At 63.0% G+C, this 230,686-nt stretch carries 213 protein-coding genes, 1 tRNA gene and 4 pseudogenes; 119 read left to right on the forward strand and 99 right to left on the reverse strand.

From position 1 onward, the window contains the following. Positions 1–55 precede the first annotated feature (55 nt). Positions 56–1,141 carry a PLP-dependent cysteine synthase family protein gene (locus FJ988_RS15075; protein ID WP_140818997.1) on the reverse strand — a complete coding sequence of 362 codons (1,086 nt, stop codon included), beginning with the start codon at positions 1,139–1,141 and terminating at the stop codon, positions 56–58. A 172-nt stretch (positions 1,142–1,313) separates the two neighbouring features. Between FJ988_RS15075 and FJ988_RS15080 the strand changes: the two genes are divergently transcribed. Beyond that, positions 1,314–3,383 carry a BTAD domain-containing putative transcriptional regulator gene (locus FJ988_RS15080; protein WP_140818999.1) on the forward strand — a complete coding sequence of 690 codons (2,070 nt, stop codon included), beginning with the start codon at positions 1,314–1,316 and terminating at the stop codon, positions 3,381–3,383. Between the two features lie 13 nt (positions 3,384–3,396). Here FJ988_RS15080 and FJ988_RS15085 read toward each other — a convergent pair whose 3' ends face one another. The 5 genes from FJ988_RS15085 to FJ988_RS15105 form a co-directional block, all read right to left on the reverse strand. Next, entirely contained in the window at positions 3,397–4,434 is a 1,038-nt protein-coding gene (locus tag FJ988_RS15085) for an MBL fold metallo-hydrolase (RefSeq protein ID WP_140819001.1), read from the reverse strand. 159 nt (positions 4,435–4,593) lie between these two features. Next, positions 4,594–6,627: an autotransporter domain-containing protein gene (locus tag FJ988_RS15090; RefSeq protein WP_140819003.1), complete on the reverse strand. Its 2,034-nt coding sequence runs from the start codon at positions 6,625–6,627 to the stop codon at positions 4,594–4,596. A gap of 109 nt (positions 6,628–6,736) precedes the next feature. After that, on the reverse strand, positions 6,737–7,918 hold the full coding sequence (gene choV / locus FJ988_RS15095; RefSeq protein ID WP_140819005.1) for a choline ABC transporter ATP-binding protein: 1,182 nt from the start codon (positions 7,916–7,918) through the stop codon (positions 6,737–6,739). Then, the gene (gene choW, locus FJ988_RS15100; RefSeq protein ID WP_140819007.1) at positions 7,915–8,769 is read right to left on the reverse strand and encodes a choline ABC transporter permease subunit; all 855 of its coding nucleotides are present in this window, start codon (positions 8,767–8,769) and stop codon (positions 7,915–7,917) included. The genes choV and choW overlap by 4 nt, the downstream gene beginning before the upstream one ends. Before the next feature lie 220 nt (positions 8,770–8,989). Next, complete coding sequence (locus FJ988_RS15105) at positions 8,990–9,925, reverse strand: choline ABC transporter substrate-binding protein (protein WP_140819009.1); 936 nt, start codon at positions 9,923–9,925, stop codon at positions 8,990–8,992. 249 nt (positions 9,926–10,174) lie between these two features. Between FJ988_RS15105 and FJ988_RS15110 the strand changes: the two genes are divergently transcribed. After that, a complete protein-coding gene (locus tag FJ988_RS15110) occupies positions 10,175–10,786 on the forward strand; it encodes a thymidine kinase (RefSeq protein ID WP_140819011.1) in 612 nt (203 codons plus the stop codon). Between the two features lie 24 nt (positions 10,787–10,810). On the opposite strand, the gene FJ988_RS15115 is transcribed toward FJ988_RS15110, so the two are convergent. Then, a complete protein-coding gene (locus tag FJ988_RS15115; protein WP_140819014.1) occupies positions 10,811–11,707 on the reverse strand; it encodes a DMT family transporter in 897 nt (298 codons plus the stop codon). A 98-nt stretch (positions 11,708–11,805) separates the two neighbouring features. On the opposite strand from FJ988_RS15115, the gene FJ988_RS15120 reads away from it, so the two are divergent. From FJ988_RS15120 to FJ988_RS15160, 9 genes are all read left to right on the forward strand, one after another. Next, a complete protein-coding gene (locus tag FJ988_RS15120) occupies positions 11,806–12,663 on the forward strand; it encodes a LysR substrate-binding domain-containing protein (protein WP_140819016.1) in 858 nt (285 codons plus the stop codon). Positions 12,664–12,752: 89 nt separating this feature from the next. Continuing rightward, positions 12,753–13,142 carry a cytochrome c family protein gene (locus tag FJ988_RS15125; protein WP_140819018.1) on the forward strand — a complete coding sequence of 130 codons (390 nt, stop codon included), beginning with the start codon at positions 12,753–12,755 and terminating at the stop codon, positions 13,140–13,142. A 276-nt stretch (positions 13,143–13,418) separates the two neighbouring features. Then, on the forward strand, positions 13,419–14,507 hold the full coding sequence (locus FJ988_RS15130) for a hypothetical protein (RefSeq protein ID WP_140819020.1): 1,089 nt from the start codon (positions 13,419–13,421) through the stop codon (positions 14,505–14,507). 34 nt (positions 14,508–14,541) lie between these two features. After that, on the forward strand, positions 14,542–15,690 hold the full coding sequence (locus FJ988_RS15135; RefSeq protein WP_140819022.1) for a hypothetical protein: 1,149 nt from the start codon (positions 14,542–14,544) through the stop codon (positions 15,688–15,690). A gap of 45 nt (positions 15,691–15,735) precedes the next feature. After that, positions 15,736–16,527 carry a Fic family protein gene (locus FJ988_RS15140; RefSeq protein WP_140819026.1) on the forward strand — a complete coding sequence of 264 codons (792 nt, stop codon included), beginning with the start codon at positions 15,736–15,738 and terminating at the stop codon, positions 16,525–16,527. Positions 16,528–16,529: 2 nt separating this feature from the next. Then, entirely contained in the window at positions 16,530–18,440 is a 1,911-nt protein-coding gene (locus FJ988_RS15145) for an ATP-binding protein (protein ID WP_140819028.1), read from the forward strand. A gap of 223 nt (positions 18,441–18,663) precedes the next feature. Next, positions 18,664–19,971, forward strand: a complete 1,308-nt coding sequence (locus FJ988_RS15150; RefSeq protein WP_140819030.1) for a DUF6638 family protein — start codon at positions 18,664–18,666, stop codon at positions 19,969–19,971. Positions 19,972–20,088: 117 nt separating this feature from the next. After that, positions 20,089–21,213, forward strand: a complete 1,125-nt coding sequence (locus FJ988_RS15155; RefSeq protein WP_140819032.1) for a DUF2333 family protein — start codon at positions 20,089–20,091, stop codon at positions 21,211–21,213. A 313-nt stretch (positions 21,214–21,526) separates the two neighbouring features. Next, the gene (locus FJ988_RS15160) at positions 21,527–23,206 is read left to right on the forward strand and encodes a formate--tetrahydrofolate ligase (protein ID WP_140819034.1); all 1,680 of its coding nucleotides are present in this window, start codon (positions 21,527–21,529) and stop codon (positions 23,204–23,206) included. Between the two features lie 66 nt (positions 23,207–23,272). Here FJ988_RS15160 and FJ988_RS15165 read toward each other — a convergent pair whose 3' ends face one another. Beyond that, complete coding sequence (locus tag FJ988_RS15165) at positions 23,273–24,523, reverse strand: hypothetical protein (protein ID WP_140819036.1); 1,251 nt, start codon at positions 24,521–24,523, stop codon at positions 23,273–23,275. A gap of 402 nt (positions 24,524–24,925) precedes the next feature. Further along, entirely contained in the window at positions 24,926–25,567 is a 642-nt protein-coding gene (locus FJ988_RS15170) for a cysteine hydrolase family protein (RefSeq protein WP_140819038.1), read from the reverse strand. Between the two features lie 127 nt (positions 25,568–25,694). Here FJ988_RS15170 and FJ988_RS15175 point away from each other — a divergent pair, with 127 nt between their 5' ends. Beyond that, positions 25,695–26,681: a helix-turn-helix domain-containing protein gene (locus FJ988_RS15175; RefSeq protein ID WP_140819040.1), complete on the forward strand. Its 987-nt coding sequence runs from the start codon at positions 25,695–25,697 to the stop codon at positions 26,679–26,681. Here FJ988_RS15175 and FJ988_RS15180 read toward each other — a convergent pair. Further along, positions 26,668–27,225: a sugar O-acetyltransferase gene (locus FJ988_RS15180; RefSeq protein ID WP_140819042.1), complete on the reverse strand. Its 558-nt coding sequence runs from the start codon at positions 27,223–27,225 to the stop codon at positions 26,668–26,670. The genes FJ988_RS15175 and FJ988_RS15180 overlap by 14 nt on opposite strands. 192 nt (positions 27,226–27,417) lie before the next feature. Here FJ988_RS15180 and FJ988_RS15185 point away from each other — a divergent pair, with 192 nt between their 5' ends. From FJ988_RS15185 to FJ988_RS15210, 6 genes are all read left to right on the forward strand, one after another. Further along, positions 27,418–27,879: a DUF4126 domain-containing protein gene (locus tag FJ988_RS15185; protein WP_140819044.1), complete on the forward strand. Its 462-nt coding sequence runs from the start codon at positions 27,418–27,420 to the stop codon at positions 27,877–27,879. Next, positions 27,876–29,252: an FAD-containing oxidoreductase gene (locus FJ988_RS15190; protein WP_140819046.1), complete on the forward strand. Its 1,377-nt coding sequence runs from the start codon at positions 27,876–27,878 to the stop codon at positions 29,250–29,252. The genes FJ988_RS15185 and FJ988_RS15190 overlap by 4 nt, the downstream gene beginning before the upstream one ends. 122 nt (positions 29,253–29,374) lie before the next feature. Beyond that, entirely contained in the window at positions 29,375–30,547 is a 1,173-nt protein-coding gene (locus tag FJ988_RS15195) for an MFS transporter (protein WP_140819048.1), read from the forward strand. A gap of 159 nt (positions 30,548–30,706) precedes the next feature. Further along, the gene (locus FJ988_RS15200) at positions 30,707–31,762 is read left to right on the forward strand and encodes a succinylglutamate desuccinylase/aspartoacylase family protein (protein WP_140819050.1); all 1,056 of its coding nucleotides are present in this window, start codon (positions 30,707–30,709) and stop codon (positions 31,760–31,762) included. A gap of 240 nt (positions 31,763–32,002) precedes the next feature. Then, complete coding sequence (locus FJ988_RS15205) at positions 32,003–34,192, forward strand: anthranilate synthase (protein WP_140819052.1); 2,190 nt, start codon at positions 32,003–32,005, stop codon at positions 34,190–34,192. A 32-nt stretch (positions 34,193–34,224) separates the two neighbouring features. Beyond that, entirely contained in the window at positions 34,225–35,154 is a 930-nt protein-coding gene (locus tag FJ988_RS15210; RefSeq protein ID WP_181183549.1) for a cation diffusion facilitator family transporter, read from the forward strand. Between the two features lie 32 nt (positions 35,155–35,186). Here FJ988_RS15210 and FJ988_RS15215 read toward each other — a convergent pair whose 3' ends face one another. Both FJ988_RS15215 and FJ988_RS15220 read right to left on the reverse strand, forming a co-directional pair. Beyond that, on the reverse strand, positions 35,187–35,324 hold the full coding sequence (locus FJ988_RS15215) for a hypothetical protein (RefSeq protein ID WP_181183541.1): 138 nt from the start codon (positions 35,322–35,324) through the stop codon (positions 35,187–35,189). A gap of 8 nt (positions 35,325–35,332) precedes the next feature. Further along, positions 35,333–36,418, reverse strand: a complete 1,086-nt coding sequence (locus FJ988_RS15220) for a hypothetical protein (RefSeq protein WP_140819056.1) — start codon at positions 36,416–36,418, stop codon at positions 35,333–35,335. Positions 36,419–36,518: 100 nt separating this feature from the next. Between FJ988_RS15220 and FJ988_RS15225 the strand changes: the two genes are divergently transcribed. The 6 genes from FJ988_RS15225 to FJ988_RS15250 all read left to right on the forward strand — a co-directional run bounded on the left by FJ988_RS15225 (position 36,519) and on the right by FJ988_RS15250 (position 40,456). Beyond that, positions 36,519–36,953: a DsrE family protein gene (locus tag FJ988_RS15225; protein WP_140819058.1), complete on the forward strand. Its 435-nt coding sequence runs from the start codon at positions 36,519–36,521 to the stop codon at positions 36,951–36,953. A 71-nt stretch (positions 36,954–37,024) separates the two neighbouring features. Beyond that, positions 37,025–37,798: an SDR family NAD(P)-dependent oxidoreductase gene (locus tag FJ988_RS15230; protein ID WP_140819060.1), complete on the forward strand. Its 774-nt coding sequence runs from the start codon at positions 37,025–37,027 to the stop codon at positions 37,796–37,798. Between the two features lie 52 nt (positions 37,799–37,850). Continuing rightward, positions 37,851–38,162, forward strand: a complete 312-nt coding sequence (locus FJ988_RS15235) for a putative quinol monooxygenase (protein ID WP_140819062.1) — start codon at positions 37,851–37,853, stop codon at positions 38,160–38,162. A 41-nt stretch (positions 38,163–38,203) separates the two neighbouring features. Next, positions 38,204–38,452 carry a type II toxin-antitoxin system Phd/YefM family antitoxin gene (locus FJ988_RS15240; protein WP_140819064.1) on the forward strand — a complete coding sequence of 83 codons (249 nt, stop codon included), beginning with the start codon at positions 38,204–38,206 and terminating at the stop codon, positions 38,450–38,452. 89 nt (positions 38,453–38,541) lie between these two features. Beyond that, entirely contained in the window at positions 38,542–39,645 is a 1,104-nt protein-coding gene (locus FJ988_RS15245; protein WP_140819066.1) for an AbrB family transcriptional regulator, read from the forward strand. A gap of 58 nt (positions 39,646–39,703) precedes the next feature. Further along, positions 39,704–40,456 carry an SDR family NAD(P)-dependent oxidoreductase gene (locus FJ988_RS15250; RefSeq protein WP_140819374.1) on the forward strand — a complete coding sequence of 251 codons (753 nt, stop codon included), beginning with the start codon at positions 39,704–39,706 and terminating at the stop codon, positions 40,454–40,456. A 69-nt stretch (positions 40,457–40,525) separates the two neighbouring features. On the opposite strand, the gene FJ988_RS15255 is transcribed toward FJ988_RS15250, so the two are convergent. Together FJ988_RS15255 and FJ988_RS15260 are read right to left on the reverse strand one after the other, a co-directional pair. Next, positions 40,526–41,302: an esterase family protein gene (locus FJ988_RS15255; RefSeq protein WP_140819068.1), complete on the reverse strand. Its 777-nt coding sequence runs from the start codon at positions 41,300–41,302 to the stop codon at positions 40,526–40,528. Positions 41,303–41,305: 3 nt separating this feature from the next. Further along, positions 41,306–42,472 carry an ATP-grasp domain-containing protein gene (locus FJ988_RS15260; protein WP_140819070.1) on the reverse strand — a complete coding sequence of 389 codons (1,167 nt, stop codon included), beginning with the start codon at positions 42,470–42,472 and terminating at the stop codon, positions 41,306–41,308. Between the two features lie 480 nt (positions 42,473–42,952). On the opposite strand from FJ988_RS15260, the gene leuA reads away from it, so the two are divergent. From leuA to FJ988_RS15285, 4 genes are all read left to right on the forward strand, one after another. Beyond that, positions 42,953–44,629 (forward strand): 2-isopropylmalate synthase, encoded by a 1,677-nt coding sequence (leuA, locus tag FJ988_RS15270; protein WP_407067725.1) that lies wholly within the window; start codon positions 42,953–42,955, stop codon positions 44,627–44,629. 194 nt (positions 44,630–44,823) lie between these two features. Further along, complete coding sequence (locus FJ988_RS15275; RefSeq protein ID WP_140819074.1) at positions 44,824–46,608, forward strand: tetratricopeptide repeat protein; 1,785 nt, start codon at positions 44,824–44,826, stop codon at positions 46,606–46,608. 228 nt (positions 46,609–46,836) lie between these two features. Then, a complete protein-coding gene (locus tag FJ988_RS15280; protein WP_140819076.1) occupies positions 46,837–47,640 on the forward strand; it encodes an alpha/beta fold hydrolase in 804 nt (267 codons plus the stop codon). Between the two features lie 69 nt (positions 47,641–47,709). Further along, a complete protein-coding gene (locus FJ988_RS15285) occupies positions 47,710–48,327 on the forward strand; it encodes a hypothetical protein (RefSeq protein WP_140819078.1) in 618 nt (205 codons plus the stop codon). A gap of 84 nt (positions 48,328–48,411) precedes the next feature. Here the strand turns inward: FJ988_RS15285 and FJ988_RS15290 are convergent, their stop codons facing one another. Continuing rightward, positions 48,412–49,353, reverse strand: coding sequence for a metallophosphoesterase (locus FJ988_RS15290; RefSeq protein ID WP_140819080.1), 942 nt, complete (start codon positions 49,351–49,353; stop codon positions 48,412–48,414). 68 nt (positions 49,354–49,421) lie between these two features. Between FJ988_RS15290 and FJ988_RS15295 the strand changes: the two genes are divergently transcribed. After that, positions 49,422–49,925, forward strand: coding sequence for an NUDIX domain-containing protein (locus FJ988_RS15295; RefSeq protein WP_140819082.1), 504 nt, complete (start codon positions 49,422–49,424; stop codon positions 49,923–49,925). Here FJ988_RS15295 and FJ988_RS15300 read toward each other — a convergent pair whose 3' ends face one another. Further along, positions 49,926–50,912: a glutathione S-transferase family protein gene (locus FJ988_RS15300; protein WP_140819084.1), complete on the reverse strand. Its 987-nt coding sequence runs from the start codon at positions 50,910–50,912 to the stop codon at positions 49,926–49,928. Positions 50,913–51,182: 270 nt separating this feature from the next. Here FJ988_RS15300 and FJ988_RS15305 point away from each other — a divergent pair, with 270 nt between their 5' ends. The 6 genes from FJ988_RS15305 (at position 51,183) to FJ988_RS15330 (ending at position 56,036) form a co-directional block, all read left to right on the forward strand. Continuing rightward, positions 51,183–51,785, forward strand: coding sequence for a GNAT family N-acetyltransferase (locus tag FJ988_RS15305; protein WP_140819086.1), 603 nt, complete (start codon positions 51,183–51,185; stop codon positions 51,783–51,785). A 27-nt stretch (positions 51,786–51,812) separates the two neighbouring features. Next, positions 51,813–52,574 carry a 3-hydroxyacyl-CoA dehydrogenase gene (locus FJ988_RS15310; protein WP_140819088.1) on the forward strand — a complete coding sequence of 254 codons (762 nt, stop codon included), beginning with the start codon at positions 51,813–51,815 and terminating at the stop codon, positions 52,572–52,574. A 6-nt stretch (positions 52,575–52,580) separates the two neighbouring features. Then, complete coding sequence (locus FJ988_RS15315; protein ID WP_140819091.1) at positions 52,581–53,756, forward strand: CaiB/BaiF CoA-transferase family protein; 1,176 nt, start codon at positions 52,581–52,583, stop codon at positions 53,754–53,756. Between the two features lie 35 nt (positions 53,757–53,791). Then, the gene (locus tag FJ988_RS15320) at positions 53,792–54,562 is read left to right on the forward strand and encodes a HugZ family protein (protein ID WP_140819093.1); all 771 of its coding nucleotides are present in this window, start codon (positions 53,792–53,794) and stop codon (positions 54,560–54,562) included. 160 nt (positions 54,563–54,722) lie between these two features. Beyond that, a complete protein-coding gene (locus FJ988_RS15325; RefSeq protein WP_140819095.1) occupies positions 54,723–55,061 on the forward strand; it encodes a helix-turn-helix transcriptional regulator in 339 nt (112 codons plus the stop codon). A gap of 177 nt (positions 55,062–55,238) precedes the next feature. Beyond that, positions 55,239–56,036 (forward strand): RNA methyltransferase, encoded by a 798-nt coding sequence (locus FJ988_RS15330; RefSeq protein WP_140819097.1) that lies wholly within the window; start codon positions 55,239–55,241, stop codon positions 56,034–56,036. 186 nt (positions 56,037–56,222) lie between these two features. Here the strand turns inward: FJ988_RS15330 and FJ988_RS15335 are convergent, their stop codons facing one another. Then, a complete protein-coding gene (locus FJ988_RS15335; protein WP_140819099.1) occupies positions 56,223–57,362 on the reverse strand; it encodes a hypothetical protein in 1,140 nt (379 codons plus the stop codon). Between the two features lie 135 nt (positions 57,363–57,497). Beyond that, positions 57,498–58,034 (reverse strand): DUF1134 domain-containing protein, encoded by a 537-nt coding sequence (locus FJ988_RS15340; protein WP_246688567.1) that lies wholly within the window; start codon positions 58,032–58,034, stop codon positions 57,498–57,500. Between the two features lie 381 nt (positions 58,035–58,415). Between FJ988_RS15340 and chpT the strand changes: the two genes are divergently transcribed. Together chpT and FJ988_RS15350 are read left to right on the forward strand one after the other, a co-directional pair. Further along, positions 58,416–59,045, forward strand: a complete 630-nt coding sequence (gene chpT / locus FJ988_RS15345; protein ID WP_140819103.1) for a histidine phosphotransferase ChpT — start codon at positions 58,416–58,418, stop codon at positions 59,043–59,045. Between the two features lie 233 nt (positions 59,046–59,278). Then, positions 59,279–59,647, forward strand: a complete 369-nt coding sequence (locus FJ988_RS15350; RefSeq protein WP_140819105.1) for a response regulator — start codon at positions 59,279–59,281, stop codon at positions 59,645–59,647. 107 nt (positions 59,648–59,754) lie between these two features. Here FJ988_RS15350 and ctrA read toward each other — a convergent pair whose 3' ends face one another. Next, positions 59,755–60,450, reverse strand: coding sequence for a response regulator transcription factor CtrA (ctrA, locus tag FJ988_RS15355; RefSeq protein ID WP_006203583.1), 696 nt, complete (start codon positions 60,448–60,450; stop codon positions 59,755–59,757). A gap of 448 nt (positions 60,451–60,898) precedes the next feature. Between ctrA and FJ988_RS15360 the strand changes: the two genes are divergently transcribed. Next, positions 60,899–61,276, forward strand: coding sequence for a flagellar export protein FliJ (locus FJ988_RS15360; RefSeq protein ID WP_140819107.1), 378 nt, complete (start codon positions 60,899–60,901; stop codon positions 61,274–61,276). Positions 61,277–61,418: 142 nt separating this feature from the next. On the opposite strand, the gene FJ988_RS15365 is transcribed toward FJ988_RS15360, so the two are convergent. Then, positions 61,419–61,823 (reverse strand): helix-turn-helix domain-containing protein, encoded by a 405-nt coding sequence (locus FJ988_RS15365; protein ID WP_140819109.1) that lies wholly within the window; start codon positions 61,821–61,823, stop codon positions 61,419–61,421. 89 nt (positions 61,824–61,912) lie between these two features. Here FJ988_RS15365 and FJ988_RS15370 point away from each other — a divergent pair, with 89 nt between their 5' ends. Then, positions 61,913–62,839 carry an NADP-dependent oxidoreductase gene (locus FJ988_RS15370; RefSeq protein ID WP_140819111.1) on the forward strand — a complete coding sequence of 309 codons (927 nt, stop codon included), beginning with the start codon at positions 61,913–61,915 and terminating at the stop codon, positions 62,837–62,839. A 66-nt stretch (positions 62,840–62,905) separates the two neighbouring features. On the opposite strand, the gene FJ988_RS15375 is transcribed toward FJ988_RS15370, so the two are convergent. After that, on the reverse strand, positions 62,906–63,181 hold the full coding sequence (locus FJ988_RS15375; protein ID WP_006203587.1) for a DUF1153 domain-containing protein: 276 nt from the start codon (positions 63,179–63,181) through the stop codon (positions 62,906–62,908). 252 nt (positions 63,182–63,433) lie between these two features. Between FJ988_RS15375 and mnmA the strand changes: the two genes are divergently transcribed. Then, positions 63,434–64,624, forward strand: coding sequence for a tRNA 2-thiouridine(34) synthase MnmA (gene mnmA, locus FJ988_RS15380; protein WP_140819375.1), 1,191 nt, complete (start codon positions 63,434–63,436; stop codon positions 64,622–64,624). A 93-nt stretch (positions 64,625–64,717) separates the two neighbouring features. Here mnmA and FJ988_RS15385 read toward each other — a convergent pair whose 3' ends face one another. Next, on the reverse strand, positions 64,718–65,683 hold the full coding sequence (locus tag FJ988_RS15385; RefSeq protein WP_140819113.1) for a Gfo/Idh/MocA family protein: 966 nt from the start codon (positions 65,681–65,683) through the stop codon (positions 64,718–64,720). Positions 65,684–65,925: 242 nt separating this feature from the next. Here FJ988_RS15385 and FJ988_RS15390 point away from each other — a divergent pair. Together FJ988_RS15390 and FJ988_RS31505 are read left to right on the forward strand one after the other, a co-directional pair. Then, positions 65,926–66,002: transfer RNA gene (locus tag FJ988_RS15390), tRNA-Met, on the forward strand. A 334-nt stretch (positions 66,003–66,336) separates the two neighbouring features. Next, complete coding sequence (locus FJ988_RS31505; protein WP_348644325.1) at positions 66,337–66,480, forward strand: hypothetical protein; 144 nt, start codon at positions 66,337–66,339, stop codon at positions 66,478–66,480. Positions 66,481–66,585: 105 nt separating this feature from the next. On the opposite strand, the pseudogene FJ988_RS31510 reads toward FJ988_RS31505, so the two are convergent. From FJ988_RS31510 to traA, 11 genes and pseudogenes are all read right to left on the reverse strand, one after another. Further along, positions 66,586–67,641: pseudogene (locus FJ988_RS31510) on the reverse strand (recombinase family protein); the annotation flags it as partial. Next, positions 67,638–67,862, reverse strand: coding sequence for a hypothetical protein (locus FJ988_RS15400; protein ID WP_140819115.1), 225 nt, complete (start codon positions 67,860–67,862; stop codon positions 67,638–67,640). The pseudogene FJ988_RS31510 and the gene FJ988_RS15400, both read right to left, overlap by 4 nt. 245 nt (positions 67,863–68,107) lie before the next feature. Beyond that, positions 68,108–68,710: a hypothetical protein gene (locus FJ988_RS15405; RefSeq protein WP_246688555.1), complete on the reverse strand. Its 603-nt coding sequence runs from the start codon at positions 68,708–68,710 to the stop codon at positions 68,108–68,110. 682 nt (positions 68,711–69,392) lie between these two features. Then, a complete protein-coding gene (locus FJ988_RS15415; RefSeq protein ID WP_140819117.1) occupies positions 69,393–70,487 on the reverse strand; it encodes a HigA family addiction module antitoxin in 1,095 nt (364 codons plus the stop codon). A gap of 24 nt (positions 70,488–70,511) precedes the next feature. After that, positions 70,512–70,817, reverse strand: coding sequence for a hypothetical protein (locus FJ988_RS15420; RefSeq protein WP_140819119.1), 306 nt, complete (start codon positions 70,815–70,817; stop codon positions 70,512–70,514). 81 nt (positions 70,818–70,898) lie between these two features. Then, positions 70,899–72,374: a ThiF family adenylyltransferase gene (locus tag FJ988_RS15425; protein WP_140819121.1), complete on the reverse strand. Its 1,476-nt coding sequence runs from the start codon at positions 72,372–72,374 to the stop codon at positions 70,899–70,901. Beyond that, a complete protein-coding gene (locus FJ988_RS15430; RefSeq protein WP_140819123.1) occupies positions 72,371–72,886 on the reverse strand; it encodes a Mov34/MPN/PAD-1 family protein in 516 nt (171 codons plus the stop codon). Before FJ988_RS15430 ends, FJ988_RS15425 begins: the two co-directional genes overlap by 4 nt. Next, positions 72,883–73,320 carry a hypothetical protein gene (locus FJ988_RS15435; RefSeq protein ID WP_140819125.1) on the reverse strand — a complete coding sequence of 146 codons (438 nt, stop codon included), beginning with the start codon at positions 73,318–73,320 and terminating at the stop codon, positions 72,883–72,885. Before FJ988_RS15435 ends, FJ988_RS15430 begins: the two co-directional genes overlap by 4 nt. Continuing rightward, positions 73,320–73,598 carry a hypothetical protein gene (locus FJ988_RS15440; RefSeq protein ID WP_140819127.1) on the reverse strand — a complete coding sequence of 93 codons (279 nt, stop codon included), beginning with the start codon at positions 73,596–73,598 and terminating at the stop codon, positions 73,320–73,322. Before FJ988_RS15440 ends, FJ988_RS15435 begins: the two co-directional genes overlap by 1 nt. Positions 73,599–74,136: 538 nt before the next feature. After that, complete coding sequence (locus FJ988_RS15445) at positions 74,137–74,376, reverse strand: AlpA family transcriptional regulator (RefSeq protein ID WP_140819129.1); 240 nt, start codon at positions 74,374–74,376, stop codon at positions 74,137–74,139. A gap of 127 nt (positions 74,377–74,503) precedes the next feature. Continuing rightward, positions 74,504–77,533, reverse strand: a complete 3,030-nt coding sequence (traA, locus tag FJ988_RS15450) for a Ti-type conjugative transfer relaxase TraA (protein ID WP_140819131.1) — start codon at positions 77,531–77,533, stop codon at positions 74,504–74,506. A gap of 173 nt (positions 77,534–77,706) precedes the next feature. On the opposite strand from traA, the gene FJ988_RS15455 reads away from it, so the two are divergent. The 3 genes and pseudogenes from FJ988_RS15455 to FJ988_RS31180 all read left to right on the forward strand — a co-directional run. Next, positions 77,707–78,033 carry a conjugal transfer protein TraD gene (locus FJ988_RS15455; protein WP_140819379.1) on the forward strand — a complete coding sequence of 109 codons (327 nt, stop codon included), beginning with the start codon at positions 77,707–77,709 and terminating at the stop codon, positions 78,031–78,033. A 1-nt stretch (position 78,034) separates the two neighbouring features. Beyond that, positions 78,035–78,283 carry a conjugal transfer protein TraD gene (locus tag FJ988_RS15460; RefSeq protein WP_140819134.1) on the forward strand — a complete coding sequence of 83 codons (249 nt, stop codon included), beginning with the start codon at positions 78,035–78,037 and terminating at the stop codon, positions 78,281–78,283. 112 nt (positions 78,284–78,395) lie between these two features. Beyond that, positions 78,396–78,639: pseudogene (locus tag FJ988_RS31180) on the forward strand (HipA domain-containing protein); the annotation flags it as partial. 23 nt (positions 78,640–78,662) lie between these two features. Here FJ988_RS31180 and FJ988_RS15470 read toward each other — a convergent pair. From FJ988_RS15470 to FJ988_RS15505, 8 genes are all read right to left on the reverse strand, one after another. Next, the gene (locus FJ988_RS15470) at positions 78,663–79,766 is read right to left on the reverse strand and encodes a ComEC/Rec2 family competence protein (RefSeq protein ID WP_140819136.1); all 1,104 of its coding nucleotides are present in this window, start codon (positions 79,764–79,766) and stop codon (positions 78,663–78,665) included. Then, positions 79,763–80,056, reverse strand: a complete 294-nt coding sequence (gene rpsJ, locus FJ988_RS15475) for a 30S ribosomal protein S10 (protein ID WP_140819138.1) — start codon at positions 80,054–80,056, stop codon at positions 79,763–79,765. Before rpsJ ends, FJ988_RS15470 begins: the two co-directional genes overlap by 4 nt. Positions 80,057–80,277: 221 nt before the next feature. Continuing rightward, the gene (locus FJ988_RS15480; RefSeq protein ID WP_140819140.1) at positions 80,278–81,396 is read right to left on the reverse strand and encodes a hypothetical protein; all 1,119 of its coding nucleotides are present in this window, start codon (positions 81,394–81,396) and stop codon (positions 80,278–80,280) included. Then, a complete protein-coding gene (locus FJ988_RS15485; protein ID WP_140819143.1) occupies positions 81,396–82,511 on the reverse strand; it encodes a caspase family protein in 1,116 nt (371 codons plus the stop codon). The genes FJ988_RS15480 and FJ988_RS15485 overlap by 1 nt, the downstream gene beginning before the upstream one ends. Positions 82,512–82,918: 407 nt before the next feature. After that, positions 82,919–84,439 carry a hypothetical protein gene (locus FJ988_RS15490; RefSeq protein ID WP_140819145.1) on the reverse strand — a complete coding sequence of 507 codons (1,521 nt, stop codon included), beginning with the start codon at positions 84,437–84,439 and terminating at the stop codon, positions 82,919–82,921. 149 nt (positions 84,440–84,588) lie between these two features. Continuing rightward, positions 84,589–85,008, reverse strand: coding sequence for a hypothetical protein (locus tag FJ988_RS15495; protein WP_140819147.1), 420 nt, complete (start codon positions 85,006–85,008; stop codon positions 84,589–84,591). 5 nt (positions 85,009–85,013) lie between these two features. Further along, positions 85,014–86,423 carry a radical SAM/SPASM domain-containing protein gene (locus tag FJ988_RS15500; protein WP_140819149.1) on the reverse strand — a complete coding sequence of 470 codons (1,410 nt, stop codon included), beginning with the start codon at positions 86,421–86,423 and terminating at the stop codon, positions 85,014–85,016. Continuing rightward, positions 86,420–86,620, reverse strand: coding sequence for a hypothetical protein (locus FJ988_RS15505; protein ID WP_140819151.1), 201 nt, complete (start codon positions 86,618–86,620; stop codon positions 86,420–86,422). Before FJ988_RS15505 ends, FJ988_RS15500 begins: the two co-directional genes overlap by 4 nt. Positions 86,621–86,954: 334 nt before the next feature. Between FJ988_RS15505 and FJ988_RS15510 the strand changes: the two genes are divergently transcribed. The 3 genes from FJ988_RS15510 to FJ988_RS15520 all read left to right on the forward strand — a co-directional run bounded on the left by FJ988_RS15510 (position 86,955) and on the right by FJ988_RS15520 (position 90,886). Beyond that, a complete protein-coding gene (locus FJ988_RS15510; protein WP_140819153.1) occupies positions 86,955–89,276 on the forward strand; it encodes an AAA family ATPase in 2,322 nt (773 codons plus the stop codon). Next, positions 89,273–90,181 (forward strand): hypothetical protein, encoded by a 909-nt coding sequence (locus FJ988_RS15515; RefSeq protein WP_140819155.1) that lies wholly within the window; start codon positions 89,273–89,275, stop codon positions 90,179–90,181. Before FJ988_RS15510 ends, FJ988_RS15515 begins: the two co-directional genes overlap by 4 nt. Before the next feature lie 363 nt (positions 90,182–90,544). Further along, positions 90,545–90,886, forward strand: coding sequence for a hypothetical protein (locus FJ988_RS15520; RefSeq protein ID WP_140819157.1), 342 nt, complete (start codon positions 90,545–90,547; stop codon positions 90,884–90,886). Between the two features lie 105 nt (positions 90,887–90,991). On the opposite strand, the gene FJ988_RS31185 is transcribed toward FJ988_RS15520, so the two are convergent. After that, positions 90,992–91,396 carry a hypothetical protein gene (locus tag FJ988_RS31185; protein WP_246688556.1) on the reverse strand — a complete coding sequence of 135 codons (405 nt, stop codon included), beginning with the start codon at positions 91,394–91,396 and terminating at the stop codon, positions 90,992–90,994. A gap of 76 nt (positions 91,397–91,472) precedes the next feature. Between FJ988_RS31185 and FJ988_RS31190 the strand changes: the two genes are divergently transcribed. Further along, positions 91,473–92,153, forward strand: a complete 681-nt coding sequence (locus FJ988_RS31190; protein WP_246688557.1) for a hypothetical protein — start codon at positions 91,473–91,475, stop codon at positions 92,151–92,153. Between the two features lie 270 nt (positions 92,154–92,423). On the opposite strand, the gene FJ988_RS15530 is transcribed toward FJ988_RS31190, so the two are convergent. Beyond that, the gene (locus tag FJ988_RS15530; protein WP_246688558.1) at positions 92,424–94,319 is read right to left on the reverse strand and encodes a hypothetical protein; all 1,896 of its coding nucleotides are present in this window, start codon (positions 94,317–94,319) and stop codon (positions 92,424–92,426) included. Then, positions 94,316–95,476: a DUF2235 domain-containing protein gene (locus tag FJ988_RS15535; protein WP_140819161.1), complete on the reverse strand. Its 1,161-nt coding sequence runs from the start codon at positions 95,474–95,476 to the stop codon at positions 94,316–94,318. The genes FJ988_RS15530 and FJ988_RS15535 overlap by 4 nt, the downstream gene beginning before the upstream one ends. Before the next feature lie 211 nt (positions 95,477–95,687). Between FJ988_RS15535 and FJ988_RS15540 the strand changes: the two genes are divergently transcribed. The 6 genes from FJ988_RS15540 (at position 95,688) to FJ988_RS15565 (ending at position 102,790) form a co-directional block, all read left to right on the forward strand. Next, a complete protein-coding gene (locus FJ988_RS15540; RefSeq protein WP_140819163.1) occupies positions 95,688–96,242 on the forward strand; it encodes a hypothetical protein in 555 nt (184 codons plus the stop codon). A gap of 259 nt (positions 96,243–96,501) precedes the next feature. Then, on the forward strand, positions 96,502–97,824 hold the full coding sequence (locus FJ988_RS15545; protein WP_210242764.1) for a tyrosinase family protein: 1,323 nt from the start codon (positions 96,502–96,504) through the stop codon (positions 97,822–97,824). Continuing rightward, a complete protein-coding gene (locus FJ988_RS15550; protein WP_140819165.1) occupies positions 97,821–98,546 on the forward strand; it encodes a hypothetical protein in 726 nt (241 codons plus the stop codon). Before FJ988_RS15545 ends, FJ988_RS15550 begins: the two co-directional genes overlap by 4 nt. Further along, positions 98,546–99,637, forward strand: coding sequence for an SCO family protein (locus FJ988_RS15555; RefSeq protein ID WP_140819167.1), 1,092 nt, complete (start codon positions 98,546–98,548; stop codon positions 99,635–99,637). Before FJ988_RS15550 ends, FJ988_RS15555 begins: the two co-directional genes overlap by 1 nt. A gap of 56 nt (positions 99,638–99,693) precedes the next feature. Beyond that, positions 99,694–101,535: a hypothetical protein gene (locus FJ988_RS15560; RefSeq protein WP_140819169.1), complete on the forward strand. Its 1,842-nt coding sequence runs from the start codon at positions 99,694–99,696 to the stop codon at positions 101,533–101,535. Between the two features lies 1 nt (position 101,536). Beyond that, positions 101,537–102,790 carry a hypothetical protein gene (locus tag FJ988_RS15565; RefSeq protein WP_140819171.1) on the forward strand — a complete coding sequence of 418 codons (1,254 nt, stop codon included), beginning with the start codon at positions 101,537–101,539 and terminating at the stop codon, positions 102,788–102,790. A 304-nt stretch (positions 102,791–103,094) separates the two neighbouring features. On the opposite strand, the gene FJ988_RS15570 is transcribed toward FJ988_RS15565, so the two are convergent. Next, the gene (locus tag FJ988_RS15570) at positions 103,095–104,018 is read right to left on the reverse strand and encodes a zinc metalloprotease (protein ID WP_140819173.1); all 924 of its coding nucleotides are present in this window, start codon (positions 104,016–104,018) and stop codon (positions 103,095–103,097) included. A 475-nt stretch (positions 104,019–104,493) separates the two neighbouring features. On the opposite strand from FJ988_RS15570, the gene FJ988_RS15580 reads away from it, so the two are divergent. Both FJ988_RS15580 and FJ988_RS15585 read left to right on the forward strand, forming a co-directional pair. Further along, a complete protein-coding gene (locus tag FJ988_RS15580) occupies positions 104,494–106,875 on the forward strand; it encodes an AAA family ATPase (protein ID WP_181183542.1) in 2,382 nt (793 codons plus the stop codon). Beyond that, a complete protein-coding gene (locus tag FJ988_RS15585) occupies positions 106,872–107,927 on the forward strand; it encodes an endonuclease (protein ID WP_140819179.1) in 1,056 nt (351 codons plus the stop codon). Before FJ988_RS15580 ends, FJ988_RS15585 begins: the two co-directional genes overlap by 4 nt. An 84-nt stretch (positions 107,928–108,011) precedes the next feature. Here the strand turns inward: FJ988_RS15585 and FJ988_RS15590 are convergent, their stop codons facing one another. From FJ988_RS15590 to FJ988_RS31570, 3 genes are read right to left on the reverse strand one after another with little or no spacing between them, the layout of a single operon-like run. Continuing rightward, positions 108,012–108,611 carry a hypothetical protein gene (locus FJ988_RS15590; RefSeq protein WP_140819181.1) on the reverse strand — a complete coding sequence of 200 codons (600 nt, stop codon included), beginning with the start codon at positions 108,609–108,611 and terminating at the stop codon, positions 108,012–108,014. A 33-nt stretch (positions 108,612–108,644) separates the two neighbouring features. Next, a complete protein-coding gene (locus tag FJ988_RS15595; RefSeq protein ID WP_140819183.1) occupies positions 108,645–108,857 on the reverse strand; it encodes a hypothetical protein in 213 nt (70 codons plus the stop codon). A gap of 38 nt (positions 108,858–108,895) precedes the next feature. Beyond that, on the reverse strand, positions 108,896–109,099 hold the full coding sequence (locus FJ988_RS31570) for a helix-turn-helix transcriptional regulator (RefSeq protein ID WP_140819186.1): 204 nt from the start codon (positions 109,097–109,099) through the stop codon (positions 108,896–108,898). A 784-nt stretch (positions 109,100–109,883) separates the two neighbouring features. On the opposite strand from FJ988_RS31570, the gene FJ988_RS15605 reads away from it, so the two are divergent. Continuing rightward, positions 109,884–111,962 carry a hypothetical protein gene (locus FJ988_RS15605; RefSeq protein WP_140819188.1) on the forward strand — a complete coding sequence of 693 codons (2,079 nt, stop codon included), beginning with the start codon at positions 109,884–109,886 and terminating at the stop codon, positions 111,960–111,962. On the opposite strand, the gene FJ988_RS15610 is transcribed toward FJ988_RS15605, so the two are convergent. After that, on the reverse strand, positions 111,959–114,202 hold the full coding sequence (locus FJ988_RS15610; protein ID WP_140819191.1) for a DEAD/DEAH box helicase: 2,244 nt from the start codon (positions 114,200–114,202) through the stop codon (positions 111,959–111,961). The two genes, FJ988_RS15605 and FJ988_RS15610, sit on opposite strands and share 4 nt — an antisense overlap. A gap of 249 nt (positions 114,203–114,451) precedes the next feature. On the opposite strand from FJ988_RS15610, the gene FJ988_RS30820 reads away from it, so the two are divergent. From FJ988_RS30820 to FJ988_RS15620, 3 genes are all read left to right on the forward strand, one after another. Further along, entirely contained in the window at positions 114,452–114,598 is a 147-nt protein-coding gene (locus tag FJ988_RS30820; RefSeq protein WP_181183544.1) for a hypothetical protein, read from the forward strand. 461 nt (positions 114,599–115,059) lie between these two features. Next, complete coding sequence (locus FJ988_RS15615; RefSeq protein WP_140819382.1) at positions 115,060–117,765, forward strand: UvrD-helicase domain-containing protein; 2,706 nt, start codon at positions 115,060–115,062, stop codon at positions 117,763–117,765. 182 nt (positions 117,766–117,947) lie between these two features. Continuing rightward, positions 117,948–118,406, forward strand: coding sequence for a MucR family transcriptional regulator (locus FJ988_RS15620; protein ID WP_140819193.1), 459 nt, complete (start codon positions 117,948–117,950; stop codon positions 118,404–118,406). Between the two features lie 667 nt (positions 118,407–119,073). Here FJ988_RS15620 and FJ988_RS15630 read toward each other — a convergent pair. The 4 genes from FJ988_RS15630 to FJ988_RS15645 form a co-directional block, all read right to left on the reverse strand. After that, on the reverse strand, positions 119,074–119,868 hold the full coding sequence (locus FJ988_RS15630) for an ABC transporter permease (RefSeq protein ID WP_140819195.1): 795 nt from the start codon (positions 119,866–119,868) through the stop codon (positions 119,074–119,076). Positions 119,869–119,870: 2 nt separating this feature from the next. Then, the gene (locus FJ988_RS15635; RefSeq protein ID WP_140819197.1) at positions 119,871–120,701 is read right to left on the reverse strand and encodes an ABC transporter permease; all 831 of its coding nucleotides are present in this window, start codon (positions 120,699–120,701) and stop codon (positions 119,871–119,873) included. 78 nt (positions 120,702–120,779) lie between these two features. Next, complete coding sequence (locus FJ988_RS15640; RefSeq protein WP_140819199.1) at positions 120,780–121,892, reverse strand: ABC transporter substrate-binding protein; 1,113 nt, start codon at positions 121,890–121,892, stop codon at positions 120,780–120,782. A gap of 1 nt (position 121,893) precedes the next feature. Then, positions 121,894–122,514 (reverse strand): ABC transporter ATP-binding protein, encoded by a 621-nt coding sequence (locus FJ988_RS15645; RefSeq protein ID WP_246688559.1) that lies wholly within the window; start codon positions 122,512–122,514, stop codon positions 121,894–121,896. Positions 122,515–122,567: 53 nt separating this feature from the next. Between FJ988_RS15645 and FJ988_RS15650 the strand changes: the two are divergent. Then, positions 122,568–123,566, forward strand: a pseudogene (locus FJ988_RS15650) (flavin monoamine oxidase family protein); the annotation flags it as partial. A gap of 135 nt (positions 123,567–123,701) precedes the next feature. Here the strand turns inward: FJ988_RS15650 and FJ988_RS15655 are convergent. After that, positions 123,702–125,139: pseudogene (locus tag FJ988_RS15655) on the reverse strand (NAD-dependent succinate-semialdehyde dehydrogenase). Then, positions 125,136–127,085 (reverse strand): 3-hydroxyacyl-CoA dehydrogenase NAD-binding domain-containing protein, encoded by a 1,950-nt coding sequence (locus FJ988_RS15660; protein ID WP_246688561.1) that lies wholly within the window; start codon positions 127,083–127,085, stop codon positions 125,136–125,138. The pseudogene FJ988_RS15655 and the gene FJ988_RS15660 overlap by 4 nt, the downstream one beginning before the upstream one ends. 110 nt (positions 127,086–127,195) lie before the next feature. Between FJ988_RS15660 and FJ988_RS15665 the strand changes: the two genes are divergently transcribed. Beyond that, complete coding sequence (locus tag FJ988_RS15665; protein ID WP_140819205.1) at positions 127,196–127,888, forward strand: phosphotransferase enzyme family protein; 693 nt, start codon at positions 127,196–127,198, stop codon at positions 127,886–127,888. 46 nt (positions 127,889–127,934) lie between these two features. Here the strand turns inward: FJ988_RS15665 and FJ988_RS15670 are convergent, their stop codons facing one another. Together FJ988_RS15670 and FJ988_RS15675 are read right to left on the reverse strand one after the other, a co-directional pair. Continuing rightward, positions 127,935–128,096, reverse strand: a complete 162-nt coding sequence (locus FJ988_RS15670) for a hypothetical protein (protein WP_407067728.1) — start codon at positions 128,094–128,096, stop codon at positions 127,935–127,937. A 119-nt stretch (positions 128,097–128,215) separates the two neighbouring features. After that, positions 128,216–129,421, reverse strand: coding sequence for an ROK family transcriptional regulator (locus FJ988_RS15675; RefSeq protein WP_140819207.1), 1,206 nt, complete (start codon positions 129,419–129,421; stop codon positions 128,216–128,218). Between the two features lie 145 nt (positions 129,422–129,566). Here FJ988_RS15675 and FJ988_RS15680 point away from each other — a divergent pair, with 145 nt between their 5' ends. The 7 genes from FJ988_RS15680 to FJ988_RS15710 all read left to right on the forward strand — a co-directional run bounded on the left by FJ988_RS15680 (position 129,567) and on the right by FJ988_RS15710 (position 136,551). Further along, on the forward strand, positions 129,567–130,832 hold the full coding sequence (locus tag FJ988_RS15680; RefSeq protein WP_140819209.1) for an ABC transporter substrate-binding protein: 1,266 nt from the start codon (positions 129,567–129,569) through the stop codon (positions 130,830–130,832). Positions 130,833–130,914: 82 nt separating this feature from the next. Further along, positions 130,915–131,850 (forward strand): carbohydrate ABC transporter permease, encoded by a 936-nt coding sequence (locus FJ988_RS15685; protein WP_140819211.1) that lies wholly within the window; start codon positions 130,915–130,917, stop codon positions 131,848–131,850. Beyond that, complete coding sequence (locus tag FJ988_RS15690) at positions 131,843–132,748, forward strand: carbohydrate ABC transporter permease (RefSeq protein WP_140819213.1); 906 nt, start codon at positions 131,843–131,845, stop codon at positions 132,746–132,748. The genes FJ988_RS15685 and FJ988_RS15690 overlap by 8 nt, the downstream gene beginning before the upstream one ends. 52 nt (positions 132,749–132,800) lie before the next feature. After that, entirely contained in the window at positions 132,801–133,907 is a 1,107-nt protein-coding gene (locus FJ988_RS15695; protein ID WP_140819216.1) for an ABC transporter ATP-binding protein, read from the forward strand. A 48-nt stretch (positions 133,908–133,955) separates the two neighbouring features. After that, complete coding sequence (locus FJ988_RS15700; RefSeq protein ID WP_140819218.1) at positions 133,956–134,723, forward strand: SDR family NAD(P)-dependent oxidoreductase; 768 nt, start codon at positions 133,956–133,958, stop codon at positions 134,721–134,723. After that, positions 134,720–135,742: a sugar phosphate isomerase/epimerase gene (locus FJ988_RS15705; protein ID WP_246688562.1), complete on the forward strand. Its 1,023-nt coding sequence runs from the start codon at positions 134,720–134,722 to the stop codon at positions 135,740–135,742. The genes FJ988_RS15700 and FJ988_RS15705 overlap by 4 nt, the downstream gene beginning before the upstream one ends. Continuing rightward, the gene (locus FJ988_RS15710; protein WP_140819220.1) at positions 135,739–136,551 is read left to right on the forward strand and encodes an SDR family NAD(P)-dependent oxidoreductase; all 813 of its coding nucleotides are present in this window, start codon (positions 135,739–135,741) and stop codon (positions 136,549–136,551) included. Before FJ988_RS15705 ends, FJ988_RS15710 begins: the two co-directional genes overlap by 4 nt. Before the next feature lie 59 nt (positions 136,552–136,610). Here FJ988_RS15710 and FJ988_RS15715 read toward each other — a convergent pair whose 3' ends face one another. The 7 genes from FJ988_RS15715 to FJ988_RS15745 form a co-directional block, all read right to left on the reverse strand. Beyond that, positions 136,611–136,967: a hypothetical protein gene (locus tag FJ988_RS15715; RefSeq protein ID WP_246688563.1), complete on the reverse strand. Its 357-nt coding sequence runs from the start codon at positions 136,965–136,967 to the stop codon at positions 136,611–136,613. 225 nt (positions 136,968–137,192) lie between these two features. Next, positions 137,193–137,855, reverse strand: a complete 663-nt coding sequence (locus FJ988_RS15720; RefSeq protein WP_140819224.1) for a TetR/AcrR family transcriptional regulator — start codon at positions 137,853–137,855, stop codon at positions 137,193–137,195. Between the two features lie 52 nt (positions 137,856–137,907). Further along, positions 137,908–138,432, reverse strand: a complete 525-nt coding sequence (locus tag FJ988_RS15725) for a hypothetical protein (RefSeq protein ID WP_140819226.1) — start codon at positions 138,430–138,432, stop codon at positions 137,908–137,910. After that, positions 138,425–141,301 carry a sarcosine oxidase subunit alpha family protein gene (locus FJ988_RS15730; protein ID WP_140819228.1) on the reverse strand — a complete coding sequence of 959 codons (2,877 nt, stop codon included), beginning with the start codon at positions 141,299–141,301 and terminating at the stop codon, positions 138,425–138,427. The genes FJ988_RS15725 and FJ988_RS15730 overlap by 8 nt, the downstream gene beginning before the upstream one ends. Beyond that, positions 141,298–141,567: a sarcosine oxidase subunit delta gene (locus FJ988_RS15735; protein ID WP_140819230.1), complete on the reverse strand. Its 270-nt coding sequence runs from the start codon at positions 141,565–141,567 to the stop codon at positions 141,298–141,300. The genes FJ988_RS15730 and FJ988_RS15735 overlap by 4 nt, the downstream gene beginning before the upstream one ends. Before the next feature lie 13 nt (positions 141,568–141,580). Next, positions 141,581–142,834: a sarcosine oxidase subunit beta family protein gene (locus FJ988_RS15740; protein WP_140819232.1), complete on the reverse strand. Its 1,254-nt coding sequence runs from the start codon at positions 142,832–142,834 to the stop codon at positions 141,581–141,583. Between the two features lie 103 nt (positions 142,835–142,937). Beyond that, the gene (locus tag FJ988_RS15745) at positions 142,938–143,771 is read right to left on the reverse strand and encodes a GNAT family N-acetyltransferase (protein WP_140819235.1); all 834 of its coding nucleotides are present in this window, start codon (positions 143,769–143,771) and stop codon (positions 142,938–142,940) included. Positions 143,772–143,954: 183 nt separating this feature from the next. On the opposite strand from FJ988_RS15745, the gene FJ988_RS15750 reads away from it, so the two are divergent. After that, complete coding sequence (locus tag FJ988_RS15750) at positions 143,955–144,821, forward strand: hypothetical protein (protein ID WP_140819237.1); 867 nt, start codon at positions 143,955–143,957, stop codon at positions 144,819–144,821. Between the two features lie 111 nt (positions 144,822–144,932). Further along, positions 144,933–145,784: a hypothetical protein gene (locus FJ988_RS15755; protein WP_140819240.1), complete on the forward strand. Its 852-nt coding sequence runs from the start codon at positions 144,933–144,935 to the stop codon at positions 145,782–145,784. A gap of 9 nt (positions 145,785–145,793) precedes the next feature. Here the strand turns inward: FJ988_RS15755 and FJ988_RS15760 are convergent, their stop codons facing one another. Beyond that, a complete protein-coding gene (locus FJ988_RS15760; protein WP_140819242.1) occupies positions 145,794–146,996 on the reverse strand; it encodes an ROK family transcriptional regulator in 1,203 nt (400 codons plus the stop codon). Positions 146,997–147,222: 226 nt separating this feature from the next. Here FJ988_RS15760 and FJ988_RS15765 point away from each other — a divergent pair, with 226 nt between their 5' ends. The 6 genes from FJ988_RS15765 (at position 147,223) to FJ988_RS15790 (ending at position 153,294) form a co-directional block, all read left to right on the forward strand. Further along, the gene (locus tag FJ988_RS15765; protein ID WP_140819244.1) at positions 147,223–148,461 is read left to right on the forward strand and encodes an extracellular solute-binding protein; all 1,239 of its coding nucleotides are present in this window, start codon (positions 147,223–147,225) and stop codon (positions 148,459–148,461) included. 83 nt (positions 148,462–148,544) lie between these two features. Beyond that, a complete protein-coding gene (locus tag FJ988_RS15770; RefSeq protein WP_140819247.1) occupies positions 148,545–149,429 on the forward strand; it encodes a carbohydrate ABC transporter permease in 885 nt (294 codons plus the stop codon). After that, positions 149,429–150,274: a carbohydrate ABC transporter permease gene (locus FJ988_RS15775; protein ID WP_140819250.1), complete on the forward strand. Its 846-nt coding sequence runs from the start codon at positions 149,429–149,431 to the stop codon at positions 150,272–150,274. Before FJ988_RS15770 ends, FJ988_RS15775 begins: the two co-directional genes overlap by 1 nt. Further along, positions 150,271–151,293 (forward strand): SIS domain-containing protein, encoded by a 1,023-nt coding sequence (locus tag FJ988_RS15780; protein WP_181183551.1) that lies wholly within the window; start codon positions 150,271–150,273, stop codon positions 151,291–151,293. The genes FJ988_RS15775 and FJ988_RS15780 overlap by 4 nt, the downstream gene beginning before the upstream one ends. Next, positions 151,293–152,231: a PfkB family carbohydrate kinase gene (locus FJ988_RS15785; RefSeq protein ID WP_140819385.1), complete on the forward strand. Its 939-nt coding sequence runs from the start codon at positions 151,293–151,295 to the stop codon at positions 152,229–152,231. Before FJ988_RS15780 ends, FJ988_RS15785 begins: the two co-directional genes overlap by 1 nt. Beyond that, positions 152,218–153,294: an ABC transporter ATP-binding protein gene (locus FJ988_RS15790; RefSeq protein WP_140819255.1), complete on the forward strand. Its 1,077-nt coding sequence runs from the start codon at positions 152,218–152,220 to the stop codon at positions 153,292–153,294. Before FJ988_RS15785 ends, FJ988_RS15790 begins: the two co-directional genes overlap by 14 nt. Positions 153,295–153,337: 43 nt before the next feature. Here the strand turns inward: FJ988_RS15790 and FJ988_RS15795 are convergent, their stop codons facing one another. From FJ988_RS15795 to FJ988_RS15845, 11 genes are all read right to left on the reverse strand, one after another. Beyond that, positions 153,338–154,852, reverse strand: a complete 1,515-nt coding sequence (locus FJ988_RS15795; protein WP_140819258.1) for an aldehyde dehydrogenase family protein — start codon at positions 154,850–154,852, stop codon at positions 153,338–153,340. A gap of 318 nt (positions 154,853–155,170) precedes the next feature. Then, positions 155,171–156,445: an RNA polymerase sigma factor gene (locus FJ988_RS15800; RefSeq protein ID WP_140819260.1), complete on the reverse strand. Its 1,275-nt coding sequence runs from the start codon at positions 156,443–156,445 to the stop codon at positions 155,171–155,173. Then, positions 156,442–156,816, reverse strand: coding sequence for a YciI family protein (locus FJ988_RS15805; protein ID WP_140819262.1), 375 nt, complete (start codon positions 156,814–156,816; stop codon positions 156,442–156,444). Before FJ988_RS15805 ends, FJ988_RS15800 begins: the two co-directional genes overlap by 4 nt. A gap of 110 nt (positions 156,817–156,926) precedes the next feature. Then, positions 156,927–158,018, reverse strand: a complete 1,092-nt coding sequence (locus FJ988_RS15810; protein ID WP_140819263.1) for a DNA topoisomerase IB — start codon at positions 158,016–158,018, stop codon at positions 156,927–156,929. Positions 158,019–158,081: 63 nt separating this feature from the next. Further along, positions 158,082–158,750: a hypothetical protein gene (locus FJ988_RS15815; protein ID WP_140819264.1), complete on the reverse strand. Its 669-nt coding sequence runs from the start codon at positions 158,748–158,750 to the stop codon at positions 158,082–158,084. A 71-nt stretch (positions 158,751–158,821) separates the two neighbouring features. Continuing rightward, a complete protein-coding gene (locus FJ988_RS15820; RefSeq protein ID WP_140819265.1) occupies positions 158,822–159,694 on the reverse strand; it encodes a glycosyltransferase family 2 protein in 873 nt (290 codons plus the stop codon). Continuing rightward, positions 159,694–160,629, reverse strand: coding sequence for a glycosyltransferase family 2 protein (locus FJ988_RS15825; protein ID WP_140819266.1), 936 nt, complete (start codon positions 160,627–160,629; stop codon positions 159,694–159,696). The genes FJ988_RS15820 and FJ988_RS15825 overlap by 1 nt, the downstream gene beginning before the upstream one ends. A gap of 181 nt (positions 160,630–160,810) precedes the next feature. Then, on the reverse strand, positions 160,811–161,686 hold the full coding sequence (locus tag FJ988_RS15830; RefSeq protein ID WP_140819267.1) for a transglutaminase family protein: 876 nt from the start codon (positions 161,684–161,686) through the stop codon (positions 160,811–160,813). Positions 161,687–161,750: 64 nt separating this feature from the next. Next, positions 161,751–164,162 (reverse strand): circularly permuted type 2 ATP-grasp protein, encoded by a 2,412-nt coding sequence (locus FJ988_RS15835; protein ID WP_140819268.1) that lies wholly within the window; start codon positions 164,160–164,162, stop codon positions 161,751–161,753. A 6-nt stretch (positions 164,163–164,168) separates the two neighbouring features. After that, positions 164,169–167,528 carry a DUF2126 domain-containing protein gene (locus FJ988_RS15840; RefSeq protein WP_140819269.1) on the reverse strand — a complete coding sequence of 1,120 codons (3,360 nt, stop codon included), beginning with the start codon at positions 167,526–167,528 and terminating at the stop codon, positions 164,169–164,171. 127 nt (positions 167,529–167,655) lie between these two features. Further along, on the reverse strand, positions 167,656–168,852 hold the full coding sequence (locus FJ988_RS15845; protein WP_140819270.1) for an acyl-CoA dehydrogenase: 1,197 nt from the start codon (positions 168,850–168,852) through the stop codon (positions 167,656–167,658). Between the two features lie 102 nt (positions 168,853–168,954). Between FJ988_RS15845 and FJ988_RS15850 the strand changes: the two genes are divergently transcribed. Beyond that, positions 168,955–169,866, forward strand: a complete 912-nt coding sequence (locus tag FJ988_RS15850; protein WP_140819271.1) for a LysR family transcriptional regulator — start codon at positions 168,955–168,957, stop codon at positions 169,864–169,866. Between the two features lie 87 nt (positions 169,867–169,953). On the opposite strand, the gene FJ988_RS15855 is transcribed toward FJ988_RS15850, so the two are convergent. The 10 genes from FJ988_RS15855 to FJ988_RS15900 form a co-directional block, all read right to left on the reverse strand. Further along, positions 169,954–170,238 carry a type II toxin-antitoxin system RelE/ParE family toxin gene (locus FJ988_RS15855; protein WP_140819272.1) on the reverse strand — a complete coding sequence of 95 codons (285 nt, stop codon included), beginning with the start codon at positions 170,236–170,238 and terminating at the stop codon, positions 169,954–169,956. Next, positions 170,239–170,517 carry a type II toxin-antitoxin system ParD family antitoxin gene (locus tag FJ988_RS15860; protein ID WP_140819273.1) on the reverse strand — a complete coding sequence of 93 codons (279 nt, stop codon included), beginning with the start codon at positions 170,515–170,517 and terminating at the stop codon, positions 170,239–170,241. Positions 170,518–170,575: 58 nt separating this feature from the next. Continuing rightward, a complete protein-coding gene (locus tag FJ988_RS15865) occupies positions 170,576–172,894 on the reverse strand; it encodes a Tex family protein (RefSeq protein WP_140819274.1) in 2,319 nt (772 codons plus the stop codon). A gap of 122 nt (positions 172,895–173,016) precedes the next feature. Further along, a complete protein-coding gene (locus FJ988_RS15870) occupies positions 173,017–174,195 on the reverse strand; it encodes a serine hydrolase (RefSeq protein WP_140819275.1) in 1,179 nt (392 codons plus the stop codon). Between the two features lie 26 nt (positions 174,196–174,221). Further along, positions 174,222–175,418 carry a serine hydrolase gene (locus FJ988_RS15875; protein ID WP_140819276.1) on the reverse strand — a complete coding sequence of 399 codons (1,197 nt, stop codon included), beginning with the start codon at positions 175,416–175,418 and terminating at the stop codon, positions 174,222–174,224. Between the two features lie 66 nt (positions 175,419–175,484). Further along, positions 175,485–176,513, reverse strand: coding sequence for an extracellular solute-binding protein (locus FJ988_RS15880; RefSeq protein ID WP_181183546.1), 1,029 nt, complete (start codon positions 176,511–176,513; stop codon positions 175,485–175,487). A 38-nt stretch (positions 176,514–176,551) separates the two neighbouring features. Beyond that, positions 176,552–177,364, reverse strand: coding sequence for an ABC transporter permease (locus FJ988_RS15885; protein ID WP_140819277.1), 813 nt, complete (start codon positions 177,362–177,364; stop codon positions 176,552–176,554). Then, positions 177,357–178,304, reverse strand: a complete 948-nt coding sequence (locus FJ988_RS15890; RefSeq protein ID WP_140819278.1) for an ABC transporter permease — start codon at positions 178,302–178,304, stop codon at positions 177,357–177,359. The genes FJ988_RS15885 and FJ988_RS15890 overlap by 8 nt, the downstream gene beginning before the upstream one ends. Next, positions 178,304–179,407, reverse strand: a complete 1,104-nt coding sequence (locus FJ988_RS15895; RefSeq protein WP_140819279.1) for an ABC transporter ATP-binding protein — start codon at positions 179,405–179,407, stop codon at positions 178,304–178,306. Before FJ988_RS15895 ends, FJ988_RS15890 begins: the two co-directional genes overlap by 1 nt. Positions 179,408–179,546: 139 nt before the next feature. After that, complete coding sequence (locus tag FJ988_RS15900) at positions 179,547–181,220, reverse strand: amidohydrolase (protein WP_140819280.1); 1,674 nt, start codon at positions 181,218–181,220, stop codon at positions 179,547–179,549. 257 nt (positions 181,221–181,477) lie between these two features. On the opposite strand from FJ988_RS15900, the gene FJ988_RS15905 reads away from it, so the two are divergent. The 4 genes from FJ988_RS15905 to FJ988_RS15920 all read left to right on the forward strand — a co-directional run bounded on the left by FJ988_RS15905 (position 181,478) and on the right by FJ988_RS15920 (position 185,120). Then, positions 181,478–182,131, forward strand: coding sequence for a TetR/AcrR family transcriptional regulator (locus FJ988_RS15905; RefSeq protein WP_140819281.1), 654 nt, complete (start codon positions 181,478–181,480; stop codon positions 182,129–182,131). Positions 182,132–182,172: 41 nt separating this feature from the next. Further along, entirely contained in the window at positions 182,173–183,204 is a 1,032-nt protein-coding gene (locus FJ988_RS15910) for a histone deacetylase family protein (RefSeq protein WP_140819282.1), read from the forward strand. Positions 183,205–183,642: 438 nt separating this feature from the next. Continuing rightward, entirely contained in the window at positions 183,643–184,353 is a 711-nt protein-coding gene (locus FJ988_RS15915) for a helix-turn-helix transcriptional regulator (RefSeq protein WP_140819283.1), read from the forward strand. Further along, on the forward strand, positions 184,350–185,120 hold the full coding sequence (locus tag FJ988_RS15920; protein ID WP_140819284.1) for a response regulator transcription factor: 771 nt from the start codon (positions 184,350–184,352) through the stop codon (positions 185,118–185,120). Before FJ988_RS15915 ends, FJ988_RS15920 begins: the two co-directional genes overlap by 4 nt. A gap of 60 nt (positions 185,121–185,180) precedes the next feature. Here FJ988_RS15920 and FJ988_RS15925 read toward each other — a convergent pair whose 3' ends face one another. From FJ988_RS15925 to motA, 6 genes are read right to left on the reverse strand one after another with little or no spacing between them, the layout of a single operon-like run. Continuing rightward, on the reverse strand, positions 185,181–185,618 hold the full coding sequence (locus FJ988_RS15925) for a hypothetical protein (RefSeq protein ID WP_140819285.1): 438 nt from the start codon (positions 185,616–185,618) through the stop codon (positions 185,181–185,183). A 17-nt stretch (positions 185,619–185,635) separates the two neighbouring features. Next, positions 185,636–186,718, reverse strand: coding sequence for a flagellar biosynthesis protein FlhB (gene flhB / locus FJ988_RS15930; protein WP_140819286.1), 1,083 nt, complete (start codon positions 186,716–186,718; stop codon positions 185,636–185,638). Positions 186,719–186,736: 18 nt separating this feature from the next. Continuing rightward, complete coding sequence (locus FJ988_RS15935) at positions 186,737–187,759, reverse strand: flagellar motor switch protein FliG (RefSeq protein ID WP_140819287.1); 1,023 nt, start codon at positions 187,757–187,759, stop codon at positions 186,737–186,739. 43 nt (positions 187,760–187,802) lie between these two features. Then, positions 187,803–188,195, reverse strand: a complete 393-nt coding sequence (gene fliN, locus FJ988_RS15940; protein WP_140819288.1) for a flagellar motor switch protein FliN — start codon at positions 188,193–188,195, stop codon at positions 187,803–187,805. 24 nt (positions 188,196–188,219) lie between these two features. Continuing rightward, complete coding sequence (locus FJ988_RS15945) at positions 188,220–189,155, reverse strand: FliM/FliN family flagellar motor switch protein (RefSeq protein ID WP_140819289.1); 936 nt, start codon at positions 189,153–189,155, stop codon at positions 188,220–188,222. 40 nt (positions 189,156–189,195) lie between these two features. Beyond that, the gene (motA, locus tag FJ988_RS15950; protein ID WP_140819290.1) at positions 189,196–190,071 is read right to left on the reverse strand and encodes a flagellar motor stator protein MotA; all 876 of its coding nucleotides are present in this window, start codon (positions 190,069–190,071) and stop codon (positions 189,196–189,198) included. Between the two features lie 146 nt (positions 190,072–190,217). Between motA and FJ988_RS15955 the strand changes: the two genes are divergently transcribed. The 32 genes from FJ988_RS15955 (at position 190,218) to FJ988_RS16110 (ending at position 220,681) form a co-directional block, all read left to right on the forward strand. Then, positions 190,218–191,339 carry a DUF1217 domain-containing protein gene (locus FJ988_RS15955; protein WP_140819291.1) on the forward strand — a complete coding sequence of 374 codons (1,122 nt, stop codon included), beginning with the start codon at positions 190,218–190,220 and terminating at the stop codon, positions 191,337–191,339. Between the two features lie 7 nt (positions 191,340–191,346). Further along, positions 191,347–192,069, forward strand: a complete 723-nt coding sequence (flgF, locus tag FJ988_RS15960; protein ID WP_140819292.1) for a flagellar basal-body rod protein FlgF — start codon at positions 191,347–191,349, stop codon at positions 192,067–192,069. 4 nt (positions 192,070–192,073) lie between these two features. Next, on the forward strand, positions 192,074–193,480 hold the full coding sequence (gene fliI, locus FJ988_RS15965) for a flagellar protein export ATPase FliI (RefSeq protein ID WP_140819293.1): 1,407 nt from the start codon (positions 192,074–192,076) through the stop codon (positions 193,478–193,480). Further along, complete coding sequence (locus FJ988_RS15970; RefSeq protein ID WP_140819294.1) at positions 193,461–194,291, forward strand: hypothetical protein; 831 nt, start codon at positions 193,461–193,463, stop codon at positions 194,289–194,291. Before fliI ends, FJ988_RS15970 begins: the two co-directional genes overlap by 20 nt. Before the next feature lie 87 nt (positions 194,292–194,378). Beyond that, positions 194,379–194,759, forward strand: coding sequence for a flagellar basal body rod protein FlgB (gene flgB, locus FJ988_RS15975; RefSeq protein ID WP_140819295.1), 381 nt, complete (start codon positions 194,379–194,381; stop codon positions 194,757–194,759). Between the two features lie 2 nt (positions 194,760–194,761). After that, complete coding sequence (gene flgC / locus FJ988_RS15980; protein WP_140819296.1) at positions 194,762–195,178, forward strand: flagellar basal body rod protein FlgC; 417 nt, start codon at positions 194,762–194,764, stop codon at positions 195,176–195,178. After that, positions 195,178–195,507 (forward strand): flagellar hook-basal body complex protein FliE, encoded by a 330-nt coding sequence (locus FJ988_RS15985; RefSeq protein WP_140819297.1) that lies wholly within the window; start codon positions 195,178–195,180, stop codon positions 195,505–195,507. The genes flgC and FJ988_RS15985 overlap by 1 nt, the downstream gene beginning before the upstream one ends. Positions 195,508–195,511: 4 nt before the next feature. Further along, a complete protein-coding gene (gene flgG / locus FJ988_RS15990; protein WP_140819298.1) occupies positions 195,512–196,300 on the forward strand; it encodes a flagellar basal-body rod protein FlgG in 789 nt (262 codons plus the stop codon). A 7-nt stretch (positions 196,301–196,307) separates the two neighbouring features. Then, positions 196,308–196,832, forward strand: a complete 525-nt coding sequence (gene flgA, locus FJ988_RS15995) for a flagellar basal body P-ring formation chaperone FlgA (protein WP_140819299.1) — start codon at positions 196,308–196,310, stop codon at positions 196,830–196,832. Positions 196,833–196,990: 158 nt separating this feature from the next. Continuing rightward, entirely contained in the window at positions 196,991–198,079 is a 1,089-nt protein-coding gene (locus FJ988_RS16000; RefSeq protein WP_246688568.1) for a flagellar basal body P-ring protein FlgI, read from the forward strand. Between the two features lie 8 nt (positions 198,080–198,087). Next, the gene (locus FJ988_RS16005; RefSeq protein ID WP_140819301.1) at positions 198,088–198,693 is read left to right on the forward strand and encodes a MotE family protein; all 606 of its coding nucleotides are present in this window, start codon (positions 198,088–198,090) and stop codon (positions 198,691–198,693) included. Then, positions 198,690–199,394 carry a flagellar basal body L-ring protein FlgH gene (flgH, locus tag FJ988_RS16010; RefSeq protein WP_140819302.1) on the forward strand — a complete coding sequence of 235 codons (705 nt, stop codon included), beginning with the start codon at positions 198,690–198,692 and terminating at the stop codon, positions 199,392–199,394. Before FJ988_RS16005 ends, flgH begins: the two co-directional genes overlap by 4 nt. Positions 199,395–199,412: 18 nt before the next feature. Further along, positions 199,413–199,907: a flagellar basal body-associated FliL family protein gene (locus FJ988_RS16015; protein ID WP_140819303.1), complete on the forward strand. Its 495-nt coding sequence runs from the start codon at positions 199,413–199,415 to the stop codon at positions 199,905–199,907. Further along, entirely contained in the window at positions 199,904–200,635 is a 732-nt protein-coding gene (gene fliP / locus FJ988_RS16020; RefSeq protein ID WP_140819304.1) for a flagellar type III secretion system pore protein FliP, read from the forward strand. The genes FJ988_RS16015 and fliP overlap by 4 nt, the downstream gene beginning before the upstream one ends. Positions 200,636–200,854: 219 nt before the next feature. Then, on the forward strand, positions 200,855–201,850 hold the full coding sequence (locus tag FJ988_RS16025; protein ID WP_140819305.1) for a flagellin: 996 nt from the start codon (positions 200,855–200,857) through the stop codon (positions 201,848–201,850). Positions 201,851–202,307: 457 nt separating this feature from the next. Continuing rightward, positions 202,308–203,375, forward strand: a complete 1,068-nt coding sequence (locus tag FJ988_RS16030) for a flagellin (RefSeq protein ID WP_140819306.1) — start codon at positions 202,308–202,310, stop codon at positions 203,373–203,375. A gap of 182 nt (positions 203,376–203,557) precedes the next feature. After that, on the forward strand, positions 203,558–205,213 hold the full coding sequence (gene fliF, locus FJ988_RS16035) for a flagellar basal-body MS-ring/collar protein FliF (protein ID WP_140819307.1): 1,656 nt from the start codon (positions 203,558–203,560) through the stop codon (positions 205,211–205,213). Between the two features lie 3 nt (positions 205,214–205,216). After that, entirely contained in the window at positions 205,217–205,846 is a 630-nt protein-coding gene (locus tag FJ988_RS16040; RefSeq protein ID WP_140819308.1) for a hypothetical protein, read from the forward strand. Then, entirely contained in the window at positions 205,843–207,288 is a 1,446-nt protein-coding gene (locus tag FJ988_RS16045; protein ID WP_140819309.1) for a MotB family protein, read from the forward strand. The genes FJ988_RS16040 and FJ988_RS16045 overlap by 4 nt, the downstream gene beginning before the upstream one ends. Then, positions 207,285–208,712 carry a chemotaxis protein MotC gene (locus FJ988_RS16050; protein WP_140819310.1) on the forward strand — a complete coding sequence of 476 codons (1,428 nt, stop codon included), beginning with the start codon at positions 207,285–207,287 and terminating at the stop codon, positions 208,710–208,712. The genes FJ988_RS16045 and FJ988_RS16050 overlap by 4 nt, the downstream gene beginning before the upstream one ends. Next, positions 208,709–210,082 carry a flagellar hook-length control protein FliK gene (locus FJ988_RS16055; protein WP_140819311.1) on the forward strand — a complete coding sequence of 458 codons (1,374 nt, stop codon included), beginning with the start codon at positions 208,709–208,711 and terminating at the stop codon, positions 210,080–210,082. The genes FJ988_RS16050 and FJ988_RS16055 overlap by 4 nt, the downstream gene beginning before the upstream one ends. Next, positions 210,033–210,602 (forward strand): transglycosylase SLT domain-containing protein, encoded by a 570-nt coding sequence (locus FJ988_RS16060; RefSeq protein ID WP_246688564.1) that lies wholly within the window; start codon positions 210,033–210,035, stop codon positions 210,600–210,602. Before FJ988_RS16055 ends, FJ988_RS16060 begins: the two co-directional genes overlap by 50 nt. A gap of 220 nt (positions 210,603–210,822) precedes the next feature. Next, positions 210,823–211,491: a response regulator transcription factor gene (locus FJ988_RS16065; RefSeq protein WP_140819312.1), complete on the forward strand. Its 669-nt coding sequence runs from the start codon at positions 210,823–210,825 to the stop codon at positions 211,489–211,491. A gap of 91 nt (positions 211,492–211,582) precedes the next feature. After that, positions 211,583–212,833 carry a flagellar hook protein FlgE gene (locus FJ988_RS16070; protein WP_140819313.1) on the forward strand — a complete coding sequence of 417 codons (1,251 nt, stop codon included), beginning with the start codon at positions 211,583–211,585 and terminating at the stop codon, positions 212,831–212,833. A 30-nt stretch (positions 212,834–212,863) separates the two neighbouring features. Next, on the forward strand, positions 212,864–214,315 hold the full coding sequence (gene flgK / locus FJ988_RS16075) for a flagellar hook-associated protein FlgK (protein WP_140819314.1): 1,452 nt from the start codon (positions 212,864–212,866) through the stop codon (positions 214,313–214,315). A 3-nt stretch (positions 214,316–214,318) separates the two neighbouring features. Further along, a complete protein-coding gene (locus FJ988_RS16080) occupies positions 214,319–215,368 on the forward strand; it encodes a flagellar hook-associated family protein (RefSeq protein ID WP_140819315.1) in 1,050 nt (349 codons plus the stop codon). 31 nt (positions 215,369–215,399) lie between these two features. Beyond that, positions 215,400–215,747 (forward strand): flagellar biosynthesis regulator FlaF, encoded by a 348-nt coding sequence (flaF, locus tag FJ988_RS16085; protein WP_140819316.1) that lies wholly within the window; start codon positions 215,400–215,402, stop codon positions 215,745–215,747. After that, positions 215,744–216,181, forward strand: coding sequence for a flagellar biosynthesis repressor FlbT (gene flbT / locus FJ988_RS16090; RefSeq protein WP_140819317.1), 438 nt, complete (start codon positions 215,744–215,746; stop codon positions 216,179–216,181). The genes flaF and flbT overlap by 4 nt, the downstream gene beginning before the upstream one ends. 15 nt (positions 216,182–216,196) lie before the next feature. Then, complete coding sequence (flgD, locus tag FJ988_RS16095) at positions 216,197–216,592, forward strand: flagellar hook assembly protein FlgD (RefSeq protein WP_181183553.1); 396 nt, start codon at positions 216,197–216,199, stop codon at positions 216,590–216,592. Between the two features lie 11 nt (positions 216,593–216,603). After that, a complete protein-coding gene (gene fliQ, locus FJ988_RS16100) occupies positions 216,604–216,870 on the forward strand; it encodes a flagellar biosynthesis protein FliQ (RefSeq protein ID WP_140819319.1) in 267 nt (88 codons plus the stop codon). A 151-nt stretch (positions 216,871–217,021) separates the two neighbouring features. Then, positions 217,022–218,887: an asparagine synthase (glutamine-hydrolyzing) gene (asnB, locus tag FJ988_RS16105; RefSeq protein WP_140819320.1), complete on the forward strand. Its 1,866-nt coding sequence runs from the start codon at positions 217,022–217,024 to the stop codon at positions 218,885–218,887. A gap of 150 nt (positions 218,888–219,037) precedes the next feature. Further along, positions 219,038–220,681 (forward strand): MFS transporter, encoded by a 1,644-nt coding sequence (locus FJ988_RS16110; protein WP_140819321.1) that lies wholly within the window; start codon positions 219,038–219,040, stop codon positions 220,679–220,681. 47 nt (positions 220,682–220,728) lie between these two features. Here FJ988_RS16110 and FJ988_RS16115 read toward each other — a convergent pair whose 3' ends face one another. The 5 genes from FJ988_RS16115 to FJ988_RS16135 form a co-directional block, all read right to left on the reverse strand. Continuing rightward, a complete protein-coding gene (locus tag FJ988_RS16115; protein WP_246688565.1) occupies positions 220,729–220,989 on the reverse strand; it encodes a cupin domain-containing protein in 261 nt (86 codons plus the stop codon). A 69-nt stretch (positions 220,990–221,058) separates the two neighbouring features. Next, positions 221,059–222,444, reverse strand: a complete 1,386-nt coding sequence (locus FJ988_RS16120) for an FAD-binding oxidoreductase (RefSeq protein WP_140819323.1) — start codon at positions 222,442–222,444, stop codon at positions 221,059–221,061. Between the two features lie 55 nt (positions 222,445–222,499). After that, positions 222,500–224,281, reverse strand: a complete 1,782-nt coding sequence (locus tag FJ988_RS16125; RefSeq protein ID WP_140819324.1) for a chloride channel protein — start codon at positions 224,279–224,281, stop codon at positions 222,500–222,502. A 159-nt stretch (positions 224,282–224,440) separates the two neighbouring features. Next, complete coding sequence (locus FJ988_RS16130; protein ID WP_140819325.1) at positions 224,441–224,950, reverse strand: cupin domain-containing protein; 510 nt, start codon at positions 224,948–224,950, stop codon at positions 224,441–224,443. 7 nt (positions 224,951–224,957) lie between these two features. Continuing rightward, positions 224,958–225,686, reverse strand: a complete 729-nt coding sequence (locus FJ988_RS16135; RefSeq protein WP_140819326.1) for an NAD(P)-dependent oxidoreductase — start codon at positions 225,684–225,686, stop codon at positions 224,958–224,960. A gap of 62 nt (positions 225,687–225,748) precedes the next feature. Here FJ988_RS16135 and FJ988_RS16140 point away from each other — a divergent pair, with 62 nt between their 5' ends. Beyond that, a complete protein-coding gene (locus tag FJ988_RS16140; protein WP_140819327.1) occupies positions 225,749–226,222 on the forward strand; it encodes a MarR family winged helix-turn-helix transcriptional regulator in 474 nt (157 codons plus the stop codon). 13 nt (positions 226,223–226,235) lie between these two features. Here the strand turns inward: FJ988_RS16140 and FJ988_RS16145 are convergent, their stop codons facing one another. Then, the gene (locus FJ988_RS16145; RefSeq protein ID WP_140819328.1) at positions 226,236–226,535 is read right to left on the reverse strand and encodes a putative quinol monooxygenase; all 300 of its coding nucleotides are present in this window, start codon (positions 226,533–226,535) and stop codon (positions 226,236–226,238) included. 122 nt (positions 226,536–226,657) lie between these two features. Here FJ988_RS16145 and flhA point away from each other — a divergent pair, with 122 nt between their 5' ends. The 3 genes from flhA to FJ988_RS16160 are packed head-to-tail and all read left to right on the forward strand — an operon-like array spanning position 226,658 to position 229,887. Beyond that, complete coding sequence (gene flhA, locus FJ988_RS16150; protein ID WP_140819329.1) at positions 226,658–228,745, forward strand: flagellar biosynthesis protein FlhA; 2,088 nt, start codon at positions 226,658–226,660, stop codon at positions 228,743–228,745. After that, the gene (gene fliR / locus FJ988_RS16155; protein WP_140819330.1) at positions 228,742–229,494 is read left to right on the forward strand and encodes a flagellar biosynthetic protein FliR; all 753 of its coding nucleotides are present in this window, start codon (positions 228,742–228,744) and stop codon (positions 229,492–229,494) included. The genes flhA and fliR overlap by 4 nt, the downstream gene beginning before the upstream one ends. 6 nt (positions 229,495–229,500) lie before the next feature. Then, on the forward strand, positions 229,501–229,887 hold the full coding sequence (locus FJ988_RS16160; protein WP_140819331.1) for a hypothetical protein: 387 nt from the start codon (positions 229,501–229,503) through the stop codon (positions 229,885–229,887). Positions 229,888–229,925: 38 nt separating this feature from the next. Here FJ988_RS16160 and FJ988_RS16165 read toward each other — a convergent pair whose 3' ends face one another. Next, positions 229,926–230,513, reverse strand: a complete 588-nt coding sequence (locus FJ988_RS16165; protein ID WP_140819332.1) for a transglutaminase-like cysteine peptidase — start codon at positions 230,511–230,513, stop codon at positions 229,926–229,928. Positions 230,514–230,686 lie beyond the last annotated feature (173 nt).

Below are 230,686 nucleotides of genomic sequence, written 5' to 3' on the forward strand. Positions count from 1 at the left end.
CCGCCAGCCCCAAAACGCCACCCCCCCAGGCACGGGCGGCGCCGCGATTTTTTCCTCAAGCTTCGAACTGGCAGCTCGGCGTCGAGCGCGACAGCGCCTGTTCGTCAGCGTCCATTTCCGCCTCGATGCCGTCGAACAGCGGCGTCGACATGTAGCGTTCGCCGGTGTCGGGCAGCATGCACAGGATCACAGCGCCGGCCGGCGCCGTACCGGCGATCTGCCGCGCCACCGCGAAGGTGGCACCGCCGGAAATGCCGGTGAAGATGCCTTCCTGCTGTGCCAGCGCCTTCGCCCATTTGATGCCTTCAGGACCGGGGATCGGCCTGACCTCGTCGTAGTAGCGCTTGTCGATCGCCTCCTGCAGCACATTGGGGATGAAGTCCGGCGTCCAGCCCTGGATCGGATGCGGCTCGAAGGCCGGATGGCTGGCGGCCGGCGCGCCGCCGGCGCCGCGTTCCTGAACCTTGCCGCTGCCGATAAGCTGCGCGTTCGCCGGCTCGGCGAGCACGATTTTGACCTCCGGCCGTTCGCGCCGCAGCACGCGGCCGACGCCGGCGACCGTGCCGCCCGTGCCGTAGCCGGTAACCAGATAGTCGAGACGCGACCCGGCGAAATCATTGATGATCTCGCGCGCCGTGGTCGCCTCGTGAATTGCGGCATTGGCTTCCGTCTCGAACTGGCGCGCCAGGAACCAGCCATTCGCCTCGGCGAGTTCGACCGCCTTCTTGTACATGCCGAAACCCTTCTGGGCGCGCGGCGTCAGCACCACCTTGGCGCCGAGCATGCGCATCAGCTTGCGGCGCTCGATGGAAAAGCTGTCGGCCATCGTCACCACCAGCGGATAGCCTTTTTGCGCGCAGACCATGGCAAGCCCGATGCCGGTATTGCCGCTGGTCGCCTCGACCACCGTCTGGCCGGGCTTCAATTTGCCGCTGCGCTCGCCCTCCTCGATGATGTTGAGCGCCAGCCGATCCTTCACCGAGGCAGCTGGATTGAAGAATTCGGCCTTCACATAGATCGTCGCATGGGCCGGGCCGAGATTGTTGATGCGGATCACCGGCGTGTCGCCGACCGTGTCCAGAATGCTGTCGAAAAGGCGGCCGCGTCCGGCCGTGGTTCTGATTTTCAACTGATGCAACATGGCTTTCTCCTCAATGTCCTCACGTACCGGTTACAAACCGGCAGTTTTGGCGGCGCGGTTTCGACACTTGGCCGCATTAGGGTTTGCTCGACCTGCCGCAAACGCGGCAACGGCGGCGTTCCGGCATGGAATGGGGCTGCCGGCTGCCTCCTGTCGCATTTGGTGATAGATTATGGACCAACTGGTGAGCGTTGGAGAAAGCGTGGAAACATACGTGGAATCCACCCGATCGCGCCTGGACGACGCCGCAGGCACTCTTTCCGTGCGGCTGCTCGGCAAGCTGGCGATCGTCCGTGACGGCACGCCCGTTAAATTGCCTTCCTCACGCAAGCTGCGTGCCCTGCTCGCCTATCTGGCGCTGGCGCCGCATCCGGTCAGCCGCAGCCGCCTGTGCGAACTTTTGTGGGATGTGCCCAACGACCCGCGCGGCGAACTCCGCTGGTGCCTGAGCAAGCTTCGCGGAGCGCTCGACGGCTCGGGCGTGCATCGGGTCGTCACCGACAGCGACACCGTGGCGCTGCGCCTTGCCGACATGAGCGTCGACGCCGTCGAGGCCGCCGCCGCGGTGGCGGAAGGCATCGACACGCTGGACATCGGGCAGTTGCGGGCACTCGCCGAACTCTTTGCTGGCGACTTCCTCGACGGGCTGGAACTCGACCGCAGCCCGGTCTTCACCAATTGGCTGACGGCGCAGCGCCGCCGTTTCTCGTCATGCCACGTTGCCGTTCTGGAGCACATCATCGGCCTGTTGCCGCCGGAAGCCGAGGAGGCTGCCGCCTATATCGACAAATGGCTGGAGCTAGCCCCCTTCGATGGGCGGGCGCATGTAGCGCTGCTGGAAAACCTGGCGCGGCGCGGACAGATCGGCGCCGGCGAGGAACATCTTGCGGCCTCGGCCGAACTTTTCCACGCGGAGGAGTTGGAGTTCGCTCCGTTGCGCGACGCCTGGCAGGAGATAAAAGCCCGCCACTCCAGCGCAAGCATCGCGCCGTCACCGGCAAGCTCCGCGGCGCCCCAGTTCCCGATCGTCCCGGCCGAATCCGAACCGGCCGCGACCCGCCGCGCCTCGCTGGCGGTGATGCCTTTCGTTGAGATCGCAAGCACCGGTGGGGCGCGCGGCGGGCTGGCCGACGGCCTCACCCACGACATCATCACGCGGCTTGCCAAGCTGCGCGATTTCTTCGTCATCGCCCGAGGCTCGGTCTTCGCGCTGTCTGAAAAAGACATCGCGCCGGAAGACGCCGGGCGCAGGCTGCATGTCGACTATGTGGCGACGGGTTCGGTGCGCAGCTTTCTCGGCCGCGTCATCGTCTCGGTCGAGCTCGTCGAGGTGCGCACGGCAAGGATCGTCTGGGCCGAGACCTTCGAGCACAAGCCGGACGAGATCTTCGTCGTCATCGAGGATATCGGCAATAGCATCGTCTCCTCGATCGCTGCCGAGATCACCACGGTCGAGCGCAACCGCGCCATGCTGAAAGCGCCCAACTCGCTCAACGCCTGGGAGGCCTACCATCGCGGCCTCTGGCACATGTACCGCTTCACCCGCCAGGAGAACGAATTGGCGCAGCAGTTCTTCAACGATGCGTTGAAGCTCGACCCGACATTCGCCCGCGCCTATGCCGGTCTCTCCTTCACCCATTGGCAGAACGCCTTCCAGCGCTGGGGCGACCGCGACCACGAGACCGGTCTTGCCTTCGAAACCGCCGGCCAGAGCCTGCTGGTCGACGACCGCAATCCCGCCGCCCACTGGGCGATGGGCCGCGCGCTGTGGCTGCGCGGCGAGCAGGACGGGTCGTTGCTGGAATTGTCGAAGGCCGTCGACCTCAGCCCGAATTTCGCGCTCGGCCACTACGCGCTGTCCTTCGTGCAGTCGCAGTCGGGCGACCCGCGCTCCGCGATCGGCTCGTCCGATCATTCGCGCCATCTCAGCCCCTTCGATCCGCTCTTGTTCGGCATGATGGGCGCGCGCGCCATGGCGCATGCGAGGCTCGGCGAATTCGACGCAGCCGCCGAGTGGGCGCTCAAGGCGGCGGCGCGGCCCAATTCCCATGTCATCATCCTGGCGATCGTGGCGCATTGCCTGGCGCTCGCCGGCCGGCCGGACGAGGCGCGCAACTACGCCGCCAGGATCCGCAACACCTGGCCGGACTACCGCGCCGACGATTTCATCGCCACCTTCCGCTTCGACAAGGATGGCGAAGCCATGTTCCGCAACGGCGCGAAGCTGATCGGATTGAATTGATCCTCACAGGGCTTCAATGCATCAGCGGCCCGCTGGCCTTGCGCCAGGCGTCGATGCCGCCCTGGATGTGGCGGGCGCTGGAAATGCCGACATCCTGCGCCGCCTGGACCGCCATCGCCGAACGCTCGCCGAAGGCGCAGTAGAACAGCAACTGCTTGGCCGTCGACTTGGCCAGCTCATGCAGCATGCCGCCGGCCATGATGTTCTCCTGCAGCCGCCCATAGGGCAGATGGATCGCGCCGGGGATGATGCCGTGGCGCTCGCGCTCGGACTGCTCGCGCAGATCGATCAGCGCCACGTCCGGCCGCCCGACCAGCGCTTGCGCCTGTTCGGCGCTCACCGCCCAGCCACGCGACGCGATGTCTTCCTGATGCAGCCCGACCTTCATGTTGGCCGGCACCGCCACGTCCATCATTTTCGGGTTGGACAGGTTCAGATTGTTCATGATGTTCACATATTCGTCGACCGACTTCACCTGCAGGCGCGGGTTGAAGGCTTTCTCCTCGCCGATCGTCGAGACGGTCTCGCCCTTATAGTCATGCGCCGGGAAGATCATCGTCTCGTCAGGCAGTTTCAGCAGCCGGCCGAAGATCGATTCATATTGCTGGCGCGGATCGCCGTTCTGGAAGTCGGTGCGGCCGGTGCCGCGGATGAGCAGCGTGTCGCCGGTAAAGACCCGGTCCGGCAGGATGAAGCTGTAGGAATCGTCGGTATGGCCGGGCGTATAGATAACGTCGAGCGCCAGCCCCTCGATGGCGAGCTTGTCGCCGTCGGCAAGCCGCATAGAGACCACGTCAGCCTTGGTCTGCTCGCCCATGACGGTCACGCAGTGCGTCTTGTCGCGAAGCGCGCCGAGGCCGGTGATGTGATCGGCATGAAGGTGTGTGTCGACCGCCTTGACCAGCCTGAGATCGAGCTCGTTGACCAGTTGCAAATAGCGCTCGACCTTCTCCAGCACCGGATCGATGATCAGCGCCTCGCCGCCGCGCCGGCTGGCGAGCAGGTAGGAATAGGTGCCCGACACGGAATCGAAGAGCTGACGGAAGATCATTCGCGATGTACCCCGCTGCATTTTTGCACCGCCGAGCGACATCCGCGCGGCGGCAATATCCTACCGCATCCCCCTGCGGAGCAATATCCTACCGCACCTCTGGTCGGAATCGGAATGGATTTCGAAAAATATGTGCTGGAACCGAGATTGCCAGGTGCCTCAGAAAGCCTTGCTGAGACGGGCCTCACCCCGGACGGTGAAGGCATCGTCGCTTCCGTAGCCGGCCTCGAAGCCGGCATTGAGGGTCATGCCTTGCCCCACCTCGGCCGCGACGTCCGCCCCTGCAAAGCCGCGCAGCACCATTTTCTTGCCGCCGGCGGCAAAAGAGATGTCTTGGCCAAGCAGCGTCGCGGACACGTCGTCGCTGTCTTGGGCGATTGCGTCGATCCCTGCTCGCAGTGTGGTCTGCCAGGTCTGGCCCCGCGTGCTGACGGGCGTCAGGGCCAGCGCAAGCTGGCCACGCGCCTCGAAGACGTTGACGCCGCGCCGCGAAACCGAAAGATCACCGGCGGAACCGGTCTCCTCGTAGCTATCGATGAAGAGCCCCGCGTAGCGCAATCGCACGCTGGGTATCAGCGTGCCCGCCGCGACCGGCAGCCTTATGCCTAGCGTCACCGACGGGCTGAGGAAGACGCCGTTGAAATCGGCTCGCGCCGTCTCGATGCCGCCAAGCACCTGATTGTTCGCGACGTAGCGGCGGCTGCGCTCCTGTAGGACGCCGGCAATGAACGTCGCGTCGGCGAAACGGGCTCCGCCGTCATAGCCGAGATAGCCGCCCGCAAACACACTGCGGTGGACGATCTCCTGCGCGTCGTCGTCGACTTCGGTCGATCCGACGGCGCCTCCGAGAAACACGCCGCCCAGGAAGCCGTCGCCCGAGCGCCTCTCGGCGCCGGCGACGATGCCGCCCAGCGCCTGGCTGAATCCCGCCACTGCGCCGGAGCCGCCTTGGGAGCGTATCCCGCCAAATGTCGAGATCCAGGCGTCTAGTCCATTACGCGGCGCGGCCAAGTCGTCGCTCGCTGCGCCCATACGCGCCTCGGCGGCACCGGCTATGCCGCCGACAAGGTCTTCGACCAGCGGTGCGCTGCTCGCAAATCCGGTGATATCCCCCACCGCCACGCTGTCGCCGCTGGTCACGAACGGCCGGCCGCCGGTCAGGATGGTTTGCGGTAGCCCGCTCCCTGAAAAACTCATGACGGCATTCAGCGCGGGGCCGAAGGTCACGGTGTTACCGCCGCCGGAAAAGACGATCGGCCCCTGTATAGCCGTCCCGCCCAAAAGGTTGAGCGTCGCGTCGGGTGCGCCGAAATAGATGGCGACACTCTGGTCGCTGAAGACGCGACCGGAATTGGTGATGGCGGAGTTGCTGCCCTGGGCGGCAATGCCCACGCCACCGACACCCTCGACGATGACCGAACCGGAATTGGTGATCGCTGCGTTGCCGAACAGTGTAGCTATGCCGGTCGAGGCCGTACCGAAGACGTCGACCGTGCCGCCGTTGGCAATTGCGATGTCGTTGCCACCGGCGCCGATGCCGATGGAAGCCAGCCCCGACACTGTGATCGACCCGGAATTGTCGAGCCGAAGACCGTTGTTCTGCCAGAGGATCCCCCCGGCGGCGACGCCGTAGGCCTCGATCGAGCCGCTGTTGACGACCACAAGGTCAGGCCCATCGCCGATTATGCCTGCCGCGGCCGTGCCGGAAACACCGATGAAGCCGTGGTTGTCGACACGCCCGCCCGCGGCATCGCTGATGATCCCGTATGTGGCGACGCCAAGGGCTTCGATCGTGCCGTTGTTCACGATGCGCGCATTGTCGCCTTCAGACAGTATTGCGATGGAGCCGTCGCCAATGGCCAGGATGCCTCCGTCGTTCAGGATGCTGGCGTTGGCACCTTGCGAATGCGCGTTGACGGCGCCGCCGCCCAACGTTTCGATCAGCCCGTAATTGGTGAGCTTCTGGGTCGAGCCGAGCATCCGCACGGCATCGACGCCGGCGCCGAATGTTTCGATCGCTCCTGTCTGGCTGACGGTGCCGGTGTCGCCCGCTCCCGTCATCGTCTGCTGGCCGGCGGTGACACCATTCCCGATAACAAAGCTTTGGGAAAACGCCGTGCCGCTTCCAAGCGGGACGGTGACGAAAATCGACAGCGCAAGCGCGCCTGGAACCCTTGTGCGCGGCGTCGGCATCACCCCTTAGCGCATGGGCACGCAACAGGTGGATTCTGCGCCTGACGGGAGCGAAATACAAGCCGCAGGGACCGCGCCCAGACCGAGGTCCGGGCGCCTGTGAGAGGCCCTACCGCCTCAGCACCGCGCTCAGCACATCGCGAATGCCGATCGCGCCGACGAAGCGGGAGCCTTCGTCGAACAGCGCCACCGGCGCCGTCTGCGAGCGGTGCATGGCGAGCATCACCGTCTTCAGCGGCGTGCCGGGATTTGCCCAGAACACCTGGGCGCCTTCTTCCGGCTGGCCCTCGACATCGGCGCAGGACACCCACACCGCCGGCTTGCCGTCGCGCTCGGCCGCCGCCACCAGCCCGTGCTCGTCGATCTTGAAGCGCGTCGTCTTGCGCCGGTCGAGCCATACCCAACCGTCCTCGCCCTGCTCCAGGTCGCGGCGGTCGCGCATCACGTTCCAGGCCGTCAGCACCGACAGCGGATTCACATTGGCGATGAAGTCGCGGACATAGTCGTTGGCGGGCCTCAGAACGATGTCCTCCGGCGCGCCGGTCTGGACGATGCGGCCGCCTTCCATGATGGTGATGTGGCTGCCGATCTTGAGCGCTTCCTCGAGGTCGTGGCTGACGAAGATGATGGTCTTCTTAAGCTCCGCCTGCAGCTGCAAGAGTTCGTCCTGCAGCTTGGTGCGGATCAGCGGATCGAGCGCCGAGAACGGCTCGTCCATCAACAGGATCGGCGCCTCGGTGGCGAAGGCGCGGGCGAGACCGACGCGCTGCTGCATGCCGCCGGAAAGCTCATGCGCGTATTTCTTCGACCATTGGTCGAGATTGACCAGTTTGAGCTGCCGGTGCACGCGCTCCTTGCGCTCCGCGTCCGGGACGCCGGCAAGCTCGAGGCCGAAGCCAACATTTTCCTCGACGGTGCGCCACGGCAACAGGCCGAACTGCTGGAACACCATCGCCACCTGCTTCTGGCGCAGCCGCCGCAAGGTCGCCTCGTCGCAGGTGACGACATCGACCGTGCGGTCGCCGTCCTTGACCAGCACCTGGCCGCGCGACACCACATTGAGCCGGTTGACGGCGCGAAGCAGTGTCGACTTGCCGGAGCCCGACAGGCCCATCAGCACCGAGATCTCGCCCTCATGCACGGTCAGGCTGGCGCCGGCGCACCCAAGCACGTTGCCGGTCTTTTCGAGGATTTCGGCGCGGCTCGCGCCCTTGTCGATCAGTGCCAGCGAACCGGCCTGGTCGGAGCCGAAAACGATATCGACGTTCTTGAAGTCAACCGCGACGGTCATTTCTTGCCTCCCACGCCGATGCGCGTCATCCGGTCGAGCACGATGGCGAGCACGACGATGGCGAGGCCCGCCTCAAGACCGAGATCGATGCGGCGCGAACCCAGCGCGCGGTTGATTTCCGTGCCGAGGCCGCCGGCGCCGATCAGCGCCGCGAACACCACCATCGACAGGGACAGCATGATCGATTGCGTCAGCCCCGCCATGATGGTGGGCAGCGCCGAGGGCAGTTCCACCTTCCACAGAAGCTGGCGCTTGGTGGCGCCGAACGCCTCGCCGGCCTCGATGATCGCCTTGGGAACCGAAACCACGCCGAGATGGGTGAGCCGCACGGCCGTCGGGATGACGAAGATGATGGTGACGATCAGGCCGGGTGCGTTGCCGAGACCGAACAGGGTGAGCACCGGGATCAGGTAGACGAAGGTCGGCAGCGTCTGCATCAGGTCGAGCACCGGCAGCATGACGCGGTAGACCTTCGGCTTGTGCGCGGCCCAGATGCCGAGCGGCACGCCGATGGCCATGGCCGCCGCCGCCGCGGCGACCACCAGAACCAGGGTCTGCACCGTCTGCTTCCACAGGTTCTGGTTGATGATGAAGATCAGGCCGAGGAAGACGCCGATGGCGAGCGGCCGCGAGCGCTGCAGCAGCCAGGCGACGATGGCGATGATCAGTGCCAGAAGCACCGGCGGCACCATCAAAAACAGATCGACCAGCCCGTTTAGGATGAAATTGAGGCCGTTGGAAAACGCCCGGAAGATGGTGTCGAAATTGTCCGTGAGGAAGCCGAAGAACGCCTTGCCCCATGGCCCGATGGGAATCTTGTAGTCGGTCAGCAGTTTCGAAATCGGATCCATCTTCCCCTCTTATGCCAGAGCGTTTCACCGTTTGATGGAAACGGCGGACCGCTCTATCTCTTTGTTTTTACGCAATTCCGGACGGAAAACCGCCAACACTTTTCCTGGAATTGCTCTCGCCGCGCTTGCCGCACGGTCATCTTCTCACAGGATATGAAAAAGGGCAGCCTTTTCTACTGGCTGCCCTCTTCCGGATGATCATTCCGGACTCAAAGCCGGCTCAGCTCCCGAGCGCGGTCTTGACGGCCGCCGCCGCGTCGCCGCCATCGAAGGTGGTCACGCCGGCGATCCACGGCGCAACGGCGTCGGGATGCTTCTTCAGCCAGTCTTTTGCCACCGTCTGGGCGTCGCCGCCCTTGAGGATGGCGTCCATCATCTCGCCTTCCATGTCGAGGTTGAACTTCAGGTTGGCGATGAACTTGCCGGCGTTCGGACACTCGGTGGTGTAGCCCTTGCGCACATTGGTGTAGACGGTGGCGGCGCCGAAACCGCTGTCGCCCATGCCGTCGAGATAGGTGATCTTCATCGCGCCCATCACCGGATGCGGCGTCCAGCCGAGGAAGGCGATCCACTCGTTGTTCTTCATCGACTGCTCGGCCTGGGTCAGCATGCCGGCTTCCGACGACTCGACCAGTTCGAAGCCTTCCAGATTGTCCTTCGGGTTCTTGATCATGTCGAGGATGATACGGTTGCCGTCATTGCCGGCCTCGATGCCGTAGATCTTGCCGTTGAACTTATCCTTGAACTTGCCAAGATCGGTCAGCGACTTGACGCCGGCGTCCGCGACATAGGTCGGCACCACGATGCCGTAGCCGGCACCGGTCAGGTTGGTGCTGATCGTCTCGACCGAACCGTCGGCGGTGTAGTCCTTGATGTCGTTGGTCATCGACGGCATCCAGTTGCCGAGGAAGACGTCGAGGTCCTTGTTCTTCAGCGAGGCCATGGTCACCGGCACCGAAAGCTGGATCGTCTGCGGCTCGTAGCCGAGGGCGGTGAGCAGCACCGAGGCCAGACCCGTGGTCGCCTGGATGTCGGTCCAGCCGACATCCGAGAGCCGGACAGCCTTGCAGCTCGCCGGATCGCCGGCGTAAGCGGCGGTCGTGGTCATTAGCGCCGCCAGGCCGAGGCCGGCGACGATGGATTTCATACGCGACATAAACTTTCTCCCATTGCAATTGCCAGGCGATGCGAAGCTACGGTTCTTGCGCCCGCCTTGTTTCGTCAGCCAAACACCATTTTGATGTTGTTTCAAGCGGGGCAACGTCACGATGAACGGCGCGCGCTGGCCATTAAGCGACATGACGGGTTTTTGAACGACATCGAGTTTTGCCAGGGCAGGGAGTTTTTGGTGGACGGAGCCTCCGGCCCCTCCCCGCACGCCGGCATGTGGGCTTAGAAGGACAGCATGGCCAAGCTTTACTTCCACTATGCGACGATGAACGCCGGCAAGACGACCATGCTGTTGCAGGCGTCCTACAACTATCGCGAACGCGGCATGTCGACGATGCTGTTCGTCGCCGGCCATTACCGCAAAGGCGACACAGGGCTGATCTCGTCGCGCATCGGCCTCGAGACCGAGGCCGAGATGTTCCGCGATGGCGACGACCTCTTCGCCAGGGTTGCCGAGCATCACGAGCGCGCAGCGGTGCATTGCATTTTCGTCGATGAGGCGCAGTTCCTCGAGGAGGAGCAGGTCTGGCAACTGGCGCGCATCGCCGACCGTCTAGGCATTCCGGTGATGTGCTACGGCCTGCGCACCGACTTCCAGGGCAATCTGTTTTCCGGCTCGCGCGCGCTGCTCGCCATCGCCGATGACCTGCGCGAGGTGCGCACCATCTGTCGCTGCGGCCGCAAGGCGACGATGGTGGTGCGCCTGGGTCCCGACGGCAAGGTGGCGAAACAGGGCGAGCAGGTGGCGATCGGCAAGGACGTCTATGTCTCGCTCTGCCGCCGCCATTGGGAAGAGGAGATGGGCCGCGCCGCACCCGACGACTTCATCGGCTTTGTGAGCGGTTGAGCGGCTTCAGGCGGCCCAGACACTTCAAGCAGCGGAGACACGCCGCACAGGAAACCGCCAGCCAAGCCGCACCCCGAGCGTCGCCAGCGCGATCAGCGCCATGCCGGCAGCCTGCGCGGGCCGCAGCGGATGCGCGTACAAAGCCCAGTCGATGATGATGGCGACGACCGGGTAGATGAAGGTGATGACGCCGATCACCGGCGTCGTCAGGCGCGGAAAGGCGGAATTCATCAGCACATAGGCGATGCCGGTATGCAGGACGCCGATGCCGGCCAGCCAGCCCCATGACGCCGGCGCGATGGGATGACCGATATCGGCGAACGGGGCGAGCAGCACGACCCCGACCAGAGTCTGGCAAAGCACGGTGATCTCCGCGCGCTGTTGTCCGAGGCCCTTGGCGAGGATCGTCGCCGCCGCGTAAAGCATGGCGGCGCCGAGCGTCAGCGCGATACCCAATGCCCAATGCGCGTCGACATGGCCATGCGTGACGACTAGGCCGCTGGCCAGCACGACGCCGAGGAACGCGCCGAGCATCCACAGGATCTGGTCTAGCGAGATGCGCTCCTTGAGGAAGACAACGCCTATCAGCACCACGAAGAACGGCTGCACATGGTAGACGATCGTCGTCGTTGCGATGGACGTCATGGCAAACCCGGCGAAGAAGGCCGTCCAGCTCAGCACCATGCAGACGCCGCCGAGTGCCGCGAGAAGAAGCCGGGATACGGACAGCGTGCGATCCGGCAGGTAGCCGCGCAACAGGCACCATGCCGCCAGGAACAGCGAGCCGAACACGCATCGCCAGAAGACGACGGTGACGGGATGTTGTCCGGACTCCGTCACGAAGGCCCCGACCGTGCCGGCAATCACCATCGCCAGTGCGAGGCTCGAGGCGGGGAAGCGGGCTGTGGATATGTCCCTCATTGCGGCTCTCCAACAGGTCGAAATCCATCTGGCCAGCCGAAACGTTTCCAATCAAGCGAATAGATTTGTGAAGATCTATTCGATATGTTGATAGCACCATGGCCTCTCCGCTCGATCTCAACCTTTTGAAAACCTTCGTCGCCGTCGTCGAAAGCGGCAGCCTTTCCAATGCAGCACCGCGCGTCGGCCGTAGCCAGTCGGCGGTCAGCATGCAGATGCAGAGGCTGGAGGATATGGTCGGCAACCAGCTTCTGGTGCGTGGGCCGAGAACGGTTACGCCCAACGCGATCGGCGAGGACTTCTTGATCTATGCGCGCCGGCTGCTGAAACTGTCGGACGAGGCGTGGGCGAGCGTCACCCGACCGAAGGAAACAGGCAGTGTGCGCCTTGGCGTGCCGGACGATTACGCCGCCTTCCTGCTGCCGCCGGTGCTGTCGCGTTTTGCCGAGGACCACCCGCTGGTCACGGTCGAGCTCGTCTGCGAGCAATCGACCGCGCTAGTGAAAACTCTAGCGGAGGGGCGGCTCGACCTCGCGATCGTCACCCGTTTGCCGGATCAGCCGCTCGACGTGATCAGGCTGGAGCGCTTCGTCTGGGTCGCCTCGCCCAACCACGTCGCCTGGCAGGCCGATCCGTTGCCCGTCGCATTGTTCGAACCCGGTTGCGCGGCACGGATGAATGTCCTTGAGGCGCTCGGCGATGCCGACCGATCCTACCGCTGCACCTATTCCAGCGCCTCGCTGCTCGGGCTGATCGCAGTCGTCCAGGCCGGGCTCGCGGTCGCCGGCCTGGCGCAGCGAAGCGTGCCGCCTTCGCTGCGCATCGTCGGCGCCCATGAAGGGCTCCCGGCCTTGCCGGACCTCGAGATCGGCATCCTGCGCAATCTGCTGTCGACGACGCCGGCGGTCGATCGTCTGCACGATTTCCTGCGCCGCGACCTGGCGCAGCAAGCCTGAACCGCTAAGATCGAGCCGGGACCAGGGTGTGGCGTTTGTTAAGGCCTCGCCCTAATAAGGTCGTCAGCCAGAACTCCTCGGGGTCAGCCATGTTTCGAGCCATTTCGCATACCGCCATGTTCTTGCTTGCCGGCTGCCTCGCCGCGCACGCCGCCGGCGACGCGGCCTTAGGCAAGAAAGTCTTCAACCGCTGCATCGCCTGCCACGAAGCCGCGACCGATCGCGACAAGGTCGGGCCGCATCTGATGGGCATCGTCGGGCGCAAGGCCGGTTCGGCGGAGAGTTTTGAGAGTCACTACTCGCAAGCCATGAAGGCTGCAGGCGCCGCCGGTCTCGTCTGGGACGAGGCCAACTTGGCCGAATATCTCAAGGCTCCCAAGCTGAAGGTTCCCGGCAACAGGATGGCCTTCACCGGGCTGACAAGCGATGACGACATCGCCAATGTGATTGCCTATCTCAAGGCTGATCCCAAGCCTTGATCGACGCCGGCGATACCGGCATTGCCGCCGAGAAGAGATTTGCCGGCACCGTTTCGTTGTCGTTCGTAAAAACAAGAGCTTAACGCATACCGGCTAAAGCTCTTCGACGACGGTGCGCGCTACTGGCTGCCTTACGCATGCTTGCCTTGTCTTTCAAGGACCTGGCCAATTCTTTTGTTTTGATGGCTCTCCTTGTCTTGCGTCTTTCAATCCCTTGAAGCCCCACATATATTCGCCGCCACGACACGGAAACGGATGCCGAAGCGGGAGGCCCCAATGGCGACATTGCAGAATTTCGATGCCGAAATTGCCAAGACCAAGCAGGTCGTGCAGGACATGCGCACCAAGATCGAGCAGTCCAGCACCGTGCTCGACACGCTTGCTCAGGCCGACAAGAAGATCGGCGACGCCAATTTCGACATCGAAAACGCCCGCATCGAGGATGTGCTCAAGCAGCAGAAGGTCATGGAAGGCAACATCGCCGACCTGATCATCGGGCTAGAGGACGCGACCAACGTCTTCGGTGCCGAATTCGAGAGCATGAAGAACTACACCGGCTGGGAGAACTTCGTCGGCGTGTTTTCGTCGCAGCGCAAGCAGCGCATGCGCACCGACCGCGTCCGCAACATGTCTTTAGCCGGCAATCTGCAGGAACTGCTTGCGAAGTCCGACACCATCGTCGGCATCCTCAAAGCCCAGAAGCAGATCCTCGACCAGCGCTACAAGACCTCCGAGACCGGCCTGTCGCAGGTCATCGAGCGCCGTAAGGTGACGATGTCGAACCTCGAGGCCGTGCAGAAGCGCATCGAGGAATTGAACCCGCAATTGCTCGACATCGAGAACAAGATCGCCGCCTCCACGACGCAGAAGGAGCGCACCGAACTCGAAGGCGAGCGCTCGAAGATGGCGACCGAATACAATGAGAAGCAAGCCAAGGAACAGGAGCTGCTTGCCGAAAGCCAGACGCTTGAACGCTACACCTCGATGTTCCAGACCTTCGTCGATTCGCTCAACAACCAGATCGCTGCCCAGTCGACGCTGATCAACAAGCTGACCATCGACACCGAGCAGCGCATCGTCCTCTACAAGGCCCTGGAAGACTCGCTAAAGACCGCCGCGCAGCAGGACGTCGCCCACAAGATCAACACGCTGGGCAGCCAGGTCGACACCACCGCCGAGGAGACGATGGCCGGCATCGGAGCCGCTTCGCAGAAGCACATAGGCGACCTGCTCGAAATGCATGAGAAGAACATGGTGGCCTCGGCCGACATCCAGCGCCGAAAGAAGCTCGCCGACGACGCCTTCGCCCGCCGCTTCGACGACGTTATGAAGAAGCACAATTCCGCCAATTACGTGCAGTCCTAGGCGGCGTGGGCGACTTCATTCGAACGGCAGCCTCATGACACCTGAGAACGACGCGGCGGCGCGCTATTTCTCCGCCATCACGGCGGCGCTGAGCGGCCTGGAAGTGTTCATGCGCGACGACCGCTCGCCGCTCTACCGGCATGGCATCGTCGCCAAGATCGTCGCCGAATATATCGCCCGTCTCGACAAGTCCTTCGGCTGCTGGCGCAACCGGCTGGGCTTCATGGACACCTTCCGCATCTCGCGCGCCGACAGCGGCTATCCCGTCTTCCAAAACCTACTCGAGCTGGAAAACGATCGCCAGCAGGCGGACGCCCGGCTGGCCAACATCCCGCCGGCCGGCGAATTGCGCGAGGAGATGGCCGATTTCATCCTGCGCCATAAGGAGTTTCCCGAGGCGCTCCAGCGATCGATGGCCGAACGCCTCTACCTGGAGGACGTCAAGAGCGAGGCGACCTTTGGCCCGTTCACGCTGGCGCAAACGGCAAAGGTCTCGGTAAATCCGAAGACCTTGCGGCCCTATTATCTCGTCCATTGGGCCGCGTTCGACGGCAGCGCGAACCTGCCGCTGGTCTATATGGTGACGGTGGAGGACTCCTCGGAGAGCATGGTGCGCCAGCTTGTCGACAACGGCACCGGCAAGCTGAACGAGCGCGTCGATATCCCGCTTCCCGTCGACGGCCTGCTCAACCCCGAGCTTGCCCATCGCTTCGACGATTTCACTGAGAAGAATTCGGCCTACACGCTGTCGCCGGCGACCATCGCGGTCAATCTCGACAAGGATTTCGAACCGCTGCATCCCAAGCAACTGCGGCGCGTCGTGCTCGGCCCGTTCTATTCGGCCGGCATCACCGACAACAATTCGACGGTGACCGAGGTACTGGCCAAGGTGCGCAAGCCGGAGAACGCCTGGCTGCTCACCTGGACCATCCAGGAGGTCTTCTCTAAGAGCGAGAAGCCTGGACGCAAAGGGCTGTTCTCCAGCGAGAAGACGACGCAGGAATTCTTCATCAACACCGACGATCTCGAAGCCGCCCGCCAGGGCGTGTCGAGCTACGAGAACCACGCGCTGATCCCACACGAGGCCTATCAGGCGCTCTATGCCGCTGGCGAGGCGCAGAAGATCTTTTCCGGCTACAAGGTCCACATCCTGTCCAACGGGCAGGTCATCAGCGATGTATGAGATGCTTGCGCGGCCAAAGGCGCGGCGCGCGCGCGAGGTGCGGAAATGACCCCAGCAGGCAGAGTTCTTGCCAAGAAAAGAGAGCTTGACGCTTTAAGGAAGAAAGTTCGCCCGGGCGCCCTGGACAGCCTTGAGCACACCCAGCGGATCGACATCACCTATACGTCGAACGCGATCGAGGGCAACACGCTGACCGCGGGTGAGACCGCCCTAGTGCTTGAGAAAGGCATCACGATCAGCGGCAAGCCCCTCAAGGACCACCTCGAAGCGGTCGATCACGCGCGGGCTCTGAACTGGGTGCTGGAAATCGCCGCGCAGCGCGATGCGCCGATACTCGAGGCCGACATCCGCAACCTGCATCATCTGGTCGTCGCGAATTCCAAGTCGGAGATCGCCGGTCGCTATGCCGACGTCGCCCGCTATGTGAACACCGACGCCGGCGTTCACAATTTCCCGACGCCGGCGGAGGTTCCAGCTCTTATGGAGACGTTCGGCCGCTGGCTTGCCGCGGCACGCAGCACGCCGCAGACCGCCTTCGAGGCGCATCGGCGGCTCGTCGGCATTCACCCCTTCAACGACGGCAATGGCCGCACGGCGCGGCTGTTGATGAATCTCGTGCTGGCGCGCGCCGGCTATCCGCCGGTAGCGATCCGCCCCGAAGATCGCCCCGCTTACATCGCCGCACTTGAAATCGACCAGCGCGGCGGCGGTCATGTCGCCTTCGACAAGCTGCTTTTCGAAAGGCTGGACCAGACGCTGGACCTGTATCTCGATGCCGCCCGTCAAGCTCGGGATCCGTCCGCCGGCGCCGGCACGATAATTCCGATGAGGAGTTGATGATGGACACCGGGCTGACCACGATTTCGGAAGCGGCAATCGAAAAACACCGCGCGATCGCGCAGAGTTTCATCACCCGCATCGTCGTGCTGGAGGATCCGGCGCGCGAATCCGGCACCGCGCTCGCCGGCACCAACCGCCGCTTCGTCTCGACCGTCTCGGTCGGCTCGGTGCGCCGCACGCGCGAGGTCGAGCTGACGAAGACGGTCGCCGCCATCCACCCCGACGACCAGTTGATGACGATTGCGCAGCACACGCTGCTCTACCGCGCCCGCCGCGGCCTGGCGATTGCGCTCGCCATTTCCGATGTTTTCGCCGAAGGCTCAGACCTGGAAAGCCTACAGGCGAAGAATGCCCGCGCTCCGCTCGAAGGCGATGAGGCGGCGACCTTCAAGAAGCTTCTGTCGGCCTCGGCTTACGTTTCGGCCTTCAGTCTCGCCTCTTACCTCTTCCAGTTGGTCGACAGCGACGGCGAGGCGCCGAACGACATCCCCGAGCCCGACTTCCTGTTCGACACCCCGCAGGACGCGGTGAAGTCGATCGTCGCTGGTCTCGACAAGGCGATCGCCGGCTCGAAGGACGATACCGACCTGACGACACGGGCACGGGCCTTCGCTCGTGTCGCCATCGACGGGCTTTTAGCGCGAAAAGGCCGCTTCGACGGCATCGGCCCGTTCGAGAACGCGCATATCCGCATCGATGTCGACGACTTCACACTCGATGGCTTCGACGTCGCGCCCGGCAAGCGCTCCAAGCCGCTGGTGATGACGTTCAAGAAGCCGGAAGAGGTCGTCGGCAACCACATCGCCAAATATCAGTCGGTCAAGCTGGCGAAGATGCTGATGGCCTATGATTTCGAGCGCGAGCTGAACCCCTTCGTCGAGCTCGGCGGCTTCCTGTTCACCTTCATTGGCGACGGCGCGCCTGGCACCGGCAAGACGACGCTGATCCAGATGATCGCCGGCCTGGTCAACGGCTATTGCCAGGTCGCCTCCTATCCCTTCGCCTATGAGAATTTCGGCGTCGACCAGATCTCGTCCTACCAGGGCAAATCCGGCCAGAACTGCCGCCAGTTCATCAACAACGTGCTCAACCCGCGCGTCATCGGCTTCGGCACCATCGACGACATCGACCAGGTGGCGGCGCGCCGTTCCGACGACCGCGCCTCCGCCGGCCAGCAGGAGATCACCGGCGTGCTGATGGACGCCTTCGCCGGCGCCGGCACCGTGGTGCGCGGCAACTGCTCCTTCGGCATGTTCTCCAACTATCCCGAAAATGTCGACGACGCGCTGCGCCAGCGCGCCGGCGCGCGCTGGCTGGTCGACGGCCCGCAGACCCGCGACGACTATATCGACATCTTCGTGCTGCTAGCCGGCAAGAACCACGAGATCCCGCTGGGCAAGCACGAGCTCTACGCCGCGCAGGAGATCCAGCGTGCCGTGGAAGAGGCCTATGAGGAGCACGAGAAGCCGCAGGAAGACGGGCTGATGAAGGTCTATGAGCGCTACATGAAGGAGAACGGCGCGCCGAAGACGCTCGCCGATATCGGCACCTACCTGCACATGATCAAGGACGCCGAGCCGCGCTTCACCGGCCGCGCCATCAAGAACGTCACCGACGCCATCAAGATGCGCGCCATGGACATCGAGCTTCCCGACGAGTGGTTCGAGAAGCCGGAAGCCTTCATGCACAAGAGCTATGACGACAAGAAGGCGATGATCGAGGAGTTGCGCGGGCCGTTCTCGATGGACATGGTCCTGCAGGAGATCAACCGCTACGCCGATTCAGAATTCCGCTATTCCGACAAGTCCGACGACGCGGCGGTGGAGAAGCTACTGCGCGATGCAAGGCTGCGCGAACGGGCGGCGCGCGAGATGGAGGAGATGAAGAAGAAGGGGATTTGGAATGCTTGAAGCGCGCCGACGCCCCCTTCTCCCCTTGTGGGAGAAGGTGTCGCCGAAGGCGACGGATGAGGGGTGTTCCAGGGAATGCCAGCGTCTCACTTCGCTGGAACACCCCTCATCCGTCTCGGCGCTGACGCGCCGATCCACCTTCTCCCACAAGGGGAGAAGGAAAGGCGCCGCCCCTCATCCGCCCTTCGGGCACCTTCTCCCCGTGAACGGGGAGAAGGTATAGATGACCCGCCCCGCTAAGAAACCCGACCTGCTGCGCGACAACGAGCTGATCTACGGCCGTTTGCTCACGGTCGACGAGCCGCATCTCATCCAGCGCTACAACAAGGCGCTCGTCGCCTTTGGTCTCGAACCGACGAAACTCGCAACCTTCCAGATCGACCGCACCGGCTTTTCGCCCGAGATCGCCGAGGAATGCGGCGACTACGACTATCTCGATCCCAACGAGGTCAACCGCCGCTTCATCATCCTGACGCCGTCGCAGATCGACCTGCCGGTGGTGCACACCGCTTTCTCCAACACCTCGCAGCTGATGTTCGAGTTCATGTCCAAGAACCAGCGCGCTATCGACGCGCTGACCATCAAGGACGTGATCTACGGCGAGATCGAGGATGCGGTTCCCAAGGTCAACGACATCGAGGACCTTTTGTCGATCAACCAGGTCGAGTTCAAGGTGCTGTCGGCCGAGGATGTGCTAGGCAAGGCGGCCGAACTCGGCAAGCTGGTCGACCGGCTTAAGCAGGAGCCGGACGCCTGGCGCGACAACGCCATGCTTCAGCGCATGGTCGATCTCGCCAAGGTCTGCGGCGACATCCGCGAGAACGCCCTGGTGCCCGACCAGGTGATCTTCCGCCACAACGCCTACTGGACCAGTCATTTCGGCGGGCTCTATGTCTTCGTCGATCCCGATATGACGACGGTGATCGGCGATCCGTCGACGCCCGGCTTCCGCCGTTCGCGGCCCTGGCAGGTCAGCTATCTGTCGATCAACGACGCCGACAAGGTGTTCCGCTTCCTGGCAGCCACCGGCCGCCTCGACCTGCCGCGCGCCTCCTGGATCGAGGCTTCCGGCTATCTTGAGCACCGCGCCGAGATGGTGGTGCGATCGCTGATCCGCGACGCAGAGCCCAACCGCAACCTGACCGACGTCGACAAGGTCTGGCTGCAGACCTGGATCCACGGCCATGCCGACCTGATCGCCAGCGACGGCAATTTCCCGTTCCTCAACGCCGCCAAGCGCGAGATCGCCCAACTCGGCCATCTCAAGATCGAGGATGTGCCGCCGCGCCAGCGCTTCCTGGTGGTTCGCGCCAAGCCCGATCATCCCGACGCCTGGCTGACCAACCAGCTGATCTCGGATTTCGTGCCGCAGGATTTCGTCTCGCGCTACGTCTTCAACAAGCCCGGTTTCTACAAGGACTATGACGGCTTCAGCGATGCCTGGCGCGCGCATGTTGTGGACGTGCTGAAAACCACATATTTGAAAGACAAGGTTGCGTTTCGCACGCGCCTTTACGGCTTGACTGACTAGAGCAATTCCAGGAAAAGTGTGGGCGGTTTTCCGCCCGGAATTGCGCCAAAACAAAGGGTTAGGGCAGATCGCCGTTTCCCTTGAAACGGTGAACTGCTCTAACGGGGTGCCACAGCCATGCTTGATCCGATCGTGAACTTCTTCACCCAGATTTTCCAAGGGGTAGGCCGCGGCATCGGCTTTCTCATCGGCATCATCCTGTGGCCGTTCATGTGGGTCGCCCGCTGGTACGGCCAGCGTGGCTGGATCCTGAAAGCGGTGGTCGGGCTGGCCCTGCTGGTGCTGATCGGCCTCTACGCCAATTTCTTCTACGCCACGCAATGGTGGAACAATTTCGACCCGAACTATCCCGACAAATACACTTTCGAGAAGCGCAACGTCTCGGCGGGTGAACAGGTGGCCGCCGGCACCGGTACCGATACGGCAAAGACCTGCGGCAACTCGGCGATCGCGCAAGTGGCGGCCGACCTGACCGACTTCAACGTCAACCAGAATGCCTGGATCTCGTCGATGATCCTCTACAAGCTCGGCCTGTTCGGCATCAACTGGGACGACACGCCCTGGATGGACAACAAGGCCTCGTTCCAGCGCGGCATCAACCAGGCGGTGCGGCGTACGGCGACCGAGCTTGCCGACAATCTCGGCCGCGTGCGCACCACCTCGCAGATCGACGCCGACCTGCAGGACGCGCGCGGCAATCTGCAGTTCGACGAATACACCTGGTATTTCGGCCTCAATCCGTTCGGCCCCAAGACGCCGACGCCGAGCTACTACCGCGACGCGGTTAGCAAGCTGCGCTCCTTCAATGCGCGGCTCGCCACCTGCCAGGCGACCTTCGACGCCCGCGCCGACAATCTCAAACAGTATATCGACCGCATCGCCTCGGACATCGGCTCGACCTCGGCGATCCTGAAGGAGCGCGCCGAGAACCACAACAACGGCTGGTTCGACTTCCGCGCCGACGACCGCTTCTGGTTCGCCTATGGCCAGCTCTATGGCTATTACGGCCTGATGAAGGGCGCCCAGGCCGACTTCGAGGACGTGATCAAGGAAAAGCACCTGCAGAGCCTGTGGGACACGATGGATTCGCAATTCGTCTCGGCGCTGCGCATCCAGCCCTTCATCATCGCCAATGGCCGCGAGGACGGCTGGCTGTTGCCGACGCATCTGACGACCATGGGCTTCTATATCCTCAGGGTGCGTTCCAACATGGTCGAGATCAGCAACGTTCTGACGCAATAAGGTCGGGATCCGTCGGTCCGGGCGATGGCGGATTTGCGCCCTCGCCCCTGTCGCTTTTCGCGCATTAGGCGGCTGTTTTGAGACGGCGGAGCCGCTTCCGCTCTGGCTTCTATACGCCGCAACGACCGGGGGCGCTCAGGACCCGAAGAGGGTCGAACCGGGAACAGCAGTATTTTTCTTAGCAGGAAACATAGTTGCATGAAAGTTGACGCCTCGACTGCGACAGGGATAGAACATCCCCAGCGCCGGCCCGGCGTCTCGAACATGCACCAGTGATCAAACCGTCCACCGTCCAATCCAGAGGAACGCCGTCATGGCCGAAGTGAAGTCCGACATCGAGATCGCGCGCGCCGCCAAGAAAAAACAGATCCAGGAGATCGGTGCCAAGATCGGCATTCCGACCGAGCATCTTTTGCCTTACGGCCACGACAAGGCGAAGATCTCGGCCGAGTTCATCAAGTCGGTCAAGGGCAACAAGGACGGCAAGCTGATCCTGGTCACCGCCATCAACCCGACGCCGGCCGGCGAAGGCAAGACCACCACCACCGTCGGCCTCGGCGATGGCTTGAACCGCATCGGCAAGAAGGCGATCGTCTGCATCCGTGAAGCCTCGCTCGGCCCGAATTTCGGCGTCAAGGGCGGCGCCGCCGGCGGCGGCTACGCGCAGGTGGTGCCGATGGAGGACATGAACCTCCACTTCACCGGCGACTTCCACGCCATCACCACCGCGCACAATCTGCTTTCGGCGCTGATCGACAACCATATCTACTGGGGCAACGAGCTCGGCATCGACACCCGCCGCGTCGCCTGGCGCCGCGTCATGGACATGAACGACCGTGCACTGCGCGAGATCATCTGCTCGCTCGGTGGCGTCGCCAACGGTTACCCGCGCGAAGCCGGCTTCGACATCACCGTGGCCTCTGAAGTCATGGCGATCCTGTGCCTCGCCACCGACCTGAAGGACCTGGAAAAGCGCCTCGGCGACATCATCGTCGCCTATCGTCGCGACAAGTCGCCGGTCTATGCCCGCGACCTCAAGGCCGACGGTGCCATGGCGGTGCTTTTGAAGGACGCCATGCAGCCCAACCTTGTGCAGACGCTGGAGAACAACCCGGCCTTCGTGCATGGCGGCCCGTTCGCCAACATCGCGCATGGCTGCAACTCGGTCGTCGCCACCACCACGGCGCTGAAGCTCGCCGACTATGTCGTGACCGAAGCCGGCTTCGGCGCCGATCTGGGCGCCGAGAAATTCTTCGACATCAAGTGCCGCAAGGCGGGCCTGAAGCCGGCGGCCGCCGTCATCGTCGCCACCGTGCGCGCCATGAAGATGAATGGCGGCGTCAAAAAGGAAGACCTCGGCAAGGAAAACATCGAGGCGGTCAAGAAGGGCTGCCTCAATCTCGGCCGCCACATCGAGAACGTGAAGCAGTTCGGCGTGCCGGCGGTGGTGGCGATCAACCACTTCACCACCGACACCGAGACCGAGATCCAGGCGATGAAGGACTTCGTCAAGGCACAGGGCGCCGAGGCGATCCTGTGCAAGCACTGGGCGCAGGGCTCGGCCGGCATCGAGGACCTGGCCAAGAAGGTGGTCGAAATCGCCGAATCCGGCGCCTCGCAGTTCTCGCCGCTCTATCCCGACGAGATGCCGCTGTTCGAGAAGGTCAACACCATCGTCAAGCGCATCTACCGCGGCGACGAGGCGATCGCCGACAAGTCGATCCGCGACCAGTTGCATGCCTGGGAACAGGCCGGCTACGGCAACCTTCCGGTCTGCATGGCCAAGACCCAGTACTCCTTCTCGACCGACCCGAACCTGCGCGGCGCGCCGACCGGCCACACCGTGCCGGTGCGCGAGGTCAGGCTCTCGGCCGGCGCCGGTTTCGTCGTCATCATCTGCGGCGAGGTCATGACCATGCCGGGCCTGCCCAAGGCACCGTCCTCGGAAAAGATCTTCTTGAACGAAGCCGGCCAGATCGAGGGCCTGTTCTAAGATTCTTCGGAAGCCAATGAAAAAGGGCGCCGCGGTGTCGCGGCGCCCTTTTTTTGTTCGAATTCCTCACGCCACCGTAGAGGATCCGAACTTCTTGATACCCGCGACCGACATGCCGACGAATTGGTCGAGTGTGGTGAAGAAGATATCCAGGCTGAAGCCGAACAGAAAAGCGAAGGTGAACAGGCTAAAGCCGATCCCCGAGACTTCGTCTCCCAGCTTGGTGCCCGGCGCAAAGAACCATGCCAGTACCATGCCGGCCAGGGCGCCTAGCGCTATCCTGTGTATCAATCGCGCCAGAGGCGGATTCGGCAGCAGCGGATTGAGGATCATCCGCATCTGGAACATGATCGCCCCCATTGCCCCATAGAGTGCCGGCAATATCCATAGGGCATAGGGACTGAGAACCGAACTGATCCCCCTGATCTGAGCGGTCATCGCCGGAATGGATTCCGGCGTGAGGGTAATCACGCCGGCCTGTTGCAGGAACCGCGTCGCTTCCTTGTAGTCATAGTTCACGTCGTCGGACGCCACATCTGTTGGTGGATCGTTGCTTTCGACGGGCGGAGCCTGCTGGGTCGAGGAAATACCGACGGCACAGATTCGATCTGTGTTCTCCTGGTCCGTATTGTAGAAATCGCTGTTTGCCGTCGGCTTCTTGTCGGACTCTTTTGAGGCGAACAGGCCGCAGTAAACGTCTTTCATCCCCCAAAGAGGAAACTTCGCGTCCTCGTTTATGAACCGTTGGGAATTAGCCCATAGTTCCACAAATTTCTGATTCAGCGAATGAAGGCTATCCTGCGCTTGATAGTAGGAGTCCTTCATCAAGCTAAAGTCCGTTGTCGACGTTCCGTTGGACAAAGCTTTCTGAAGTTGTTTTTGAGTGGCCCAGACCTGTCTGACCGATTGACTGAACCGGCCCGCAAAGTCGGTGTTGTCCAATTGATCGAGCTCCGATCTCAGAGCCGTGCCAACATTGTATTGATAGGTGAGGGTCGCCGTTACAATCATCAGCACAATCGAGACAAGTACCATGACGTATGTCGCCATCCGGGTTTTGAACGACATGTCGCCGGGGGACCAGCCGTCACGGAGAGCGACCAGCGTCGTAAACGGTACCACGCTGGAACAATCGTTCAGGGCTTTTTGCAAATCTGCGACCGCGGTTTGATCTGCAGCCGTGTTGCCGACGTGTTCGGCGTTACCGATGGCCACGAAAAGGGAATTGTCCTTGAACACTCCATAGCGACCATAGGCCGCCACCAGCTTGGCATCGGCGATCAGGCCGGACACGAGGGGATCGGCGGGCACGGTCATGGAACGCAGCCTCCCTCGCTCGTCAACCCAATACGCCAGGTACGTAGCCGTTGGCGGATGGGCAGCCGCAGGGATAGCCGGGCGGCCCGGGCGGCTGCGCCCAGCACCAGAAGAATTGCGTAAAGCATATCGTGCCCGGACCATGCGGGGGCACCTGCGCGAATGCGGGCCGAGGCAGCAGCGCGGCACCGATGGCCAGTGCCAAAACCATTGCCGTTCTTACTGCGCGCGCTTTCAATTCAGCCCCCGGTCACCTGCCGATCGAGCTCCTCGACTTCAAATCTACTTTTTAGAATAGCCTCAATGAGTTCTGTGAAATATGTCACGCGCTCACGCATTGTATTGCGCGCCAAAGCAAAAAGACGCCGCGTCGCAGCGGCGCTTTTGCCATTTCGACACTATTCATGCCGCATTACGCTTCAGCGCCCGCTGGTTCGACGCATAGATCGTATCGCGTTCCGGCATTGCGCCGGTCTTCAGGCAATCGATCCATTCCGTGGTCTTAAGCACTGCGGCGAAGCGCGACTGCAGCACCACGCTCACCACGCGGTGGATGTCTTGCGCCGACGCATAGCCCGCGCTGTTGGCGTAAGGCACCGAGCCCGAGGCATCCGACAGGAACTCGACCGCGAAGCCCATATGCACGGCATGGATGATGGTCGACAGGTCGCAATTATGCGTCATGTAGCCGACGACCGCGATCGTATCGATGGAATTGGCGCGCAGCCATTCCTCGAGATCGGTGCCTGTGAAGGCCGACGGCAGCGCCTTTTCGACATAGTGGTCGCGTCCGCGCCTGGCGATCTCGGGGTGCAGTTCGCCGCCATGGCTGCCTTTGGCGAAGATCGGCGAGGTCTCGGGCGCCATCTGCTTGACGACGACGATCTTGATCTCGGCGGCCGCGGCGGCGTCCATGGCCCGCGCCACATTGGCGACGCTCTCGCCGAAAGGCGGATGCTGGATGGCGAGATTGCCGCCGTCGTAATCGTTCTGGACATCGACGACGACAAGCGCGCGGCGCGGCTGATGGGCGGGGTTCGACATGGGTCGGTTCCTTTCGGCTAGCGTTGATGGGAGCAGGCTAGGCCGCTCCCCAATCGATAGAAAGTGGCCCGATTGACATCGTTCGAAAGAATTGGGACAATTGCGCATCCGATTGAAAGATGCCGTCGTGAAAACCCCGATCATCGTCACCGTCGCTTTCGACGGCATCAGCCCATTCCACCTTTCCGTGCCTTGCCTTGTGTTCGGCGCCGACCGTACCAAGCTCGGCCTGCCGCGTTTCGACTTCCGCGTCTGCGCTACGGAGCAAGGCACGCTCCATACGGATGCAGGATTGAGCATCGTGGTGCCTTACGGCCTCTCGGCGCTCGATGATGCCGACATCGTCATCATTCCAAGCTGGAAGGATCTCGAGGCGCCCCTTGCAGGGCCTTTCAACGACGCGCTGCAACGCGCTCATCGGCGCGGCGCGCTGATCGTCGGCCTGTGTCTCGGCACCTTCGCCATTGCCGGCGCCGGGCTGCTCGCCGGGCGCAAGGCGACGACGCATTGGGCCTATACCGACCGGTTGCAGGCGCTTCACCCCGACATCGCGATCGATGCGGACGTGCTCTACATCGATGACGGCGAAATCATCACCTCCGCCGGCGTCGCCGCCGGACTGGATTGCTGCCTGCACATCGTGCGCGCCCGCTATGGCGCCGAGGCAGCACTTCGGCTCGCCCGCCATGTGGTGCTTTCACCGCACCGCCAAGGCGGCCAGGCGCAGTTCATCGAGCGCCCTGTGGCGCCGACGCCGAATGCCGACCGGTTCGCGCACGCGCTCGACCAGGTGCGAGCAACGCTCAACGATGCCCACAGTCTCGACAGCGTCGCTGACACGGCCGGTCTCACCCGCCGCACCTTCACGCGCCGCTTCCAGAAAACCACCGGCACCAGTTTCGGCGACTGGCTGGCCGACCAGCGCGTGACGCTGGCGCAAAGGCTTTTGGAGCGAACGGACAAGTCTATGGATCAAGTCGCTTTCGAGGCTGGCTTCGGCAGCGCCACCTCGCTGCGCCAGCATTTCGCCGCACGGCTCCGGACCTCGCCGATGCAGTACCGGCGCGAATTTTCCAGAACCGCCCAGCTGTCGGAAGCGCTCAGCGGCGCGTGACCGCCCGCGCCGGATTGCCGACCACCGTCGTATTCGCAGCAACATCCCGCGTCACCACACTGCCGGCGCCGACGATGGCGCCATCGCCGATCGTAACGCCGGCAAGGATGACAGCACTGCCGCCGATCCAGGCATTGTCGCCGATCGTCACCGGCCTGGCGACCTCCAGCCCGGCTTGCCGCCCGGCGGCTTCGCGATGATGCTCGGCGCAATAGATCTGCACATTGGGACCGAGCAGCGTTTGCTTGCCGATGCGCACGGGCGCAGTGTCGAGGATGGTACAGCCGGCATTGAGAAAGGCCGCCTCGCCGAGGAAAAGGTTGAAACCATAGGCGCAATGGAACGGCGCCTCGATGCGCGCACCCTCGCCCACGCCGCCGAGCAGCGCCCGCAAAGCCGGGCCAAGATTGCCGCGCTGCCGCGGCGGCAGGCTGTTGTGCTCGAACAACGCATCGCGCGCAGTGACGCGCAGCGCCTCCAGTTCATCGTCGATGCAAGTATACCATTCGCCCGACGCCATCTTCGCTCGTTCACTTGTTATCATGGCGCGCCTCCCGCGTTCTCTGATTCCAAAGCATAATTCATTCCTGAGCATGATGCCGAAAAGTGTGAAGCGGTTTTCGGATGACATCATGCTTCTTGCCTTTGACTCCGAAAGCCCGTGGCCAAACGGCTTGCCTATGCTAGCCTGCCTTGCTCGGACCGAGCGAGGTTCCGATTTTTGAGGGGGTCGATCATGCTTTACCTGCTTGCCTTGCTTATCGGCGTTATTGCCGGCCTGCGCGCCATGACCGCGCCCGCCGCCGTCGCCTGGGGTTCTTATCTCGGCTGGCTTCCGGTCGCAGGTACCTGGGCCAGTTTCATGGGCCATTGGATTGCGGTCGGCATCTTCACCATCCTGGCCATCGTCGAGCTCGTCACCGACCAGTTGCCGTCGACGCCGAGCCGCAAGGTGCCGCAGCAGTTCGGCGCCCGTATCGTCATGGGCGCCTTCACCGGCGCGGTGATCGGCGCGACCGGCGGCGCCACCATCGGCGGCCTGATCGCCGGCGTCATCGGCGCCGTCATCGGCACGCTGGGCGGCGCCGAAGTGCGCGGCCGGCTGGCCGCAGCCTTCGGCAAGGATCCGCCGGCCGCCTTCATCGAGGACGCGGTCGCGATCATCGGCGGTCTGCTGATCGTGGCGGCCGTCGCATGACGGCCAGAAGCTTCGACGCCATCGTCATCGGCGCCGGCCAGGCCGGCACGCCGCTCGCCGGTCGGCTCAACGCGGCCGGCATGAGCGTGGCGCTGATCGAGCGCAAGCTCGTCGGCGGCACCTGCGTCAACACCGGCTGCATCCCGACCAAGACGATGGTGGCGAGCGCCTATGCCGCCCATCTCGCCCGCCGCGCCGCCGACTATGGCGTGACGCTCGGCGGTCCCGTCGGCGTCGACTACAAGGCGATCAAGACGCGCAAGGACAAGGTATCAGGCGCCTCCCGCACAGGGTTGGAGACCTGGATCGCGGGCATGGAGAAATGCACGCTCTACCGTGGCCATGCGCGCTTCGAATCCGCCAACACCGTGCGTGTCGGCGACGAATTGCTGACGGCGCCAAAGATCTTCCTCAACACCGGCGGCCGCGCCTCGGTGCCCGACCTGCCCGGTATCAGCGATATCCCCTATCTCACCAATTCCTCGATGATGGACCTTGATGTCCTGCCCGACCACCTGATCGTCGTCGGCGGCAGCTACATCTCGCTCGAATTCGCGCAGATGTTCCGCCGCTTCGGGTCGCAGGTGACGGTCATCGAGCGCGCGCCGCGGCTGACCGGCCGCGAGGACGAGGAAACCTCGGCGGTCATCCTGTCCATCCTCGAAAACGAGGGCATCGCCGTCCATCTCGGCGCCGACGACATATCCTTCGCCAGGACGGGCAACGAGATTGCCGTCACTTTTTCCGCCGGCAAGCCGCCAGCGGTCGGCTCGCATGTGCTTCTGGCGCTTGGCCGCACGCCCAACACCGACGATCTCGGCTTGGACAAGGCCGGCGTCGCGGTCGACCAGCGCGGCTTCGTCACAGTCGACGACCAGTTGCGCACCAGCGTGCCCGGCATCTGGGCGATGGGCGATTGCAACGGCAAGGGAGCCTTCACCCACACCTCCTACAACGACTACGAGATCGTCGCCGCCAATCTGCTCGACAACGATCCGCGCAAGGTGAGCGACCGCATCGAGGCCTATGCGCTCTACATCGACCCGCCGCTCGGCCGCTGCGGCATGACCGAGGCCGCGGTGAAGAAATCGGGCCGCCGCGCGCTGGTCGGCCAGCGGCCGATGACCCGCGTCGGCCGCGCCGTCGAAAAGGGCGAGACGCAAGGTTTCATGAAGATCCTGGTCGATGCCGACACTAGGGAAATCCTTGGCTGTGCCGTGCTCGGTCCCGGCGGCGACGAAGCCGTGCACTGCGTGCTCGACCTGATGTACGCCAAGGCCCCGGTCGACACGCTGGCGCGGGCGATGCATATCCATCCCAACGTCTCGGAACTGTTGCCGACCATCGCCCAGGAGCTCAAACCGCTGGCCTGATGTGCCGGCCCATTGGTAGCCGCTCTCGTCTTTCTGCATTGCTGCGTTGCAACAATGACGCTTGTGCGCCTGGCCCGACTAAAGTCAGTCTCGGGTTTGAACCGATTCATTCCGGACATTCCATGCCGCTGCCGATCCTAGCGCTCGCCATTGCATCCTTCTGCATCGGCACCACCGAATTCGTCATCATGGGCCTGCTGCCGGAGGTCGCCGCCGACCTCGGCGTCTCGATCCCGTCGGCCGGGCTTTTGGTCACCGGCTATGCGCTGGGCGTCGTCTTTGGCGCGCCGATCGTCGCCATGGCTACCGCGCATCTGCCGCGCAAGCCGGTGCTGGTCGGGCTTACGGCTTCATTCGTCATCGGCAATCTGTTCTGCGCCATCGCTCCCGATTACTGGACGCTGATGGCCGCGCGTGTCTTCACCGCCCTGGGGCACGGGGCTTTCTTCGGCATCGGCTCGGTCGTTGCCGCCAGCCTGGTGCCGCGCAACAAGCGCGCCAGCGCGATGGCGCTGATGTTTGCCGGCCTGACGCTCTCCAACATTCTGGGCGTTCCCGCCGGCACCGCGCTCGGCGAGGCCTTTGGCTGGCGCGCTACTTTCCTGGCCGTCGTCGGCATCGGCCTGATCTCGGTCGCCGCCATCGCCTGGCTGGTACCGTCGGATGTCACCGAACCCAGCGGCGGCGGCCTGCGCGGCGAGTTGCGCGTACTCGGCAAGCTGCAGGTCTGGCTGGCCATGCTGATCGCCTCGCTCGCCTCCGCCAGCCTGTTCGCCGTCTTCACCTACATCAAGCCCTATCTTACCGACGTCTCCGGCCTGTCGACTTCGACCGTCACCTGGGTGCTGCTGCTCTTCGGCGCCGGCATGACCATCGGCAACATCATCGGTGGCAGGTTGGCCGACTGGAAGCTGATGCCGACGGTGATCGCCACGCTCTCCGCCATGGCCTTGCTCTTCGTCGTCTTCACCGAGCTCGGCTCGACGGCGAGCGTAGCCATCGCCATCGTTTTTCTGTGGGGCATGCTGATCTTCATCGTCGTGCCGCCGCTGCAGATCCGCGTCGTCGAGGCGGCGGCCGAGGGTCCCAACCTTGCCGCGACGCTCAACCAGGGCGCCTTCAATGTCGGCAATGCCAGCGGCGCCTGGATCGGCGGCCTCGCCATCTCCTGGGGCGTCTCCTACGCCAACCTGCCGCTGGTCGGCGCCGCCCTGGCGGTCCTGGCCGTCACGGTCGCGGTGTTGTCGCAGGCGCTCGACCGCCGTGCGGTGGTGCAGGCGCAGCCGGCCGAATAAGGCTCGGCGACTTCGCCCGTAGCCAGTTCGGCGTCTTCGCCGTAACCAGGTTCGGCGGCTTCGCCGCAGTTGCCCTGCCCCGACAGTCCGCCCGGCTGGACCACTCGACAGCCCCACTGCAACAAGGCATGGGTGGACCCTCTTCCTTCGGAGGCGTCCATGCAAAAGACCATCGAGCGCATCGCCGGCGACAGCGACGGCACCGCTTACGAATTTCCGGTGTTCCGTTTCGACGGTACGGACAAGGCGGCACCCTCGGCCTATCTGCAGGCAGCCCTTCATGCCGGCGAATTGCCGGGCGTCGTGGCCATCGACGCGCTGATGCCGATGCTGGCCAAGGCGGAAGCGGAAAAGCGCATCAGGGGCGCCATCACCATTGTCCCCTGGGCCAACCCGATCGGCCGGTCGCAGTATCATTTCGGCGAGCATCAGGGTCGTTTCCACCTCGGCACGAGGGTAAACTTCAACCGCGGCTTTCCGCTGCTCGCGGCGCCCGACGCAAGGCTCTTGCCCGACACCAGCCTTGGCGGCGCCGACCAGCGGCTGAAGACGCGGCTGGTCCAGCTTTCGCTCGGCCGCGACATCGTACTCGACCTGCATTGCGACGATGAAGGCCTGCCCTACCTCTACATCCACACCAGCCTGTGGCCGCATATGGCCGACTGCGCGGCGGCCATGGGCATCGATGCGGTCGTGCTGTGGAGCGAAGACACCGACGGCACCTTCGAAGGCGCCTCGATCATGCCCTATCAAAACGTGCCGGCCAGCGTCGCGCGTTTCGAGCGCCGCGCTGTCACAACGGTCGAATATCGCGGCATGCTCGACGTCAACGGAGCTTATGCCGCCTCCGATGCCGCCGGCCTCTATCGCCTGCTGGTGACGCGCGGCGTCGTTCAGGACTCGTCTATCCCGAAGTTCGAGAAATTTGCCGGTCCTGTCGTGCCGCTGGAAAACATCGACATGATGCCTTCACCCAAAGCCGGCGCGATCCTTTACGACGTCAAGCCCGGCGATCGCGTCGCCAAGGGCGACAGGCTGGCGACCATTGTGCATGCGCCAGGCGAGGCCGGCGGCCGCACGGAGGTGTTCGCGCCGCAGTCCGGCTTCATCCTGACCCGCCGCTCGCGCCGCATCATCCGCGCCGGCGAGGACCTTTTGAAGCTGGCCGGCGACAAGCGCAGCGGCGACGCAAGGTCGGGCACGCTGGAGGATTGAGGCCTCGGTCGCTTCACCATGCGCGTGAAATCCGGTTGCACGGGCCTCCATTCGCCGCTATGGGAGTCGGCCATGAACATGCGTTCGAACAAGACCATTTGGTGGTGGGCTCGCTGACAGCGGCCTATTCGAACGCGTGCGCGTGAAAGTAGAGGGTGGCCGCAACGGAATGTCCGGGCGGCCATTTGTTTTTTAAAGCCATTCCCGGGTCCGTTGCCCAAAACGCTGATGGAGACGGCAATGACGACGACAGTTCTGGACAACGGGGCCGAGCGCTTCGTCACCGCCGGCGGCGTGACGATCACCCGCGAACGCCACGACAGACCCTATGAAGGCGCGATCGATGCCTATGTCGACGGCCTGAATTCGCGCCGCGGCGCGGTGTTTTCCTCCAATTACGAATATCCGGGACGCTACACGCGCTGGGATACGGCCATCATCGATCCGCCGCTGGTGATCTCCGCGCGCGGCCGCGCGATGCGCATCGAGGCGCTGAACAAGCGCGGCGAGGCGCTGCTGCCGGTGATCGGCAAGACGCTGGCCGCTCTTGATGAGGTCACTATCGCCGAGACCTCGAAGACGCTGATCCGCCTCGACGTCGCCAAGCCGGGCCGCGTCTTCACCGAGGAAGAGCGCAGCCGCGTTCCGTCGGTGTTCACCGTGCTGCGCGCCATCACCGCTTTGTTCAAGACCGCGGAAGACGCCAATCTCGGCCTCTACGGCGCCTTCGGCTACGACCTCGCCTTCCAGTTCGACCCGGTCGACTACAAGCTGGAGCGCAGAGAGAGCCAGCGCGACCTGGTGCTGTTCCTGCCCGACGAGATCCTGGTCGTCGACCATTATTCGACCAAGGCATGGACCGACCGCTACGACTATTCCGGTGAAGGCTTCTCGACCGAAGGCCTGCCGCGCGACGCCCATGCCGAGCCGTTCAGGACCGCCGACCGCATCCCGCCGCGCGGCGACCATGAGCCCGGCGAATACGCCAACCTGGTGCGGCGCGCCATGGAGAGCTTCAAGCGCGGCGACCTGTTCGAGGTCGTGCCTGGACAGATGTTCTACGAGCGCTGCGAGACCCAGCCCTCCGACATCTCTCGCAAGCTGAAGTCGATCAACCCGTCGCCCTATTCCTTCTTCATCAATCTCGGCGAGAACGAGTATCTGATCGGCGCCTCGCCGGAGATGTTCGTGCGCGTCAACGGCCGGCGCGTCGAGACCTGCCCGATCTCGGGCACCATCAAGCGCGGCGACGACGCCATCTCCGATAGCGAGCAGATCCTCAAGCTGCTCAATTCCAAGAAGGACGAGTCCGAGCTCACCATGTGCTCGGACGTCGACCGCAACGACAAGTCGCGCGTCTGCGAACCGGGCTCCGTGCGCGTCATCGGCCGCCGCCAGATCGAGATGTATTCGCGCCTGATCCACACCGTCGACCACATCGAGGGGCGGCTGCGCGAAGGCATGGACGCCTTCGATGCGTTCCTGTCGCACGCCTGGGCCGTCACCGTCACCGGCGCGCCGAAGCTGTGGGCCATGCGCTTCATCGAGCAGAACGAGAAGAGCCCGCGCGCCTGGTATGGCGGCGCGATCGGCATGGTCAATTTCAACGGCGACATGAACACCGGGCTGACCTTGCGCACCATCCGCATCAAGGACGGCATCGCCGAGGTGCGCGCCGGCGCCACGCTGCTCTTCGACAGCATTCCCGAGGAAGAAGAGGCCGAAACCGAACTGAAGGCATCCGCCATGCTCTCCGCCATCCGCGACGCCAAGACCGGCAACGCCACCGGAACCGAGCGCACCACCGCGCGCGTCGGCGACGGCGTCAACATCCTGCTCGTCGACCACGAGGATTCCTTCGTCCACACGCTGGCCAACTACTTCCGCCAGACCGGCGCCAACGTCTCCACCGTCCGCACGCCGGTGCCGGAGGAAGTCTTCGAGCGGCTGAAGCCCGATCTCGTCGTGCTGTCGCCCGGCCCCGGCACGCCGAAGGATTTCGACTGCGCCGCCACCATCAAGAAGGCGCGCGCCCGCGACCTTCCGATCTTCGGCGTCTGCCTCGGCCTGCAGGCGCTGGCCGAAGCCTATGGCGGCGAGCTCAGGCAATTGCACATCCCGATGCACGGCAAGCCCTCGCGCATCCGCGTCTCCAAGCCCGGCATCATCTTCTCCGGCCTGCCCAAGGAAGTGACCGTCGGCCGCTACCACTCGATCTTCGCCGATCCGGTGCGCCTGCCCGACGGTTTCGTGGTCACCGCCGAGACCGAGGACGGCGTCATCATGGCCTTCGAACACCGCAAGGAGCCGATCGCCGCGGTGCAGTTCCACCCGGAATCGATCATGACGCTCGGCCACAATGCCGGCATGCGCATCATCGAGAACATCGTCGCGCACCTGCCGCGCAAGGCGAAGGAGAAGGCCGCCTAGCGCGGCTTGGCGGGATGGCTGCGACGATGACGATGACCACGGCGGAAGTCAGGGAGGCGACAAGACAAAAGGTCGCCAGCCTTGCGTTCTGGTCGATCGTCGTCGCCTGCGTCGTGCTGGCCCTCAAGGTTATCGCCTGGTACATCACCGGGTCTGTCGCCCTTTATTCGGACGCAGCGGAATCGATCGTCAACGTCATCGCTTCGATCGCGGCTTTCTGGGCCATCCAGGTCAGCTACAAGCCCGCGGACCAGGACCATCCGTTCGGCCATCACAAGGCCGAATACTTCTCGGCCGTCCTGGAAGGCGTGCTGATCGTCGTCGCGGCTCTGCTGATCATCAACGAGGTCTGGCGATCCTGGCAGCAGCCGGCGCCGCTGGAACAGCCCTGGCAGGGCCTTGCCGTCAACGGTGTCGCGACCGTGATCAACGCGATCTGGGCCTGGATGTTGATCCGCGCCGGGCAGAACGCGAAGTCGCCAGCCCTGACCGCCGACGGCCAGCACATCATGACCGATGTCGTGACGTCCGTCGGCGTGCTCGGCGGCCTTGTCGGCGCCGTGCTTACCGGCTGGCAGATTCTCGATCCGGCGCTTGCGGTTATCGTCGCGCTGAACATCCTGTGGCAGGGCTGGCACGTCATCGGCTCGTCGATGAACGGGCTGATGGACCGCGCCGTCGACAATCAGGAACACCTGCAGATCCGCGACATCATCTCGGCGAATTCCAAGGGCGCGCTGGAGGTGCATGACCTGAAGACGCGCATCGCCGGTCGCGCCACCTTCATCGAGTTCCATCTGGTCGTCGACGCCGACATGACGGTCGGCGCCAGCCACGTCATCTGCGACCGCATCGAGGACGCGCTGAAAGCCGAAATCCCCTCGGTGCGCGTCACCATCCATGTCGAGCCGGACGACGAGGCCAAGCTGCCGAAAGGCACGACCGCGGTGCCTTTCGCTTGACGGTCACCAGGTCTTAGGCTTTCGACAAGCGATCAATAGAAGATGTCGTCGAGAGCCGGGCGTATCTGTTCCGCCGACTGCTCCAGCGCAGCTTCGACGAAATCGTCGTCGAGCGGCCCGATCACTTGGTCGAGCCACTGCCAGTCCTGTGAAAGCGTTTCTTCGACCATTGGCGACCTCATGGAGCACAAGCCGACTGCGGCATTGGCTGCAGCCGATAGACCTTGTCGTCGGACCTGGTCTTGCCGTCCGCCGCTTTCGAGCACAGATCGACGACCGCCACCGCACTGTTGGGGTTGGCGACCATCATCGTGCCGTTCGGGCCGCGCTTGAGGAAAATCTCCTTCTGCGAGATGTCGCAGGAGAAATCGCTCATCTTCGAGCTTGCCGAGCAGCGCCACTGGTCGGCCTCGCCCTGGCAGGAATAGGTCTGCGTGACCTTGGCGCCCTTTTGCCTCGTCGTCACCGAAACGGCTATGTCGGCGCCATCCGGCCAGTTCGCCTTGTCGCCGCCGGCGGCGAAGGAGGCAAGCTCGACCGGACCGCGAAAGATGCGGATCGACCGCGTCATCTGGTTGGGATGCGACTTCAGATGCGCGTCGTCATAATCGCGGCCGTAGCAGAAGGGCTGGTCGGGCTTCAGCCGCACGCGCAGCGGGTCGCCGAGCGCCGGGTCGATCGGATCGATGCGCGAAAACTCCGCCTTGCAGGCGTCGGCCGGCATCGGATCGAGCTTGAAATTATCGTCCTCTGAGCCGAGCTGCTGCCTGGCGTACTCCGCCTTGCTCATCGACTCCGACGCGTCGGGGTCGAGAAAAACGTCCGGCGACAGGCCGGAGAGCAGAAGCTTGCCCTTGTCGTCGACTTTCAGAGAGGCAAGCGAGCGGTCGCAATCCATGCCGCAGCCTATGCCGCTCGAAGGGTCGCTCGGATCGCTCTTGTGGCACCAACTGCTCGCCCATTCCGGCTTCTTGGCGCCGCGCACCGTGGTGGTGAGGAAGCCGTTATAGGAAGTATCTTGGTTGGCGGGAGGTTCTTCGTTCGGGCGGCTGACCGGATCGTGGCCGTAGAAGAAGAAGATGCGCGCCACCTTCTGGTGCTGATGCGCCTTCAGATGCGCCGCGTCGTAGACGCGGCCGAAGCAGACATCGGCACCGGTCGGGCTGAGTTCGGGGAGATTGGGCGGCTGTTCGGCGCGCGCAGCGCCTGCAAGAGCGAAAAGGCCAACGCCAAACGCCAGGCCCGCCAGGGTCCTCGATGCCATAATGATCCTCCTCCCGCCGACAGGACGGCGTTATGCTAGTCTAGGAGCGCGCCTTGGGCCACGCAAAATTGCGCGAGCGGGCGAAGCGAGGGAGAACGCGATGCTGCGCCGTGACATGTTTCGAGCCGGCCTGGCCGGCGCCGCCGGCCTTTTCGGCCTCAGCCGTGCGAACGCCGCCACGGCCGGGGGCAAGCTTAAGGTCGCCTATCACCTCAGCGATGCCGACAAGGTCAATTTCGTCCTCGGCAACATCAAGAACCACTATGAGGGCACCGGCGGCAATGTCGACATCGTGCTGGTCGTGCATGGTCCGGCCCTTTCGGCCTTCAAGGCCAAGGGCGCGTCCGGCGCAACGTCGAGCCGCTTCGCCGGCCTCGTCCAGCAGGGGCTGGTTCCACAAGCTTGCGGCAACACCCTGCGCGGTATGGACATCACGCTGACCGACCTGCTGATCGGCTTCCAGCTTGCCGACAAGGGCGGCGTCGTGAAGCTCGCGGAGTTGCAGAGCCAGGGCTATGTCTATCTTCGACCCTGATTGCGCGCGGACTTGAACGCCAGGCCGGCAATGGCCTACGAAAATACAGGACATTCCGGAGGCCCGTCCCCATGACGACACTCGCCATTCCAGACCTTGCCGGCAAGGTGGTGCTTGTCACCGGCGCTTCGACCGGCATCGGCGCCGCGCTCGCCAGCGCCTACGCGAAGCAGAAATGCCGCGTCGCGCTGCACTATAATTCGAGCCGCGAAGCTGCTGAGAACATAGCCAAGACGATCCGCGACGATGGCGGCGAGGTGTTTCTGGCCCAGGGCGACTTTTCGGTCGCCGCCGATGTCGAGCGCGTCGTCGAGCAGAGCGCAAAGCATTTCGGCCGGCTCGACGGCCTGGTCAACAATGCCGGCGGCATGCTCGGCCGCATCGCCTATGCCGACCAGGACGAGGCGCAGTACGATGCGGTGATGGACCTCAACGCGCGCTCGGTGCTGACCGCTTCGCGCAAAGCGATCCCGTGGCTGAAGCGCCAGGGCGGCTTCATCATCAACACCACGTCGATCGCCGCCCGCAACGGCGCCGGCGGCGGCGCCGGCCTCTACGGCTCCTCCAAGGCCTTCGTCTCCAACGTGACGCGTGGCATGGCCAAGGAGCTGATCGGCTTCGGCATCCGCGTCAACGCCGTCGCGCCCGGCACTATCCTGACGCCGTTCCACGAGCGCTACTCCACCGCCGAGCAGATCAAGGCAATGGTCTCGACCATCCCCCAGGGCCGCGCAGGCACCGCCGAAGATTGCGTCGGAGCCTATCTGTTCCTGTCGTCGGACCTGTTGAGCGGCTACATCATCGGCCAGGTGATCGAGGTCAATGGCGGCCAGTTGATGCCGTGAGCCGCCGATTGCATACTGGACGTCGCGTGCAACCTGGAGGGAGAGCAAGGGCATGTACGGACTGATCGGCAAGATGCGGGCGGCGCGCGGCCAGCGCGATGCGGTCATGGACGTACTTCGCGAAAGCACCGGTGCTCTCCCCGGCTGCCTGAGCTACATCATCGCCACCGATCCGGTCGACGCCGACGCGATCTGGGTAACCGAAGTGTGGGATGACCAGGCCAGCCACAAGGCCTCGCTGCAATTGCCTGAAGTCCAGGCGGCGATCGCCAAGGCCCGCCCCTTCATCGCCGGCTTCGAATTCCAGGTCGAGACAAGGCCGGTCGGCGGGTTTGGACTGCCTGAAACGAAGCCGGCTGAATAAACGCTTAGTACGGACCTCCGCGAGGTCGGTCAGGAGTAACCTTGACCCGAGTTGTCGACATTCACGACGCGAAAATCCACTTCTCGCGCCTTGTCGATCAAGCAGCCAAAGGTGAGCCTTTCGTTATCGCCAAGGCCGGCAAGCCTTTGGTCAAGGTCATACCGATAGAGCAGCCTGCCTCGACGCAGGTGCAGCGGATTGGCTTCATGGCCGGGCAGTTCTCTGTTCCCGACGATTTCGATCACATGAGCGGCGATGCGATCGAGCGACTGTTCGATGGCAAGGCATAAGGGCGGTCTCTCAACAACGATGCACGCGAACATCCGTTTTCCAACGCATCGGGGTTCGCATTTCCTAGCTCCGGGTCTAAGACCAAAAGATGGATTCCTCACCGGAACAACCATCCCAGGATCAGGCGCCGGTTGAGCGCATGGCCCGCTGGCGTCAGCCGCGGCAATGGCTGGTGCTGTTGGTGGTCTCGCTGCTCTTCGCCGGCGCGCTGGAGCTTGCCGCCCTGCCGGCGGCGCTGCTCATCGGGCCGATGCTGGCGGCGATCCTTGCCGGCACCAACGGAGCCAGCGTGCGCGTGCCCCGTCTGCTGTTCGGCGCGTCGCAGGCGATCGTCGGCTGCCTGGTCGCAAGCTCGATCTCGGTCGATATCTTTCCGGTCTTCTACGCCGAATGGCCGCTCTTCCTCGGCGTCGTCGTCGCCACTGTCGCCGCCTCCAGTCTTCTTGGCTGGCTGATCAGCCGCTGGCGCATCCTGCCGGGCACCACTGCGGTCTGGGGCTCCACGCCGGGTGCCGCCACCGCCATGGTGCTGATGGCGGGCGCCTTCGGCGCCGACCAGCGCCTGGTCGCCTTCATGCAGTATCTGCGCGTCATCTTCGTCTCGATGACGGCCGCGCTCGTCGCCAAGATGTGGGTCGACACATCCGGCGTCGAGGTGCCGCCGATCGTCTGGTTTCCGCCGATCGATCCGCCGGCGTTTGCAGCCACCGTCGGCATTGCCATCGTCGGCGGCCTGTTGGGTAAGCTTTGCAGACTGCCCTCGCCGTTCTTTCTCGGCAGCTTCATCTTCGGTGCGGTCATCCATCTCGGCCTCGGCGTGCCGATGCAGTTGCCGCCCTGGCTGCTGGCGATCAGCTACGCCATGGTGGGCTGGTCGATCGGGCTGAACTTCACCCGGCCGATCCTGCGCCACGCGGCGCGCGCCCTGCCGCAGATCATCGGCTCGATCGTGGCGCTGATCGCCTTTTGCGGCGGCATGGCTTTCGTCATCAGCCACATGCTCGGCATCGACCCGCTGACCGCCTATCTGGCGACCAGCCCGGGCGGCATGGACAGCGTCGCTATCATCTCCGCCGCCGCGCAGGACGTCGACATCTCCTTCATCATGGCGCTGCAGTCGGCGCGTTTCCTGGTCGTGCTGCTCATTGGGCCAAGCGTAGCCAGGCTGGTGGCGCGAAACCTCAGGACCTGATCCGCGATATCCAAGGCAACATAAGAGAAGCGGAGGAGAAATGCCCATGAGCCGTCGTGTGAATGCCGTCGATCTTTCCGGCCGCGTCGCCGTGGTGACGGGCGGCGCGCAAGGCATCGGCCTTGCGGTCGCGCGCCGCCTGCTGTCTTCCGGCGTCGGCGTCGCGATATGGGACATCGACCAGGCGGCGATGAAGAACGCGGTTACCGAGCTCGCCTCGCTCGGACGCCTGGAGGCTTTTCTTTGCGACCAGTCGCAAATCGAGGCGGTGAACCATGCGGCGTCCGAGACCGAACGGGCGTTCGGGCAGGTCGATCTCCTCGTCAACAATGCCGGCATTGCCGGACCCGCGGCGACCGTCGTCGACTATGACCCCGCCGCCTGGCGTCAGATCATCGACATCGACCTCAACGGCGTCTTCTATTGCTGCAAGCGCCTGGTGCCCGGCATGATCGCCCGCAATTACGGCCGCATCGTCAACATCTCCTCGGTGGCCGGCAAGGAAGGCAACCCCAATGCCGCCGCTTATTCCGCCGCCAAGGCCGGTGTTCTCGCCTTGACTAAGTCGCTCGGCAAGGAGCTTGCAGGCCACGACATCGCCGTCAACGCGCTGACGCCTTCGCCGGCCCGCACCCGCATCCTGGAGCAGCTCACCGAAGCCCAGGTCGCCTACATGTTGGGCAAGGTGCCGCGCGGCCGCTTTGTCGAGGTCGAGGAAGCCGCCGCCATGATCGCCTTCATGCTGTCGGACGAGAATTCCTTCACCACCGGTGCGACCTTCGACCTTTCGGGCGGACGCACCACCTACTGAAATCCGGTCACTCTTCGCCGCCCCTCCTCGTTGCCCGGCGCGCCACGGCGCCCGAGCCGGCGTGCGATTTCAATCGAGCCGGTGCATCAGATCATCATCCAGCCAGCGGCCGAAGAAATAGACCAGCTGCTTGTGCCACCACGGCCAGTCATGGCTGACATCGCCGCCCCAATAGTCGACCCAGGCGGGGATCGACTTGTCGCGCAGCACCTGTTCAAGCTCGCGGGTTTCGGTGAGCATGCGCTCTTCCCAGGCACCCTGGCCGCAGCAGAAGATCAGGCGCAGCGCCCTGAGACGTCCGAGCAGCTTCTGGTCGACGATGCCCGGCAGATAGTTGAGCGGCGAATTGTAGAAGATGCTGCCTTCGAGCTCGCGGCCGAAGAAGTCGCGGGCCGAATAGACGCCGGACAGCGAGATAACGCCGCTGGCCAGATCCGGGAAGCGGAAGACGAAGTTCGACGAATGATAGCCGCCCATCGAGCAGCCGCTGAACAGCGGCTTCAAGGCGCGGCCGCCATTGGATTTGGCGGCGACCGCCTGCAATTCCGGCAGCGCCTCCTCGCGCACATAGCGGAAATAGGCCTCGTGCCGCGCGATGCGGTGCGCGGCATCGGCATGCTTGTTGAAGAAGGATTCCGAATCGATGCCGTCCAGCGTGAACAGTTGGATGCGGCCGGTGTCGATGAAGTCGGCAAGCGCTGCGACCCCGCCGGAATCCTCGAACTGGTAGAACCGCCCCTGTGAGGTCGGGAAGACCACCACCGGGCGGCCGGCATGGCCGTAGCGCTTGTATTCCATGTCGCGGCCGAGGTTGCGGGCATGGGCCTTGTGATAGGAGATGTCCATCGCTCAGGCCTTTTCCGCGTGGATGTAGTTGACCGCCTGGCGCAGCGCTTTCGCATCCTTCGAACGCATCTGGTAGGCGTAATTGCCCATGGCGCGACTGAAAACCTCTTCGATGGCCTGATGATGCACGATCTTGTCGCCGTGGGCGGCTAGCACGTCCGCATGGCTGTGCAAATAGCCGATGTGGCGTTTGCGGCTGGCATAGGCGGTGAAATACTTGCCCTTGTACGGGCCACCCGCGGCATCCTTGACCACCATGTCGGCCCAGGCGGCGTACACGTCGATGTCGAATGTGTAGTTGATAGCATCGGTCATCCAGGCGCCGGGCGGGCGCATGTTGACTTCGAGCGCGATGATGCGATTGTCCTTGGTTTCGAACAGCTCGATGTGGAAGAACCGCTCGCGCACGTCGAACGCCTTCAGGATTTTCCGGCCCGCCTCTTCGACCGCCGGGGTGATCTCGGGAAAGCAGGTGTAGCTCATATGGCGGTCCTTGTTGACCGCATCCATGATGCTCTGGTCGTAGCGGTGGCTGGCCGCCAGCACCACCTCGCCGTCGCGGTTGACCAGCCCGTCGAAGGTCACCACCAGCCCCTCGATGAACTGCTCCATGACGAAGGTCACGTCCTCCGGCTTCTCGCGGAAGAACTGATCGAGCTCTTTGGCGTTGGAGATCTTGAAGGTGTTGGAGGCGCCGGAGCCCTGATCCGGCTTCACCACCACCGGATAGCCGACCCGGCGGATGAAGGTCATGGCACCTGCGCGATCGGAGCATTTGCGCTGCGGAATGGTCTCTACGCCGCTTTTGCGGAAGAAGGCGCGCATGCGGCTTTTGCGCTTCAAATTCTTTACGAAATCGAGCTTGGTGCCGAAGATGTTGAAGTCGGTGCGGATGTTGGCCTCGAGCTCCAGCCAGTGCTCGTTGAGCGACTCGAAGCGGTCGATGCGGCCCCATTTGTGGATGAAGTGCCCCATCGCGCGGAACACCAGGTCGTAATTCTCCATGTCGGCGACCCGGTAATATTCGGAGAGCGACGCCTTCAGCTTGCCGCCCAGGCTCTCATAAGGCGCATCGCCGATGCCGAGCACGGTGGCGCCTGCCTTCTTCAGCCGGTCGCAGAACTCGGCGCCATTCGCCGGAAAATGCGGCGAGAAGAACACGAAATTCATGGATGACCCCCTCCCGGTGTCTCTCATCGGTAGCCAAGTCTGGCGCATTTGCGAGGCGCGGGGAAGTCCATCCGCGTCAGGCTGGCGTGAGGTGGATTGTCGTCAGCTATCCGCCGCGCTTGCCTCCGCCGGGCCGCTCCTGTAAGAGAGCCGTCATGACAACGCGCGTCCGCACCGTCGCTTCCGCTCGCACCGGCTTTGCCGGCGAGACCGCGCGCGCGCTCGCTTCGACCCTGCTTCTTCTCGGCCTTATCGGCGATCGCCGGGTTCGCTGAAGGAGCGCCCGGCGGTCGGTACCCGCCCTTCAGGCGCACGCTCCTTGGCAAAGTCATAATCAAGCGAACGAAATTCTGGTAAAGGCGACGCTCGCCAACAATCCGCCCAAGGCGGGCATGCGAGCCGCCCGGAGAAATGACGATGAACGCAAGAGAACAAATCCGCGCCGGCGAGGCTGAAGCCGCGAACCGCGCGGCCGGCCACATGCCGGAGGCAGCCCGCAAGTACCAGCCCTACCCCACCGTCGGCCTCATCGACCGCACTTGGCCGAACAAGGTCATCGACAAGGCGCCGATCTGGTGCTCGGTCGACCTGCGCGACGGCAACCAGGCGCTGATCGACCCGATGGGCCATGAGCGCAAGGCGCGCATGTTCGCGCTGTTGCTCGACATGGGCTTCAAGGAGATCGAGATCGGCTTCCCCTCGGCCTCGCAGACCGACTTCGACTTCGCCCGCTGGTGCATCGAGGAAGGCGGCGTGCCGCGCGACGTGTCGCTGCAGGTGCTGGTGCAGTGCCGGCCGGAACTGATCACGCGCACCTTCGAGGCGCTCAACGGCGCGCATCGCCCGATCGTGCATTTCTACAATTCGACCAGCGAATTGCAGCGCCGCGTCGTCTTCGAAAAGGACGTCGCCGGCATCAAGCGCATCGCCACCGACGCCGCCAAGATGATAACCGACATGGCGGCCAAGGCCGGCGGCGGCTACCGCTTCGAATATTCGCCGGAAAGCTTCACCGGCACCGAGCTCGACGTCGCGCTGGAGATCTGCAACGCCGTCACCGAGATCGTGAAGCCGACTCCCGAAAACAAGCTGATCGTCAACCTGCCCTCGACGGTCGAGATGTCGACGCCCAACATCTATGCCGACCGCATCGAGTGGATGTGCCGCAACCTCGACAACCGCGAGAACCTGATCATCTCGCTGCATCCGCACAATGACCGCGGCACCGGCATCGCCACGACCGAGCTCGGCCTGATGGCCGGCGCCGACCGCGTCGAAGGCACGCTGTTCGGCAATGGCGAGCGCACCGGCAATGTCGACATCGTCACGCTGGCGCTCAACATGTTCACGCAAGGGGTCGATCCGCAGCTCGACTGTTCCGACATCAACCGGATGAAGGACGTCTACGAGTACTCGAACCAGCTGAAGATCCCGGAGCGCCACCCTTATGTCGGCGAGCTGGTCTACACGGCTTTCTCCGGCTCGCATCAGGACGCCATCAACAAGGGCATGAAGGCGCTGAAGAAGGCCAACACGCCGATCTGGGAAGTGCCTTATCTGCCGATCGATCCGGCCGATGTCGGCCGCACCTATGAGGCGATCATCCGCATCAACTCGCAGTCGGGCAAAGGCGGCATCGCCTACGTGCTGCAGGCCGATTACGGCCTCAACCTGCCTCGCAACCTGCAGATCGAGTTCAGCCAGGCGATCCAGGCGATCACAGATGCGGAAGGCAAGGAAGTGCCGGCAAAGCGCATCCATGAGCAATTCCTGGAGGCTTATGTCGACCAACCCGGCGCGCGGCTGAAGTTCCTCGACCACCGCACCTTCCCCGACACCGAGGTGAAGGGCCGGCGCGTCGTGGAGGCGGAGATCGTCGACAACGGCAAGGAAGTCACCATCACCGGTTCCGGCACCGGCCCGATCGACGGCTTCGTCGACGCGCTTTCGCGCCATGTCGGCGTCGAAATGTCGGTGCTCGACTATTCCGAGCATTCCCTGCAGCGCGGCTCGAACGCCTCGGCGATCTCCTATGTCGAGATGGAACATCCGGGCGGCAAGCTGTTCGGCGCCGGCATCAACACCAACATCGTTGCGGCTTCGCTGGAAGCCGTCGTCTCGGCCGCCAACCGTATCCTCGACCGCAAGGCCGGCTGACCGGTCGGGCCCTCGACTACGGCGCTCCCGCAAGGCGCGCCGTGCGACAAAACTGATGCAATTTCCCTGTCGTTCGTTAACCGGCGGGGGAATTTCCCGTGGCTTACGCGATCGCATAACACAAGCATCCTTGTGCGCCGGCGCGAGCGCTATATGATCGCGTCCTAACCTGTGCCGTTCGGAAGGATCGACACTTGGAGCCTGCCCCGCCTGCCGCCCCCGCAGTGCGCGAGACATTGGAGCGACTGCTTGCCAGCGAAACGTTCGGACGCTCCGAACGCGCTCGCCGGCTTTTACGCTATCTTGTCGAACGCGAGCAGGCCGGCGAGGCCGACAGGCTGAAGGGCCTTTCCATCGCCATGGACGTGTTCGGCAAGGACGGCGATTTCGACGCCTCCACCGATGCCGTTGTCAGGGTCCAGGCAGGACGGCTGCGCGAACTTCTGGAGCAGTACTTCGCCAATGAAGGCGTCGCCGAGCCGGTGCGCATCGCGATCCCGCGCGGGGGCTATGTTCCCTCTTATGAGCTGAATTCAATTCGGTTGCCCCGTGAGAGATCAGCCTCAGGCAATGTCGCGCTGCACACGAACACAACCGCCGAAGCCTTGGTCCAGAACGCGGCTCAAGAAACCGCTTCGCCGTCGGAACCCGCGCCGCTGAAGACGGCGGCGGCGCCCGCACCGTCCCTGACGAGGCAGTTGCGCTTCTTCTGGGCCACCATGGCGCTGGTGATCGTGATGCTCGGCGTGCTCATCGCGCGCCAGGGCAACGCCTTCCTCGGCGGCGGTGACGCAGCCGCACCGTTCGACACGGCGGGCACGGCTGGCGGCGCTACCCAGCCGGTCTTCGATTCCCTGCCTTTGATCTATATCGGCGTGAAGGCCGACAGCGCGGAGGCGGCCCGTGTCGCAGCATCGCTGCGCGCCGGCCTTGCCGGTTTCGACACCATCGACTTCATCGGTCGCGATGCCGATGCAACCCGCGATCAGTCCGCCGACCCGGTCAGTTTCGTCTTCGATGTCGTTGCAGGGCCTGCCGCCGGCGACGTCACGGTCGAACTGCAGAGCGTTGCGACCGGACGGGTTCTTTTGTCGCGCAATCTGACATCGGCCGAAAGCCTCCCGGGGGTTGTCGAAGGTAACATCGCCAGCCTGCTGACTTCGACCGTTCCTGCTTCCGGCGCAATCTATAGCTACATTGACCAGAGCGCCGTTCGGACCAGCCAGATCGGATGCCTGGTGCTAGACGACCGCTACTATCTCGACATGGGCGCCAAGACGCACGAGGCCGCGTATCGCTGCCTCGAGAAGCTGGCCAATGACGGCACCAAATCATCGCTCGTCTATGCGGAACTGGCTTCGCTTCATCTGGAGGCCGTCAACAGCCACTATGCCTACCCGCCTGACGCGACGATCGAGAAAGCTATGTCGCTCGCCCACCGCGCTGTGCAGATGGGACCGATGAGCCCGCATGCGCATCGCGCCTATGGCTATCTCAACAGCCGCCTGGGCAACACCGACGAGGCGATCCGTTGGATGCGCAAGGCCTATGAGCTCAACCCGTATGATCTTGGCATGGCCGCCGCCTATGGCTACGGCCTGATCTTCGCCGGCAAATATGATGAAGGCACGCCGATCCTGGACCACGCCGTCGAAGCCTTCAGCGGCCATCCGACCTGGTGGGATTACGGCCTGTTTGTCGGAGCCTTCATGCAGGGCGACATGAAGAAGGCCGCGATTGCCAGCGAATCGCTGCGCACGACGGCTTCCAAGTCGCACTATCTGGCGGCGCGCCTGATCGGCGCCAGGATTTCCGGCCGCGACAAGCTGGCCGGCGAACTGGCCAACGAACTTGTCGTCGAGTTCCCAAAATTCGCTGCCGACCCACGCGCCACATTCGTCGACCGCAAATACCCTGCCGACCTCACCGAGCGACTGGTCCAGTCTTTGCGCGACGCTGGTATAGGCAACCCCAGCTAACCATCACGAACAAGTTACATCGTCGGGAATCGGACCGGACAGGCTGCTCTACATGCTGCTCTAGTGGCGTCGACTGCCAGTATAGGCCGGAGGTTGTTGAGCTGTGTTCGTATCTATAGAGATTTGCACGCGGCAATCGCGAAAATTTTACTGGCTATCGATCTGGCCGGCGAGCAATTCAGCCACAATTCGCAATTGCTGACCCTCTTGCCTCGTTATCCTCGTTTGATGATTTCACCCCCTCATGCCGCCGAATGCGGCGCCGGCCCAAAAACGATCGTGCTTCTGCATGGCTTCGGTTCCTGCCAGGCCATCTGGCGCGACGTGGCTGCATCGCTCGGATCAAGCCTGAGGATATTGGCCTATGACTTGCCGGGCCATGGCCAGTCCCGGGAATGCGAAGGCATGGGCGGCGCCAAGCCGTCGGCGCGGGCCATCCTCGCCGATCTTGCCGCCCGCGGCCTCGGCAAGGTCCACCTCGTCGGCCATTCCATGGGTGGCGCCGTCGCGACACTGATGGCGCTTGCCGATCCCGGCAGGGTCGCCTCGCTGACCTTGTTGGCGCCCGGCGGCTTCGGCCCGGAAATCAACGCGGCACTGCTGCGCCGCTATGCCGCCGCGACCGGCAAGAGAGCAATCCGCGCCTGCCTGGCCGCCATGTCGGGCCCGCAAAGCATGCCGCCCGACCATGTGGTCGACGCGCTGAGCCGCATGCGCAAGCAACCGGGCCAACTGCAGATACTGGTCGATATGGCGGAAGCAATGACCAAGGATGACCAACAGGGCGTCATTCCAGCAGAGCGACTGGAGAGCTTGGATATGCCGGTGATGGTGGTCTGGGGAACGGAGGATCCGCTGCTGCCGGTCGACCAGGCGGAAAGCCTGCCGGCGCATTTCCATCTGCATCATGTGTGGGGCGCCGGTCACATGTTGGTCGAGGAGGCGCCCGACCTGATCGCCGAGATCGTGCGGCGCAACACGCGCCGCCGCCGCAGGCGCCAGCGTGTGGCGTTCGGCGCGGCGGCAAGCTGATCCTATCATCGGGTGCATTTTGCCGGCGACTATGTTAACCCGCTGTTAACCAACAGCGAGGCAGCCGCCATGAAGGACATGGGCGACAAAATCACCCCGATCGAGCCGTCGCGGAAGCTTTCGGACGCAATCCGCGACGTCAAGAATGCCTTTGCCGACCGCGACGACGTGATCGTGGAGATGCGCGACGCGCACCGCATGCGTCTCGATCTCCTGGCCACCGAGCTCGCGCCGGTTTTCGCCGACGTGCCCGCGGATATGGACAGTTTCGACTTCGCCGTTTCGTCGGGCCTCCAGCCTAGGTTATGGATCGACTCGGTGAGCCATGTTGCCATGGGCCGCGACCGCCGTACCTACCGTTTCCTCAAGGACACTCGCATCGGTCGCGTCGTGTTAGCCGAATCCAGCGACATGAAGGCCGTCGCCGATACGGTGACGCGCTATGTTGCCGAGCGCGTCGTCGAGCGGCAACGCATGATGGAGGGCGGCATGGAGAGCGCCATGCCGGGCCTGCACCGCCCCGCGGTCGAGGAGGCCGAGCCGCCGATCCAATCCGAAACCCGCCGCAACGGCTGGACCACATTCTTCGCCGGCATCGGCCTGATCGCCGCCGGCGCCTTGGTCGGCCTGGCGGTGTCGCTGGCGCTGTTCTGGGACCGCATCGCCCAGATGAAGATCAGCTTCTGACCAAAGCAATTCCAGGAAAAGTGTTGACGGTTTTCCGTTCGGAATTGCGTCAAAACAAGGAGGTGGGAGAGTTCGCCGTTTCCCTTAAACGGCGAACTGTCTCACCTCTCGGGGCGTCGCCTTACCGGCGCTGAGCTCGATCACTTGCAGGTCCGACGGCGGCAGCGCCGGCCCGGTCAGGCCGCGCCTTGTCAGGCGGATCTGCCAATTGCCCTTTTCGCCGTCGATCTCGACCAGATTGTACTGCGCCGCCGGGTGCTTGCCGCCGGGCGCCTGGCCAGCGGCCGCCACACCCACCACCGGCACCTTGGCGCTGCGCGGGCCGATGGTGAACAACGACGGCAGATGCGAGTGGCCGTGCAGCACAAGCTCCGCGCCGTGGCGGCGGATGACCTTGTGGAAGCGGGAAATGCCGAACAGCCTCTTGTGCTGTGATACAGCGCCGCGCACCGGCGGATGGTGGATCATGATGGCGCGAAACAAGCCCTGCTTCGCCGTCTCGTCGAGCGTCTTGCCGAGCCGTTCGGCCTGGCCTTCCATGAAGAAGCCGTTGGCCATGAAGGGCGCGGTGGCGCGCGCCGTGGTGACGCCGATCAGCGCGACGTTGCCGCGCACCCGCAGATAGGGGAAAGAGTTACGGTCGACCGGGCTGTTGATACCGTCGCCGGTCATCCATGGCGCCCATGCGCGGCAGACCTTGTCGAAGGCGCCCGGCACATAGGCGTCGTGATTGCCCGGCACCACCGACACGTCATGCGGCGATCCAAGCGTCTCCAGCCAGTGCTTGGCCATCTCGATCTCGCCGTCGAGCGCCAGGTTGACGAGATCGCCGGTGACGGCGAGATGGTCCGGCGCATTCGCCTTGATGTCGGCGACGATGCTGTCGATGACCGCGTCATGCATGTGGCGGCGGCGGTTGCGCTGCCAGTTGACGTAGCCCAGCACACGCTTGGACGCGAGGTCGCGATAGGTTACATCGGGCAATGGCCCCAGATGAGCATCGGAAATATGCGCGAGCCTGAACATACCTCCTTCTTAAGCGACGCCGCGCGGGCTTTCCACTCACCCTTTGCTGTTCGCCCGGCGCTGATTGGATGAGCGACGCGGCCGATCCTGAAGAAGCGTTTCGCCAGACCGGTTGGCCGGGCCTGCGGGCGAGGCTGTTCCATCTGTTCTTCCTGTTGCGCCGGCCGATGACGATCGGCGTGCGCGGCCTGGTCTTTGACCGCGCCGCCAATGCCGTCTTCCTCATCCGCCACACCTATGTGCCGGGCTGGCAGTTGCCGGGCGGCGGCGTCGAGGCCGGTGAGACTTTCGAGGAAGCCCTGGCGCGTGAATTGATCGAGGAAGGCAACATTGCGCTGGCCGCGCCGCCGGTGCTGAAGTCGGTGCATTTCAACCGCCGTTCCAGCAATCGCGACCATGTAGGCTTCTACATGATCGAGGCCTTCAGCCAGAGCGCGCCTAAGCTGCCCGATCATGAAATCGCCGAGGCGGGTTTCTTTCCGCTCGACCGTCTGCCCGAGGGCACGACGCCGGCGACGTTGCGGCGGATTGCAGAGATTTTCGGCGGTGCGCCGCCTTCCGGCTATTGGTAGCTACGCCGCCCTCCTGAGCCGCCCCCGATCGTGCGGAGCCGCATAGTCGAGTTCCGGCCCGACCGGCACGATCCCTGTCGGATTGATCGATCTGTGGCTGCCGTAATAATGCGCCTTGATGTGGTGCAGGTTCACCGTGCCGGCCACGCCTGATACCTGATAGAGGTCGCGCAAATAGTTCGACAGGTTCGGATAGTCGGCGATGCGGCGCAGATTGCATTTGAAGTGGCCGACATAGACCGGATCGAAGCGCACCAATGTCGTGAACAGCCGCCAGTCGGCTTCGGTGATGCGCTCGCCGATGAGATAGCGTTGCTTCGATAGCCGCTCCTCCACCATATCCAGCGCCGAGAACAACTCGCCGAACGCCTCCTCGTAAGCCGTCTGCGTGGTGGCGAAACCGGTGCGGTAGACGCCGTTGTTGATCGCCGGATAGACCAGCGCGTTGATGCGATCAATCTCGGCGCGCTGCGCGGCGGGATAAAAATCCAGGCTCGCATCGCCCCATTCGTCGAAGGCGGAATTGAGCATCCGGATGATCTCGGAGGATTCGTTGTTGACGATCGTCTGTTCCTGCTTGTCCCACAGCACCGGCACCGTCACTCGGCCCGAATAGCAAGGATCGGCCTTGCTGTAGATCTGGTGCAGGAAATCGAGGCCGTAGAGCGTATCGCCGGTGGCGCCGTCCTCGGCTTTGAAGGTCCAGCCGTTCTCGCCCATGAAGTGATGGACGATGGAGACCGAGATGACATTTTCCAGCCTCTTCAAGGCACGGAAGATGAGCGTGCGATGCGCCCAGGGACAGGCCAGCGAAACATAGAGATGGTAGCGGCCGGGCTCCGCCTTGAAGCCGCGCTGGCGGCCTTCGGCCGGCGCGCCGTCGCAAGTGATCCAGTCCCGCCACTGCGACTCTGTGCGCACGAAGCGGCCGCCGCTGTCGGTTTTCGGCGCGCGATCCTGCCATTTGCCTTCGACCAGCAATCCCATGTGAAAATCTCCCTGCGGTTGCGCAATATCTAGACGCAAGACCGGTCAAGCGAAGCCCTCAGCCACTGAACAGTTCGTCAAGTGGCGAAAAGAAAGACGAAAAGCGCCGATTGCAGCGGCACAAAATTGATGCTAGCGGAGGCGCCCATGTTCGACTTTGCCTCGATCCGGTTCGACCGACGACGAAAGGGCGCCCGCGCTTGAAGCGCTGACTGGCGAACGCTGCCGCTTTTGCAGCAAACCTTCCTCGCATACCGGAACGCAAAGACCATGAGCCTTGCCGACGTGAAATACCTGCCGGAAACCCCGGCGCATGATGCCGAAATCGAAGCCATCAACGACGAGGCCTTCGGCCCCGGCCGCTTCGTGCTTGCCGCCTACAAGATCCGCGAGTCGGGCGGACACGACCGCTCGATGTCCTTCGTCGCCGTCAAGGACGGCGCGGTGATCGCTTCCGTGCGCATGACGCGCGTCGCCGCCGGCGCCGGCCGCGCTATGATGCTAGGCCCGCTCGCGGTGCGCCCCGCCTTCAAGAATCTCGGCATCGGCAGAAAACTGGTCGCGATCGCCCTGGACGCCGCGAAGAAAGCCGGCGCACCGGCCGTAATCCTGGTCGGCGACGAGCCCTATTACGGTCCGCTCGGCTTCAAGCGCTTCCCGCGCGGCCAGATCACCATGCCGCGCCCGGTCGACCTCGACCGGCTGCTGCATCACGAGATCAAGCCGGGCGCCGTCGCCCGCTTCGTCGGCGATGTCTGCCACGCCAATACGGCGCGGGTTGCGGAACTCGTGCCTGCGCCGGCACGGTCGGCCGCCGGCGCGCAAGCCTCGATCGATCCGGGCATGGTTGCGCCTCCTTTGCGGGCTTCGTAGCATCATCAGAAATCCTGGGAGGCTTGCATGGACCCGAACGGCCAGATCGCAATCGTCACCGGCGGCGGATCGGGTCTCGGCGAGGCGACGGCGCGCGCGCTTGCCGCCAAGGGTGCCCGTGTCGCCATCCTCGACGTCGGTGTCGAGCGCGCGGCGAAGGTCGCGGCGGACATTGGCGGCATTGCCGTCCAATGCGATGTCTCAAGCGGCGACAGCGCCGCCGCCGCGATCACGCAAGTGGCTGAAAAGCTTGGCGAACCGCGCATCCTCGTCAATTGCGCCGGCATCGCCATCGGCGTGAAGACAATCGGCAAGGATGGCCCGCACCCGCTCGACCAGTACCGCAAGGTGATCGAGATCAACCTGATCGGCACCTTCAACATGATCCGTCTCGTCGCCGACCGCGCGGCAAAGCTTGAGCCGCTCTCCGGCGGCGAGCGCGGCGTCATCGTCAACACCGCTTCGGTCGCCGCCTATGACGGCCAGATCGGCCAGGCCGCCTACTCCGCATCCAAGGGCGGCGTCGTCGGCATGACGCTGCCGGTGGCGCGCGACCTCGCCCGCTCCGGCATCCGCGTCTGCACCATCGCGCCCGGCATCTTCAAGACGCCGATGATGGCCGGCATGCCGCAGGAGGTGCAGGATTCGCTGGGCGCCGCGGTGCCCTTTCCGCCGCGCCTCGGCGAGCCTTCCGAATATGCAGCACTTGCGCTTCATATCGTCGAGAACCAGATGCTGAACGGCGAGACCATCCGCCTCGACGGCGCCATCCGCATGGCGCCGAAATAGTTTTTCATGAGCACCGGCCCTGCCGCAGCCGAAAAGACCGGCCCGCTTGCCGGCCTGACGGTGATCGAGATGGCGGGGCTCGGCCCGGTGCCGCTGGCGGCGTTGATGCTGTCCGAAATGGGCGCCGAGGTGCTACGGATCGAACGGGCTGACGCTGGCCAGCCGCTGCTCGCCCTGCCGCAAGAATACGACCTCGACCGCCATGGCCGCTCCATCCTGAAGCTCGACCTGAAGCGCCCGGAGGGCGCGGAATTGTTGCTGCGCCTTGCCGAAAAGGCCGACCTCCTTGTCGAGGGCTTCCGCCCCGGCGTCATGGAACGGCTCGGCATCGGGCCTGATATAGTTCTTCGGCGCAACCCGGCGCTGATCTATGGGCGCCTGACCGGCTTCGGCCAGGACGGCCCGTTGTCAGGCCGCGCCGGCCACGACATCACCTATCTCGCCTATGCCGGCCTTCTGCACGCGATCGGCCGGAAAGGTTCGCCGCCCGTGCCGCCGCTCAATTTGGTCGCAGATCAGGGCGGAGGCGCCATGATGCTGATCGCCGGCGTGCTCGCCGCCCTGTTCCAGCGTTCACGCAGCGGCAAGGGCCAGGTTATCGACGCCTCGATGATCGAAGGCGCCTCGATGCTCGCGGCGCCCATCCATGCATTCATGGCGGCCGGGCTTTGGAGCGACAGGCAAGGCCAGAACCTGCTCGATTCCGGCGCGCCCTTCTACGACACCTATGAGACCGCTGACGGCAGGCACATTGCCGTCGGCTGTCTCGAACCGCGCTTCTTCGCCGAATTCGCCAGGCTGCTGCCACTCGACCAGCGGTTTGTCGATTGCCAGTATGACCGGACATCATGGCCGGCTATGCGAACGGCGATCGCCGCATGTGTTCGCGAAAAAACGCGCGACGAATGGGAGGAGCTTTTCGCCGCAACCGATGCCTGCGTCGCTCCCGTGCTTTCGCTAACCGAAGCGAGGGACCACCCTCACAATCGCGCTAGGCAGAGCTTTGTCGGTTCCGGCCTGCTCGAGCGGCCGGCGCCCGCGCCACGCTTCTCGCAGAGCCAGAGAACACCTGCGGCGACGCCAAGCGCTGCCGACCGCCAAACGGCAGCCATCCTGGCCCGCTTCGGCATCGGCGAACAGGAAATCGCGGCTCTTGCCAGTTCAGGCGTCCTCGGCCAATAACCGGAGTATGAAGATCAACTTATTTGGGTGAGCCTGTGAGCGAGACGAAGAAGGAAATTATCCGCGAGACCGACGCTGCGGCGATCAGGCAGGCAAAAACGCTGGTCCGTTCGGCGCGCTTCGGCGCGCTCGCGGTGATCGAGCCCGGCACTGGCGCGCCGCTGGCAAGCCGAGTCGGCGTCGCCACCGACATCGACGGCGCGCCGCTGATCCTGATCTCGATGCTGTCTGCCCATACCGGCGCGCTGCTCGCCGATCCGCGCTGTTCGCTGCTGCTCGGCGAGCCCGGCAAGGGCGATGCGCTCGCCCATCCTCGCATCAGCCTGGCCTGCCGGGCACTGCGGCTGGAGCGCGGCTCGCAGAATCTTGCACAGGCCGAACGGCGCTACCTCAACCGCAACCCGAAGGCGAAGCTCTATGCCGGCCTCGGCGATTTTTCGTTCTTCCGGCTCCAGCCTGAGCGCGCCAGCCTGAACGGCGGCTTCGGCAAGGCCTATCTCCTCAATCGCGCCGATCTCCTCACCAGTGGCTCCATTGTCGACGAACTGGCCACCGGCGAGCAGCCGGCGCTCGACCACATGAATGCCGACCATCGGGACGCGCTTGCCATTTACGCCCGGCATTTCGGCGGCGCGGAGGGCGATGGCTGGATCGCTACCGGTTTCGACGCCGATGGCATGGACCTTGCCGCCTCCGACACGGTCTGCAGGGTCTTCTTCCCGCGGCCTCTCAGCACCGCACGCGACTTGCGCCCCGTGCTGGTCGAGATGGCGAAGGCGGGGCGTGCGGCCGAGCAACCGCGATAGTTGATCGAGCTGCGGCGAAAGCAACTCTTGAGATTTAGATAAAATGATCTACCTTCGTTGCAACGCTGATTCAGCAGCGCAACTCGATACCTGAATATTTGTGCACCTCGCACGCCATTGCCCCCTGGCGGCTGGATGAGCAAGGACCCATGGGGGATCTATGATCTCGAACAAACTCATCGCCAATGCCGAATCCGCTGCCGCGTTCCTGACGATCATGGGCAATGAGAAGCGGCTGCTGATCGTAGCCCATTTGATCGATGAGGAAATGTCGGTCGGCGCCATCGCCGAGAAGGTGCAGCTCAGTCAGTCCGCCCTGTCGCAGCACCTGGCCAAGCTCAGGGCGCTCGATCTCGTCGACACCCGCCGCGACCGCCAGATGATCTACTACTCGTGCAAATCAGATGCGGTGCGCGAGTTGCTGCGCATGCTGGAAGGCATTTTCGGCGACGGCGACCTTTCGCAGATGGCCTACAGGTTGCGCCGCGCCGGGACTTGACCCTGGCCCCTCGCCGCTCATTACCTCGCTGACGATTTTCTCGAGCATGATCTCGAACCGAAGGTCAGCGAACGCAAAAAGTGGGGAACCGGTTTTCGGAAAAGATCATGCTCCAACGAAAAGTCGGATCCGGATGGCGATTCAACGAACCGTCATCCTGATCCGGGCAGGGAATGCATGAACCTCATCCATATCGACGATCCGCAAGATCCGCGCGTCGGCGCCTATCTCGACATACGCGAGCGCGACCTAGTCGGCCGGCATGGCCGCTTCGTCGCCGAAGGCAAGGTGGTGCTCGACCTTTTGCTGTCGAGTGGGCGCTTCGCGGCTCTGTCGGCGCTCATTCTCGAAAACAGGCTGGCCGGCCTGGAACCGGTCCTGCGCAAGGCGCCGCCCGATTTTCCCGTCTATGTCGCCAGCGGCGATGTAATGGACCGCATCGCCGGCTTCCATATGCACCGCGGCGTCCTGGCGATCGGGGCGCGAGGCGATGCGATATCAGCCGAAGCCTTGCTGGAAAGCTTGCCCGAGCGCGCGCTGGTGGTCGTTCCGGTCGGCATCTCCAACCACGACAATATGGGCGCGATCTTCCGCAACGCAGCCGCCTTCGGCGCCGACGCTTTGCTGCTCGACCGGACCTGCTGCGATCCGCTCTACCGCAAGGCGATCCGCGTTTCGGTCGGGGCGGCGCTGAAGGTTCCGTTCGCGTCTTTCGACGATACCGCAGCCTTCACAACGACGCTCGATCGGCTTGGCTTCAGCCAGTACGCGCTCTCGCCCAGCGGAACGACCGACATCCGCGATGCTGACCGTGTAGCGCGGCTGGCGCTTTATCTCGGCACCGAAGGCGAAGGATTGCCACAGCACCTGCTCACCCGGCTCAGCACGGTGCGGATCGGCATGGCGCAAGGCTTTGACAGCCTGAACGTCGCCGCCGCATCGGCCATCGCGCTGCATCATTTTTCCAAGCTGTAGAGTAACAACCTCAAGGCCGAATGGCTGCGATGCGCTTTGAGGCCGAGACGGAGTCGAAGACGGGCGCGAAGCGACCAAACTGGGTGGTTTCCGAGAACCCGAGCGAAGCGTACTTTCTGTACGCGAGCACCGGAAGCGCAGGAAGCCGCCATTTGCAGGCCGGCCTTGCCTGAATATCAGCACACCTCAGTTGGTCGAGCCGGTCTTCTGCAATGCCCTCACCCGGTCGGCAAGGCTGATGCCGCGCCCTGCGCCTCGCTGCCCGTCGGCGGCCAGGGCTTTGGCGATGGGTGAATCCGGCCCTTCGAGCTTCATGGTCAAATTGACGACCTCAGCCGCCAACTCGTTCATCTGCTCCCGCAGTCCGGCGCCGGCAGGACGCGCATCGCCTGCCTGATCAGGATTTGCCGTCTCGACGGTGGCGAGGCCGGTCTTCAGCCGCTTGTTCTCGCGCGCCAGCGCCGTCAGCCTGGTTTCCAGCCGCCCGCGGTCGTCCTCGAGCTTGGCGATCGCCTTGTCGAGATCGTCACCGGCCGTCCCGACGGCCGGCCGCGCCACGCCGTTCTCAGCGACGGCCTTCGACCGCTCCTTGGCCTGGGCGAGCTCTTTCTCGCGCCGGTCGAGCTTTTCCTCGCGGTCGGCAAGCGTGGCGAGCAGCCGTTCGACCTTCTTGTCGAGGTCGGCGGATTTCTTCTTCTCCGCCTTCAACGCCTCGCGCGCGGCCTTGCCTTCCGACGCGGCCTCCTGGTTGCGCCTGTCCGCTTCCTTGCGCTGGCTGCGCAGCACCGCGATGTCGTTGGCGAGCTTGTCCAGTTCCGATTCGCGCGCCACCAGTTCGATCTGGCGGTTCGAGGAGGAGAAGCTGGCATCGTCATACATCTGCTCGAGCTTCTGCAGCTCCAGCGCGCGCTTCTCCAACGTGCGCTCCGTTTGCGCCAGCTTTTCCGACAGCTGTTGCAGATCCTCCTCACGCTGCCCGAGCTCGGCAGTCTTGGCCTGCAGATCGGAAAGCGCCTGGTCCTTGTCCTTCCTTTCGACAGCAAGCCCTTTCAGCGCCTCGCGCCCGCGGCCGATCTCGACCAGCTGCTCCGCGGTCTTTTGCTGCAGGCTCTTCACCATGATCTCGAGCTTGCGCGTCGTCATGGCGTACTCCGCCCGCACCCGGTCCTTGTCGGCCTGGATCTCGGCTTGTGTCAGCGGCAGCGACGCCTCGAGCCGCCTGCGCGTCAGGACGACGGCCCGCCGCCACACCGCCGGCGCGATCAGCGACACCAGAAAGACGGCGCAAAGGAAACCGAGGGCGAAGAACAGGACCGACTGGACCAAGGCGTGCTATCCACTAAATGGGCGGCAATCGCGCGATTGTGCACCTTTGGCATGGCGGAAATTCAACGCCGCGGCAAGTACATGCCGCGGCGCGATCAGCGTTATCCGAGCGATTATTAGGGAGTGAAACCTCACTCAGAACGGATTCCAGGTCGGGCGTTCGGTCAGCTTGAGATAGCCGAGATTGACGCCGAGCCGGGCGCCGACGCCGGTGCGGATCGGAACCAGCAGCACTCTGTTGGCCTGCAGCACGTTGAAGCCGACGCCGGCAATGACATAAGCGGAGCCGGCAACCCCGCCGAAGCGGTTGTAGAGGCTGCTGATGTCGTCGAGATTATAGACCAGCATCATGACGCGCGAGCCCTCGCCGCCGAAATCCCAGCCGAGCGAGGGTCCCTGCCAGAACACCTTATGGTCGCCGGCGTTCTTGGTGTAGAGCGTGCCCTCGCCATAGGTCAGCCCGCCTATCAGCGCGCCGGAGCCCTCCTCGCCGAGCAGGTAGCCATTGGGCAGGCCGTAGGAGGCGAAGATCTTCTCGACGACCGTAGCAAGGCCGCCGGACGTCTCGCCAAAGAATTTGTGACCGGAATCAACGATTTCCTGAGCGGTATACTGCTGGGCCCGCGACACCGAGGTCGATAGGGCAAAAGCCCCCAGAAGCGCGATGGTCATTGTGAGGACGCGGACAAAAGTCCGGTCGTAGAATCGGGAAAACATGCTTCCAATCTCCGTCAGGGAGCACTTTCGCCGACGCCCCTCGCCCGTGCGGCTCTTTGGCGGCCGTTCTGGGCGAATCACTGGCAAACTATGCCGTAATCCTTTTTCAACCATTAAGCTCTCACGCGAAGATGGCGGTTCGAAGGCTGCGCATGCCGGCAAGACGCCGCTTTCCCCCGCAAACACGGTATTTTCACCGCCGGCAATTTTGGATTTGTTGATGCGCGCACGACCGCTGTGTATTCAGAAAGCCTTGGAAAAGAGCGTGATTCGTGTGGGCAGGGCGCGAATCGGTCGTTCGGCCATGAACATGTGATCTAAGCAGGGATTTCGCTGATGGCCGAGCTCTTCACCCTTTCCGCCCCCGACCTCGCGGCGCTGTTGTGCAGCCGCGTCTGCCACGACATCATTTCGCCCGTCGGCGCGATCAACAACGGCCTCGAATTGCTCGACGAGGGCGGCGCCGACGAAGACGCCATGAAGCTCATTCGCCAGAGCGCCAGGAACGCCTCGGCGCGGCTGCAGTTTGCCCGCATTGCTTTCGGCGCCGCCGGCTCAGCCGGCATGATGATCGACACCGGCGACGCCGAGGCCGTGGCCATCGCCTTCCTGAAGAACGAGAAGCCGGAGCTGGTGTGGAACGGCGCGCGCGCGCTTCTACCCAAGAACAAGGTCAAGCTGCTGCTCAACCTCATCCTCGTCGCCAATGCGGCCATACCGCGCGGCGGCAAGCTGGTGGTCACGCTGGAAAACCTCGAAACCGAGCCGCGCTTTGCGCTCTCGGCCGCCGGCCCGATGCTGCGCGTACCGCCGAAATTCCTCGAACTGCATTCCGGCCACAAGCCGGAGGAGCCGATCGACGCCCATTCGGTGCAGCCCTATTACACGCTGCTCCTGGCGCGCGAGGCCAATATGACCATCTCGATCCACGCCACCGCCGAAGAGATCGTGCTGTCGGCGGCCTAAGGCAACAGCCAAGAAAAAGCGAAGTATCTTTTCTCGCCGATATTTATGGCTGCGTTCCGACGTAGCTATCTGGACGATTGTCGCCATGATGACGGCGCGACCGCAAAAGCGCCTGCCGCGGTTCTTTGCAAAAATTTTACCTAACGGCTTTTCGGCTTCTTTACCAGATTGGCTTACGGTGCCGTGAGCTTACCCGAAGGTGCCGTTCGGCAGAGGGCAAAGAGGATCCGGACATGAAGCGCTGCCTGTTCGTCGACGATTCGAGCGTCATCAGGAAGGTCGCCAAACGCATTCTCGGCGGTTTCGACATGATGGTGGCCGAGGCGGCCAGCGGGCTCGAAGCCGCCGATATCTGCGCCACCGACATGCCCGATGTCATCGTCATCGACGGTGGCCTTGCCGATATGCCGGCGGTGGACCTCATTCGCCGCATCCGCGCCATGGAAGCTCCGGTCAAGCCGCAGATCCTGGTGTCGTTGATCGAGGTCGACGTCGCCGCGATCATGCGCGCCAAGCGCGCCGGCGCTCAAGGCTATCTGCTCAAGCCCTTCAACCGCGCGCAGTTGCTCGAGAGTTTCCGATTCCTGAAACTCGCCGCCTGATTCGCGTTTCCCGGCTTCGCGGAATAAGCGAAAAGCTTAATCCCTGTCTATAAAGACAAAAAACCCGGCCTGAGCCGGGTTTTCGCTTGCTTAATCGTTTGGATCGTTCAGGCGCTGACGCGGATGTCTTCCGGCTCGCGCAGCACATAGCCGCGGCCCCAGACCGTTTCGATGTAGTTCTGGCCGCCGGACGCCGCGTCGAGCTTCTTGCGCAGCTTGCAGATGAAGACGTCGATGATCTTCAGTTCCGGCTCGTCCATGCCGCCGTAAAGGTGGTTGAGGAACATTTCCTTGGTGAGCGTCGTGCCCTTGCGCAGCGAAAGCAGCTCCAGCATCTGGTATTCCTTGCCGGTCAGGTGCACGCGCTGGCCGCCGACCTCGACCGTCTTGGCGTCGAGATTGACCACCAGGTCGCCGGTGGTGATGACCGACTGGGCATGGCCCTTGGAACGGCGCACGATGGCGTGGATGCGCGCCACCAGCTCGTCCTTGTGGAACGGCTTGGTCATGTAGTCGTCGGCGCCGAAGCCGAGGCCGCGCACTTTGTCCTCGATGCCAGCCATGCCGGAGAGGATCAGGATCGGCGTCTTGACCTTGGAAAGCCTCAGCGTGCGCAGAACTTCGTAGCCCGACATGTCCGGGAGATTGAGGTCCAGAAGGATGATGTCGTAATCGTAGAGCTTGCCGAGGTCGACACCTTCTTCACCGAGATCGGTGGTGTAGACGTTGAAGCTTTCCGATTTGAGCATCAATTCGATGCTCTGTGCGGTCGCACTGTCGTCTTCAATCAGCAGAACACGCATTTCATTCCCCTTTTCTGCTGCCGGACCATGTCAACGACCCGTCCGGGACCGGAGCAGTGATTGCCTGAACAGAAGGTGCCACTGACTGGTTAACAAATCCTAATTTCGTGTCGTCCACGATACCAGATTTTTTAACCCCTTTCTACACCCACTTGAATCTAATAATGAATCACAGACCAAAACCGCTAGTGCACCACATTAATAAGCCAGCCTAAGTGACTCTAGGGACTCGCTGGCCCGGGCTTTCACCGAGAGCCGGAATTTTTACCCGGCCTTAAGTCCTCGCCCGTATGATTAACAATGCCCGTAAACGAATGGTTACCGCCGGCAAAAATCTTTAGGGCTTTGTTTCCCATAGCCCTTCGAATGCCGGGGGAAACGGGCGGCGCCTGGGTGTTCCGGGCGGATTGGACGATATGCAAGGTGTGCGTTTGCGGAGTACCGAGTCATGAAGTCACGTGAAAACCTCGTTCGGCTGAAGCAGTTTCAGGTGAATGAGAAGCGGCGCCAGCTCTTGCAGCTCGACATGATGATCGCCGAGTTCGAGCGCATGGCCGTCGAACTGGAGGCGCAGATCGTCGCCGAAGAGAAAAAAGCCGGCATCACCGACATCAACCATTTCGCCTATCCGACCTTCGCCAAGGCGGCGCGCCTGCGCCGCGACAACCTCAGGAATTCACAAAGCGACCTCGCCCAGCAGCGAAGCACCGCCGAATCATTACTCGGCGAAGCTGAAGCGGAGCTGTCCAAGGCTGAGATGCTGGAATCGCGCGACACCAAGATCCGCGACACCGACCTCGGCGGCCGCAGCGCCATGATCGGCTAAGACCGGACACGATCACCCTTCGCCGGCAAGCGGTCGGCGTCGCTTCTCAGTCTTTGTTTCGGATGCATGTCCTAGTCCAGAACCGCCGCATAGTTCTGAGCGACCTGCATTGAATGAATCGGCAAAATCGCCTCCGCCCCGGTCAGGGCAGCATGGCCATTTCGTCCTGCTGGCTTGCCGACGCCCGGGCGCGGGCATCCTTGATGTCGGGCGCATGCTCTTCCGCCCACGACCTGATCTGCGTGAGCAGCCCCGCAAGGTTCTGGCCGAGCTCCGTCAACTCATATTCCACCTTCGGCGGGATGACCGGATAGACCTCGCGCCGCACGAGGCCGTCGCGCTCCAGCACCCGCAAAGTCTGCGTCAGCATCTTTGGCGTGATGCCTTCCAGCTTGCGGGCCAGTTCGCCATTGCGAAGGCGGCCGCGGCGCAGCGCGCAGACCGTCAGATAGACCCATTTGCTGGCCAGCATTTCGAGCACCGTATGCGACGGGCATGTGCGTCGGAATGCATCGTAACCGAAGGAGCCGCTGTCTTCACTATCCATGAGGTACCTATATATCGGAAAGGTGCATACTGGACAAGGGATTATTACTATCCAAATGATAGCGGCAACAACCAAGCAGGAGACATCCAATGCGTGCCGTTACCCAGAATACCGTCGGCGAACCCGACGTCCTCTTCGTCGCCGAGCAGCCCGACCCCTCGCCCAAGGCCGGCGAAGTGCTGGTCCGCGTCAAGGCAGCAGGCATCAACCCGGTCGATGGCGCGGTGCGCGCCGGCTATTTCCCTCTCATCGGCGAGCCGCCTTTCATCCTCGGCTGGGACATTTCAGGCACGGTCGAGGCGCTGGGCAGCGGCGTGACCACGCTCAAGGTCGGCGATCAGGTGTTCGGCATGCCGCGCTTCCCCAAGCAGGCCGCCGCCTATGCCGAACTCGTCGCCACGCCGGCGGATGAGATCGCGGCCAAGCCTGGCGCCATCGACCATGCCCATGCCGCGGCCCTGCCGCTCGCCGGCCTGACCGCCTGGCAGGGCCTCGTGCGCCATGGCCAATTGCAATCGGGACAACGCGTGCTGATCCATGCCGGCGCCGGCGGCGTCGGCCATCTCGCGGTGCAGATCGCCAAGGCGCGCGGCGCCTGGGTCATCGCCACCGCGAGCCCGGACAAGCTCGATTACGTCCGCTCGATCGGCGCTGATGAGGTCGTCGACTACACCAAAGGCGATTTCACCGAACAGGTCCGCAATGTCGACTTGGTGCTGGACGCAATGGGCGGCGACAATGCCGACAAGTCGCTGAAAGTGCTTCGCGACGGCGGCGTGCTGGTGTCGCTGCTCAACGTCCATGACGCGACAAGGACCAAGGCCGGGGAGCGCAACATCCGCGTCGAGCGCATGTCGGTGGTGCCGGATCGCGAGGGTCTGGTGGAAATCGCCAGGCTTATCGATGCCAAGAAGCTCGCCGTCCACGTGGCGAAAGCTTTTCCGCTGGACCAGGCGGGCGCCGCTCACGCCTTCCTCGCCACCCGGCCGATCGGCAAGGTCGTGTTGACGATCTGAATGAAGCACGTGTCAAAAAGCCAAAGGGCGCGGAATCCGCGCCCTTTCTTTGTGACCGGTCGAAACCTAGTGCCGGTATTGCTGGATCCGCGTCGTGCGCAGCCCGGCCAGACCATATTCGTCGATCGATGCCTGCCAGGACAGGAATTCCTCGGTGGTAAGCTTGTAGCGCTGGCAGGCTTCTTCCAGGCTGAGCAGGCCGCCGCGCACCGCAGCGACCACCTCCGCCTTGCGCCGGATGACCCAGCGCCGCGTGTTCGTCGGCGGCAGATCGGCAATTGTAAGCGGGCTGCCGTCGGGCCCGATAACATACTTGACTCTAGGTCTAACCAGATCGGTCATCGTACTCTCTACTAAAAACTCAAAGACCCAATCCCCGCCACAGTAGCGCCACAGCTTTAAAAATTGCCTAAGCGAACCCTAATCACTAGGTAAGGATCGTGAACGCCCGGTTAGGCTTTCGTTTAGAATTTGAAACAACCGCGTACCGGCCCTGATTTTGCCGATAAAATCGTCTTGGGCCGCAAGCTGGCGCACGCGTGGCGCTTGACCTATATTCCGGCCATTGGCATTGAGCGCCGCATAGTGAGCACCATGAACAGCCTCGATCTTCCCGGACGCCCCGAAAACACCCGCGTCGTCGTCGCCATGTCGGGCGGCGTCGATTCGTCGGTGGTCGCCGGCATACTGAAGCGCGAAGGCTATGATGTCGTCGGCGTCACGCTGCAGCTTTACGACCATGGCGCGGCCACCCATCGCGCCGGCTCCTGCTGCGCCGGCCAGGACATCGACGACGCACGCCGCGTTTCCGAGACGCTCGGCATCCCGCACTACGTGCTCGACTATGAGGAGCGCTTCCGCAAGGCGGTCATCGATCCCTTCGCCGAGAGCTATGTCGCCGGCGAAACGCCGATCCCCTGCGTGTCCTGCAACCAGACGGTCAAGTTCGCCGATCTTTTGGCCACCGCGCAGGATCTCGGCGCCGACGCGCTCGCCACCGGCCATTACATCCGCTCGCGCGCTAACGGCGCGCATCGTTCGCTCTACCGTCCGGTCGACGCCGACCGCGACCAGAGCTATTTCCTCTTCGCCACCACCCAGGCGCAGATCGACTATCTGCGTTTCCCGCTCGGCGGCCTGTCGAAGCCCGAAGTGCGGGCGATCGCCGAGGAGATGGGGCTCACCGTCGCCGCCAAGCAGGACAGCCAGGACATCTGCTTCGTGCCGCAGGGAAAGTATTCCGACATCATCGCCAGGCTGAAGCCGGCCGCCGCCAATCCGGGCGATATCGTGCATATCGACGGCCGCGTGCTCGGCCGCCACGAAGGCATCCTGCGCTACACGATCGGCCAGCGCCGCGGCATCGGCATCGCGTCAGGCGAGCCGCTCTATGTCGTCCATCTCGACGCCGACCGCGCTCGCGTCATCGTCGGCCCGCGCGAGGCGCTGGAGACGCACAAGATCTTCTTGCGCAACATGAACTGGCTGGGCGACGCCGCATTGTCCGACATTCCGGCCGGAGGCATCGAGCTCTTCGCAAAAGTCCGCTCGACCCGGCCGCCGCGCCCGGCGGTGCTCAATCACCGCAACGGCGTGACCTCGGTCGAGCTGGCCGACGGCGAGTCGGGCATAGCGCCCGGACAGGCCTGCGTGCTCTATTCCGACGACGGCAACGAAGCGCGCGTCTTCGGCGGCGGCTTCATCGAACGCTCGGAGCGCGGCGCCGAGGCCGAAGCCATGCTCTCCAGGCTTGCCGCAAGGCCGGCGCAAATCCCCGCCGAATAGGATCGAAACTTCTTCGAATAGCCGCCTGCTGCCTTGGAGCGATCCCAGGAAAAGTGTGAGCGGCTTGCCGTTTCCGTGAAACGGTGAAACGCTTTAGGAGGGCGAGCCGGTATGGATCACCGAGCCGGCGGTCAGGATGCGCAGCACCCGGATCGCTTCCTCGCCGTCGGTGCGCGGCTCGGCGCGGGTCTCGATGCACTGCATGAAATGCGCGAGCTCCCGCGTCAGCGGCATGCCCTCGCCGACGGCCACATAGGAAGGCTCGTTGGCGGTAAAGGCCCACTGGCCGCTGTCCTGCCAGACCGCGTGGCGGTAGACGGCAAGCTTGCGCTCCCACGGCTCGACATCGTCGAACACGGCCATCGCCTTGGTGCCGACGACAGTCAGCCGCCGCTCGCGATAGGGGTTGAGCCGCGAGGCGAAGAGATGGCTGCGCAGGCCGTTGGGAAAGCGCATATGCAGATGCGCGAAGTCGCTGAGATTGTCGAGGAGTGCCGCGCCCTCGCCGCGCACCTCGATCGGCTCGGTGCCGGTGATGGCGAGGATCATCGAGAGATCGTGCGGCGCAAGGTCCCACAGCGCGTCGTTTTCGGTGTGGAACTTGCCGAGGCCGAGCCTGTGCGAGTGGATGTAGCGCACCTCGCCCAGCTCGCCATTGTCGATCAGCGCCTTCAGCATCTCGAAGGCCGGATGGAAGCGCAGCACATGGCCGACCATGAAAACGCGGCCATTGTCCTTTGCCGCCTTCACCGCGCGCTCGGCGTCCGTGACGGTCAGCGCGATCGGCTTTTCCACCAGCACGTCCTTGCCGCTTGTCACGGCGCGCACGGCGGTATCGGCGTGGAATTGCGGCGGCAGCGCCATGACGATGGCGTCTATGTCGGCACGCTCGAAGAGCTTGTCCGGCTCGATCGCCAGACAGTCCTGCTCGCTGGCGAAACCTTCGGCGCGAGCCCGATTAACGTCGGAAACGGCAGCGAGCGCGCCAAGCGCCTTGAGGGTGCGGATATGGTTGCTGCCCCAGTATCCGCAACCGAGGACGGCGATGCGCGGCTTCATTCGCTCAAAACTCTAGAAATTCATGGCCGAGACATAGCGACGTGCTCGACCGAACTCAACCCCGGCGGCACGCTCTCGATCATCTGTCCGGCAAAGCTTTTTCCGGGATGAGATTATGCCGCCGCATTCGGCCTTATCCGCGCTTGACAGGCTCGCACTCTGAACCTTATATCCGCGCGACCTTGGCGAACGCCTCGAAATACCCAGCCATTCTGGACGGATTTCGAGCCATTTGCCGCCCTGGCGGGGTAGCTCAGTTGGTTAGAGCACGGGAATCATAATCCTGGGGTCGGGGGTTCAAGTCCCTCTCCCGCTACCACTTCAAACCCACTATCGTGTCCGACGGCCGCATCACAGCGGCCGCCTATTGCCGTGGGCTTTCCAGTATACCGTGCTGTAGGGAACGCTGCTCCGCCAATAAGGGCGGCAAGCTTGCCGTTGACCTCGATCTCGAAGCCTTCGCGTGCAGGTTTTGGGTGCACGGTAACGCTGTGAACAAGCTGCCGAAAATTTCGGATGAGCGGGCCACGATCATCTGGAGCAGTCGCGTGGCCGGCCAACGCGGTTGAAAGATCATCGACGGTTTTGACATACCGCTGCAAGGTAGCCGGGTGGAGAGCCACGGTTGATGGTGGCTCATCGAGACCACCGAATTGCCCCTCGATCAGAGAAAGCTGTGTCTTGAGTTCTGCGATCCGCTGCTTGGCATCCTCTTCAGCAATCACGCCCCTAATCACAAGGTCGATCGTCCGCTGGAGTTCGCCTTTTACCCGATCGCGCTTGCCTTCGAGCGCTGAGCGCATCGAGTTCGCCCGTGCCGCCAATTCTCGGCGCTCCTGATTATATTTGCGGATGTATGCCTCGATCAGGTCCGGCGCTTTGAGCTGCTCGCGCATGCCATCGAGGACTGCCCGCTCGATCTCGGGCAGGTAAATAATGCGCCGGTTGGAGCAGCTCCCGCTTTCACGAACGGCGGAGCACCTGATACGCGTCTTGCCCGTCTTGTCGCGATCGTGAACCGACATGCCCGATCCGCAGATGCCGCAGCGAAGTAGGCCGGATAACAGGTGCGCCGGGCGACGCTTGAAATGAGGGGATGCATTCACCCTCCCGGCTTTGAGTGCCTGTGCGTTCTGCCAAACTTCGTCATCGACAATGCGAAGATGCGGAACCTCTTTCGTCTGCCACTGGTCCTTCGGATTTGGCCTGGAGACGCGCTTGCCAGTATCGGGGTTCTTTACCATTCGGACCTTGTTCCAAATGATCCGACCGACGTAGAGCTCGTTAAAGAGCAGTCCCACCCCGCGTCGGGCATTTCCGTTTATGGTGGAGCCGTTCCAGCGAGTTCCTCGCGGCGGCGCTATCCCGTCGCGGTTGAGATCACCAGCTAGGTCTCGTGGGGTTCGACCGGCAGAGTAGGCGTCAAAAATGCGCCGGACAACTTCTGCCTCCCGTTCGACGACTTCAAGTTCGCCAGGGCGACCCAAGATGGGTCGATAGCCATAGGCCCGGCCTCCAGCGTGACGTCCATCACGGACAACGCCAGCCATGCCCCTCCGCACCTTCTTGGCGCCATCCTCCCTCTGCATTTGACCGACCAGTCCACGAATACCGATGAGGACCGCATCGGCGATACCATCATGAACTGCTTGGATTTCGATACCGAGAAAAGAGAGCCGCTTATGAAGACCCGCGAGATCCGCCATGTCGCGTGAAAGGCGGTCAAGCGCTTCGACGACTACCGCATCAAACGTTTTTTGGCCTGCCGCCTCCAGCAAAGTCAGGAGCCCGTCGCGACCGAACAGCGACGCTCCGGAGCGCGCTTTATCCTCATAGACGGCAACCACATCAAGACCGTTGCGAGTTGCATAAGCGCGGCAAAGGGCAATTTGGTCTTCAGTGGACTTTTCGTTTTGAAGCTCGGTCGAAAAACGAGCATAGATAGCGGCTCGCGTCATATCTTGGGAGCCTTCTGGGCGTGATCCGAATCAATCGCGGAAGTGCGGTCAATCGATGAGCCGATAGCAAGGAGATGATCGCGCCTGGCATCCGCGATGGCAAGCGCTTCGACGAACTCAAGCATGGCTTTGCGAAGCTCTTCCGGCGCTACCGCAGCGACGGCTTCGGTGAGGGAAGAACCTTCGCCTGTGTCTGGTGCCGGCTTCACGAGGGCCAGCATCGCGATGACCCGCGACGAGGAAAGAGACGCGTACCATCAATCGTGCAATTGGCAAGCCGCAGCGTAGAAATCGGACAGGGGTCAACTTAACGAGGCTATATGGCGACGTGATTTCGCCCGTGCGTATCTCACGAAGCTCGCCGCGGGCCGTCGCCGAACTTTCCAACCTGTTCCGATTCGCATCATGCCCTACGACAGAGGTGCTGCGTGGCTGCGAGCCCGCGCCTACGGCGGCTGCTAGAAGGTCACAAGACAGGCGCATTCTGCTGGGAATCCTCCGAAAGCGCCGCCACGAGTTCGATGGCTTTGTTCCAATATCTCTCCACGTCAGCACGGGTAGCGGTGCGGTCCGGTCGATAGGCTGGCAGATCGCCCGCCAGTGCCTTGAGGTCGCGCAATACGGACGCAATGTGCGGCCATGGGAAATCCGTCGGATCGCCGATGTCCCGGTCGGCGCCAACAATCATGTCCAGCTTCGCGATGATCCCAGCGAGCGACAGAGAAGCAACACTGGGGATAGCATCTTGAAACTTGAGTGCCTCGGTCATGGCAAACACCTCTGCCTCGCGAGCCACTGCATATTCGGCGCTCGCCTCCGACGCGGTCACCGACGCCCGCCAAGACGCGGATTCGCCTGAGGTCAATACCGGAATTCCGGTATTGGCCATCATTCGTGCCTCCAAACGCTGCTGCACCCGACACAATAGCAACGAGGTATATCGAGCTTTTTGCCACTCGCTCCAGAGGCCTGAAGCCGGGTCAATTGCTTGCCGTTCGGGAACGTTCTGCTTATCCCCTTGCCGACCGATGACGAAAGGCAAAGTCGTGGTATTGTCGGAATCAGCCATGATCCGAGCTCCAGACAGCTTTGGCGTGGTCAGGCTAGGCATGGTGCGTCAACACTGCGTCTAGCCGCACCCCCGACAACAGGCCAAGGGTATCCACTGATACCTTTGGATCATAGCGCAATGATCTAAAGGGATCAAACAGAAATTGGTGACAGCAGCACAAATGCGCGCAGCCCGAGCCTTGATCGGCCTATCACAATCGGAGCTTGCCAAGCGCGCTAGCGTTTCTATTCCCACTGTAAAACGCTGTGAGAGCGACAGCGAGCGCGCCGCAGCGGTATCTGCTGAAACCCAGGACAAAATCCGTGCCGTTCTTGAGGCAGAGGGTGTGGAATTCACGAACGGCAATCATCCCGGTGTCAGATTGCGGCGACCCTGACCGACGACAAATCGAAGAGCGTTTAGTGAGCTTGACATTTTCGGCCAATGTGGCGGTTCCCGGACGCATCACCGACGCGTTCGGAATGGAGCCGGAAGCACTCATTCGTAAATCGAAGAGCGGTCAATTAGATTAGGAGCGCGAGCGCGTCTCAAACCGCGCCGCTCTGAGCGAGCGGCGGCTTTGCGCCTCATCTCGATCGTTGTACCTAACATTGCCGCCGACCTGAAGCGGACATAAGAGTAGCTGGCGGAAATGGAACGTCTGCGCTAAGAGGCATAGGTCGTTTTGCGCCAACTGAACCTACTTCGCCCACTCGTAACGTTGCTTCAAGTGGTTCATCTGAGAGAAGCTCAAGACCTTGCGGTATTGAAGTTGTCCGACAACGATCCCTGGATCGATGCCTTGACGAGCAGCAAACTCCACTACTTCGTCCTCGTCGTAGGTGAACCTTGTTATAAATCGCGTTAGCGCTAGAGCGGGAACGAGGAACTCAGATGCCCAGTCGTCTGCCTCCGCTTCCAGCTCCGCGGCAACATTCGAAAGTCCCTTCCCGTCAAGAAAAATCGACTTCCGACTATGGAGAAGCAAATGAGCGCACTCATGAAAGAACGTGAACCAGAAATGGTCGTTCGAGAGATGGCGCGCCGTCTGCTGGATTAACGCTCGGCGGGGGGACAACCAACGGGAGACGCCGCTCAAGGCTACCTTTGACAACGAGCGCTCAAGAACGAATACGACGCCGGCCGATGCACAGAGTCGCTTCACTTTCGGAAGAAAGACTTCGATTGATTCGGTTGTGAGTCCTCGGATCTCCTTGAGGGCTGCTAGAAAGGCAGTCCTGTCAAAGTCCGCCGCTTCAATCTGTTCGGCTCTCAGGTCACCGATACGAAGCCACGCCAGCAGCGATGCCTCTGCGCTTTCGAAGGAAGGGGAGTGCCGGTAGGCGACGGCGCTAAGTTCGTCGAAGCGTTCCTGGCACGCCTCCACGCTTCCGCAACCGAAGAACCGCAGCAGCTCACGCACCTGAGCAGCAGATTGTTTCTCCAGCGAAAGCAGACCTCGCTTCGAGAGTTCGGCCAGTGGGAACTGCTTGGCCCAGTTGATGTGCTTTGCCAGACTTACTTCTTCCTTCGATCGAGCGAGGAATAGGCGATAGTTGGCCTCCATCCCCAACCAGATCGCGGCCGATGTTTCCAGCACACGTTCGAGTTGAAGTGCTGTTTCGGGTTCGATCGGAGCCTTCCCCGAGATGATCTCCGCGATGAGTTTCGGCGAACGGCCACAACGACGGGCAAGTTCTCGAGCCGAAATATCGAGGCCGCTCAGTTGCTCTTCAATCAGTGACCCTGGCGGGGCAGCGTAGTTGGGCTGGTAGCCATACCTGATGTCAGACATGGCGACGCAACGAAGACGGGTGCTTCAAGGTTCAACTCCCAGGATGGTGATGCCAGTGACATCCGCTGCTTCGAGCTTTCGCCGGACTGTTGGAGTAGCTGGCTCAAAACGGAGACGATGGTTGTTGCGCAGGTCGACGGTGAAAGATCGTCCGTCCACCTTGAGGCCAATGGGAGGCTTTCGGGGGACATGCGACAGCGCAGGGGCGCCGGCCAGCACCGCCATTCGCACCGCAATCGACTGAGCAACCTCCTTCCCGTACCGCTCGCGGAGGCGATCGATGCTGTTGAAGACGATGCACAATCGGGCATCAGAGAATGAGATCTCCACAGTTGCGCCGCCCAAACCGCGCCGAATCGTTTCCTTTCAGGAAACACCAGCGAGCGGCAAACCACAAGTCTGCCGCCGGGGTTAATACCACCTTCCTGCCCTGACCCGCTCAATGAGGTGGGCGCGCGTGCTGCATTGGCAGTCGTCGTGACGGTCCTCAGGGTAATGGGCGCCCTGTTGCGGCCCCCAGAGAACACTGAAGAAGAAGCGCGGCTCGACCCCGACATTGCCGGTCATGAGGTAACGAACCAGTTCGGTGACCATCATGCTGGCGCTCATGGTCGCGACGAAAGGCACCGATGGCCGAAAGCCCGCCGCTACATCGCCACCAGCAAACTGCCGGGCTGCCTCGAACACCGAGCAAATCGGCTTGCCGATCTGGCCGATCAGCCAATTCCGCTTTTCGGGCTCGGCGTCTGCGACATCCTGTCGAGACAGGGCCCGGCTAGCCTGCCGAAGTGCCGCGACCGAGAGGCCGGTGAGCCTACGTTGCACATTCTCGGCCGGCTCCCCATGCTCCAATTCGAAGATGCAACGAAGACAGGCAATCTCACCGCTCCACGGATGAGCGCTGACTTGGCACTCGAGCCTGGGCCCAATGGCGCCGTCGATCACGAGGTCCGGCCACAAATCCTGGACTGCGTACCGGGCATCGACATTGTCAAACCCGCTGAGAACGACCTTTGGCGCCCGCCACTTCGCGTCCGCCTCGGCGTCTTCGATCCTCCCGACAACCGGCTCCACCCCCGGACCCCAGATCGTCGCCAGGTAGCTGGCCTTCGCTTCGCTGGCCGCCGAAGCGGTCGGCGTCAGCCGCAGGCAGGTGCCCCAGTTCTCATCTCCGTACGTTTGGACGTCCAGGACCCGTCGCCTTCCCTTCAACGGCAACTGCGAGAGTAGATGAACGACACCGTTGCCAATTGCGCCGGCGCCGGCGACGAGAAGGTCCGTCTCCATCTCGGTCGGCAGATGAGGCCCGGGATCATTGCTCAAACCGTAATCCCAAAGCGAGAAGCTGATACCATCGAGGAGCTGCCCGTGTTCGGGCTTCAGGCGCAGCAGCCGCTTGAAGACCTCGCCCGCTCCAAGCGAGGCCGCAGCGAGCGCCCCGACTGGATTCCACTGGTGGCAAAGCTGCGAGACGCCGATTGAGCCCGAACTAACTCGAGCGAGCCAGCCGTTGCTTGTGATGACCGTCAACGGCAACGCTGCTGACGCGTTGCCCCCGGCCGACAGGATTGCCGCATAACCCTCTTCGGCCACAGGCATGGCTGCGAATGCCGGCGCGCGCCCCCACGCCTGGTCCCGCGCGACCTGGGCCAGACCCTCCGCGAGCTCATCGAAACCGGCGGGGATGGCCACCGTCAGGTCTGTAGTCATGCGCATCAGAAGCAGCATGGCAGACCGCATCATCTCGGCACCGTTGCGAGAGGCAAGAACTTTAGGTGCACCGGTCAGGAGAACGCGCTGATCGGTAAACCTGTCGGCCGGCGCCGCAATCCCCGAAAAACCGCGGACAGTGGCATTGATCCGGCTGCGGTGAAGGTCACCAATCATGACATGTCTCCCACCTGCTCGACGGAAACGTCTCCAGTTGCGGCGATCACACGACACGTCCGTTCAATGGCGCCGAGGCGGCGCCAGGCGCCGCGGTCGAAAATATGCACGCCGCACTCCGCAAGCGCGGTGTTCGGGCGACGAGCAAAATCAGGAGCAACCACCGAAAGGAAGCCATGCACGCGAATTCCGTAGCGCTTGTCCGCCTCCGACAAGTCGACCCAGGTGCTGGGGTGCGAGTGAATTTGCCCGACCAGATACACGCCTGCGCGGATGGCAAGCATCGTGACTTCGTTCAGCAGCTCAGGAGATATGGATAGGCGATCAGGGCATCTGGTGATGCCGGCCCCGCGCAACGCCACGACATGCGTGACAGTCACGATGCCGGCAAACCGGCGGCCCAACCAAAGCGCAACTCCCTCGCAACCACGTGCCCCGTCCCGCGCCATCTCGCTGATTGACGCGGTCATGGCGGCCTTGGGTAGTCGCCAAATAATAGGTGCCGTCATCATAGGCGATGCCTCCCGGTGAAGTTGACATCAAGTTCCTGTTTCAGGAGCCGCACGATCATCAGCAGCGCGTTACCCCGAATCTTCAAGCGGATCGCGCTGTCGGTGCGCCATTCCGGGTGCGTGTCGTATCCCTCGCTGCACCAATTCGCGCAGATGTCGTTGGGCGGGCGAAATCCTGGACCGGTCGGCCATGCGGTCTGCACGCCCAATCGGCCGGTCTCGGGCTCCACAAACCGCACCGAAGGCGGAAGGTCGCCAGGATAGGTCAGCCAGAACAGTCGCGCCGTGAATGTCTCGGTCGAATGACCCTCCGGCGAAAGGGTGACCCAGACTTCCAGGTCACCCTTCCTCAAAAGGCTCCACCGGTTCGAGTCTGCCGCCTTGACGGCTTCCTCGAAGTCTTCGTCAAGCGCCAGTTTGGCGAGCTCGGACATTAGCCCTGGACGATCTGCTGGCTGAGCTGCAGCGACAGGGCGCCGGCGTTGCCGGCGATGGCGCCGAGCGTGACCGACATGTCCGTCAGGCGGTCCTTACCTTTGAACAACGGGTAAGTAACCTGGTTTCCGTTCTCCTCGCCTTCCTTAAGCCCGAATGCAGAGAGCACGCGGTTCCAGAGCGACAAGAGCGTCTCCGTTGCGCTGGCATCGTGGTCGTGGAACGGCCGCCCAGCAGCCGGATAGACGACCGTAACGTTCAACGTGGTCTTGGCCATCAGAACCTCCTGGGTTGGCCTGTTGAGTCGCGTTAGCGACAAGCCCCGATAGCACAGGCCATCGGCCAAGCGCAATATGTGTTACGTATTGAGAAACATTTTTAGAATTCACGAATGTGACGATCGCCGCCCAATGGGTGACATATTCTCTTTGATTGGAGCCAAGTAGTGGAGTTCGAAGCCGAAACCCTTCGGTGGCCTGCACCACGTCGGAGGTCGCTCGCCAGATCTTCAGCGAGTATTAGCTGTGTTCGGACAACCACGGTCGCTACGAGCCAGCTCGGGTCTCCCTCGAGAACGCCGCATATTCATCTTGTCGATCAGCCGCTGACGCAGCGGACTGATTGTGCATCGAGAACAGAATAGGTCATGGTCGGGCTCGTTGATGAAGAAGCCCGTGATGCTCTGCCGCTGCCGAACCCGCTCAACGCGGGCGCAACGACCGGTTCTTGATCCCTACCTCAACCGCTCCCGCCCTCACGAGCAGCGGGTTCGTCGGCCACCGGATTTGACAAAGGTGAACCTATGCTGATGGCAGCTATGTACCCGCCGATCGATTGCCATTAGTCGCTATTGTTCTGTCCGACCTGGCGCACCACAAAACTGGGTCAGCGATCCACCGATTGACATCGGATTCCCTCCATCCCGCCCCGTTGACGCTGATCTTGATCTGAGCTGGGAACGTGCCTTCGGCGATTTTGCGGTACATCGTCGAGCGGGACAGACCGGTCCGCGCTAGGACGGTCCTAAGGCGAATGATACGATCCGGTTCAGGCATGGCTGCCTCGCCTTTCGCTGAGTACATTTGGCATCTGCTGGAACCAGACAGGACAACCCAAGCTGGCGTGCAATCGGATTCGGCATCTCCTCGACCTGGGGCGTTGGAACGGCGGCAAATCGGTGGGTTAGATGTCCATGCCACGCCCGATGCCAATGCCGTGGCTGAATGCGAGTTCCACACCCAGGCGCCGGCCGGATTCGACCTGGATGCCAAGCGCCTTCTTATGATTGGCAAGCAGCGATTCCAGTTGCGGATCGCGCTCGAGACTCTTGGCCATGTCGGACATGACCGAGCGCGTTGACCTGTAACCGGACATATCGCCGGCCTCGTATTGGCGCTGGCTTGTCCTTTTCAGCTTTTGCCAGTCTTCCACGAAACGGTCGGCGCGGCGGCCTGGATCGGTGCGGATTTCTGTTTCAAGCTGGAGCGCGCCCACGATGCGGTTGACGCGACCGGCTCCGGCTTCGCGCGCCAGCTCGGGGTTCTTGACATAGGCCGCTTCGGCATCGCGCCAGCCATAGGGCCGAACCTCCTCGAAAGCGTTGCGCGCATCTCTCAATTCGCGCATCTGTTCGGGGCTGCCCTGCCCTTCCGCGTTTCCAGTGCTGAGAATCGAGTTGAGCGCGCGCGCGTGCCGCACAAGCGCCTTCGTGCGAGCGCTGCGCAACGCCGCTTCCGGATCCACCGGCGCATCCCCCTCGCGCTGCGCTCCCTTGGCGGAAGCTTCTCTCTCAGGCGCGGCATCGCCGTTTTGCGCCAAACCGTCTTCCCTTCCCGGCTGATACCCACGGTCTTGTCCGGGCTCGGCGTCTGCGGGCGAGCGCAACCCGTCGAGCAGCCCGCTGATCCTGTCGCGGAGCTTCTCAGGAACGATCCGGCGCACGATCTCGACCACACGCTCGCGGAAGGTGATGCCGCGCCGCTCGGCATAGCTTTGAGCTGGATCGGCTTGCTCGTAGTCCGACGCCATGTCTTTCGCGCGGTCGCGCGACAGCGTGCGGACAAGCCGGTCTCGTGTCACGAAGTCGTCGCTGCCGTAATGCAGTTCCATTCCGTCGCGATGCCGCGACAGGGCAACGTAGCTGCCATGGGCATCCATGCCCGGTGTTGCCAGCACATGGGTCCGGTCGACGGTCATGCCCTGAGCCTTGTGGATGGTCGCGGCATAGCCGTGGTCGATGTGGGCATAGTCTTTCAGATCGAAGCGCACCGACCTGCCGTCGTCGGTTCGAACCGTCATGCTCTGTGTGCTGACCTCTTCGATCACACCGAGCGTGCCGTTCTTGACGCCGAGCGACCGCTCGTTGCGCAGGAACATGACCCGGTCGCCGCTTGCGAAGGTCCTTGCACCGCGTTCCACATCCACGTGAACCTCGTCGCCGAGATCTCCAGCAGCGCTCATACGCTCGCGCGCTGCCCTGTTGAGCGCGCGCACTTCGTCGTTCGTGTGGGTGAGAATGATCCGGCTTGCCTCTGGCTCTGCCTGCCTGTCTCGATCCCAGCGTTCGACCAGATCACTGCGCGCCTCATCGCGCGAGGCAGCCTGGTGCACCATGCCTTTCGCGTCATAGGCGCCGATCGCAGCGCCGATCCTGCCGGTTGCAAGATCGCGCGTGGCCTCACGTTGCCAGTCCTCGCGCTGCCGGCGCACCTGGCCGATTTCGACACCGCCATGGCGTGCATGGATCGAACGGAATGCAGCGCCCGCTTCGATCGCCTGCAACTGTTGCGGATCGCCGATCAGCACGACCTTCGCGCCGACGTCCGCCGCATGGGAGAGCACGCGCTCCAACTGGCGCGTGCCGACCATGCCTGCTTCATCGATCACCAGGACATCCCGCGTGGTGAGCAGGTCACGGCCCTGTCCCCAGCTATGCTCCATACTGGCGATGGTGCGCGAAGCAATTCCTGATCCGCCTTCGAGATTCTCGACCGCGATGCCTGAGAGTGCCGCGCCTCGAACCTCGTAGCCCGCAGCTCCCCATGCCTGGCGCGCAACGCCCAGCATGGCGCTCTTGCCTGTTCCGGCAAAACCGACAACGACAGCAAGACCCTGGCCGTCAGTGATGTGATCCAGTGCGTCCCTCTGCTCCTCTGAGAGGACAAACCCGCGCAGTGTTGCACGCGCCAGCGCAGCATCCCGATCCTGTTCACTAACTGCATGACGCTCTTGTCCAACCATGCGTTCCGCCGCGCGATGCAGGCGCTGTTCGGCCGCGATCATCTGCCGGGTGGTGAAGCGATCTTCGCCGCGTCCGTCCTTGCCGAGCTCGACTAGATCGGGCGCGTTGCCGATCACGCCCACCACCTGGTTGAACTGCTCAATTCCGTCGCTGTGCCGATGCGCGAACTTCGCAATGTCGCGGCGTGTAAAAGTCGATTGCTGATGCGTGATGGCATCCAGCGCCACGGATGGATCCGCAATGATGCGCGCGCCATTGTTGCGAGCGATCTCGCGATGCAGTTCGGCGCGATCTGCTTCAAGACCGGCAGCGTCAAGGCTACTACCCTCAATGCGTTGGGCCGGCGCACCAATCTGGGTCTGCGGCTCTAGTGCAATGCCCTGGGTCTCCAGACTGCGATGATCGATGCGGGCGTCGATGTCGAGTTCGGCCAGGCGTTCGTTGGCAAGCTCGGCCCATCGTTCACGCCAGCGCTCGACCATCTGGGTAGCGTTCCACTCCCGAACCTTCGCCCCGAAACCATTCTCATCTACTGAGCGCATGGTGAGCATGACATGGGCATGCGGTTTGGGGCTGCCATCCTCTGCCCTGTCCCAATGCACATTCAGATCGGCGACCATGCCTCGGCTTACAAACTCGCGCTGAACGAAGTCGCGCGCCAGGCCGATGCCTTGCGCCTGGCTGAGTTCACGCGGCAGAGCAAACTCCACCTCGCGGGCAAGCTGCGCATCCTTCCTCACCTCGAAGGCCTCGACGTCGTTCCACAGCCGTTCGCGGTCGCTCCAGGCATCCGGCGCATTCTCCGGCAGCACGACCTCGGAATGGACAACACCGCGCTTGGCTGAGAAGTCGTGGCTTCGATCAATGCGCTCATCGCGCAGCCGCGATGCCGAGCGGTAGGCGGCCGCCGCCACAACGCTCGAGCCTGCCTTGCGGCCAATGACCTTGACGTGAAGATGATAGATCGCCATCGCGACCAGATCATTTGCACGTCAAAGCGCACGTCGGCACGACGTATAAGCGCGCCCTCCCTCGAAAAAATCTCGGGATGGACCAGCCCGTCCCTGGCTGTCCCGGCAACCCTGAAGCCTTCCGGCAGGCGCTTCCCTATCATCGGCGCATCGACAATCAATGGAGACAGCACATGCGTAAGCAACGGGACTTCGACGCCGAACTGAAGGCGTTGGAAGACAAGGCGCGAGAGCTTAAGACGCGAAAGGTACAGCAACTCGGTGACCTGGTGATCGCCACCGGCGCCGACCAACTCAGCGCCGACGAACTGGCTGGCGCGCTGGTCGCAATCGCCGAAACAAAAGACACGGCAAAGCGTGAGGCATGGGCTAAGCGTGGGGTGACGTTTTTCGAGAGCGGGTCCCGGCGAACTGCTCCGGCATCTGGGAGCAACCGGCGTAGCCCTCCAGCGCAACCGGGCGGTACACAATCGCCGCCAATCGGCTCTGGCTCGCAATGACATGCGCACCTGGCAGGTCGAGCGCCGCAAGCGCACCCGGCACCTGATCGAACTCGGCGGGCTCGTCGTCAAGGCAGGCCTCGTCGAGCTCAGCAATGACGATCGCGCTACCGTCTACGGCGCGCTGCTTTGGATCTCCGCTAAGCTGCAGAGCGATGAAGGCGAGCATGCGCGCAACCTATGGAATGCGAAGGGGAAACTGGCGTTCGATGCTGAACGGTTCGAAGAGCGGACGGAACGTCGAACGTAGCCCAGTTGGCGCGACCAGGGGCCGGCACGAAGCCGGGACAGCATACTTCCGCCGGTGCTTCGGTACTCGCCGGTCGAAAGCCTCTTTATTTGCGACTGGATTTGAAGTCGCGCTTAGCGAGCGGGCTGGCATCGTAACTCCTCGCCATGAGTTGCTCCCCGTAGCAGATAAGAAGGTCATGCTTTCGAGACGGCTCGATCGCGACGAGGCGGCCCGCATTCCCTTCCTGTCTGCGATGGCGATGGTAGGCGCGACGGGCGGCGATCGCGGAAGCTACCCTGAAATTGTAGATGCCTTTTGCCAGAGATGGCACACAAGGCAAAACGCACGCAGCCGCCCTCCCCCACGAGATTGTGACGCTGCGATAACACCGAGGGCCTCAAGCGCCAGTCGGCGCCTCCGGTTCGCCAATAGCTATGGTGATCCAGTCCTCGCTGTCGTCGCAATATCGTGTAGAGTAATCGTGCCAGTTCTTCTGCTGCTCGTCATTCCAGACCAACGCTTCCTTGTGACAGGAGTTGAAGACCAAACGCGCGTGCGCTCCTGGCTTCCGGTGCATGAGGACGCGGGCGATTGACTCGCCATTCGGAAACCTGTGCTTGTCGCCGCCCTCAGTCGAGATGATCCATGTATGGGCCGACACGCGCTTTGCCAGATCGGAGCTCATATTCTTTTTTGAGCCGTGATGCGGCAGTGTGGCGGCGCTAACCTGAAGTTCGCCTCCAAATTCCTCGTCAATCGCTGTTACGAGCGTCTCTGCATGGGAGTCTGCGCAGACGAGAACGCGCGCTGCGCCATGCTCGAGAAGAAATGCGATGCTCGAACCGTTTGGAATGGTGCGATCGGCGTGATATTGCGCCCCTGCAAGTGCCTGAATATTGAGCGCCGCATCGGTGCCCATCGCGACGGCGCCGTTGGTTGAACGATCGCCGTTGTCCTCGCGCGGTTCCGCCCAGATCGCTGCCAGTGCGCGGAGCGCATCCACCGATGGTCCCAGCACGCGGATGGTCACATCATGATCTTCGCTGACCTTCAATGCGCTGCGGTCGCCGCGTCGATAAATCGCCGTGCCGTTTGTGATGCTGTTCCAGGGCCAGTTGTTGTCTCGTATGGTCGTAGAGAAGGCGTCGCCTTGCGTGACAGAGAGCGGAAGGCTTGCCAGACTTCCAACAATCTGTTGAGCGCCGTTGAACCAGACGGCACGAACCAAGTCTTTCAGCTTGCTGTCTCGAGCGATTGAAATTGCGCCTGATATGTGGTCCGCGTCGATATGCGTGACGACAAACAGGTCGATGTGCCGATCTTGTTGCGGCAGGCTGTCGATGAACGTCAGAAGGATCTTGGCGCTTGACGGGCGACCGCCATCGATCAACACGTTGAAGGAGGCTTTGCCGCCTAAACATCTGATGAAGATGCAGTCGCCATCCAATACCTTGAAAACTGTTATAGAGGTCCGGCTTGTCGACACCTGCGCATCGCTCATAATTTCACTTTGAGGTCGACCATGGGATGGATATCGAACAGCATGAGCGCGTCGATCGTTGCCGGCGTTAGTTCATGAATGTACATTATCCGCTTATGCGTTCGCATCTCGAACTGCTCGCGGCTCTTCTTGTCGACGTGAGGCGACCTATTGACCGTGAATCTCTCGATGCGGGTCGGTAGAGGTATACGTCCACCAGGGCGCGCGCCGGTCCGTATGGATAGCGCGGCGATCTCGCTCAGCACTTGGTCCATCGGCCGGTGATCGTAGCATTTCACCCTGATGCGCATGCTGTTCGGTTGCGTGTCGGTCGGCCTATTGCGTTGCCTGTGAGCCGAGGACTTGCCTGAGCTTGAGTATCCGGCTTCTTCGAGGGGTTTGACAAACGCCTTCCGTGGCGTATTCGCGGCCTGTCGATCGTCACCAGATACCAGGCCGATGTTTTCATTGGCAGCGGGAGCGGACAGGTCAGCTGTAGGTTGAGCCTCGACACGGCTGCTAAAGTGATTGGTCAGCTCAACAGCGAAGTTTTTTTTTGAGCCAAGGCGTCGTGCCAGCCTTTACCCACCATGGGGGCCTCGCCGGCATATGTTGCGATCTGACCGCCAATATAGGATTTGCCAAGCCAATCAGCTACCGACGCTAGATCATCGTCTACCTGTGGATCTGAAGCAGAGCTCCGTGCAACTTGCCGCAACGCGTCAAAACGAAGATCGAGCCAGCGGAGCGTTTCTCCATAAACGACGCGCTCTTTCGCCAGCACGGCGACGGCCTTCAGAATGTTATCGACCATGAGGCTTGATTTTTTGCCGGGCGCTATCGACGCCAGCTCGATCAAAACGACCAGGAGAGAGGCGTCCGGTTCAGGCACCCTACTCGACCCCAGCAACTCGAGTACGCGCGGACCGTAGACCGGCAGAAACTCGCTGAATGACAGCACGGCGTGGGCGGAGGCCGCAATCCAGGCGGCCGGAAGTTCAGGCAGATCGCCACTCTCGATTTCGCCCAACAACCTGGCGGCGACCACCCTGCCTGCCGCCGATACCTGGTGCTCCATGAAGCCCCAGAATGCGCCCGGCAGATCCGTGTCGACGATTGCGCGCGGAACAGCTTCGCTCCCGAGCGGCGACGGCAAAATATCGATGTAGAACCGATCGGCGTTCGGTACATAAGCGACTGTCTTGTCGAGCCGCCTGACAACTGCCACGCTTGATTGCTCACCATCAAGCGGGACAGGTTCGTTCAGCACAAACAGCGGGCCACTGGACACCGATGCATCGTCTGTATGGGTGGTCCAGAGTTCGAGCTTGCTTATGCTTTTGACCGCCTCAGGGACAGACGATGCATTGTCGAAAACGGTCGATGCCCACGCTCTTGATCTGCCACCAACGCGTTTGATGAGCGCGTCGTAGAAAGATATTCCGTTACCCGTTCGCAGCTTTCCATCCCACGCCCGACCGCCCGGCGTTTGGATGCGAACCTGAGGAGCGTTCCTCAGCCACTCCGGCGCGTCTTTCCCGTTCTCGACGAGCGCCTGCATCCACTCGCCACTGTTCGAATATGCGGTGACGAACAGCGGGGGTGCCCCGGATGCATCCCTGCCGACTTCTTCTCTTGAAATGACTGCCATTAGCTCAAGACATCCTCGTAGAGGCGAACAACGGGATGGAAAATGTCCAGCTCGGTTTCCCAGCCCCCGTTGTCGAACGAGAAGCTGTGCGGTTTTCTGACAAGTCTGAACTCGTAGGGCGCTGTCATTGTCTCGGCATCGAACGTGTGCGTGACACCTGAAGGTCTCGCTTGGCAGAGAGCTGAACTGGGACGTCCGCGCGCTATGACGTCCACGGCGCTCATCGCATGCTCGGTGAAGAGAATTGCTCTCTCGTCAGCGCTGCGTGGGCCCTCGGGACGTCCAGCCGGTATTCCCTGATGCCGGCTCCAGCGATTCACAAGATGCTTCGCGGCTTCAACGATGCCGGGCGCCGTAATAGGCATCCGGTTGCTGGCTTCAAACCTTGCTCCGAACCCATCCAGCGCAGCCATGAAAGCACGCGTGCCAAGCGCCTGCTTATCGCACCCCGCTTTCCTCGTCTGCGGCTTGGGGTCACGGAGCCAGTAGGTACTGGAATTCATTTCGGTCGAGGTGAACACATAGGCACGTTCGGGCGCCCATAAATCATAAGAGTCGCCATCCTCTATCCCGGAGTACTCGCGCTCTTCTCCTTGAGTACGACAGGCATCTAGGAAGCAATACACGGAGCGGTCCCTTAAGCGGTCGTTGATGTAGCCTAGCGTTCGCGTCCAGTTCAGGGCAGGCTGCCTATCTTCCGAGTTATCAGCTTCGCAGCACAATGTTGTCATTGCGCCGCCTCGGCTCCTTTCGTTGCCGTGCCCGATCCAGTGCAAGAAACCGACCGCGCCCTCAGTTTGCTCAATCGTTTTGACCCATTTGCGCATGACGCGCCTAACATTGGCAAAATTTGGCGAGTCCACCGCCTTCACCGTTCCGTCGCCGGTGATGTAGGTGGAACCATCAGGGTCAGATGCCAGCACGTCGATCGTCGCCAATGACTGGTTTGCCGGATAGTGTCTGCGTTTGGACTTCCAAAAATCGACCAGTTCCTGCGTGAACTCGGAGGCTCCGCCAAGATTCAGAGATTTTTCGAAGTACTTACCGACAATGATAATCAACACATGGACAGGAATTTGCCCAGCCGCAGTCGGGCGATCCACAAGATTTGTCATCACACTACTGCTTGGCGAGGCGCTCGGAGGAACCAGGGGCGATAGAATCTGCTACCCCGCCACGCGGGACCGTCATACGCTAGTCACATTGCACGACGCGGTAAAGCTGTTTCGCAGACCAGTAACCGAATCGACTATGAGAATACATTGTTTGCGAGTCGCGGCAATCAGTAAGACCGCTTTTCAGCTTGTTTCGAACGCAAAACGGCACTTACGGGTCGCTCTGTCGTGCGCAGCATTGTCCGCCCGAAACCAGGTGTTTTGACAGCCGGCGTATCGGAAAAGGGGAACGCCCGCGCCAGACCAGAGAGATGGCTTGAACCGCCATGGCGCTCCTGGTTTCAATTCGTCACGAAACGCAGCGTCGATTGACGCAGCAGGTCATCGGTCTGGCGACCCGTCGGCTACTATCGGTCGAACTTGCGAATAGCAGACACGCGGATCTCTCGCAGTTCCTGCAAGCGGTCATGACCACACTTGCAGCGCGTCGATAGCCAGAGGCCTTGCGCGGTGGACCTACGGCATGCTGTGCAGTGCGCCAGAAGCAGCGGCACCAAGGTGACAACCGATATGGCGCCGATCACAAACAGGACAGGTGCTTGGAGTGAGAATTCGCGCAGGCTCAGTACGATGAACGCGCACACGACGATCATACCGCCGAAAACCTGCATCCAGATCGTAGCCCATCGGGGCCTATCGGTTCCGAACGCGGCCAAGCCTGCCGCGGTGAGATAGCCCAAGCCGCACAACAAGAGGGTGAGCCCGATAACGATGTTCACGCCACCCGTGGCAAGCCCGGCCACGACCCTCTCGACAATTTCTCGAACGGTACGGCCGCTGCGCAGGCCTGATGAAAATTCCAGCACGAGACGCGGGACTTGGGTGGCCGCTGCCGCGATGACCGCATACAGCAAAAACCAGATCGCGCTTCGACGGCGCATGAGCAGGCTAAGCCCGAATCGGACGAAGTCAGCGCTCAGCGCGAGATAAAGCAGAAGGCCCGAGATTGCGGTCAGGCCGATGTTCCAGAGTTCTTCATCGATTTCCAAGTAGGTCCGCCAGCCGGCGGTCAACAACAGGATGAGAGGCTGCAGACCGGCTACCAGCCCTGGATAGAGAATTGCTGAAACAAGCAGCACATCGGATTGCTCGAGAACCCGCAAGCGCGCCCGGGCGGAGGGGTGCAAGGTCCAGAAACTGATCCATCCATCCGCCCATGAGCGCCGCGCGGGCATCGCCTTGAAGTGGCGCACCAAAGCAGCGGATTGGGCGAGTTGGGAGCCACGCAGGTCATGCGCGTGCTCGCGCCGGACAACGTAGAAATACGGATAGGTGAAGACGACCGCCGAACTCAGGGCCAAGACGATGAACTGGGAAAATAAGCCGATGTAGATTGTCTTATCGAACACCGGGTTGAAACCCCAGTTGGGAACCGCCGAACCCAGCCCGGTACGGTCGATGAAGCCCAACCCAATTAGGAAAACAAAGAGGAGCCATGACAGGATCAGGAAGTGAAGTGCCACTAGACGTCGCACGAAGACTTCGACGCCGGTTCCCTTGAGCTCGAGATGCGAAACTTCGTGACCCAGTTGAGCCTCGAACCGATCAGGGTCTGCGGACGCCTGGCTCCGCTGCTGAAGTCCAACCACGACGGCTGAGTCGAAACCCCGCCAGTCTTGTCGTGACTCGAGCGCCAAAGCATTCCTTGGGGTGTAGCGAAGCATTGGCGGCCCGTTCAGCGTGCTGTTTGAGGTGACGTTTGCGAGCAGTGCCCGAATGCCATCGAACGACGCGTCTGTCGCATCCTTCTCCAGGGCGCGGTTTGCCTTTGTCGTAGATGCCCATCGCCAGATGGAAAGGCCGGAAAGAACAACTGAACCGCCCAGCCCCAGCACAATCGAAGTCAAAACGACATTGTCCTCAATCACGTCGCCCGCGTATCGCAGCAAATAGCCTTGCCACAGCCGCGCCAGGAAAAAGTACTGCAGTACGGCTAGGACAGTTATGACGATCGCTGCCGGCAGCTCTGATAGGCCTGCTCTGCCAAGAAGCTTAACCGGATGTGCAGGCCCCGCATTCACTTGGACGGCTGGACCCTGGCGAAGAGATTGCCGAACCCTGCGATCAGGACAGCTTTCTGATCCGACGAGAATTTGCTTTTGACAATCGCCAGCTCGATTTCCGACTTGAGGCGCGTGCTCTCATCTTCGGTCGCCGTCCGGCCGAGAACCTTGTCGAGCAGAGCCCCACTGGCTCTTTGGGCCTGATCCTTCGCGACGTTACCGAAAAAGCCTAGCAGAAAAGGAATAACAAGGGCCGCGAAGGAAGCGACCTCGGCACCGCCAATGAATTTCCCCTCGTCCTGGGGGCGCGCCTTGTGCCAGTTATCGACGATATCGTCGAAACCCTCCTCGACGACAAACGCGTCCTCCGGCTCGACGATCATCACCAGATCGACGGCCCTGCGCCGCATGTCTTCGTTGCCGATCTTATCCATACAGTCTAACCTCTGAATTGGTCGACGGCCGTCAAGGCGAAACCGGGAACCAGCGACAGGTCAAGCGAAGCTGCTAAGCGGCGCGGAAGCATCACCCGCCAGAATTCGCTCTGCTGCTCCAGTTGCGCAGTGTCGCACTCCATGTGCAGCTTCGGACACGAGCCCCAGCAGAGTGGCAGGAAGCTGCATCGCGAACAGCTCGGCGCGCGCGTCGGGTCGAAGCCATCCCAGAACTGAAGCTCGTGGAGGGCGCTCTCGGTATGCGCTCGACCCAGCTGACCGACATTGCGGTGCGGTTCGGTCACCTGCAGACCGCAACTGTAGAGGTTGCCGTCAGCACCGATGACGATCGAGTCCTCCGCAATCGCTGCGCATACCGATTCCCGCGGGCTCGGATAACTGTCGAGCGACGCGCTTTTGTCGAGCTTGCCATCCGGCACGTGGGGGCGGACCCGGTTACGGACTTCCTCAAACTCGGCGAACGTGAATTCGACCTTGCGCAGGAAATCGACCTCAGTGGAATAGGGTGTCAGCTTGGCGAGCTGCAGCTGTGCCTTATTCTCAGGCGCAAACCAACCCCGGGCCAGTCCCAATTCGGCAAACTCGGTAGCTTCCTCGGCGTTCTGGCGACTTAGGTTGAAACGGATATCGACTGAGATATGAGGCGCGAGCTGATCGACAAGCGCACACGCAGCATCGAACTGGTTAACATTTTCCCGTGACACCGTTCTGTGCCTACGCGTCTTGTTATGGCTTCGTGACATTCCGTCGAATGTGATCTGCAGCCGTTCGATATGGTGAGTCTTTACAAACGACAGCGCATCCTCGGGCCACAACGTCCCGTTGGTCAGTATCGACGCACTGTAGGAAACGTCCAGCTCATGACATGCATCCTGAATTGCTACTGATGCCTTCTCGAGAAAGTCCCGGTTAAGCATCGGCTCGCCGCCGTACCAGTCGACGTGAAGCGTGCGCTTGTGCGATTGGGCGAAGATTGCCCGGATGTGGTCGACAATCTGGTCGATACGCCCATTCTGCAGCTGGGAGGCATCACGCTTCTGAAAGCAGTAGAAGCAACCCAGATTGCAATCATTGGTCGTTGTGATCGTGACGATGACCGGCGCCTCGATTTTCGCATGGAGGTATTGGCCTCTGATCTCAAGAAGCTCGTCGAAACCCGTTTCGACGAGAAACCCACCACGCTGCAAACGATCTCTGGTCCTCTCTGCGATGTCCTCGGCCGCCACTCTGGCAGGATAACGGCATAAAGCATCCAGGAACTCTCGCGGCGCATCTGAAGCATAACGCAGCGACGCGCCGGTACGGGCATTGTACAGCAGAAACCCCGAGGCGAGCGGCAGGCAAAAATTGTAGCGTGATGTCTGGAGATAGGTGCCGTCTCCGGCACCCGTCATTTGGCTTCAACCACCGCGACACAGTAGGTGCTGGAATACCCACAAAGGGTACCGAGAACCATCTTCGGCGTGTCAGGCGTGATGTAGACTGCGTCGAGCTCGATGAGCTCCACCTTGGTGCCGGCACGGACCTTAATGGTCGGCTCGGCATCGGGGGAGACGATCAGCGAGATTTTTGTCGAAGGCGTGTCCGGCATGCTCTTCTCCCTAGCGCTGAAAATCCGAAGTAACCGTCTCAGTCTATCAGCAAAAGATACCTCCGCAAGCCAGTAAGCAAGGGCCACCTTCTCGCGCGCAGATATTTTTCAATTGCGGCGCCGGATCTTACCTTTAGCGTCGAAGTGCGCCGCAGATCAGGAAGTTGATTGCCTACCTCAGTTCGCCCATCCGGGACAAATGCCCATCTGTGCGATTGTGGCTGCGCGTTGCAGAGCCGCGATGCACTTCGGCACATTGTGCGCACGTGATGTACGTAGTTTCCGATGCTGAAAGACGCTCGGTTATGGTAAGTGTACTGTAGAGGAGAGCGAGATGCGCTTCGTTGATCGGAGTACAATCAGTCCCCCCGCAATTCTTTCGTCCTCCGAGGCTGAATCGCTTCGTCAGGATTTGCGCGACTATGCGACATCCTCCGTGGGCCAGTCTTCGCAGAGACGAGCACCCACCAACCGAGCTTTCTTGGAGCGATCAGAGCTGCAGGAATCCCTCAATGACCTTTTCGAGGGGCGTTGCGCATATTGTGAGAGCCAAGTTGAAGGCGGCGGCCTCGCGCCGCTTGAGCCACACCGGCCCCTTGAGTTTGCCCAATCGTCCGACGGAACGACCGACCAGTTTTACTATACCTGGCTGACTTACGATTGGGACAACATGTTGTGGGCTTGCCACCGGTGCAAGCGCCACAAGGAGAATCGCTTCTTCGTCGAAGGTGAAAGGGGTTACCTCGGGGAGTCGGTGGCGAAACTTCGGGAGAACGAGAATGCGTTGCTGCTCGATCCTTGCTTCGACGACCCGGCGACACATCTAGAATTCCTGCCCGATGGTAAGGTCACAGGGTTGACCCCTCAAGGTCACTCGACAATCAAAATGCTGGCGCTCGATCGCGAAGAGCTGACCTCTGCACGAAGCAAAGCGGTGGGGGAAGCTTTGGCCCGACTGAGCAGCGATCCCGAAAGCCTCGCAGCACGCGCGACCGGCGCAAGTCACTTGTGGTCCCGTGTCGTGGTTAAGGATGTCGCATATCCGGGTGCCACAACCATCGCTCTGCTGCGGGCAGCACGCGACATTCACGAAGGAGACCTGCAGACTTTTATTTCGTTGATCGCTGCGATGCCGCCGGCGGAAAGGCAATCGCTGCTGAATAGCTTGCTCGATGCAAAGATCACGCTGGATGCCGCATGGCCGCCCGAGATCCAAGCGGCAACGTCTCGTTCCAAGCATCGTGTCACTCGACTGAATGACATGCCAGCAGGACGGCTGCCAATCGGCGCTGTCGCGATCTCCAACTTCAGGGGCCTAAGGGAACTGAACGTAGAGTTGCCGCAGATCTCGGCCGAGACCTCGGACGCGCCGCCTTGCATGATCCTTCTTGGCGAGAATGCAACGGGCAAGAGCTCGGTCCTGGAAGCGATAGCGCTCGCGTTGCTGGGGGCACAGGGAGCGGCCGAGCTGGACCTGCTGTTGCGCGAGGACAAAATTTCTCCTCAGGGCCTGATCCATCGGCCCGACCCCGAGGCATGGGAAGTGGTCTCAACCGAGCCTCTCAAGATCGACATCAGCTACGTAGCAAGCCCTTTTCGATCGAGGCTTTCCGGCCCTGGGTCCGCGCAACTCTTCGATGGGACGCACGGGCCGTCCAAGATCGTTCTGGCCTACGGTCCACGCCGCTTCTTCCCCCGGAAGGCGACACGTCGATACCGCGCGCCGGCCTACCGGGTACGATCTTTGTTCGACCCGATGGCGACGATACCCAATCCGTCGGATTGGCTGTTGACGTGCCCTCCATCCGTCTTCGACGCGGCCGCCCGCGCTTTGCGCGAGATCCTGATGCTGCGGCCTGAAGATTACTTCCAACGCGAAGACGGTCGGATCGTCATCGAGACGGCCGCCGGTCGGGTACGCCTGGAAGAAATGTCGGTCGGGTACAAATCCGTGATCGCGATGGCGACAGACATCATGCGCGAGTTGATGGCGCACTACGACAACCTCGAATACGCCGCCGCTACCGTTCTGATCGACGAGATCGAAACCCACCTTCATCCGCGCTGGAAAATGCAGATCATGGGCCGGCTGCGTCGGGCCTTTCCGCGAGTACAGTTCATTGTCACCACGCACGACCCGTTGTGCCTACGTGGTATGCATGACGGAGAGGTGTTCGTGTTGCGGCGTCGCGAGAAGGATCATCAGATCGAGCGTGTGCTCGACGTCCCGGCCATCCGCGGCATGCGGGCCGAGCAGATCCTCACCTCGGAATTTTTCGGGTTGGGTTCGACCGACCCAGAGACTGATTCGAAGCTCGCGGTCTATCACAATCTGGCCGGGCGTATTGGAAGCCATCAGCCGGAGGAAGAGCGACAGTTCAAGCGGCTCCGCGAGGAACTGCAGCGCGACATGGTCATTGGCGACACGCTGCAGGAGCAAGCCGTGGCAGAGGCGCTCAAGCAAGTCGTCACTGACAGTGCGGTGACCCCGCAAAAGCCTGTCTTCCCTACGCGGCGCCTGATTATCGACAGTGCGCTTGAGGTGTTGCGCGCGACACCGCAACTGGGTGCAATGACAGCTGTCGCTGCATCAGATGAGGCGAGCGTTGCCGGACGCCTTGGAAGTGAGTCGGGCCAGGCGGAGCAAGAGGGATGATCCGGATATCGCGTCCGGCAAACCCGCCTCCCCCGCTTGACCTCGCCAATCCGGACAGCGCGGCGTCAAGAGAGCGCAAGAAGATTCTCGAGCATATCGCTGCTCACGGAGCGCCACCGCGCGGAAAGAACACGTTCACCGCCTACAAGAACACTACCATCCGTGACGCTTTGCGCGATCTCTTCCACAACAAATGCGCCTACTGCGAAAGCCGGATCGCAGGTGCCTATGATGGTGATGTCGAACACTATCGACCAAAGGGGAAGGTAACGGACGCTGAGAAGGCTGGTGTCACACATCCAGGCTACTGGTGGCTCGGAATGAGATGGGAAAACCTAGTGTTGGGATGCGCTCACTGCAATCAGACGCGCCATCAGATCATCTTCCAGGACGGCATGTCGGAAGCGCAAGCCCGGGCACTGATCGAGGCTGGGGTCACAATCCTCGTCGGAAAGCTCGACGCGTTTCCAACCGAGGACTCCAAATGGGTGGTGCTGCATACAGGTGACGTTGCAACGGAAAAGCCACTTCTGCTCGATCCAACAAGCGTCGATCCGATGGCACATTTGGAATGGGTGGTGAATGGCGATCTTTCGACGGTTCGACCGCGCAACGGCAGCGTCGTCGGCCGGACGTCGATCGAAATATTTGGGCTTAATCGGAGGCGGCTAACCGAGGACAGGATGTACCACCTGCGCAGCCTCAAACGGCGCGGCAACGAGGTTGTGCGACTGCTTAATCAAGCGACATCTGCACCGGATGATGCCGTAGCCCATGCAAATCAGGCCGCTGCCCTCAACCAGATCGAACTTCTCAAGCAGGACTGTGCCGACGACCAACCATTCGCTGCGCTGGCGCGGGCTTACGTCGCCGACCTGATCCGAACCATCGACAGCATGCGCTAGGATTTCGTCAGCCGGATTTCAGGTTCAGCGCGCGACGGAGCGTGGCGATGTGATGCGGTATCACGCCTCCAGGTTTCCAATTGCTCGGGAACATCCAGTACTTCGTGTGACTGAAGAATGGCACTCGAGTGCGCGGTACCGGGTCTCCGTCTTTATCCCTCTCCGGCAAAACAGCGAACTCTTTGATGCCGGATAGCTCTCGGCCTCCCACGTCCAGACCGAACTGCGAACCGACCCGGCCCGAAATGATGTCGCCCCAGAGAATCCTCTTGTGTGGCGAGTAGAGGTTCGTCCATCGCGTATAGGCGAAAAGGGCGGCGTGATGGGGTATGCGCGGTGCCGTGCGACCCTGTGCCGTACGGTATGAAAAAGGACGGCAGCGGAACCCGCAGCCTTCGTCCAACCCAGACCATAACGCCGCTTGCCGAGCGCCTTAAGATCGAGCCGGAGACGACCTATTCCAAAGGCCAGGAAGATGCTGCAGGCGCGGTCATCGCCGGTAACAGCGTTCCTACTCTTGTGTGTTGGCAGCACGAATCCATCCCTCGTCTGGCGGCCGAGATTGTCCAGTCATCCGATATCGCGCCCGACCAGTGGGGCGATGATGATTACGACAGCATATGGATCCTCGCTGCTGCGGACGGCGGGAGGCAGTGGACTTTCACGCTCGAATTGCAGCGTTTGCTGACTGGAGACAGGTCGTGACTGACTGAGAAGCTGCGGGGTGACCGGAATATCAAACAACTGGGGAGGAAGACCATGGCACGAAAGCCGACCGTTGCTCAGCCCAAGAACCTAAACGCTTCGACCTCATACTCGCGCGAGCGATACGCGCACCCTTTCTACCTTCCGTCCGATCCTTCCGCCCGTCGGCCGACGAGCGGTGGTTTCACGCGGATGACGCAGTGGAGCAAAGAGCAACTGGGTCCCGTGCCCAAGGTCAAAGGCGCCGGTGTCATCAATCTGGTCGATATCATTGGAACGGACGGCGTTGCCGAAGTTGAGCAACTCGGTGAAATACGGTTCCATGCGCTGGGCGACAGCGGTGTAAACCACGCAGAGGAGGCGGAAAGGGTCGCCGAGGATATGGCGACCGACTACAAGGCAGGGGCGGGATCCATGAACCCCTGCTTTCTCTTCCACTTGGGAGACGTTATCTACGGGCCGGGCAAGCAAGATCACTATGGCGAGCGATTTTACCGACCCTACCGGCATTATCCTGGGAAAATCCTCGCCATTCCGGGCAATCACGATGGCGAAACCAAATCAGCCGCCGACAACCCTTCGTTGAATGCGTTTCTTGCGAATTTCTGCGCGGAAACAGCTGCCGTCCCGCACCAAGCCGCTTCCAGCGGCATCTACCGCGTCGATGATGCAACCCGGCGTCTATTGGATGCTCGATACACCGTTTCTGAGGATCATCGGCCTCTATTCGAACTGCCTCGAGAACCCGGGATTCCTGGAAGGGGATGGCGGGATGGATACCTCTCAACTCGACTGGCTCGAGGCCACCTTGAATTCGATCGCGATCGACAAAGCCAAAAAAGCGCTCGTCATCGCCACCCATCATCCGTCCTACAGTTCCGCCGGCCATTCAGGCAGTTCCGAAATGAACCAAAGCATCGATTTGATTTGTCAGAAAGTCGGCCTTTATCCGGACGCTTTCCTGTCCGGCCACGCGCACAACTATCAACGCTATACGCGCCGTATCGGCGGCAAGCAGATCCCCTATCTGGTGATCGGAACAGGAGGTATTGCTCCGCAGAGAGTTCCAGAGGCAAGCGGCCAGCCTGTCGACGACGGTTTTGGAACCACCTATGACGCGGCGCTCGCCTCGTATGGCTGTTTGTATGTCACGGCCTCGGCCAACAACTTGAAGTTTGAGTTCTGGCCACTTGCGGATGGCGAGCGCAACCAAGCGTATGATCCCATCGCGGTCGATCTCGCGACACATGTGGTGAGCCGAGCATAGGCCCGATATTGGCGGCAACCGACTTCAGCAACTGTCGGAATGCGCTGTAGAGACCAAGGACCTGCGTTCGAGATGCGTGGCGTCAGCAAGTGCCGCGCAGGAAGCAACCGAGGCCGGCCGATGGCTGGCAATCCGCGATACCTATCATTCAGCTGGTAGGTCGTATTGCGCCGCACCCACAGTGCGTGGATTCCGGGCAGATAGGCTTTGCCACGGCGGTACTTTCGAGGGGCGATGAACTGAGCACGCCATTTCGGGCAGACAAACAAATCAGGGGCCGACATCACCGTCGCCGATGACGGCGAATTCCGCCCCCAGCGAAAAGCAGTCCGCGCGCGCCCCCAACAGGAGCGCATCGAGTTGCTGCACCCTGCGAACATCGGCATCGGTCCTGTTGCCCTTGTCCATTTTCTTGCGGACGCGATCCAGCAGTGCTTGACGAACACGCGGTTGCAGGACGACCACTTTCGTTCTCAGGTTGGAACCCAAGCGGCCAAGCATTTTTAGGAGGCCATCTCTATTTTTTTGCCGCACTCCGTTGTGCCAAACGGCGTCTTTCAGGACCCCGCCAGCGTTTGCCCTGAGCTTTTCGAGCAGCAAGCCGCGGTCGATGTGGCGCAGATTCTTGACAGCCTGTCCGACAACCACTTCGTAGTCCGAAACCGAGATATCTCGACCCTTCTTTTCGGAACCGCTGCCCTTGGCGTGAATGAGGGTCAGCAGCGGTGGATTGGCCTGATCGTCGATATGGATAAAATCCGCCGATTCCCCGGCACCATCGTCGCAAACAAGCCAGCCTGTTTGCTTGCCCCGATCCTTCAAATTCGGCCAGTGCCTTGCGATCAAACCAAACAGCGACCTGTCGTCAGCATTGCCAGTCGTCTCAACCGCGAAACGCTTTCCATCCAACGGCTTCTCCTGCCAGAACTTGGTATCGTCGGTCGCCATCGAAACCCATTCCCAGTCGGTGAAGCGAGCATCTCGAAACCTGATCTCGTAGACGTGACCGCGCGAGAAGGTGTAGCCGGTATCAAAATAAACCGTGACGTTATCGGCATCTCGGCAGATTCTCAGGATCTCGGCTTCGCGTTCTTCACCGCCAAAGCCGCTCAACTTACGGATTCTCGTTCGAACTTCGCGCGGACCCTGCTCGAATTCGTAAGCCAGGCGGCCAAGCTTCTGATCCCCCCAATACACGTCAGCCTCAAAGTCCGGGCTTCCTGCGGTCGCGGCTACGTCGAACCGCGCCGCATCGCCGAACTGCTGAAGCCACCGGGACCCATCTGCGGTAGCGTCTTCATCACCGTCATGAACCTGTTCAGGTACGATGAGGGCGACATCGTATGGCCGCTCGACGCCCGCCAGGCTGGTCAGGGGAGAGGCGACAACCGGAATAGGAGTTTCAGAACGTGAGGCATCGTGCATGTAGTTGGCGGCGCGGCGCAGAACCAAGTTGACGCTGGTCGTGAACTCGTCCCACGACCTTGTCGGACCAATCCATATCCTGCCCGCGCTCGGGCTTGCGCCGACAACGGTGTTGCCGAGGTCGTCAGACAACTTGACGGTGCTTCGGACGGAACTGAAAAAATAGCTTTGATCCCCGAGTGGATCGAGCGACGATTCAAGCTCGGTTCCGGAAAGGATTTTTGAGTCTGGCTTGATGGTGGTTCGCCGATGTGTACCGGTGAGCCAAAGCGTGCGGACGCGGCTTTCGACAAACGCCTTGTTGATCTCGATTGGCGCAAGGCGGGTGATCACCGACAGTGGGCCGCCCGATGCGCGTGCGATCCTCTTTGCGATGGCGCTTCTGAGCCCGTTGTCCGAGAATGCCAGCGCATAAAGCGCATCGCGCTTGACCACTACAATCAGATGATTGTTGAGGTCCCTGATGTCTCCGGCGACAAGCCAGCCGGGGGCGCGTTCCTCGACATAGGTTGTCCAGGCAATTGTCGTCCCGCCAGCTTCGGTCATGGTTCCCACCGTGTCGGGGAACGTCAGACTTCCTTGTTCTGCGAACTCTTTAGCGACGTCGCGAATGGCAGCAAGCAACGCCTGCGGCGCCGCAGCGGTCCCACCCAGGCCCTTGTAAAGGGAAACGGACACGTAAGGTGCGCATTGTTCCTTGGAAACGGGCATCGCGGAAAGAACAGGAACTGCGGGCGTCATTTCACAATCTCGTATCTGTGGGGCAGATTTTGCGGCAGATAGGTCTTCACCAGGGTCATGCGGTCAAGGACCGACTGGTGGATCCGTGCACCCTCTGGAATGAGTCGCGGCTCGTAGCGCGGCAGATAGAAACCAAGAATTGAATGGCGCCCCGGCCACTCGCGCCGCTTTTCGCTTTTGGGTAGCCACTCAAGAATACGCCAGGCGCCGGTTGCCGACGGATGCAGAGGGGCGCCGACGTCGGGGGCTACATACCTGTGTTCGCCTCCTTTTGTCGGTTGTCCATCGACGAGGTGATCGACCATCACCGCATTCGCCCTCAACCCGCTTAAACAGGCCTCATCGATCATCCATCGCAGCGGAAATTTCGACAGGCCGCTCTCCTCTTCCCTGAAGCCGCCGCCAACATCTGAATGACAGCCGGCAAACCAGACCTCGGTGGCATCCTGTTTTGGAGGGTCCGACGTCGCAAAACGATCCGGTTGATACACTTGACCCTCCTTCCAGATCTGCAATCGAAACATCCGTCGGCATTCATCAATGGCGATCGCCTGGCGAAATGTCTCGACGCTGGGGTTCTGGAGTGTATAGGGAAGCGTCTGCAGGCTTGGGATATAGAAGCGATCCGGGCGCGGCACGATAACGGATGCAACCGTATCCCACACACCAACAAATCGAATAGGCACGGCCCTCCCGCCGACAATCCGGCGAAAATACCAGGCCACCGAGAGATCCTGGTTGTCCATGGCGGCGCGCTTGTATGCGGCAAAGGCATATCCGACATAATTCAGCTGATCAGGTCGCAGGAGGCCCAGCAGGAACATGAACCCGGCGAGCACCCGCACACTGTAGGCGCCACGGCTAAAGCCGAAGAGGAATATGCTGTCACCTTCGACGTAGTGGGTCGCCAGGAAGCGATATGCCTCAAGCACGTCGCTGTCTAGGCCGTATCCCGTAGCTAGGCCCAGGACACCTCTTGTATCCTGGCTGATCCGGCCCCAGGTCGCGGTTTGGCCCAGGGTACCAACGCCGGGGTCGTAATAGACGATCTGACCCCCGTTTTTCTCAAGCATCCTGTAGAGCTTGAGCACGTTCGACATGTTAACGCCGATCTCGTTGCCTGTGCCGTCACAACAGACAACGATATTTTTCGGCAATGCTGACACCCCTCGTAGACTCAAAGAAATTGTAGCAAAGATCGGTTGAAGTGCAATTCGCTCATTTCAGAAATCTATCCGCCGAAAACGAAGAAGGAGCGACCTGCAGGGAGCGTGGCCGGGACCACACCACCCGATGAGGCCCTTCTCGACCTGAAGAGCGCGGCTGCAGGACTGGACGGCCGAGTATCGGCAGGATAGATACGGGGCGTTGGCGGTTGTTTGGGGGGCTATCAATATGCGATACTGTCCGTATGGGCCGTTTGAACTTACGCGCTCGGACGACAATTTCCTCTTTTTGGAGGAGCGCGAGCGGGCGGTCTTCTGGTCGGAGGTCGAGGACGAGATCCCGGGGCTCGCCGATGCATGCGGATGCTACGTGTTTGCACTTCAATCTGGGCGAGCAGCCGTTCCCTGGTACGTCGGAAAGGCCGAGCGTCAAACCTTCAGGCAGGAATGCCTCACCGATGACAAGGTGCGCAAATTCAACAGCGTGCTTGCGAGCAGGAAGCGCGGCCGCCCATATCTTTATCTCTACGCGCGAACCGGCGTTTCATCGTTCTCCAGGCCAACGCGGGCAAAGCACCACGACATCCGATACCTGGAACGAATGCTCATTACGTTCGCCCTGGACCGTAACGCATGGCTGATCAACAAGCAGGAAACCAAGATGCTGCGCAACATGGTGGTTCCAGGGTTGATGAACTCGCCTCCCGGCAGAATTAGTGATGCGGCCAAGGAACTGCAATCCGTGTTGGGATATTGACCCGGTACAGGCTCATTCAAAAGCGCCAGAACCACTCTCTGACTACAGTTCGGGAAGTCGGAGAAACCTGCCAGGAGAGGACGGCGTAACCAAGCTGGCGCGAGCTGCCATAAATCTTTCCAGTTTACGAATTGCCGCTGGGCGGATGGTCATTTTACGGAGTAAGTTGTTCCTGTACCCAGCAACATATGCTACTGTGGTGTTCATACTTAAAGAATACAGTCCCGTGCAACTTTTCCCTTGACGAGGGGTTTATTCTATGCGGGCCATCATAGATATCGAGAGCGCCGATAGTAGCGGTCGGTGTTTTCTGACATGGGCGCCGGTCAAGGCAACAGTTCGGCTTGAAGACGCGGATCGGAATGTGCCGGCGCATCGCGTCAAGCTTCGCAACTCCGGATCAAATGGCGGCGGCCGTCTGGTCTTATCTCGATCATTCACCCAGTCTGATGATGCTGAGCTCAGCCTCCCAATTGCCTCGGACGGCAGTCCTCAGACCATCTGGGTAGCGGGGGCGTTTCTTTCTCCCAGCACCGACTATGGTGATGCAGCAATCGAAGCCGTCACTGACGCGGGAGAAGTCATTGGCAGCCGAAACGCTATGGTCCGCGTTCGCAAGGATGCCACCAAGCTGACGCCTGCCGAACGCGACCGGTTCCTGGAGGCGCTGGCTGCCCTCAACGACGCTGGCGCGGGGCCATTCCGCGCGTTTCGCGATATGCATGTACGCGAGTCGTCGCTTGAGGCTCACGGGGCAGCTGGGTTTTTGCCGTGGCATCGTGCCTATGTGCTCGACCTGGAGCGATCCCTGCAAGCCATCGATCCGACGGTTGCCCTACCCTATTGGCGTTTCGACGAGGCTGCCCCATCGATTTTCGCGGCGGAGTTCCTTGGATCGCCCTCGTCTGAACCCGGCGCTCCCGATATCGTCGTTTTCCCACCTGGCCACCCGCTAGAGTTCTGGACCACGGACGGTATGATTGGCATTTCGCGGCGCCCGCGCTGGGACACTACACAGCCGCCGACCACACCGGCCACGCTGCCGGGCGGGTCGATACCTGCGGTCCTGTCGGAACAGGATACATTCGCGCTTGGCGGCGCTGGCGCTCTCTATGCCGCCTTCCGCCAGATGGAGGCCTCGCCGCACGGCGCAGCTCATGTGCGTTTCGACGGACCAATCAACTCGGTGCCGACGGCTGCCAGGGATCCGCTGTTTTTCCTGTTGCACACCAATGTCGACCGGCTCTGGGCGCGCTGGCAGTGGCTGAACCGGCGCAGCAACGCCGACGATCCCAGTTCCTACTCCGTCTTCGGCTCCACGCGACCGGACGGCGGCGGCAATATCGGTCATCGGCTCGGCGACACCATGTGGCCCTGGAATCAGGACAGGAACCCGCCCAGGCCAAGCTTCGTGCCACCGAGGCCGGGGTTCCCGCCGTCACCTTTCGCGACCATGCCGGGGACGCCTAGCCCCCGTGTTGGCGACATGATCGACTTCCATGGGATCTACAGCGGTCGAAGCCTTGGCTTCAGTTATGATGACGTCCCGTTTGAACTCGAGACGGTGGAGGCAGTCGCATGAAAATCCGGGAATACCGTCGCGAGGTCGAAGCCGAGCTCCAAAGGTATGCAAGGAATGCATCAACCCGCAGGTCCTTGGACACAGGGCGAACGTTGCATGGCCCGGAGGCCTGGGACGCGGCACTTACGATTTTGCGCGATCACGCAGCAGCCGAGGAACAACGCATCGGCGCCCTCTACGAGTTGCAGGCAGGCGCTTTCGACGTCGTCAAGTTTGCGCCTTTCTCGCCCGCTTTCGTGGCCGCCCTTCAGGAAATCGCGCCAGCTCGGGACGAGCCCGACGCGTTACGCCGAAGCGCAATCGACTATCTTTCCAACGCCGGCGACGAGATCGCCAGTCGTGTGCTTATTGCAGGGCTTGAGGGAGCCGAGCCTGCCGTGGTGGCGCCCGCGGCCGCTCTGGAGATGCTTGCGCGCCACGACCATGGTGCGGCCACGCGACTTGCGCATCAGATCCTGGATGGCACCAATCCTCCGCAACTGAGGGAACAGGCGGCAAGGGTGCTTGGATCCGACCCGCAGGCAGCCGACAGGTTGGAAAGCCTGATAAGGGACCCGAATGAGGATCCGCAGGTGCGCCGGGCTGGCGCAATCGCCTTGCGGGCACTGAGGCCTGGAGCATTCAAGGCCGCGGCCCGAAGCGTGCTCGACACCGATGCCGGCACCGATATCGGATCGACGATAAACCGGGGGCTTCGCAATCTTGCAGACGAGGACAAGTGATGCTGCCCGCACTGGACGGTCCGCTCAATCCGGACGATCTGATCGCCATGCTGAGCGAGGGGCATTCCATCTATTGCGGTCGCGGCTCGGCGGAAGCGGAGAACCTGCGTGCACATGTGATGGTGCGAGCGGCAAAGGTTGGCATCGCCGACCGGATCGTGGATTACGCCATGGCTGATCTGGAAACAGCCCGCTCCGCGATCTCACTTGCGGCCGCAGCCATGGTGTTGCGAGAGGCAGGAACAGCGCCTGCGGGCGGGCTGACGTTGCTCGCCGCCGCGCATCGGCGCCTGAGTGTCGGGGACCGGCTGGTGGATCTGGTCAACTTTCCACCCGGCCCTGGCGGCGTAAGCGCCTCTGGCGAGATTTCGCGCACGCTCGATGAACTGACCGGACGCGCCCGATCACCGGCACCGACACTGAATTCCAGTTGCTGCTGCGGGCCGGACCTTGCAGAGGAAGCGGTCGCGCAATTGCCGGATCTGGTGCGGCTCGGATCTTTGCCGATCGAGACGCAGGATGGTCTGCAAGGAACGCTGGGAAACGTTCTGGGTAACGGCGCGGGTCTCCTCGCCTTCTTCTATACCAGGTGCATGAACCCTTTGCGGTGCTCACACACAGTAAGCCAACTCGGCGAACTGGCTCGATCGCTGACGGGACGCTTCGGCGCGGAGCAAGTGCGGCTGTTAGGTATCACCTACGACCCAGCTTACGACACGGCCGGGCGATTGCTGGCTTATGGACGTGATCGATCCGTCCCCTTCGGCGCCGGTTGCCAATTGCTGCGGACGGTGGATGCCTTTGCGCCTGTCGCGGAGGCACTTCAGCTAGGCGTCGGGTACGGTCCGGCAACCGTCAACCAGCATCGCCTGGAGTGGATCGTCTTCGCGCCGGGCCTGCGCGCGGTCCGCGTTGGCAGAGGCAGTCACTGGGGAACGGCGGCCATGGCGGACGATCTGCTGTTGCTGGCAAACGGCCAGGGCTCCGAACCGTCTGCGCCCGGAAGGTTTCCGTTAGCTCCCCCGGAGCCCTCGATTTCAAACATCGACCGGCTCGGACAAACCTCAAACGGCATGACCCGGGTGGAATAATTGACATTGATGAAAAGCGTTGGGTTGTCACTTTAGCTTCATGTGGAGTTTCAATCATGCAGCCGATTGCCTGGCCTTCCACACGACCACTCAAGATTTATGCGACCGATCCCACGAAGGGTTACGAGGAAGCGCTAAAGATAACCATCGCGGTCGAGAACGAAGAGCTGAAAGCGGGCCCGATCGGTGAACGTCTTGAAGTCGTCGACTATGATGGAAACGCAAAGACGTTTTACGATGCTGTCAACCTGGATGACCCCGCCATTTTGATGCAGGGCGGCCTGGATCCGTCGGAGGCCGACCCTCGCTTTCACCAGCAGATGGTATATGCGGTAGCCTCACGAACTCTATCGAACTTTGACCGTGCCCTCGGCCGCCGCATAGATCTGGCCAGGGGACCGAGACGGACGCGGCTGCGGTTGTTGCCGCATGCGTTCAGGGGTCGCAATGCGTTTTACGACAGCAAGCTTCACGCCGTGCTGTTTGGGTATTTCAACGCGGATGCCGATGCGGGCACCAACATTCCGGCACAGAAGATCTATACGTGTCTGAGCCACGACATCATCGCCCACGAGATGACGCATGCGATCGTCGACCGTTTGAGGCGCTATTTCCTTGAGCCGACGAATGCCGACGTACTGGCCTTTCACGAGGGTTTTTCCGACATCGTCGCGCTGTTCCAGCATTTTTCGTTTCCGGATCTGGTCGACCGCGAGATACAGCGGCGACGTGGCGACTTGCAGCAACCGACTGTTTTGATCGAGCTTGCGCAACAGTTCGGTTTTGCCACCGGCCGAGGAAGATCCTTGCGCTCGGCGCTCGGTGATCCGTCGGCGACACTTGCTGGAACAACAGAAGTGCATGACCGTGGCGCCATCCTGGTAGCCGCGGTCTTTGATGGGTTCTTCCAGACGTATCGAACCAGGATTCGTGATCTGGTGCGGATTGCGACTGGCGGAAGCGGTGAGTTGCCGGCGGGAGACCTTCAGCCCGATCTTGCCAGGCTTGTCGCCCAGGAGGCTTCCAGGACCGCGCAACGTCAACTCGATATGTGCATCAGGGCCTTCGACTATCTCCCTCCCGTCGACATAACGTTCGGAGACTATCTGCGGGCGTTGGTGACCGCTGATTTCGATCTGAACCCCGATGATCCATGGGGGCAGCGTTCGGCGCTGATCGAGGGGTTCCGCCGTCGTGGCATCTATCCTGAAGGCGTGACATCGCTGGCCGAAGAGTCGCTGCGCTGGCCAACCGTTACAAATCTCCCGCCATTGACCGACAGCCTACAGGATCTGCTGCCTAAACTCCTCAGGGTCGAAGCGGATCGCTTTTCGCAGCGGACACGTGAAACCGAAGTCACACGCCCCAGCCGACCCGGTCTCTCCGCGCCGGAAGAAGACGCCGAGGAGGCTGTCCAGCCGCCGCAAGGAGCGGAAATTTCGAAGAGGCTGGCCTGGGCCCTCAGTTCATACGCAAAAGCCAACGCTTTACAGCTTCTTCTCAATCCCAACCTTAAGATTGCGGTATCGGGCTTCAACGCAGTCTTCCGCGTGGCCTCCAGCGGCAGATTGCTGATCGAGCTCGTCGCCCAGTTCGTGCAAACCGATCGCAGCTCGGAGGTGGACGCTCTGCTGGGAATCCCGATCGAGAAGCGCGGTGGCACGACGATCATTGTCGGCGTGGATGGCACTGTGCGTTACGCCATTGCAAAGCCGCTCCCGAATCCCGAACTGCCACAGCCGGCGAACGGGGCAGCAATCGCGCGTCTCGAGAGGCAAAAGAGCTTCATCGCACAGTTCGACGCACATGACCCGTTGTTCCCCTATATGTCACCGGACGAGCTGAAAGCGCGCATGGATGCCCGCATGAACCTGCGCGGATTGCACGGGGGCTATTGATATGGTCGATCGTATCTCAATACGCATGTACCGGGTCGGCTTCGGCGATTGCTTTTTGCTGACATTCTGGTTTGGACAAACGCCAAAGCGCGTGCTGTTTGATTGCGGCAGCCTCAGCAAGACAAAGGCTCAGGTAGCTAAGATCGCCGATGATGTCGTCGCAACCTGCACGTCGAACGACAGGGCGGCACTGGATCTCGTGGTCTGTACACACCGTCACAAGGATCATGTGAGCGGTTTCGACAACCCGATCTGGAGGACGGTGGAGGTCGGGGAAGTGTGGATGCCATGGACTGAGGATCCCGCGGACCCCGATGCCACACGCATTCGCAATCGCCAATCGGCCTTTGCCATGGCGCTCAGTCAGGCGATATCGCCTGGCGTCAGTGCGGACTTGACACCGCTGGCCAGGAATTCGGCCCGGACGATCAAGAATGCCCAGCTTGCGCTCGCGCTCAACTCTCTGACCAACGAGCAGGCAATGGCGACGTTGCACCGGGGTTTTGCGGGCAACCCGCCGCGTCGTTTTTTCCCGGCGCGGCCAGGCGACAACGCGGCTGCGCCTTCATTGCAAACCTATGCGCTGACGAGCCTGCCTGGCGTTCAGTTTCATATCCTGGGACCAAGCCGCGACGAAAAGGTTATTGCCAATATGGATCCACCAGCGGGCGCAGCCTATATTGCGCAGTCGAACGCGATGCCGGCGCAAAGCGACGCAAGTGCGGGCTGCGAACAGATCTGGCAAATCGGCGAGGCGCTGTTTCGCCAGCAGACACCAGGATCGACCTTCAACGACGAGGATAGGATTGCGGTCGAAAAAATCGCTGAAGATCCTGACTTCAGCGTTCTTGCGGCGGCTATCGACAATGCCGTCAACAACACCAGCCTGATGATCATGATCGAAGCTGGCAACCAATTCCTTCTGTTTCCCGGCGACGCTCAGTGGGGCACCTGGAAGGCAGCGATGGATCAGGTGGAGGTACGCGAACTGCTGGCCCGCACGACAATTCTCAAAGTATCGCATCATGGCAGCCACAACGGCACTCCAAAGGAATTGATCGAATCGCTGATTGGTAGCAACGTCACAGCGTTCGTATCGACTGGGACTGTCACCCAGTGGCCGGGCATACCGCGTGGGCCGCTGATGGCGGCGCTCAATCAAAAGACCAAGCTCGCAAGAAGCGACGTCGCCACGCCACCGGCGGGATTTACGGTCAAGCGCGACCTCTACGTGGAGTGGGAGACCGCGACTTAGCGGCCAATCTCCATCTTGTCGGGCGCCAGTCGCAAGACCTTCAGCCGCGATGCCGTTCCTGCCTGGTCGAGCTCGATTATGCCGCCGGGCAGGAGACGCCAAGTGCCGATCATCTGTGTCGTTCTGTCATCAGGACCGGGGCCGCTTGCAAGCAGGCGCCCACCGGGTCCCAGGCTGAATGAACGACGGCCGCGAGAGGGTGGGAACGTCCAGGAACCTGGCCGAAAGACCAGGCGGTCCGGGCCATCTTCCTCATGGGAGTGTACCCACTGCTGCTGCAGCGTCGTACTATCGATATCCGCCATTACGTCAGTTGTGCTGCGCCTGTCGTCAAATCCTTGCGCGGCCCTGCCAAGGTAGCCCTCATGCGGGCAACCTGCCCAGCCGAGAACATAAACATAGCCTTGTCGTCGACATAGTCCATGTAATTCACGAACATATCACCGTTCGGCCCGTTGTTGCAGGAGACATGGGGGAAAGTCGGCTCGTTGTAGTTCGGCAATTGCTGCCGCGGCGTGTCGGCGACCAGATCCGACCCCGAGCAGTCCTCCGTATCACCCCAAATGTGCCTGAGGTTGAGATAGTGGCCCACTTCATGCGTTGTTGTCCGACCGAGATTGAAGGGCTTCGCCGCGACGCCACCGGTGCCAAAGGCAGTGTTGCGAATGACCACGCCGTCAGTGGCCGGCGGACCTCCCGGGAACTGAGCGTAACCGAGCAAGCCGCCTTGGAGGTCGCAAACCCAGATGTTGAGATACCGCGTGGTGTCCCAGGCATCGGAACCGCCTTTGGCGGTCATCTTCACCGAATCGTCTTGGCCGAACCCGTCAACGGTCGTCTTTTGCCGGACGATCCCGGATGTTTGGGCACCGCCGGGGTCGACCTTGGCGAGCTTGAACTTGATTTTCGCATTTCCCACCAGGCTTTTCCAGGGCGCCGGCACGTTCGGCAGATCGGTGTTGGCGGCGCTGTAATCCGCGTTGAGGACGTCTATCTGACTTGTGACCTGCGCATCGCTGATATTGTCGGCCGCCTTCTTGTAGACCACGTGAACAACCACGGGCACTGTCACCGACCTTAATGCATCCACGCTCATCCGCGCGACGCGACGCTGCGTCGCCTGCTCTATTTCGACAAGTCGGGATCGGTATCCTGGATCCTGCTCCAGAAGCCGATGGTATTCGATCATAGCTCCGCATGACCGCTTGGGCGGAGATTCGTCGTTCATGGATCCCTCCGTTATCGCTGCTTGCCAATTTTAAAAAAGGATGCGTATATTTTTTCAGGACCAGATAAAAATGGCCGATCGTAAGAATAAGACTATCGCACAATCAGTGATGTATTTCCAGCGCGTGATGTATCTTCGTTGTGAAAGGAGCGCAAAGATTGCAGAGAAAGGTTTTCTTCAAAGGGCTTCGAAGGGAGCCACCGGCGAGGAAAATAAGCGCTCCCCGCAAGCCACTGAACGAAAAAAGGCTGTAGAATCATAGCTTGCGGATCGAGAAGCAGATACTGAGAGGTGTTTGGCTCCATTGACTGCATCCGGTCTCGAGCAAAGTTGGCCGGTCATCTCTCAATTAGCCCTCTGTCCAGCGGTAATGTTTCGATGGACGAACATCCAGTTGAATGGCAGTTTGTGCCCTACGCGACCGATGTCCCTAATCGATTGGTCGCAAAAGGCTCAGAAGATTCAGGACCAGGCAGTGCTATTCTTCGACCACGCCTCGAGACGTCGACAGACCCCACGCTCGTTCAACATCAGTTTTCTGGACAGCTCGCTTCGCGCGATCATGGACTATCTGGCACGGAGTTTGGAAGAACGCCTTCAGACTGACTTGCCAGCAGTCTGGAAACAGCCGTTCCAACCTGATGTGATCGAAGCGCTCAGTGTGTTGGCATACGGGAAGTGCCCTTTTTGCGAACAGCGATCCGTTGCCCTCCAACCATATCGGTTCCGCCCTCCCGCCTACGCCGAGCCAAGCGCGACCCCCGATGAAAAGCCATGTTACCTCTGGCTTTCGCTCAACTGGAACAATTTCTTTCCAATTTGCAGCGACTGCCTTCCGGCGCAGAAAGCACTGTTTCCTGTCGAGGGTCGGCGGGCGCATGCGCCGACAGCGTTGGAGCCGGAGCAACTGTTGTATGAACCTGGGCTGATAGATCGGGAAGCCGCCGTTCTGTTCTATCCAGGAGAGCCGGCCCTGCTTGAATCGGGAATTGAAATTGCCAAGGATGGGAACTTGGTGGCCTCCGATGTCCGAGGCGCCGCCACGATATCGCATTTTGCATTGAACCGGCACCCGTTGGTCGTAAGACGCCGGCAGGCTATCGAGAGTCAAATAGAGGCTCTTCGAAACGGATCTGCGGTCGGTGGCGGTGCGCCGTTGGAACAAGCAGAGTTTGGCGGCTCCCGATACCTGGTGTTGCGCCAGCTGGCCCAGTTCTTGTCGGAACGATATGACGAGGCGCCGTCGCTGGACCCACAAAACATTCAAGGCCTTTTCGATATCTGGATCGCCGAGCGGCCCGACTTCCCAATAGCGCTGGCGAGCGCAATCCGCCGGCTCAGCCCCAAGGGCGCCACGAAAGCCAAGGAAGCCGTACGATCGAGGACGTTCCCGCATCCGCGGCCGCGCGTTGATTTTCCTCGCTTGGGCTCGGTGCGGATCAAAAACTTTAAATCCCTGGAAAGCATCGGGATTGCGCTACCGGAGAGGGCCCGCATCCGCGCTTCGTTGATGCCTGCAGAGGCAACCGAGGAGCCAGGGGCGCCATGCCTGCTTATCCTGGGTGAGAATGCGGCTGGCAAAAGTAGCCTCCTTGAGGCAATAGCGCTTGCCTGTCTGGCTCCCGCAACGCGATCGCGACTCAAGCTGAACCCGGGCATGCTTGTCCTGAAGCCACAGTACATGGGTGCGCCGGCCGGCTACCAAGGGCCTCGCGCGTCCGAGATCGTGCTGGCATTCCACGGCGGGAGCGAACTTGGCGTCACTATCAACGAAAATGGCATTACGACGACCGGAAAGGAACTGCCGCTTGTCTTCGCCTACGGGGCGCACCGACTGTTCGGCGGCAAGGAACGACGCGGGGCGATCCGCCATGTGGATACTCTGTTCGGATACGATCGTCACATTTCCAATCCCGCCGCCTGGTTGATCAACCTTGCCAAGTCGCAGCCGCAAGCACTCAATGAAGTCGTGAGCGCGCTCCGTCACATCATCCAAATCGACGGAGAATTTCAGAACATCGAGGTCGGCCCCGACGAGCACGACGGCTCCGAGCGCTGCTACATCAATATCAGGAAGCAGAGGCCGAACGGGACGAGTTACATCGTTCGACAGCAGCTGGAGGTGGCCTCCTCAGGGTATCGCGCGATACTGGCGCTGGTGTGCGACGTGTTCCAGGGTCTGATGGCGGCTGTGGGAGCTTCGCGTCGACCGGCGTCTGCACGAGCGCAAGGCAGCGACGCAAGAGAGGCACGTTCGGCGCGGCATTCGAATGCGATCGTGCTCATAGATGAGGTCGAAGCCCATCTTCACCCGCGATGGAAGCTCAACATCATCACCGGTCTGCGCCGCGCACTGCCCCGGGTCACCTTTATCCTTACATCGCACGACCCCCTTTGCGTCCGTGGCATGTTGAACGGGGAGGTGATGATGCTGAACCGCTTTCAGATCCTCTCCGAGCCCGGTCAAGATCAGTTGCCGGAAGCGGTTGAGCAGGTGCACGACTTTGGCAATATCGAGGAAATGACCGTCGAGCAGCTTCTGACGTCGAACCTGTTCCAGCTGTTTTCGACAGACGACCAGAGGACGGACGAAACATTCTCGGCGATATCTCGCACATTGGCTCGCCAGCGCAACGGCGAGCCACTCAACACCGAAGAGCAGGTTGCGCTGGAGAAATTCAATCGTGAGATTGCCCAAGCCCTGCCATACGGACGCACGGAGATAACCCAGGTCATTCAGGAGGCAGTCGCCGAGTATCTGGAGCAGCGCCGCAAAAGGGATCAAAAGGCGACCGGCATGGCGAGGGACAGAGCGAAGGCCGCCGTAAGAGACTTTCTGCAGAGCCTCCTCCAATGAGGAAAGTCGACCGATCGGCAGTCGGCGAGCCGCCCGATCTGCACAGCCGACGTCCGTCGGACGGCAAGACCGAGCTTGAGCTGGTGACCCAACATATGAACGGGCCTCGAAGGCATGAGGCGTTCGACTTCACCAGGTACAAGCAAGCATCGGTCAAGACCGCGCTTGAGCAGCTGTTCCACGGCAAGTGTGCCTATTGCGAGAGCTTTTACGGAGCCACTCAACCGGTCGATGTTGAGCACTTTCGACCGAAGGGGGAAGTAGAGAATGCTGACGCTCACCCCGGCTATTGGTGGCTCGCAATGGAATGGACAAATCTTTTGCCGAGCTGCATCGACTGCAATCGCCGCCGTAAGCAGAAGACACCAAGCCCCAGGGGCAACGGGAAGGCAACGCTTCTCGACAGCGGTGAGTTTGATCGATCAAAGAGCTTGAACACTGGCAAGGAGTGTGCCTTTCCCTTGATCGGCGGTGTCGTTCGAGCCATGAAGCCCTCGGACGACTTGTCTGCGGAACGTCGCTTGCTGATTGACCCGACTATTGACGATCCGGACGCACACCTCGCGTTCCACGTCGACAGGGCCCATCTCGTGAGCCTCGTATATCCGCGGCCGCTCAGCCCTGGCGAGGCGCTTGCGCTCCCGGAGGCGATGGCGGACCCGGAGGGATTGGCGACGGCGGCCAAGGCCGCCAATGTGAGCCCGATGGGCATGGTTTCGATTCAGATTTACGGATTGAACCGACTTGGACTCGTGCAGAACCGCACCAAGGTGCTGCGCGATATGGAGTTTCTGCTCGAGCTCAGCCTGGATCTGGAGGAGATCGCAGTCGAGCTCGACGACAGAATAAACGCGCGGTCTCTCAAACTCTCACAGCGGCCCCGCGCCAAAGATGCGGAGTTGGCAAATGATTTGAGGGCGGACCGCCGCATACTGGCAAAGATCCGCCAGTTCACTGGCGAAATCCGCTCGCAATTGCGCGCGCGTACCAACGCGTCGTCGCCTTATTCGAGGCTGGCGCGAGCATGGGTCGAGGCCTACGTGGCCAGTTGACCCCGGCACGACGCGTGCCAAAGCCTTGCGGACACAATCCACTGGCTACGAACTGGACCCTTGGAACCGGCGTGGCCAGCCCTGCTAAAGCTTGGTCAGAAACGGCACGCCTTTGACGAACTTCGGATGACAGCAGTCCTTGAAAAGCTGCAGGATGGCGATCCATCCGTTTCGAGATATGTCCCGGTACAATAGATCATATGCCAATTGCCGAAGCTTCTGTTCGCTGATCCCAACATCCAACTTTATCTCAGCGCTCAGGTTAATTTCAAAAAGATAAAGTGCGAATAGTTCATTCAGAAGCTCTAAATCATCATGTGACTTGTCAGAAAGCTGCGTAAAACCTTGATCATTCACACCTGTAAAGCTGGGTGAATCAGGTATAACTTGTATCGGTTTTAATCTTGGTATCCACTTCAGAAGGAAAGCGCACCGCTTTGTGCAGTCGAGCTTCTTTCGGAAAGGATCCGTTTGGTGATAATTCTTGTACCTGGCAATGTCCTGATAGGCACTCTCGACAGCGAGGTATAACCGCCGCGGCGAAACGACGATCTTTATCTCGTCGCCAACGAACTTTTTATTTACAATTTCTTCGATGAAATCTTCAGCAAGATCCCAATAGCTGATAAGATACTCAAGTATCTCTTCTTGTGTGTACCTGAAATACCCTTTCTCTTCGTCCATGAATAGGCCCCCCTCTTGGTATTGAAAGGAAGTCTATTTGCTGGACGAAGAAAGGGCTTTCATCACCCGAACATATCGTTCGGCCCTCTTCCCCACCGTCTCTTTGCTCACTTTCTTGACTGCCTCGATATCGTAATCGGGAGCGCTGTTGTCACGTTTCATATGAGCAATGTTTCGAATTGGCCTGTCCGGCGCCATGAGCAACTCTGCCGCCTTTCGCTTGGCCTCTGGGCTGGTGCGAGTCATGGGATGCCCTTTCTCTCGTCAATACATCCAGGCTGTGACTACGTCAGTTCATCGATATCCACCGGCCTTCCGAGCAGATCGGATAGCGCCTTCGCGATCTTGGAGAGTGTGAGTTCGCTCGGGCTTCCTCCATTCTCGGCGGAAGCGATTGTCCCACGGTCCAAATTCGCTCTTCGTGCCAGTTGGTTCTGGGAAGCGCCCGCCTCCAGCCTCAACTTCTTGATCACAGACGACCTCGCCATCGCGACTCTCAAAACGGTCAGTACAACAGGCCAAAACCCGCTAGATTCGACAAAATCCTACCACATTCCGCTGAATTCCGCACCTTTATGCGTTTTTCAGCAGTTTGCAATCGGAACTGGCATAAAGAAGCGGCTTTCCACCGAGTTCTTGCTAGTCCGGCGACAGGAATGGCCCAGTCCCCGCGCCGCAGACGCGCGACGTTTGCGACGGTGGCAGCGAAATCTTGCGTGGCCTGCTGTTGCGTATGGCGAAATCTGTTGGTCTATGACCCGGTTAGCAGTGCAGTGCTGGCTGCTGTCGTATCTCGCTTCCGTAGAGCCCCACAAGAGAGATCAGAAATGCCTCGCGATCAGATGGTGGGCCCACGTCATTACCCAGCGCCCGGCCGATGCGCGCCGCAACGACGCGCCTTTGCCAATCTGCGGGCACGAAAACGGTCAGCGCTCGATATCGGTGCCCTTGATCGGCCGTGGACGTAGGCGCTCCTCAAATTGCGGACAAGGCGCCTAACGGTGACGCCGCCCGGTTGCTGCTCGCTTTCAAGATCAAATAGAGAAGAACAAACAGGCGCGTGGACAGATAGTCGATCTGTGCCGTGGTCTCGAGCGGCTCTTGCGACGTCTCGGAGTGGCGAATGCGGTGGGTGTTGCCAATCTTCGTCAGTGCGCAAGATGACCGCGTCGATCGCCTCCGGATGCTGGTAATAGTCGAGCCGGGTTGCTTTCCGTAAGCGTTCGGGCACTGTGAAGAGGGTAACGGAGACTGCGGTATAGCGGGGTGCGCATGGCAGGCGAGGTAGCTCTCGAGGATCTAAAGCCACAGCTTGTGATCGTTCCGTACAAGCTGGCGGCGGACGCCACGGCCGAGGCCATCGTCGCGGCAGTCGCTGGTCGATGGGAGAGGCTAGTTGCAACTAACCCCGCAACAGGCGCTACCCGCAAGGAGGTCCGCGGCGTCACCGTGATGAAGACCTGGAAGGAGGACGGCTGGCTCGTCACCGGAGCGCACTATCTCCTCGAACGACCGCCTGCCTGGCTACGCCGATACCGCAAGGCCCCTGAGCCAGGGGAGGACCCGGACGAGCCGCTGCTCCTCAACCGCACTCACCATCTCGCGCTGTTCACGGTTCAGGAGGGTCTCGCCGCCATCCACGCTACGGAAGACGCGCCGGCGAGCAACCTTCAATCGTGGCTTGCCGATGGGCGAGTCGGTGACAGTTTCTCGGCGAGTGCACCGATCGAGCTGGTGAACCGTGACGTGCTGGAAAGAACCTTCATCAAAGGTACCGCCAAGCAACTTTGGATGCAGGGCATTCACCAGCCGACGACGTTAAAGCCGGACCGCAAGATATTCTTTGGCCGCGACCTGCGCGATGCGATCGATTCGTACGGCGACCAGACATTTGATCCGAGCGGGGCCATCTCAGACCTCATGGCTGACGGAAAGCAGCCGGACGCCGAAGTCCTGGCTGATGGCGAGGATTGGCGTCCGCCTCGACGCGTCGGGCTGGTCTTCGAGGAGCGGCGGGTTTGGACGACCCCGCCGGCCTCGTTCGAGGGATTCCGCCGCAGCCTCGGTGACTTGTTCAACCGGATCCGTGCCACCGAAGGACAGCCGGTGGTCGGCAACGAAGGGCGGAGTCAGCATGGCTACCGCTTGCTCGCGCAGTCGCGTCCAAGCACCGAGTTGGCGGAAGCGCAGGAGCCAATCGAGGTTTATCTTGGCGCCGCCGCCGAGGAAGCCTTGCGCGTCAGTGCATATGGAGACCATGAACGCGATCTCGAAGAGCGCTGGCTCGAGTCGGGACGGGTCGAGCTTGCGCGGCAGGGTCCTGGAGCCGAGTTCGCGATGGCGGTCTTCCTCGACGACGAGCACCTGCTCGATCTCGCAGTCCGACCTGTGCCGATCGGTGATGATCGCATAGGGTTTCAGGTCGCCGCCGAGGCCTATCATGTCCCAATCGACGATCGCCGCGTCGTGCTATTCGATGAACTGCAGCGCGACATCGATCGCCGGCTCTCGGTCTGGTACGCCAGCGGGCAAGTGATCCAGAGTGGAAGGCTGTTCAAGCCGGAATGGCGTGATGTGCCCTTCGACTCTTGGCGCTGGTGGTCCTTCGGCGACAAGGCAGCCTTCTACGATATCACTAAGGAGAAGCCGAAGGCTGGGCTTGGTGCGATCGGTAGCGAGGACTCGCTGTTCGACTTCGTCGTCCAAACTGCGGTCACCTGGTTCGACCCGCAGGGAGACTGGCTGGCGATCTGCGACGATGCAGCCGGCGAGATCGCTGACTTCATCCTCATAGAGCCCGGGCGCCGTCGGCTCTGGTTGGTTCACGCTAAGGGCGCGTTCTCGGGTAGTGAAAGGCGGCTCATCGCCGTCGCCCCCTATGAGCAAGTCGTCAGTCAGGCCAAGAAGAACGTGAGATTCTTCGACGCGGTGGCACTCAGCAAGGAGTTGGGGCTCCGCGTCGCGGCCATCGCGCCGGACAAGCCGGGACCGCCTTGCTGGCGGAACGGAGCGCCGTCGGACTCGAAGACGGCACTCGATGAAGCAATAGCCTTCCTCGATTCGAACCCCGCATTGCGCGAGCCGACGGCAGTCGTGCTGCAGCCGCACGTCCATGAACTGGCGCTCGCGGACGCGGAAAGTGCTCAGGAGAAAAATCCCGGGGGCTCCATCAGCGCGATGCTGCTGCTGCGCCTCAAGTCTTTGTTGGCAGACACCGAGATCACCTTTGAGCGGATCGGCGTCCGCTTCCTGGTGTTCGGGGACAAGACCCCGCGAACACCCAAAGCCGTGAAAGCACCAAAGGTCGCGAGAGGGGGCAAGAAAAGGGCCAGGGCGGTGGGGACGCCCTAGCTGTTGACGAGAAGGCGCTGCGCCGCACGCGCGGCGCCGGGGGCATCGAACATCAGCGAGGCATAGCTAACGCGGCGCAGGTACGGGCTGAGCAGGTAGTCGAACTTCTCGATGCGCGTATCCTTTACGTTCCGGGCCAGCTCGGAAACGTTCGGCAAGGTAGGCTTCGCACTGTCCCAGCTGGCGATCTGCTCCAGGTATCGGGCGAGATTGGCGGCTTTGTCGACGGTGATGGCGGTACCGATCGATGATGCGGAAAGTCCAAGGAACCGGAGCGCTGCGATCAGCGTCGTCTGCGCAGTCGGCCCGGTCCAGGGGAATAGGATCGCACCCTCGCCGCGATCCAGGATCGCGCGTCGAGCAAGATCGAACTCGTGAAAGGCTGTGCGGCCCTCTTCGAGGCAGGCCTTGGCGCGGGCTCCCAGACGGACGTTGATGCCAGTGGGCAAGCCTTCGCGGTCACGATAGAGCTGCTCCATCCGCGCAACGATCTGCTGGGAGGGAGGGATTGGAGGACCGGCAAAGCGCGGTGCATTGCCGCCCGTGCTCTGGGCGACGATGATAGTAGGCGGTGAACTGAGAACTTTCTGGACGATCCACTGCCGTCCGGCGAAGAGTATGCGCTCCCCTGCTTGGATGCCATGTCCGGCGGGTATGGTGCCGAGCTGGCTGGGGCCGGCGCGGACGACATAAGTTGGGCCGGACTGGAAGGCCGCATAAAGCTGCGGCCCCTTGCGCAGACGCTCGATGGTTCTACCAAGCTGAACAAGGGTGTCACGACCTCGGTGTGTAAGCGTAACGAGCTCCTCGCTCTCAAGGCTTTCGAGGACCGCAACGAGCAGCTTGGGATCGACATGCTTGAACGCGCCGCGCGTGATCAGTTGTTCGATGAGAGCGGAGACGGTGATCTCGGCGCTGCCGATGATTGTTGACAGCGACTGCTGAATAAGCGTCGAAAGATTGGGCAGGTTTTCCGCAGGTGGCTCGAAGCGCCGTTCGCTCGTCAGTGCTACCTGAGCGACGGCCTGAAACGTCGGCAAGTGAAGGCGCTCAATGGGGTGGAGGTCGGTACCAGGTGCCGTTTCGCGAATGTACATGCGCAGCGCACTGACCTTGCCCGACTTCCGGCCGGAGCGGCCCAAGCGTTGACGAAGTGAGGCAACACTGGGTCCGGCATCGATCTGGCCGACCTGCTCGATGGCACCGATATCGATTCCCAATTCGAGGGTCGGCGAGCATACGACGACGACCTTGTCGTGAGTTTCGTCACGAAGCGCAGCTTCGGCCTTAGTGCGAAGCTTGCGCTCGAGCGAGCCGTGGTGCGGAAACACCTCTCCTCGTGTGGGGTCGTGTACTGCAGCTTCCTTCAAGTTGGTCGCCACGAACTCGACGAGGCCGCGGGAGTTGGCAAAGATGAGGCTCTTGCCGTGGCCAAGAAAATCGTCGGCAGCAGCCTTCGCGATCTGCTCCAGCGCAGTAGGTTCTCGTTCGCCATCGGGCAGAACGCGCGCTTCGGGTTGGTAGAAGGCCTCGACATGATAGTTGACGGGCGTGAGCGACGTATCGTCTGCGGCAATGATAACCCCATCGGCATCGTCCGCCCGAAGGAACCGCCGAACCTGCGGGAAGATGTCGGGATCGAGCGTTGCCGAAATGCCGATGCGGCGGATGCGGCGTCCAAGCTGACCCTCGATGCGCGACATGATCGAAAGCAACTGCATGCCGCGAGCGGTGCCGAAGAACGAATGGATCTCGTCGATGACGATGGCACGCAAGGGAGAGAGCAGGTTCCGGAGGTCGTCCCCGGGCCGGATGAACATCGCTTCTAGCGATTCCGGCGTCGTGATGAGAACGCCGTTCGGCAAGCGTCTCGCGCGCTGTTTCGTACTCTGCGAGACCTCACCATGCCATGCGGTCACCTTGCGATTTGAGGCGCCGATCATCCCCGCGAGACGATCATGCTGCTGGTTGATGAGCGTCTTGAGCGGGCAAATGTACAGCACCTCGAAGCCGTGCGGTAATGCCTCGCCCATGAGTTCGGAAAGGAGCGGCAGGAAGACCGCCTCGGTCTTGCCGGTCGCGGTCGGGGCGGTAACCAAAAGGTCGTGGTCGGGGCTTCCGGCAAATTCCTCGATCACCTTGGTCTGGATCGGGCGCAAACTGGCCCATGACTGCGCGGCCGCCCAGTCGCGCAGCGTGGCATTGAGGTGGGCCAGTATCTTGAGATCCTGCTTGCGCATCGGCGATCCTCGTTGAGGGTACTCTCGTCATGATGGAGGACTGCGAACGCGGCAATCGGGCTCTCCGACTGACCTGACGTAGCGCACGAAATGACATAACTATACGAGTACCGGTTTGCTGCCTCAAGATGACGAGATGCATTGCATCGGCCAACTTGTAAATGAAATAGCGGGCAAACGCAGATTGCTGTCGAGTGTTCGTCATGCACGTGTAGTAGTGCCGGCGATGTATCAGGCGGGAGGTAAAGGATGGCCTTCGTACTCAAGACGCGCGGCGGCACGCTCGATGACAAGGACTCGGCCCAACTGGCCGCGCTGACGGTCGCACTGCAGCAGGCTTCACCACAATTGCTTCGACATCTCCACGGCGGGCTCGTCACGAAAAGAACGGGGTAGCTATCGCGACGCGGTTCGCCGGTGTCGTGCCCGACGGGTTCGGGCTCGGTCAAACCTGGCAGCAAACCTTTGTCGTCTGGCGCACAAGCGCGTTCGAGACGATCCAGACGAACTTGGCCATGTTGACCGCTTTGGTACGTTACTCTTCAGGCTAGCCGCGAAATCCCAAACGACATGCTCAAGGTATCCGCATCCATCACCAAAGAGATGGCATGCTTGCAGGCACTGAAGCCGACGGGCGTGGCAAAAACGCCCCGATTATCAACTGATCACGCTAAAGCGACTGCCGAGAAAAATACCCAGGCCCTACTCAAAATGAGTTCCGGGCATTTGGAACGTCTCAATTAGTTCATGATAATCGGCTCGTCGGAACCACTTGCCTACCGAGAGTATTGAACGTGGCTTTGACCAAATTGCTATCTGGCCGCTCCCGGACCTACCGCCCAGGTTTCTTTGCGCGGATGTTTCCAGTGGGAAAATGGAAGCTGATCCTAGACCCGAAAAGCTCGGGACATTTCTGGCTGGCTCAAGATCGCGAAGTTGAGCTTAGCTGCCTCGACATCGTCTCTATTTCCACCAGCAAAGCCCTCTTGTGGCACACAGTCGAGATACGAACTCGCGACCGGACAGACACCCTGTCGGCACTATCGGGTGACGCGGCCACACAGCTGGCCGCGGACCTTCGTGCGTTCATAAATACTCATCTCTTTGGGCTGATCGCCACCGAGGGGGAACGCCTGTGCGACGTCGACGACAGGCTCCGGCAGATCACCGAAGGCAACAGACAGTATCTGGCGCAAGGCGATCTCAGCAGGGCCATCGCGAGCGTTCCCGGCGCTGCGGCGGCCGCCCTCTCTCACCCGCTTCTCGACCCGGGTCTGATGCCGGCGGAGCTCAAAGCCTCCCTCCCGGCCTCGTTCGCCATGATAACGAACCCGGGCGTGCGCCATGCCTACAACGAGGCTTTCGTCAGCTCGGAATTGAGCAAGTTCCAGCCGTTCTTTGACGATCTCGACCGGCGCTCGTTTTCCGGTCAGCAGCGCGAGGCTTGTATCCGCCTGGAGGACAACAACCTGCTGGTGGCCTCGGCAGGATCCGGCAAATCCGCGACGATGGTCGGCAAGGTCGCCTACGTCCTGGAGAAGCAACTCTATCGGCCCGACGAGATCCTGCTCCTGGCCTTCAACAGAAACGCAGCCGATGAACTCAGGACGAGGATCGCGGCTCAGTTGCAGGTCGCGGAGGACGCCCTGGAGTGCCGCGTCACGACGTTTCATGCTCTCGGGCGCGGAATCATTGAGGAGGTCGAAGGCCGGCCACCACAGCTCGCCAACTGGGTGGATCATCCCGCTGGCGAAACCAGGGTCATCGAAGAGATAATCCAGAACCTTGTCGAGAGCGATCCGGAATTTGCCCGGATGTGGGCCGAGCTTCTCGTCGTGCATCCCAAGGCCGACATCCCGATAGAGGTATTTGACGGGGAGGCCGACTACCAGCGGTACGTATCGGACACCCTTAGAAAGGGCAGCGCCACGATCGGTTCACTGTCGGAAGTGATCGTAAAGTCGTTGCAGGAGAAGAAGATCGCCAACTGGCTGTGGCTGCATTCGGTCGTGTTCGAATACGAACGGCAAATTGCGGTGGAGGAAGACGGTGGTAGCGTCCGCCATCTGCATCCGGATTTCTACTATCCGCAGTCCGAAACTGTGCATGAGCATTTCGCGCTCGATGCCGACGGAACCTCGCCGTTTGCGGACTACGCCGAGCACGCCGAGAACAAGCGGCAGGCATATCGCCGCAATGAGATCGATTTCTTCGAGACGACCTCCGGTCAGGCCAGCGACGAGACGTTGCTCAGCACGCTCGAATCCGAACTGGCGCGTCGATCCATACCTTTCGAGCGCAGGAGATACACCGAAATCACCAAGGCGCTCGATCCGGTGATTATCAAGCACTATCACCAACTGATATCCACCTGCTTGAAGCACATACGCGCCAGCCACCTCACGCTCGACATGCTGCTCGAACGGGCCAAGACCTTGCACGACAAGGTGCGTGCGAGGCTGTTCGCGCGCGTGATCTGGATGATCACTCAGGGTTATTCCCGAAAACTCGATGAAGCCAGGCGGATCGACTTCGATTCGATGATCGCGGATGCGGTGCGGCTGGTCGAGACCGGCCGATATCGAACCCCCTATTCTCTGATTCTCGTCGATGAGTTTCAGGACATTTCCGAGCCGCGCGCCAACCTGATCAAGGCGCTCAAACAGCAGAAAGCGTTCAGCAAGGTGTTCGCGGTCGGAGACGACTGGCAGTCGATCTATCGCTTTGCCGGATCGGACATCACGATCTTTACACGCTTCGAAGCGAACTTCGGGACCAGCTGGCAAGGGCGCCTGGAACAGACGTATCGCTGTAACCAGCTCATTGCCGAAACGGCCGCCAAGTTCATCCAGCGCAATCCCGAACAGATCAAGAAGTCCGTCCGCTCGACGCGCCCGGCCGTGCCGCGATCGATCCGTGTCATTCCCATTGAGGATAAGCGCGACAAGCCGGACTTTGCGGCGGCCTGTCAGCGCCTGCTCGAACGGCTTGATGCCGGTCTGGGCGGCATCGCCAATCGGTGGCGCGACGAAAATCGCGACAGACTAAAGGTTTTGGTGCTGTGGCGCTACAACGTTCTCGATCCATTCGAAGGGCGGCCGCCGTCCTTTGCCAACATTGAGGTGGCCGGGCTGTCGTTTCACCGGGCAAAGGGCCTTGAGGCCGACTATACGGTCCTGCTCGATGTCAGTGAGGGTAACTACGGCGTACCAAGCCGCATCGAAGACGATGAGCTGCTGAATTTGGTCATTCCCCGACCCGAGACCTTCGCCTACGCGGAAGAACGACGCCTATTCTACGTAGCGCTCACGCGTGCCAGCCGAGGCGTCTACATGCTTACCAATCGCCGTCAGCCATCCCGCTATATTCAGGAGCTTTGCGAGATCGCCGGCGATGAAGTTCGCTTCGAGACGGTTGAGGGAGCCGAATTGAGCCAATGTCCGGCCTGCCTCGTCGGCCAATTGGTGGAACGGCGCAACAAAGATGGATCGAAGTTTCGTGGGTGCAATCAATTCCCGGATTGCAAACACACTGAACCGGCGAACGTAGTGCGAAGACGGTAACCGTCTGCACTCATTGTGACGGCGAACTGGGACCCGCTGGGAACTCACGCTCAAACTAGCGTTGAGCTGAGCTTGGCCTGACGGGAGAAAGAAGCAGCTGTAGATTTATCTCGGTATCGCTCAAAATTGCGATATACGGAAAATGGGCGACGCGCATTTGACCCCATACTAGGAGCGAATACTTGAGTGATCAAATCGAAGCCGTGACAACTGATCTGGTCGGGCTGACGGCAGACATTGTCTCTGCCTATGTCAGCCAAAACCCCCTGCCCGTCGCCGGGCTGCCAGACCTCATCGCGTCGATCCATTCGTCGCTTGCAGGCCTTAGTCAGCCGAATGTGCCCGAGCCGTCTCAACAGGAACCCGCCGTCAATCCGAAAAGGTCGGTAACGCCGGACTACATCATCTGCCTTGAAGACGGGAAGAAATTCAAATCGCTGAAACGTCATCTGGCGGTTCACTACGGACTCACGCCGAACGAATACCGCGAAAAGTGGGGATTGAAGCCAGACTACCCGATGGTAGCGCCGAACTACGCGGCCCAAAGATCTACGCTAGCGAAGGCGGCGGGGCTCGGACGCAAACCGCAACCTATCCCGACCCGAAAGGCGCCTGCCAAACGAAAGCCTAGGGCTTCGTGAAGGCGAGCTCGTCGGTGCGTCAACCTCGGGCGCGCGGTGAGGAGCATTAGCCTATCGAGAACTTGGTCCATGCCACCTAATTTCGAGCGATCTTCGGCGACGTTACACGCTATGCAGCGCGTCGCCGATAGCAGAAGAGTGCTTTTTCGATAGTGGGTTTCGCGATGTAGCGGTCTCCCGCTACCATCATTCCCCCGACGCTTTGACGCCATTGGGGAAGGCTTTCTCGCCTAGGAGTGACGCCCGGCGATTTCCACCTCGACTCCTGCGAGCCTTGACGGGTCGCGAAACACTGTCACGGTTTCGACCAAGTCACGCATCGCCTCTGCAGTTTCGGAATCGCCGGAAGCAAAGCCTCTGGCAAGCATTGTCTGAAGCTGTTCAGTTGTTCCTCCTAGCTTGCCAGCACCGCAGGATGCAGCCCGATCGCTCCGGTCGCGACGGGCCGCTTCATGCGCCCTTGTGGTTTGACCTGATGGAAGAGCGCCATGGCGACCTGGGCCAAGCGCAGCTGAAGCCGGTGGAGAGCCGTACCTGGGCATACCTGACCGGTCGCGCTGCTTCGAGAAAGATGTCATCGACGCCATTCCTTGCGGCGCTGCGCCAACCTCGAACATTTCAGCGAAACTGGTCACATCAATGGCGGCAACCTCCAGCGATCAAACGCTTATGCTTCGCGCAGGGATTGACGTGCCTCGGCGACGAGTTTGAGCACTATAGCGACAGTGGTAACGGCGATGAGTACGACGGATATAGAAGCTATGACCGGGTCGATATTGTCGCGCAGCCCCGACCACACCTTGCGCGGCAGCGTGATGATATCGACCGACGTAACGAACAGCGTCACCGAGATTTCCTCCCAAGAGAGGATAAAGGACAAGAATGCGGCCGAGATCACGCCAAATCTGATGTTCGGCAGGATCACCCAAAACGTCGTTTGCCAGACGGAGGCACCGAGATTTCGAGCAGCCATCTCGATGCGCCGGTCTATTTGGGACAGCGAGACCATTATGGTAACAACGGCATACGGCACCGACATCGCGACGTGCGCGATCACGGCCCCGATCAAGGTATCGTACACGTCGGCGCTTGTGACGAAGAAGTAGAGCGTCAGGGCGGAAATGATGGGCGGGACGGCCATCGGCATCAGCACAAGGCCCAGCAGAACCCCGGTTAACCTCGATCGCACGTACCAGACACCGACGCAAAAGAGAGTTGCGAGTACGGTCGAAACAAGTGCCGTCAGAAACGCGATCAACAGGCTGGTCTGGATGCTTTGCAGCCATTCGCTATTGGACACCATCTCGCCGTAGTGCTGCAGCGACCACTGGCCCCCAGGCATTGAGAGGAAGCGTTTGCTTGTGAAGGACACGGGAATGACGGCAACCAATGGCAGGACCAAAAAGACCATGGCGGCGTAGACCGCAACCGTGCTGAGGATGCCTGGTCGTTGATCGCGCATGACTACCTCGCAAACTGCTCGATGCGAACCAATTTCAGAAGCGCGCCGATCATGATGCTGACAACAAGCAACAAGGAAACGGCCAATGCCGCGCCAAGGCCCCATTTCGCCGTCTGCGACATCTGGGTGAAGATGTATTCGGCAATCATCACCACTCTCCCTCCCCCGAGAATGGCAGGCGTGATGAAGAACCCGAGCGTAAATACGAAGACGATGAATACCGACCCGATAACGCCGGGGAGCGACAGCGGCAGGAATATCTCAAGAAAGCGTCGAACGGGCCCCGCGCCAAGGCCGCGCGCCGCGCTCATGATCCGTGGATCGATCTGTCGCATGACCGCCAAGATCGGGAACACCGCAAACGGCACCATGAAGTGAACCATTCCGATCACGACGCCGAGATCGTTCCTGACCAATGCGAGCGGCTCCGAGATTAATCCCCCCGCGAGAAGCCACTCGTTCAGCAGCCCTTTTGGTCGCAGCACGATCAGCCAGCCAAACGCACGGATCAGCACCGATATCCAAAACGGTATGAGCACGCAGAGTTCAACGAAACGCCGCCGCCAGGGCGGCCCGAACGTCCAGTGGTAGGCGAGCAGGTAGGCGATCAGAACCGCGGCGACCGTCGTTGTGAGGCAGAGATCGAGAGTCCGCCACGCTATCGCGTGGATGTTGTCATCGACCATAATCCGATCGTAGTTCTGCAGGCCCCGGGTCGGATCCGTAAAGCTCCACCTCAACACACCAAGCAGCGGAAAGACGTAAGCCACGATGATCGCCAAGGGCAGAGGAGCCACGAAGACCAGCCACTCGACGGCCCTGCGATGAACCATGCCTCACTCCTCCAACAAAAGAAGGCGGCGAGCTCGACGCCCGCCCCCCCCCCCCCCCCCCCCCCCCCCCGCCGGTACTTAACTGGCTACCAGCGCCACAAACTTGTCGAGCGCTGGCCCGTAGTTGTCCGCATACCAGTTCATGTCGATGAGATGCATTTTGGCGAGGTGTTCCGGCTGGGTACAATTGACCCGCTTCAGATCGTCCGGAACCTTCGCAGATGCCTCGGGATTGGCGGGTCCAAAACCGATCAGCCGAAGCATGTCGATCTGGATGGCCGGATCTTGGGCGAAGGCAATGAACTTGTTTGCCGCTTCCGCGCCCGCCGGGTTGTTCTTCATGTACCCCCAACCGTCCGGCGCGTAGAAGGCGTCATTGAAATCGAAGGTCACATCCTGATTGGTATCCCGGTCGACGATGATGGCGCGCGTACCCCACAGGGTGCCCATGGCCGCGTCGCCGTCGCGCATCAGTTGCTGGCTCTCCGCACCCGAACTCCACACGCTCACCACATGCGGCAGCAGAGCCTTGATCTTCGCGAAGGCCCGATCGAGATCCAATGGATACAGGTTTTCGGGCTTCACACCGTCTGCCAGCAGCGCCGCTTCCGGCATCCCGACCATCCATTTTGGAAAGGTGCGTTTTCCCGGGAATTTCTCGACATTGAAGAAGTCCGCCCAGGTTCTCGGCGGATTATCCCCGAACTGGGCCTTATTATAGACCAAGACATAGGAGTTGTAGCCAACAGCCACGCCCCACTTGTGCGTTCCGCCCTGCACAACCTTGTCCTTGTTGACGACCGAATAATCAATCTCGCCGAGATATCCCTTCTTCCCGAGCGTGATCGATGAGAAGTATTCGAGATCCATGACATCCCAGGAGATCTTGCCGCTCTCGGCTTGCGCCTGGACGGCGCCTTCGCTTGGGCCGGAGCCGTCGCTCTTTACTTCGAGCCCCGCCGCAGCGGCGAATGGCGTGGCCAAGGCCTTCTCAAACCCTTTCGTGCCATCTCCACCCCATGAAACGAGCGTGAAGGTCTTTTGCTGCGCCCACGCCGGGCTGAGGGCGCCGGCGGACGCGGTGAGGCCCAATGCTCCCATCAGTTTCAACACCGCGCGCCGGTCTACCTCTCCACGCGCCATGCGGTGCTCGAGTATGTCCAGCCAGTCACTTCTCGTCGCTTCAATCATGCTACTCTCCCCTTCGCTTTGTTGGCTTTGACGTCTCTTCCAGGGCCATGCCGCTTTCGGTGCGCCAGCTCAGCCACACGCTTTCGCCGATCCGCACGGATTGTGCCTGGTCGGAGTTCGCGGAAATCGTGAGGGAGAGCGGGCGAACGAGATTGCCCGAGACTGTGGACAGGCCGAGTTGGACGGTTGCGCCCTGATAGCTCGCCTGTGTGACCGTTGCCGGCACTGAATTACCCATTCCCGGATCGCTGTCGCCCAGCCGCATGTGCTCCGGACGGACGCCGAGCAGGACGTCGCCGGCAGCTAACCCGGGCACTCTGAGGACTCGTCCCGCGAACGTGCCCGTCGTGGTGACGCCGTCCGAAGTGGCATCCGACAGCGGAAACAGATTGATCTGCCCCAGGAATTCAGCGACGAAGCGTGACGAGGGGCGCGTGTACACCTCCTCCGGAGTGCCTATTTGCTCAAGGTGCCCGTGATCGAATATGGCAATCCGGCTCGACAGGGCGAGGGCCTCGGATTGATCGTGTGTGACGAATACGAAAGTCGTGCCGAACTCGCGATGGATGCGCTGCAGTTCGGTCTGAAGTTGTTCACGCAGCGACTTATCGAGGGCGGACAAGGGTTCGTCCAGTAGCAGAAGGTCGGGCGAAAAAACCAAGGCGCGCGCCAGAGCGACGCGTTGCTGCTGCCCACCTGACTTTCGAAGACGTCCCGCAGAACCCGTGGGAGAGCCCGCGCGCCACTGAACTCGATTCGATGACCTTCGCAACTTGGGCAGGTCGGGTCGCCAGGTCCGAAGCTGTCCACGGCTGGTTCATGCGCATGACAAGCGCCTACTATGGAGCCAGGGCCGAACAGATTTCAGCGCTGGAAGCGCTGTGCAAGCTCAAATATTGCGGCGGACCAATCTTCATGTCGGACGTCGAAACGGGTGGACAGTCCACGCATCTGGTAGGCTCGGCAGCCGTCTCGGAAGGCATGATGGCGGAGTTGGAACATGTCGAGCTTTCTTCCCCGGTCCGCAAGGTCGAGTGGTCCGAGAATCGCGTCGTGGTCACAACTGACCGCGGCACCTCGTCCGCCCGGTATCTTGTTTGCGCCGTGTCGCCGGCAATGGCGTCTCAGATCCAGTTCGATCCCCCTCTCCCCGCGATACGCCGTCAACTGCATCAGCGCTTTCCGAGCGGACGCTACACCAAGGTGGTGATGATCTACGATCGTCCGTTCTGGCGAGAAAAGAATCTGAACGGAAACGTGATTGCTACGGACGGCTCCCTGACCTCGCTGTACGACATGGGTGACGAAACGACCGAACGTCCAATCATAGCGGGGCTGTTCGGCGGAGTTGCCGCTCAAGGGATCGACGAACTTTCGCCGCAGGACAGGAGATCCAGGGTGCTTGGCCTGGCCAGTCGCGCGCTCGGTCCCGAGGCTGCCAAGCCGGAGGCGTATCACGAGCAGATCGGGGCGAACGAGGAATGGTCCGCGGGGGCGTCGAGCCGCTTCATGGTCCCCGGAGTCATTTCGACATTTGGCAGTCAAATCCGCGCGTCCACCGGCCCCATCCATTGGGCTGGCGTTCACATGGCGCGAGAGTACAGGGGCTACATGGAAGGCGCTTTGATAGCAGGAGAGGATGCGGCGAAGGCGATCCTGTCCCTGGAGGCATAGCCACCCACGTCGGTGTGCGTCAGCGATCTGAATTCGCTGACGCAAGTCATTTCATCCCAAATAGAGCACTCTCAAAAGGACGGGCGCTCACTTCGCAAGGTCCGATCAGGCTCGACGCCCGCCGGGTTCGCAAATCTATCCTTTGCGGGTGACGAAGCGGGTCTCGAGATAGGCTTCGATTGCTTCCGAGCCTCCTTCGGTGCCATGGCCCGAATCCTTGATCCCGCCAAACGGCACTTCAGGCAGCGCGATGCCAACATGATTGATCGCCAGCATGCCTGTCTCGACTTCGGCGCCGAGGCGGGTCGCCGTAGCGCTGTCGCGCGAGTAAGCATAGGCGGCGAGCCCGAACGGCAGGCGGTTTGCTTCGACGATCGCCTCGTCGAGCGACCCAAACCGGTTGATGATGGCCACAGGCCCGAAAGGCTCCTCGTTCATAATGCGCGCGGTGAGCGGTACGTCGGCAAGCACCGTCGGGGCGTAAAAATACCCCTCATTGCCAATTCCATGCCCGCCGGTTGTCAGCCGTGCGCCTTGCGCGACCGCATCCTAGACAAGTTCCTCGACGGCGGCGACCCGGCGCGCATTGATGAGCGGCCCCATTTCGGTGGCGGGATCGAGGCCGTTGCCGACGCGAATAGCCGACGCAGCCTCGGTGAAGCGTTCGGTGAACTCGCCGGCGATGCCATTCTGCACCAGGAAGCGGGTTGGTGACACGCAGACCTGCCCGGCATTGCGATACTTATGCGGGACGATCGTCTTCAGCGCCACGTCGAGATCCGCGTCCTCGGCAACGATGACAGGCGCATGGCCGCCAAGCTCCATCGTGGCGCGTTTCATGTGGAGGCCGGCAAGCGAGGCCAATTCCTTGCCGATCGGGGTGGAGCCGGTGAAGCTGATCTTGCGGATCACCGGATGAGGAATGAGGTGGGCCGAGATCGTGGCGGAATCGCCGCTGACCAGATTGAGGGTGCCTGCCGGAAGGCCGGCGTCGGCGAAGGCCGCGATCAGGGCCGCAGGCGAGGCAGGCGTTTCCGACGGCACCTTGACGATGATCGAGCATCCCGCTGCCAGCGCGGCGGACAATTTTCGCACGACCTGATTGATGGGAAAGTTCCATGGTGTGAACGCCGCCACCGGCCCGACGGGCAGCTTCAGGGGTGACCTGCAACACGTCGGCTGCTCGGGCTGGGATGACCTGGCCGTATGTCCGCTGCGCCTCGGAAGCGAACCAGTCGATGATGTCGGCGGCCGCCAGGGTCTCGGTGCGCGACTGCGCGAGCGGCTTGCCATTTTCCTGGGTCATCGTCACCGCGATGGTGTCGACCCGCTGGCGAAGCAGGTCGGCGGCCTTGCGCATGATCCGGGAGCGGTCGAAGGCGGAGGTATTGCGCCAGATCGTAAAACCTCGCTCCGCGGCCTGCAGCGCTTCGTCCAGGTCGGCCAAGCTGGCATGGGCGGCATGGCCGATGGTCTGGCCGGTGGCAGGGTCGATCACCGGGAGGGTGCGCCCGCCCTCTGCCGGACGCCATCTGCCGTCGATGAAGAGTTGCGTATCCGGGTAGGCGCTCATGTGCTGGAAGCCTTTCTTGCCGTAAGGAACATTGGTCCCCCTTTTGACCGGGGAAAGCCGTAGCCATGGACCTCGACCAGGTCGATATCGGCGGGGCTAGCTGCTATGCCTTCCGCCAAAATCGCCTCGCCCTCCGCCGCCATGGCGCCTACCAGACGTTCGGCTATCTTGTCGGCGGCCAGGTCGCCTTGACCCTGCACCAGGGGCGCGATGATCTTTGCGGCCGTATCAGAGGGTCTGGGAGTTCGGTCACCGGCAACGTAATCGTACCAACCGCCACCGGTCTTCTGGCCTTTTCGCCCGGCACGGACCAGCAGGTCACCCGGTTGGATCGCAACCTCCTCGCCGCGCGCTCGCGCCGCCTCGCGCTGCATGAAGGAGATGTCCAGACCGGAAAGGTCCTGCACTTCGAACGGCCCCATGGCAAAACCGAACGCCCGCATGGCCGAGTCGATGGCCGCGACCGAAAGCCCTTGCCTGACCAGTATTTCGGCCTCGCCACGATAGCGGCGCAGGATGCGGTTGCCGATGAAGCCGTCACAGATACCGGATCGCACCGGCACCTTGCCGAGCCGCCGGGCCAGATCGAAGGCTGTCGCAAGTGTCTCGGGAGTGGTGTCCGGCGTCGGTATGATTTCCAGCAGTTTCATGACCTGCGCGGGGCTGAAGAAATGGAGCCCGAGGAAGCGGCCAGGATTTTGCAGCGACCGAGCGATTTCGCGCGGATCGATGTAGGACGTGTTGGTCGCAAGGATAGCGTCGGGGCGGCAGATTCGGCCAAGCTCGGCAAAAACATCCTGCTTGACGGCCAAATCCTCGAACACCGCTTCAATGACCAGATCACAATCTCTCAGACTCTCGAGGCCTACCTTGCCATCGACACCGGCAAACCTCTCGGTCGTCTCCGCGACGGAGACCAGGCCGCGCTTCACGGCCGCATCGAAGATGCCGCTGAGAGTGGCCATGCCACGCGCGAGCGCGTCCTCATCGCGTTCCGACAAAGTGACGGCCAGTCCCGCCCCGCGCAGCGCCGCGGCGATACCGCTGCCCATTGTCCCCCCACCGACGACGCCGACCTTTGCAATCGGTTTTGGGCTGACCTGACGCAAATCCGCAGGTCGTGGCGCGGCGCGCTCGGCGAAAAACAAGTGTCTCAGGGCGGCCGATTCCTCACTCGCCCTGAGCCGCAGAAATGTCTCGCGTTCCAAGGCAATTCCCGCAGCGAACCCGTGCTCTATACCGTGGCGGAGAGCCGCCAAGGCGGCGGGAGGCGCCGAGAGGCCCTTTGCTGCCTTGCGGATGCGGGCATCGGCAGCATCCCAGTCAACCGCCGCAGCATTCCGTGCCGAGGCCGGTGGCGGAAGGGGCCGCGCAAGGGCTTCTTTTGCGAAGCTCACAGCACCGTCTACCAGCGGCCCATCGATGACCCGGTCCACGAGGCCGACTTTCATTGCCCTGAACGTATCTAGTGTGAGCTTTTCGACGGCGACGGCGACGGCGGTTTCGGTACCGATAAGCCGTGGAAGGCGCTGGGTGCCGCCTGCCCCTGGAATGAGTCCGAGATTGACCTCCGGCAGCCCAAGCGTCGCGCCGGGCGCGGCAACGCGAAACCGGCACCCCAGCGCAAGCTCTAATCCACCGCCAAGCGCGACGCCATGAATGGCAGCGACCCAAGGTTTGGCGCTCCCTTCGATCGCCGCGATCAACTCGGGCAAAGGCGCCTCGACCGGACCATCGAACTCGGTAATGTCGGCGCCACCGACGAAAAGCTTTCCAGCGCCGGCCAGAACAACGGCGTCTATCGAAGTATCGGCATCGAGATCATGGACAAGCGTCGCCAACCTCTCGCGAACGGCCTTTCCAAGTGCATTGACTGGAGGATTGGCGATGATGATCACCGCGATCCTGTCGCGGAGTTCCCAAGTAACCGTCATCTCGGCTTGCACTCCATGATCCTCTCCGTCGCTTTGGTGAGCCGACCCAACCGGCGTGGCCGATGGAGTCGCGAGGTGTTAATTGGAATTATGTTCCACTTTTGGAATAGCAATACCGCCGTGTGAAGTTGAACTGCGCTGCGTATTTACCGAGCGGCCAAGCGGCGGTCCCGCTGACGCTTACGGGGGCCACGCGACGACTAAAGACGTTTCATGCGATCGGACGGACATTGGCCGAGTTGCATCTTCATTCAGACCGCTGGACGCAACCTGCAGATTTTCGCCGCCCCAGTTGGGATCTCGACGGGCTAGTCGGTGAAGCTCCCTTGTGGGGACCTTTCTGGAACGCACCGAACCTGTCGGCAAAAGACCGGGACATGTTCGAATCAATCCGCGAATTCGCTCGTCTCGAGCTGATCGCGCGCGATGCCGATTGCGGCCTTATCCATGCCGATCTCGTACGTGAGAACATCCTGCTGCACCAAGGTTCGGTTCGCTTCATCGACTTCGACGATTGCGGCTTCGGATACCGCGTCTTCGACCTCGCGACGACTTTGCTGGCCAACAAGGAGGAAGCCGACTATCCGCGTCTCCGGGACGCCCTGATCGAGGGTTACGCGAGCGTAAGGCCACCACCCGATCTTGATCTTCTGCCGCTCTTCATGGTGCTTCGCAGCTTGACCTATGTCGGTTGGGCCGCCGACCGCATTGCCGAGGAGGGAATGGCGGCCGGAATGAGTCGCTTTCTTGAACGGGCCAGGGTCATGGCTGCCCAGCATTTAGCCGAGAACCACTCGTCCATCCTCCTGCGGTGACGAGTCCCCGCCGGAACTGGCCATCGTAAACCATGCTGCCGAGGTATCAGCGCAAGACCTGTGGCAGTGCCGCGTCGAGCGAGCGCTCGAAGGCGTCGACCAGCGCGTCGATCTGCGCCTCGGTGATGATCAGCGGCGGACAGAAGGCGATGGCGTCGCCCATGTTGCGCGAGATGACGCCGTTCTCTTGCAGGAAGCCGTCGACCAAGCGCCGAGCGCGGCTGGCTTGCCCCAGTGCGCCTTGTTGCAGCCACCTGCCATCGCGCGGCCTTGAGTATCCGAGCGTCGCGGTCGGTGAAAACCTGTTCCGCCCCGTCTATGAGGCGATCAGCCGACCGACAAACCTTTCGTCTGGTGTCTCAGCACGAGGCCGACGGCGCCCAGCAAGGCATCGTTCTCGGTGTGCTTGCCGACGATTATGCGCGTGCGCAGGGCCGGAGCGACATCGCGCGACTTGATGAGCGTATGGCGTTCATAGGACGCGATCAGCGGCGTCAGCAGAATGTCGCCCGCCAAGGCCATCTGACCGCCGATGATGATGAGCGGCGGATTGAGCACCGAGCCGATCAGGCCGAGCCCCCGGCCGGCGATCTCGGCGGTATCCTCGATCATCCGCAACGCCCTGACATCGCCCTGCTCGGCCATGGCGATGACATCGTCCATGGTGACCTCGCGACGCACGATGCGCGAAATCTGTTCCAGCGGCCGTACAAAACTCGCATAGAGTTCCAGGCATCCGCGATTGCCGCACCGGCAAAGATCGCCGCCGGGATCGATGCTGATATGCCCGAATTCGCCGGCGCCGCCGGCGATGCCCGTCACCAGCCGTCCACCCTGGACGATGGCCCCGCCGACGCCCAGATCGATCTTGAACAGCACGAAATCGTCTTGGCCGACGGCCGCACCCCACATCATCTCCGCAACGGCCGAGCAGTTGCTCTCGTTGTCGGCGAAGATTGGCAGTTCCAGGACAGGTCCGAACACATCTCGTATGTTGACGCCGGCCCATGTTGGAACCATGCTCGCACGCAGCACCACGCCGTCGCGGCTGACAGGGCCGGAGACGGAGACCCCAACCCCCAGGAGCCCCGCCGCCCGCAGACCGTTTTCCTTGTAGGATTGGGCAATTGCCGATTTGACCATCTGGGCCGCCTGTTGCGGCTGGTAGTCCAGAGGCATGGGAATAGTTTGTTCGGCAATGACGGAATGCGAGACATCGGCGACGATCAGCCTTATCTGCTGAAGAGCCAGGTGAATTCCGACGCAGGTGCCCGCTGTCGGATTGAGCGTCACCGCCGCGGCCGGCCTGCCGATGGCTCTGACGCCATCGCGGCTGGCCGGGGCTTCGATCACCATCCCCGATTTTTTCAAGCCGTTGAGCGCAGTTGACACCGTCGACCGCGCCAGACCGGTGTGGCGCGTGATCTGCGACGCGGAGAGTGCGCCGCGTTCGCTCAGGCAGCGCACGATCAGGCTCTCCGGCGACGCGGACGGTCTGTCGATCAGCCAGGTTCTAAGCGAAGGTTTTGTCATGAACCAACATAAACATCGTTGACTGATAGCTCCAATATGTCATTTTGGAAAAAACTCGAGATCAACGCATCTCGCCGGCAGCGTCTTCAAACCGCGGCCATAAGCGGTCGAGACGAACCGTGCAACACCATATGGGAGTGAAACGATGAAGTCAGTCATGACCGCTTTGGCGGCCACCGTTGCGTGCACCCTTGTCGCGGGGGTAGCCTTTGCCGAGCCCAAGACCAACCTGCTCCACCAATGGGCGACCGGATCGGACGCCCAGGCGATCGCCAAGCTCGGCGAGATGTTCACCGCCAAGGGCGGCAAATGGGAACAGACCTCGATCGCCGGCCACACGGCCAACACGCTGGCCAAGCTGCGCGCCGACGTGATTGCCGGCAATGCGCCGCCCGCAGTGCAGCTTAAAGGCCCGGAAATCGCCGAGTGGAACGCAACCGGCATGACCGCCGATCTCGACGAGCTGGCGGCCTCGGAAGGATGGGAGAAAGTGGTGGCGCCGGAATTGCTCCCGGTGATGAAGCCGACCGGCAAATGGGTCGCCGCTCCCATGAACATCCACCGCATCAACTGGCTCTGGGCCTCGCCGAAGGTCATGCAGGCCGCCGGCGTGACGGAAATGCCCAAGACCTGGGCCGAGTTCAATGCGGCCTGTGACAAGATCGTCGCCTCGGGCAAGATCTGCATCTCGCATTCGACCGCCGACTGGACGGATTCGACGGTGTTCGAGGTCGTGCTCTACGGCCAGGACATCGATCTCTATCGCAAGGCCTTCGTCGAAGGCGATGTCGAAGCCATGCGCAGCCCGGGCATGGTCAAGGCCTTCCAGCAGATGCGCCTGATGACGACCAAATACATGGATCCGGGCATGGTCGGCCGCGACTGGGATTCGATGTCGGCGCTCGTCGGCAAAGGCGACGCGGCGTTCCACATCATGGGCGACTGGACGATCGGCCTCCTGACCGCCGCCGGCTTCAAGGAAGGCACCGACTATGTCTGCGCCCAGGCGCCGACGGACTGGGGCAAACCCGGCTTCATCCTCAACTCGGACTCGGTCGTCTTCTTCAAGCAGAAGGACCAGGACTATATCGACGGCCAGAAGCTGCTTGCCACCCTGATCCTGTCGCCCGACTTCCAGACGGTCTTCAACCAGGCCAAGGGCTCGATCCCAGCACGCCTTGATATCGACCTGTCGAAGGGCTTCAATCCCTGCCAGCAGCTCTCGCAGAAAGATCTGCAGGCTTCGATCAAGGAAGGCACGCTGGTCCGCTCGATGGCGCACAACATGACCGTCCCGCAGAAGGTGCGCGGCGCGATCATGGACGCCATTACCGAGTTCGTCGCGACGCCCGACATGTCGGCCGAGGACGGCGCCAAGGCGATGGCCGACGCGGCAGAAGCGCAGAAATAGACGGGAACGGCCGGACGCGGATTCCATTCGCGCCCGGCCATCCTCCATCCCGGTTCCGCGCGTTCCCAGCCCCTTGCGCCAAATGTCAAATCACCAGCTGATCCCATCGGCCCAAACGCCCGCCCGCCCCTGGCGCGAGCGGCTGGGCTCCGCGGTGCCCCTGCTGGTGCTCGGCCCTTCGCTCGTGGCGAGCTTCGTCTACGTCTTCGTGTTCACCGGCTGGACGCTCTATATCTCGCTCTCGAATTCCTCGCTGCTGCCGACCTACGGCTTTGTCGGCCTCGACAACTACGCGTCGCTGTGGGCCAACCGGCGCTGGAACATCGCCTACGACAACCTCTTTTTATTCAGCGGCTTCTACATCGTCGGCTCGATGGCCGTGGGACTGCTGCTGGCGATCCTGATCGACCAGCGCGTACGCGGCGAAGCGGCCTGGCGCACCATTTTCCTCTACCCGCTGGCCGTCTCCTTCATCGTCACCGGCACGGTCTGGAGCTGGCTCTACAATCCGACCGACGGCATCCAGGCGATGGTGCGCGGATTGGGCTGGACGAGCTTCAGCTTCGCGCTCGCCAGCGACCGGCACTATGCGATCTATGCGGTGATCATCACCGGTGTCTGGCAGGCCTCCGGCTTTGCCATGGCGCTGTTCCTGGCCGGTCTGCGTTCGGTGGACCAGGACCTCGTCAAGGCCGCGCAGATCGACGGCGCATCGACCTTCCGCATCTATCGCAAGGTGCTTCTGCCGACGATCGCGCCGATCTTCCTGGCGGTCGCCGTCATCCAGATCCAGTTCGCCATCAAGACCTTCGACCTCGTGGCGGCTCTCACCAAGGGCGGCCCGGGGATTTCGACCACCTTCCCCGCCATCTATGTCTATGACCTGATGTTCCAGCGCGGCCAGATCGCAGAAGGTGCCGCCGCCGCCATCATGATGCTGGCCGCCGTTGCCGTGGTGCTGTTGCCCTATTCGTTCTGGGTTGTCTGGCGCCGCCGCAAGGAAGCCGGCCATGGCTGACACCGCACTCGACCAGTCGCTCGATCATCACGCCGCTGCGGTTGCGGCCCGCAGGCATTTCCTCACCCGCCTGGTCATCTATGGGCTGCTGGTCGTCTTTGCGGCTATCTATTTGATCCCGCTGCTGGTCGTGGTGCTGAATTCGTTCCGCGATCAGCAGGAGATCGCGCGCAACGGGCTGATCTCGCTGCCGCGCAGCTTCCGCCTCGAAGCCTGGGGCCAGGCCTGGAGCAGCTATTGCATCGGCGGCACCTGCGAGGGCATGCAGCGCAACTTCTACAACTCCCTGAAAATGACGATCCCGGCGACATTCATCTCGACGGTGATCGGCGCGATGAACGGCTACATCCTGTCGAAATGGCGTTTTCGGGGTTCGGAAGCGCTGTTCACCTGCATGCTGCTCGGCGTCTTCATTCCGGGCCAGATTTCGTTGATGCCCTGGGCCTTCATCCTCGGCAATCTGGGCCTCAGCAATTCGACCTATGGGCTCATCCTCATCCACGTCATCCAGGGCATTTCGTTCACCACCCTGTTCTGCCGCAACTACTATGTCAGCATTCCCGACGATCTGATCAAAGCGGCTCGCATCGACGGCGCGGGCTTCTGGCGCATCTTCCGCAAGATCATTCTGCCGCTCTCCTCGCCGATCCTGATCGTTACCGTGATCTGGCAGTTCACCGGCATCTGGAACGAATATCTGTTCGGTGTCGTCTTCACCTCCGGCCAGCAACAGCCCATCACCGCCGCCCTCGTCGCGCTGACGGCAAGCGGCACCAATGTGCGCGCCTACGATGTCATGAGCGCCGCCGTTCTGATCGGCGCGCTGCCGCCGCTGCTGATCTATCTCTTCGGCGGCAAGTATTTCGTGCGCGGCCTGACGCAAGGGGCGATCAAGTGAGCGAAGTATATTTCATGTCGCCGATCGCCGCGTGCGGCAGGAAGGCCATCGCATGTCGACATTGACCATCCGATCCCTGCGCAAGAGTTTTGGCGCGGTCGAGGTGCTGAAGGGCATAGATCTCGAGGCGCAGAACGGCGAATTCATCGCGCTGGTCGGACCGTCCGGCTGCGGTAAGTCCACCCTGCTTGCCATGATCGCCGGACTGGAGACCGTGACCTCCGGCGAGATCCGCATCGACGGCCGGCTGGTCAATTCGGTTGCGCCGAAGGACCGCGACATCGCCATGGTGTTCCAGTCCTATGCGCTCTACCCGACGATGACGGTGCGTGAGAACATCACCTTCGGCATGGAAAGCCGCCGCGTGCCGAAGCTGCAGCAGGACGAGGCCGTCAAACGGGTTGCGGCTCTGCTGCAGATCGAACCGCTGCTTGGCCGCAAGCCCGGACAGCTCTCGGGCGGCCAACGCCAGCGCGTCGCGATGGGCCGGGCGCTGGTGCGCGATCCCAAACTGTTCCTGTTCGACGAGCCGCTCTCCAATCTCGACGCCAAGCTGCGCGTCGATATGCGTACCGAAATCAAGAAGCTGCATCACCGCGTCGGCAAGACGACGGTCTACGTCACCCACGATCAGGTCGAGGCGATGACGCTGGCATCACGCATCGCCGTCATGCATCAGGGCGCGGTGCAGCAATTCGATGAGCCGGCCGCGATCTACAACCGTCCGGCCAATATGTTCGTCGCAGGCTTCATGGGTTCGCCGGCGATGAATTTTTTGCCGGCCGAACTCGGCGAGCAAGGCGGCCGTCCCGTGGTCGCCCTGCAGACCGCCGATGGCAAAACGGCCAGCCTGCCGATCGTCCAGACGCTCCCGTCCGATACGCCGCGACAGCTCTTGCTCGGCATCCGGCCGGAGCACATCTACCGGTTCGATCCCGATCTTCAGCGTCGCAAGCCGGGTATCGCGCAAATCGATGCCCTGGTCGAACTGGTCGAGCCGACCGGTGCGGAAACCATGGCGGTCCTGCGCCTGGGCGGCAAGGAGATCACCGGCCGCTTCGATCCCGACGGCACGCCACGCATGGGCGAGACGGTGACGCTCGGCATCGACATGGCGCGTGCGTGTCTGTTCGACCCGACAACCCAACGCCTGATCTGACACCAACAGCTGATCCGACCCAACACTTGACCTGAAAAGAGTTCCGCCTTGTCCTTTGCCACCTATCCGAGCCTGGCCGACCGCGTCGTGCTGATCACCGGCGGCGCGTCGGGCATCGGCGCCGACACGGTCCGCGCCTTCGCCGCCAATGGCGCGCGCGTTGCGTTTCTCGATCTGCAGCAGGATGCCGGCGCCGCACTCGCGCGCGAACTCGCCGCCACGGCGCGGCACGCGCCCCTGTTCATGCGCTGTGACGTGACCGACATTGCCGCTCTCCAGGCCGCGATCGGCGCGGTGCGCGAGCGCCTCGGGCCTGTCGCGGCGCTGGTCAACAACGCCGCCGACGACAATCGTCATCCGGTCGCCGAGGTGACGCAGGAATATTGGGATCACGCCCAGAACGTGAACCTGAGGCACCACTTCTTTGCCGCCCAGGCCGTGCATTCGCACATGAAGGAACTGGGCTTCGGGTCGATCGTCAATTTCTCCTCGATCGCCTGGCGTTTCGGTGCGGCCGACATGGCGCCCTATGCGACGGCCAAGGCCGGCGTGGTCGGGCTGACATTCGCGCTGGCGCGAGCGTTCGGCCCCGACAACATCCGCGTCAACGCCATCGAGCCGGGCGCCGTCATGACCGACCGGCAACGGGAGCTTTGGTACAAGACGGATGCGTCGGTCGACCAGGTCGTGCAGCGCCAACTGATCCGCCGGGTTCTATTGGGCGAGGAGATCGCGCGCATGGTGCTGTTCCTCGCCGCCGACGACAGCCGCATGATCACCAAGCAGTCGATCACCGTGGATGCCGGCCTCCGATGAACACAAAACCGAAGGATCGCTTCATGCTCGAGGTCGGCCTGAACCCATACGGCCTGACCTATCATCTCGGCCTGCAGGCCCGCGGCACGCCGCGCGCCAATCCGAAGCCGGCGGGGCTCGAAGGCTTCATCGCGCTCGCGACCGAACTCGGCGCGCGAGTGCTGGAGATCTGGGTGCCGTGGCTGACGGAGCTCTCCGACGACGCGGTGATCGCGCTGCGCGAAAGGCTCGCCGGCCTTGGCATCACACCGGTCGTCAGCGGCGGCCTTCTGGTCGGTGAGCCGCTCGATCAGGCATGTCGGGCCGCGCGCCTGCTCAAGGCCAAGATCATCCGGACGGCGCTGACGCCGGTTCTCTGCGGCGACCGCAACGCCGCCGGCGAGAAATGGAGCGAGTTCGGCGGCATCATTCGAGCGAGACTGAAGGAATGGGGTCCGCGCGCGAATGCCGAAGGCCATGTTCTTGCGATCGAAAACCACCAGGACTTCACCAGCCAGGAACTCATCGATTTCTGCGCCCTCGGCGGCGAAAGCGTCGGCGTCACCTTCGACACTGGCAACACCTTTCCGGTCGGCGAAGCGCCGCTCGATTTCACGCGGCGGATCGCGCCTCATGTTCGCCATGTCCACCTCAAGGACTACCGCGTGCAATTCACCGCCGAAGGCTACCGGCTGATCCGTTGCGCCATCGGCGATGGTGCGGTGCCGTTCGCCGAGCTGTTCGCGATCCTGGCCCAACACCATGATCGCATGACCGCCGTTCTCGAACCGGGCGCGTTGGAAGCGCGGCATGTGCGCTTTCTCAGCGACGACTGGTGGCACGGCTATCCGCCAAAGACGGCGCGCGAGTTTGCCGCTTGCTTGGCGGCCGCGCAGCGCAAGCGGCTGCCCGACGACGCCGACTACCGCACCCCTTGGGAACGCCAGGACGACGCCTCCCTGGTTTCCTATGAGCTCGACATGATCCGGCGCAGCGCCGCCAACATGCGCAACCTTGGTTTGATGGAGACTATGCGATGACGACCCGTGAACTCGATGGATTGACCGCCTTCGTAACCGGCTCCGGCCGAGGCCTTGGTCGCGTGATGGCCGAGCGCCTGGCGGAGCTCGGCGCCAATGTCGCGATCCACGACATGGATGAAGCAGCACCCGCCAAATATGGCGAGGTCGCCAATCTGGCCGAAGTCGTCGAGCGCCTGAAGCGGCATGGCACGAAGATCACCTCGGTGACCGGCAACATCGGCGACCAGAAGGCGGTGGCCGAGATGAAGCGCAAGATCGAGGCCGATCTCGGCGACGTGCATGTGCTGGTCAATTGCGCCGGCGGCGACATCGGCGCCAAGGGCGGCAAGCCGAACCCGAACAACGCCCTCGACATCGAACTGGACGACATCCGCGTGCTGACCGAAAACAATCTGATCGGCACGATGCTGGTCTGCCAGGCCTTCGTGCCGCCCATGAAGCAGCGCGGCGGCGGCTCCGTCATCAACATCGCCTCGGCGGCGGCACATCTCGGCGTCTCGCCCGAGGTCGTCTATTCGACATTGAAGGCCGCGGTCGTGCATTACACGCGCTGCCTCGCCAAGGAGTTGATCGACGACGGCGTGCGCATCAATGCGGTCAGCCCCGGCGCCACCAAGACGGCCCGGTTCCAGGCGACCCGCGTGGTCGATCCCAACCGCATGGATTCGAGCAAGAAATCGCTGAACCGCTATGCCGAGCCGGAAGAGATCGCCGAGGCGGTGGCCTTCCTCGCCGGTCCGCGCGCGCGCTTCATCAACGGGCAGGTCATCCGCGTCGACGGCGGTTTCACGATCTTTCCGGGGTGAATGGCGGCCGTTTGACGATGTCGCTTTGGTGAATGGACACGATCGCCTCGCGGCGGACCTTATCCTCTCCACATCGTCGAGCGGAGAAGAGCCTGCATGTGCTCCGGCAGGTCGAGCTCGCCGCGGGCTTCGATCTCCAACAGATATCGGGCCTTGGCCAGGCGGTCGTGCTCGCCAGTCGCGGGATAGGCGCAGATGGCGAGCAGCGCGCTTTCCTCCACACGGCTGGCTTGGTCGCTTGTGCTGCAGCCAATCTGGCGCACGGCCGTGCCGAAGGCCGTATAGGCAGACTTGTGCGCCTCGATCAGCGCATCGAGATCGCCGGGCGGCTGTTCATCCCGGCTTAAGGGCTGGCCGGCAAGAGCCGGCGTCGCGACCGTTGAAACGATGGCAGCGCTGCCGGAGCGCAAGAGCAAGGCGCGGCGGTTGATCCTGGACGTGGTGGATTCTCCTCTTCATGCCATTCGAGACACATCGGACTGATGGCACCGTAGCACGACGGTTCGCCCATTCATGTCAGGATGGTCGGCGGTCGTTCTAATCCATGTCGCCCAAAAGTGACCTCGGTTTTGGGAGAACGACATGCATAAAAAACAAGGACCTAAAGCGCGTCGCCTGACACCGTTTCAACGCGACGCGCTTTAGCGGCGGCTTTTCCGCAGCGTCTTCTCGGCGAAGGCCTCCACCTCGCCGGCGCGAGGTTCCTGGCCCGTATGCGTGAGCAGGTAGGAGGGCGTCAGGAAGAGACGGTTGCTCATCGGCTCGACGATCTGAAGCGAATAGTAGCCGATCTGCGTGAAATAGAGCACGCGCGCCCGCACGAATGCTTCCGTGTCCGCATAGCCGTGCCGGGCGAACATCGCCCGGATGGCATCGACCCGCGCATCGTCCTCCTCGTTGACGATGCGATGCACTTTCGCGGATTGGCGCGACCAGGCGCGCACGGCGAAATCCAGCCGCGGATCGAACAGTGATTGATCGAGCCAGCATTCGAAGATGTTAAGCACCGCCTGCGTGATCGTCGCGGCCGGCCGCCCCGCCTGCTCGACGATGAAACGCGTGTTGTTGTTGCGCCAATGGTCCAGGAGCTGGTCGAGCAGGTCCTGCCGGCTCTTGAAATACCAGTAGAAGCTGGAGCGCGAGACGCTGAGTTTCTGCCCGAGCGCCAGGACGCGCACCGCCTCGACGCCCTCCGAGATCAGCGTCTCCAGCGCGAGCCTCATCCAGTCCTCGCGCGTCACTTTCGTGTTGCCGGTCAGCCCGGCGCGCCGCATCACGTCTTCAGCACTGGAATCAGATGGCATCCCGGCCCGACCAAGATTGAACCGCCGGCTAGATAGACCTCAAGGGGCGGCCCTACAATCCCGCGGACTGTTCGAACCATTCCCACAGATAGGGCGCTAGCCCCCGGTCGACGTGGAGACGTGCCCGATTGCGATTGCCGTACCGGTAGAAAAGCACGTTCACGCCGGCGAAAAGGATCGCCGCCGAGCGGCTCGTCTGGGCCGGATCGAGCGCGGTGCCTCTGGCGACCAGGCCGGCCAAGCCCGGCCCCTCGATCTCGAAAACATGCAGTCCGGCATCCATGACCGAGACCGCGAACCCGGCCTCATGCCAGCCGGCCTGGATCGGAAATGGCACCCCACCAACCACCACCAAGCGGTCGCGCGCGATCCGCACCATGTATTTGTCACCGCTTGCAAGTGCGCCGGCGCCCACGCCTTCGCCCGCAAGTGCCGAAGCCTTCGACCACGCCGCAAGGTCGCCGCTGACCAGGAGTTGGTTCAGTCCACCAACCGTGTGCACACTGGTGCCATCCCTGCTCAGCGTCGCGGTGGCGAAGTCTGGCACTGCCGGCCATTTTTCGGCAAGGTTACGCATTGAGCCGCCTCCCTTCCGGATCGAAGGCGCAGGGCGCGACGATCGTCGCCTGCCGCACCACGCCGAGATGCTGCACATCGATGGTTTCGCCGTGCCGCGCGGCGCCGCGCTCGATGAGCGCCAGGGCAACTGGACGCCCCAGGCTCGGGCTTTGATAACTGGAGGTGACGAAACCTACGCTTCTGACCCGGCCGCCGCTTTTCTCCACGCCATGCGCGCCGGTTGCCAGCGGTGCCTCGCCCTCGCGGACGGCCAGGCCGACAAGCTGATTGCGATATGGACTGTTCGCCGCTTCCGTGAAGAGCGAGCGCCGGCCGACGAATTCGCCGCCGCGTTTGCTGCGCGGCCCGGCGACGCCGAGATCATGCGGCATGGTGTTGCCGTCGGTATCCTTGCCGATGACGATGTAGCCCTTCTCGGCGCGCAGGATCATCAGCGACTCCAGCCCGAGCAGCACGGCATCGAAGGCGCGGCCTTCCTGCCGCATTCGTGCCCACAGCGCCTCGGCCCGATCGGCGCGGATGGAGATTTCATAGCTGCGGTCGCCGGTGAAGGAGACCCTGGCGATGCGCACCTCGTTGCCGGCGAAGTGGCCGGCGACGACAGCCATATGCGGCAGGCCGGCATCGTCCAGGGCGACACCGAGATCGAGCGCCTCCATCAGCCCACGCGCGTTCGGGCCCGACACCGTCAAGGTGGCGTAGTGGGCGGTGGCATTGTGGATATAGACCGCGTCGCGGCCGAACCGGTCCTGCCGCCACTCTTCCAGCCGGGCATGAACGGCGGCGACATGCGACGACGAGCAGGAGACGATGAAGCGGCGCTCGTCCAGGCGAACCAGCACGCCGTCGTCGAAGACGACGCCGTTTTCCGACAGCATGAAGCCATAGCGGCAATGGCCGGGCTTCAAGGTCGACATGGTGTTGTAATAGATGAAGTCGACGAATTCGGCTGCGCGCGGACCGATCACTTCGATCTTGCCGAGCGTCGAGCCGTCGAACAGCGCGACCGACTGCCGGGCGCGCCGCGCCGCCTCCTGGATTGCGCCGCCGGCTTCGCCGCTGCCGTAGTAAGCCGGCCGCAGCCAGCCGCCATATTCCTGGAACACGCCGCCCGCGGCGCGATGGTTTGCCTCCAGCGGCAGCCGGCGGATCGGGGCATGCATGCTGCCCCGGCGCGCGCCTGCCAGGCTTGCGAAAGGCACCGGCGTGAAGGGCGGTCGATAGGTCGTGGTGCCGACCTCTGGTATGGCGCGCCCGGTGACGTCGGCGAGCAGCGCCAGGCCGTTCAGGTTCGAGGTCTTGCCCTGGTCGGTCGCCATGCCGAGCGTCGTGTAGCGCTTCAAATGCTCGACGGAGACGAAATTCTCCCGCGCCGCGAGCTCGACATCCTTCGCGGTGACGTCGCTCTGGTAGTCGATCCAGACCCGGCCCTTGGCTTTGGGTTTCGGCCACAGGCCGATGATGCCCAGCGTTGCCTCCACGCCCGTGCTGCGCGGCGCCTGTGCCGATCCGCCGAATTGAGCCAGCGCCGCAGCGCCGCTTGCCAAGGTTTCGGACAGCGAGATCGTCCCGGCCACGGCGCCGGCAACGCCGATGCCATCCACTCCCTCGCCTGGAACGAAAGCCGCGAGCTGATCGCTCCAGGAAAGCTTGCCCTTTGCCTGCGAGAACAGATGCACGGTGGGCGTCCAGCCGCCCGAGACCAGCACGCAATCGGCGGCAAACACTGTACCGTCGTCCAGCAGGACACCTTCCACCGCATTACGTCCGCGCGCCCCCGTAACCATGCGCCCCGCCAGAACACGAGCATTTGCCGCAGGCGCGACCCCGTCACGCCGGCAGTCGACCACCGTCACCGAGGCGCCGACTGCGGCGAGCGCCGAGGCCGGCTCATAGGCGCTGTCATTGTTGGTCGCAATCACGATCCGAGTGCCGACAAGCACGCCGTGCCGGCGCAGATAGGCGAGTGCGGCATCGGCCGAGAGGATGCCGGGAAGGTCGTTGTTGGCGAACGGAACCGGCCGCTCGATTGCCCCCGTCGCCAGCACGATGCGGCGCGGCCGCACGCGCCAGAGCGTATCCGGTCGGCCGTCGCCGTGCCGCTGGTTGAGCGCAACCAGATTGTGATCGTAGAGACCGAAGGCAGTGGTATCGGTCAGCACGAGCTGGTCGCCGCCCTTCAGCTTCGCGACCATCGCCTCGGCCCACGCGGCCCCGTTCATACCATCCACTTCGCCGGCGCGGTGGCGCAGCGATCCGCCCGGATGCGCCCGCTCATCGACCAGTACCACCGAATGGCCGGCCGCCGACGCATCCGCCGCCGCGGCGAGGCCGGCCGGCCCAGCGCCGACCACCAGGACATCGCAATGATGATTGATCTGGTCCGCGACCGAACGCGGCTTCCAGTCGCGGTCGACGACGCCAAGCCCGGCCATGGCGCGAATGCGCGGTTCGAACAGATGCCAGTCCGGCCACATGAAGGTCTTGTAGTAGAAGGCGGCGGGCAGGAAGCGGGCGAAGCGATCCAAGATCGCGTTGCGGTCGGCAACCGCTGTCGGCGAAGCGTTGACGCTCCTGACGACGGCGCCGTCCCTGGCCGGCACCGTCGATGCCCGCGCATTCGGCACGCGGCCGGCGGGACCCTCGACATCGACGAGCGCGTTGGGCTCCTCGACGCCGGCGCCCCAGATGCCGCGCGGCCGGTGATATTTGAAGCTGCGGCCGACAATCGGCTGGCCGCTCGCCAGCAAGGCGGAAGCGATCGTGTCGCCGGCAAAACCTTCGACGCGCCGGCCGTCGAAGGTGAAGCTCAGCGCGCGCGCCCGGTCGATATCGCTGCCGCCGGTGGCAAGGCGCGAGGCGCTCATGCTTCGTGCTCCGCTTCGCCGAGCACCGAGGACCCGGCCACCTTGTGGTTGACGCTGTCGCGGCTCATCGCGAAGAACTCGCCGCAGGTCAGATGCACCCAGATCTCTCGAGCCGCGCCCTTGGGATTGTCGCGCATGTGGAGATAGCCCGCCCAGCGCTCGGCCGTGACGTCGCTGCCGTCGGGCCGCAAATTGCCGGCCTCGCCGCCATAATGAAATTCACTTTCTTCGCGCGGCCCGCAGAACGGACAGGGAAAGAGCTGCATCTTTTTTAGACCTTCAATGCGCGATGCCCGAGCCGGCGGCCTCGTCGACCAGCCGGCCGCGGGCGAAGCGGTCGAGATCGAAAGGCCGGCTGATGTCGTGGTGCCTGCCGGTGGCAAGCAGATGGGCAAGCAGCGTGCCCCCGGCGGGGATCGCCTTGAAGCCGCCCGTGCCCCAGCCGCAATTGAGGAAAAGGCCGGGCAGCGGCGATTCGCCGATGATCGGCGAGGAATCCGGGACGACATCGACGATGCCCGCCCATTGCCGCATCATCTTCAGCTGGCCGAAGACCGGGTACATTTCGAGCATGCCGGCGATGACGCCTTCCAGCACCGGCAGATTGCCGCGCTGGCCATAGGACGGGATGCGGTCGAGCGCGCCGCCGATCACCAGTTCGCCCTTGTCCGACTGGCTGACATAGACGCCGGTGTCCGGCGAGATCACCACCGTGTCGAGGATCGGCTTGACCGGCTCGGACACGCAGGCTTGCAAGGCGTAGGAATTGATCGGCAGCCGGAATCCTGCCTTCGCCGCCAGCACCGAGGAGTGGCCGGCGACCGCCATGCCGGTGCGCTCGGCGCGGATCTCGCCGCGCGAGGTGACGACGCCGCGGCAGCGCCCGCCTTCGATGATAAAATCGGAGATTTCGCAATTCTGGATAATGTCCACGCCGAGACGGTTGGCGGCGCGAGCATAACCCCAGGCGACCGCATCGTGCCGGGCGGTGCCGCCGCTCGGCTGCCAGGTGCCGCCATAGACCGGGAAGCGGGCGCCCGCGCTGAAATTGTAGATCGGCACGACGCGCCGCACGTCCTCGGCGGAGAACAATTCCGAGTCGATGCCGTTGACCTGGATGGCGTTGACGGAGCGCGCCGCGGTCTCCATCGCCGCTTCGCTATGAGCGAGCGTCAGCACGCCGCGCGCGGAAAACATCACATTGTAGTTCAGGTCGCTCGACAGCGTCTTGTAGAGGCTGTGCGCCAGTCCGTAGATCGCAGCACTTTCCGGGTAGAAATAGTTCGAGCGCACCACTGTGGTGTTGCGGCCGGTGTTGCCGCCGCCGATCCAGCCCTTCTCCAGCAGCGCGACATTGGTGATGCCATGGTTCTTCGCCAGGTAGTAGGCGGTTGCGAGCCCATGCCCACCGCCACCGATGATGATCGCGTCATAGCGCGGTTTCGGATCGGGAGAGCGCCAGGCCTTTTCCCAGCCGGTCTGGCCGGCGAGCCCTTCCTTGAACAGCGAAAGCGCCGAATAGTGTCTGGTCATGCGCTCAAAGCCCGCATCACAGGTGATTGGTAGGTCATCGACAAACGCATCCTTAGCGCGAATGGACACCTGTGTCTATTCAATGCAAGGAAGCGATCTGCGATTACCCCAATTCTAGCGTCGTGATGCCGAAAACCCTGGACACTTCGAGGTTGGGGACGCCTCCCCTGTACATGCGGGTGGTGGCGAAGCCGGGAGCCATGCCGGCGTCCTGAAGCGTGGCGGTGAACCCGGCCTGGCTGGCCGGCACGTCTATATGCAACGTCTCGCCGCCGGCCGCCTCCGAAAGGCTCGCGAACAGCGCCAGAGCCAGGTCCGCCCCTTCAGCAAACAGCGGCCCGACCTTGAAACCCTCCCGGCACCGGCGCGCCACGCCATAGCCGGTAATGCCGTCCGCGCCGGCGGAGACAAGCGCGATCCGGGGCGGCCGCAGCCATTCCTGAAGGAATGAATTTCGCGGCGCCGCGAAGCACCGGCGGTCATAGGCAAGGATCCCCGCCATGTCGGCGGCCGTCACGGGCCGTATGTCGCCGCCGCTGGACAACCCGGCGGGGCCACCGCTGCAGCGAACGGTCTCATAGGCGGGCACGAAACCCATGCGCTGATAATTGGCCCGCTGCTCGGCAACGCCGTCCAGGCCGATGATGCGGTTGCCGAGCCGTGCCATGCCGGCATCCCAGACCGCCTTGCCATGGCCCTCGCCGCGCCGTTCCGTCCGGCAGATATAGAGGCCGATGAAGCCGAAGTCCGGACCGTAGGCGACCGCCGAAATGCCAGCCACCAGTTCGCCATCGACGAAGGCGCCGATGAAGCCGTCCGAATCTGCCGCCCGGAACACAGCCGCGTCGCCGATGCCTGGATTCCAGCCTTCGTCTGCTGCCCAATCGACGAGTGTTTCCATTTCGCCGGCGGTCAGCGCCCGGATCGTTCTCAGCATCGTCTCACTCGGGTGGGGGACAAATAACTCAAGCCATCAGGATAGGCGGCCGCCTGCCGGCTGCAAAGGCCCACGCGAGAACTGCCGGTTCGGACGTTGTTCCAATAGGCAACTGGACATGGCCGGCGAAGACTGGGAATCTTCATTGGCGTTGCTTGGGAATCGCATGGAGTGCCGCAGGAAATGCCGCTGAGTGCCGAAGAGATCGCCCGTCATCCCGCAACGCTTCACGGTGTGCAGGAACAGTCGCGCGCGCTCATCCATATCTACGAGACAAGCCCGCGGCTGGCTGCCGTCTTCGCCACCCAGCAGCGTTGGCTTCTCGGCCATGTCGGCCTTGCCATGCATTTCCGCCGCGACCCCAATGACCGCCGCACCGAAATGACGGTGGCGCGTTTCATCGAGATCGTACGCCGCAATTCGGTGGCAAGCCGCAACACGGCGGAGGCCTTCGTCAAGGAGATGCTGCACTACAACATCGCTGAATATCTTTCGACGCGAGGCGACGGCCGCGCCCACCCCATGCGAGTGACCGCGACCACCATCGAGACCTTCACCGGTTGGATCCATGCGCATCTGAAAACGCTGGATCGCATCGACGGCGGCAGCCGGCTGGCGACATTCCTCGAGCGCCCGGAGATGCTACCCACCCTGCAGCCGCTTATCGCGGATGGCCTGCTCTCCTCCGAACCGGTGCGGGAGCCACAAAAGACCTTCTCGCTGTTTATCTGGCTAAACAATGGCGGCATCGTCATGGATTGGCTGATGTCCGGCATCGACCCGGAGGATGCCCATCTCGACAGGATTCCGACCAGCGTCATTTCGGTCGGCGAGTTCGCGCATTGGCTGAAACTCTCGCGCACCCATCTGGCGCGCAAGCTCCATGACGCGGAAGCGCTTGGCAGCATCGGCTGGGTCGGCCAGCGCGGCCATTCCGTGATGTGGGTTTCGAGGGCTTTCTTCGACGAATACATGGCGGTCCAGGCGGCCAAGCTCGCGATCGTCGATCAGGCCTTCGAGGCCTGCATGTCGACCTTCACGCAAAGCTGACCAACCCACTCCGGTGGTAGCTGCGAAAAACCGCCGGTTGCGCTGGCGAGCTCTGGACGAAACTGCTATCGGCTTCCCCGTATCGTGGGGCTTGGGCGGGGGTCCGGGGGGATGGCGCTGAACTTCGAAGACATTGCGGGTCACTCCGCGCTGGGCGCATGCATCCAGGCACAGACGCGAGCCATGCAACACGCCTATCAAGGCAACCCGCGAGCATCCTCGGTCTTTGCCACCCAGCAGCGCTGGCTGATGGCGCATATCGGTCTTGCCCTGCATTTCCGCAGGGATCCCAGCGACTACCGGAAGGAGATGACGGCAGCCCGTTTCGTCGAGATCACCGTTCAGCATCGGGTGGCGAGCCGAAATACTGCCCATGCCTTCATCAAGGAAATGCAGCACTACAATTTCGTCGAGGTCGGCCGGGCGGGCGACGACGGCCGCATTCGCCCGCTGCAAGTGCCCGGCATGACCTTGGAGCCGTTGATCGGCTGGATCCATATCCATCTGAGCACGCTTGACGCACTTGACGGCGGACAACGGCTGGAAACCTTTCAGACGCAGCCGCAAATGCTGGCCAAGTTGCAGCCGCTGATCGCCGACGGCCTGATTTCCTCCGTGCCGGTGCGCGAGCCGCAACAGACGTTTTCGCTGTTCACCTGGCTCAACAATGGCGGCGTGGTGATGGACTGGCTGATCTCCGGTGTCGACCCCGCGACGGCCGGCCAGGAGCGTATCCCGACCGGCGTGCTCTCGGTCGGCGACTTCGCCAAATGGCTGAAGCTGTCGCGCACCCATCTTGCGCGCAAGCTGCGCGATGCCGAGGCGCTCGGCAGCGTCGGCTGGCTCGGCCAGCGCGGCAATTCCGTCATGTGGATATCGAACGCGTTCTACGGCGAATACGTCACGGCGCAGGCGGTCAAGCTCGCCATCATCGACGCGGCCTTCGCCGCCAGTCAGGCATAGCCGGCAAAACTATCCCGCCTTCAGGATGGCCGAAAAGCGCGGGTCGAAGGCGCGGCCGATCGGCTCGGCCGCGGCGCCGACGGCGATCGCCCAAGGATCGGTGATGCCGAGTTGCAGCCGCGGCAATCGCCGCCCGGGTCGATCGGCGATCGACGGCAGCAGCGGAGGGATGGCCTGCAGCAGACGGCGCGCCAACGCCTCGGGCGCGCCGCTCGTGAGGATGACGGTTTGCGGATCGAAGATCGTTTCGATCAGATGCACGCTCCAGCGCAGATCCTGCGCGGCGCCCTCGATCCAGCCCATCACCTTCGGATCCTCGGCGGCAGCCAGGGCGCCCATCTTTTCATAAAGATGCTCCTCGGCGGGGTTGAGGCCGAGATGCTGGTAGAGCGAGGCGAGCGAGGCGCGGTGCTCGAGCGGCGTCGAACCTGGGCCTGCCGGCGACAGCAATGCCCTGCCGATCTCGCCAGCATTGCCGTTGCCGCCATTGTAGAGTTCGCCATTGAGGATCAGCCCGGCGGCGATGCCGTACCCGACATAGAGACAGACCGCGTGATCGACGCCGTGCGCGGCGCCGACGATGCGCTCGGCCGTGGCGCAGGCGGCGGCATCGTTCTGCAGCCCAACACTCAGCCCGGTCCCGGCCGTAAGCGTCTCCAGCAGCGGGAATTGCTGCCAGGCGGGCATCATCCATTTGTCGTCGGACTCTTTCAGGCCGAACGGGCCCGGCATGGCGACGCCGAGCCCCACCAGCCGCCGCTCGGACTGCGCGGAGATGCCTGCCAGCTCGCGCCTGGTATGCGCGATGAGACCGAGGATGGTCTGGACACCCGGCGACGGCTCGTCGAGCGGCAGATTGGCTTCGGCACGCGCCACCACATTGCCGACCAGGTCGACGACCACCACCCGCGCCAGATGCCGGTCGATCTGCAGCCCGATGGCGAAGGCGCCTTGCGGAACCAGCGTGTAGGGCGTGAAGGGCTGCCCCCTACCCTTGCGCACCGCGTCCAGCGCCACGACCAGGCCGTCGCTCTCCAGATCCTCGATGATGTTGGAAACCGCTTGCTTGGTGAGCTGCGTCGCCCGCGAAAGGTCGGCACGCGAGAGCGCGCCGTTGAGCCGCAGCGCCTCGATCATGACGCGGCGGTTATGCGCGCTGGTGCCTTCCTGGTTGGTGCCGCTCTTGGCGCGGATCGGGCTGACGTCGTGCACTGTCGTTTTCCCCTCTTGACTCCATTTAAGGATTGATCGACTAATTAAGTCAAGCGAATTGACTTAATGGTGAAGCCGGAGCGGCATCGATAAAAAGAAGGGCAAGGTCCCCGGGGCTTTTCGCCGCCAACCGCTCAGGCAGATCCGGTCACGCGCGATGCGAATTCGAGGACGCGGCATTTGCTTTGCCGCCCACTCGTGGCTGTCGACAATGGGAGAAAGACAAATGCTGAAATCGATCGGAAAGACACTTCTGGGCGCGGTGTTCGCGGGCGGACTGCTTGTCCCTCACGCCTTCGCCGAGACCACGCTGAATGCGCTGTTCATGGCCCAGGCCGCCTACAGCGAGGCCGACGTGCGCTCCATGACGGAAGCCTTCACCAAGGCCAATCCGGACATCAAGGTCAATCTCGAATTCGTTCCCTATGAGGGCCTGCACGACAAGACCGTGCTGGCGCAAGGCTCGGGCGGCGGCTACGACGTCGTGCTGTTCGACGTCATCTGGCCGGCCGAATACGCCACCAACAAGGTGCTGATTGACGTCTCGTCCAAGATCACCGACGACATGAAGAAGGGTGTGCTGCCCGGCGCCTGGACCACGGTCCAGTATGACGGCAAATATTATGGCATGCCTTGGATCCTCGACACCAAGTACCTGTTCTACAACAAGGAAATCCTGGAGAAGGCCGGCATCAAGACGCCGCCGAAGACCTGGGAAGAGCTCGGCGAGCAGGCCAAGATCATCCAGGACAAGGGCTTGCTGAAGACGCCGATCGCCTGGAGCTGGGCACAGGCCGAAGCCGTGATCTGCGACTACACCACGCTGGTCAGCGCCTATGGCGGCGACTTCCTCAAGGACGGCAAACCGGACTTCCAGAACGGCGGCGGCGCGGCCGCGCTGAAATACATGGTCGACAGCTACAAGTCCGGCCTGACCAACCCGAATTCCAAGGAATTCCTGGAAGAGGACGTCCGCAAGGTCTTCGAGAACGGCGATGCCGCCTTCGCGCTGAACTGGACCTATATGTACAACATGGCCAACGACCCGAAGGACTCGAAGGTCGCCGGCAAGGTCGGCGTGGTGCCGGCGCCTGGCGTTGCCGGCACCAGCGAGGTATCGGCCGTCAACGGCTCGATGGGCCTCGGCATCACGGCTGCCTCGAAGCATCCGGACGAAGCCTGGAAATACATCGAGTTCATGACCTCGCAGGCGACGCAGAACCAGTATGCCAAGCTGTCGCTGCCGATCTGGGCTTCTTCCTATGACGACCCGGCCGTCACCAAGGGCCAGGAAGAACTGATCGCCACCGCCAAGCTCGGCCTCGCCGCCATGTATCCGCGGCCGACCACGCCGAAATACCAGCAGCTGTCGACCGCCTTGCAGCAAGCCATCCAGGAATCGCTGCTCGGCCAGACGGCGCCGGAAGACGCGCTGAAGTCGGCTGCGCAGAACAGCGGCCTCTAAGGCAACCTGCTCTTGGACTACGGGCGGCCTCGCGCCGCCCGTGCTATTTCTGAATCTGGTTGAAGGAAGAGAGGCGCCTCTTAATGTCAGGCACCTGGATGACGACTCGCGCGTGGCTGCTGATGCTGCCGCTTTTGGTGATCATGGTCGCCGTAATCGGCTGGCCATTGGTCGACACCGTCATGCTTTCCTTCACCGATGCCCAGCTGGTCGGCACGGCGGGCAGTTATGTCGGCTTCGACAACTACACCAACATGCTGACCAGCTCGAATTTCAGCCGCACGCTGGTCACCACCACCTGGTTCGCCGTCGTCTCGGTCGCCGCCGAGATGGTGCTCGGCGTGCTGGCGGCGCTGCTCTTGAACCAGCAGTTTCGCGGCCGTGCCGTCCTGCGCGGGCTGATGATCCTGCCCTGGGCGCTGCCCACCGTCGTCAACGCGACTCTGTGGCGGCTGATCTACAATCCCGAATATGGCGCGCTGAACGCGGCGCTCACGCAACTGCATATCATTGGCGACTACCGCTCCTGGCTGGGCGAGCCTGGAACGGCTCTCGCTGCACTGATCGTCGCCGACTGCTGGAAGAATTTTCCGCTGGTGGCGCTGATCGCGCTCGCCGCCCTGCAGGCGGTGCCGCGCGACATCACCGCCGCCGCACTTGTCGACGGCGCCGGCCCGTTCAACCGCTTCCGCTTCGTCATCCTGCCCTATCTCGCCGGCCCGCTGATGGTGGCGTTGGTGCTGCGCACCATCGAAGCCTTCAAGGTCTTCGACATCATCTGGGTGATGACGCGCGGCGGGCCGGCCAACAGCACGCGCTCGCTGTCGATCCTCGTCTATCAGGAGGCCTTCTCCTTCCAGCGCGCCGGCTCCGGCGCCTCGCTGGCGCTGATCGTCACCTTGCTCGTCACCGTTCTGGCCGTGGCCTATGCGGCGCTGGTGCGAAAGACCGCCGGGAGCGCTGCCTGATGGAACGCCAGAGCCCCGTCTTCACCGCCTTCATCTATGTCTGCGCGATCCTGCTTGCCGCCATCATCCTGGCGCCGCTCGCCTGGCTCTTCGTCATGAGCATATCGCCGGCCGCCGACCTCGCCGCCAAGCCGCTGCGCTGGTGGCCGCAGGCGGCCGATTTCTCCCGTTACGCGCAGCTTCTGTCGACGGCCGAAAACAGCGCCGGCGCCGCCTTCACCGCATCGCTGCGCAACAGCCTGGAAGTCGCCGGCATGGCGACGCTTGCCGCGATCCTGCTTGCCGTGCCGGCCGGTTGGGCGGTCTCGCGCACGCCTTCGGTCGGCTGGTCGCTGTCGATGGTCATCGCCACCTACATGCTGCCGCCGGTCGCGCTCTCGGTGCCGCTCTATATGGGCCTCTCCCATCTCGGCCTGCTCAACAACGTCTTCGGCCTGGCGATGATCTACCTGACGATCCTCGCGCCCTTCACCACCTGGCTGATGAAATCGGGCTTCGATTCGATCCCGCGCGAGATCGAGGCCGCCGCCATGATCGACGGCGCCGGCCTATTGCAGACCTGGCGCATCATCACCTTGCCGCTGGCGGCACCGGTGGTGGCGACATCGGCGCTGTTTGCCGTGCTGCTCGCCTGGGACGAGTTCTTCTACGCCCTGCTCTTCACCTCCGATCAGCGGGCAAAGACGCTGACCGTCGCCATCGCCGATCTCGCCGGCGGCCGCGTCTCCGACTACGGACTAATCGCCACTGCCGGCGTGCTTGCGGCCTTGCCGCCGGTGCTGATCGGCCTCGTCATGCAACGCGCGCTGATCTCGGGCCTCACCAGCGGCGGCGTGAAAGGATAAAGATGACTGCTCAAAAACCTCGCCCGTCCGGCCTCGTCGCGATCGATCGCGAGATGGCGCGCCAGCATCAGGATGCGCTTGCATCCTTCGAGAGCAACACGGACGCCGCCGCCAAGCTAGCCGCCTCGATCAGGCGGAGCGGCAGACTCGTCCTGCTCGGCATGGGCGCCTCGCACGCAGTGGCCCGCGCCGTCGAGCCGCTCTATCGCGCGAAAGGCATCGATGCGATCGCACTGCCGCTGTCGGAACAGCTTGGGCAACCGCTGCCGCTTGAAGGCAAGACGGTCATCGTCACCTCGCAATCCGGCGAAAGCGCCGAAGTCCTGCGCTGGTTTTCCGAGACAAGTTCGCGGACCGACACGTTCGGCCTGACTTTGGAGGCTAGTTCCTTCCTTGGCCGGACGGTGCCTTGCCTCGTCGGCGCCGGCGGCACCGAGCTTGCCTTTGCCGCGACCCGCAGCCTGACCGTCAGCTTCGCGCTGCATCTTGCGATCCTCACGGCACTCGGCGAAGACCCTGCCGCCGCGCTCGCGGCGCTAAAGGCGCCCGCAGCGGTCGAGATCGATGCAGCCTTGGCGGCGTTGGGCACGGTGGCGACCATCGTCACCTCAGGCCGCAAGCTTCAGGGCGTGGCCGAAGCGCTGGCGCTCGGCTTCACCGAACTGTCGCGCCTGCCTTGCTTCTCGCTCGAAGGCGGCCAACTGCGCCACGGACCGATGGAGATGCTCGGGCCGAAAATCGGCGTCGTGCTCTTCCGCGGCGACGACCCGACCGCGGAGCTGGTCACCGCCATGGCCAACTCGGTGGTCGAGACCGGCGCGCCGCTGATCGTGTTCGACGCCTCGGGCAAACCACCGGTCACGGGCGCGGTCACTTTGGCCTTCGAACCCGCCACGGGCCTAGCGGCGGTCTTCGCCATGCTGCCGGTGGCGCAGCGTCTGATGATCGCCTTCGCCGACAGCCGCGTCGACAATGCCGGCACGCCCGTGCGCACCACCAAGATCACGCGGAGCGAATGATGCGGCCGCTTGCGGTGATCGGCAACGTCAATGTCGACCTGATCGTCGGCCCGGTCGCGCCCTGGCCGAAGGCCGGCACCGAGACCGTCGTCGACCATGACGACCTGCGCGTCGGCGGCCAGGCCGGCAACACGGCGCTCGCCTGGCAGGCGCTGGGCATCGATTTCGAGATAGCGGCCAATATCGGCGACGACCAGTTCGGCCGCTGGCTGAGCGAGGCTTTCGGCGCGCGGGCGCAGAAATGGCCGGTCCACCGCGAAGGCACGACGCTGTCGGTCGGCATGACCCATCCCGACGGCGAGCGCACCTTCTTCACCACACGCGGCCACCTGCCCCGCTTCGGCTTGAGCGACGTTCTCTCCGTACTCGATGGCCAAAGGCTCGCCGGCGGCTATGCGCTGCTGTGCGGTTCGTTCCTGACAGACGACCTGACCCGCGACTATAACGCCTTCTTCGACTGGGCCGAGACGCATGAGATATCCGTCGCGCTCGACACCGGCTGGCCGATCGAAGGCTGGACGGAGGCCAACTGCGCGGCGGCTCGCGGCTGGCTGTCGCGCTGCGAACTGGCCCTCTTCAACGAGGTCGAGACGACGACGCTGGCCGCCCTGGCAAATCCTGCGGAAGCAGCGCGCAAGATCCGCGACGGTATGAAGGGCGGAGCGATGGTCGCGGTCAAGCGCGGACCGGACGGGGCGCTCGCCATCGGTGCCGACGGCGAACTGATTGAAATGCAGGCGCCGCGCGTCCCGGTCGTCGACACGATCGGCGCCGGCGACGTCTTCAACGCCGCCTTCCTGGCCTCACTGGCATACGAACGAGAGTTGGAGAGTTGCCTGTCCGCCGCCATCCAGGTGGCCTCGCGCGCCATCTCCACCTTGCCCCGCAACTATGGCGAGCCGATTGCATTCGAGGAGGCCGTCAATGAGCGCGCTTGAAATCCGCGATGTCCGCAAGAACTACGGCAGCGTCGAAACGCTGAAAGGCATCAACATCGCGCTGGAAAGCGGCGAGTTCCTGGTGCTGCTGGGATCGTCGGGCTGCGGCAAGTCGACCCTTCTCAACATCATCGCCGGCCTCGCCGAAGCCACCAGCGGCGACGTGCTGATCGGTGGCCGTTCGGTGCTCGGCGTGCATCCGAAGAACCGCGACATCGCCATGGTCTTCCAGTCCTACGCGCTCTATCCGAACCTGACTGTCCATCGCAACATCGGCTTCGGGCTGGAGATGCGCAAGGTTCCGGTGGCTGAGCGCGACAAGGCCGTGCACGAGGCGGCAAGACTGCTGCAGATCGAGAACCTGCTTGAACGCAAGCCCGGCCAGCTCTCCGGCGGACAACGCCAGCGCGTCGCCATCGGGCGTGCCCTCGTGCGCAAGCCGCAGGTCTTTCTGTTCGACGAGCCGCTTTCCAACCTCGACGCCAAGCTGCGGCTTGAAATGCGCACCGAGCTGAAGCGCCTGCACGAAATGCTCAAGACCACGGTCGTCTACGTCACCCACGACCAGATCGAGGCGATGACGCTGGCGACCCGCATCGCCGTCATGCGCGACGGCCGCATCGAGCAGCTGGGCACGCCGGAGGAGATCTACGACAATCCGGCGACGCTCTATGTCGCCGGCTTCGTCGGCGCGCCCGCCATGAACATGTTGAAAGCGACCGCCAGGGCCGGCGAAATCGCGGTTGCCGGTTCCGATGCCCGGCTGCCCGTCCCGGAACGCTTCAAAAATGCCGCCCGCGACGGCGCCGAGATCATACTGGGCGTCAGGCCTGAGGCGCTCCGCGTGGCCAGCGGCGCCGCCTCGGAACGCTCGCTTCCGGTGGAGATCGAGGTTGTCGAACTGACCGGTCCCGAGCTTGTCGCCACCGCACGGATCGGAACGCAGCCGCTGACGGCCACATTGCCGCCGCGCACCCGCCTCGCCAAGGGCGATTCATGCCGCTTTGCCTTCGACGACGATGCGCTTCGTCTCTTCGACCCGGCAACCGGCAAGGCTTTGTGACCCCGGAAAGGCGCCGCTTCGGCGGCGCCTTCGCCTTCGTGTGTCAATCGATATCGAACGACACGCCCTGCGCGAGCGGCAGCGCCTTGGAGAAGTTCACCGTGTTGGTGGCACGGCGCATGTAAGCCTTCCACGCATCCGAGCCGCTCTCGCGGCCGCCGCCGGTCTCTTTCTCGCCGCCGAACGCGCCGCCGATCTCGGCGCCCGAGGTGCCGATATTGACGTTGGCGATGCCGCAATCCGAGCCATCGACACCCAGGAACCGTTCCGATTCCTGCAGGTCTCGGGTGAAGATCGACGACGACAGGCCGGCGCCGACTGCGTTGTGCAGGTCGAGCGCCTCGTCGAAATCGGAATATTTCATCACATAGAGGATCGGCGCGAAGGTCTCTTCCGTCACCGGCGACACTTGCTTCGGCATCTCGACCAGCGCCGGATGCACGTAATAGGCGTCCGGATGGCCGTTTTCGAAGCGCGCGCCGCCGGTCACCTTGCCGCCATGCGCCTCGGCCTCCTTCAACGCCTTCTGCATGTTGTCGAAGGCACCCTTGTCGATCAGCGGACCGACCAGCGCCTTGCCTTCCAGCGGATTGCCGACCGATACGCTCTGATAGGCCTTCTTCAGCCGTGGCAGCAGCGCGTCATAGACGCTGTCATGGACGAACAGACGGCGAAGCGTCGTGCAGCGCTGGCCGGCGGTGCCCATGGCGCCGAAGGCGATCGCCCGCAGCGCCATGTCGAGATCGGCGGTGGGCGTGACTATGCCGGCATTGTTGCCGCCGAGCTCCAGCACGGCGCGGGCGAAACGCTTGGCGAGCCTGGGGCCGACTTCGCGGCCCATGCGGGTCGAGCCGGTGGCCGAAACCAGCGGCACCTTCGGATGGTCGACCAGCACCTCGCCGGCGACACGGTCGCCGATCAGCACCTGCAGCAGGCCTTCCGGTGCATCCTTGCCGAAACGCTTGGCGGCGCGCTTGAAGATCGCCTCGCAGGCGAGCGCGGTCAGCGGCGTCTTTTCCGACGGCTTCCACACCACCGCATCGCCGCAGACGAAGGCCAGCGCCGAATTCCACGACCACACCGCGACCGGGAAATTGAAGGCCGAGATGACGCCGACGACGCCGAGCGGATGCCAGGTTTCCATCATGCGGTGTCCCGGACGCTCGGTGGCGATAGTCAGGCCATAGAGCTGACGGGAGAGGCCGACCGCGAAATCGCAGATGTCGATCATCTCCTGCACTTCTCCCAGACCCTCGGACGGGATCTTGCCGACCTCGATCGACACCAGCCGGCCGAGCTCGTCCTTGTGTGCGCGCAATTCTTCGCCGAGCAGGCGTACCAGCTCGCCGCGCTTGGGGCCCGGCACCAGCCGCCAGGCCTGGAAAGCCTTGTGCGCGGCATCGATGGCCTTGCCGGCATCAGCGGCCGAGATCTGCTTCAGCGCCGCGATCTCTTCGCCCGTCACCGGGCTGCGCACGATGAGGTCGCCTCCGGCAAGCGCGTCCTTGGCGACTCCGAGTTTCTCCAGAAGTGCGGCCGTTTCCTTCGCTAATGTCATTTTTATCCCTTTCAGGTCCCGCCTCTCATGGAGTGGGAATGGAGCCATGCGCCATTTCTTGGACGTGCCGTCGGGCACGCCTGGGCGCTTTCATGGCGTGGCATTACTCGTTTCAGGGAAAAACCGCCACCCCGGCATGGTCCAAGGCCCAGCCGCGAAATTGGGCCAGACGGCGAGAACTGGGCCAAGGCGTGTTGAGATTCAGGTCAGGCCGTGTCGAAAATGGCGATTTCCGAGAACCGGAGCGGAGCGTACTTAAAGTACGTGAGCACCGGAAGCGCAGGAAACTGCCATTTGCAGGCCGGCCTCACCTGAATATCAATGCGCCTTCTGGATCGAGGACTTCTGCGCGCTTTCTTTGATCAGCCGGTCGATATGCATGCGGATATGCGCCGCTTCCGCCGCGGTGTTGGCCAAAGCGATGGCGCGGTCGAAGGCGATGCGCGCCTCCTCGTTGCGGCCGAGCTGCATCAAGAGGCCGCCGCGCAGGCCGAAGAAGTGGAAATAGCCCGAAAGCCTTTCTTCCAGCGGCTCGATCATGGCGAGCGCCGCTTCGGGACCGCGCACTTTGCTGACCGCGACGGCGCGGTTCAGCGTCACCACCGGCGACGGCTGCATCTGCTCGAGCAGGCCGTAGAGCAGGTCGATCTCGGTCCAGTCGGTGTCTTCGGGCTTCGCCGCCCGCGCATGCAGTGCCGCGATCGCGGACTGCACCTGGTAGGGACCGGGCTTGCGGTGGCGCAACGCCTTATCAACCAGCGCAAGGCCTTCGTCGATCATCTTGCGGCTCCACAGCGACCGGTCCTGGTCCTCGAGCAAGATGATCTCGCCATTGGCGTCGAAACGTGCCGGGGCGCGTGCATGCTGCAGCAGAAGCAGCGCCGTCAGCCCCATGATCTCCGGCTCGGCCTGGAACAGCCTGAGCAGAAGGCGCGCAAGCCGGATCGCCTCCTCGCAGAGCGGCGCGCGGGCCGGCGCCTCGCCGCTGTTGGTCGAATAGCCCTCGTTGAAGATCAGATAGACCATCGCCGCGACCGCCGCGAGCCGTTCGGAACGCTCGACCGCGCCCGGCGTCTCGAACGGCACGCCGGCATCGGCGATGCGCGCCTTGGCGCGGGTGATGCGCTGCTCCATCGCGCTCTCGCCGACCAGGAAGGCGCGCGCAATCTGCTTGACGGTAAGACCGGAGACGATACGCAGCGCAACCGCGATCTGCTGCGTCGCCGGCAGGTCCGGATGGCAGCAAATGAACAGCAGCCGCAAGATGTCGTCGCGGTAATGCGCGCCGTCCAGCCGCTCGGCGATGTCGCTCTCGGCATCATCCAGATCGGAGATGTGCTCCTCTTCCGGCATCGGCGCCTGCTTGGCGCGCTTGCGCACCGCATCGATGCCGCTGTTGCGGCCGACGAAGATCAGCCAGGCCGCCGGATCGCGCGGCGGTCCGTTCTTCGGCCAGTTCTTCAGCGCCCGAAGGCATGCGTCCTGGAAAGCCTCTTCCGCGGCATCGAGGTCGCGGAAGTAGCGCAGCAGCGCGCCCATCGCCTGCGGACGGGCATTGCTGATCGCCGTGCTTATCCAGGCAAGCTCGGTCATACGGCTACCTTTGTCGGATTGAACAGCGAAACCGGCCGGATCTCATAGGAGCCGCCGCTCGGATTGACCTCGGAAAGCTCGCGGGCAAACTCGACGGCTTCGTCGAGGTCGTTGCATTCGAGCGTATAGAAACCGAGGAACTGCTCCTTGGTCTCCGCGAACGGGCCGTCGAGCACGACCGCTTCGCCCTTGACCTTGCGCAAAGTCGTCGCCGCGGTCGTCGGCAACAGCCGCGCCACCGGCCCGAGCCGCCCGGCCTTGGCGTATTTGTCCTGGACGTTGAGGAGCTTCGCCATCACCTCGTCGTCCTGCTCCTTGCTCCAGGAGCAGACGACGTCTTCGGAGGCGTAGCACAGGATGGCGTAAAGCATGGCAGGTCCTTTCCGTATCAAAGGACGCGACACTAGGACCCTTCCCGACACTAGGTCGATAAAAAAATTTGGCGAGCGATCAAAGGCTTGGCTGCATGTCGTCGCGCCCGTCAGGCGCCGCGCGCCTGCAGCCACCTCAGAACCAGGGTCTCTTCCTCGTCGAGGCCTGCTATCAGCCGCTTCCGCTTGTTGGCCACGGTCATCTCATCCAGCAGCCGGCCTTCGGACCAGGCCTCGAAAACCAGCGGATGGATGTAGCATTTGCGGCATACGGCGCGAGTATTGCCGAGCCGTTCGGCGACCTTGTCGACGACGCTGTTGATCACCCGCCTCTGCCCGGACTTGCTCTCGGGCAGTTCAGTCTCGGCAAACAGCGACGCCGCATGGATGGTGCCGCCCCAGGTTCGAAAATGTTTGGAACTGAAATCGGCGCCGGAAGCCTCGCGGATGTAGCGGTTGACGTCCTCCGAGCGCACCGGGCGCCGGCCGCCCTCCTCGTCGAGATACTGGAACAATTTCTGGCCCGGCAGTTCCTGCGCGCCGCGCACGATCTTGGCGATGCGGCGATCGGCCAGCTTCAGCTTCCATTCCTTGCCGGACTTGCCCTTGAAGGCAAAGCGCAGGCTGGATCCGGTGATCTCGACATGGCGGTCACGGAGCGTGGTCAGCCCGAAGCTCTTGTTGTCCCGCGCGTAAGCCGCATTGCCGATGCGGATCATGGTGTTGTCGAGCAGCCAGACGACCGAGGCGACGACCCGCTCCAGCGGCAGGCCATGCCGGCGCAGGTCGGCATCGATATGCTGCCTCAGCGCGGGCAGACCTTCGGCAAAGGCGACGAGACTGGAGTATTTGGCGCCGTCACGCACTTCGGTCCATTGCGAATGGTAGCGATACTGCTTGCGGCCGCGCTGATCCCGGCCGGTCGCTTGGATGTGACCGTCCGGATCTGGCGAGATCCAAACATCCGTCCAGGCCGGCGGAATGACGATCGCCTTGATGCGGGCAAGCGTGGCGGCGTCGACCGCGCGGTCTTTCGGTCCGACGTAGGAGAACCCACTGCCTTTCCGTAATCTGCGAATGCCGGGATCGGCATCGCTGACATAGCTGAGCGACGCACTCTCGGCGAAGATCTGCGCGCCGTTCCTCCGGGTTTCCTCGTCCCGCGCCGAACGGGTCGAGGACAAATCTGAGTGCTGCAACATGCCTGCTCCGCGAAATTATCCGTAGATAAAGCCGCGTGCCGGTAACTGGTTCCGCAAGGGCTTTCAGCCCTGCTCGTTGACCGATAGATCTGCCATCCAAAGCCCACCATCGTCGGAATGGACCGGAAAATACTCGCGTCCCGCCGGCACGGCCTCGAGGACTGCTCCGGACTCGTCCGCCAGATAGTCGTAGCCGATCGGCTGCATCCGGCGGTCCGGATCGAGATGATTGTAGAGATCGCGACGCGCCGAACGCCGTTTCGGCTCGATCATCTTCAGGTGATAGAGGTTGAGGCCGCTATCCCTCAGGTTGAAGCCGGCATCTTCGGGAAACCAGGCGCCGTGCAGCACCGGCGAGCGGTAGCGGTCCGGATGGTAGGCGCGAAAAAGCCTGTGCTGCATCTTCAGGCCCCAGACGCCGTCGACGCGATAGCTCGCCGGCGTATACATCTCGCGCAAGCGAAATCCCCAGGCGTTGCGCCGCGAACCGCCGGTCAGTTGGCCGATGCGGCCGGCGACGGCATTTTCCAGCCGTTCGTCGGGATCCATCGCCAGCACCCAGGCCGCGCCCGCGTCACAAGCGGCGGCGATCAGCGCACGCCGCCTTTGCGGTTCGTCGCTAAAAATCCCGTCGGCGGCCCGATCGTCATAGGCGACCCAGCCGTCGACGATGGGATCGAGATTGGCGAGCAAATCGGGCACCAGATGCGCATCGTATCGATAGCTGAACACGGCGACGATCCTCTGCCGCGACCAAAGAAACCGTCCGCGACGCCGGCGTGGCTGCCTCATCTCGACGGTGATCATTGGCGCCGGCCCGTTTTGCTGTCACGGCTCGCCCCGACCGCGGCCCCAATCGATTTGGCGGCCAGGGCCAGCCACACGATCGGCAGCGACAGCATCGCAAAGGTCTTCTCGGTTCCAGACAGGCCCGCTTTAGCCAGCCTGGCGACATTGCGCCGGTCCCGGAACACCTTGCGAAAAGGACGCGCGGGTCGTTCGCCGCCGATGGACGCAAGATAGGCGCCGTAACGGCGGCCGCGCCGATACTGGTCGGCAAGCATCGCCAACAGGCGCGTTTCGTTGCAATGGACAGTGAGGACCCGCGGCTCCCAGACCGGTCGCATTGCCTGCGGAAGCCTGGCCATGAATTCAGTGTCTTCTCCAGACGGCATATGCTCGTCGAATAACCCATATCGATCGAACAGCTTGCGATCGAAGGAAACGCCGTAGCGCTGCGCCTCCTCGGCCGGAAGACCCGGCAGGCGTCGCATATGGGTGACGAGATGGGCCGCGCACGCCACCAGATTGCGTGGATGGCTGTTGGCGATTGCGCTGGCCACAGCCGCCGCGCCTTGCCGATGATGTCGCAACCGGGCCTCGGCCCAGCCCGGGCGCGCCAGGCAGTCGTCGGCAAGAAAGGCGACATAGGGCGCCTGCGTCGCTGCGATGCCCCGATTTCGAGCCGCGCCGGCAAACAAGCTGGATTCGGATTCGATGACGGTCACGTCGAGTCCATAGCCACCCAGAAGCGCCTGGGCATTGCCGCCGCCGGAATTCACCACCACGATTTCGAGCGGGACGTCCTGATCGAGAACCGACCGCACCGCCGCAACCAGTCCGGCCGGAGCCCGGAAACCAATGATCGCGACTGCCAGGTCCGGCCGATCGGCCATCAGGCGCGCTGCAACTGGGTGGGACGGGCGGAGAACGTGCGCCGCGTCGCGATTTTCAGCCGGTAGCGCAGACAACGCCAGATGTCGCCGGGAGCCTTGGGAGCGGCTTCGGCGACCGCCAGGAATCTTGCTGCTGTTTGCAGGTCACCCCTAGCGTAGTGAACACGCGCGATCTTGAGCGCCACAAGTCCCTCCCTCACCTTCAGGGACGACCGAGGAATGCCGGATTTTGCGAGTTCACGCAGCGCCAGGCGCCATTCGAGAAAGCGCCGCGCTGGCTCGACGACGAAGCGGTCGTCCGAACGTTCCGACGATACGAAATACGTCATGATCGGTTGCGTAACCACCGCAAGCGATGCTTCGCTCATCACACGGACCCAAAACAACGTATCCTCGTCATACGCCAATCTGGTCGGGAACCGCGTCTCGCCGATAGCACGCTTGGACACCAGGGCGCTGCCGACCGCAATCGACCTGATCTTTCCTTCGAGATACGCCGAGGCATTGACGGGCCCGGCGGCGACATAACCGTTTGGCGTCTTGAAATGACGATCCACACCGTCGGTCCGTCGACGGTAGGCACCAACCACCATATCCGTGTCCGGCGTTGTTCTCGCCTTCGACAACAGCGCCCGCAATCCACCCTCCAGGTGCAGGTCGTCGGCGTCGATCATGTAGAGCCAGGGAAACCGCGCTTCTGTCAGCGCGAGATTGCGGGAGCCGCCGGCGTTCCGGCAATTCGAGGGAATGGCCCGCAGCGGCAAGGCCAGCCGCGACGCGGCAGCCGCCGCCACCGCCGCCGTATCGTCGGTCGAGGAATCGTCGACGAGGATCACTTCGCCGATGATGTCGGCTTCCGAGCGCAACGTCGCCAGCGTATCGGCGACGGTCGCCGCCGCATTGTGTGCCGGAATGATGACGCTGACTGCCGTCAAACAGCTGAGCTCCCCGCTAATGCCCAATCCGCCGCTTCGGCGACAAGATACTGACCGGATCGCAATTTGAGAAGCGACCCAGACGGGCTACGCAATTGCAGGAAAAGTGTGAGCGGCTAGGCTCGGCGATTTCGCCGTAGCCTTCCGTCCGGAATTGCGTAAAACAGAAAGCCGCGCGCCGTCAGGCGGCAACCGGAATGACATCGACGGCCTGCTCGCCCACCTGGCCGCCCGTCGTCTTCAGCACGCCGACGATCGGCGCCACGTCGGAATAGTCGCGGCCGTAGCCGACGGTGATGTGGTCGTTGCTCGCCCGCATGCCGTTGGTCGGGTCGAATTCCTGCCAGCCGGCGTCGCGTCCGCACCAGGCCTTGACCCAGGCATGCATGGCGTCCGCGCCTTCGAGCCGCGGTTTGCCCTTGGGCGGAATGGTGCGCAGGAAGCCGCTGACATAGCCAGCCGGTATGCCCAGGCCGCGCAGGCCGGCGATCATGATGTGCGAGAAATCCTGGCAGACCCCGCGCTTCAGCGCAAAGGCGTCGCTCGCCCGCGTCTGCACGGTGGTGGCCTTGCCGTCATAGGTGAAGTCGCGATGGATGCGATTGCAGAGGTCAACCGCGGTGGCCACGGCCGAGCCGGCGAGGCTTTGCCGCGCATAGGCCGTGATCGCCGCGTCGATGCCGACATGATCGCTGGCGGCGAGGAAATGATGCGGCGCCGACGGCGACAGCGAGCGCACCGCATCGAGTTCCGCTCTCAAGCCATGAATATCGGGCGAGACATCGAGCCCCGGTTCGGGACGCGAGACGGACACCCGCGCGCTCATTCTGATATCGAGCCCGTCATGGACATCGCGAAAGGCGATCGCGGTGACATTATTGCCGAAGAAATCGGAGAAATCCGCGCGCTCGGACGGGGTCGGCACAAACGAAAGCGAGGCGGCGACGACGCGCTGCACGCCCGAAATCGTCGGCGGCAATACACGCACCTGATGCCGGCTGCCACCGGCCGCGGCGTCGTAATCATAGCTGAGATGAAGCCTGATGTCGTAGAGCATGCTTACTTTCTTGTCTTGCCGCAGGTTCTTTTCGCAGAACCGCACGACATTTTTGCGGAGCTGCCTATCCGAAATAGGCTTTGGCGAGGCTGCTGTAGAGGTTGCCGATCTCGGTGGCGAGATCGTCCAGCACCTCGGCCTTCATGTCGGACGGCTCCATGACCGCGATCGCCGTGTTGAGCTGCAGGATCTCCTTGGCTGCCGGCGACATATGCCCTTCGCCGCCCAGCGAAGGCAGCATGCCGATCTCGGCCTTCAGCCGCTCGAGCTGGAACAGGATCGAGCGCGGGTTGAGCGGGTCGAGCGCCAGAAGGTCGATCACCGTGCGCCGCCCAGCCTGCACCGGATATTGCCGGCGATGGGTCATGACGCTGTCGCCGATCTCCAGCATCATGTCGAGCGCGCCGTCGGGCGCGCCATTCCTGGTCAGGCGGGCCAGCGTGCGGGCAATCTGGATGCCGCGTTCCAGCCTGCGGCCGATCTCGAGGAAACGCCAGCCGGTGAAACGGTACATGTTCTCGTGCAGCAGGCCGGAGAAGCCGGCAAGCTTGCGCAGCATCACCGTCATCGCCCGCGTCGCGTCGTCGCCGGGCGCAACGGTGCCGGCGAACCGATGGATGGTCTTCGACAGATCCTTCAGCGCCAGCCAGCCATCCGGCGAGAAGCGGTCGCGGATCTGCCCGGCGCTGTAGACGGCGCTGTCCAGCGTGTCGATCAGCCCTGACGGGATCGCTGAATCGACCTCGATGCCGAACGGCTCGAGATAGTACCTTATGTCGGCGAGCAGCGGCATTTCCGGATCGGAGGTCTCGGCAAGCCGCACGTGATAGGCGCGCAGCACGCGCACCGTGTCCTCCGAGCGCTCGATATAGCGCCCGAGCCAGGTCAGGTTCTCCGCCGCGCGGCTGGGCAGGCTGCCCGGCATTGTGCGGGTGAAGCCCTCATGCTCCTGCGGCAGCAGCGTCTCGCGCTCGACCGGGCGGTCGCTGACCACCCAGACATCGGCCGCCTGGCCGCCACGCTGCATGGCGATCGCCGTCGGATCGAGCGAGAAGCCGACGCGGGCAAAGCCGCCGGGCATCACAGTCCAGCCTTCCGGCGTTCGCGCCAAGTAGACGCGCAGGCTGGCCGGCCGCGGTTCCAATTTGCCGTCGATGAAGACCGGCGTGGTCGACAGCGTCACCGCTTCCTGGCCGGCGAAGCCGGCGCCGTCCTGCTCGATGCGTGCGATAAGCTCCGCCCGTTCGCCGACAGAGAGCGCCGAGCCGAGCTTGGTCGCGCCGTCATCCTCGAAGGAGAGCCGCGTCGACAGCGCCGGCCCCACGACCATGCGCTCGATGTTGGCCAGCACATGCGCGCGCTCGGCCTCCTGCCCGCACCACCAGGTGGCGATGCTCGGCAGCTTCAGATCCTCGCCATGCAGTTCGCGCGCGATCCTGGGCAGGAAGGAAAGCAGGGCCCGCGTTTCCATCAGGCCCGAGCCCAGGGCATTGACCGCCGACACGGTGCCGCGCCTTATCGCCTCGACCAGTCCCGGCGTGCCGATATGCGAGTCCGGCCTGAGCTCCAGCGGATCGGCGAAGGCGGCGTCCAACCGCCGCCACAGCACGCCGATCGGCATCAGGCCGGAAACCGTGCGCACCATCAGCTTGCCGCCGGAGACCGTCAGGTCTTCGCCCTCGAGCAGCATGATGCCGAGATAGCGCGCGATATAGGCGTGCTCGTAATAGGTCTCGTTGAGCGGCCCGGGCGTCAGGATGGCAACCCGGCCGCCGCTCTCCTTGGCCATGCCGTTCAGCGCATCGCGGAAGCGGCGGAAGAAGCCGGCGAGCCGGTGCACGTGCATCTCGCCATAGATGTCGGAGAGCGCGCGTGTCGTGGCGACGCGGTTTTCCAGCGCAAAGCCGGCGCCGGACGGCGCCTGCGTGCGGTCGCCCAGCACCCACCAGCGGCCGTCCGGCCCGCGGCCGAGTTCGAAGGCGACCATATGCAGGAAATGGCCATTGGCCGGCCGCACGCCTGCCACGGGCCGCAGATATTCCGGGCTGGCTGCGATCAGGCCGGCCGGCAGGATGCCCTGCTCGACCAGCCGGTTCGGTCCGTAGACATCGGCGAGGATCGCCTCGAACAGGTCGGCGCGCTGGACGAGCCCGGCGCTGATCTCGGCCCATTCCCGCTCTTCGATCAGCAGCGGCACATGCGCCAGCGGCCATTCGCGCTCATTGGCGCCGGCCCTGTCGTAGACGCGGTAATAGACGCCGGCATCGCGCAGATACTGATCGGCGCGGGCAAAGCGCTGTCCGAGCTTTTCCGCGCCCAGGTCGTCGAGGGCTTCGATGAAAGAGCGCCAGGCGGGCCGCGGAAGGCCCGCGGCGTCGACCATCTCGTCGACGACGCCTTCGATGGGCCGATAATGTGCCAGCAGGCTTTGCGCCCGCGGCCTGCCGCCCGCCCGTTTCTGATTCCCCTTGGCCATTGTCGATCAGAGTCTCGCCGGCCGCCTGAGGTCAAGGGTCATCGGAAAGTCTTCAGAGGCTTCTTCGTCGCGCAGCACATAGGCGCCCGGTGTGTGGCCACGCGGCTCGAAGCGCGCAAGCCGCCGCGCCTCGGCTTCGTTGCCGTTGACCGGGAAGGTGTCGTAGTTGCGCCCGCCGGGATGCGCGACATGGTAGACGCAGCCGCCGAGCGGGCGCCCCGACCAGCGATCGTAGATGTCGAAGACCAGCGGCGTGTTGACCGGAAGGGCCGGATGCAGGCCCGACGCCGGCTGCCAGGCCTTGAAGCGCACGCCGGCCACCGCGACCTCCCGATTGTCGGTCGCCTTCATCGGCACGATGCGGCCGTTGCAGACGACGGCATGACGTTCCGGATTGAGGCCTTCGGTCCTGACCTGCAGACGTTCGACGGAAGAATCGACGAAGCGGACCGTTCCGCCGATCGCGCCCTGCTCGCCCATCACATGCCAGGGCTCTAGCGCTTGCCTGAGTTCCAGCTTGACGCCGCCTTGGCTAACCTCGCCGCAGAACGGAAAGCGGAATTCGAGCTGCGCGGCAAACCATTCGGGGCGGAACTCGAAGCCGTTGAGCTTCAGATCCTCCAGCACGTCGAGGAAATCCGCCCAGACATGATGCGGCAGCATGAAGCGGTCGTGCAGCGATGTGCCCCAGCGCACGAAGCGCCCATCGAGCGGGTTCTTCCAGGCGCGGGCTATAATCGCCCTGACGAGCAATTGCTGCGCCAGGCTCATGCGCGCATTCGGCGGCATCTCGAAGCCGCGGAACTCGACCAGTCCCAGCCGGCCGGTCGGACCGTCCGGCGAGAACAATTTGTCGATGCAGATTTCCGAACGGTGCGTGTTGCCGGTGACATCGGTGAGAAGATTGCGGAACAGCCTGTCCACCAGCCACGGCAAGGGTGCTTCACCCCTATCTGGATGCGGCACCTGCGCCATCGCGATCTCGAGCTCATAGAGCGAATCGTGGCGCGCCTCGTCGAAACGCGGCGCCTGGCTGGTCGGGCCGATGAACAGGCCGGAAAACAGATAGGACAGCGACGGATGCCGTTGCCAATGCAGCACCAGGCTCTTCAACAGGTCCGGCCGGCGCAGGAACGGGCTGTCGTTTGGCGTCGCGCCGCCGACCACGACATGGTTGCCGCCGCCGGTGCCTGTATGGCGGCCGTCGATCATGAACTTGTCGGTGCCGAGCCGCGACTGCCTGGCTTCCTGATAGATCGCCGTGGTTGTCGCCACGCAATCCTGCCAATTGGCGGCCGGGTGGATGTTGACCTCGATGACGCCCGGATCGGGCGCTACGCGGATGACGTTGAGGCGCGGGTCCTGCGGCGGGGCATAGCCTTCGATATGCACCGGCAGGCCGATGGCCTTGGCCGCGTTCTCCGCCGCCGCCACCAGTTCGAGATAGTCTTCCAGCGCCTCGACCGGCGGCATGAACACGCAAAGCCGGCCGTCGCGCGGCTCGACGGTGAGCGCGGTGCGCACCGCGCCGCCGATTTCGGTGATCTCCTGTTCGACGCGGTCCTGCTGGCCGGTCGCCGCAGTGAAGGACGCGGCCTGCTGGCGCCGCGCCATCTCGTCGGCGCCTTCAGGCTCCGCCGGGGCGGCTCCCGGCAGGATGTCCTCGCGCGCCGGCAGCGGCCCGCGTGGCACGGATGGATCGACCGGCACGATATAGGGATATTGCGCCGGCGGCACGTAAGGCAGCGTGCCGAGCGGCAGGCGGTAGCCGACCGGTGAATCGCCCGGCACCAGGAACAGGCGACCGCGCCGCGTCTTCCACTTCTCCGAGCGCCAGCGCGGGCCGGCGGCCTGGCTATTCCAGCGCTGCACCGGCAGCACATAGCCGGACGGCTTGGTCAGGCCGCGCTCGAAGACGCGCGCCATGCGGCTGCGCTCTTCCGGGTCTTCCAGCTTTGAGTTGGACGGATCGACATTGTCCGGCAGCTTGCCTTCCTTGAGCAGCCATTCGCCGGGATCCTCATAGGCCTCGTTGACCATCGCCTTGTCGATGCCGAGCTCACCGGCGATCGTCGTGAGCAGGCTTTCGGCCTGCTCCGGACCGACGGAACCGCCACTCTTCTCCCGCGCGATCAGCGACGGATCGCTCCACACCGGCTCGCCATCGGTGCGCCAATAAAGCGAAAACGTCCAGCGCGGCAGGCTCTCGCCCGGATACCACTTGCCCTGGCCGTAGTGCAGGAAGCCGCCCGGCGCAAAACGCTCGCGCAGCCGGCGGATCAGCTGATCGGCCTTGTCGCGCTTGGTCGGGCCGACGGCGGCCGTGTTCCATTCGGCGGATTCGAAATCGTCGATCGACACGAAAGTCGGCTCGCCGCCCATGGTCAGCCGCACGTCGCCTTCCCTCAGCGCTGCATCGACCTTGCCGCCCAGCGCGTCGAGCGCCTCCCAGCTCTCGTCGGAGAACGGCTTGGTGATGCGCGGATGCTCGGCGATGCGGTCAACCCGCATGTCGAAGGCGAAATCGACATTGGCGAAGCTCGCCATGCCGGAGATGGGCGCCGCGTTGCGGTAATGCGGCGTAGCCGCCAGCGGCACATGGCTTTCGCCGGTAAGCAATCCGGAGGTCGGGTCGAAACCGATCCAGCCGGCGCCCGGAAGATAGACCTCGCACCAAGCATGCAGGTCGGTGAAATCGACCGACGTTCCAGGCGGCCCGTCCAGCGACACGAGATCGGGCTTGAGCTGGATCAGATAGCCGGAGACGAAGCGCGCCGCGATGCCGAGATTCCTGAGGATCTGCACCAGGAGCCAGCTCGAATCCCGGCATGACCCCTTGGCCGCGGCCAGCGTCTCTTCCGGCGAGAACACGCCGGTCTCCATCCGCACGATATAGGCGATCTCGCGCTGCAGCCGCGCATTGAGGTCGACCAGGAAATTGACGGTGTTCCTGGGGCTCGTGTCGATGGTCTTCAGGAAGGCCGACAGCAATGGGCCGGCCGGCTCCGGCGTGCGGTAGATGGCGAGGTCTTCCCTGATCTCCTCGGGATACTCGAATGGAAAATTCTCGGCGCTCTCCTCGACGAAGAAATCGAACGGATTGTAGACCGTCATGTCGGCGACGAGGTCGACCTCGATCTTCAGCTCGCTCACCGGCTCCGGGAAGACGAAGCGGGCGAGGAAGTTGCCGTACGGGTCCTGCTGCAGATTGACGAAGTGGGTCTTCGGCTCGACCTTCAGCGAATGGCTGAGCACCTTGGTGCGCGAATGCGGCGCCGGCTGCAGCCTGATCACCTGGGGGCCGAGAACGACGGGACGGTCGTATTTGTAATGCGTCAGGTGGTGGACGGCTGCCAGAATTGCCATGGGTCCCCGGAGTTCGGCGTTTTCGGTCGCCGAACCCTGACACACATGAATGTCATTTTCCAAGCAGAGATGTTGCGCTGCACCTAATTTAAGCAGCGTTGCCGGCTAAGCTGTGCCGAAATTCAACTCAGAAAAACGCCTGGATGCCGGTCTGCGCCCTCCCGAGGATAAGCGCATGCACGTCATGCGTGCCCTCATAGGTGTTCACCGTCTCCAGGTTCTGCGCGTGGCGCATGACGTGGTAGCCGATCTGGATGCCGTTGCCGCCATGCATGTCGCGGGCTTGGCGGGCGATATCGAGCGCCTTGCCGCAATTGTTGCGCTTGACGATCGAGATCATCTCCGGCGCCATCTTGCCTTCGTCCATCAACCGGCCGACACGCAGTGAACCCTGCAGTCCCAGCGCGATCTCGGTCTGCATGTCGGCGAGCTTCTTCTGGAAAAGCTGCGTGCCGGCGAGCGGCTTGCCGAACTGCTTTCTGTCGAGGCCGTATTGCCGCGCGCGGCTCCAGCAGTCTTCCGCAGCGCCCATCGCGCCCCAGGAAATGCCGTAGCGCGCCCGGTTGAGACAGCCGAACGGGCCGCCTAGGCCCCTGGCGTTGGGCAGCAGCGCCTCCTCGCCGACCTCGACGCCTTCCAGCACCACCTCGCCGGTGATCGAGGCCCGCAGCGAAAGCTTGCCGCCGATCTTCGGCGCCGAAAGTCCCTTCATGCCCTTTTCCAGCACGAAGCCGCGGATCTCGTCCTTGCCGTTGTCGCCCTTCAGCTTCGCCCAGACGACGAAGACGTCGGCGATCGGCGCATTCGAAATCCACATCTTGGAGCCGGAGAGCTTGTAGCCGCTCGCCGTTTTCTCGGCGCGCGTCTTCATGCCGCCCGGATCGGAACCGGCATCCGGCTCGGTCAGGCCGAAGCAGCCGATCCACTCGCCCGAAGCCAGCTTCGGCAGGTACTTCTTGCGCTGCGACTCCGATCCATAGGCATGGATCGGATACATCACCAGCGAGGACTGCACGCTCATCATCGAGCGATAGCCGGAATCGATGCGCTCGACTTCGCGCGCGACCAGCCCATAGGTGACATAGTTAGCGCCGAGGCCGCCATATTCTTCCGGAACGGTGATGCCGAGCAGGCCCGCCTCACCCATCTCGCGGAAGATCGAAGGATCGGTCTTCTCGTCGGCATAGGCCTCCTCGATGCGCGGCGCCAGCTTGTCGGCGGCGAAAGCAGCGGCGCCGTCGCGCACCATGCGCTCGTCCTCGGAAAGCTGGTCCTCGATCAGGAAAGGATCGTTCCAGACGAAGGCGTTCTTGTCGGCGGCCATGGCGAAGTCCTCGAAAAATTTGGAGTGCCCGGCTTATCGGCCTCCGCCTGAAAAAAATCAAACGAAATTGCATCACAGATCAATGAGGATTAGTAATGGATCATGAACGTCCAGCGCCGCCTCCTGCCCAACACCGCCGCGCTCGCCGCCTTCGAGGCGGTGGCGCGGCTGGGCTCCTTCACCGCCGCCGCGCGCGAGCTCGATCTGACGCAGGGCGCCGTCAGCCGGCAGATCAACCTTTTGGAAGAACAGTTCGGCCGCCGGCTGTTCGAGCGCGACAGCCGCAACGTCCGGCTGTCGACGGCGGGCGAGATCTATGCCGAAGCGGTGCGCTCGGCACTCGGGCAGTTGCGCGACGCCGCGCTCGGATTGATGAGCAATCGGCATAGCGGCGCTCTGAACCTCGCCATCCTGCCGACCTTCGGCACGCGCTGGCTGATGCCGCTGATCCCGGATTTCGTCGCCCGCCACCCCGACATCACCATCAACTTCGCCACCCGCATCGGCCGCTTCGACTTCGTCCGCGAGCGCCTCGACGCCGCCATCCATCACGGCATGCCCGATTGGCCGGATGCCGATTGCACGCTATTGATGCGCGAGACCGTGATGCCGGTGGCTTCGCCCGAATTCCTGGCCAGCCGCGCCATCGCCGCCCCGGCCGACATCAGCCGCCTGCCGCTGCTGCACATGGCGACGCGCCCCGGCGCCTGGAGCGAATGGTTCGAGGAGCAGGGCCTCAGCGCGCCGACCGGACCCGGCATGCAATTCGAGCAGTTCGGCACGGTCGCGCAGGCCTGCATGGCCGGCCTCGGCGTGGCGCTGCTGCCAGAAATCCTGATCTCAGGTGAATTGCAGCGCGGCCAACTGGTGCCCGCGCCCGGCCAGCCGATGCAGAGCCGCAGCGCTTACTATCTGGTCGTGCCGCTCGACAAGCGCGGCCACCCGCCGGTCGCCAGTTTTCGCGACTGGCTGTTGGGCCAGATCGGCAAGGAGCCGGCTGTGCTGGCGTGGTAGCTACTTCCGCTTCATCGCCTCGGCCAAAGCCGCGCCGAACGCGCCCTGCGAGGACCGCTCCGGCTGGCGCTGCATCTCGACGTTCCGCTACAGCAGTTCCTGCCACCGCCGTGCGCCATGAACGACGCGCACGATCTCGGCTCCGTTGTCGATTTGGCGATAGAGGATAAGGTAGTTTCCTGCGGGAAACGTGCGCAGGTCCGCCCGCACCTCCGGCCGGGCAACGCCCATTCCTGGCATTTCGGCGATGCGCTGGCAAAGGGCGAGTATTTCACCATACCAGCGCAACGCCGCCGACGGACTATCTTCGGCGATATAAAGCGCGATTGCCTCGATATCCGCCTCGGCTTCCGGTCGTAAGCGCAGCGTCATCTACGATTTGCGTCCGGCGATTTTCGCGTCGAGCTTGTTTTTGATCCGGGCGAAAGCCTGAGCGCCATCGACCGCGTCGCCGCTTGCCATACCTTCATCCCAAAGACGGCCCAGCTCATGGATGGCCTGCTCACGCTGTGTCCGACGAAATTTCCAGTCGCGCAATGCCTCGCGCATGACTTCGCTTGCCGAGGCGTATTCACCCGCGGCGACGACCTCGCGCATCATGTTTGCCATTTCGGGAGTGAGGGCAACGCTCACTTTCTCAACATTCGCCATATCGATATGGTAGGCAACCTTACCACCGTTTGCAAGAAAGCTGCTCGCAATCGCTGCGCTACTTCCGCTTCATCGCCTCGGCGAGCGCCGCGCCGAATGCGCCCTGCGAAGGCCGTTCCGGCTGACGCTGCGGTGCCGGCGAGCGTGGCGCCGACTTGCCGCCGCCATTGTCGCGCGGGCCTCGCTGAGCTCCACCTTCGCCGCCATCCTTGCGCATCGACAGCGCAATGCGCTTGCGCTTGATGTCGACGTCGACGACGCGGACCTTCACCACGTCGCCCGCCTTCACCACCTCATGCGCGTCCTTGATGAAGCGGTCGGCCAGTTGCGAGACATGCACCAGCCCGTCCTGATGCACGCCGATATCGACGAAGGCGCCGAAGGCCGCGACGTTGGTGACAGTACCCTCGAGCAGCATGCCGGGCTTCAGATCCTTGATGTCGTCGACGCCATCGGCAAAGATCGCCGTCTTGAAGCCAGGGCGCGGATCGCGTCCCGGCTTCTCCAGCTCGGCGATGATGTCGCGCACCGTCGGCAGGCCGAAGCGCTCGTCGACGAAGATGCGCGGGTCGAGCGCCTTGAGCGCGGCGCTGTCGCCCATCAGCGCGCGCACGTCACGACCGCAGGCGGCGACGATCTTCTTCGCCACGCCATAGGCTTCGGGATGTACCGACGAGGCATCGAGCGGCTCGCTGCCATTGGCGATGCGCAGGAAACCGGCGGACTGTTCGAACGCGCGCGGCCCGAGCCGCGCCACCTTCAGCAGCTCCTTGCGACTGGCAAACGGCCCGGTCGCATCGCGATGCGCGACGATGGCCTCGGCAAGCGACGGCCCCAGCCCCGACACCCGCGCCAAGAGCGGCGCCGACGCCGTGTTGAGGTCGACGCCGACGGCGTTGACCGCGTCCTCGACCACCGCTTCCAGCGAGCGGCCAAGCCGGTACTGGTCGACATCATGCTGGTACTGGCCGACGCCGATCGATTTCGGCTCGATCTTGACCAGTTCGGCCAGCGGATCCTGCAGGCGCCTTGCGATCGACACCGCGCCGCGCAGCGACACATCGAGGCCGGGGAATTCCGCCGCCGCCGTCGCCGACGCGGAATAGACCGAGGCGCCCGCCTCGCTGACGATCACCTTGAGCGGCTTGGGACCTGACCCGGCCGGCAGATCCGACAGCATGTCGGCGACCAGCTTTTCCGTCTCGCGGCTCCCGGTGCCGTTGCCGATCGAGATCAGCTCGACCTTGTGCTGGCGGATGAGTGCGGCGAGCTCCGCCTGCGTGCCGCGCACGTCGTTCTTCGGCGGGAACGGATAGACCGTCGTCGTCGCCACCAGCTTGCCGGTGCCGTCGACCACCGCCACCTTGACGCCGGTGCGGATGCCGGGGTCGAGCCCCATGGTCGGCCGCGAGCCCGCGGGAGCTGCGAGCAAAAGGTCCTTCAAATTGCGGGCAAAGACGTGGATCGCCTCTTCCTCGGCCCGCTCGCGCAAATCGCGCATCAGATCGAGCGTCAGATGCAGCGAAAGCTTGATGCGCCAGGTCCAGCCGGCGACTTCCATCAGCCAGCGGTCGCCCGGCAGCGTGCCGCCGATCGCATAGGCATTGGCGATCATGCGCTCGACCGGCTTCACCGGCGAGGCGTCATCGGCGTCGACCTCGATGTCGAGCGACAGCACCTCTTCGTTGCGGCCGCGCAGCATGGCCAAGGCACGGTGGCTGGGCACGCCCGACCAGCGCTCGACATGGTCGAAATAGTCGGAGAATTTCGCGCCGGCCTCCTGCTTGCCGTCGACGACTTTCGCGCGCAGGAAGGCGCGCTCCTTCATGTAGGCGCGCAGCTTGCCGACCAGGTCGGCATTCTCGGCGAACTGCTCCGACAGGATGTCGCGCGCCCCTTCGAGCGCCGCCTTGGCGTCCGCCACCTCTTCGGTGACATAGGCGAGCGCCAGTTCCGCCGGCACCGCCGAGCGATCGGCCAGGATCGCTTCGGCGAGCGGCCCAAGTCCGCGCTCCTTGGCGATCTCGGCCTTGGTGCGGCGCTTCGGCTTATAGGGAAGATAGATGTCTTCGAGCTCCGCCTTGGTGGCGGCCGTCGCGATCTTGGCCTCGAGTTCCTCGGTCAGCTTGCCCTGCTCGCGAATCGAGCCGAGGATCGTCTCGCGACGCGCATCGAGCTCGCGCAGATAGGCGAGCCGTTCGGAGAGGTCGCGCAACTGCGTATCGTCGAGCCCGCCGGTGACTTCCTTGCGGTAGCGCGCCACGAACGGCACCGTCGCGCCCTCGTCAAGCAACCCGATCGCCGCCGCGGCCTGCTCCGGCCGCGCCTTGATCTCGGCGGCGATGATTGCTGCGATGCGCTTGATATCGGATGCCATGCTCGTTCCTGTCGAAAAGAGCGGCGACCATAGGCCGGGATGTCCGATCCGCCAACCGCGCCGGTTTCAATCGGCGCCAAGGGTCCACAGGAAACAGCCGGACCAGAGAACCACCGATCGGCTCAGACCATTCCGCTCAAAGCTTCGAAAAAAGCCACGACTTGCTCGTCAAGCCTATCATCCACCGGCTCCGGCTGCGACGACATCTTGGCGATCACCACTTCGGCCTTCGGATTGACGTAGAGCCATTGCCCATGGATGCCGATGCCGCAGAAAGCGCCGCTGTCGTGGCCGGTCTGGTACCATTTGTTGCGGTAGCGCCCTTTGGGGAAGAGGAATGCCATGGTGCCGCGCTGCCAGGCCTCATGGCTGCCGCCGCTCGCGATCGTGTCGCGCACCCAGGCTTCGGGCAGTATGCGGCGGCCATTGGCCATGCCGCCCTGCCGCATCATCTCGCCGATGCGGGCGAGGTCGCGCGGCGTCATCGACATCCCGCCGGCGGTGCGCGCCGTGCCTTCCATGTCGACCGTCACCGACATTTCGCTGGCAGCACCCAGCGGCAGCCAGAGCTTTTCGCCGAGCAAATCACCGACGCGTTTACCCGACGCCCGCTCCACCAGGATGCCCAGCATATCCGAATTGGGTGAGCGGTAGCGGTAGCTCTGCCCGTGCGGTTCGGCGAGACGCTGCAACGTCATGAGGAATGCCTTCAGGCTTTCCGACCCCCCACCCGGGTTCCACAGCGTCGAGCGGCGATAGCGGGCAAAGGCGCTTTGCGGATCGAGATAGGCTTCCTCGAAATCGAGGCTGACCGTCATGTCGAGCACATGGCGCACGCTGGCATCGCCATAGGCCGAACCCTTGGCCTCCGGAATATATCGGGTCACCGGCGCTTGCGGGTCGAACGCGCCCTCGTCTTCCAGAATGCCGGCCAGGATCGCCGTCACAGACTTGCTGATCGAGAAGATGATGTGGCGGGCGCCGAAATCCATATACGGCGACGACCAATCGCCGGCCACCTTGCCGGCCTTCACGATCGTCAGCGCGTCTGTATCGGACCGTTTCAGGAAAGCCTCGACGGTTTCCGGACCGGCAGCGAGCGTGACCTTTTCGCCAAGCAGGTCACCAAGCGGTTTCGCCGGTTCCGCGCCGCCAGGCGCCGCCGCGATATGCACGCTGGGCACCAGCTCGCCCGCATTCTGGAAAGACCATCGGTTGAGCGGCGAAAGCCGCCAGTTTTCCAGCCGCACATCACTGCGGGCAAAGCCGTATTTGGTCTCGAACGCGGTCTTGCCGATCACGATGTTCTCCGGGTGTATCTTGAAATTCAGGCCAGCGCTGCGGCGATAGCGTGCACAGCCTTCTGCGTCGCCACCGAATAGGCCGAGTTGAGGAAATCCGGATAGGTCGAAAGCTTCACCACGACCATCCGGTGTTCCCAGTTCATATGGATCATCTGGCCGAACACGCCGCGGCACATCAGGGAGCGCGAGCGCGGATCCTCGATCCAGAACTGGTTGCGGTAGCTGCCCTCCGGCAGGCTCGGATTGAAGTTGGGACCATGCCGGCCATTGCGCGTCGCCTCGATCCAATCTGCCGGGATCACACCGCCGCCATTGTCGAGGATCAACTGGCCGAAGCGGCCATAGTCGCGCAGCGTTGCGTTGAAGCCGCCATCGGCCAGCGCATAGCCGGCGCTGTCGACGGTGAAGCAGGCGCTCTCGTCGGCGCCGAGCTTTTGCCAGATTTCCTCGGAGACGAGTTGTGCCAGGCGCTTGCCGCTAACCCTTTCCATGATGAAGGCGAGCACATCGGTCTCGATCGAGCGGTACTCGAACGCCTCGCCATGCGGGCGTACCCGGTCCTTCAGCCGCAGGATCAGCTCGAACAGATGCGTCGGCCACTGGAAATCGGGATCGCTTCCAGGCGGAATCGGCTTCCAGCCGGTGGCGACGTCGACCTGGCCGATCTCGGAATAGCGATCGGTGTATTCTTCCGAAAAGCGCACGCCCGTCGTCATGTCGAGCACGTGCTGCACGGTTGCGCCGGCCCAGCCTGTATCGCCGAGTTCCGGCAGATAGTCGGTCACCAGCTTCGCCGGATCGATCAGGCCGCGTCCGACCAGTATGCCGCACACCGAACCGGTGACGGACTTCGCCATCGACTGCGACAGATGCAGCGTGCGCTCGTCCATGCCGTTGAAATAGCGCTCATAGACGACCTTGCCGTCCTTGAGCACCAGGAAACCGTCGGCATAAGTCTCATCGAGCAATCCTGCGAGCGTCGTCGCCGCACCTTTACTGTCGACCACCGGCAGTTCGTCGAGATCGACCTCCGCGCGCTCCAGGCGGCGGCGATGGCCGTTGCCGCGCCAGACCTCGACCGTCGGCAGGAATTCGCGGATGTGCTGGAAGGCCCAGCGGTTCCATGGCGGCCGGTCCCAATCGAGCTTCGGCGGCACCAGCTTTGGCGGCGAGCCCTGCATGATCGGCGGCCGCGGATCGGAATTGCGGTACGATGTCATCAAATCCTCCCCGGACAATAAGAAAGGGAGGCCGGAGCCTCCCCTCCTACATGATTTCGCGCCGGACTATTTGCGCAGATTGGTCCAGATCTTGTTGTAGATCTCCACCACTTCCGGCGGGCATGGCGGCACGAATTCCGGCGTCGGCGCGCCGGCCGGCGGATTGAGCTCCGGCGAGTTGGCGAAGTCCGGCGTCAGGAATTTGTGGCTGCCGGCAATGCCGTTGTCGTAGCCGGCGAAGTCCGAGATCAGCGCCGCGTTCTCGGGCGCCATGACGAAATCCTGGAACAGCTTGGCGTTGTCCAGGTTTTTGGCCCCCTTCAGCACCGCGACATTGTCCATCCAACCTTCGATGCCTTCCTTCGGATAGGCATATTTGATCGCCGGGATCTTCTGGCGAGAACGATAGGTCGCGCCGTTCCACTGCTCGGTGACGATGACGTCGCCCGAGGTGATCTTGGTGATGGTGTCGTAGCTGAAGGTCTTCCACGACGGCTTGGCGGCCATGAGGATATCGTTGACCTTCTTCAGGTTCGCCTTGTCGGCGCCGCAGCGCGGCACGCCTGCATAGCGCTCGGCCGCGTGCATGACGGTGTTGACGTCGTCGAGCACGTTGATCTGGCCCTTGAGCTCATCCGGCGGGTTGAACAGGATGGCGTAGGTGTCGATGTCGCCTTTGAACTTGTCGGTGTTGACCGCGAAGGCCGTCGTGCCGAACTGCCAGGGCGCGGTGTAGTGGCGGCCGGAGTCCCAATAGACATCGACGAAGCGCGGATCGATGTTCTTGCCGTTAGGCATCGCATTGGGCTCGGTCTTTTCGAGCAGGCCCTCTTCGACCATGATCTTCACGGTGTAATCGGACGGCACCACGATGTCGTAGCCGGAATTGCCGGCGCGCACCTTGGACAGCATGGTTTCGTTGGAATCGTAGTCGTCCAGCGTCACCTTGATGTTGTATTGCTTCTCGAACTTCTCGATCAGCTTGGGGTTGGTGTAGTCGCCCCAATTGTAGATGTGCAGTTCGCCGTCGGCGAGCGCCGGCACGGCCCATAACAGCACGGCCGCGGAAACGGCCGCCATCAGTTTTGCAGACATTTATGTTCTCCTTGCCTTCCCATTGTTGTGTTTGGAGCTCATTTGGCGCGTCGCCGCGCGATCAGGAACGAGACCGAGACGAACAGGATCGACACCATGAGCAGGATAGTCGAGATGGCGTTGATCTCGGGCGTCATCGGCCGCCGGATCTGGTTCCAGATGTAGAGGGGCAGCGTCGTCTGGCCGGGACCGGCGACAAGCTGGGTGATGGTGAAATCGTCGAAGGAGACGATGAAGGCGAGTGCTGCGCCCGACATGATGCCGGGAACCAGCAGCGGCAGCGTGATGCGCCGGAACGCATTCCATGGTGTCGCGTAGAGGTCGGCAGCCGCATATTCCAGCGTCAGGTCCATATCCTCCAGCCGCGCCCGGATCGGCATATAGGCAAAGGGGATGCAGAACACGGTGTGGGCCAGGATCAGATTGCCGATGCCGAAATTCAGCCCGAACGCGCCGGCGATCAGCGCGAAGAAAGACAGCGTCGCAACAGCCGTGATGATCTCGGGCACCATCAGCGGGAGGTTGATGACCATGAAAGCCGCAGCCAGCCCGCGCCAGGGCTTGACCCGCGTCATGCCGATCGCGGCAAGCGTGGCACAGATCGTCGAGACGATCGTCGCGGTTACCGAGATGATCAGCGTGTTGCGCGCAGCCGCATGGAATTCCTCGTTGCCGAACGCGGTGCCGTACCAGTTGAGCGTGACGCCTTCCCAATGCGTGACCAGCGAGCCGCTGTTGAACGAGAAGATCATCAGGATCAGCACCGGCACATAGAGCACCAGGAGGCAGATGATGGCGATCGTGCGGAAGCCCGGCTGGTCCTTGATGTCCATGACGCGGGGCTCAGCCATGCTGCACCTTCCCCGACGTGTTGCGGACATAGAAGTAAAGCGCGACCAGCACCGCTGCCATCAGGATCAGCGCTTGCGCGCAGCCGAGCGGCCAGTTGCGCCCGGAGCCGAACTGCTGAGCGATCAGGTCGCCGATCATCAGGTGGATTCCGCCGCCCAGGATCAGGGGCGTCACATAGGCGCCGAGCGCCGGAATGAAAACCAGCAGGCAGCCGGCGATGATACCGGGCTTCGACAGCGGAATGATCACCCGCCACAGCACTTGCCGACGCGTCGCATAGAGGTCGTAGGCTGCCTCGATCAGCCGGAAGTCGAGCTTTTCGAGGCTCGAATAGAGCGGCAGCACCATGAACGGCAGGAAGGCGTAGAGCAGGCCGAGTTGAATGGCGAAGTTGGTGTAGAGCATGGTGATCGGTTTATCGATCACGCCGAGCCCGATCAGCGCGTTGTTGATCAGGCCCTCGTCGCGGATGATGAACATGATCGCCAGCGTGCGCACCAGAAGATTCGACCAGAACGGAATGGTGATCAGAAGCACCCACCAGTTGCGCTGCGCCGGCGGACGCGTCGCCATGAAATAGGCGGTCGGGAAACCGAGCAGCAGACAGATCACAGTGGTCACCACCGCGAACAGGAACGAACGCAGATAGATGATCAGGAAATCCGGCGTGAACTGCAGCGTGTCGTCGAAAATGTCGCGCTGAAACACGAAGTTCAGATAGGCGTCGGTCGAGAACTGCCACTGCACACCGCCATAAGGCGCGGCGGCCAGGAACGAATAGACGCAGATGATGATCAGCGGCAGCACGCCGAACACGCCGATGATGGTCAGCGCCGGCAGCGACAAGAGCCGGTTGCGCCGCGCGCTGTTCTTGACCGCCTGCGCTTCGAACAAGGCGGCCTTGGAGAGCGGAGCAGAGGAGAGGGCGGCTGTCGTCATCAGTCTTTCAGGACGCGGGCTGCGTCCTCCTCGAACTGGATGCCGACCTTGGCGCCGGTCTCATAGGTCACCGCGCTCGAGCGGCTGTTCTGGTGGCGTACGATGAAGTTCTCGCCGCCGCCGTCGAGCTTGACGTGATAATGCGTGTCGGTGCCGAAATAGACGATGTTTGAAAGCGTACCTGTGATGGTGCCCTTGGCAGGATCGGGCACAAGGTCGGCATGTTCGGGACGCACCACCAGCGTCACCTCGCCGCTCGGGTCAAAACCCTCCGGATAGCCGGCACTGATCGTCGCATTGCTGGCGAACTTGACCGTCGCCACGCCGGCCTGTTTCGACACCACCGTGCCCGGCAGGAAATTGGTTTCGCCGATGAAGTCGGCGACGAAGCGCTCGGCCGGCCGGTCGTAGATGTCGCGCGGCGAGCCGACCTGCAGGATCTTGCCGGCCGACATCACTGCGATGCGGTCGGACATGGTCAGCGCTTCTTCCTGGTCGTGGGTGACGAAGATGAAGGTGATGCCTGTCTCATGCTGCAGCCGCTTCAATTCGATCTGCATTTCCTTGCGCAGCTTATAGTCAAGCGCCGACAGCGGCTCGTCGAGCAAAAGCACCTTCGGCTGCGGCGCCAGCGCCCGCGCCAGCGCCACGCGCTGCTGCTGGCCGCCAGAGATCTGGCTGGTGCGGCGGCCTTTCAGCGCTTCCATCTTCACCAGCTTCAGCATCTGGGCGACGCGGGCTTCGATCTCTCCCTTCGGCTTGCCCAGCATCTCCAGGCCGAAGCCGATATTCTGTGCCACCGTCATGTGCGGGAACAGCGCATAACTCTGGAAGACGGTGTTGACCGGGCGTTTGTAGGGCGGCAGCGGCGCGATGTCCTGGCCGTGCAGCAGGATCTCGCCGGCGGTCGGGAAATCGAAACCGGCGATCAGCCTGAGAAGCGTCGTTTTTCCGCAGCCGGACGGCCCAAGCAGAGTGAAGAATTCGTTCTCGCGGATCGACACCGACACCGTGTCGAGAGCGGCTACCTGGTTTTCACCGGTCCCAAAGACCTTGCGAACACCGCGAACTTCGATCGCGTTCTTACCCGGCTGTTCCGGCACGATTACCCCATTGAGAGAGCCTGCTCTTGGCGGCAGGTGTGTTCCTGGTTGATTGTCACCATAAGCCGGCCGGCTTGGCAACTGCGGAGCTGCAACTCGACTTTTTAACGCAATTCCCATGCCACCCTCCGGCCTGGTTTCACGCTTGGTAGGTTACCTTGCCGCCGCAGATCGTGGTCACCGGACGCACCGTATGCAGCGCTTCGGGCGCGGTCGCCTCGATATCCGCCGACAAAACGACGATGTCGGCGAGATAGCCTGTCTTCAGGCGGCCCTTGCGATGTTCCATGAACTCCGCATAGGCGCCCTCGACTGTGTAGCCCGCGATTGCCTCCTGCAGCGAAAAACTCTGGTCCGGCATGCCTTCTGCCCAAGGTTTGCGCATCACCGCCGCCTGGATGCTCAGGATCGGATCGACCGGCGACACCGGCCAGTCGGAGGCAAACACGACATGCGCGCCGGCATTTTTCAATGTCCGGCAGGCATAGCTCAGCGGCCAGCGCTCGCGGCCGATGCGCGAAATCGTCGGCTCCAGCGGGAAGTTCAGGGCGCCCGGCGGATGCGCCGGCTGCATCGAGGCAAGCACGCCGAGCTCGGCAAAGCGCGGCACGTCGGAGGCCGTGGTGACTTCGATGTGCTCGACACGGTGGCGGCTGTCGCGCCGGCCGTTCTTCTTCTGCGCCGCCTGGTAGCCGTCGAGCACCGCCCGCACCGCGCCGTCGCCGATCGAATGCACGGCGATCTGCAGGCCGCGCCTGTCGGCCTCGACCGCCACCTCGGCGAAATGCTGCGGCGAAAAAAGCGGTTCGCCGCGCCAGCCCGGTCGGTCGGCATAATCATCGACCATCACCGCCGTCCAGGAGTCCAGCACGCCGTCATAGAAGACCTTGACCAGGCCCGACGACAGCCATTCGGAATTGTAGCTCGCCGCCATGCGCGAGGCTTTTTCCAGCATGTCCAGCTTCATGAAATTCTTGAAGTGGAACGGGATCTTGGTGCGGCAGAGCAGCCGGCCCTCTTCTTCCAGGCCAGCCAAAAGCTCGAGCTGGTAGAGGTTGCCGTCCATGTTCTGGATCGAGGTGATGCCATGCTTGGCGCACCACTCCTGTCCGCGATGCATCAGGTCGCGATCGGCGGCAAGCTCGGCGGCCGACGGATAGGGATCGGGCTCCGCACCCTCGAGGCCGAGCCGCGTCCGGTTTGCCCCGTAATGGTCAAGGACCGGGCCGAATGCTTCGCCCTCGCGCAATTCGCCGGCGGCAAGCCCATCCGCGCCCATGACGATCTCATTGCCCTGCCCCACCTGCTTGCCGTGCAGCAGGCCGGCTTCTTCGAGCGCCTTGGTGTTGGCCCACATCGTATGGTGATCCGACGCCGACATGGCGAAAGGCCGGTCGGGAATGATGCGGTCGAGATCGTGACGCGTCACCGGCTCGGGCAGGACGGCGTAGTCGACGCCGGCGCCGATCAGCAGCCTGGTGTTCGGACGCTTGGCGGCGAAACCCTGGATCGCGTCGCGCAGCGCGTCGAAGCCGAGCACGCCGGCTAGATGCAGATTGTCGAGCTCGGCGGCGCCGCCGAAGAGATGCATATGCGCTTCGATGAAGCCCGGCAGGACCGAGCCGCCCTCGGCGTCGATGACCTTGGTGGCCGGCCCTTTGAGCTCTTGGATGGAAGTGCGGCTGCCAAGGGCGACAATGGCGCCGTCCTTGACGGCAACGGCCTCGGCGGCGGGATTGTCCTCGTCCATGGTCAGCACGCGACCGTTGATGACGATCAAATCCGCACTATGACCCGCACCCGTGACCGACATCGCAACTCCGTGCTTTTGATGACTGACCGAGACCGGCAACGCTCCGCACGCGACCTGTCGCGCCAGCGGCGCGGGCCTTGCGATAGGAATTGTGCCAGTGCGCCGTCTTGGAAATTCCCCTTGTTATCGCTCAAGACAGCGTGGATAAAGAATGCGACTGTTTATTCGCGTTTGTCAACAGCCGGAATTTGGAATGTATAGTGGACTGCACCTGCGCGCCGATGGCGATGCCGGGCGGGAAACGGGGGCAACGAGCAGTGAAGCGCAGTCTCGACCGCAAGACCAAGATAGCGCTCGAACCGCGCAAGCAGCCGCGGCAGCAACGGTCGAGCAAGGCGGTCGACAGGATTCTCGACGCCGCGCAGATTCTGACGCGCGAGCAGGGAACCAGGACACCGACGACGCTGGCCATCGCGCAGCGCGCGGGCCTCTCGGTGGGCTCGGTCTATCAGTACTTTCCCAACAAGGAAGCCATTCTGCTGGAACTGGCCCGACGCTGGCTGTCGTCCTTTCCCGAGGTCATCCGGAAGCGCATCAACGTCCCCCGGCCAACCAATCGTGACGAGTTTCGCCGTGAAGTGCGCAAGCTGTTTGTCGACACGTCCCGGATCTATCTGGACAACGTCACACTTATGCCGGTGATCGAGGCCATATCCGGCAACGCCGACCTCAGGCCGATCCAGGACGAATACGACAAGGACATCATCGCCCTCTACGCAGCCTGGCTGCAGCATGTGAACCCGGCGCTGGAAGAAAAGACCGCCAAGCGGCTGGGCCTAGTGATGATGGAAGTCGGACACGCCTGCAGGCTTGTCGGACTGAAGCGGGACCGCAAGACATTCGACCTCATCGAGGACGATGTCGAAGCCATGTGGCTGGCCCTCGTGAACCCCTACCTCAACCTCGACTGATTTCGCATCTCCAACCGATTTCGCACTCCAGGGGAATTCCTATGAAGACTGTCTTTTCACCTCTCCACGCCGGCCATTCGGGACAGATGGAACTCGTCACCTCGGCGATCGTGCCAGGCTTCGAAAAGCCGTCGCGGGCAGAATTCATCAAGGCGCGGGTGGAGAGCGAGAAGCTCGGGCCGATCATCGGCCCGGTCGAGCATGACATCGCCGCCGCCAAGCGCGTGCATGACGCCCACTACATCGACTTCCTGCCGACGGTCTGGCCGGAATGGGTCGCCGCCGGCTTCAAGGGCTCGGCGATGGGCTTCACCTGGCCGACGCGCGGTCTGCGCGGCGACGTGCCGCCAAAGCGTGTCGATGCGCTGCTCGGCTATTATTCATTCGATGCCGGTGCCACCTTCGTCGAAGGCACCTGGGCGGCGATCAAGTCGTCCTTCGACGTCGCGCTGACGGGAGCAGCCCTGGTCAAGGGCGGCGAGGAAAGCGCCTTCGCGCTCTGCCGTCCGCCTGGCCATCACGCGGGTGCGGCCTTCATGGGCGGTTACTGCTTCATCAACAACGCCGCCGTCGCCGCCCAATGGTTCCGCGACCAGGGCGCCAAGCGCGTGTCGATCCTCGATGTCGACTACCATCACGGCAACGGCACGCAGGAGATCTTCTACCGCCGCGGCGATGTCCAGGTGCTCAACCTGCATGGCGATCCGATGGTCGAATACCCCTTCTTCCTCGGCCATGCCGACGAGCGCGGCGAAGGCGACGGCGAAGGCTTCAACATCAACTACCCGATGCCCTTCGGCACCAACTGGGACGCCTGGAACGCTTCGCTCGAAGACGCCTGCGCCAAGCTTGCCACTTACGCCCCTGACGTCGTGATTGTCTCGCTCGGCGTCGACACTTTCGAGAAGGACCCGATCAGCCAGTTCAAGCTCAAGAGCGAGGACTATCCCAAGATCGGCCGCCGCATCGCCAAGCTCGGCCTGCCGACGCTGTTCGTCATGGAAGGCGGCTACGCCGTCGAAGAGATCGGCATCAACGCCGTCGGCGTGCTGACCGGCTTCGAGGATCGCTGAACGCAACCCGCCGAAACACGATGCGCCTCCAGGCGAAGTCCGGGGCGTATTGCTCTGCAACTTGGCCAGGAAATCATTCGCTCAACTCAACTCTGAAATCACCGACAAGTAACGCGACAAGCGGCAACTGAGTCGCAACGCGAGTCCATCGGATTCGATTTTGTCAAATCGCGTTTGATGTCGGATTCATCTGCGGGTAGATTAGACCCGAATCAGCCGGTCCACGGGGGGCGCGGCGACCACCCAAAGTCTCAAGTTCCGGCGCCCGGCCGGTACCAGACGCGGACGGTTTCGCGTTCCCTGCAGGATTCGGCGCGGTTGGGCGCCGTTCGCGCCTTTGCGTGTGTCTTCGTAAACGTGACGCGTTTCGGGTCCGGCCGCTGGCTTTGCCAGCACCGGGCACAAGGATCGATTCCGGCAAGAATCCAAGAATTGAAAATGAGCAGTCCCGCCGCGCTTCTACAGTCCGATGCTTCAGGTCCCCGCCTGACGTCGCGCGGCGATCTCACTTCCTTCTTCATGCAGCTTGCCGCCGATATCGGCGCCGACAATTACATGCTGGTCGCCATCGTGCACGACCAGGACCGCAACGACGCACGCATCGTCTCCTCGAACTGGATCTTCGACGGCATCGAGTTGATCGGCAAAAGGCTGATCGCCAATCTGGCGCTCGGTCCCTTGACCACGGCGCCCGGCATCCGCCCAAAGCCCCTGGTGGCGGCGCATGCGCCCGACGCCGGCGCGCTGCTGACCGGCGAAGAGGCCCGCCTGCTCGACGTGCTCGGCCACGCCGAGATCTATTCCTTGCGGCTGAATGTCGGCCGTCAGCGTCTATTCGTGCTGTTTTCCGCCGCCGAAGCCGGCAAGATCGATCTGACGGGGCTGATGAAGGCGCAGCTCAAATGCTGCTATGCGCTTTCCAACATTCCGCAACTGATCGCGGCGGCATCGATGCAGGATCCATTGTCCGACCGCGAGCGCGAATGCCTGTTCTGGGTTTCGGAAGGCAAGACCACCGACGAGGTGGCGGTCATCCTCGGTGTCTCGTCCAACACCGTCAACAGCTACATTACGCACGCCATCCAGAAATTCGCGGCCTCGAACCGCGCGATGGCGATCGCGACGGCGATCAGGAGCGGCATCATTTGAAGCACGCACAGGTAAGAGACGCCGCAGCCGCCCTGTTCAACGATCAGCGCAATCCTTTCGGCGCATTCTCGCTCGGCTCGGAAACCCATCACGCGGTCACCATTCCCGATGCCGTGCGCCGCTGTCGCTGGATCGCGGTCGACATAAATGCCGCGGCCTTCGGCCTCTATTTCGTCAGCCCGTCGGCCGAACGGGCGCGCCTGGTCACCTCCTTCGATTCCGACTATCCGAGCACGGCGGTGGCGAGCAAATTCATCTCCGGCGCCACCGGCGAGGACATGGTGCGCCACAGCCGCATCTCGACGGCGCCCCGCTGGTGGGCAGACGACGGCGTTGCCGGCTCCAGACAGGTCTTTCAGTCGCTCGCCTGGGCCGAGCCGACCGCGCCGCTGGCGCCAGGCACCGACGGCATCGCCTTTCCCGTGCATGCCGATCGCGGCCAATGCGGGCTGGTCGTCTTCCTCGGCTCCGAGATCGCCCTGCCGGATGACGCGCTTTGCGAAATCCACGCACGCTGCTTCGCACTGTTTGCTGCGGTCGCCCGCATCCGCCCCGGCGACACCGGCCGCACCCGCTCGATCTCCAAGCGCGAGCTCGAATGCCTGAAGCTGACCGCCAACGGCAACACCAGCGAGGAGATCGCCAAGCTGCTCAAGCTTTCGGTCCACACCGCCAACCAGTATCTGACCCAGTCAACGCAGAAGCTCAACGCCACCAACCGCAACCAGGCGGTAGCCAAAGCGTTGCGTCTCGGCCTGATCGAATAAGCTTCTTTGTTTTCACGCAATTCCTGACGGAAAACCGCGCGACACTTTTCCTGGAATTGCTCAGAGGAACGCGAGCGGCTCCGGCTTTCGGATCCGCGCCTCTTCGATCGCGTCCTCGAGCAAAGCGGTGTTGTGCTCGGGCGTTTCGCCCGGCTTCTCGAACGACACGTAATTGACCACCACAGACGTCCCCTGCCCGGTCAGTGTCAGCTGGAAATAGACGGTCACGCCGCGCGGCCGAAGCTCGAGATCGAGCACGATGCGCGGGTTGCCGCTCCAGTCGATATGCGCCTCCCCGCCATGGCCGAGCCGCAGCATGCGTGGCTGGAAGTAGAGCTCGGCGGCCGAATCCACCAGGTCCGACAGGCAGGCGAAATGCTCCAGCCGGATGAAGGCGATGTAGTCGGCGACGTCGATGAGCCTCAGTTCGCCGACCACCGGTTCGATGGCATTGGCGACGATCAGCTCACGGGAATTGGCGTGTGGTTGCCGGTCCATATATCAGCGCCGTCCGTTCATTGAGTTGCTTTGCGCGCGGCCTTCTTGGAGTAGACGATCCGCACCAACTCGGCGACCGCCTGGTAGAATTGCGATGGGATGACGCTATCAACCGAAACTTGCTTGTACATGGAGCGTGCTAGCGCCACGTCCTCGAAGATCGGGATGTTGTTTTCCCTGGCGATCTCGCGGATCTTGAGCGCGACGAGATCCTGCCCCTTGGCGAGCACGATCGGGGCGGAATCCTCCTCGCGCACATATTTCAGCGCGATCGAATAGTGCGTCGGATTGGCGATTACCAGCGTGGCGCGCGGCACCGCCGTCATCATGCGCTTGCGCGCCCGGTCGCGCGCCAGCGAGCGCAGCCGCGACTTGACAATCGGATCGCCTTCCGACTGCTTCATCTCGTCCTTGACCTCCTGCTTGGTCATGCGCAGGTCGCGGCGCCAGTGGAAGCGCGACCAGACGATGTCGACCACCGCGATCAGCCCCATGACGAAGACGATCGCCACCAGTATGTCGACGAAGATGCCGCGGATGACCATGCCGAACGCCATCGGATTGGTGATCATGCCGGTGAGCAGCTTGCGGTGGTCCTGCGACAGCGTGAAGGAGAGCACCGCGATGGCGAAGCCGAGCTTGGCCAGCGACTTGAGGAATTCGACCCAGCCCTGCGCGCCGAACATCCGGCTCCAGCCCTTGGTAATCGAGATGCGCGACAGCTGCGGCCTGATCCGCTCGCCGACGATCTGCGGCATGTTCTGGAACACCGAGGCGCCGACGCCGGCGATCACAAGAAGCACCAGCAGGCTGACCACGGCGCGGCCGATTTCCGTCAGCACCTGTTGATAGAGCGAGATGACGTCGGTCTCGGTTTCCATCGGCCAGGCTTCGGGCTTTTCCAGGAACGACGACAGGAACATGCCTAGGTCGACGATCGAATCCTTGGCGTAGAAGACGGCGAACATCAGGATGGCGAGGAAGGACGCGAAGATAGCCGTCTCACGCGAATGGGGCAGCTTGCCCTGCTCGATCGTGTCGCGGATTTTCTTTTCTGTGGCTTCCTCGGTTTTGGAATCCTTGTCGACCGCTTCAGCCATTGGACCGCTTGGCTATCCTCAAGCGGCTTCGGCGGCGGGCGCCTGCGTCGACGGCAGCTCGAAAGCGCCCTCGCGCGACAGCCGCACGGTCGTAGACGATATGCTCTTGCGGGCGGCCATGATGTCGGCCAGCGCGATGCCTTCCGAGCCCTGTCCGAGCTCCGACTCGATCATGCGGCGCGAGCGCGCGCCGATCGCCGACAGCGCGGCTTCGGTGAGCTCCGGCGAGGCGCCGCGCAGCGCCAGCGTAACAAGCTCGGTCGACAGGCCGTCGAACAGGAGCACGCGAGCCTTCTGCGCCAGCAGCGGCAGGTCGTCGAAGGAAAACAAGCGCGACTTGACGCCGGCGAGATCGGGCGTGTTGGCGTCCTCGAGGTCCTGCATCAGTTCGTCCAGCTCGGGCTTGGCCATCTCGTTGAGCACGCTGGCGACGCGTTCCTGCCCGGCCGAAGTGTCCTTGGTCGTCTTTTGCGACAGCACGCTGACGCGCAGTTGGTTCTCGACGATCCTGGAGGCGGTGTCGGGGATGTTCGCCATCGTCACCATGCGCCTGATGATCTGGCTGCGCATCGGCTTTTCCATGGTGAGCAGGATATTGGCTGCTATCTGAGGCGCGAGCTTCGACAGCACCATGGCCGCCGTCTGCGGATGCTCGCCGGCAAGGAAGGTGCCGAGCCGCGAGGGCTCGAGCCTCTCCAGGTCCGGCCAGATCGGCAGCGGCCGTTCCGGCGCCGGCTCGAACTTCTTGTCACCCATGATGGCGCTCATTTCCTCGGGCGACAGCGATTCGTTGAGGATCGTGTCCATGCGATCGGCGGAATCGAGCAGGCCCGCGCCCTCGGTGAACTCGGCCTCGAACTCGGCCACGATCCGCTCGAGGTCGGCCTGCGGAATGGTGCGCAAGAGGCGCGCGCCTTCGATCAGCGCCTTCAGCTCTTCCTGCTTGAAGAATTTGAGCAGCCGGCTCGCGGCGGGCTTGCCCATCGCCACCAGTATGGCCGCCGCCTTTTGCGGACGTGTCAGCGCCAATGCCGTCGTCATGCGTGTTGCCCTCGCTGCCGATTGGTCTGCCTGCCGGTCACCCTCAAGCGCTCTTCGTCGCGGCGATGATTTCGGTGAGCCTTATGCCGAAGCGCGTCGGGTCGTTCTCCAGTACGGTGATCTCGCCGCGCGCGATCCTGCGGCCGTTGACTACGACGTCAACGGGTTCGCCGATCCGACGGTTGAGCGAGACCGTCGATCCCTTCTGCAGCGCCATCAACTCCGAGACCGGCATTTCCGTGCTGCCGAGGATTATCTGCACATCGACCGGAATGGTCATGATGATGCTCGAATTGGCGCTCGACCGAAGCGCGGCATCCGGGCGGTTCTCCTCTTCGCGAAGCACGCCGCGCAGTTCCTCGATCGCGCGATCCAGTTGCTCGCTAGGCTGGCCGGTTTCCGTTTCGGCCTCGGCTTCCACATTCGTCGCTGACATGTTCCGTCTCCTAAAATCCTGGCGTCAGCCCGGCATCAGTCCGTCGATGAAATCCTGCCCTGCATCATGGGGGCGGCTGATGCGGACGGTGTAATTCTGCCCGAGCTTGCCGAACTCGCAAACGAACAGCGTCTTGTCGCGGGCGCTGAGCCTGGCGTTGAGCTGGGCGTTCTCCTCGAACTCGATCACCTGGCCGGGTTCGAATGCGGCAAGATCGCCGAGCGTCAACCTGGCGAGCGGCATCGTCGCCTCGAGTTGCACGGTCGAGCGCATGACCTCTTCCGAGAAACGCGCGCGCCAGTCGAATTCGCTGGGCTCGCCGTCATCGGTCTTGGCGGTGGCGCCGCGCGTCGACAGCAGCACGCGCTGTGGGATCATGACCGTGATGGTGCCGGTGTCGGTCGGCGTCGAGACGCCGAACACGATGCGGACCGCGGCGCCGTCGCGCAGCACGCGACGCCTCGCCTCGCCACCCGACGTCGCCCTCGGCACCGGCAGACGCAGCTCCAGCGAGCGCCTGCCCGAGCCGTTGAGCGCCGAGGCGACTTCCTGGAACACGGTGGTCGCCACGTCGGCCTCGATCTGCGACAGGTCGCGCTCGATCGGCGAGACCGGCTGATCGGGATCGCCGCCGAACAGCGCGCACACCATCACCGCGACCGCATGCGCATCCATGACCAGCGTCATCGCGTCGGCCGAAGTCGGCGACGGCACGACGGTCAGCGCGAAAGCATCACCGGCGCGCGATCGCGCCTCGGGAACACGGCCCACCTCGACGGCCTGCAGATCGACGGTCACCGGCGCGCCGAGCTCACCGGCAAGCGCCTTCTGTAGGACCGTCAGCGCGCGCTCGGCCATGCCGCGGCCGACGCCGATGACCTGCGCGGCTTCGCCGCTGTCGCCGACGAGGCGCTCGATGATCAAAGCCCGGGTCTGCGATGGGGTGCCCGGACTGGTCATGACGGCAAGCGATCCCGCATATGGCTGTCTTCAGGCATGCTCATGCGGCTTTCTTCTCGGCGCCGCCAGCGTTCATGGTGCTCTGCTCGACGGCATCGATCGTCGGGCGCTCATAGGAGGAAATGGTCTTGCGGCCGAACTCGATCGCCACCTGCGGCAAGGCGCCGTTCATGTAGGCGAGCAAGGTCTGCTTGACGATGATGTAGAGCCGGTTCTTCTTTTCGCGCACCGTCTTGATCTTGGTCGCGACCGGACCGACCACGGCATAGGACAGGAAGATGCCGAGGAAGGTGCCCACAAGTGCGGCGCCGATCAGGCCGCCGAGGATTTCGGGCGACTGGTCGAGCGCGCCCATCGCCTTCACCACGCCGAGCACGGCGGCGACGATACCGAGCGCCGGCAGGCCGTCGCCCACCGCCACCATGGCATGATAGGCCTTCAGCTTGTCGGCGCGGATGGTCTGGATCTCCTCGTCCATCAGCGCTTCGATCTCATGCGAGCGGGCATTGCCGATGATGATGATGCGGCAATAGTCGCAGATGAAGTTCATCAGATCGTGGTTCTTCAGCACCGTCGGGAAGGCCTGGAAGATGGCTGACTCTTCCGGATTGTCGATATGCGCCTCGACCTCGCTGCGCGACTTCGAACGCAATTCTCGCATCAGGCTGTGCAGGACGCCAAGCGTCTCAAGATAATCGCGCTCCTTCGGCACCGCCTGCTTGAAGGCTTCCAGAATGCCCTTGCCGGTGTCCTTGACCGTCTTCATCGGGTTGGCGACGAGGAAGGTGCCGAGCGCGGCACCGCAAATCACTACGGCTTCCCAGGGCTGCACCAGCACGTGCAGATGGCCGCCCATGGCCATGAAGCCGCCGAGAACGCAGCCGAGCGTCACCACAAGTCCGATCAGAATGCCCACGACAGGTCCTTCCGCATGTCACGTGTGGCTCAGGGATAGTCCCCGTGCCTTGTGTGAGGCTTGAATCGAAGGCTACGAATGCGATTCAGTTTCGCGCAAGGAAGTCGGTCTATCGTGCAGCAATAGCTTCGGCCGGAGGCGTATCCTTGCTCAATACCTACACCAGCTACCAGTTGATCGCCAAAGACATCAACAAATCGATCACCCAGGTCGAGCAACAGCCGACGGTTGATCGCGATACGCAATATTACCTGGCCAACATCGGCAAGGTTACGTCGATCGACGATTTCGTGAATAACGACCGCCTGTTCAAATATGCCATGAAGGCTTACGGGCTGGAGGACATGGACTACGCGAAGGCCTTCATGGTCAAGGCGTTGAAGGAAGGCGTGTCGGACTCCGACAGCTTTGCCAACAAGCTGACCGACAAGCGCTATGCCGCGTTCGTCAGTGCCTTCAACTTCGCGGCCGACGGCACCAATGCAACGACCTATAATCCGACGCAGCAGCAGGTCACGGCGAACTACGCCACACAGGCCCAGATCGCCGGCCTTGACCCGGATTCCGACTATGTGAAGGGCGAGACGACTTACTATCTCGCCAACATCACCAAGGTGAAGTCGATCGACGATCTGATGTCGAACGATCGGCTATACACTTACGCGCTGGCCGCGTTCGGCCTGGATTCGGCGACCGAGGACGAGGACTTCATCAAGTCGGTCCTGCAGGGCGGCGTGAGCGATCCCGACAGCGTCGCCAACAAGCAAACCAACAAGGCCTATGCCGGGCTCGCCGCCGCCTTCAACTTCGCGCAATACGGTGAGGACACGACCACCCGCGTTGCGGCGCAGCAGCCGACCGTCGACATGTATCTGCGCCAGACGCTGGAGGAGAATGCCGGCAAGACCAACGAAGGTGTCCGGCTGGCGCTCTATTTCCAGCGCAAGGCGCCCGACATCACCAGCTGGTACGACGTGCTGGCCGACACCGCTTTGGCCAGCGTGGTCCGCACCGCGCTCGGCCTGCCCGATTCCTTTGCCACCGCCGACATCGACAAGCAGGCGCAGCTGTTCGAACAGAAGCTCGACATCGCGGACTTCAAGGATCCAGATAAGCTGAACTCCTTCCTGACCCGGTTCACCAGCATGTACGAGATCAGCAACCCGACCTCGACGGCCGTGACGTCGGTCAGCGTGCTCTTCGCGCAGCCGACCACGGTCGGCATCTCGACCGACTTGATGATGGCCATGCAGCAGATGAAGTTCTGAGACGATCATGCAGGACAGTCTTTACGTCGCCCTCTCCTCACAGATCGCGCTCGAGCGTCGCCTCGACACCATTGCCGACAATGTCGCCAATGCCTCGACAATCGGCTTTCGCGCCACCGGCGTGAAATTCTCCGATGTGGTGTCGGGCACCGGGCCGAAGTCGGTATCCTTCGCCTCTTCCGGCAAGACCTATCTTTCCGGCGCGCATGGCGCGATGACCCAGACCGGTAATCCCTTCGACTTCGCCATCCAGGGCGACGCCTGGTTCGCCATCGAGACGCCCGCCGGCACGGTGATGACCCGCGACGGCCGGTTCTCGATGAACGAGAATGGCGAGCTGATGTCGATCGAAGGCTATCCGGTGCTGGACAGCGGCGGCGCGCCGATCCAGCTCGATCCGCGCAACGGCCCGCCCAAGGCCGGTGCCGACGGCTCGCTGCGGCAGAACGATTCCCTGGTCGGCGCGATAGGGCTTTACAATTTCGATCCCGGCGAGAATTTCGTTCGCTACGGCAATTCCGGCGTCGTTCCGGCGCGCACGCCAGAACCCGTCACCGACCGCTCCGACGTCGGCGTCGCGCAGGGATTTCTAGAAGAATCCAACGTGAACCCGGTGCTGGAAATGACTCGGCTGATCCAGGTGCAGCGGGCGTTCGAGAACACCGCGGCGCTGATGAAGAAGGCCGACGCTTCCACAGACGAGGCGATCAAGACGCTCGGCTCGAAGTAACCGCATGGCGACCGGTTCGTCCCTGCTGCGCGCTTCGGAGAGGCCGGCGGATGCCGGTCAGACGGACAGGCTCTCCGCGCTGGAGCGCGTCTGCCGGCGCTTTGACAATCCGGAAATGCTTCTGTCGCGAGGCGGCCGCATCGCTGAGATATCGCCGACGCACTACAAGGTCCGCGGCCTGTCCGGGATTGCCCGGCTTGGCGACATCGTCGAGCAGCGCGGCAGTGCCGGCACACGACGCGGCGAGATCGTCAAGATCGGCAGCGACGAGGTGGTTGTAGCGCCCTTCGAACGCAGCGCCGACGCCGGCATCGACGACGCCGTCTTTCGCCGTGGTCCGCTGGCGGTCACGCCACATGTCTCCTGGCGCGGACGCGCCATCGACGCACTGACGCGCGCCATCGACGGCGGCCCGCCTTTGATCAGGCCGAACACCGCCGACAACGCAGTCGCCGTGACACCCGGCGCCATGGCGCGGCAGCGCGTCGGCACCGGCTTCCTCACCGGTGTCAGGGTCATCGACATCTTCACGCCGCTCTGCTTCGGCCAGCGGCTGGGTATCTTCGCCGGATCCGGTGTCGGCAAATCGACGCTGCTGGCCATGCTCGCCGGCGCCGATGCCTTCGACACGGTGGTCGTGGCGCTGATCGGCGAACGCGGCCGCGAGGTGCGCGAGTTCCTCGAGGACACGATCGGCGCCGACAGCATGGCCAAGACGGTCGCCGTCGTCGCCACCAGCGACGAAAGCGCCATGATGCGTCGGCGCGCGCCCGACACCGCCATGGCGGTCGCCGAGCATTTCCGCGACCAGGGTCACCGCGTGCTCCTGGTGCTGGACTCCATTACACGCTTTGCGCATGCCTTGCGCGAGGTTGCCACGGGAACCGGCGAGCCGCCGGTGGCGCGCGGCTATCCGGCCTCGGTATTCACCGACTTGCCGAAACTGCTCGAACGGGCCGGGCCGGGCGCCGAAGGCAAAGGTTCGATCACCGCGATCATTTCGGTGCTGGTCGACGGCGACGACCACAACGACCCCGTGGCCGATTCGGTGCGCGGCATCCTCGACGGCCATGTCGTGCTTGACCGTGCGCTTGCCGAGCAGGGCCGCTATCCGCCGGTCAACCCGCTGTCGTCGATCTCGCGGCTTGCCGACAAGGCCTGGAGCGCCGAGCAGCGCATGCTGGTGACCAGGCTGAAGTCGATGATCGCGCGTTTCGAGGACACACGCGACATCCGACTGCTTGGCGCTTACCAGAGCGGCGCCGATGCCGAACTGGATATCGCGGTGCGCCAAGTGCCATTGATCTACGAAGCGCTCACGCAGTCGCCGAGGGACCGTGCGTCGGCCGATCCGTTTGCCGACCTTGCCCGCCATCTGAAGGGGAAGCCGAATGGCGATCAAGGAAACTGAACTCCAATACACCGAGCGCATGTTGCGCGACATGCTCGCCGAAGCCGAGGCCGTCGAGAAGGCCGTCGAGAATGCCAAGGCCAACGAAGCGAGGATTGCCAAGGACAAGGCGGCTCGCGCGAAGGCGGCAAGGACGCATGCGGCCTTGGCAAGGGCTGACAGGCCGTATCTGCCGAGGACATCGAATTCTTCGAGCGCTCCGATCGCCCAACCGGTCGACTCGATAGAGCCGAGCCGCGAAGCGCTGATCGACGGACTGTTTCAAAGCGTCGACTGGCCGCAGCCGCCCAAGGCGGAATTCCCTCGTCTGGCCGACAAGAAGGCCGATCGGCGCAGCGACTTCGTCGTCGCGGCGCTCGGCGTCACACTTGGCCTGATCTGCGCGCTATTTCCCTGGTACATCTTCTTCAACCAGGAGCAGTTCGGCGTGCAGACCATGAAGTTCGGCGGTAGCGGCAGCAATGCCGGCCGCGTCTCCGGCGGCACGCAGTTGATAAACTCCAGCTCGGCCGAGATGCCGAACAGCATTCCGGATCTCGACCTGTTCGCAACCGGCACGCTGCAGGACGATCCGGAAGATCCCGACAAGGCGCCGGGCCTCGACCAGCAGCCCTTTCCTGCCGCCGTCTCCGAATTCAAGATGGTGCATGTCGCCAATGGCCGCGCCATGATCGAGGACGATACCGGCCTGTGGATCGTCCAGCGCGGCTCGGTGCTGCCCGATTCCAGCCGCGTCGCCTCGATCGAGCAGCGCGGCGGCAAATGGGTGATCGTCACCAGCACCGACAAGGTGATTCAGCTCTCTAAATAACATCGAGGGGCCGAAAGGCCCGATCCCGCGCAAGGTCCGCGCAAGACTGGCCGCCTAGTCTTGCGTGTACTCGCCCGGGAGATTCCCATGGAACCCGTAAATCTTTTCGATCTCGCCACGCGGCAGTCGCAATGGCTGGCCGTGCGCCAGTCGGCGATCGCCTCCAACATCGCCAACGCCAACACGCCCGGCTACACGGCCAACGACGTCGAGCCTTTCGAAAAGGTTCTCGACCGCACCGCGGTGACGCTTGCCGCCACCGAGGCCGGCCATTTCGGCGCCGAGACGACCAATGCCGGCTTCAACGTCAAGCCCGAGGATCCGAACGGCGCGATCATGCCGTCAAAGAACACCGTGGTCCTCGAGGATGAGCTGATGAAGGCCGGCGAGGTCCGCCGCTCTTTCGAGCTCAACACGGCGATCGTGAAGGCCTTCCATTCAATGATGACGATGGTGACGAAGAGCTGACCATGGATGCATTGACAGCAGCCCTCAAAGTCGCGGCATCCGGCCTTGGCGCCCAATCGGAGCGCATGCGCGTGGTCTCGGAAAACCTCGCCAACGCGCAGTCGACCGGCAACACGCCGGGAGCCGATCCCTACCGCCGCAAGACGATTACCTTCCAGTCCGAGGTCGACCGCGCCACCGGCGGCTCTTTGGTGGAAGTCAGCTCGATCGCGCGCGATCCGTCGGACTTCCCGATCGAATTCCAACCCGGCAACGAAGCCGCCGACGACAAAGGCTACGTCAAGATGCCCAACGTCAACACATTGGTCGAAATGGCCGACATGAGCGAGGCGAACCGCTCCTATGAAGCCAACCTGCAAGTGATCAAGCAGGCTCGCGATCTGATTTCCATGACCATCGACTTGATGAGGAACCAGTAATGATCGGCGGTATCGGGGCAATACAATTCAAGACGGCGGTTGACGGCACCGAGTCGGCGTCGCCGGGCCTGCTGCAGGGCGGCATCGGAACGCAGGCCAGCGAAAGCATCGGCGCAAGCTTCGCCGACGTCTTGAGCCAAGCGGCGACCAAGACGGTCAATACGCTGCAGAATGCAGAGCAGATGTCGGTTCAGGCGCTGAAGGGCGATGCCGACACGCGCCAGGTGGTCGATGCGGTGCTGAGCGCCCAGCAGGCGCTGCAGACCACCATCGCCATCCGCGACAAAGTCGTCTCGGCCTATCTCGAACTCAGCCGTATGAGTATCTAGCGTCATGAAAGCACTCGCCATCGCCGCAACCGGCATGAACGCCCAGCAGACCAATCTGGAAGTCATCGCCAACAACATCGCCAACATCAACACCACCGGCTACAAGCGGGCGCGGGCCGAATTTTCCGACCTGCTCTATCAAGTCGACCGCACGCAAGGCGTGCCCAACCGCTCCAACACCTCGCTGGTGCCGGAAGGCGTCTCGATCGGCCTCGGCGTCAAGACCACGGCGGTGCGCAACGTCCACACGCAAGGCGAGCTCGCCAGCACAGGCAACAGTTTCGACCTGGCGCTGACCGGCCGCGGCTGGTTCCAGATCGAAGGCGCCGACGGCGGCACGCTCTATAGCCGCGCCGGCGCCTTCAACACCAATGCCACCGGACAGTTGGTCACAGTCGACGGCGCCAATGTCATTCCAGCCATCACTGTGCCGACCGACGCGGTCGAGGTGATCGTCAACAAGACCGGCCAGGTCTTTGCCCGCATCGACGGACAGACCGATCTGCAGCAGCTCGGCCAGCTCCAGATTGCTAACTTCGCCAACGAGGCGGGCCTGGCGCCGCTCGGCGACAATCTCTTCCAGGAAACCGCGGCCTCAGGCCCTGCCAATGTCGGCGTGCCCGGCGACCCTGGCTTCGCCACCATCCAGCAGGGCTATCTGGAGTCCTCCAACGTCGATCCGGTCAAGGAGATCACCGAGCTGATCTCGGCCCAGCGCGCCTATGAAATGAACTCCAAGGTCATCCAGGCCGCCGACGAAATGGCCTCGGTGGTCTCCAAGAACATGAGCTGACGCAACCATGGCGATCCCGGCTTCCTGCTTCGCACTCCGCCGTGTCGCGCTGGCCATCGCGCTGGTCGCCGGCGGCATGCCGGCGTTCGCGCAGGAGACGGGTGGCCAGTCGGCGACCGAGATCGCCGCCAGCCAGGTCGTCGGCGAGGCCGTGCTGATCCCCAACCGGGTCATCTATCCCGGCGAAACCATCGAGCTTACCTCGCTCAAGCAGGTGACGCTGATCCCCGGCAAGCACAAGCCGGACGGCATGGCGACAGTCGCCGAGGAACTCCAGGGCAAGGTCGCCAAGCGCACGCTGCTGCCCGGCCGCTACATCCCGGTCGCCGCTATCCGCGACGCCTGGCTGGTCGAACAGGGCGCGTCGGTGCAGGTCTATTTCACCACAGGCGCACTGACCATCTCGGCCGCCGGCGTGACGCTGGAGCCGGGCGCCGCTGGCGATCAGATCAAGATCCGCAACACCGACAGCGGCAAGATCATCTCCGGCACGGTGATGGCCGACGGCACCATCAAGGTCGGCGCATCGTGACGCGTGCCCTTGCCTTTTTGCTTGCCGCCGCCGTCGGAATCCAGCCGGCCTTGGCCGATGGGCTGACGCCCAAGGCCAAGCGTGATCTCGCCGCCCAGGCCGCCAAAAATGGCGGCGTCTACGACGATCCGCAATACGATCCGGCAACCACCACGCGCATGTTCCGCGTCTCGAACGGTCCGAGCACGCTGCCGCCCGGCCAGGTCGCGGCGCGTATCAAGGACATCGCCCAGCTGCAGAGCGCGCGCGACAACCAGCTTGTCGGCTATGGCCTGGTCATCGGGCTTGCCGGCACCGGCGACAGCCTGCGCAACTCGCCGTTTACCGAACAATCGATCCGCGCCATGCTGGAAAACCTCGGCATCGCCACCGAAGGCGGCAGCGCGCGCGCCAAGAACGTCGCCGCCGTCATCGTCACCGCCAATATGCCGCCCTTCGTCCAGTCGGGCGCCCGCATCGACATCGACGTCTCCTCGATGGGCGATGCCACCTCGCTTGCCGGCGGCACGCTGGTGATGACGCCGCTGAAGGCCGCCGATGGCGAGATCTACGCCGTCGGACAAGGCTCGGTGATCGTCGGCGGCTTCACCGCCCAGGGCCAGGCCGAGCAACTGACCCAAGGCGTGCCGACCGCGGGCCGCGTGCCCAACGGCGCCATCGTCGAACGCGCGGTGCCGGCAGAGTTCGACGACCAGGGCGTGCTCACGCTGCAATTGCGCAATCCCGATTTCTCGACCGCCATCCGCATCGCCGACGCCATCAACGACTACACCTCGCAGCGTTTCGGCATGCGGGTCGCCGCCGAGCGCGATGCCCGCACCGTGCAGATCAGGCGGCCGCAGAACGTCTCGGCCGCGCGCTTCTATGCCGAGATCGAAAACCTTGTCGTGGAATCGGACGCCCCTGCCCGCGTCGTCATCGACGAGCGCACCGGCACCATCGTCATCGGCAGCAATGTCAGGATCTCGCGCGTGGCGATCAGCCACGGCACGCTGACCGTACGCATCACCGAAGCGCCGCGGGTGGTCCAGCCGGAACCATTCTCCAAGGGCGAGACGGCGGTCGAGCCGTCCACCGCCATCGACGCCAGCCGCCCCAACGCTCGCGTCGCCGTTCTCGACGGCCCCGACCTCGAGACGCTTGTCTCCGGCCTCAACCGCCTCGGCGTGAAGCCCGACGGCATCATCGCCATCCTGCAAGGCATCAAGTCGGCCGGCGCGTTGCAGGCCGACCTGGTTCTCCAATAGGCGCGCCGATGACCGAACGCTCCTCCTCAAGACCGCATCGCCGTTTCGGCCTCCGCGCCGTCGGGGCCATTATTGTCTTGCTCGGTGGCACGGCCGCCCAGGCGGAGGACGTGCGCCAGATTCTGCCGGGCGGGCAGGCGCCGCTTCAGCCGACCCAGTTGACGCGAGAAACGGCGGCGGCTGAGCCGACGGCACTTACAGGTGGCAAGGCGCCGGACCAAAGCGAGATCCAGCGCTTCTGCTCGAACATCGCCGACGCAGCACGCGACCGCCGCTATGCTTTGCAGGCCGAGGAACTGAAGCAGCTACAGGCCGGCATCGACGAACGCATGAAAGCGCTCGAGGCCAAGCGGGCCGAATACGAAGAATGGCTGAAGCGCCGCGAAGTGTTCCTGGCCCGGGCCGAGGACGGTGTCGTCAAGATCTATGCCGGCATGAAGCCCGACGCCGCGGCCGAGCGACTGTCGATGGTCAATGCCGAGCTCGCGGCGGCGATCCTTATGAAGCTCGACACGCGCAAGGCCAGCGTCATCCTCAATGAAATGGACCAGAAGGCGGCGGCGACGCTCACCGGCATCATGGCTAGCGCGGCGCGAAGGGTTGATCCGTCATGAAGTTGAAACTGCTCGCCCTGGTCGCGGCCGCTGCGCTGTCCGGCTGCGGCACCAATTTCAAGGAGATCGGCCATGAGCCCGCGCTGTCGCCGGTCGGCTCTGGTATCGGCGACGGCGGCGCTACGCCTTACAGCTACCCGGAGCCGCCGGCGCGCCCGGTCAAGAAATTCTCGCTGTGGGACGACCGCCAGAGCCGGCTGTTCACCGACCCGCGGGCGCTGCGGCAGGGCGACATCCTGACCGTCAACATCAAGCTCAACGACAAGGCCAATTTCAAGAACCAGAACGACCGCAGCCGCACCGCCGCGCGCAAACTCGGCTATGACGTTACACTCGGATGGGAAGGCAAGAGTACCAGCGGCAAGGGCGATGCGGGCCTTAGCTCCAGCACAGAGACCAATGCCGACGGCGAGATCAAGCGCTCGGAGGACATCGAGCTCAATGTCGCGGCGGTCGTCACCGATGTGCTGCCCAACGGCAATCTGATGATCAGGGGCTCGCAGGAAGTGCGGGTCAACTATGAGCTTCGCGTGCTCACCATCGCCGGCATGGTGCGTCCCTCCGACATCGGCGCGGAGAACACCATTCCCTACGAGCGCATCGCCGAGGCGCGCATCTCCTATGGCGGCCGCGGCCGCGTGAGCGAGGTCCAGCAGCCGGCCTACGGCCAGCAGGTGCTGGACCAGGTTCTTCCTTTCTAGGGACGGGAGACCAGAGCCGTGGCAAATGTCGAACAGGCGCCGCCCAAGAAGGGCCCTTCCCTGGTCATCCAGCTTGCCATGCTGCTTGCCATGACGGGCGCCGCCATCGGCATGGGCTGGGTTTCCGGCGGCTATCTCAAGCAGGGCGAAACGCCGGCGCCAGTACCCGCCGCCCCGGAGAAATCCGGTACAGCGGAGAAGTCGGCGGAAGCCGGCAAGCCGGCCGCTGGGCCGTCCGTTGTCCAGCTTGCATCGATCACCACCAATCTCGCCTCGCCGTCGGAGATATGGATCCGGCTGGAGGTCTCGCTGCTTTATGACGCCCCGCAGCCGCCGGAAATGACGGAACAGGTCCACCAGGACCTCTTGGCCTTCGTGCGCACGCTGAAGCTGCACCAGATCGAAGGCGCCAGCGGCTACCAGCACCTCAAGGCCGATCTCGACGAGCGCGCGGCCTTGCGCAGCGGCGGCCATGTCAAACAGGTTCTGATCAGGACGATGCTGCTCGAATGAGAAAGTTCCTCGTAGCCACCGCGATCATCGTCGCCACCACCTCGGTCGCCGCGGCCCAGCAGCTCGACCTCGGCGGCATCGGCAAAGCCGACGGCACCACCGTCGGCTATCTCATCCAGATGTTCGGCCTGCTCACCGTGCTGTCGGTGGCGCCGGGCCTGCTGATCATGGTGACCAGCTTCACCCGCTTCGTCATCGCTTTCTCGATCCTGCGCGCCGGCATCGGCCTGCAGTCGACGCCGGCCAACCTGATCCTCATCTCGCTGTCCCTGTTCATGACCTTCTATGTCATGGCGCCGACCTTCGACCAGGCCTGGAACACCGGCGTCAAGCCGCTGATGGACAACCAGATCACCCAGGCCGAAGCGTTCGAAAAGATTTCGGGTCCCTTCCGCGACTTCATGCTGCACAATGTGCGCGACAAGGATTTCGACCTCTTCGCCGACCTCGCCCGCGAGCGCGGCCAGACCGTTTCGCGCGAGACCGTCGACCTGCGCATCCTGGTGCCGGCCTTCATGATCTCGGAAATCCGGCGCGGCTTCGAGATCGGTTTCCTCATCGTGCTGCCGTTCCTGGTCATCGACCTCATCGTCGCCACCGTCACCATGGCGATGGGCATGATGATGCTCCCGCCGACTGTGGTGTCATTGCCGTTCAAGATCCTGTTCTTCGTGCTGATCGACGGCTGGAACCTTCTGGTCGGCAGCCTGGTGCGATCCTTTACCTGACGGCGGGGCGGGTGCTCGATGCCGTCCTATTTCGCCCGAATTTTGTGCAATATATTTTCGATTAACCGTCCGATTTAGCGCTTTGGTAGGGACTTGCCCGCATATTGCTCGCAGATGGCGGGTGATCGGGTTCCACAGATCATTGGCATGATGCCGCACCGTCATACCGGGCATGCCGGTATGTCAAAAAAATCCGTGTAAAAATAAGGTACGAGTACCATGGCCAGTATCATGACCAACGCCTCTGCTATGACCGCTCTGCAGAGCTTGACCGCCACCCAGAAGAACCTCGACATTACACAGTCCCGCATCTCGACGGGCTATCGCGTTTCCCAGGCTTCGGACAACGCCGCTTACTGGTCGATCGCCACCACGATGCGCTCCGACAACCAGGCCATGTCCACGGTTTCGGACGCCCTCGGCCTCGGCGCCTCGAAGGTCGACACCGCCTACACCGGCATGGACAGCGCGATCACCACCATCAACCAGATCCAGCAGAAGCTGACCGCTTCCTACGGCCAGACGGATGCTTCGAAGGAAAAGACCCAGGTCGAAATCAAGGCGCTTCAGGACCAGCTGAAGGCCTACGCCGACGGCGCTACCTTCTCCGGCACCAACATGCTTTCCGTGAACAGCGGCGCGACGGCCACCGCCGCCGCCGACGTCAAGATCGTTTCGGCCTTCAACCGTAGCTCCGCTGGTGCGGTTTCGATCTCGACGATCGACGTCAACGTGGAAAGCATCAAGCTGTACGAAGCCGGTACCGCCTCGGGCGTGTCTAAGGGTATCCTCGATGCCAACCGCCTCGGCACCGATGGTAGCGTCGTGGCCACGGCCTCGGCACCGACGCTCGGCGCTGCTGCGGCGGCCACCGACACCTACACGGTCGCCGGCCTGTCCATCTTCACCGGCACCACTGCCGCCAGCGACACCCAGATCCAGGCAATGATGAACGTCGTCGATGCCGCGCTCAAGTCCATGACGAACGCCGCGACCAAGCTCGGCGCCGCCAAGAGCTCGATCGACCTGCAGAAGACCTTCACCTCGAGCCTGATGGACTCCATCGATCGCGGCGTCGGCCAGCTTGTCGATGCCGACATGAACAAGGAATCGACCCGCCTCCAGGCTCTGCAGGTTCAGCAGCAGCTCGGCGTCCAGGCACTGTCGATCGCCAACGGATCGTCGCAGTCGATCCTGTCGCTCTTCCGCGGCTGATCACTCTAGACTGACCGATCAAGACAAACGGGCCGCGCCAAAAGCGCGGCCCGTTTTGCGTTGTGTCGTTCGCGGTTTCGCGGAGCCGGCAAACCGTTCAATATATCTCCCTGCTTGAAGCAATTCCCGACGCAAGATCTTTTCAGGACTTACTAATACGCATCGCCCACAAGTTGTGCGGAAGTTCCAGAACAACGAAACGTATCAGCAAAGATTTGGAAGCGCGCCGCCTGCACCTATTTTCAGCTTAAAGCGCTTGCGCTCAAGGCTCGCACAATCCTCGTTTCTTAACGTCTCGAAGCTTAGTTTTAACAGGCCATTAACCATATCGCGCTAGCTATGGTTAACCAATGACTTATGACAGGTTGTCGAATCGGCCCGACCGGCACGATCGCGACCGATGGGCAGGCCGAACCCGGCCTGTTTGGCATGCCGGCTTGAAGAAGGAGCGAATTTCTTGGCAAGCATTATGACGAACGCCGCGGCGTTAACTGCACTTCAAAGCCTCAACGCCACCAACAAATCGCTCGAGCAGACGCAGGCCAGAATCTCGACTGGCTACCGGGTCTCCGAGGCCTCCGACAACGCCGCCTACTGGTCGATCGCCACCACCATGCGTTCCGACAACCAGGCGCTGTCCACCGTGCAGGATGCGCTGGGTCTCGGCGCCTCGAAGGTCGACACCGCCTATACCGGCATGAACAACGTGCTGACGACGATCGGCAACCTGAAGACCAAGCTGTTGTCGACCATCGGCCAGACGGATGCCAACAAGGCAAAGACGCAAACCGAAATCACCTCGCTTCAGTCACAGATGAAGTCGTTTGCCGATGCGGCCACTTTCTCCGGCTCGAACTACCTTTCGGTGACGTCCAAGCAGGTCGCTGCCGCCAATGACGGCGTCCAGCCTGATTCTCAGATCGTGTCCTCGTTCAATCGCTCCTCGTCGGGCGCGATCTCGCTCGGCACGATCGACATCAACGTCGAGAGCACCAAGCTGTTCGACAGCGGGCTTGCCACCGACGTCAAGAACCAGGGCATCATCGACCGCCAGACCTCGGTCTATGCGACCGCGGCGGCCCAATCCCAGTACGACACGGCCTATGCCGCCGCGATCGCGGGCGGATCGACCGACATTGCCGCCAACACGGCGGGTCAGGCTGCTGTCACGGGGACGGTTGCCAAGGTTGATAACGTCTCCGCCTTCAATCTCGACATCACGGCGCCGGGCGTGACCGACGATATCATCACTCAGATGGTCAACAAGATCGACAACGTGATGAGCCAGCTTACCGACTCTGCCACCATCCTTGGCGCCGCAAAGAGCTCGATCGACCTGCAGAAAACCTTCACGCAAAGCCTGATGGACTCCATCGACCGCGGCGTCGGCCAGCTCGTCGATGCCGACATGAACAAGGAATCGACCCGTCTGCAGGCCCTCCAGGTCCAGCAGCAGCTCGGCATCCAATCGCTGTCGATCGCCAACAGCTCCTCGCAGTCGATCCTGTCGCTGTTCAAGGGCTGATCTTCGGCCTGACACGAAGCTTTTCATCGAAAGGCCGCGCCAGCGCGCGGCCTTTCTGCTTGCCAACCGGCTTTCGTTTCCGATCTTCGAGCCCAGCGTCGTTTCGGCGACGGCCTATCATCCTCGCACAAGCTTCGCGGTCTAGTCTTCCGGCGGACAGTCATGCTGAAGGCGGTTGAATCGTGCCGGAACAGATCCAGAGCATCATCGCGAATTTGAAGAGCTTCGGCGTCAGGCGCCTGGCGCTCATGGGCGGCATCGCGGCCCTGGTCATGGCCGTCATCGGCGTCGCTTCGGTCTACCTCAACCGCCCGGCCTACGAGACGCTCTATGTCGGGCTCGAACGTTCCGACGTCAACCAGATCGGCCTGGTGCTCGCCGATGCCGGCATCGGCTTCGATGTCGGCTCCGACGGAACCTCCGTGCTGGTGCCGGCCGGCACCACGGCGCAGGCGCGCATGCTGCTGGCCGAAAAGGGCCTGCCGACCAGTTCCAATGCCGGCTACGAGCTGTTCGACAATGTCGGCTCGCTCGGCCTCACCTCCTTCATGCAGCAGATCACCCGCGTGCGCGCGCTGGAGGGCGAGATCGCGCGCACCATCCAGTCGATCGCCGGCGTCAAGGCGGCACGCGTCCATATCGTCATGTCCGAGCGCGCCAACTTCCGCCGCGACGAACAGCAGCCCTCCGCCTCCGTGGTCATCCGCTACGCCGGCAACGATGCCGAAAAGAGCGCCATGTCGATCCGCCACCTGGTCGCGGCGGCGGTTCCTGGCCTGTCGGCCGACAAGGTCACGGTGCTCGATTCCAACGGCAATCTGCTCGCCGCCGGCGACGATCCCTCCAACACCAGCGCCGCCCGCACGCTCGGCGTCGAACAGACGGTCGAGGCACAGATCGGCGACAACATCCGTCGCGCGCTGACGCCCTATCTCGGCCCCGACAATTTCCGCGCCAGCGTCAAGGCAGACGTCAACACCGACACGCGCCAGACCGAAGAGACCATCTTCGATCCGGAATCGCGGGTAGAGCGCTCGGTGCAGTCCGTGAAGACAAACGAGGCCAGCAATCAGAAGCAGGCCTCGACCCCGACCAGCGTCGAGCAGAACCTGCCCGAGACGCAGACCACCACCACTGACGGGCCGCAATCCACCTCGCAGAACGACCGCAAGGAAGAGGTCACCAACTACGAGATCAACTCCAAGAAGATCGCCACCGTCTCGAACGGCTACACGGTCACCAAGATGTCGATCGCCGTCGTCGTCAACCAGGATCGCCTCAAGACCATCCTCGGCAAGGACGCCACGCCGGAACAGATCGCCAAGCGTGTCGCCGAGATCCAGAAGATGGTGGCCTCGGCAACCGGCTTCGACGACAAGCGCGGCGACGTCATCGACGTCTCGGCGGTCGAGTTCATCAGCGGCCTCGACGGCGAGCCGGTCGATCAGCCGGGCATCCTTGCCTCGATCGGCACCTACACCGGCACGCTGATCAACGCCGGCGCCTTCATTGTCGTCGTTTTCCTGGTCGCCTTCTTCGGACTGAAGCCGATGGCCGCCGCGCTGACAGCGCAGGCCAAGCCGCCGGCACTCGCCGGCCCGAGCTTCGACGATGTGCAGCGCTCGCTGCCGACGCCGGAAGCCGTTGCCGCTATTGCCGCCGAACCGCCGCCGCCCGCCCCTGCCTTGCCGGGCGCTCGCGCCAACCCGCTCGACGACCTGCGCCAGAAAATCCGCCCAGCGCCGCAGGAACGGCTGGCGCGCATGGTCGACATCAACGAGGAGCGCACCGCGCAGATCCTGCGCAAATGGGCAGCCGCACCGGAAGCGGCGGCTTAAGTCATGGCCTCGGCAGCCCTCTTCGATCTCCTGCCCGACTTTGGCCCGCGCGCGCCCGGCGGCGGCGCGGCTCCATCCGCCGCAGCAGCTGGCGAACGCAAGCCGGCGGCAGCTCAGCCGCAGGCCGATATCGGCGCGCTGATCGCCGAGGCGGTGGGCGACGCCGAGGCCGCGCTGGAGGTGCGTCTTGCGGCCGCCCACCAGGCGGCGCTCGAAGCCGAGCGCCAGGCCAATGACGACGCCGCCAAGGCCTTTCTCGAAAGCTTCGGCAGCGATCTCGGCGCCGCGGTCGCGACCCGTATCGAAGCCATGGAAGCGCGCGTCGCCGAACTCACCGGCGCAACCGTCGCCCGCATCATCGGCGGCATCGTAAGCGACGACCTGCAGCAGCGCTCGCTGGCAGCCCTTGCCCGCACCATCAGCACCGCGATCGCCGACGGCGAAGCCGTGCGCATCGGCGTGCGCGGTCCGCTGTCGCTGTTCGAACCGTTGAAAGCCGCTCTTGGGGCCCGCGCGGACAATCTGGATTTCACCGAGGCGCCTGGCTTCGACCTGACAGTCGCCATCGATGAAGCGGTGTTCGAGACGCGCATCTCCGAATGGTCCGCCTCATTGTCCGAGGTTCTGTCATGAGCGCCGTCGACCACGCCGAGCACCCGCACGAGATCATCATCGTCAAGCGCCACAGTGACGGTCACGACGACGGCCATCACGGCGGCGTCTGGAAGATCGCCTTCGCCGACTTCATGACCGCCATGATGTGCTTCTTCCTCGTCATGTGGCTGATCAATGCCGCCAACGAGCAGACCAAGGCGGCCGTCGCCAGCTATTTCAATCCGGTCGAGCTCATCGATCGCAACTCGAGCCGCAAGGGTCTGGAGGATCTCGGCGACGGTCCGAGCAAGGTCGGCCTGACGTCCGACAATCCCCAGGATGGCGCGACCAAGGCCGGCGATGACGGCAAGGGCGGCGCCGGATCCTCCGAGCGCCGGCAGACCAAGGAAGGCAAGCAGGACGCCGATCTCTCCGACGAGCATCTGTTTGCCGATCCATATGCTGTGCTGGCCGAGATCGCCGCCGACACCGGCGTGATGCAGAATGTCAGCCCCAAGGGCGAAGGCGGCGCGCAAGCCGCGGGACCAGCGACCGGTGCCGCCGGCGGCGAATCCTATCGCGATCCCTTCGCGCCCGATTTCTGGTCACAGCAGGTGGCAGCGCCCGGCGCCGAGGAGACGGCCGAACGCGCCAAGATCGACGGCGATCCGGTCAAGCCCGGCGACAAGGTCGCGACGACCGCAGTGCCGAAGGTAAAGGCCGTTCCAACCACCCCGCCGCTGGCCGCTGCGCCGCTGCAGCCGCTGGCCACGCCCGACAAGACTGACGCCGATAATGGCCAGGCATCGATAGAGGGCAAGGCCACCAAGACTGCCGGCGAAAAAGGCGAAGCTGCGAAGGCAGATGTCAAGACGCCTCACGCCGACCAGCACGACGCTGCCGTCGCCGATACTGCAAAAACCGACGACGCCGACGCAGACGCGAGCAACGCGACGAAGACGCCAAAGAACGAGGCGGAGCAAACTCCCTCCGAGAAGGACAAGGCGCCGACCAAGGCCGCCCTTCAGGAAGCCGCGCAGATCAAGCAGGAACTCGCCAAGGCCTTCCTGCCCGGCGAGAAACTTGCCGACGGCGTTTCCGTCGAAGCGACCGACAAGGGCGTCGTCATCTCGATCACCGACCAGCTCGACTTCGGCATGTTTGAGATCGGCTCTGCGCTGCCGCGTCGCGAGCTGGTGCTGGCGATGGAAAAGATCGCCCACATCATCAACGAGAAGAAGGGCACCATCACCATCGGCGGCCACACCGACGCCAGGCCGTTCCGCAGCGACACCTATGACAACTGGCGGCTGTCCACGGCGCGCGCCCATTCGGCCTACTACATGCTGGTGCGCGGCGGCGTCGACGAAAGCCGCATTACCGAGGTCGCCGGCTTCGCCGATCGCAAGCCCAAAATCCCGTCCGATCCGATGGCGGCAGCCAACCGCCGCATCGAAATCCTGGTGACGGCCGGCGGATGAGACGCGCACCCGTCATCGGCTGCGCAATAGCGCTCCTGCTCCTCACTGCGGCGCCGCCGAAGGCTTTCGCGCAGGATGCGCTGCAGCCCTATCAGTTGGTGCGCTCGCTTCAACTGATCCAGGACCGCATCGCCGCAGGCGACCATGCCGCCCTGCCGATGCAGGCAAAGCTCCTAGAAATGATCGACGCCCGGCTGCGCGATTCGGACGCCGAGGATTTCAAGGAGCCGAAGAATTTCCGCGCCTTGCTGGTCTATGGCATGAGCGGCGGCAATCCCGTCACCGTCGCTGCGGCGGTGTCGCGCGCGGCGCCCGATCCACAGAACCTCGCCATCGCCAAGGGCATCATCGCCTATCTGAACGGCCGGCCGGCCGGCGCGATCGAGGTCTTGAAGCCGATCGATCCGATGAGCGTGCCGAGCGACCTCGGCGCCTTCCTGGCCCTGGTCAAGGGCTCGCTGCTCGCCAATGAGGAACCCGCCGCCGCTCTCGTGTTCCTGGATGAGGCGCGGCTGCTCAGCCCGGGCACGCTGGTCGACGAGGCAGCACTTCGTCGCTCGGTTGCCATCGCGGCCGCGCAAGGCGACGCCGCCCGTTTCGCGCTCGCCTCCACCCAATATGTCGCCTCCTATCTCTATTCGCCCTATGCCGCCCAATTCGCCGATGCCTTCGTCTCCGGTGTCATCACGCTGCACATGGCGATCAGCCAGGACAAGATCGCCGACATAACCTCTATGATGGATCCCGAGCGCGAGAAGGTGGTCTACCTTCGCATCGCGCGTCGCGCCGCGATCGACGGTCTGACCGAGCTTTCCGCCTTTGCTTCCGCCAAGGCGGAAAAGGGCCGCCACGGCAGCGACAATCAGGACGACCCGCGCGCCCAGCTCTATTCCAGCCTGTCGACCGTGACCTCGCCCACCATCGGCGAGGTGCGCACCAAGCTCGGCAAGATCGATCGCGCCAAGCTTTCGGAAAGTGACCGTGACCTGCTCGACGCGGCGCAGGCCGTCGTCGGCGAAGTGGTGGCGCCGGTCAAGGCGGCCGCCAAGGACAAACCCGCGCCGGTTGCGGCAGCGAAAGGCGAGGTCACCAAACCTGCAGCCGATGCCTCCTCCGCCGATCAGGCGAATGCAGACCTCCCGCCGGTCGAAGGCGTGGCGTCGGAGCAGCCGGCGGTGGCGGCGGCCGATAAACCGGCGGCAGACGGACAGGTCGCACCGCCGCCTGCCCCGCCCACGGCGCAATCCAAACCGGCTCCGGTTCCGGCGCGGACCGACGCGGCTTCCGCCGCGCCCGTGCTGCCTGCGTCGGCGCCGGCCTCGAGCGCCGCCCCTGATGCGAATGACCAGATCGACGCGGCGATGACCAGCACGCGCCGTCAGCTCGACAAGATCGACCAACTGCTCGGAGCCGCTCCCAAATGACCAGCGTCAGCCCGGCTCTGCCGGGATTTTCTTCGTCCCAGACTCAGCCCAGGCAGCAGGCTGCCGCCGGCAAGGACAAGGACCGGGATTTCGGCGAGATGGTGCACGGCAACGACAAGCCCGACCATGGGCATGACAGGCACGCGAGCACATCGGCGTTGGCCGATCCGCATCAGGTAAAACGCGCGTCGGCCAATGCCGGCAAGCAGGAGTCGGATCAGGACGCGCAGGGCAAATCTCCTTCGCACAAGACTGGCGCGGGCAAGTCGGGCAAAGGCAATTCCCAGACCGAACAAGCCAAGGCGACCACAGGCATCGAGGCGGCGGCGCAAGCCGACAATGCCGCACCGCTGCAGGACCGCCTGCCGCTGCTGATGGCATTGGGCGACATGAAGCATTTCGCCGCGACATCGGGAGCGGGCGGCAACGACTCCGCCGGCGGCGAAGAGATCGCCGGCAACGGCCAACCGGCGGCGGCGCTGGACCTGCGGCTGCGCCAAGGCAAAGACACGGCATTCGACGATCCCGCCGAGCCATCGGCGCAGTCGGCGCGCGCTGGCGCCACGGACGAAGCCGGACCTGATTTCGGGCAGAAGCCGGTAAAGGCAACCGCCAATCTTGAGCTGCCGGGCCATCCCGCCAGCGACACCTCGCCTGCGCAGGCAGATCCGGCGCAGGGCGACGGCGCGCTGCCGCAAAGCTGGCGGCCAGGCGCCGCGAAGGCCGCGCTGCAATCGCAGTCGGGCACATCGCAAGGACAAGCCAGATCCTCAGCCTCCGGCGCGCGCACGGAAGTCGTCAGCCAGCAGAGCTTCCCGGCGCCGGCGCAAAACCCGATGAGCCAGACGACATCGGCGCTGGTCGACGCGATTGCCTCGGATAAAACCGTTCAGCAGAGCTTCTCAAGCACCGCGGCAGGCCAGCAGACGAACAATTCTGTTGCCGTTCCGACACATGTCCTCAAGATCGAGCTGCATCCTGCGGAACTCGGCGCGGTCACCGCAAGCCTGCGACTCCAGGGTGAGCAACTTTCAATTGAGATGAAACCGGAAACGCACGAGGCATATCGCCGTCTCACCACCGACAGCGATGCCATCGTCAAGTCGATGCGCAGCCTCGGTTTCGACGTCGACCATGTGACCATCCTGCAACCGGCGATAGCAGCGCATGCGGCAAGCCGCGCCGATGCGAACGGTGCGATGCCGATGTCCACGGCCAGCGACCAGCCTTCGTTCCAGCCGGGAAATTCGGGAGGCAACAGCGCCGGTGGCGGCCGGCAATCGGGAAGGGACGAAGGCAATGGCGCCCAGGATTTCGGCAATGCTGCGTCGCCGCATCGCGAGCGCGCTGGCGACGATATGTTTATCTAGCCTCACCGCTGGCGCGGCCAACGCCTCCGCCAATCCTTGCGAACCGGAGATACTGCGCGCCGCCGATCGTTACGGTGTGCCGGCTGGCATTTTGTATGCGGTCGGCCTGACCGAAACCGGAAAGAAAGGCAGCCTGCAGCCTAACGCGCTGAATATAGAGGGAAAAGCTGTCTTCCCGCGCAGCCGTACGGAGGCGCTCGCGACGTTCGAGAATGCCCGCCGCGAGGGCAAGACATTGATCGACCTCGGCTGCATGCAGATCAACCACCACTATCATGGCGACCATTTCCGCAGCGTCGAGGACATGCTCGATCCGCACCAGAACGTCGACTATGCGGCGCGCTTCCTTGCCAGCCTGCATGCCCGCCACATGACCTGGTCGATGGCTGTCGCGCGCTATCACGCCGGCCCCAACAACGACCCGGCGCAGAAGATCTATGTCTGCCGCGTCATTGCCAACATGGTCGCCACCGGCTTTGGCAAATGGACGCCGAACGCCAGCAACTTCTGCAATCAATAGTTGTCGATCCCGGATGATCCGTCGAGCCCGTTTCGAAGCTTGCGACGGCCATCAATACCGTTCGGTATTTGCTCGCGAGATACACGCACGCAACGACTTTATTACGCCTCCCAAAAAAACTCCCAAGAAAATAGTTACAAGAAATGACGGTTTTCCAGGATTCGCCGCGGCGGGTACCGCTTTCCCCATAGGGCAGATGTGCTGATTCGGGGGCGGATCTATGATCGTGATTGTTGATGAGCGAGAGCTCGTAACGGATGGCTACTCTTCGCTTTTCGATCGCGAAGGCGTCGCCACCGCGGGCTTCGCTCCCGGCGAATTCGGCGAATGGGTCAGTTCCGCCGCCGATACCGATCTCAGATCCGTTCGTGCCTTCCTCATCGGCGATTGCCGCGAGGGCAGCGTGTCGCCAAGACAGCTCCGCGACCGTACCGGCGCGCCGGTGATAGCGCTCAGCGAGCAGCATTCGCTCGAACATACACTGCGGCTGTTCGAGAGCGGCGTCGACGACGTCGTGCGCAAGCCGGTCCACATCCGCGAGATCCTTGCCCGCATCACCGCCATCCGCCGCCGCGCTCATGAGGAGGCCGCCTATACGGAAGTCGGCTCGATGCGCATCTTCATGGACGGCCGCGATCCCGAGATCGACGGCGAGCCGCTGCCGCTGCCACGTCGCGAACGGCGTATCCTGGAATATCTGGCCAGCAACCGCGGCCGGCGCGTGACCAAGACGCAGGTGTTCAACGCCATCTACGGCATCTTCGACGAAGAGGTCGAGGAGAACGTGGTGGAAAGCCACATCTCGAAGCTGCGCAAGAAGCTGCGCGAAAAGCTCGGCCGCGACCCGATCGATTCGAAGAGATTCCTCGGCTACCGGCTGGTGTTTTGATGGCTGCTTCCGGCACGTCTCGCGCCAGCCTCGCGCAAGACACGAGGCATATTTTCATGGCCTCCTACCCAGGCACTGCGGAGATCTATCGATGAGCCTCTACGGAATGATGCGGACCGGCGTTTCCGGCATGAACGCCCAGGCCAACCGCTTGTCCGCGGTGGCGGACAACATCGCCAACTCGGACACCACCGGCTACAAAGGCTCCTCAGCCGAATTCTCGACGCTGATCATGCCTAGCACCGGCGGCGCCTACAATTCCGGCGGCGTGACGACGACGATCCGCTCCTCCATCAGCACGCAGGGCGTCCTGCAGTACACCACTTCCGTTTCCGACCTCGCCGTCAACGGCGACGGCTTCTTCGTCGTGCAGGATGCCGGCGGCACGCCTTATCTCACGCGCGCCGGTTCGTTCGTCCCCGATGCGCAGGGCAGATTGGTCAATGCGGCGGGCTACCAGCTGATGGCCTACAGCTATGCCAATGGCGAACCGGCCGCCACGGCAAACGGCTTCGAGGGCCTAGTGCCGGTGCAGATTTCCGACCAGGCGATGACGGCGACGCCGAGCACGGAAGGCAATTTCTCCGGCAATCTGCCCGCGGGCGCCACCCCGCCCGCCGGCCCGCTGCCGTCCTCCAACGCCGCGAACGCAGAATACACCAACAAGACTTCGCTGGTTGCTTATGACAATCTCGGTAACAAGAAGCTGCTCGACGTGTATTTTACCAACACCGGCGCCGGCACCTGGCAGGTCTCGGTTTTCGATCAGTCGAAGGCCACCGCAGGAACTTCTTTCCCCTATACCGGCGGCGCGCTGGCGTCGCAGAACCTGACCTTCGACACCACCACGGGCAAGATCACCGGCACAGACAACATCTCCTTCACGGTGCCGGGCGGATCGACCCTCGACCTCGATCTCTCCCAGGTTACCCAGCTCGGCACCGGCTTCACCGTCGCCGACGCCAAGGTCAACGGCAACGCGCCGAGCTCCATCCAGAAGATCCAGATCGGCCAGGATGGCGTCATCTACGCGCAGTACGAGGACGGCTCGACCAAGGCGCTTTACAAGATCCCGCTGGCCGACGTTCAGAGCCCGGACAACCTCACCGCCATGCCAGGCAATGTCTATGTGCAGAGCCCCGATTCCGGTGCCGTGCGCATCGGCTTTGCCAATGAGGGCAAGCTCGGCTCCATCGTCTCCGGCGCGCTCGAGAATTCCAACGTCGATATCGCCGAGGAACTGACCGACATGATCGCGGCGCAGCGCAGCTACACCGCCAATTCGAAAGTCTTCCAGACCGGTTCCGACCTCATGGACGTCCTTGTCAACCTGAAGAGATAAACGACGGGCGCCGGCCCGTGAAAGATCCGCATGTCGCTTTCCTCCGCACTAAGCATTGCCCAGTCCGCGCTGCTGGCCACCTCCAAGCAGACCAGCGTCGTGTCACGCAATGTGGCCGACGCCTCCAATCCGGATTACACGCGCCGCATCGCCGTCGTCACCAGCACGTCGCCCGGCGCCCGGGCGGTGGATATCCAGCGCACCGCCAACGACCTTCTGTTCCGCCAGAACCTTTCGGCGCTCTCGGCCTGGAGCGGACAGAGCGCGCTCTATAACGGCATGGATCAGCTCGATCTCTCGGTCAACGGGGTCGACAATGCGTCGTCCCCATCGACCGCGATCGCCAATCTGCAGCAGGCGCTGCAGCTCTACGCCACGACACCGTCGAACCAGAACCTCGGCTCCAGCGTCATCGACGCCGCCAAGCAGGTGGTGAATTCGCTGAACAGCGGCACGACGGCGATACAGGATTTCAGGACCCAGACCGATAGCCAGATCTCGGCCGCAGTCAGCGACCTCAATTCGCTGCTCGGCCAGTTCCAGGACGCCAATAAGGCCGTAATATCCGGCACGCGCTCGGGAACCGACGTGTCCGACGCGCTCGATCAGCGCGACGCGCTGCTGAAGAAGATAGCGGAGTATGTCCCCGTATCGACCTTCACGCGCGGCGACAACGACATGGTCATCACCACCAAGGATGGCACGACGCTGTTCGAGACGGTACCGCGCTCGGTGACCTTCACGCCGTCGTCGGGCTACAGCGCCGGCACCCCCGGCAACACGGTCTACATCGACAACGTGCCGCTGTCGGCCGGCACCGGCGACAACACCACGGCCGACGGCAAGCTTGCCGGCATGCTGAAGCTGCGCGACGGCGTTGCCGCCACCATGCAGAGCCAGCTCGACGAGATCGCGCGCGGCTTGGTCACGGCATTTGCCGAAACCTCGTCCTCGCAGCCCAATGCGACGGGCCTGTTCACCTGGTCCGGAGCGCCGGCAATTCCGGCCGCCGGCACGCTTGTTAACGGCCTCGCCGGCTCGATCAAGGTCAACGCGGCGATGGATCCCAGCGCCGGCGGCGACCCGTCGCTCCTGCGCGATGGCGGCGCCAACGGCGCCGCCTATGTCGTCAACACCGGTGGCGCATCCTATTCGGACCTGCTGATCAGCTATGGCAACAAGCTCGATCAGCCGATGGCCTTCGACAGCTCGGCCGGCATCACCGTCGCCTCCGGCGTCTCCGATTATGCGGCCAATGCCATCGGCTGGTTCGAAGGTGTGCGCCAGCAGGCCTCGACCAATGCCGAAAGCAAGCAGGCGCTCGCGGCACGCACGGCCGAGGCGCTGTCCAATGACACCGGCGTCAATGTCGACCAGGAAATGTCGCTGCTGCTTGATCTCGAACACACCTATCAGGCGTCCGCACATATGATGAAAACGGTCAGCGACATGCTGGACTCCCTGATGGCCGCGGTAGGATAATTCATGAAAGCGACAGGCGTTTCCTCAGCTGCCATCTCCAACGCGCTGCGCTACCAGCAGGCCAAGATGCAGGCCGACCTCGTCAACGCGACGAAGGAATCGCAGACCGGCAAGGTCGCCGATGTCGGCCTCGCGCTCGGCAACCGCACGACCCAGACTGTCACCTTCCAGCGCGATCTCGACCGGCTGAATGGCATCGTCGATTCCAACGCGCTGGTCGGGGCGAGGCTGACCTCGACCCAGGATTCGCTCGGCCAGCTTGCCACCACCGCACAGAGCTTCCTGTCGGCGTTGACCAGCGGCGTGTCGGGCGACTCCTCGACAAGCATCCTTAAGACTGCGGGCGCCTCGGCGCTGCAGCAGATGACCGGCATCCTGAACACCAGCGTCAACGGCGAATATCTGTTCGCCGGCACCAACACCGACGTCAAGCCGATCGACGACTTCAACGCCGCCGGCTCGCCGGCCAAGGCCGCCTTCGACGCCGCCTTTTCAAGCTATTTCGGCTTCACCCAGACGGATCCGGCGGCGGCCAACATCACCGCCGCGCAGATGGACGGCTTCATCACCACGCAGGTCGAGCCGCAATTCCTGGGGGCCGGCTGGCAGGCCAACTGGTCGAGCGCCACCGACGACCAGATCACCAGCCGTATCTCGCTCAACGAAACCACCCAGACCTCGGTGAGCGCCAACGAACAAGGCATCCGCAAGCTCGCCATGGCGGCTGCGATGGTCAGCAGCATGCTCACCGGCAACATCAGCGAAGCCGCCCAAAGCGCGGTCGTCGACCGCGCGCAGGCGCTGGTCGGCGATGCCATCGGCGGCATCACACAGGTGCGGGCCGAAACGGGCCTCGCGCAGCAGCGCGTGTCCGACGCCAGCGACCGCATGAAGACCCAGGTCGACCTGTTCGAGAAGCATATACTCGACCTCGAAGGCGTAGATCCCGCGGAAGCGGCGACCCGTGTAGCCGACCTGACGCAGCATATCGAAACGTCTTTCGCGCTGACCGCGCGTCTGCAGCAGCTCAGCCTGCTCAACTATCTGACCTGAACCCTCACCCCGGAACGCCAGAGCGCCGACCATGTATCAATTCTCCTACGCCGACATCCAGACCGACTCCGTCGCCGACGCCAAGGACAGGGAGCGACAGCTTCTCACGCGCTCGATCGACATGTTGTCGGCGGCCTCTGCCGTCGGCATCGAATCGATGGAAGCGGTCGAAGCGCTGCACTTCACCAACCGCATCTGGACCACCTTCGTCGAGGATCTCGGCTCCAGCGACAACGCGCTGCCGAAAGAGCTACGCGCCAATTTGATCTCCATCGGCCTGTGGCTGCTGCGCGAGACGGAGGACATCCGCCAGGGCCGCACCAACAATTTCGAAGGATTGATCGAAGTCTCGCAGATCATCCGAGACGGCATCCAATGACCAACACGCTGAAGATCTCGCTCAAGCCGAACGAGAAGATCTACATCAACGGCGCCGTTATCCGCGTCGACCGCAAGGTCACGCTCGAATTGATGAACGACGTGCAATTCCTGCTTGAGAGCCATGTCATCCAGGCCGATCAGGCCTCGACGCCGCTCAGGCAGCTCTATTTCATCGTGCAGATCATGCTGATCAATCCGGTCGGCGCCGCGGAAGCCCGCGATATGTTCCGCCGCTCGCTGCCGATGCTGATTGCAAGTTTCTACAATCCCGACATCTGCAAGGCCTTGAAGCAGATCGACCGCATGGTCGGCGAGGATGAGATCTACGAAGCGCTGAAGGCGATCCGGGCGCTTTATCCGCTCGAGCGCAAGGCGCTCGAGGACAATGACGACAGTCGTGAAGCGCCGCGGGCGCTTGCGGTGGGAGCTTAAGACATGACCGTGGACATGACGACGACGATACCGGCCGGTGCAAACTCCAGCACCACGCAGACCTCGAAGACGGCGGTCGACTACCAGTCGTTCCTGAAGCTGCTCATCGCCGAGATGAAGAACCAGGATCCGACCAAGCCGATGGATTCCACACAGTATGTCGCGCAGCTCGCGACCTTCTCGCAGGTCGAACAATCGGTGCAGACCAACACCAAGCTCGACCAGATCATGTCGTCGTCGGCGCTGTCGCAGGCCGATGCGATCATCGGGCGCAACATCACCTCGGCCGACGGCAAGACCTCGGGAACCGTGGCGTCGGTGACACTGTCGAGCAGCGGCCTGGTCGCGGTGCTGCAGGACGGCACCAAGGTGCCCGTCGGCGAAGGCGTGTCCATCAAGCCGGCAAGCTAGGAAGAACCGGAATGAATGAGGCCGACGCCCTCGATATCGTCCAATACGCGGTATGGACGGTGCTCACGGCCTCCGCCCCTGTGGTGCTGGTGGCGATGGCCGTCGGCATTGGCATCGCGCTCATCCAAGCGCTGACCCAGATCCAGGAAATCACGCTCACCTTCGTGCCCAAGATCGTTGCCATCATGCTGGTGGTGGCGTTGACCGGCCCGTTCATGGGCAGCCAGATCTCGGCTTTCACCAACGTCATCTTCGAGCGCATCGAGCACGGTTTCTGAGGCCTGCCGGGGCGGATCCTGAACCGCTCGCACAAGGTCGGAAGATCGCTTGCGGCCAGAGTGCCAGCGGTTAGATTGTCTTCGCGCGGGCTGGCGTTTTGTTCAGACGATTTCGGGAAGCGATGCATCAGGCAAAGGCGGACGGCGGGCGATGTGCGGGATAGCCGGCGTCTGGCGAAAGCGCGATCCGATCGGCAGCGGCGACCTTGCTGATGTCGCCTGCATGATGCAGGCCTTGGCGCATCGCGGTCCTGATGACCACGACAGCTGGAACAATGCCCGCCTGGCGCTCGGCCATCGCCGGCTTGCCATCATCGATCCCTCGCCCGCCGCCCGCGAGCCGATGCTGACCGCCTCGGGCGACGGGGTCCTCTGCTACAATGGCGAGGTCTACAATTACCGCGCGCTGCGCAAGGAGCTAGAGGCGGAAGGCCTGACCTTTCGCAGCGTCTCCGACACCGAGGTCGTGCTGCAGGCCCTGCATCGCTGGGGGCCGGAAAAGGCCGTGCCGCTGTTCGACGGCATGTTCGCCTTCGCCTACTTCGATGCCCGCGACAACGCCTTGTGGCTCGCCCGTGATCGGCTGGGCATCAAGCCGATGTCAGTCGCCGAGACAGAGGGCAGGCTGCTGTTCGCCTCCGAGGACAAGGCCATTCTCGCCTGCGCCGATTTCCCGCGCCGTGTCGACACGCGCGAGCTCACCTTGCGGCTCGCCTGGCAGAGCCGCGATTCGAGCTACAGCGTCTTCGAGGGCATCGAGCGCCTGCCGCCGGCCGGCCTCTGGAAGATCGGCGATGACGGCATCGAAAAGCATCGCTACTGGCACGTGCTCGATGTGCTGAAGACGGAGCGCATCGCCGGTGACCGAGTTTCCGACGCCGAGCACATGGCGACCCTGCAAACCCTGCTCCAGCAAAGCGTCGAGCTGCACTGCATCGCCGACACCAGCCTCGCCGCCGCCTGCAGTGGCGGCGTCGATTCAGGCCTGATCACAGCGCTTGCCAAGAACTTCCGGCCGGAGATGCACGCCTATGTCGTCGACCCGAAGCTTGGCACCAGCGAGGCCGAAGACGCCGAGCGGACCGGCCGCCATGTTGGCGTCGACCTGCGCCGGGTGCCCGTCGATCAGGACCGTTTCTTCGCGCTCTGGCCGCGCGCCGTCTGGCATCTCGAAACCGATGGCTGGCATGCAAGCCATGCCGGCCTGCTGGCGCTTGCCGAGCAATGCCGCACCGACGGCGTCAAGGTGCTGCTCACCGGCGAGGGTTCCGACGAGCTGTTCGGCGGCTACAAATGGCAGGCATCGACGATGCGGCTGTGGCGCCAGCCCTGGCTGCCGCGCCTGTTCCAGTCGAAAGCCCGGCGCGACCGCAAGTTCGCGCAGCTGCGCAGGGCGCCGTTCCGCAACTCGGTCGGCCGCGGCTCGCCCTGGGACCGCAACATCGCGCAGCGGGCACTGTCGCCGGAACTGAACTTCCTGCAGACCAAATTGTTCGATAGGCTGGAAGGTGTATCGCCGCTGGATGACCGCGCTTTCCTGGCAAGCTGCTTCTACGATCTCTACTCGCACCTGCAGGACCTTTTGCACCGGCACGACAGGCTGAGCATGGCGGCGTCGGTCGAGCTCAGGGTGCCGTTCCTCGAGAACCGGCTGATCGACTTCGCGATCCACCTGCCGAGGCGGCACAAATACCGTGGCGGCACCGGCAAGTGGCTGCTCAAACAGGTCGCCGAAACCCATCTGCCGCGCCAGAACATCCGCGCGGCAAAGAACGGCTTTCAGATGTCCGAGGCTTTCTCCGCCGGTACGCAAGGCCTGCTGCGCGGCGGCCTGCTGCGCGATGCCATGAAGTGGTCGTCGTCCGAAGTCGAGGACCTGACCGAAATGGCGAAGAGGCAGGAACCGTCGAGACTGCGCCTCGTCGGCATGGAAATTCTGCTTCGGCTCTATCTGGGCGGCGAGACGCCGGAGAGCCTCACCGAAGCGCTGCATCGCGAGGCGGCGAAGGCCAGATAGCGATAAAATTGGTCCAGAGCGGCGAGATGCTTGGTTTAATGCTTCGCCGACGCATTTTCGCCTTTGCCTTCCTGTTGTTGGGCCGCACTCTTTGACGACTCGCCGAAGCGCGGCGGGCCAGGTTCTATAGGCAGAGGCGGAACGGCAGCGATGATGGACGACGAGCCGGACAGCGAACGCGTCTCCGCGCTGGCGCCGTTCCGGCATGGCATTTTCCGCGCCGTCTGGTCGGCCAATCTGGTGTCGAATTTCGGCGGCCTCATCCAGGGCGTCGGCGCCGCCTGGATGATGACGACGATTGCCACCTCCTCCTACCAGGTGGCGCTGGTCCAGGCCTCCACCACCTTGCCGATCATGCTGTTCGCGCTGGTCGCCGGCGCCATTGCCGACAGCTTCAACCGCCGCATGGTCATGCTAGTCGCGCAGACCTTCATGCTGGTCGTCTCGGCGCTGCTCACCCTCTTCACCTGGTATGGCTGGATCACGCCCTGGACGCTGCTTGCCTTCACCTTCCTGATCGACAGCGGCACGGCGCTGAACAGCCCGGCCTGGCAGGCCTCGGTCGGCGATATGGTGCCGCGCACCAAGGTGCCGGCGGCGGTGGCGCTGAATTCGCTGGGCTTCAACATCACGCGCAGCGTCGGCCCGGCCATCGGCGGCGTCATCGTCGCGGCCGCGGGCGCAGCCGCCGCCTTTGCCGCCAACGCCGTCAGCTATATCGGCCTGATCGTCGTGCTCACCCGCTGGAAGCCGGAGGTGCCGGCGCAGACATTGCCGCGCGAGTCGCTGGGTGCGGCGATGGGCGCTGGCCTGCGCTATGTCGCCATGTCGCCCAACATCGCCAAGGTGCTGGTGCGCGGCGCAGCCTTCGGCTTCAGCGCCGGCGCCGTGCTCGCGCTGCTGCCGCTGGTGGCGCGCGACGTCGTAAAGGGCGACGCGCTGACCTATGGCATCATGCTCGGCGCCTTCGGCATCGGCGCGGTCGGCGGCGCGCTGATCAGCGTCAGGTTGCGGCAGTTGCTGTCCAGCGAGACGATGGTGCGCATGGCTTTTGCCGGCTTCGCGGTCTGCGCCTTCAACGCCGCCGTCAGCGACAATGCCTGGCAGACGGCGGCGGGCCTTCTGATCGGCGGCGCCTGCTGGGTGATCGCGCTATCGCACTTCAACGTCACGGTGCAGATGTCGACGCCGCGCTGGGTGGTCGGCCGCGTGTTGTCGATCTACCAGACGGCTACCTTCGGCGGCATCGCGCTGGGCAGCTGGATCTGGGGCGTCGTCGCCGATGCGCATGGCGCCGAGACCGCGCTGATCGCGGCGGCCATCGCCATGCTTGCTGGCGGCGCCATCGGCCTCGTCCTGCCACTGCCGAGGCAGACGTTGCTCAACCTCGATCCACTCAACCGCTTCAAGGAGCCGATGCTGTCGCTCGATCTCAAGCCGCGCAGCGGTCCGATCGCCATCATGATCGAATACATCATCCGCGAGGAGGACGTGCCGGAGTTCCTGGCCGCCATGGCTGAACGCGGCCGCATCCGCCGCCGCGACGGCGCCCGCAACTGGACGCTCGCGCGCGATCTCGAGAACCCGACCGTGTGGATCGAGCACTACCACACCCCGACCTGGGTCGAGTATATCCGCCACAACCGGCGCGCCACCCACGCCGATGCCGTGATCGGCGAACGGGTGCGGGCGCTGCACAGCGGCGAGGACCCGCCGCGCGTGCGCCGCATGATCGAACGCCCGACGACCGCGGGCACGACGATCGTGTCACCCAAGGGCCCGATCGATCACTGAGGTCGACCGGCATTCGCGGCCGAGCATGGCGACGCCACTCTAGGCGATCAGCCGGGACTGTGGATCATGTAGAGCTTGCGCGTCTCGTGGATGTGCCACTCGCCTTTCCAGCCCTGCGGCAAGACGAGCAGGTCGCCAGGCCCGAGTTCATGCATCTCGCCGTCGGCGCGGCTGACCTCAACGCGGCCGGGGATTATGTGGCAGATCTCCGACGAGCCCGACCGGTCGGCGGTGAACCGGCCGGGCGTGCATTCCCAGATGCCAATATCGGCCGTGGCGAGGTCGCGGAAGGTCGAAAGATCGATCAAGGCTGTCTCCATGACTAAGGCAACGGGGGCAGTGGTTTCCATGTGCGGAATTGTGGTGGCGTCGAACCGCTAGTGGCCGGTGATGCTGTCGGCCAGCGCGGCAAGCTTCGAGGTGTGCGCCAACCCCGCGGCCTCGCGTTGATCGGCAATGCGGTAGAACTGGTACATCGAATGCACCCCCAGCCAGCGCAACGGCTCCGGCTCCCATGGCCGGACCTTGCGGTTGACCCAGGGCAGCCGCGTCAGCTCTGTGTTCTGACCGAGCACCAGATCGGCAAGCGTACGCCCGGAGAGATTGGAGCTCGACACGCCGAGCCCGACATAGCCGCCGGCCCAGCCGATGCGCGTCGCCGGATCGAGGCCGACAGTCGTGCACCAGTCGCGCGGCACGCCGAGCACGCCGCACCAGGCATGCTCGATCCGAGACCCAGCCGTCTGCGGCAAGAGCGTCGTCAGGATCGTATGCAACTGGTCGATCGTCGCCTGCTGCGTCTGGCCGTTGACGTCGGTGCGCGAGCCATAGCGATAGGGCACGCCGCGCCCACCCATGGTGATGCGGCCCTCGCGCGTGCGCTGCGCGTAGCAATAGGCATGCGCGGCATTGCCGAGCAGCTCATGGCCCTCCCAGCCGATCTGGCGCCAGAGTTCCTCCGACAGCGGCTCAGTGACGATCTGCGCGCTGTTCAGCGCCAGCCAGGTGCGTCCCTCACCGGGAATGCCGGCGGTGAAACCTTCCGTCGCGCGGATGATGGTCTCGGCCCGCACCGTGCCGCGAACCGTGCTGACAACGCCCTTGGCAATCGCCGTCACCGTCGTCTTCTCGTAGATCGGCACGCCGAGCCGCTCGACCGCCGCCGCCAGCCCGCGCACCAGCTTGGCCGGCTGCACCCGCGCCTGGCCATGGATGACGAAGCCGCCCAGCACATCCTTGATGGCGATGCGCGTGCGGGTGGCCGCCTGGTCGAGCAATTCGATGCGCTCCGGATCGGCGTCCCAGGAGCGGATCGTCTCGCATTCCTCGTGCACGCGCTGCAGCTGCGCCGCATTGGTGGCGACCGTCAGGTTGTCGACGCGGCGGATATCGGCGTCGATGCCTTCCTCGGTGGCGACGCGGATCACCTCATCGACGCAGCCGGCCATCGCCTGCTGCATGGCGGTGACGCCCTGACGGGTCGAGGTCTTCAGATATTTTTCGCGAGACCAGCCGAAGCCGCCCGACAGCCAGCCGCCATTGCGTCCCGAAGCGCCGAAGCCAGCGAACTCGCGCTCGACGAGCACGATGCGCAGCGATGGCTTCGCCTTCTTCAGATAATAGGCGGCCCACAGCCCGGTATAGCCGGCGCCGACGATCGCGACATCGGCCTCGATATCGCCGGGCAAAGGCGGGCGCGGCGTGGGAACCGCGCCGAGATCGGCATACCAGAACGAGATGTCGCCGTTGCGTTTGACTTGCATGGGTGGTGTCCGGATCAAGGGGCGGGCTATAAGCTCGACATGCGGCTGTAAACTGCTAGCCTTCGCCGGAAAGGTCGCGGCGCGCCTTGTCGAGCTCTTCGGCGTAACGGCGCATCAGATGGCTTTCGGTGAGCAGGCCGAGTACGATGCGCTCTTCGAAATCCTCGACCACGGCGAGTTCCTCGGCGCCGGCGCGCTGGAACGTCTCGGCCGCCGACTGGACGTTCATCGACGGCACCAGCACCGCATCCTTGAACTGGGCGAGTTTTTCGACCGGCGTCGAGCCGTCAGACCGGTCGCTGTGGAGTTCCGCCACCAGAAGCACGCCGATATAACGATCGCCCTGCTCGACGGCGATGACGCGCTGCGCCGACCCGAGCGGGATCTCCTTGCGGAATTCGTCCAGCGTGGTCGAGGCATCGATCATGCGCACGTCGCTGCGCATCATCGAGCCGACGGTGAGGCTGCGCATCCAGCCGACATCATGGGCGCTGCGGATCGTCTCGCCGCGCAGATGGAAGCGCCAGGTCGAGAAGGAGTAGCCGAAGGTTTCGCGCACCAGGATCGCCGACATGATCGACGCCGCCAGCACCACCCCGGTAAGCGTCAAGTCGCGGGTGGATTCCAGCGCCAGGAAAGTCATGGTCAAAGGACCGCCGACGACGCCGACCGCAAGCGAGGTCATGCCGACCACGGCCGAAACCGACGGATCGAGCGCGATCGACGGCGCCGCCAGCGCCATGACGCCGGCAAAGAGCTTGCCGAGCATCGCCCCCAGGAACAGCGAAGCGAAGAACAGGCCGCCGCGGAAGCCGGAGCCGAGCGAGACGGCCGATGCAGCGAGCTTCAGCACGAAGACGCTGGCGACGACGGGCAGCGCGTAGTTCATGGCGAACTCGCGATGCAGCGCGCCATGGCCGCTGGACAGCACCTGCGGCGTCACCAGCCCCAGAAGGCCGACGACGATACCGCCGATGAAGGGCCTGACCGAAGCGTCGATCGACAGCCGCACGAAGCCGCGCTCGACCATGCTCACCAGATACATGATGGCGATGGAGGCAGCGCCCCCGAACAGGCCGAGCAGCAGGAACGGCACATACTGGCTGGCGGTCAGCGGCGGCAGACCGCCGAGTTCGAGCGGGAATGGCACGCCGCCGAAAACTTCGGCCGTCAGCGAGGCCGCGATCGCCGCCGTCATGACCGGCGCGACATTGGCCACCGAATAGATGCCGATGACCAGTTCGAAGCCGTAGAAGGCGCCGGTGAGCGGTGCGTCGAAGGCCGCCGCAATACCGCCCGCCGCCCCACATCCGACCAGGATGCGGATGTCGTTGCGGCGCAGGCGGAACGCGCGCGCCAACCGCGAGGCAATGCCGGAGCCGATCTGCGTGTAACCGGCCTCCAGGCCGACCGAGGCGCCGAAGCCGCTCGAAATCATCGTCTGCACGACGATGATGAAAGTATCGGTGAGCGACATGCGCCCGCCATAGAGCGCATTGGCCTCGATCGGGTCGACCGGGGTGCGGAATTTGTAACGCCTCAGCCAGATCACCGAGAGGCCGAGCAACAGGCCACCGATCGCCGGATACATCGCCTGTGTCGGATCGGCGAGCGAGAACATCGCCGAAAGCCGGCCGCCGGGCTGCACGTCGAAGAGCAGATAATGCATGCCCTGCACCAGCGCGCTCATGCCGGTGACCAGCGCGCCCGCGATCACGCCGACGAGGCCGGCCATCAGTACGATCGCGATGCCGCGCGCCTCGAGCACGGGGATCGAGTTGATCAGCACCGCGCGAAGCCGGCGGGCGTAGACTTGTGGGTCGTTTCTGGCAGGCAACGGAGCAGCTCGCCGGTGTGCGAAAAGAGAGAATGCTGCCATGCCTGATACGCGCGGCGGCACTGCGAGGCAATCGCAATGCCGACCGCTTGTGGCGCCATTTTGGCGTTGTGCCGATTAGCGTTGCCGCAGCCTCGTTCCGCGACCAAGGAGATAGATTTAGTCAGCTACCGGAATGGTCAGCGGGCCGCAGTCGTCCTCGGCGACGAAGATCGCCAGAAGCTCGGCCGGCTCGGTGGCGCTGGCGTTCTCGGCGAAGGCGTGGATGGCGCCCGGCGCTTCGAACCAGGTCTGGCCTTGGCCGTAGGTGACGACCGGCCCGCCCTCCATCTGCGAACGCAGCGCGCCCTTGATGACGAAGGCGGTGACCGAGCCGGGGTGGCGATGCCTCGGCGTGTAGGCGTTAGGCGGAAACTCGACCAGCGCGGTGGTGATCGAATGTCCAGGCACGTTCGGCAGCCTTTCGCACGACAGCGGCTTGATAACGGTGGTCGGACGCGCCGTTGCGCCCTCCCCGGCATCGGCCGTCGTCATATGAACATGCGTGTCGGTTCCGCCGGCGACCGTGAACGTGCGGTTGCCGTGCACAACGGCCATGCCAAGCAGCCCTGACGCAATCGCGGCGACGCCGAGCAACGTCAGGCCGCGGGAAGAAGCAACATCGATCATGACGGCCTCACTTCGCCAGCCGGAAGCCGGCGTCCCAAGCAAGTTCGCGGGCAGCCTTGTCGGTCGTGACATGGTCGCTGGGCTCCGCGACATTGAATGCGCCCTGCGCTCCCTTCTCCACGGCAAGCAACGCAGCGTAAGCCGCCGCATCGACATGCAACGCCGGATCGGCGCCGGTGTCAGTGCCGGTTCCCGGTCCGTAGAGGTGGCCGTAACGCAGCACGATGCCCGTCATCGGTGAGGCTTCGAGCACATGCCGCTCCAGCGCGATGACCCCGCCGACGCTGACGGCGCGGCCGCCCTCGGCATCGCTGTCGAGCGGATCGGTCTCGGCATGCGGCTCCGCGCCGGGCGCATAGGCCCAGGCGATGCTTTGCGCGATGAGGCGCCGAGCGCCCGCCGCCTTCGCGGCGTCGACCAGGTTGCTTGTGCCCTCGTCGCGGATACGCGCGTTCCCGGCGATCGCCTCGCCCATTCGCGATGGGTCAAGCCCGGCGGGCAGATCGGTCAGTTGATGGATGACGATTTCCGGCCTGGTGGCCGCCACCGCATCGCGCAGCCCTGCCCTGTCGAACACGTCGACCACCACTGGATCGGCGCCGAGCTTGCGCAGGTCTTCCGCTTTTGCCGCCTGCCTGGTCGACGCCGTCACCTGATGGCCGGCCGCCAGAAGCTGCGGGATCAGGCGGCGGCCGATCGCGCCCGAGCCACCAGCGAGAAAAATACGATAGCCCATCGTCTTTCACTCCATGTTACGGTAATATCAGAGTACGAACAACATATAAGAGCACTGATATCATGCGCAAGGGGAATCCATCCATTCCATCTCCCGGCGAAGGCAAGCGCGGCGAGCAAGGCTATCTCGGCTATCTGCTGCGCCAGGCGGCCGGCGCCTATCGCCTGAAGGTGGAACGGGCGCTCGACGAGTTCGGCGTGACCCAGGCGCAGTTCGCGGCGCTGACCATGATCTCGGCCTATCCCGGCCTCTCCAACGCCGATCTTGCCCGGCTGGCGGTGCTGACGCCGCAGACGGTGAGCGTGATCGTCGGCAATCTGGAAAAGGCCGGTTCGCTGATCCGCACGCCGCATGCCGTACATGGCCGCATCCAGCACCTCGACCTCTCCGACAGCGGCCGCGCCTTGCTGAAGAAATGCCGCGAGCGGGTCTACAAACTGGAGGGCGAGCTGACCGCCGGGCTCTCCGCCGAAGAGGAGCGCGCAGTGCGGCGTTGGCTGGTCAGCGTCGCGACCGCGGATGCTTCACAAGCCTGAGAGCAGGTCGTTTTCAGGTCGGCGCGCCGCCATCGGTTTCGTAAAGCGTAAGCTTGCGCTCGCCAATGCCGAGCTCGACCCAGCTCGCGCGCCACTCCGCTATGTGCGCCGAGTTGAAGTGTGCATCGAGTGCAGCGCGATCGCTCCAGGCCTCCGAAACATGGATGAGCCCGGTATCCAGCACGTCCTGCGCGTAGGAATATTGAAGGCAGCCCGGCTCGGCGCGGCTCGCCAAGATCATTCTCTGCATCGCCGGCTTTGCCTGCTCCAACATGTCGGGTGGCAACCGAACCGTGCCGATGATCAGCAGCATGCGATTTTCCTTCCAGTCGACCGGGTTAAAGCGGCGTAGCCAGTCTCCCACCTTCGCGCAAGCTTGGAGGATTACCGTCAGGGGCCTGCCCTGTGCGTGGCGGCTTTGGATTTGAGGACGACATGGCGATCAGCGAAACACTCGCGCCCGGCGCGGTAGCCAAGAACGGCCGCGACGTCTTCTTCGCGCTCGGCATCGTCGTCATCCTGGCGGTGCTGTTCCTGCCGATCCCGGCTTTCCTCATCGATATCGGGCTGGCCTTCTCGATCGCACTCTCGGTGCTGATCCTGATGGTGGCGCTGTGGATCCAGCGGCCGCTGGATTTTTCGTCCTTCCCGACCGTGCTGCTGATCGCCACGATGCTCAGGCTATCGCTCAACATCGCCACAACGCGCATGATCCTGTCGCACGGCAATGAAGGCACGCATGCCGCCGGCTATGTCATTTCGGGCTTCTCCAAGCTGGTGATGTCGAGCGACTTCGTCATCGGCCTCATCGTCTTCATGATCCTGATCGTGGTGAACTTCATCGTCATCACCAAGGGCGCCACCCGTATCGCCGAAGTCGGCGCCCGCTTCACCCTCGACGCCATCCCCGGCAAGCAGATGTCGATCGATGCCGACCTTTCCGCCGGCATGATCGATGAGAAGACCGCGCAGCTGCGCCGCCGCGAGCTGGAAGAGGAATCCTCCTTCTTCGGCTCGATGGACGGCGCCTCGAAATTCGTGCGCGGCGACGCCATCGCCGGCCTCATCATCACCGCCATCAACATCGTCGGCGGCATCGCCATCGGCTACCTGCGCCACGGCATGGGCCTCGGCCAGGCGGCCGACGTCTTCATCAAGCTGTCGGTCGGCGACGGCCTCGTCACCCAGATTCCGGCCCTCATCGTCTCGCTCGCCGCCGGCATGCTCGTCTCCAAGGGCGGCACGCGCGGCTCGGCCAACCAGGCGATATTCGGACAGCTCGGCGCGCATCCGCGCGCGCTCTATGTCGCCGCCTCGCTGCTCGTCATCCTCGGCCTGATGCCCGGCCTGCCGCTCTTCCCCTTCTTCGCGCTGGCCGGCGGCATGGCCGGCCTCGGCTACATCATCCCGCTGCGCCAGAGCCGCGAACGCGCCGCCGCCGAAGCCGTGAAGACCAAGGAGAAGGCCAACAAGGTCGAGGAGGAGAAGAACTCGGTCAAGGCTTCGCTGGTCACCGCAGAGATCGAGCTTCTGATCGGCAAGCAGCTCTCGACCAGGCTTCTGGTCGCGCATCAGGAACTGGCCTTCCGCATGTCGAAGATGCGCAAGAAATTCGCCCAGCAATACGGCTTCGTCGTGCCCGAAATCCGCGTCGCCGACGACTTCGCCATCCCGCCGAAAAGCTACCAGATCAAGGTCCATGGCACGGTGGTGGCCGAATACCAGATGCGCGTCGGCGAGGTCATGGTGCTGCTCGGCACGCGCGGCGTGCCGGAGATCCCCGGCGAGGAGATCCGCGAGCCGGCCTTCGGCATGCGCGCCTATTCGGTGCTCGAAACCTTCACCGAGGATCTGAAGCGCGAGAACTTCACCTTCGCCGACAACATGTCGGTGCTTCTCACCCACCTCTCCGAGGTCATCCGCAACAACCTGCCGCAGCTTCTGTCCTACAAGGACATGAAGGCGCTGATCGAGCGGCTCGACCCGGAATACCGCAAGCTCGCCGACGAGATTTGCACATCGCACATCTCCTATCCCGGGCTGCAGGCGGTGCTGAAGCTCTTGCTTGCCGAGCGCGTCTCGATCCGCAACCTGCATCTCATCATCGAGGCCATCGCCGAGATCGCGCCGCATGTGCGCAGGACAGAGCAGATCGTCGAGCATGTCCGCATCCGCATGGCGCAGCAGATCTGCGGCGATCTTTCCGAAGGCGGCATGCTCAAGGTGCTGCGCCTCGGCAACCGCTGGGACCTCGCCTTCCACCAGAGCCTCAAGCGCGATGCCAAGGGCGAGGTGCGGGAGTTCGACATCGACCCGCGCCAACTCGAGGAGTTCGGTCAGGACGCCACCAAGGCGATCCGCAAGCATCTCGAGGCCGGCGAGCGCTTCGTGCTGGTCACCGCGCCCGACGCGCGCCCCTATGTGCGCATGATCATCGAGCGGCTGTTCACCACGCTGCCGGTGCTGAGTCATGTCGAGATCGCCAAGGGCGTCGAGATCAAGGTGCTCGGGACGATCTCGTGAACGCGCTCTCGCAGGGCGTCGTCATCGCCGCCCTCCTCGCCTTCTGCCGCATCGGCGCCTGCTTCATGCTGATGCCCGGCCTGTCGAGCGCCCGCGTGCCGCTGCAAGTCCGCCTGTTCGTCTCGCTCGCCGCGACCGGGGGCCTGCTCGCCTTTCTGTGGGACAAGATCTTTCCCTATGTCGACCCTCGCCCGCAGGTGCTGGCGCCGATGATCATTTCCGAGCTTCTGGTCGGTGGGCTGATCGGCGCCATGACCAGGCTCTATATGGAAGCGCTGCGCTTCATGGGTTCGGCGATGGCGATGCTGATTGGCTATGGCGGCTCGGGCGGCCCGGCGATCGAGGAGCCGGAGCCGCAGGCGGCCCTTGCCGCCATCATCTCGTTCTCGGCGCTGCTTTTGCTCTTCGTCTTCGACTTCGACCACGAGATCATCCGGGCGCTCGTCGCCTCCTACAATGTCGCGCCGGTCAACGTCTTCTTCAATCCGCAGGCCGCTCTCGTCGACCTCACCGACACGGTGTCGGACGCCTTCTTCCTGGTCATCCGGCTGGGCAGCCCCTTTGTCGCCTACGCCATCCTGGTCAATCTGACGATCGGCTTCGTCAACAAGCTGACGCCGCAGATCCCGATCTATTTCATCTCGCTGCCCTTCGTCATCGCCGGCGGCCTGATCATCTTCTATTTCGCCATCGGCACGCTGCTGTCGCTGTTCGTTGACGGTTTCGTCGACCTCACCTTGGCAAGATAGCCCATCATGACCGCGCGCAAGGATCGTCTTAAGAAGCTGGTCAACGTTCAGGAGCAGTTGAAAGCCCTGCATGAGACCCGCCATGCCGGCTTCCTAGCGGCCGCCACCAAGGCGGAAGCGGAAGCCAGGGATCTGATCGAACATTTCGACACCGAGAGCTCGATGGGTGGGCTCTTTCCGGAGATCTATCATCGCCGCATCACCGGCGCGCTGGAGCGCCGGAAACAGAACCTGGAAAGCGCAAGCCAGGAAGCGAAGCTGGTCGCCACCGCGACGGTGCGCACCAACATGATCGAGCGCGCCTACAGGGATGTCCGCCGCCGCGACGAACGCGAACGCTCCGACCGCGAGCGGCTGGACCTCATCACCCAGAAGCGCCAGCAGGATGATTAGCGGGCGGGATGCCCCAAAAGTGCCGGACGGCTCAGTCGTCAGCCGCCCGTTGCGGTCGTCTGGACAGGCTTGGCGGCGCCGATGCGCTCCCAGCGCTTGCCGTTTCCTTGCGCCTGCCGGGCGAAATAGCTGTAGGGCGTGCTGGACCAGTCACGAACGGAACTCGTCAGATTGTCGAGCACCAGGTCGCCCTGGCTGGTGCGGACCGTCAGCACCGTGTGCCCTTCGCCGTGATAGCTTGCCACGGTCAACAGCAGCGCCGCCGCCGGCCATCCGCGCTTCATCAGTTCAAGCTTCTTCAGGATCGCGATGTCCTCACAATCGCCGGAGCTTGTCGGCACACGCCAGTCGTCGTCCTTGCCAACGGTGGCGCGATCGCTGAGCTCCGTGATCCGCGCATTGACCGCGCGATTGACCTGATTCAACTGCGCGCTGCGCTCGGGCTTCAGTGTAACGACCTTCGTTGCGCCCGCCGTGCTGCACAGACCTGGCTGATGGCTGCAGAAGGCGTAGAAGGCGGGCGGCGCGAACGCTTTGCCCTTGGTTTCCATGGTCGTGCCGGCCTGGGCGGCAAATGGGCTGGCGAACGACAGCAGAAATGCGATCAGCGCGATGTCGCGTTTCACAACAAACGTCTCCGGTGCGTGGCTTTCGAGGATGCGGGGGGGCAAGTTAATGAGCGGTTTCTAAAATGCTCAATTTGGCCAACACCGTGGCGCCGTCGTTAACATATCAAGACTTCATAAAATAAGACTTGAAGCGATGCCGACGCGGCGAAAGACCGGCGACGCCAGGCTGT

The organism is Mesorhizobium sp. CU3 (assembly GCF_006442965.1).
GTDB lineage: Bacteria > Pseudomonadota > Alphaproteobacteria > Rhizobiales > Rhizobiaceae > Mesorhizobium.

Bases quoted from the DNA above. Each gene is read 5' to 3' on its own strand.
- FJ988_RS16005 (WP_140819301.1), top strand. From the start codon at position 198,088: ATGACCGAACGCTCCTCCTCAAGACCGCATCGCCGTTTCGGCCTCCGC.
- FJ988_RS15890 (WP_140819278.1), bottom strand. From the start codon at position 178,304: ATGACGACAGCCGCCCTCTCCTCTGCTCCGCTCTCCAAGGCCGCCTTG.
- FJ988_RS16065 (WP_140819312.1), top strand. From the start codon at position 210,823: ATGATCGTGATTGTTGATGAGCGAGAGCTCGTAACGGATGGCTACTCT.
- FJ988_RS15545 (WP_210242764.1), top strand. From the start codon at position 96,502: ATGCGGGCCATCATAGATATCGAGAGCGCCGATAGTAGCGGTCGGTGT.
- FJ988_RS15455 (WP_140819379.1), top strand. From the start codon at position 77,707: ATGCGTAAGCAACGGGACTTCGACGCCGAACTGAAGGCGTTGGAAGAC.
- FJ988_RS15770 (WP_140819247.1), top strand. From the start codon at position 148,545: ATGTCAGGCACCTGGATGACGACTCGCGCGTGGCTGCTGATGCTGCCG.
- FJ988_RS15120 (WP_140819016.1), top strand. From the start codon at position 11,806: ATGGCCTCTCCGCTCGATCTCAACCTTTTGAAAACCTTCGTCGCCGTC.
- FJ988_RS15310 (WP_140819088.1), top strand. From the start codon at position 51,813: ATGGACCCGAACGGCCAGATCGCAATCGTCACCGGCGGCGGATCGGGT.
- FJ988_RS16160 (WP_140819331.1), top strand. From the start codon at position 229,501: ATGACCGCGCGCAAGGATCGTCTTAAGAAGCTGGTCAACGTTCAGGAG.
- flgC (WP_140819296.1), top strand. From the start codon at position 194,762: ATGGATGCATTGACAGCAGCCCTCAAAGTCGCGGCATCCGGCCTTGGC.
- FJ988_RS15470 (WP_140819136.1), bottom strand. From the start codon at position 79,766: ATGAGCGATGCGCAGGTGTCGACAAGCCGGACCTCTATAACAGTTTTC.
- FJ988_RS15155 (WP_140819032.1), top strand. From the start codon at position 20,089: ATGCTTGATCCGATCGTGAACTTCTTCACCCAGATTTTCCAAGGGGTA.
- FJ988_RS15210 (WP_181183549.1), top strand. From the start codon at position 34,225: ATGACCACGGCGGAAGTCAGGGAGGCGACAAGACAAAAGGTCGCCAGC.
- FJ988_RS15630 (WP_140819195.1), bottom strand. From the start codon at position 119,868: ATGCGCGATCAACGACCAGGCATCCTCAGCACGGTTGCGGTCTACGCC.
- FJ988_RS15375 (WP_006203587.1), bottom strand. From the start codon at position 63,181: ATGACCGATCTGGTTAGACCTAGAGTCAAGTATGTTATCGGGCCCGAC.
- FJ988_RS15765 (WP_140819244.1), top strand. From the start codon at position 147,223: ATGCTGAAATCGATCGGAAAGACACTTCTGGGCGCGGTGTTCGCGGGC.
- FJ988_RS16040 (WP_140819308.1), top strand. From the start codon at position 205,217: ATGGCCTCGGCAGCCCTCTTCGATCTCCTGCCCGACTTTGGCCCGCGC.
- flhB (WP_140819286.1), bottom strand. From the start codon at position 186,718: ATGGCTGAAGCGGTCGACAAGGATTCCAAAACCGAGGAAGCCACAGAA.
- FJ988_RS15860 (WP_140819273.1), bottom strand. From the start codon at position 170,517: ATGGCGAATGTTGAGAAAGTGAGCGTTGCCCTCACTCCCGAAATGGCA.
- FJ988_RS15460 (WP_140819134.1), top strand. From the start codon at position 78,035: ATGCGCACCTGGCAGGTCGAGCGCCGCAAGCGCACCCGGCACCTGATC.
- FJ988_RS15720 (WP_140819224.1), bottom strand. From the start codon at position 137,855: ATGCCATCTGATTCCAGTGCTGAAGACGTGATGCGGCGCGCCGGGCTG.
- FJ988_RS15510 (WP_140819153.1), top strand. From the start codon at position 86,955: ATGCGCTTCGTTGATCGGAGTACAATCAGTCCCCCCGCAATTCTTTCG.
- FJ988_RS15415 (WP_140819117.1), bottom strand. From the start codon at position 70,487: ATGTCTGACATCAGGTATGGCTACCAGCCCAACTACGCTGCCCCGCCA.
- FJ988_RS15850 (WP_140819271.1), top strand. From the start codon at position 168,955: ATGAACGTCCAGCGCCGCCTCCTGCCCAACACCGCCGCGCTCGCCGCC.
- FJ988_RS15195 (WP_140819048.1), top strand. From the start codon at position 29,375: ATGCCGCTGCCGATCCTAGCGCTCGCCATTGCATCCTTCTGCATCGGC.
- FJ988_RS16070 (WP_140819313.1), top strand. From the start codon at position 211,583: ATGAGCCTCTACGGAATGATGCGGACCGGCGTTTCCGGCATGAACGCC.
- FJ988_RS15255 (WP_140819068.1), bottom strand. From the start codon at position 41,302: ATGGACATCTCCTATCACAAGGCCCATGCCCGCAACCTCGGCCGCGAC.
- flgK (WP_140819314.1), top strand. From the start codon at position 212,864: ATGTCGCTTTCCTCCGCACTAAGCATTGCCCAGTCCGCGCTGCTGGCC.
- FJ988_RS15290 (WP_140819080.1), bottom strand. From the start codon at position 49,353: ATGTTCAGGCTCGCGCATATTTCCGATGCTCATCTGGGGCCATTGCCC.
- FJ988_RS15810 (WP_140819263.1), bottom strand. From the start codon at position 158,018: ATGTTGCAGCACTCAGATTTGTCCTCGACCCGTTCGGCGCGGGACGAG.
- FJ988_RS15935 (WP_140819287.1), bottom strand. From the start codon at position 187,759: ATGACGACGGCATTGGCGCTGACACGTCCGCAAAAGGCGGCGGCCATA.
- FJ988_RS15220 (WP_140819056.1), bottom strand. From the start codon at position 36,418: ATGGCATCGAGGACCCTGGCGGGCCTGGCGTTTGGCGTTGGCCTTTTC.
- FJ988_RS15635 (WP_140819197.1), bottom strand. From the start codon at position 120,701: ATGGTTCATCGCAGGGCCGTCGAGTGGCTGGTCTTCGTGGCTCCTCTG.
- chpT (WP_140819103.1), top strand. From the start codon at position 58,416: ATGGCCGAGCTCTTCACCCTTTCCGCCCCCGACCTCGCGGCGCTGTTG.
- FJ988_RS15315 (WP_140819091.1), top strand. From the start codon at position 52,581: ATGAGCACCGGCCCTGCCGCAGCCGAAAAGACCGGCCCGCTTGCCGGC.
- choW (WP_140819007.1), bottom strand. From the start codon at position 8,769: ATGGATCCGATTTCGAAACTGCTGACCGACTACAAGATTCCCATCGGG.
- FJ988_RS16000 (WP_246688568.1), top strand. From the start codon at position 196,991: ATGTTCCGCGTCTCGAACGGTCCGAGCACGCTGCCGCCCGGCCAGGTC.
- FJ988_RS16060 (WP_246688564.1), top strand. From the start codon at position 210,033: ATGCTGCGTCGCCGCATCGCGAGCGCGCTGGCGACGATATGTTTATCT.
- FJ988_RS16080 (WP_140819315.1), top strand. From the start codon at position 214,319: ATGAAAGCGACAGGCGTTTCCTCAGCTGCCATCTCCAACGCGCTGCGC.
- FJ988_RS15605 (WP_140819188.1), top strand. From the start codon at position 109,884: ATGGCAGGCGAGGTAGCTCTCGAGGATCTAAAGCCACAGCTTGTGATC.
- FJ988_RS15365 (WP_140819109.1), bottom strand. From the start codon at position 61,823: ATGGATAGTGAAGACAGCGGCTCCTTCGGTTACGATGCATTCCGACGC.
- FJ988_RS15360 (WP_140819107.1), top strand. From the start codon at position 60,899: ATGAAGTCACGTGAAAACCTCGTTCGGCTGAAGCAGTTTCAGGTGAAT.
- flgD (WP_181183553.1), top strand. From the start codon at position 216,197: ATGACGACGACGATACCGGCCGGTGCAAACTCCAGCACCACGCAGACC.
- FJ988_RS15615 (WP_140819382.1), top strand. From the start codon at position 115,060: ATGTTTCCAGTGGGAAAATGGAAGCTGATCCTAGACCCGAAAAGCTCG.
- FJ988_RS15795 (WP_140819258.1), bottom strand. From the start codon at position 154,852: ATGACATTAGCGAAGGAAACGGCCGCACTTCTGGAGAAACTCGGAGTC.
- FJ988_RS15340 (WP_246688567.1), bottom strand. From the start codon at position 58,034: ATGACCATCGCGCTTCTGGGGGCTTTTGCCCTATCGACCTCGGTGTCG.
- FJ988_RS15845 (WP_140819270.1), bottom strand. From the start codon at position 168,852: ATGGCCGCCGACAAGAACGCCTTCGTCTGGAACGATCCTTTCCTGATC.
- FJ988_RS15565 (WP_140819171.1), top strand. From the start codon at position 101,537: ATGGTCGATCGTATCTCAATACGCATGTACCGGGTCGGCTTCGGCGAT.
- FJ988_RS15755 (WP_140819240.1), top strand. From the start codon at position 144,933: ATGGCGCTGAACTTCGAAGACATTGCGGGTCACTCCGCGCTGGGCGCA.
- FJ988_RS15200 (WP_140819050.1), top strand. From the start codon at position 30,707: ATGCAAAAGACCATCGAGCGCATCGCCGGCGACAGCGACGGCACCGCT.
- FJ988_RS15735 (WP_140819230.1), bottom strand. From the start codon at position 141,567: ATGCAGCTCTTTCCCTGTCCGTTCTGCGGGCCGCGCGAAGAAAGTGAA.
- FJ988_RS15480 (WP_140819140.1), bottom strand. From the start codon at position 81,396: ATGGCAGTCATTTCAAGAGAAGAAGTCGGCAGGGATGCATCCGGGGCA.
- FJ988_RS15530 (WP_246688558.1), bottom strand. From the start codon at position 94,319: ATGACGCCCGCAGTTCCTGTTCTTTCCGCGATGCCCGTTTCCAAGGAA.
- flgB (WP_140819295.1), top strand. From the start codon at position 194,379: ATGGAACCCGTAAATCTTTTCGATCTCGCCACGCGGCAGTCGCAATGG.
- FJ988_RS16045 (WP_140819309.1), top strand. From the start codon at position 205,843: ATGAGCGCCGTCGACCACGCCGAGCACCCGCACGAGATCATCATCGTC.
- fliN (WP_140819288.1), bottom strand. From the start codon at position 188,195: ATGTCAGCGACGAATGTGGAAGCCGAGGCCGAAACGGAAACCGGCCAG.
- FJ988_RS31570 (WP_140819186.1), bottom strand. From the start codon at position 109,099: ATGGCGAGGTCGTCTGTGATCAAGAAGTTGAGGCTGGAGGCGGGCGCT.
- FJ988_RS15190 (WP_140819046.1), top strand. From the start codon at position 27,876: ATGACGGCCAGAAGCTTCGACGCCATCGTCATCGGCGCCGGCCAGGCC.
- FJ988_RS15185 (WP_140819044.1), top strand. From the start codon at position 27,418: ATGCTTTACCTGCTTGCCTTGCTTATCGGCGTTATTGCCGGCCTGCGC.
- FJ988_RS15400 (WP_140819115.1), bottom strand. From the start codon at position 67,862: ATGCTGGCCCTCGTGAAGCCGGCACCAGACACAGGCGAAGGTTCTTCC.
- FJ988_RS15125 (WP_140819018.1), top strand. From the start codon at position 12,753: ATGTTTCGAGCCATTTCGCATACCGCCATGTTCTTGCTTGCCGGCTGC.
- FJ988_RS15590 (WP_140819181.1), bottom strand. From the start codon at position 108,611: ATGGACGAAGAGAAAGGGTATTTCAGGTACACACAAGAAGAGATACTT.
- FJ988_RS15725 (WP_140819226.1), bottom strand. From the start codon at position 138,432: ATGCGTAACCTTGCCGAAAAATGGCCGGCAGTGCCAGACTTCGCCACC.
- FJ988_RS15750 (WP_140819237.1), top strand. From the start codon at position 143,955: ATGCCGCTGAGTGCCGAAGAGATCGCCCGTCATCCCGCAACGCTTCAC.
- flgF (WP_140819292.1), top strand. From the start codon at position 191,347: ATGCAGGACAGTCTTTACGTCGCCCTCTCCTCACAGATCGCGCTCGAG.
- asnB (WP_140819320.1), top strand. From the start codon at position 217,022: ATGTGCGGGATAGCCGGCGTCTGGCGAAAGCGCGATCCGATCGGCAGC.
- flbT (WP_140819317.1), top strand. From the start codon at position 215,744: ATGACCAACACGCTGAAGATCTCGCTCAAGCCGAACGAGAAGATCTAC.
- FJ988_RS15330 (WP_140819097.1), top strand. From the start codon at position 55,239: ATGAACCTCATCCATATCGACGATCCGCAAGATCCGCGCGTCGGCGCC.
- FJ988_RS15910 (WP_140819282.1), top strand. From the start codon at position 182,173: ATGAAGACTGTCTTTTCACCTCTCCACGCCGGCCATTCGGGACAGATG.
- FJ988_RS15985 (WP_140819297.1), top strand. From the start codon at position 195,178: ATGATCGGCGGTATCGGGGCAATACAATTCAAGACGGCGGTTGACGGC.
- FJ988_RS15945 (WP_140819289.1), bottom strand. From the start codon at position 189,155: ATGACCAGTCCGGGCACCCCATCGCAGACCCGGGCTTTGATCATCGAG.
- FJ988_RS15550 (WP_140819165.1), top strand. From the start codon at position 97,821: ATGAAAATCCGGGAATACCGTCGCGAGGTCGAAGCCGAGCTCCAAAGG.
- FJ988_RS15745 (WP_140819235.1), bottom strand. From the start codon at position 143,771: ATGCTGAGAACGATCCGGGCGCTGACCGCCGGCGAAATGGAAACACTC.
- FJ988_RS15835 (WP_140819268.1), bottom strand. From the start codon at position 164,162: ATGGCCAAGGGGAATCAGAAACGGGCGGGCGGCAGGCCGCGGGCGCAA.
- FJ988_RS15075 (WP_140818997.1), bottom strand. From the start codon at position 1,141: ATGTTGCATCAGTTGAAAATCAGAACCACGGCCGGACGCGGCCGCCTT.
- flgG (WP_140819298.1), top strand. From the start codon at position 195,512: ATGAAAGCACTCGCCATCGCCGCAACCGGCATGAACGCCCAGCAGACC.
- FJ988_RS15800 (WP_140819260.1), bottom strand. From the start codon at position 156,445: ATGACCGAGCTTGCCTGGATAAGCACGGCGATCAGCAATGCCCGTCCG.
- FJ988_RS16135 (WP_140819326.1), bottom strand. From the start codon at position 225,686: ATGGGCTATCGTATTTTTCTCGCTGGTGGCTCGGGCGCGATCGGCCGC.
- FJ988_RS15640 (WP_140819199.1), bottom strand. From the start codon at position 121,892: ATGATTGAAGCGACGAGAAGTGACTGGCTGGACATACTCGAGCACCGC.
- FJ988_RS15675 (WP_140819207.1), bottom strand. From the start codon at position 129,421: ATGACAAAACCTTCGCTTAGAACCTGGCTGATCGACAGACCGTCCGCG.
- FJ988_RS15695 (WP_140819216.1), top strand. From the start codon at position 132,801: ATGTCGACATTGACCATCCGATCCCTGCGCAAGAGTTTTGGCGCGGTC.
- FJ988_RS15280 (WP_140819076.1), top strand. From the start codon at position 46,837: ATGATTTCACCCCCTCATGCCGCCGAATGCGGCGCCGGCCCAAAAACG.
- flgH (WP_140819302.1), top strand. From the start codon at position 198,690: ATGAAGTTGAAACTGCTCGCCCTGGTCGCGGCCGCTGCGCTGTCCGGC.
- FJ988_RS15555 (WP_140819167.1), top strand. From the start codon at position 98,546: ATGCTGCCCGCACTGGACGGTCCGCTCAATCCGGACGATCTGATCGCC.
- FJ988_RS15325 (WP_140819095.1), top strand. From the start codon at position 54,723: ATGATCTCGAACAAACTCATCGCCAATGCCGAATCCGCTGCCGCGTTC.
- FJ988_RS15245 (WP_140819066.1), top strand. From the start codon at position 38,542: ATGGATTCCTCACCGGAACAACCATCCCAGGATCAGGCGCCGGTTGAG.
- leuA (WP_407067725.1), top strand. From the start codon at position 42,953: ATGCCGGAGGCAGCCCGCAAGTACCAGCCCTACCCCACCGTCGGCCTC.
- FJ988_RS15150 (WP_140819030.1), top strand. From the start codon at position 18,664: ATGACCCGCCCCGCTAAGAAACCCGACCTGCTGCGCGACAACGAGCTG.
- FJ988_RS15710 (WP_140819220.1), top strand. From the start codon at position 135,739: ATGACGACCCGTGAACTCGATGGATTGACCGCCTTCGTAACCGGCTCC.
- FJ988_RS15135 (WP_140819022.1), top strand. From the start codon at position 14,542: ATGACACCTGAGAACGACGCGGCGGCGCGCTATTTCTCCGCCATCACG.
- FJ988_RS15970 (WP_140819294.1), top strand. From the start codon at position 193,461: ATGGCGATCAAGGAAACTGAACTCCAATACACCGAGCGCATGTTGCGC.
- FJ988_RS15820 (WP_140819265.1), bottom strand. From the start codon at position 159,694: ATGGCCGATCGGCCGGACCTGGCAGTCGCGATCATTGGTTTCCGGGCT.
- FJ988_RS15110 (WP_140819011.1), top strand. From the start codon at position 10,175: ATGGCCAAGCTTTACTTCCACTATGCGACGATGAACGCCGGCAAGACG.
- FJ988_RS15090 (WP_140819003.1), bottom strand. From the start codon at position 6,627: ATGCCGACGCCGCGCACAAGGGTTCCAGGCGCGCTTGCGCTGTCGATT.
- FJ988_RS15730 (WP_140819228.1), bottom strand. From the start codon at position 141,301: ATGAGCGCCTCGCGCCTTGCCACCGGCGGCAGCGATATCGACCGGGCG.
- FJ988_RS15235 (WP_140819062.1), top strand. From the start codon at position 37,851: ATGTACGGACTGATCGGCAAGATGCGGGCGGCGCGCGGCCAGCGCGAT.
- FJ988_RS16140 (WP_140819327.1), top strand. From the start codon at position 225,749: ATGCGCAAGGGGAATCCATCCATTCCATCTCCCGGCGAAGGCAAGCGC.
- FJ988_RS16120 (WP_140819323.1), bottom strand. From the start codon at position 222,444: ATGCAAGTCAAACGCAACGGCGACATCTCGTTCTGGTATGCCGATCTC.
- traA (WP_140819131.1), bottom strand. From the start codon at position 77,533: ATGGCGATCTATCATCTTCACGTCAAGGTCATTGGCCGCAAGGCAGGC.
- FJ988_RS16025 (WP_140819305.1), top strand. From the start codon at position 200,855: ATGGCCAGTATCATGACCAACGCCTCTGCTATGACCGCTCTGCAGAGC.
- FJ988_RS15170 (WP_140819038.1), bottom strand. From the start codon at position 25,567: ATGTCGAACCCCGCCCATCAGCCGCGCCGCGCGCTTGTCGTCGTCGAT.
- FJ988_RS15925 (WP_140819285.1), bottom strand. From the start codon at position 185,618: ATGGACCGGCAACCACACGCCAATTCCCGTGAGCTGATCGTCGCCAAT.
- FJ988_RS15840 (WP_140819269.1), bottom strand. From the start codon at position 167,528: ATGGCAATTCTGGCAGCCGTCCACCACCTGACGCATTACAAATACGAC.
- FJ988_RS15085 (WP_140819001.1), bottom strand. From the start codon at position 4,434: ATGATCTTCCGTCAGCTCTTCGATTCCGTGTCGGGCACCTATTCCTAC.
- FJ988_RS15785 (WP_140819385.1), top strand. From the start codon at position 151,293: ATGCGGCCGCTTGCGGTGATCGGCAACGTCAATGTCGACCTGATCGTC.
- FJ988_RS15425 (WP_140819121.1), bottom strand. From the start codon at position 72,374: ATGATTGGTGACCTTCACCGCAGCCGGATCAATGCCACTGTCCGCGGT.
- FJ988_RS15430 (WP_140819123.1), bottom strand. From the start codon at position 72,886: ATGATGACGGCACCTATTATTTGGCGACTACCCAAGGCCGCCATGACC.
- FJ988_RS15350 (WP_140819105.1), top strand. From the start codon at position 59,279: ATGAAGCGCTGCCTGTTCGTCGACGATTCGAGCGTCATCAGGAAGGTC.
- FJ988_RS15585 (WP_140819179.1), top strand. From the start codon at position 106,872: ATGAGGAAAGTCGACCGATCGGCAGTCGGCGAGCCGCCCGATCTGCAC.
- FJ988_RS15505 (WP_140819151.1), bottom strand. From the start codon at position 86,620: ATGCCGGACACGCCTTCGACAAAAATCTCGCTGATCGTCTCCCCCGAT.
- FJ988_RS15260 (WP_140819070.1), bottom strand. From the start codon at position 42,472: ATGAATTTCGTGTTCTTCTCGCCGCATTTTCCGGCGAATGGCGCCGAG.
- flgA (WP_140819299.1), top strand. From the start codon at position 196,308: ATGGCGATCCCGGCTTCCTGCTTCGCACTCCGCCGTGTCGCGCTGGCC.
- fliP (WP_140819304.1), top strand. From the start codon at position 199,904: ATGAGAAAGTTCCTCGTAGCCACCGCGATCATCGTCGCCACCACCTCG.
- FJ988_RS15285 (WP_140819078.1), top strand. From the start codon at position 47,710: ATGAAGGACATGGGCGACAAAATCACCCCGATCGAGCCGTCGCGGAAG.
- FJ988_RS15570 (WP_140819173.1), bottom strand. From the start codon at position 104,018: ATGAACGACGAATCTCCGCCCAAGCGGTCATGCGGAGCTATGATCGAA.
- FJ988_RS15880 (WP_181183546.1), bottom strand. From the start codon at position 176,513: ATGTCTGCAAAACTGATGGCGGCCGTTTCCGCGGCCGTGCTGTTATGG.
- FJ988_RS31185 (WP_246688556.1), bottom strand. From the start codon at position 91,396: ATGCCGGTAGGGTCGGTAAAATCGCTCGCCATAGTGATCTTGCTTGCC.
- FJ988_RS31190 (WP_246688557.1), top strand. From the start codon at position 91,473: ATGCGTTTCTTGCGAATTTCTGCGCGGAAACAGCTGCCGTCCCGCACC.
- FJ988_RS15595 (WP_140819183.1), bottom strand. From the start codon at position 108,857: ATGACTCGCACCAGCCCAGAGGCCAAGCGAAAGGCGGCAGAGTTGCTC.
- FJ988_RS15300 (WP_140819084.1), bottom strand. From the start codon at position 50,912: ATGGGATTGCTGGTCGAAGGCAAATGGCAGGATCGCGCGCCGAAAACC.
- FJ988_RS15215 (WP_181183541.1), bottom strand. From the start codon at position 35,324: ATGGTCGAAGAAACGCTTTCACAGGACTGGCAGTGGCTCGACCAAGTG.
- flhA (WP_140819329.1), top strand. From the start codon at position 226,658: ATGGCGATCAGCGAAACACTCGCGCCCGGCGCGGTAGCCAAGAACGGC.
- FJ988_RS15885 (WP_140819277.1), bottom strand. From the start codon at position 177,364: ATGGCTGAGCCCCGCGTCATGGACATCAAGGACCAGCCGGGCTTCCGC.
- FJ988_RS15900 (WP_140819280.1), bottom strand. From the start codon at position 181,220: ATGTCGGTCACGGGTGCGGGTCATAGTGCGGATTTGATCGTCATCAAC.
- FJ988_RS15140 (WP_140819026.1), top strand. From the start codon at position 15,736: ATGACCCCAGCAGGCAGAGTTCTTGCCAAGAAAAGAGAGCTTGACGCT.
- FJ988_RS15305 (WP_140819086.1), top strand. From the start codon at position 51,183: ATGAGCCTTGCCGACGTGAAATACCTGCCGGAAACCCCGGCGCATGAT.
- FJ988_RS15520 (WP_140819157.1), top strand. From the start codon at position 90,545: ATGAAAAAGGACGGCAGCGGAACCCGCAGCCTTCGTCCAACCCAGACC.
- FJ988_RS15160 (WP_140819034.1), top strand. From the start codon at position 21,527: ATGGCCGAAGTGAAGTCCGACATCGAGATCGCGCGCGCCGCCAAGAAA.
- FJ988_RS15225 (WP_140819058.1), top strand. From the start codon at position 36,519: ATGCTGCGCCGTGACATGTTTCGAGCCGGCCTGGCCGGCGCCGCCGGC.
- FJ988_RS15130 (WP_140819020.1), top strand. From the start codon at position 13,419: ATGGCGACATTGCAGAATTTCGATGCCGAAATTGCCAAGACCAAGCAG.
- FJ988_RS15180 (WP_140819042.1), bottom strand. From the start codon at position 27,225: ATGATAACAAGTGAACGAGCGAAGATGGCGTCGGGCGAATGGTATACT.
- FJ988_RS15165 (WP_140819036.1), bottom strand. From the start codon at position 24,523: ATGACCGTGCCCGCCGATCCCCTCGTGTCCGGCCTGATCGCCGATGCC.
- mnmA (WP_140819375.1), top strand. From the start codon at position 63,434: ATGAACAGCCTCGATCTTCCCGGACGCCCCGAAAACACCCGCGTCGTC.
- FJ988_RS15445 (WP_140819129.1), bottom strand. From the start codon at position 74,376: ATGCCTGAACCGGATCGTATCATTCGCCTTAGGACCGTCCTAGCGCGG.
- FJ988_RS16130 (WP_140819325.1), bottom strand. From the start codon at position 224,950: ATGATCGATGTTGCTTCTTCCCGCGGCCTGACGTTGCTCGGCGTCGCC.
- FJ988_RS15690 (WP_140819213.1), top strand. From the start codon at position 131,843: ATGGCTGACACCGCACTCGACCAGTCGCTCGATCATCACGCCGCTGCG.
- flaF (WP_140819316.1), top strand. From the start codon at position 215,400: ATGTATCAATTCTCCTACGCCGACATCCAGACCGACTCCGTCGCCGAC.
- FJ988_RS15485 (WP_140819143.1), bottom strand. From the start codon at position 82,511: ATGACAAATCTTGTGGATCGCCCGACTGCGGCTGGGCAAATTCCTGTC.
- FJ988_RS15865 (WP_140819274.1), bottom strand. From the start codon at position 172,894: ATGGCATCCGATATCAAGCGCATCGCAGCAATCATCGCCGCCGAGATC.
- FJ988_RS15515 (WP_140819155.1), top strand. From the start codon at position 89,273: ATGATCCGGATATCGCGTCCGGCAAACCCGCCTCCCCCGCTTGACCTC.
- FJ988_RS15435 (WP_140819125.1), bottom strand. From the start codon at position 73,320: ATGTCCGAGCTCGCCAAACTGGCGCTTGACGAAGACTTCGAGGAAGCC.
- FJ988_RS16050 (WP_140819310.1), top strand. From the start codon at position 207,285: ATGAGACGCGCACCCGTCATCGGCTGCGCAATAGCGCTCCTGCTCCTC.
- FJ988_RS15495 (WP_140819147.1), bottom strand. From the start codon at position 85,008: ATGGATAAGATCGGCAACGAAGACATGCGGCGCAGGGCCGTCGATCTG.
- FJ988_RS15115 (WP_140819014.1), bottom strand. From the start codon at position 11,707: ATGAGGGACATATCCACAGCCCGCTTCCCCGCCTCGAGCCTCGCACTG.
- FJ988_RS16145 (WP_140819328.1), bottom strand. From the start codon at position 226,535: ATGCTGCTGATCATCGGCACGGTTCGGTTGCCACCCGACATGTTGGAG.
- FJ988_RS15405 (WP_246688555.1), bottom strand. From the start codon at position 68,710: ATGGCTGATTCCGACAATACCACGACTTTGCCTTTCGTCATCGGTCGG.
- FJ988_RS15080 (WP_140818999.1), top strand. From the start codon at position 1,314: ATGGACCAACTGGTGAGCGTTGGAGAAAGCGTGGAAACATACGTGGAA.
- FJ988_RS15440 (WP_140819127.1), bottom strand. From the start codon at position 73,598: ATGGCCAAGACCACGTTGAACGTTACGGTCGTCTATCCGGCTGCTGGG.
- fliQ (WP_140819319.1), top strand. From the start codon at position 216,604: ATGAATGAGGCCGACGCCCTCGATATCGTCCAATACGCGGTATGGACG.
- FJ988_RS30820 (WP_181183544.1), top strand. From the start codon at position 114,452: ATGGCCTTCGTACTCAAGACGCGCGGCGGCACGCTCGATGACAAGGAC.
- FJ988_RS15230 (WP_140819060.1), top strand. From the start codon at position 37,025: ATGACGACACTCGCCATTCCAGACCTTGCCGGCAAGGTGGTGCTTGTC.
- FJ988_RS15805 (WP_140819262.1), bottom strand. From the start codon at position 156,816: ATGCTTTACGCCATCCTGTGCTACGCCTCCGAAGACGTCGTCTGCTCC.
- FJ988_RS15205 (WP_140819052.1), top strand. From the start codon at position 32,003: ATGACGACGACAGTTCTGGACAACGGGGCCGAGCGCTTCGTCACCGCC.
- FJ988_RS15385 (WP_140819113.1), bottom strand. From the start codon at position 65,683: ATGAAGCCGCGCATCGCCGTCCTCGGTTGCGGATACTGGGGCAGCAAC.
- FJ988_RS15295 (WP_140819082.1), top strand. From the start codon at position 49,422: ATGAGCGACGCGGCCGATCCTGAAGAAGCGTTTCGCCAGACCGGTTGG.
- FJ988_RS15855 (WP_140819272.1), bottom strand. From the start codon at position 170,238: ATGACGCTGCGCTTACGACCGGAAGCCGAGGCGGATATCGAGGCAATC.
- FJ988_RS16055 (WP_140819311.1), top strand. From the start codon at position 208,709: ATGACCAGCGTCAGCCCGGCTCTGCCGGGATTTTCTTCGTCCCAGACT.
- choV (WP_140819005.1), bottom strand. From the start codon at position 7,918: ATGACCGTCGCGGTTGACTTCAAGAACGTCGATATCGTTTTCGGCTCC.
- rpsJ (WP_140819138.1), bottom strand. From the start codon at position 80,056: ATGCGCATCAGGGTGAAATGCTACGATCACCGGCCGATGGACCAAGTG.
- FJ988_RS15875 (WP_140819276.1), bottom strand. From the start codon at position 175,418: ATGACATCGTACCGCAATTCCGATCCGCGGCCGCCGATCATGCAGGGC.
- FJ988_RS15830 (WP_140819267.1), bottom strand. From the start codon at position 161,686: ATGCTCTACGACATCAGGCTTCATCTCAGCTATGATTACGACGCCGCG.
- ctrA (WP_006203583.1), bottom strand. From the start codon at position 60,450: ATGCGTGTTCTGCTGATTGAAGACGACAGTGCGACCGCACAGAGCATC.
- FJ988_RS15145 (WP_140819028.1), top strand. From the start codon at position 16,530: ATGGACACCGGGCTGACCACGATTTCGGAAGCGGCAATCGAAAAACAC.
- FJ988_RS15740 (WP_140819232.1), bottom strand. From the start codon at position 142,834: ATGACCAGACACTATTCGGCGCTTTCGCTGTTCAAGGAAGGGCTCGCC.
- FJ988_RS15915 (WP_140819283.1), top strand. From the start codon at position 183,643: ATGAGCAGTCCCGCCGCGCTTCTACAGTCCGATGCTTCAGGTCCCCGC.
- FJ988_RS15560 (WP_140819169.1), top strand. From the start codon at position 99,694: ATGCAGCCGATTGCCTGGCCTTCCACACGACCACTCAAGATTTATGCG.
- FJ988_RS15105 (WP_140819009.1), bottom strand. From the start codon at position 9,925: ATGTCGCGTATGAAATCCATCGTCGCCGGCCTCGGCCTGGCGGCGCTA.
- FJ988_RS16110 (WP_140819321.1), top strand. From the start codon at position 219,038: ATGATGGACGACGAGCCGGACAGCGAACGCGTCTCCGCGCTGGCGCCG.
- FJ988_RS15685 (WP_140819211.1), top strand. From the start codon at position 130,915: ATGTCAAATCACCAGCTGATCCCATCGGCCCAAACGCCCGCCCGCCCC.
- FJ988_RS15680 (WP_140819209.1), top strand. From the start codon at position 129,567: ATGAAGTCAGTCATGACCGCTTTGGCGGCCACCGTTGCGTGCACCCTT.
- FJ988_RS15790 (WP_140819255.1), top strand. From the start codon at position 152,218: ATGAGCGCGCTTGAAATCCGCGATGTCCGCAAGAACTACGGCAGCGTC.
- fliI (WP_140819293.1), top strand. From the start codon at position 192,074: ATGGCGACCGGTTCGTCCCTGCTGCGCGCTTCGGAGAGGCCGGCGGAT.
- FJ988_RS15705 (WP_246688562.1), top strand. From the start codon at position 134,720: ATGAACACAAAACCGAAGGATCGCTTCATGCTCGAGGTCGGCCTGAAC.
- FJ988_RS15775 (WP_140819250.1), top strand. From the start codon at position 149,429: ATGGAACGCCAGAGCCCCGTCTTCACCGCCTTCATCTATGTCTGCGCG.
- FJ988_RS15500 (WP_140819149.1), bottom strand. From the start codon at position 86,423: ATGACGGGTGCCGGAGACGGCACCTATCTCCAGACATCACGCTACAAT.
- FJ988_RS15370 (WP_140819111.1), top strand. From the start codon at position 61,913: ATGCGTGCCGTTACCCAGAATACCGTCGGCGAACCCGACGTCCTCTTC.
- FJ988_RS15610 (WP_140819191.1), bottom strand. From the start codon at position 114,202: ATGCGCAAGCAGGATCTCAAGATACTGGCCCACCTCAATGCCACGCTG.